This window comes from Paracoccus caeni, assembly GCF_016629665.1.
Classification (GTDB): Bacteria; Pseudomonadota; Alphaproteobacteria; order Rhodobacterales; family Rhodobacteraceae; genus Paracoccus; species Paracoccus caeni.
In genome coordinates this window covers 906,458-1,135,167 of sequence record NZ_JAEPRQ010000001.1, presented here as the reverse complement: position 1 = coordinate 1,135,167, position 228,710 = coordinate 906,458, and the positions used below count along the sequence as shown (strand labels likewise).

At 62.7% G+C, this 228,710-nt stretch carries 211 protein-coding genes and 3 tRNA genes (2 of these 214 running past the window's edge); 86 read left to right on the top strand and 128 right to left on the bottom strand.

All coding sequences use genetic code 11. From position 1 onward, the window contains the following. Together JJJ17_RS05405 and JJJ17_RS05400 are read right to left on the bottom strand one after the other, a co-directional pair. Nucleotides 1-634: the 5' portion of an MFS transporter gene (locus JJJ17_RS05405; RefSeq protein ID WP_200684315.1), read on the bottom strand. Its footprint begins 521 nt before the window's first position; only the first 634 of its 1,155 coding nucleotides appear in the window; its start codon is at nt 632-634; the stop codon falls past the left edge of the window. A gap of 7 nt (nt 635-641) precedes the next feature. After that, complete coding sequence (locus JJJ17_RS05400) at nt 642-1,643, bottom strand: 2-hydroxyacid dehydrogenase (protein WP_200684314.1); 1,002 nt, start codon at nt 1,641-1,643, stop codon at nt 642-644. Nucleotides 1,644-1,842: 199 nt separating this feature from the next. Here JJJ17_RS05400 and JJJ17_RS05395 point away from each other — a divergent pair, with 199 nt between their 5' ends. Further along, the gene (locus JJJ17_RS05395; protein ID WP_234463878.1) at nt 1,843-2,448 is read left to right on the top strand and encodes an SH3 domain-containing protein; all 606 of its coding nucleotides are present in this window, start codon (nt 1,843-1,845) and stop codon (nt 2,446-2,448) included. Between the two features lie 92 nt (nt 2,449-2,540). On the opposite strand, the gene JJJ17_RS05390 is transcribed toward JJJ17_RS05395, so the two are convergent. The 5 genes from JJJ17_RS05390 to infC form a co-directional block, all read right to left on the bottom strand. Next, nucleotides 2,541-2,843 carry a hypothetical protein gene (locus tag JJJ17_RS05390; RefSeq protein WP_200684313.1) on the bottom strand — a complete coding sequence of 101 codons (303 nt, stop codon included), beginning with the start codon at nt 2,841-2,843 and terminating at the stop codon, nt 2,541-2,543. A 108-nt stretch (nt 2,844-2,951) separates the two neighbouring features. Then, nucleotides 2,952-4,976, bottom strand: coding sequence for a M3 family metallopeptidase (locus JJJ17_RS05385; RefSeq protein WP_200684312.1), 2,025 nt, complete (start codon nt 4,974-4,976; stop codon nt 2,952-2,954). A gap of 28 nt (nt 4,977-5,004) precedes the next feature. Then, the gene (locus JJJ17_RS05380) at nt 5,005-6,057 is read right to left on the bottom strand and encodes a HesA/MoeB/ThiF family protein (RefSeq protein ID WP_200684310.1); all 1,053 of its coding nucleotides are present in this window, start codon (nt 6,055-6,057) and stop codon (nt 5,005-5,007) included. Continuing rightward, on the bottom strand, nt 6,057-6,527 hold the full coding sequence (gene dut, locus JJJ17_RS05375; RefSeq protein WP_200684308.1) for a dUTP diphosphatase: 471 nt from the start codon (nt 6,525-6,527) through the stop codon (nt 6,057-6,059). The genes JJJ17_RS05380 and dut overlap by 1 nt, the downstream gene beginning before the upstream one ends. A gap of 72 nt (nt 6,528-6,599) precedes the next feature. Beyond that, complete coding sequence (gene infC, locus JJJ17_RS05370; protein ID WP_200684828.1) at nt 6,600-7,139, bottom strand: translation initiation factor IF-3; 540 nt, start codon at nt 7,137-7,139, stop codon at nt 6,600-6,602. Between the two features lie 216 nt (nt 7,140-7,355). On the opposite strand from infC, the gene JJJ17_RS05365 reads away from it, so the two are divergent. The 6 genes from JJJ17_RS05365 to JJJ17_RS05340 all read left to right on the top strand — a co-directional run bounded on the left by JJJ17_RS05365 (nt 7,356) and on the right by JJJ17_RS05340 (nt 12,663). Next, nucleotides 7,356-8,045, top strand: coding sequence for a hypothetical protein (locus tag JJJ17_RS05365; RefSeq protein ID WP_200684306.1), 690 nt, complete (start codon nt 7,356-7,358; stop codon nt 8,043-8,045). Further along, nucleotides 8,042-8,908: a glycosyltransferase family 2 protein gene (locus tag JJJ17_RS05360; RefSeq protein WP_200684304.1), complete on the top strand. Its 867-nt coding sequence runs from the start codon at nt 8,042-8,044 to the stop codon at nt 8,906-8,908. The genes JJJ17_RS05365 and JJJ17_RS05360 overlap by 4 nt, the downstream gene beginning before the upstream one ends. Before the next feature lie 255 nt (nt 8,909-9,163). After that, nucleotides 9,164-9,673: a bifunctional 3-hydroxydecanoyl-ACP dehydratase/trans-2-decenoyl-ACP isomerase gene (gene fabA, locus JJJ17_RS05355; protein WP_200684302.1), complete on the top strand. Its 510-nt coding sequence runs from the start codon at nt 9,164-9,166 to the stop codon at nt 9,671-9,673. A 22-nt stretch (nt 9,674-9,695) separates the two neighbouring features. Beyond that, entirely contained in the window at nt 9,696-10,925 is a 1,230-nt protein-coding gene (gene fabB / locus JJJ17_RS05350) for a beta-ketoacyl-ACP synthase I (protein WP_200684300.1), read from the top strand. A 21-nt stretch (nt 10,926-10,946) separates the two neighbouring features. Beyond that, entirely contained in the window at nt 10,947-11,735 is a 789-nt protein-coding gene (locus JJJ17_RS05345; RefSeq protein ID WP_200684298.1) for an enoyl-ACP reductase FabI, read from the top strand. A 94-nt stretch (nt 11,736-11,829) separates the two neighbouring features. Beyond that, a complete protein-coding gene (locus JJJ17_RS05340; protein ID WP_200684296.1) occupies nt 11,830-12,663 on the top strand; it encodes an alpha/beta fold hydrolase in 834 nt (277 codons plus the stop codon). 3 nt (nt 12,664-12,666) lie between these two features. Here the strand turns inward: JJJ17_RS05340 and JJJ17_RS05335 are convergent, their stop codons facing one another. Both JJJ17_RS05335 and JJJ17_RS05330 read right to left on the bottom strand, forming a co-directional pair. Further along, on the bottom strand, nt 12,667-13,143 hold the full coding sequence (locus JJJ17_RS05335) for a dihydrofolate reductase (RefSeq protein ID WP_200684294.1): 477 nt from the start codon (nt 13,141-13,143) through the stop codon (nt 12,667-12,669). Nucleotides 13,144-13,147: 4 nt separating this feature from the next. Continuing rightward, a complete protein-coding gene (locus JJJ17_RS05330; RefSeq protein ID WP_200684292.1) occupies nt 13,148-13,963 on the bottom strand; it encodes a thymidylate synthase in 816 nt (271 codons plus the stop codon). A gap of 142 nt (nt 13,964-14,105) precedes the next feature. Here JJJ17_RS05330 and JJJ17_RS05325 point away from each other — a divergent pair, with 142 nt between their 5' ends. Next, on the top strand, nt 14,106-14,534 hold the full coding sequence (locus JJJ17_RS05325) for a VOC family protein (RefSeq protein WP_200684290.1): 429 nt from the start codon (nt 14,106-14,108) through the stop codon (nt 14,532-14,534). Nucleotides 14,535-14,570: 36 nt separating this feature from the next. Here the strand turns inward: JJJ17_RS05325 and JJJ17_RS05320 are convergent, their stop codons facing one another. The 3 genes from JJJ17_RS05320 to JJJ17_RS05310 form a co-directional block, all read right to left on the bottom strand. Continuing rightward, nucleotides 14,571-15,101, bottom strand: coding sequence for a MarR family winged helix-turn-helix transcriptional regulator (locus JJJ17_RS05320; RefSeq protein WP_234463877.1), 531 nt, complete (start codon nt 15,099-15,101; stop codon nt 14,571-14,573). A 126-nt stretch (nt 15,102-15,227) separates the two neighbouring features. After that, entirely contained in the window at nt 15,228-15,494 is a 267-nt protein-coding gene (locus JJJ17_RS05315; RefSeq protein ID WP_234463876.1) for a succinate dehydrogenase assembly factor 2, read from the bottom strand. A gap of 23 nt (nt 15,495-15,517) precedes the next feature. Next, nucleotides 15,518-15,868, bottom strand: a complete 351-nt coding sequence (locus JJJ17_RS05310; protein ID WP_200684286.1) for a helix-turn-helix domain-containing protein — start codon at nt 15,866-15,868, stop codon at nt 15,518-15,520. A gap of 72 nt (nt 15,869-15,940) precedes the next feature. On the opposite strand from JJJ17_RS05310, the gene JJJ17_RS05305 reads away from it, so the two are divergent. Both JJJ17_RS05305 and JJJ17_RS05300 read left to right on the top strand, forming a co-directional pair. Continuing rightward, nucleotides 15,941-17,143, top strand: a complete 1,203-nt coding sequence (locus tag JJJ17_RS05305) for a pyridoxal phosphate-dependent aminotransferase (protein ID WP_200684285.1) — start codon at nt 15,941-15,943, stop codon at nt 17,141-17,143. A 51-nt stretch (nt 17,144-17,194) separates the two neighbouring features. Beyond that, nucleotides 17,195-17,578, top strand: coding sequence for a baeRF12 domain-containing protein (locus JJJ17_RS05300; RefSeq protein ID WP_200684284.1), 384 nt, complete (start codon nt 17,195-17,197; stop codon nt 17,576-17,578). A gap of 94 nt (nt 17,579-17,672) precedes the next feature. Here the strand turns inward: JJJ17_RS05300 and JJJ17_RS05295 are convergent, their stop codons facing one another. The 4 genes from JJJ17_RS05295 to JJJ17_RS05280 all read right to left on the bottom strand — a co-directional run bounded on the left by JJJ17_RS05295 (nt 17,673) and on the right by JJJ17_RS05280 (nt 21,504). After that, nucleotides 17,673-19,838, bottom strand: coding sequence for a TonB-dependent siderophore receptor (locus JJJ17_RS05295; RefSeq protein WP_200684283.1), 2,166 nt, complete (start codon nt 19,836-19,838; stop codon nt 17,673-17,675). 131 nt (nt 19,839-19,969) lie between these two features. After that, a complete protein-coding gene (locus tag JJJ17_RS05290) occupies nt 19,970-20,749 on the bottom strand; it encodes a hypothetical protein (RefSeq protein ID WP_200684282.1) in 780 nt (259 codons plus the stop codon). A gap of 24 nt (nt 20,750-20,773) precedes the next feature. After that, on the bottom strand, nt 20,774-21,010 hold the full coding sequence (locus tag JJJ17_RS05285) for a ribbon-helix-helix domain-containing protein (RefSeq protein WP_200684281.1): 237 nt from the start codon (nt 21,008-21,010) through the stop codon (nt 20,774-20,776). Nucleotides 21,011-21,120: 110 nt separating this feature from the next. Then, nucleotides 21,121-21,504 carry a DUF2147 domain-containing protein gene (locus JJJ17_RS05280; protein ID WP_200684280.1) on the bottom strand — a complete coding sequence of 128 codons (384 nt, stop codon included), beginning with the start codon at nt 21,502-21,504 and terminating at the stop codon, nt 21,121-21,123. A gap of 141 nt (nt 21,505-21,645) precedes the next feature. Here JJJ17_RS05280 and hisA point away from each other — a divergent pair, with 141 nt between their 5' ends. The 3 genes from hisA to JJJ17_RS05265 are packed head-to-tail and all read left to right on the top strand — an operon-like array spanning nt 21,646 to nt 24,985. Continuing rightward, nucleotides 21,646-22,362 (top strand): 1-(5-phosphoribosyl)-5-[(5-phosphoribosylamino)methylideneamino]imidazole-4-carboxamide isomerase, encoded by a 717-nt coding sequence (gene hisA / locus JJJ17_RS05275; protein ID WP_200684279.1) that lies wholly within the window; start codon nt 21,646-21,648, stop codon nt 22,360-22,362. 57 nt (nt 22,363-22,419) lie between these two features. Then, nucleotides 22,420-24,006 (top strand): FAD/NAD(P)-binding protein, encoded by a 1,587-nt coding sequence (locus JJJ17_RS05270; protein WP_200684278.1) that lies wholly within the window; start codon nt 22,420-22,422, stop codon nt 24,004-24,006. A gap of 58 nt (nt 24,007-24,064) precedes the next feature. Beyond that, nucleotides 24,065-24,985 carry an alpha/beta hydrolase gene (locus JJJ17_RS05265; RefSeq protein WP_200684277.1) on the top strand — a complete coding sequence of 307 codons (921 nt, stop codon included), beginning with the start codon at nt 24,065-24,067 and terminating at the stop codon, nt 24,983-24,985. A 3-nt stretch (nt 24,986-24,988) separates the two neighbouring features. Here the strand turns inward: JJJ17_RS05265 and JJJ17_RS05260 are convergent, their stop codons facing one another. The 11 genes from JJJ17_RS05260 to gmk form a co-directional block, all read right to left on the bottom strand. Further along, entirely contained in the window at nt 24,989-26,596 is a 1,608-nt protein-coding gene (locus JJJ17_RS05260) for an acyl-CoA dehydrogenase family protein (RefSeq protein WP_200684276.1), read from the bottom strand. A 153-nt stretch (nt 26,597-26,749) separates the two neighbouring features. Continuing rightward, nucleotides 26,750-27,073 carry a 2Fe-2S iron-sulfur cluster-binding protein gene (locus tag JJJ17_RS05255; RefSeq protein WP_200684275.1) on the bottom strand — a complete coding sequence of 108 codons (324 nt, stop codon included), beginning with the start codon at nt 27,071-27,073 and terminating at the stop codon, nt 26,750-26,752. 102 nt (nt 27,074-27,175) lie between these two features. Continuing rightward, entirely contained in the window at nt 27,176-28,756 is a 1,581-nt protein-coding gene (locus JJJ17_RS05250) for a Do family serine endopeptidase (protein ID WP_200684274.1), read from the bottom strand. A 176-nt stretch (nt 28,757-28,932) separates the two neighbouring features. Further along, the gene (hflC, locus tag JJJ17_RS05245) at nt 28,933-30,192 is read right to left on the bottom strand and encodes a protease modulator HflC (protein WP_200684272.1); all 1,260 of its coding nucleotides are present in this window, start codon (nt 30,190-30,192) and stop codon (nt 28,933-28,935) included. Then, nucleotides 30,192-31,397: an FtsH protease activity modulator HflK gene (gene hflK / locus JJJ17_RS05240; protein WP_200684270.1), complete on the bottom strand. Its 1,206-nt coding sequence runs from the start codon at nt 31,395-31,397 to the stop codon at nt 30,192-30,194. Before hflK ends, hflC begins: the two co-directional genes overlap by 1 nt. A gap of 115 nt (nt 31,398-31,512) precedes the next feature. Further along, nucleotides 31,513-32,910, bottom strand: a complete 1,398-nt coding sequence (gene gorA, locus JJJ17_RS05235; RefSeq protein ID WP_200684268.1) for a glutathione-disulfide reductase — start codon at nt 32,908-32,910, stop codon at nt 31,513-31,515. Nucleotides 32,911-32,915: 5 nt separating this feature from the next. After that, nucleotides 32,916-33,671 carry a ribose-5-phosphate isomerase RpiA gene (rpiA, locus tag JJJ17_RS05230; RefSeq protein WP_200684266.1) on the bottom strand — a complete coding sequence of 252 codons (756 nt, stop codon included), beginning with the start codon at nt 33,669-33,671 and terminating at the stop codon, nt 32,916-32,918. Nucleotides 33,672-33,784: 113 nt separating this feature from the next. Further along, nucleotides 33,785-34,174, bottom strand: a complete 390-nt coding sequence (locus JJJ17_RS05225) for a hypothetical protein (protein WP_200684264.1) — start codon at nt 34,172-34,174, stop codon at nt 33,785-33,787. 159 nt (nt 34,175-34,333) lie between these two features. Beyond that, a complete protein-coding gene (locus tag JJJ17_RS05220) occupies nt 34,334-35,443 on the bottom strand; it encodes an ATP-binding protein (RefSeq protein WP_200684262.1) in 1,110 nt (369 codons plus the stop codon). 9 nt (nt 35,444-35,452) lie between these two features. Continuing rightward, nucleotides 35,453-35,974: a gamma carbonic anhydrase family protein gene (locus tag JJJ17_RS05215; RefSeq protein WP_200684260.1), complete on the bottom strand. Its 522-nt coding sequence runs from the start codon at nt 35,972-35,974 to the stop codon at nt 35,453-35,455. Further along, the gene (gene gmk, locus JJJ17_RS05210) at nt 35,971-36,600 is read right to left on the bottom strand and encodes a guanylate kinase (RefSeq protein ID WP_200684258.1); all 630 of its coding nucleotides are present in this window, start codon (nt 36,598-36,600) and stop codon (nt 35,971-35,973) included. Before gmk ends, JJJ17_RS05215 begins: the two co-directional genes overlap by 4 nt. Nucleotides 36,601-36,967: 367 nt before the next feature. On the opposite strand from gmk, the gene JJJ17_RS05205 reads away from it, so the two are divergent. Together JJJ17_RS05205 and JJJ17_RS05200 are read left to right on the top strand one after the other, a co-directional pair. Next, nucleotides 36,968-37,702, top strand: a complete 735-nt coding sequence (locus JJJ17_RS05205) for a PAS domain-containing protein (RefSeq protein WP_200684256.1) — start codon at nt 36,968-36,970, stop codon at nt 37,700-37,702. A gap of 218 nt (nt 37,703-37,920) precedes the next feature. Next, nucleotides 37,921-38,427: a hypothetical protein gene (locus JJJ17_RS05200; RefSeq protein WP_200684254.1), complete on the top strand. Its 507-nt coding sequence runs from the start codon at nt 37,921-37,923 to the stop codon at nt 38,425-38,427. Nucleotides 38,428-38,435: 8 nt separating this feature from the next. Here the strand turns inward: JJJ17_RS05200 and JJJ17_RS05195 are convergent, their stop codons facing one another. The 3 genes from JJJ17_RS05195 to JJJ17_RS05185 all read right to left on the bottom strand — a co-directional run bounded on the left by JJJ17_RS05195 (nt 38,436) and on the right by JJJ17_RS05185 (nt 41,021). After that, on the bottom strand, nt 38,436-39,422 hold the full coding sequence (locus JJJ17_RS05195; protein WP_200684252.1) for a GNAT family N-acetyltransferase: 987 nt from the start codon (nt 39,420-39,422) through the stop codon (nt 38,436-38,438). Then, the gene (rnd, locus tag JJJ17_RS05190; protein ID WP_234463875.1) at nt 39,422-40,603 is read right to left on the bottom strand and encodes a ribonuclease D; all 1,182 of its coding nucleotides are present in this window, start codon (nt 40,601-40,603) and stop codon (nt 39,422-39,424) included. Before rnd ends, JJJ17_RS05195 begins: the two co-directional genes overlap by 1 nt. 341 nt (nt 40,604-40,944) lie before the next feature. After that, nucleotides 40,945-41,021 (bottom strand) — tRNA-Pro (locus JJJ17_RS05185). 87 nt (nt 41,022-41,108) lie between these two features. Here JJJ17_RS05185 and JJJ17_RS05180 point away from each other — a divergent pair. The 4 genes from JJJ17_RS05180 (at nt 41,109) to JJJ17_RS05165 (ending at nt 43,914) form a co-directional block, all read left to right on the top strand. Further along, a complete protein-coding gene (locus JJJ17_RS05180; RefSeq protein ID WP_200684250.1) occupies nt 41,109-41,663 on the top strand; it encodes a sigma-70 family RNA polymerase sigma factor in 555 nt (184 codons plus the stop codon). After that, nucleotides 41,660-42,364: an anti-sigma factor gene (locus JJJ17_RS05175; protein ID WP_234463874.1), complete on the top strand. Its 705-nt coding sequence runs from the start codon at nt 41,660-41,662 to the stop codon at nt 42,362-42,364. The genes JJJ17_RS05180 and JJJ17_RS05175 overlap by 4 nt, the downstream gene beginning before the upstream one ends. 119 nt (nt 42,365-42,483) lie before the next feature. Further along, nucleotides 42,484-43,041 carry a fasciclin domain-containing protein gene (locus JJJ17_RS05170; RefSeq protein ID WP_200684248.1) on the top strand — a complete coding sequence of 186 codons (558 nt, stop codon included), beginning with the start codon at nt 42,484-42,486 and terminating at the stop codon, nt 43,039-43,041. Nucleotides 43,042-43,152: 111 nt separating this feature from the next. Beyond that, nucleotides 43,153-43,914 carry a DUF4394 domain-containing protein gene (locus JJJ17_RS05165; RefSeq protein ID WP_200684246.1) on the top strand — a complete coding sequence of 254 codons (762 nt, stop codon included), beginning with the start codon at nt 43,153-43,155 and terminating at the stop codon, nt 43,912-43,914. Between the two features lie 328 nt (nt 43,915-44,242). Here the strand turns inward: JJJ17_RS05165 and JJJ17_RS05160 are convergent. From JJJ17_RS05160 to phaC, 4 genes are all read right to left on the bottom strand, one after another. Beyond that, nucleotides 44,243-44,332: transfer RNA gene (locus JJJ17_RS05160), tRNA-Ser, on the bottom strand. Between the two features lie 38 nt (nt 44,333-44,370). After that, nucleotides 44,371-44,973, bottom strand: a complete 603-nt coding sequence (phaR, locus tag JJJ17_RS05155) for a polyhydroxyalkanoate synthesis repressor PhaR (RefSeq protein WP_200684244.1) — start codon at nt 44,971-44,973, stop codon at nt 44,371-44,373. Between the two features lie 173 nt (nt 44,974-45,146). Continuing rightward, complete coding sequence (locus JJJ17_RS05150; protein WP_200684242.1) at nt 45,147-45,602, bottom strand: Phasin; 456 nt, start codon at nt 45,600-45,602, stop codon at nt 45,147-45,149. A gap of 213 nt (nt 45,603-45,815) precedes the next feature. Next, nucleotides 45,816-47,492 (bottom strand): class I poly(R)-hydroxyalkanoic acid synthase, encoded by a 1,677-nt coding sequence (gene phaC / locus JJJ17_RS05145; RefSeq protein WP_234463873.1) that lies wholly within the window; start codon nt 47,490-47,492, stop codon nt 45,816-45,818. Here phaC and JJJ17_RS20315 point away from each other — a divergent pair. Beyond that, a complete protein-coding gene (locus JJJ17_RS20315) occupies nt 47,485-47,901 on the top strand; it encodes a hypothetical protein (protein ID WP_234463872.1) in 417 nt (138 codons plus the stop codon). The genes phaC and JJJ17_RS20315 overlap by 8 nt on opposite strands. 171 nt (nt 47,902-48,072) lie before the next feature. Then, entirely contained in the window at nt 48,073-49,425 is a 1,353-nt protein-coding gene (phaZ, locus tag JJJ17_RS05140; RefSeq protein WP_200684238.1) for a polyhydroxyalkanoate depolymerase, read from the top strand. Between the two features lie 21 nt (nt 49,426-49,446). Here phaZ and JJJ17_RS05135 read toward each other — a convergent pair whose 3' ends face one another. Then, nucleotides 49,447-50,406 (bottom strand): alpha/beta hydrolase, encoded by a 960-nt coding sequence (locus JJJ17_RS05135; protein ID WP_200684236.1) that lies wholly within the window; start codon nt 50,404-50,406, stop codon nt 49,447-49,449. Between the two features lie 27 nt (nt 50,407-50,433). After that, nucleotides 50,434-51,174, bottom strand: coding sequence for an alpha/beta fold hydrolase (locus JJJ17_RS05130; RefSeq protein WP_200684234.1), 741 nt, complete (start codon nt 51,172-51,174; stop codon nt 50,434-50,436). Nucleotides 51,175-51,319: 145 nt separating this feature from the next. Between JJJ17_RS05130 and thrS the strand changes: the two genes are divergently transcribed. From thrS to JJJ17_RS05090, 8 genes are all read left to right on the top strand, one after another. Then, nucleotides 51,320-53,266, top strand: coding sequence for a threonine--tRNA ligase (gene thrS / locus JJJ17_RS05125; protein ID WP_200684232.1), 1,947 nt, complete (start codon nt 51,320-51,322; stop codon nt 53,264-53,266). A 205-nt stretch (nt 53,267-53,471) separates the two neighbouring features. After that, entirely contained in the window at nt 53,472-53,678 is a 207-nt protein-coding gene (locus JJJ17_RS05120) for a cold-shock protein (RefSeq protein ID WP_200684230.1), read from the top strand. 121 nt (nt 53,679-53,799) lie between these two features. Then, entirely contained in the window at nt 53,800-55,269 is a 1,470-nt protein-coding gene (locus JJJ17_RS05115; RefSeq protein WP_200684229.1) for a class I adenylate-forming enzyme family protein, read from the top strand. Continuing rightward, nucleotides 55,266-55,892: a DsbA family oxidoreductase gene (locus tag JJJ17_RS05110; protein WP_200684228.1), complete on the top strand. Its 627-nt coding sequence runs from the start codon at nt 55,266-55,268 to the stop codon at nt 55,890-55,892. The genes JJJ17_RS05115 and JJJ17_RS05110 overlap by 4 nt, the downstream gene beginning before the upstream one ends. A 66-nt stretch (nt 55,893-55,958) precedes the next feature. Next, nucleotides 55,959-57,179, top strand: a complete 1,221-nt coding sequence (locus JJJ17_RS05105; protein ID WP_234463871.1) for an MFS transporter — start codon at nt 55,959-55,961, stop codon at nt 57,177-57,179. Between the two features lie 176 nt (nt 57,180-57,355). Continuing rightward, entirely contained in the window at nt 57,356-57,976 is a 621-nt protein-coding gene (gene rpsD, locus JJJ17_RS05100; protein WP_200684227.1) for a 30S ribosomal protein S4, read from the top strand. Between the two features lie 317 nt (nt 57,977-58,293). Next, entirely contained in the window at nt 58,294-59,388 is a 1,095-nt protein-coding gene (hisC, locus tag JJJ17_RS05095) for a histidinol-phosphate transaminase (RefSeq protein ID WP_200684226.1), read from the top strand. After that, nucleotides 59,385-60,317, top strand: coding sequence for a prephenate/arogenate dehydrogenase family protein (locus JJJ17_RS05090; protein ID WP_200684225.1), 933 nt, complete (start codon nt 59,385-59,387; stop codon nt 60,315-60,317). The genes hisC and JJJ17_RS05090 overlap by 4 nt, the downstream gene beginning before the upstream one ends. Before the next feature lie 200 nt (nt 60,318-60,517). Here JJJ17_RS05090 and JJJ17_RS05085 read toward each other — a convergent pair whose 3' ends face one another. Next, nucleotides 60,518-61,492, bottom strand: coding sequence for a DUF2125 domain-containing protein (locus JJJ17_RS05085; RefSeq protein WP_200684224.1), 975 nt, complete (start codon nt 61,490-61,492; stop codon nt 60,518-60,520). 87 nt (nt 61,493-61,579) lie between these two features. Between JJJ17_RS05085 and JJJ17_RS05080 the strand changes: the two genes are divergently transcribed. The 3 genes from JJJ17_RS05080 (at nt 61,580) to JJJ17_RS05070 (ending at nt 65,271) form a co-directional block, all read left to right on the top strand. Beyond that, the gene (locus tag JJJ17_RS05080) at nt 61,580-62,140 is read left to right on the top strand and encodes a gamma-glutamylcyclotransferase (protein WP_200684223.1); all 561 of its coding nucleotides are present in this window, start codon (nt 61,580-61,582) and stop codon (nt 62,138-62,140) included. Between the two features lie 77 nt (nt 62,141-62,217). Beyond that, the gene (locus JJJ17_RS05075; protein WP_200684221.1) at nt 62,218-63,588 is read left to right on the top strand and encodes a hypothetical protein; all 1,371 of its coding nucleotides are present in this window, start codon (nt 62,218-62,220) and stop codon (nt 63,586-63,588) included. A gap of 3 nt (nt 63,589-63,591) precedes the next feature. Beyond that, nucleotides 63,592-65,271 carry a peptidoglycan -binding protein gene (locus JJJ17_RS05070; RefSeq protein ID WP_200684219.1) on the top strand — a complete coding sequence of 560 codons (1,680 nt, stop codon included), beginning with the start codon at nt 63,592-63,594 and terminating at the stop codon, nt 65,269-65,271. 3 nt (nt 65,272-65,274) lie between these two features. Here JJJ17_RS05070 and JJJ17_RS05065 read toward each other — a convergent pair whose 3' ends face one another. Continuing rightward, nucleotides 65,275-66,279: a YihY/virulence factor BrkB family protein gene (locus JJJ17_RS05065; protein WP_200684217.1), complete on the bottom strand. Its 1,005-nt coding sequence runs from the start codon at nt 66,277-66,279 to the stop codon at nt 65,275-65,277. Nucleotides 66,280-66,304: 25 nt separating this feature from the next. After that, a complete protein-coding gene (locus tag JJJ17_RS05060) occupies nt 66,305-67,066 on the bottom strand; it encodes a hypothetical protein (RefSeq protein ID WP_200684215.1) in 762 nt (253 codons plus the stop codon). Nucleotides 67,067-67,223: 157 nt separating this feature from the next. Between JJJ17_RS05060 and purB the strand changes: the two genes are divergently transcribed. The 4 genes from purB to gap all read left to right on the top strand — a co-directional run bounded on the left by purB (nt 67,224) and on the right by gap (nt 71,065). Then, nucleotides 67,224-68,537 carry an adenylosuccinate lyase gene (gene purB, locus JJJ17_RS05055; protein ID WP_200684214.1) on the top strand — a complete coding sequence of 438 codons (1,314 nt, stop codon included), beginning with the start codon at nt 67,224-67,226 and terminating at the stop codon, nt 68,535-68,537. A 98-nt stretch (nt 68,538-68,635) separates the two neighbouring features. Further along, nucleotides 68,636-69,661 carry a FliG C-terminal domain-containing protein gene (locus tag JJJ17_RS05050; RefSeq protein WP_234463869.1) on the top strand — a complete coding sequence of 342 codons (1,026 nt, stop codon included), beginning with the start codon at nt 68,636-68,638 and terminating at the stop codon, nt 69,659-69,661. Between the two features lie 133 nt (nt 69,662-69,794). Then, nucleotides 69,795-69,938, top strand: a complete 144-nt coding sequence (locus JJJ17_RS05045) for a hypothetical protein (RefSeq protein ID WP_200684212.1) — start codon at nt 69,795-69,797, stop codon at nt 69,936-69,938. Between the two features lie 125 nt (nt 69,939-70,063). Further along, nucleotides 70,064-71,065, top strand: a complete 1,002-nt coding sequence (gene gap, locus JJJ17_RS05040) for a type I glyceraldehyde-3-phosphate dehydrogenase (protein ID WP_200684211.1) — start codon at nt 70,064-70,066, stop codon at nt 71,063-71,065. A gap of 94 nt (nt 71,066-71,159) precedes the next feature. On the opposite strand, the gene JJJ17_RS05035 is transcribed toward gap, so the two are convergent. After that, entirely contained in the window at nt 71,160-71,471 is a 312-nt protein-coding gene (locus JJJ17_RS05035; RefSeq protein ID WP_200684210.1) for an antibiotic ABC transporter, read from the bottom strand. Between the two features lie 157 nt (nt 71,472-71,628). Here JJJ17_RS05035 and pyrC point away from each other — a divergent pair, with 157 nt between their 5' ends. The 4 genes from pyrC to JJJ17_RS05015 all read left to right on the top strand — a co-directional run bounded on the left by pyrC (nt 71,629) and on the right by JJJ17_RS05015 (nt 75,292). Beyond that, on the top strand, nt 71,629-72,672 hold the full coding sequence (gene pyrC, locus JJJ17_RS05030; protein WP_200684209.1) for a dihydroorotase: 1,044 nt from the start codon (nt 71,629-71,631) through the stop codon (nt 72,670-72,672). Continuing rightward, nucleotides 72,669-73,340, top strand: a complete 672-nt coding sequence (locus JJJ17_RS05025) for an orotate phosphoribosyltransferase (protein ID WP_200684208.1) — start codon at nt 72,669-72,671, stop codon at nt 73,338-73,340. The genes pyrC and JJJ17_RS05025 overlap by 4 nt, the downstream gene beginning before the upstream one ends. Before the next feature lie 117 nt (nt 73,341-73,457). Then, nucleotides 73,458-74,945: a replicative DNA helicase gene (locus JJJ17_RS05020; RefSeq protein WP_200684206.1), complete on the top strand. Its 1,488-nt coding sequence runs from the start codon at nt 73,458-73,460 to the stop codon at nt 74,943-74,945. Further along, nucleotides 74,936-75,292, top strand: a complete 357-nt coding sequence (locus tag JJJ17_RS05015; protein WP_200684204.1) for a DMT family protein — start codon at nt 74,936-74,938, stop codon at nt 75,290-75,292. The genes JJJ17_RS05020 and JJJ17_RS05015 overlap by 10 nt, the downstream gene beginning before the upstream one ends. Before the next feature lie 8 nt (nt 75,293-75,300). Here the strand turns inward: JJJ17_RS05015 and JJJ17_RS05010 are convergent, their stop codons facing one another. Next, nucleotides 75,301-76,110, bottom strand: coding sequence for an acyltransferase family protein (locus JJJ17_RS05010; protein WP_200684203.1), 810 nt, complete (start codon nt 76,108-76,110; stop codon nt 75,301-75,303). A 300-nt stretch (nt 76,111-76,410) separates the two neighbouring features. Between JJJ17_RS05010 and JJJ17_RS05005 the strand changes: the two genes are divergently transcribed. The 4 genes from JJJ17_RS05005 (at nt 76,411) to JJJ17_RS04990 (ending at nt 80,682) form a co-directional block, all read left to right on the top strand. Next, nucleotides 76,411-77,808, top strand: a complete 1,398-nt coding sequence (locus JJJ17_RS05005; RefSeq protein ID WP_200684202.1) for a helix-turn-helix domain-containing protein — start codon at nt 76,411-76,413, stop codon at nt 77,806-77,808. A 178-nt stretch (nt 77,809-77,986) separates the two neighbouring features. Beyond that, the gene (locus tag JJJ17_RS05000) at nt 77,987-79,300 is read left to right on the top strand and encodes a M23 family metallopeptidase (protein WP_234463868.1); all 1,314 of its coding nucleotides are present in this window, start codon (nt 77,987-77,989) and stop codon (nt 79,298-79,300) included. Next, a complete protein-coding gene (locus tag JJJ17_RS04995) occupies nt 79,290-79,787 on the top strand; it encodes a bactofilin family protein (protein ID WP_200684201.1) in 498 nt (165 codons plus the stop codon). The genes JJJ17_RS05000 and JJJ17_RS04995 overlap by 11 nt, the downstream gene beginning before the upstream one ends. 172 nt (nt 79,788-79,959) lie before the next feature. Then, nucleotides 79,960-80,682, top strand: coding sequence for an SDR family oxidoreductase (locus JJJ17_RS04990; protein ID WP_200684200.1), 723 nt, complete (start codon nt 79,960-79,962; stop codon nt 80,680-80,682). Here the strand turns inward: JJJ17_RS04990 and coaD are convergent. From coaD to JJJ17_RS04975, 3 genes are all read right to left on the bottom strand, one after another. Next, entirely contained in the window at nt 80,679-81,170 is a 492-nt protein-coding gene (coaD, locus tag JJJ17_RS04985) for a pantetheine-phosphate adenylyltransferase (protein WP_200684199.1), read from the bottom strand. The two genes, JJJ17_RS04990 and coaD, sit on opposite strands and share 4 nt — an antisense overlap. An 86-nt stretch (nt 81,171-81,256) precedes the next feature. Then, a complete protein-coding gene (locus tag JJJ17_RS04980) occupies nt 81,257-81,718 on the bottom strand; it encodes a CBS domain-containing protein (protein WP_200684198.1) in 462 nt (153 codons plus the stop codon). Nucleotides 81,719-81,775: 57 nt separating this feature from the next. Then, on the bottom strand, nt 81,776-82,687 hold the full coding sequence (locus JJJ17_RS04975) for a LysR family transcriptional regulator (RefSeq protein ID WP_200684197.1): 912 nt from the start codon (nt 82,685-82,687) through the stop codon (nt 81,776-81,778). A gap of 102 nt (nt 82,688-82,789) precedes the next feature. Between JJJ17_RS04975 and JJJ17_RS04970 the strand changes: the two genes are divergently transcribed. Continuing rightward, complete coding sequence (locus JJJ17_RS04970; protein WP_200684195.1) at nt 82,790-84,289, top strand: CoA-acylating methylmalonate-semialdehyde dehydrogenase; 1,500 nt, start codon at nt 82,790-82,792, stop codon at nt 84,287-84,289. A gap of 62 nt (nt 84,290-84,351) precedes the next feature. Here JJJ17_RS04970 and JJJ17_RS04965 read toward each other — a convergent pair whose 3' ends face one another. Next, a complete protein-coding gene (locus tag JJJ17_RS04965) occupies nt 84,352-84,723 on the bottom strand; it encodes a PEP-CTERM sorting domain-containing protein (protein WP_200684193.1) in 372 nt (123 codons plus the stop codon). A gap of 601 nt (nt 84,724-85,324) precedes the next feature. Between JJJ17_RS04965 and JJJ17_RS04960 the strand changes: the two genes are divergently transcribed. From JJJ17_RS04960 to JJJ17_RS04935, 6 genes are all read left to right on the top strand, one after another. Further along, a complete protein-coding gene (locus JJJ17_RS04960; RefSeq protein WP_200684191.1) occupies nt 85,325-86,455 on the top strand; it encodes a carboxylate-amine ligase in 1,131 nt (376 codons plus the stop codon). Nucleotides 86,456-86,624: 169 nt separating this feature from the next. Beyond that, nucleotides 86,625-87,770, top strand: a complete 1,146-nt coding sequence (locus JJJ17_RS04955; protein ID WP_200684190.1) for an acyl-CoA dehydrogenase family protein — start codon at nt 86,625-86,627, stop codon at nt 87,768-87,770. Nucleotides 87,771-87,773: 3 nt separating this feature from the next. After that, on the top strand, nt 87,774-88,796 hold the full coding sequence (locus JJJ17_RS04950) for an enoyl-CoA hydratase/isomerase family protein (protein WP_200684189.1): 1,023 nt from the start codon (nt 87,774-87,776) through the stop codon (nt 88,794-88,796). Then, the gene (gene mmsB, locus JJJ17_RS04945) at nt 88,793-89,662 is read left to right on the top strand and encodes a 3-hydroxyisobutyrate dehydrogenase (protein ID WP_200684188.1); all 870 of its coding nucleotides are present in this window, start codon (nt 88,793-88,795) and stop codon (nt 89,660-89,662) included. The genes JJJ17_RS04950 and mmsB overlap by 4 nt, the downstream gene beginning before the upstream one ends. 97 nt (nt 89,663-89,759) lie before the next feature. Then, complete coding sequence (locus tag JJJ17_RS04940) at nt 89,760-90,095, top strand: hypothetical protein (protein WP_200684187.1); 336 nt, start codon at nt 89,760-89,762, stop codon at nt 90,093-90,095. Nucleotides 90,096-90,190: 95 nt separating this feature from the next. After that, nucleotides 90,191-90,505, top strand: coding sequence for a YlmC/YmxH family sporulation protein (locus JJJ17_RS04935; RefSeq protein WP_200684186.1), 315 nt, complete (start codon nt 90,191-90,193; stop codon nt 90,503-90,505). 15 nt (nt 90,506-90,520) lie between these two features. Here the strand turns inward: JJJ17_RS04935 and recN are convergent, their stop codons facing one another. The 7 genes from recN to JJJ17_RS04900 all read right to left on the bottom strand — a co-directional run bounded on the left by recN (nt 90,521) and on the right by JJJ17_RS04900 (nt 99,358). Then, a complete protein-coding gene (gene recN / locus JJJ17_RS04930; protein WP_200684185.1) occupies nt 90,521-92,167 on the bottom strand; it encodes a DNA repair protein RecN in 1,647 nt (548 codons plus the stop codon). 28 nt (nt 92,168-92,195) lie between these two features. Then, nucleotides 92,196-93,044 carry an outer membrane protein assembly factor BamD gene (locus JJJ17_RS04925; protein ID WP_267911088.1) on the bottom strand — a complete coding sequence of 283 codons (849 nt, stop codon included), beginning with the start codon at nt 93,042-93,044 and terminating at the stop codon, nt 92,196-92,198. 164 nt (nt 93,045-93,208) lie between these two features. Then, on the bottom strand, nt 93,209-94,138 hold the full coding sequence (lpxC, locus tag JJJ17_RS04920; RefSeq protein WP_200684184.1) for a UDP-3-O-acyl-N-acetylglucosamine deacetylase: 930 nt from the start codon (nt 94,136-94,138) through the stop codon (nt 93,209-93,211). A 228-nt stretch (nt 94,139-94,366) separates the two neighbouring features. Continuing rightward, nucleotides 94,367-95,962 (bottom strand): cell division protein FtsZ, encoded by a 1,596-nt coding sequence (gene ftsZ, locus JJJ17_RS04915; RefSeq protein WP_200684183.1) that lies wholly within the window; start codon nt 95,960-95,962, stop codon nt 94,367-94,369. A 222-nt stretch (nt 95,963-96,184) separates the two neighbouring features. Beyond that, nucleotides 96,185-97,519, bottom strand: a complete 1,335-nt coding sequence (gene ftsA / locus JJJ17_RS04910) for a cell division protein FtsA (protein ID WP_200684181.1) — start codon at nt 97,517-97,519, stop codon at nt 96,185-96,187. Between the two features lie 4 nt (nt 97,520-97,523). Next, nucleotides 97,524-98,480 carry a cell division protein FtsQ/DivIB gene (locus JJJ17_RS04905; protein ID WP_325168764.1) on the bottom strand — a complete coding sequence of 319 codons (957 nt, stop codon included), beginning with the start codon at nt 98,478-98,480 and terminating at the stop codon, nt 97,524-97,526. Beyond that, nucleotides 98,471-99,358: a D-alanine--D-alanine ligase gene (locus tag JJJ17_RS04900; protein ID WP_234463867.1), complete on the bottom strand. Its 888-nt coding sequence runs from the start codon at nt 99,356-99,358 to the stop codon at nt 98,471-98,473. Before JJJ17_RS04900 ends, JJJ17_RS04905 begins: the two co-directional genes overlap by 10 nt. 271 nt (nt 99,359-99,629) lie before the next feature. Between JJJ17_RS04900 and JJJ17_RS04895 the strand changes: the two genes are divergently transcribed. Beyond that, nucleotides 99,630-100,019 carry a hypothetical protein gene (locus JJJ17_RS04895; protein WP_200684177.1) on the top strand — a complete coding sequence of 130 codons (390 nt, stop codon included), beginning with the start codon at nt 99,630-99,632 and terminating at the stop codon, nt 100,017-100,019. A gap of 44 nt (nt 100,020-100,063) precedes the next feature. Here the strand turns inward: JJJ17_RS04895 and murB are convergent, their stop codons facing one another. From murB to JJJ17_RS04845, 10 genes are all read right to left on the bottom strand, one after another. Further along, complete coding sequence (gene murB, locus JJJ17_RS04890) at nt 100,064-101,005, bottom strand: UDP-N-acetylmuramate dehydrogenase (protein WP_200684176.1); 942 nt, start codon at nt 101,003-101,005, stop codon at nt 100,064-100,066. Between the two features lie 310 nt (nt 101,006-101,315). Next, nucleotides 101,316-102,494 (bottom strand): hypothetical protein, encoded by a 1,179-nt coding sequence (locus JJJ17_RS04885; RefSeq protein ID WP_200684175.1) that lies wholly within the window; start codon nt 102,492-102,494, stop codon nt 101,316-101,318. Between the two features lie 84 nt (nt 102,495-102,578). Next, nucleotides 102,579-102,965 (bottom strand): hypothetical protein, encoded by a 387-nt coding sequence (locus JJJ17_RS04880; protein WP_200684174.1) that lies wholly within the window; start codon nt 102,963-102,965, stop codon nt 102,579-102,581. A 105-nt stretch (nt 102,966-103,070) separates the two neighbouring features. Continuing rightward, entirely contained in the window at nt 103,071-103,337 is a 267-nt protein-coding gene (locus JJJ17_RS20525; RefSeq protein WP_200684173.1) for a DUF2484 family protein, read from the bottom strand. Then, nucleotides 103,334-104,761: a UDP-N-acetylmuramate--L-alanine ligase gene (gene murC / locus JJJ17_RS04870; RefSeq protein WP_200684172.1), complete on the bottom strand. Its 1,428-nt coding sequence runs from the start codon at nt 104,759-104,761 to the stop codon at nt 103,334-103,336. Before murC ends, JJJ17_RS20525 begins: the two co-directional genes overlap by 4 nt. Then, the gene (gene murG / locus JJJ17_RS04865; RefSeq protein WP_200684169.1) at nt 104,758-105,843 is read right to left on the bottom strand and encodes an undecaprenyldiphospho-muramoylpentapeptide beta-N-acetylglucosaminyltransferase; all 1,086 of its coding nucleotides are present in this window, start codon (nt 105,841-105,843) and stop codon (nt 104,758-104,760) included. Before murG ends, murC begins: the two co-directional genes overlap by 4 nt. Beyond that, entirely contained in the window at nt 105,843-107,006 is a 1,164-nt protein-coding gene (ftsW, locus tag JJJ17_RS04860; protein WP_200684167.1) for a putative lipid II flippase FtsW, read from the bottom strand. The genes murG and ftsW overlap by 1 nt, the downstream gene beginning before the upstream one ends. A 323-nt stretch (nt 107,007-107,329) precedes the next feature. Further along, nucleotides 107,330-108,187: an urea carboxylase-associated family protein gene (locus JJJ17_RS04855; protein WP_200684165.1), complete on the bottom strand. Its 858-nt coding sequence runs from the start codon at nt 108,185-108,187 to the stop codon at nt 107,330-107,332. A 256-nt stretch (nt 108,188-108,443) separates the two neighbouring features. Next, nucleotides 108,444-109,187 (bottom strand): cytochrome c biogenesis CcdA family protein, encoded by a 744-nt coding sequence (locus tag JJJ17_RS04850; protein ID WP_200684163.1) that lies wholly within the window; start codon nt 109,185-109,187, stop codon nt 108,444-108,446. Between the two features lie 122 nt (nt 109,188-109,309). After that, the gene (locus tag JJJ17_RS04845; RefSeq protein WP_200684161.1) at nt 109,310-111,952 is read right to left on the bottom strand and encodes an Rne/Rng family ribonuclease; all 2,643 of its coding nucleotides are present in this window, start codon (nt 111,950-111,952) and stop codon (nt 109,310-109,312) included. Between the two features lie 596 nt (nt 111,953-112,548). On the opposite strand from JJJ17_RS04845, the gene JJJ17_RS04840 reads away from it, so the two are divergent. After that, nucleotides 112,549-113,445 carry an alpha/beta fold hydrolase gene (locus tag JJJ17_RS04840; RefSeq protein WP_200684159.1) on the top strand — a complete coding sequence of 299 codons (897 nt, stop codon included), beginning with the start codon at nt 112,549-112,551 and terminating at the stop codon, nt 113,443-113,445. 133 nt (nt 113,446-113,578) lie between these two features. Here JJJ17_RS04840 and trpS read toward each other — a convergent pair whose 3' ends face one another. Then, entirely contained in the window at nt 113,579-114,613 is a 1,035-nt protein-coding gene (gene trpS, locus JJJ17_RS04835; protein WP_200684158.1) for a tryptophan--tRNA ligase, read from the bottom strand. A 75-nt stretch (nt 114,614-114,688) separates the two neighbouring features. On the opposite strand from trpS, the gene JJJ17_RS04830 reads away from it, so the two are divergent. Then, complete coding sequence (locus tag JJJ17_RS04830) at nt 114,689-115,390, top strand: rhomboid family intramembrane serine protease (protein ID WP_200684157.1); 702 nt, start codon at nt 114,689-114,691, stop codon at nt 115,388-115,390. A gap of 37 nt (nt 115,391-115,427) precedes the next feature. Here JJJ17_RS04830 and JJJ17_RS04825 read toward each other — a convergent pair whose 3' ends face one another. From JJJ17_RS04825 to JJJ17_RS04740, 18 genes are all read right to left on the bottom strand, one after another. Then, nucleotides 115,428-116,438: a LacI family DNA-binding transcriptional regulator gene (locus tag JJJ17_RS04825; RefSeq protein WP_200684156.1), complete on the bottom strand. Its 1,011-nt coding sequence runs from the start codon at nt 116,436-116,438 to the stop codon at nt 115,428-115,430. Next, nucleotides 116,439-117,608 carry a dihydrodipicolinate synthase family protein gene (locus JJJ17_RS04820; RefSeq protein ID WP_200684155.1) on the bottom strand — a complete coding sequence of 390 codons (1,170 nt, stop codon included), beginning with the start codon at nt 117,606-117,608 and terminating at the stop codon, nt 116,439-116,441. A gap of 31 nt (nt 117,609-117,639) precedes the next feature. Then, nucleotides 117,640-119,241 (bottom strand): GMC family oxidoreductase N-terminal domain-containing protein, encoded by a 1,602-nt coding sequence (locus JJJ17_RS04815; RefSeq protein ID WP_200684816.1) that lies wholly within the window; start codon nt 119,239-119,241, stop codon nt 117,640-117,642. A gap of 20 nt (nt 119,242-119,261) precedes the next feature. Next, nucleotides 119,262-120,026, bottom strand: coding sequence for a 3-ketoacyl-ACP reductase (locus JJJ17_RS04810; RefSeq protein ID WP_200684154.1), 765 nt, complete (start codon nt 120,024-120,026; stop codon nt 119,262-119,264). Next, nucleotides 120,023-121,498: a GMC oxidoreductase gene (locus JJJ17_RS04805; protein ID WP_200684153.1), complete on the bottom strand. Its 1,476-nt coding sequence runs from the start codon at nt 121,496-121,498 to the stop codon at nt 120,023-120,025. Before JJJ17_RS04805 ends, JJJ17_RS04810 begins: the two co-directional genes overlap by 4 nt. After that, on the bottom strand, nt 121,498-122,622 hold the full coding sequence (locus tag JJJ17_RS04800; protein ID WP_200684151.1) for an ABC transporter ATP-binding protein: 1,125 nt from the start codon (nt 122,620-122,622) through the stop codon (nt 121,498-121,500). Before JJJ17_RS04800 ends, JJJ17_RS04805 begins: the two co-directional genes overlap by 1 nt. Nucleotides 122,623-122,627: 5 nt before the next feature. Then, nucleotides 122,628-123,509, bottom strand: a complete 882-nt coding sequence (locus tag JJJ17_RS04795) for a carbohydrate ABC transporter permease (protein ID WP_200684150.1) — start codon at nt 123,507-123,509, stop codon at nt 122,628-122,630. Beyond that, nucleotides 123,509-124,372, bottom strand: coding sequence for a carbohydrate ABC transporter permease (locus JJJ17_RS04790; protein ID WP_234463866.1), 864 nt, complete (start codon nt 124,370-124,372; stop codon nt 123,509-123,511). The genes JJJ17_RS04795 and JJJ17_RS04790 overlap by 1 nt, the downstream gene beginning before the upstream one ends. 130 nt (nt 124,373-124,502) lie before the next feature. Next, a complete protein-coding gene (locus JJJ17_RS04785; protein WP_200684148.1) occupies nt 124,503-125,762 on the bottom strand; it encodes an ABC transporter substrate-binding protein in 1,260 nt (419 codons plus the stop codon). 183 nt (nt 125,763-125,945) lie between these two features. Beyond that, nucleotides 125,946-126,713 carry an enoyl-CoA hydratase/isomerase family protein gene (locus tag JJJ17_RS04780; protein ID WP_200684147.1) on the bottom strand — a complete coding sequence of 256 codons (768 nt, stop codon included), beginning with the start codon at nt 126,711-126,713 and terminating at the stop codon, nt 125,946-125,948. Next, on the bottom strand, nt 126,710-128,281 hold the full coding sequence (locus tag JJJ17_RS04775) for an acyl CoA:acetate/3-ketoacid CoA transferase (protein WP_200684146.1): 1,572 nt from the start codon (nt 128,279-128,281) through the stop codon (nt 126,710-126,712). Before JJJ17_RS04775 ends, JJJ17_RS04780 begins: the two co-directional genes overlap by 4 nt. Before the next feature lies 1 nt (nt 128,282). Continuing rightward, nucleotides 128,283-129,284, bottom strand: a complete 1,002-nt coding sequence (locus JJJ17_RS04770; RefSeq protein WP_200684145.1) for a Gfo/Idh/MocA family protein — start codon at nt 129,282-129,284, stop codon at nt 128,283-128,285. 96 nt (nt 129,285-129,380) lie between these two features. After that, nucleotides 129,381-130,580 carry an AGE family epimerase/isomerase gene (locus JJJ17_RS04765; RefSeq protein ID WP_200684144.1) on the bottom strand — a complete coding sequence of 400 codons (1,200 nt, stop codon included), beginning with the start codon at nt 130,578-130,580 and terminating at the stop codon, nt 129,381-129,383. Between the two features lie 106 nt (nt 130,581-130,686). Beyond that, complete coding sequence (locus JJJ17_RS04760; RefSeq protein WP_234463865.1) at nt 130,687-132,453, bottom strand: acetyl/propionyl/methylcrotonyl-CoA carboxylase subunit alpha; 1,767 nt, start codon at nt 132,451-132,453, stop codon at nt 130,687-130,689. Continuing rightward, entirely contained in the window at nt 132,450-134,021 is a 1,572-nt protein-coding gene (locus JJJ17_RS04755; RefSeq protein WP_200684143.1) for a 5-oxoprolinase subunit B/C family protein, read from the bottom strand. Before JJJ17_RS04755 ends, JJJ17_RS04760 begins: the two co-directional genes overlap by 4 nt. Before the next feature lie 2 nt (nt 134,022-134,023). Beyond that, a complete protein-coding gene (locus JJJ17_RS04750) occupies nt 134,024-134,809 on the bottom strand; it encodes a putative hydro-lyase (protein WP_200684141.1) in 786 nt (261 codons plus the stop codon). Beyond that, the gene (locus tag JJJ17_RS04745) at nt 134,809-135,579 is read right to left on the bottom strand and encodes a LamB/YcsF family protein (RefSeq protein WP_200684139.1); all 771 of its coding nucleotides are present in this window, start codon (nt 135,577-135,579) and stop codon (nt 134,809-134,811) included. Before JJJ17_RS04745 ends, JJJ17_RS04750 begins: the two co-directional genes overlap by 1 nt. A gap of 55 nt (nt 135,580-135,634) precedes the next feature. Then, nucleotides 135,635-136,873: an NRAMP family divalent metal transporter gene (locus JJJ17_RS04740; RefSeq protein ID WP_200684137.1), complete on the bottom strand. Its 1,239-nt coding sequence runs from the start codon at nt 136,871-136,873 to the stop codon at nt 135,635-135,637. 273 nt (nt 136,874-137,146) lie between these two features. Here JJJ17_RS04740 and JJJ17_RS04735 point away from each other — a divergent pair, with 273 nt between their 5' ends. After that, nucleotides 137,147-137,794: a GntR family transcriptional regulator gene (locus JJJ17_RS04735; protein ID WP_200684135.1), complete on the top strand. Its 648-nt coding sequence runs from the start codon at nt 137,147-137,149 to the stop codon at nt 137,792-137,794. A 175-nt stretch (nt 137,795-137,969) separates the two neighbouring features. On the opposite strand, the gene JJJ17_RS04730 is transcribed toward JJJ17_RS04735, so the two are convergent. After that, nucleotides 137,970-139,046 (bottom strand): hypothetical protein, encoded by a 1,077-nt coding sequence (locus tag JJJ17_RS04730; RefSeq protein ID WP_200684134.1) that lies wholly within the window; start codon nt 139,044-139,046, stop codon nt 137,970-137,972. Nucleotides 139,047-139,627: 581 nt separating this feature from the next. Here JJJ17_RS04730 and JJJ17_RS04725 point away from each other — a divergent pair. From JJJ17_RS04725 to JJJ17_RS20630, 7 genes are all read left to right on the top strand, one after another. After that, complete coding sequence (locus JJJ17_RS04725) at nt 139,628-140,944, top strand: ABC transporter substrate-binding protein (RefSeq protein WP_200684133.1); 1,317 nt, start codon at nt 139,628-139,630, stop codon at nt 140,942-140,944. 88 nt (nt 140,945-141,032) lie between these two features. Beyond that, the gene (locus tag JJJ17_RS04720) at nt 141,033-141,902 is read left to right on the top strand and encodes a carbohydrate ABC transporter permease (protein ID WP_200684132.1); all 870 of its coding nucleotides are present in this window, start codon (nt 141,033-141,035) and stop codon (nt 141,900-141,902) included. Nucleotides 141,903-141,912: 10 nt separating this feature from the next. Further along, nucleotides 141,913-142,737, top strand: coding sequence for a carbohydrate ABC transporter permease (locus JJJ17_RS04715; protein WP_200684131.1), 825 nt, complete (start codon nt 141,913-141,915; stop codon nt 142,735-142,737). A gap of 12 nt (nt 142,738-142,749) precedes the next feature. Further along, nucleotides 142,750-143,748, top strand: coding sequence for an ABC transporter ATP-binding protein (locus JJJ17_RS04710; protein ID WP_200684130.1), 999 nt, complete (start codon nt 142,750-142,752; stop codon nt 143,746-143,748). Nucleotides 143,749-143,812: 64 nt separating this feature from the next. Then, nucleotides 143,813-145,276 carry a mannitol dehydrogenase family protein gene (locus JJJ17_RS04705; protein ID WP_200684814.1) on the top strand — a complete coding sequence of 488 codons (1,464 nt, stop codon included), beginning with the start codon at nt 143,813-143,815 and terminating at the stop codon, nt 145,274-145,276. Continuing rightward, entirely contained in the window at nt 145,273-145,959 is a 687-nt protein-coding gene (locus JJJ17_RS04700) for an HAD family hydrolase (RefSeq protein WP_325168763.1), read from the top strand. The genes JJJ17_RS04705 and JJJ17_RS04700 overlap by 4 nt, the downstream gene beginning before the upstream one ends. Before the next feature lie 20 nt (nt 145,960-145,979). After that, nucleotides 145,980-147,422: an FGGY-family carbohydrate kinase gene (locus JJJ17_RS20630; protein ID WP_200684129.1), complete on the top strand. Its 1,443-nt coding sequence runs from the start codon at nt 145,980-145,982 to the stop codon at nt 147,420-147,422. A 75-nt stretch (nt 147,423-147,497) separates the two neighbouring features. Here JJJ17_RS20630 and JJJ17_RS04690 read toward each other — a convergent pair whose 3' ends face one another. Next, nucleotides 147,498-148,424, bottom strand: coding sequence for a class I fructose-bisphosphate aldolase (locus JJJ17_RS04690; protein ID WP_200684128.1), 927 nt, complete (start codon nt 148,422-148,424; stop codon nt 147,498-147,500). A gap of 223 nt (nt 148,425-148,647) precedes the next feature. Between JJJ17_RS04690 and JJJ17_RS04685 the strand changes: the two genes are divergently transcribed. Next, a complete protein-coding gene (locus JJJ17_RS04685) occupies nt 148,648-149,211 on the top strand; it encodes a hypothetical protein (protein WP_200684126.1) in 564 nt (187 codons plus the stop codon). Nucleotides 149,212-149,341: 130 nt separating this feature from the next. Here JJJ17_RS04685 and JJJ17_RS04680 read toward each other — a convergent pair whose 3' ends face one another. Continuing rightward, entirely contained in the window at nt 149,342-150,547 is a 1,206-nt protein-coding gene (locus JJJ17_RS04680; RefSeq protein WP_200684811.1) for a phosphoglycerate kinase, read from the bottom strand. A 391-nt stretch (nt 150,548-150,938) separates the two neighbouring features. Here JJJ17_RS04680 and JJJ17_RS04675 point away from each other — a divergent pair, with 391 nt between their 5' ends. The 7 genes from JJJ17_RS04675 (at nt 150,939) to glmM (ending at nt 158,827) form a co-directional block, all read left to right on the top strand. Further along, nucleotides 150,939-151,445: a peptidylprolyl isomerase gene (locus JJJ17_RS04675; RefSeq protein ID WP_200684124.1), complete on the top strand. Its 507-nt coding sequence runs from the start codon at nt 150,939-150,941 to the stop codon at nt 151,443-151,445. Further along, entirely contained in the window at nt 151,438-152,031 is a 594-nt protein-coding gene (locus JJJ17_RS04670) for a peptidylprolyl isomerase (RefSeq protein WP_200684122.1), read from the top strand. Before JJJ17_RS04675 ends, JJJ17_RS04670 begins: the two co-directional genes overlap by 8 nt. Nucleotides 152,032-152,141: 110 nt before the next feature. Further along, entirely contained in the window at nt 152,142-154,688 is a 2,547-nt protein-coding gene (locus tag JJJ17_RS04665; RefSeq protein ID WP_200684120.1) for a putative PEP-binding protein, read from the top strand. Between the two features lie 296 nt (nt 154,689-154,984). After that, nucleotides 154,985-155,656 carry a cell wall hydrolase gene (locus tag JJJ17_RS04660; RefSeq protein WP_200684118.1) on the top strand — a complete coding sequence of 224 codons (672 nt, stop codon included), beginning with the start codon at nt 154,985-154,987 and terminating at the stop codon, nt 155,654-155,656. A gap of 44 nt (nt 155,657-155,700) precedes the next feature. After that, nucleotides 155,701-156,495: a dihydroneopterin aldolase gene (locus JJJ17_RS04655; RefSeq protein WP_234463864.1), complete on the top strand. Its 795-nt coding sequence runs from the start codon at nt 155,701-155,703 to the stop codon at nt 156,493-156,495. Beyond that, a complete protein-coding gene (folP, locus tag JJJ17_RS04650) occupies nt 156,492-157,487 on the top strand; it encodes a dihydropteroate synthase (RefSeq protein WP_200684116.1) in 996 nt (331 codons plus the stop codon). Before JJJ17_RS04655 ends, folP begins: the two co-directional genes overlap by 4 nt. Then, on the top strand, nt 157,484-158,827 hold the full coding sequence (glmM, locus tag JJJ17_RS04645; RefSeq protein WP_200684115.1) for a phosphoglucosamine mutase: 1,344 nt from the start codon (nt 157,484-157,486) through the stop codon (nt 158,825-158,827). Before folP ends, glmM begins: the two co-directional genes overlap by 4 nt. A 67-nt stretch (nt 158,828-158,894) precedes the next feature. Here glmM and JJJ17_RS04640 read toward each other — a convergent pair whose 3' ends face one another. Together JJJ17_RS04640 and dksA are read right to left on the bottom strand one after the other, a co-directional pair. Next, a complete protein-coding gene (locus JJJ17_RS04640) occupies nt 158,895-160,013 on the bottom strand; it encodes an FAD-dependent oxidoreductase (protein WP_200684114.1) in 1,119 nt (372 codons plus the stop codon). Nucleotides 160,014-160,112: 99 nt separating this feature from the next. Continuing rightward, entirely contained in the window at nt 160,113-160,535 is a 423-nt protein-coding gene (gene dksA / locus JJJ17_RS04635) for an RNA polymerase-binding protein DksA (RefSeq protein ID WP_154763233.1), read from the bottom strand. A 172-nt stretch (nt 160,536-160,707) separates the two neighbouring features. Between dksA and JJJ17_RS04630 the strand changes: the two genes are divergently transcribed. The 3 genes from JJJ17_RS04630 to JJJ17_RS04620 all read left to right on the top strand — a co-directional run bounded on the left by JJJ17_RS04630 (nt 160,708) and on the right by JJJ17_RS04620 (nt 163,519). Further along, nucleotides 160,708-161,550: an AAA family ATPase gene (locus JJJ17_RS04630; protein WP_200684113.1), complete on the top strand. Its 843-nt coding sequence runs from the start codon at nt 160,708-160,710 to the stop codon at nt 161,548-161,550. Nucleotides 161,551-161,633: 83 nt separating this feature from the next. Beyond that, nucleotides 161,634-162,080 carry a GNAT family N-acetyltransferase gene (locus JJJ17_RS04625; RefSeq protein ID WP_200684112.1) on the top strand — a complete coding sequence of 149 codons (447 nt, stop codon included), beginning with the start codon at nt 161,634-161,636 and terminating at the stop codon, nt 162,078-162,080. A gap of 158 nt (nt 162,081-162,238) precedes the next feature. Next, nucleotides 162,239-163,519 carry an O-acetylhomoserine aminocarboxypropyltransferase/cysteine synthase family protein gene (locus JJJ17_RS04620; protein ID WP_200684111.1) on the top strand — a complete coding sequence of 427 codons (1,281 nt, stop codon included), beginning with the start codon at nt 162,239-162,241 and terminating at the stop codon, nt 163,517-163,519. A 63-nt stretch (nt 163,520-163,582) separates the two neighbouring features. On the opposite strand, the gene JJJ17_RS04615 is transcribed toward JJJ17_RS04620, so the two are convergent. Beyond that, on the bottom strand, nt 163,583-164,536 hold the full coding sequence (locus tag JJJ17_RS04615; RefSeq protein ID WP_200684110.1) for an SIMPL domain-containing protein: 954 nt from the start codon (nt 164,534-164,536) through the stop codon (nt 163,583-163,585). A gap of 213 nt (nt 164,537-164,749) precedes the next feature. On the opposite strand from JJJ17_RS04615, the gene JJJ17_RS04610 reads away from it, so the two are divergent. Continuing rightward, nucleotides 164,750-167,956, top strand: a complete 3,207-nt coding sequence (locus JJJ17_RS04610) for a hypothetical protein (RefSeq protein WP_200684109.1) — start codon at nt 164,750-164,752, stop codon at nt 167,954-167,956. 18 nt (nt 167,957-167,974) lie between these two features. Here JJJ17_RS04610 and der read toward each other — a convergent pair whose 3' ends face one another. The 22 genes from der to JJJ17_RS04500 form a co-directional block, all read right to left on the bottom strand. Next, nucleotides 167,975-169,459, bottom strand: coding sequence for a ribosome biogenesis GTPase Der (gene der / locus JJJ17_RS04605; RefSeq protein WP_200684108.1), 1,485 nt, complete (start codon nt 169,457-169,459; stop codon nt 167,975-167,977). Continuing rightward, the gene (locus tag JJJ17_RS04600) at nt 169,456-170,781 is read right to left on the bottom strand and encodes an outer membrane protein assembly factor BamB family protein (RefSeq protein ID WP_200684106.1); all 1,326 of its coding nucleotides are present in this window, start codon (nt 170,779-170,781) and stop codon (nt 169,456-169,458) included. Before JJJ17_RS04600 ends, der begins: the two co-directional genes overlap by 4 nt. Nucleotides 170,782-170,824: 43 nt before the next feature. Next, nucleotides 170,825-171,493, bottom strand: a complete 669-nt coding sequence (locus JJJ17_RS04595; protein WP_200684104.1) for a tetratricopeptide repeat protein — start codon at nt 171,491-171,493, stop codon at nt 170,825-170,827. 141 nt (nt 171,494-171,634) lie between these two features. Beyond that, nucleotides 171,635-172,234 (bottom strand): superoxide dismutase, encoded by a 600-nt coding sequence (locus tag JJJ17_RS04590; RefSeq protein WP_200684102.1) that lies wholly within the window; start codon nt 172,232-172,234, stop codon nt 171,635-171,637. A gap of 196 nt (nt 172,235-172,430) precedes the next feature. Beyond that, on the bottom strand, nt 172,431-172,949 hold the full coding sequence (locus JJJ17_RS04585) for a sarcosine oxidase subunit gamma (protein WP_200684100.1): 519 nt from the start codon (nt 172,947-172,949) through the stop codon (nt 172,431-172,433). Then, on the bottom strand, nt 172,942-175,872 hold the full coding sequence (locus JJJ17_RS04580) for a sarcosine oxidase subunit alpha family protein (protein WP_200684098.1): 2,931 nt from the start codon (nt 175,870-175,872) through the stop codon (nt 172,942-172,944). The genes JJJ17_RS04585 and JJJ17_RS04580 overlap by 8 nt, the downstream gene beginning before the upstream one ends. Further along, on the bottom strand, nt 175,869-176,204 hold the full coding sequence (locus JJJ17_RS04575) for a sarcosine oxidase subunit delta (protein ID WP_200684096.1): 336 nt from the start codon (nt 176,202-176,204) through the stop codon (nt 175,869-175,871). Before JJJ17_RS04575 ends, JJJ17_RS04580 begins: the two co-directional genes overlap by 4 nt. Before the next feature lie 442 nt (nt 176,205-176,646). Further along, entirely contained in the window at nt 176,647-176,889 is a 243-nt protein-coding gene (locus tag JJJ17_RS04570; protein WP_200684094.1) for a hypothetical protein, read from the bottom strand. A gap of 90 nt (nt 176,890-176,979) precedes the next feature. Next, nucleotides 176,980-178,242, bottom strand: coding sequence for a sarcosine oxidase subunit beta family protein (locus JJJ17_RS04565; protein ID WP_200684092.1), 1,263 nt, complete (start codon nt 178,240-178,242; stop codon nt 176,980-176,982). A gap of 182 nt (nt 178,243-178,424) precedes the next feature. Beyond that, complete coding sequence (locus JJJ17_RS04560) at nt 178,425-179,207, bottom strand: aminoglycoside adenylyltransferase family protein (protein ID WP_200684090.1); 783 nt, start codon at nt 179,205-179,207, stop codon at nt 178,425-178,427. 65 nt (nt 179,208-179,272) lie between these two features. Next, nucleotides 179,273-179,800, bottom strand: a complete 528-nt coding sequence (locus tag JJJ17_RS04555) for a glyoxalase superfamily protein (protein ID WP_325168762.1) — start codon at nt 179,798-179,800, stop codon at nt 179,273-179,275. Nucleotides 179,801-179,978: 178 nt separating this feature from the next. Next, nucleotides 179,979-181,790, bottom strand: a complete 1,812-nt coding sequence (gene ggt / locus JJJ17_RS04550; RefSeq protein WP_200684088.1) for a gamma-glutamyltransferase — start codon at nt 181,788-181,790, stop codon at nt 179,979-179,981. 71 nt (nt 181,791-181,861) lie between these two features. Next, entirely contained in the window at nt 181,862-182,401 is a 540-nt protein-coding gene (locus tag JJJ17_RS04545) for a DsbE family thiol:disulfide interchange protein (RefSeq protein WP_200684087.1), read from the bottom strand. 114 nt (nt 182,402-182,515) lie between these two features. Further along, nucleotides 182,516-182,665: a heme exporter protein CcmD gene (ccmD, locus tag JJJ17_RS04540; protein WP_200684086.1), complete on the bottom strand. Its 150-nt coding sequence runs from the start codon at nt 182,663-182,665 to the stop codon at nt 182,516-182,518. Further along, on the bottom strand, nt 182,662-183,387 hold the full coding sequence (gene ccmC / locus JJJ17_RS04535; protein WP_200684085.1) for a heme ABC transporter permease CcmC: 726 nt from the start codon (nt 183,385-183,387) through the stop codon (nt 182,662-182,664). Before ccmC ends, ccmD begins: the two co-directional genes overlap by 4 nt. 42 nt (nt 183,388-183,429) lie before the next feature. Further along, nucleotides 183,430-184,086 carry a heme exporter protein CcmB gene (gene ccmB / locus JJJ17_RS04530; RefSeq protein WP_200684084.1) on the bottom strand — a complete coding sequence of 219 codons (657 nt, stop codon included), beginning with the start codon at nt 184,084-184,086 and terminating at the stop codon, nt 183,430-183,432. A gap of 268 nt (nt 184,087-184,354) precedes the next feature. After that, nucleotides 184,355-184,981 (bottom strand): heme ABC exporter ATP-binding protein CcmA, encoded by a 627-nt coding sequence (gene ccmA, locus JJJ17_RS04525; protein ID WP_200684083.1) that lies wholly within the window; start codon nt 184,979-184,981, stop codon nt 184,355-184,357. After that, nucleotides 184,978-185,331, bottom strand: a complete 354-nt coding sequence (locus tag JJJ17_RS04520) for an Mth938-like domain-containing protein (protein WP_200684082.1) — start codon at nt 185,329-185,331, stop codon at nt 184,978-184,980. The genes ccmA and JJJ17_RS04520 overlap by 4 nt, the downstream gene beginning before the upstream one ends. Then, entirely contained in the window at nt 185,331-186,311 is a 981-nt protein-coding gene (secF, locus tag JJJ17_RS04515) for a protein translocase subunit SecF (RefSeq protein ID WP_200684080.1), read from the bottom strand. Before secF ends, JJJ17_RS04520 begins: the two co-directional genes overlap by 1 nt. 13 nt (nt 186,312-186,324) lie before the next feature. Then, entirely contained in the window at nt 186,325-187,989 is a 1,665-nt protein-coding gene (gene secD / locus JJJ17_RS04510; protein WP_200684078.1) for a protein translocase subunit SecD, read from the bottom strand. 43 nt (nt 187,990-188,032) lie between these two features. Continuing rightward, nucleotides 188,033-188,365 carry a preprotein translocase subunit YajC gene (gene yajC / locus JJJ17_RS04505; RefSeq protein ID WP_200684076.1) on the bottom strand — a complete coding sequence of 111 codons (333 nt, stop codon included), beginning with the start codon at nt 188,363-188,365 and terminating at the stop codon, nt 188,033-188,035. Between the two features lie 214 nt (nt 188,366-188,579). After that, on the bottom strand, nt 188,580-189,761 hold the full coding sequence (locus JJJ17_RS04500) for a M20 aminoacylase family protein (RefSeq protein WP_200684074.1): 1,182 nt from the start codon (nt 189,759-189,761) through the stop codon (nt 188,580-188,582). A 62-nt stretch (nt 189,762-189,823) separates the two neighbouring features. On the opposite strand from JJJ17_RS04500, the gene mazG reads away from it, so the two are divergent. Further along, entirely contained in the window at nt 189,824-190,648 is an 825-nt protein-coding gene (gene mazG, locus JJJ17_RS04495) for a nucleoside triphosphate pyrophosphohydrolase (RefSeq protein WP_200684072.1), read from the top strand. 71 nt (nt 190,649-190,719) lie between these two features. On the opposite strand, the gene JJJ17_RS04490 is transcribed toward mazG, so the two are convergent. The 4 genes from JJJ17_RS04490 to JJJ17_RS04475 all read right to left on the bottom strand — a co-directional run bounded on the left by JJJ17_RS04490 (nt 190,720) and on the right by JJJ17_RS04475 (nt 195,172). Next, nucleotides 190,720-191,334 carry a LysE family translocator gene (locus tag JJJ17_RS04490; protein ID WP_200684070.1) on the bottom strand — a complete coding sequence of 205 codons (615 nt, stop codon included), beginning with the start codon at nt 191,332-191,334 and terminating at the stop codon, nt 190,720-190,722. Between the two features lie 101 nt (nt 191,335-191,435). Continuing rightward, nucleotides 191,436-192,428 carry a tRNA dihydrouridine(20/20a) synthase DusA gene (dusA, locus tag JJJ17_RS04485; RefSeq protein WP_200684808.1) on the bottom strand — a complete coding sequence of 331 codons (993 nt, stop codon included), beginning with the start codon at nt 192,426-192,428 and terminating at the stop codon, nt 191,436-191,438. Between the two features lie 136 nt (nt 192,429-192,564). Continuing rightward, the gene (locus JJJ17_RS04480; RefSeq protein WP_200684068.1) at nt 192,565-194,160 is read right to left on the bottom strand and encodes a sel1 repeat family protein; all 1,596 of its coding nucleotides are present in this window, start codon (nt 194,158-194,160) and stop codon (nt 192,565-192,567) included. A gap of 112 nt (nt 194,161-194,272) precedes the next feature. Next, entirely contained in the window at nt 194,273-195,172 is a 900-nt protein-coding gene (locus JJJ17_RS04475; RefSeq protein ID WP_200684066.1) for a hypothetical protein, read from the bottom strand. Nucleotides 195,173-195,331: 159 nt separating this feature from the next. Between JJJ17_RS04475 and JJJ17_RS04470 the strand changes: the two genes are divergently transcribed. From JJJ17_RS04470 to opgC, 10 genes are all read left to right on the top strand, one after another. Next, nucleotides 195,332-195,407: transfer RNA gene (locus JJJ17_RS04470), tRNA-Thr, on the top strand. Nucleotides 195,408-195,776: 369 nt separating this feature from the next. Then, nucleotides 195,777-196,349, top strand: coding sequence for a hypothetical protein (locus JJJ17_RS04465; protein ID WP_200684063.1), 573 nt, complete (start codon nt 195,777-195,779; stop codon nt 196,347-196,349). A 346-nt stretch (nt 196,350-196,695) separates the two neighbouring features. Then, nucleotides 196,696-197,892, top strand: coding sequence for a 3-deoxy-D-manno-octulosonic acid transferase (locus JJJ17_RS04460; RefSeq protein WP_200684062.1), 1,197 nt, complete (start codon nt 196,696-196,698; stop codon nt 197,890-197,892). Nucleotides 197,893-197,927: 35 nt separating this feature from the next. After that, complete coding sequence (locus JJJ17_RS04455; protein WP_200684061.1) at nt 197,928-198,356, top strand: DUF1178 family protein; 429 nt, start codon at nt 197,928-197,930, stop codon at nt 198,354-198,356. Further along, complete coding sequence (locus JJJ17_RS04450; RefSeq protein WP_200684060.1) at nt 198,356-198,988, top strand: SDR family NAD(P)-dependent oxidoreductase; 633 nt, start codon at nt 198,356-198,358, stop codon at nt 198,986-198,988. Before JJJ17_RS04455 ends, JJJ17_RS04450 begins: the two co-directional genes overlap by 1 nt. A gap of 110 nt (nt 198,989-199,098) precedes the next feature. Further along, nucleotides 199,099-200,355: an aspartate kinase gene (locus tag JJJ17_RS04445; RefSeq protein WP_200684059.1), complete on the top strand. Its 1,257-nt coding sequence runs from the start codon at nt 199,099-199,101 to the stop codon at nt 200,353-200,355. 66 nt (nt 200,356-200,421) lie between these two features. Beyond that, nucleotides 200,422-202,674 (top strand): phosphoenolpyruvate--protein phosphotransferase, encoded by a 2,253-nt coding sequence (gene ptsP / locus JJJ17_RS04440; protein WP_200684058.1) that lies wholly within the window; start codon nt 200,422-200,424, stop codon nt 202,672-202,674. A 147-nt stretch (nt 202,675-202,821) separates the two neighbouring features. Beyond that, complete coding sequence (locus JJJ17_RS04435; RefSeq protein WP_200684057.1) at nt 202,822-204,402, top strand: glucan biosynthesis protein; 1,581 nt, start codon at nt 202,822-202,824, stop codon at nt 204,400-204,402. Continuing rightward, nucleotides 204,399-206,504, top strand: coding sequence for a glucans biosynthesis glucosyltransferase MdoH (gene mdoH, locus JJJ17_RS04430; protein WP_200684055.1), 2,106 nt, complete (start codon nt 204,399-204,401; stop codon nt 206,502-206,504). The genes JJJ17_RS04435 and mdoH overlap by 4 nt, the downstream gene beginning before the upstream one ends. Continuing rightward, entirely contained in the window at nt 206,501-207,652 is a 1,152-nt protein-coding gene (opgC, locus tag JJJ17_RS04425; protein ID WP_200684053.1) for an OpgC domain-containing protein, read from the top strand. The genes mdoH and opgC overlap by 4 nt, the downstream gene beginning before the upstream one ends. A gap of 7 nt (nt 207,653-207,659) precedes the next feature. On the opposite strand, the gene JJJ17_RS04420 is transcribed toward opgC, so the two are convergent. The 8 genes from JJJ17_RS04420 to JJJ17_RS04385 form a co-directional block, all read right to left on the bottom strand. Continuing rightward, nucleotides 207,660-208,256 carry a histidine phosphatase family protein gene (locus tag JJJ17_RS04420; RefSeq protein ID WP_200684051.1) on the bottom strand — a complete coding sequence of 199 codons (597 nt, stop codon included), beginning with the start codon at nt 208,254-208,256 and terminating at the stop codon, nt 207,660-207,662. A 103-nt stretch (nt 208,257-208,359) separates the two neighbouring features. After that, nucleotides 208,360-209,535, bottom strand: coding sequence for an elongation factor Tu (gene tuf, locus JJJ17_RS04415; protein WP_200683667.1), 1,176 nt, complete (start codon nt 209,533-209,535; stop codon nt 208,360-208,362). 79 nt (nt 209,536-209,614) lie between these two features. After that, complete coding sequence (gene fusA / locus JJJ17_RS04410) at nt 209,615-211,738, bottom strand: elongation factor G (protein ID WP_200684049.1); 2,124 nt, start codon at nt 211,736-211,738, stop codon at nt 209,615-209,617. Nucleotides 211,739-211,755: 17 nt separating this feature from the next. Next, entirely contained in the window at nt 211,756-212,226 is a 471-nt protein-coding gene (gene rpsG, locus JJJ17_RS04405) for a 30S ribosomal protein S7 (RefSeq protein WP_200684047.1), read from the bottom strand. A gap of 12 nt (nt 212,227-212,238) precedes the next feature. After that, nucleotides 212,239-212,610, bottom strand: coding sequence for a 30S ribosomal protein S12 (gene rpsL / locus JJJ17_RS04400; protein WP_022705687.1), 372 nt, complete (start codon nt 212,608-212,610; stop codon nt 212,239-212,241). Between the two features lie 531 nt (nt 212,611-213,141). Beyond that, nucleotides 213,142-213,957: a glycosyltransferase gene (locus JJJ17_RS04395; RefSeq protein WP_234463863.1), complete on the bottom strand. Its 816-nt coding sequence runs from the start codon at nt 213,955-213,957 to the stop codon at nt 213,142-213,144. Beyond that, complete coding sequence (locus tag JJJ17_RS04390) at nt 213,957-214,895, bottom strand: DMT family transporter (protein WP_200684045.1); 939 nt, start codon at nt 214,893-214,895, stop codon at nt 213,957-213,959. Before JJJ17_RS04390 ends, JJJ17_RS04395 begins: the two co-directional genes overlap by 1 nt. A 125-nt stretch (nt 214,896-215,020) precedes the next feature. Beyond that, entirely contained in the window at nt 215,021-216,220 is a 1,200-nt protein-coding gene (locus JJJ17_RS04385) for an aldose 1-epimerase family protein (protein WP_200684044.1), read from the bottom strand. A 337-nt stretch (nt 216,221-216,557) separates the two neighbouring features. Between JJJ17_RS04385 and JJJ17_RS04380 the strand changes: the two genes are divergently transcribed. Further along, complete coding sequence (locus JJJ17_RS04380) at nt 216,558-217,334, top strand: FkbM family methyltransferase (protein ID WP_200684043.1); 777 nt, start codon at nt 216,558-216,560, stop codon at nt 217,332-217,334. Nucleotides 217,335-217,437: 103 nt separating this feature from the next. On the opposite strand, the gene rpoC is transcribed toward JJJ17_RS04380, so the two are convergent. The 7 genes from rpoC to rplA form a co-directional block, all read right to left on the bottom strand. Continuing rightward, nucleotides 217,438-221,682 (bottom strand): DNA-directed RNA polymerase subunit beta', encoded by a 4,245-nt coding sequence (gene rpoC / locus JJJ17_RS04375; protein ID WP_200684042.1) that lies wholly within the window; start codon nt 221,680-221,682, stop codon nt 217,438-217,440. Between the two features lie 109 nt (nt 221,683-221,791). Further along, nucleotides 221,792-222,142, bottom strand: coding sequence for a hypothetical protein (locus tag JJJ17_RS04370; RefSeq protein WP_200684041.1), 351 nt, complete (start codon nt 222,140-222,142; stop codon nt 221,792-221,794). Then, complete coding sequence (rpoB, locus tag JJJ17_RS04365; protein ID WP_200684040.1) at nt 222,139-226,284, bottom strand: DNA-directed RNA polymerase subunit beta; 4,146 nt, start codon at nt 226,282-226,284, stop codon at nt 222,139-222,141. The genes JJJ17_RS04370 and rpoB overlap by 4 nt, the downstream gene beginning before the upstream one ends. Nucleotides 226,285-226,522: 238 nt before the next feature. Further along, nucleotides 226,523-226,897 carry a 50S ribosomal protein L7/L12 gene (gene rplL / locus JJJ17_RS04360; protein WP_200684039.1) on the bottom strand — a complete coding sequence of 125 codons (375 nt, stop codon included), beginning with the start codon at nt 226,895-226,897 and terminating at the stop codon, nt 226,523-226,525. Between the two features lie 64 nt (nt 226,898-226,961). Next, on the bottom strand, nt 226,962-227,477 hold the full coding sequence (rplJ, locus tag JJJ17_RS04355) for a 50S ribosomal protein L10 (protein ID WP_200684038.1): 516 nt from the start codon (nt 227,475-227,477) through the stop codon (nt 226,962-226,964). A 456-nt stretch (nt 227,478-227,933) separates the two neighbouring features. Beyond that, the gene (locus JJJ17_RS04350) at nt 227,934-228,422 is read right to left on the bottom strand and encodes a hypothetical protein (protein WP_200684037.1); all 489 of its coding nucleotides are present in this window, start codon (nt 228,420-228,422) and stop codon (nt 227,934-227,936) included. A 159-nt stretch (nt 228,423-228,581) separates the two neighbouring features. Further along, nucleotides 228,582-228,710 carry the final stretch of a 50S ribosomal protein L1 gene (rplA, locus tag JJJ17_RS04345; RefSeq protein ID WP_200684035.1) on the bottom strand. 570 nt of this gene lie beyond the right edge of the window, so the window shows 129 of its 699 coding nt (coding positions 571-699); its start codon lies beyond the right edge, outside the window — the gene reads right to left on this strand; its stop codon occupies nt 228,582-228,584.

Below are 228,710 nucleotides of genomic sequence, written 5' to 3'. Positions count from 1 at the left end.
ACAAGGCCACAAGGCCGATGACATAAGGCAAGGGCGACCGCGGCAGGCGCAACGGGACATGACCGCCCGCCCCCGCTTCCGGCGCGTCCTGCAGCAGCCTGTGCCACAGCAGCGCCAGCCCCGCAGCCACAACCGCCGTCACCGCCACCGCATGCCCGATTTCGCCCAGTTTGGCCAAGGCAACGCCGCCCAGACCGGCGCCCACCAGCCCGCCAAGGCTCCAGAACCCGTGGCACGAGGACATGATCGCGCGCTTCCAGCCCCGCTCGACCGACACGGCATTGGCGTTCATCGCCACATCCATCCCGCCCATGGACGCGCCGAACCACGCAATCGCCAGCCCGGCGATCCACGGGTTAGGTGCCAGCGAAATCAGAAGCAGCGCAGGCGTCAGCAGCACCGCGCCAAGCCGCACCGCGAAGACCGATCCACGCCGCGCCACCAGACCGCCGAAAACCGGCATCATCAGGACCGAGCCGATGCCAAGGCACAGCACCAGAAGCCCCATCACCGACTCGCTGATATTCAGCCGGTCCATGACCACGGGCACTTTCGGTGCCCAGCTTCCGACCATCAGGCCATTCAGGAAGAACATGCCGGAAACGGCAAGCCGCGCCTCAAGGAATTTCGACATGACCGTCCTAGAGCATTGAAGGAACGACCAGATCCGGCGGCCGGTGGCCATCGGCAAAGGTCTTGATATTGATGATGACTTTCTCACCCATCTCCATCCGGCCTTCGATCGTGGCGCTGCCCATATGCGGCAGCAGGACCACATTCGGCAGTTCGCGAAGGCGCGGATTGATTTCGTGCCCATGCTCGAACACGTCAAGCCCGGCACCGGCGATCTCGCCCGCGCGCAGCATCCGGGTCAGGGCGTTCTCATCGATCACCTCGCCGCGAGAGGTGTTCACGACAACCGCGCTTGGCTTCAGCAGCTTCAGCCGCCGCGCATTCAGCAGGTGGAAGGTCGAGGGCGTATGCGGTGCGTTGACGCTGATCACGTCCATCCGCGCCAACATCTGATCAAGGCTTTCCCAATAGGTCGCCTGCAGATCCTCTTCGATCTCGGGGCGCAGGCGGCGGCGGTTATGGTAGTGGACCTGCATGCCGAAAACATTGGCACGCCGCGCGACGGCCTGACCGATCCGGCCCATGCCCAGAATGCCCAGACGCCGCCCGCCGACGCGCCCGCCCAGATGCGAGGTCGGCGACCAGCCCTGCCAGCGCCCGGCCTGCATCTCGGCCAGACCTTCAGGAATGCGGCGGGTGACGGCAAGGATCAGGCCGATCGTCATGTCGGCGGTATCCTCGGTCGCGACGCCGGGCGTGTTCGACACCAGAATGCCGCGCTGCCGGGCCGACTGCACGTCAAGATGGTCCACGCCCGCGCCGAAATTCGCGATCAGTTTCAACCGCTCGCCCGCCTGCGCCAGCATGTTTGCATCGATCTGATCGGTCACCGTCGGCACCAGAACGTCGGTGTCCTGCATCATCCGCACCAGCTCTTCGCGGTTCAACCGACGCTCATCCTCGCGCAGCGTCACATCGAACAGCTCTTTCATGCGCGTTTCGACCGCCTCGGGTAATTGACGGGTGACCGAGACGCGCAATTTGTGGCGTGAAGGTTGCAGGCCGGACATGGTAACCTCACTTTCTCGAACTCGTGTCGGCGGCGCACTTCCAAAGCCGCACGGCTTTTGGCAAACTGCCCGCGTTGAGGGGCAGGCACAAGTCCCAAGGGATAGCAGGCAGGGCCGATTTTCAACGGTCCGTCCGCAATATCCCGATGACAGAGGCGAGGGGTGGCCGGCGACGGTCGGGAAGACAGGAACGGACTATATGAAGTCGTTTAAGTCAGGCGGGCATCTGCCCGCGGCGTTACTGGCATTCGGGCTGATGCTGGGCACGTCATTGACCGCATGGGCCGAGACGCCGCAGGTGCGTGTCGAACAACAACAGGTTCCGCAATCGGCGGATGCGCAGATCACCCGCGTTCAGGGCGAAGGACAGGCAGGCACCCGAGGGGCGGTGACCAATCTGCCGCTGCCGCGCTATGTCAGCCTGAAGGGCAGCGAGGGGAACGCCCGGCGCGGTCCCAGCCTGTCGCACCGGATCGACTGGGTTTTCCGCCATGCGGGAATGCCGCTGCGCGTGGTCGCCGAGTTTGGCCACTGGCGTCGGGTCGAGGACAAGGACGGTGCCGGGGGCTGGATTCACTACGCGCTTCTGTCGGGCGTCCGAACCGCGCTGATCACGCAGGACATGGCCGAATTGCGCAGCCGCCCGAACATGGATTCAGGCGTTGTCGCACGGGCCGAATCCGGCGCCATCGTGCGCCTTGGCGAATGCAATCTGGACTGGTGCCGCGTCTCGGGCGGCGGGCAGCGCGGTTGGGTTCCCAAGACCAGCATCTGGGGCGTGGACGCCACCGAGACCCGCGAATAGGCCCGATGCACACGAAAATCCGCGCCGTTTTGCATGGCGCGGTCATCGTGGGTTCGGATCATCGGTTTTTCGGGAAATAGGGGCTTGCCCGCTCAGGCGGGACAGCGGGAATAATCCAGCTTCGCATCATTCTCGATAATGCGCAGAACATTCGCCTGCGCTTCCATCCGAATATCGCGGTTGAAGCGCTGGCCTTCCCCCAGACACATCAGCGTGCCTTCGGACGCATTCGGCTGACCGCCCTTGCGGCCAAAGGTGCATTCCGATTCGTAAAAGCGGAACGTATCGCCCTGCACCCGCAGCCGGGTCATCGAGTTCTGATTGCCGCATTCGGCAGCATCCAGATTATAGACCCCGTCAACGACCGGCAGCGTCGAATCGCTTGGTCCTGCCATGCTGTCCTCGGCGGACTCGGGCACACAGGCGGCAATTGCCAATGTAGAAAGCACCATAAGCCGCCTTCTGATCTTCATATCTTCCGTCTCCCTGCAGAGAAGAGCCGGTCAGATCAGACCGCGCCCTCTCAGCAACGCATCGACCCCCGGCATGCGTTCCCTGAAGGCGATCCAAAGTTCGTCAGCAGGCGAAGATCCGCCTTTGGACAGGATCGTCTGCTCCAGCCGCCTTGCCGTTTCCGGGTCGAAGATGTCGCCGGTTTCTTCAAACGCCGCAAAAGCGTCGGCGTCCATCACTTCCGACCACATATAGCTGTAATAGCCGCTCGCATAGCCTTCGCCGCTGAAAACATGGGCAAAATGCGGCGTTGCATGGCGCATTGGAATCGCGGGCGGGGCGTTCAGGGCGTCCAGCACCGCGGCCTGTTTCGCCATTGCATCCGTCGCAGGCGCACCCCGATGGAAGGCCAGATCGACCAGCGCGCTTTCCAGATATTCGGTCGTTCCGAACCCCGCATCCGCCTTGCCCGCGGCCAGCAGACGGTCGCGCAGATCGGCAGGCAGCGGCTCTCCGGTTTCATAGTGCCGCGCATGGGCGTCCAGCACCTGCGGCTGTTCCAGCCAATGTTCGTAAAGCTGGCTGGGCAGTTCCACGAAATCCAGCGCCACCGATGTCCCCGAGATCGAGGGCCAGGTCACATCCGACAGGATATGATGCGTCGCATGGCCGAATTCGTGAAACAGCGTCCGCGCATCGTCCCATGACAGGAAGGCGGGCGCGCCCGGTTCCTCGGGCGGGGTGAAGTTGCAGACATTGACGACGATAGGCCGCTGCCCCTCGCCGATCTTGTGCTGGCCTTGCAGGGTGGAGCACCATGCGCCGGAACGTTTGGTCGGCCGCGCGAAATAATCTCCGACGAAGATCGCCATCAGCTTGCCGCCGCGCGTCACCCGCCACGCCCGAACATCCGGTGCCCACAAAGGCGCGGTGAACGGCTGGAACTCCAACCCGAACAGCCTGTGCGCCACGTCGAAAACCGCGCCCAGCATCGCGTCCAGCGTCAGGTAGGGTTTGACCACCGCCGCATCGAAATCATGTTCGCGCGCCCGCAGCTTTTCTGCGTAGAAGCGCCAATCCCACGGCTCGAGCGCGCCATTGACGCCATCGTCGCGCAGCATCGCGGTCAGCTTTTCCTGATCCTCGGCGGCGCGGCGGGTGGCGGGCTCCCAGACCTGCATCAGCAGATCCTCGACCCGTTCTGCCGTGCCCGCCATTTCCGGCTCCAGCCGGTAGGCGGCGTAATCGGGATAGCCCAGAAGCCTTGCCCGTTCATTCCGCAGCGCAAGGATTTCGGCGATCAGCGGCAGGTTGTCGGTCGCCTCTCCCCCCGCGCCCTGCCCCGAGCCGCGCGCGGTCCATGCCTTGAACGCCACCTCGCGCAGCGCCCGATCCTCGGAATATTCCAGAAACGGCACGATCAGCGACCGATTCAGCGTCACGATCTGCCCATCAAGCCCACGTTCCTTCGCCGCCGCCCGCATCGAGCGAACCAGCCAGTCGGGCAAGCCTGCCAGTCGGTCATCAGCGATGGGCAGGACATAATCCCGCTCATCCGTCAGCACGTTCTGCGAGAATTGCGTGGTCAGCACGGCGCGACGGGCGCTGATCTGGGCCATGCGGTCGCGCGCCTCGCCGGTCAGGCCAGCGCCTGCACGTTTCAGATTGCGAAGCGTCAGTTCGGTGATCCGGCGATCCTCAGGGGCAAGGCTGTCCGCCTGTTCCCATACAGCGGCGACACGCGCGTAAAGGCGCGGGTCCATGTTCACGCGGCTGCCGTAATCGGCCAACACGGGGGCGAATTTGCGCTGCAACTCTTGCCGGGCCGGGTTCGAGTCGACGCCAGAGAGGTTGTAGAAGATCGACAGCAGCCGGTTCAGACGATCCTCGACCGTTTCCAGCGCGGCGACGGTATTTTCGAAACTCGGGGCTTCGGGATTGGCGGCGATGGCCTCGATCGCGGCTTCGGCGGCGGCCAGTTCAGCCTCGAAATCAGGGGCGAAATCGGCATCATTGATCAGGTCGAAGCGGGGAAGGCCTTCCGGGCCGGTCCATTGCGTCAGTTCTGGGTTCATCGCGGCAATCCTTTCGGTTGCCGGAAACCTATGTGGCTTTCGGGGTAGCTTCCAGAGCCGATCCGCAAACCGGGCAATTCGCGCGTCGGGAAATTCCGATCATCCGGGTTTCGCCGTAAAGCCCGTCAAACAGCAGCAGCCGCCCGGCCAGCCCCTGCCCCGCGCCGGTCAGATGCTTGATCGCCTCAAGCGCCATCATGCTGCCGATGACGCCGGGAAGCGGACCAACGACACCCGCCTCGGCGCAGGCGGGGGCAAGGCCGGGGGCTGGCGGTTCGGGAAAGATGCAGGCCAGACAGGGCGCGCCACGGGCTGGATCGTAAAGCGTCACCTGCCCCTCCCACTGCGCGATGGACCCGGAGAGCAGCGGCACTTCGGCTTCGACGCAAAGCCGGTTCACCAGATCGCGGGTGGCGAAACTGTCGGTGCCGTCAAGGACCAGATCATGCCCAGCGATCAGCGGCAGATCGGTGTCGGTCAGCGCGCGGGTAACGGGCGTAATCTCAACGTGAGGGTTCAGGTCGGCCATGTTCGCGGCGGCAGCATCGGCCTTCATCTCACCACGCTGGCGGGTCTGGAAGATCACCTGCCGTTGGAGGTTCGAGACGCTGACCGTATCGCCATCGCTGACCGTGATCCGCCCCACACCCGCCGCCGCGAGATAAAGGCAGACCGGCGCGCCAAGCCCGCCAGCCCCAACGACCAGCACCTTCGCCTGCCGCAGCTTCATCTGCCCCGGCCCGCCGATTTCGCGCAGCACCAGATGGCGGGCGTAGCGGTCAAGCTCGGGATCGGTCAGGCCGGTATCGGCAGCTTGTTGAGGCGGTTCTTGCCCGGCAATCGCATTGCGGCGAAGCCAGCCAAGACCCACGCGATATGCAACGACCAGTACTGCCAACACCCCGCCGAACAGCCAGCCTCGTAGGGAACCACCAAACATCGCCCCCGCTTGCGGCGAGGTCAGATGCAGCAGAACGATGGCCAGCCAGATCAGCGCCAGCACCGCTGCGATCAACCGGCGCGGCAGGCCGAAAAACAGCCCCGCCGCCCCGACAACCAGCAGCAGCGCCAGACCGGACATCAGCCGCGTCCCGTGGACCCGAAACCGCCTGCGCCACGAGCGGTCTCGCTGACCTCGGTTACTTCCTCGAAGACGGCTTGCGGTGCGCGAGCGACGACCATCTGGGCGATACGCTCGCCATGCGTGACCAGAAAAGGCTCCTGCCCCAGATTGATCAGGATCACGCCCAGGGGGCCGCGATAATCGCAATCGATGGTGCCAGGACTGTTCGGCAGGCCGATACCATGCTTCAGTGCAAGGCCCGAACGGGGGCGGATCTGCACCTCCCAGCCTTCCGGGATCTCCAGCACCAGACCTGTCGGGATCAACGCCCGCTGACCGGGTTCCAGCGTCACACCGTCCCGCGAAGCTGCGGGGAAATTCGCGCGCAGATCGGCACCTGCCGCGCCCGGTGTTGCATAGGCGAGCAAGGGTTGGTCGTGATCGGATTCCGGCAGGCGCTTGATCCTGATACGTGGCGTGTCTTGCATATGTTCCCTCAAAGCAAAGGCCGCGCGGCTTATGCCAGCGCGGCCCGGTCGTCTCCGATGTCGCGAACCGCCTTAGCGGGGCGAGATCATCATCACCATCTGGCGGCCTTCCAGCTTGGGCATCGATTCAATCTTGCCCAATTCACCGATATCATCCCTGACCCGGTTCAGAAGTTCCAGCCCCAGATCCTGGTGGGCCATTTCGCGGCCACGGAAGCGCAAGGTCACCTTTACCTTGTCGCCGCCTTCCAGAAACTTCACCACGCTGCGCATCTTGACATCGTAGTCATGGGTATCGGTCCCCGGACGGAACTTGATCTCCTTGATCTCGATGATCTTTTGCTTCTTGCGCGCTTCGGCTTCACGTTTTTGCTGTTCGTATTTGAATTTGCCGAGGTCCATGACCTTGCAGACCGGAGGGGTCGCGTTCGGCGAAATCTCGACCAGATCCAGCCCGGCATCTACGGCCATCTGCAAACCCACGGAGGGCGGCACGACGCCGACATTCTCTCCATCAGGGCCGATCAGGCGGATTTCGGACACACGGATGCGTTCATTGACGCGGGGGCCGGTGTCACGGGTGGGCGGTGCGTTGTGCGGTCGACGGGCTATGGCGTTGCTCCTTTGATAGCCTTTTTGGAATAGACGGAAAATAAGCGCAGAAGCCGGGTAGTTCAACCGGATTTGAAGTCGAATCAGTCGCTCAATAAAGGTTAACGCGACAATCTGGCCACGTTCCGGACCATGTTCGGAACGTCGAACCGCTTTTCCGGGGCGCGCCCCTGTGCGATAGACGATGTGAACCGGTTTCTTGGAGAATTCGTCCCGATGCGCAAGCTGTTTTCCCTGCTCGTGATTCTTGCGGTTGCAATTGGCGGCTGGTGGTGGTGGCAGAATCAGCCCGCCACTGACGGCGCCGAGGCCCCTTCCACGCCCGAGACCGCCACTCCCGAGACTGCCGCGCCGGAAGCGCCCGCCGGGACTTCTGCCGAAGAACCTGCGGTGACCGAAGCCGATGATGATGCTGCGACGACCGAGGCCGCGGGCGCTGCGGCGGATGCCGCTGCCGACGCCGCTGCCATGGCCGCCGATGCTGCGGCAGAGGCGGTTCGCGCATCCGAAGTAGCCGGGGTCGAGGCCGCCGGGGTCGCCGCGACCGAGGCCGAGGCCGCAGCCGAAGCTGCGCTGGAAGCTGCAGACCGCGCCGCCGATGCCGCAGCCAATGCTGCGGGCGACATCGTCTCGGGCACGCAGGACGCCGCGGAAGAAGCCGCGACCGCAGCGCAGGATGCCGCCGCCGCCACGCAGGAAGCCGCAACCGCCGCCGCCACCGCCGGCCAGATCGAGGCGCTGCTGACGCCAGAAGGCTTCGATGCAGGCCGCGCGATCGAGTTGATCGACGCCTCGCAAATCCCTGAAACGCAAAAGGCCACGCTGCGCCGGTTGATCCAAAGTGCGGGCAACAATCCCGATCTGCTGCGCTCGGCACTGGATCAGGTCAAGGCCGTGATGCAGTGACCACGCCCTCGCTCAGGCATTTTCTGGACAAACGGCCCGAGGCGTTGTCGCGCGGGCCGTTAGCCCTGATCCTGATCGAGGATGCAAAGGCGATCGCCGAGACATTGGCGCATCACGCAGCACTTGGCTTTCGCCATATTCTTGCCCTCTCGCCCGAGCCGGTGCCGATCCCCGACGATCTTTCCCCCCTTGTCACCAACGTCATCTGGGACACGCGCCAGCCCGATGCCCATACCGGCGCGGTCAATGCGGTGATCGAGGCGGTGCCGCCCGGCACATGGCTATATTACTGCTACAATGCCGAGTTTCTGTTCTTCCCCTTCTCGGAAAGCCGCAGTATCGGCGAATTGCTGAGCTTCCATGTCGAGGAACGGCGGGCGGCGATGCTGACCTATGTTATCGACCTTTACGCCCCGGATCTGGCCGTCTACCCCGACGCGATCAGCCTTGATTCCGCGATGTTCGACAGCACCGGCTATTTCGCGCTAGGTCGTCCCGGCCCCGACGGCGTACATCTGGAGCGGCAGTTGAATTTCCACGGCGGATTACGCTGGCGGTTCGAGGAACATCTGCCCGCCGACCGCCGCCGCATCGACCGTATCGCGCTGTTCCGCAGCACCCAGAATTTGCGCATCACCCCCGATCACCGCTTCAATATCGAGGAATACAACACCTATTCCTGCCCCTGGCACCACAATCTGACGGCGGCAATCGCGTCTTTCCGGGTGGCGAAGGCGCTGGTGACCAATCCGGGATCGCGCGAGTCGATCCACAGTTTCGTCTGGCGCAATTCCCGACCCTTCGACTGGCGCGCCCAGCAATTGCTGGAACTGGGGCTGATGGAATCGGGGCAATGGTTCTGACGCGACCTTCTGTCACACCGATCCGGACGCCTGCCATAGTTGGATGAAATGCCTGCGTGGCGAAGCTTCAAAGGAATAAGCCGCTGAATACTGGCAGGCGACAGCAGGCTTCCCCATATGAGGCGCAGCGTTCCAGAAGAAAGCGGCCGCACTTGCACGGGCAAGGAACGGGATGCTAGACGAAACGTCAACTTGAACACTACGTTGTGATGAACCAGATCCGGCCCGCGAGCCGACACGAAAGGCAAGACCCGCATGGCGATGACGCAAACCAGCTTTGACCGCGAAGACCTTCTGGCCTGTGCGCGTGGAGAGCTGTTCGGCCCCGGCAATGCGCAATTGCCCGAACCGCCCATGCTGATGATGGATCGCATCACCGATATTTCCGAAGATCGTGGCGAACATGGCAAAGGTCATGTCGTCGCTGAATTCGATATCAACCCCGATCTGTGGTTCTTCCCCTGCCACTTCCCCGGCAACCCGATCATGCCCGGCTGCCTTGGCCTTGACGGGCTGTGGCAGTTGACCGGCTTCAATCTGGGCTGGCGCGGCTGGCAGGGTCGCGGCTATGCGCTTGGCGTGGGCGAGGTCAAGCTGACCGGGATGGTCCGTCCCGACCGCAAGATGCTGCGCTATCACGTCGATTTCACAAAGGCCGTGCAGACTCGTCGCCTGACCATGGGCGTGGCCGATGGCCGCGTCGAGGCGGATGGCGAAACCATCTACCTGGTCAAGGACATGAAAGTCGCCCTGTCGGCCAGCTAACCTCAATTATAAGGAGGCCCCCATGAGACGCGTCGTCATCACCGGGCTTGGTATCGTCTCGCCCATCGGCAACAATGCCGAAGAGGTTACCGACAGCCTGCGCGCCGGACGTTCCGGCATTGTCTTTGCCCCCGAATATGCCGAACACGGCTTCCGCAGCCAGATCCACGGCATGCCGCAGATCGTGCTTGAAGATCATATCGACAAGCGCAACCTGCGCTTCATGGGTCCGGGTGCGGCCTATAACTTCATCGCCATGGAACAGGCGATCAAGGATAGCGGGCTTGAGGAAAGCGATGTCTCGAACCCGCGCACCGGGCTGATCGTCGGATCGGGTGGACCGTCCACCTCGAACTTCTTCGACGCCCATCAGATCGTCATCGAAAAGGGTAGCCCCAAGCGGATGGGCCCGTTCATGGTGACGCGCTGCATGTCATCCACTAACTCGGCCTGTCTGGCGACGCCGTTCAAGATCAAGGGCGTCAACTATTCGATCACCTCGGCCTGTTCGACCAGCGCGCATTGCATCGGCAATGGCGTCGAGCAGATCCAGATGGGCAAACAGGATATCGTCTTTGCAGGTGGCGGCGAAGAACTGGACTGGACCCTGTCCTGTCTTTTCGACGCGATGGGCGCGATGTCGTCGAAATACAACGACACCCCCACAGCCGCGTCCCGCCCCTATGACGCCACCCGCGACGGCTTCGTCATCGCAGGCGGCGGTGGTGTGGTGGTTCTGGAAGAACTGTCGCACGCCCTTGCCCGCGGCGCGAAAATCTATGCCGAAGTCACCGGCTATGGCGCGACCTCGGACGGCTATGACATGGTTGCCCCGTCGGGCGAAGGCGGCGAACGGTCGATGCGTCTGGCGCTGGACACCCTGCCGGAAGGCCGCAAGGTCAGCTATGTGAACGCGCATGGCACCTCGACACCGGTGGGCGATGTGGGCGAGATCAAGGCGCTGCGCCGGGTCTTTGGCGAGGGGAATACCCCGCCCGTCAGCTCGACCAAGTCGCTGACCGGGCACAGTCTTGGCGCGACGGGCGTGCATGAGGCGATCTATTGTCTGCTCATGTTGCAAAATGACTTCATCACCGCATCGGCGAATGTCGGCACGCTGGACCCCGAGATCCAGCCGGGCGAGATTGCGACGACTCGCGTGGACAATGCCGGTCTGGATTCGGTCCTGTCGAACAGCTTCGGCTTCGGCGGCACCAATGCCACCCTGCTGATGTCGAAATATCGCGACTGACACAGACCCGAGGGGATGAATATGGGCGATCTTCTGAAAGGCAAGCGCGGCCTTGTGATGGGGGTCGCCAATGACCACTCCATCGCCTGGGGCATTGCCAAAGCCGCTGCGGCGCAAGGTGCCGAGCTTGCCTTTTCCTATCAGGGCGATGCGTTCGGCAAGCGGGTTCTGCCTTTGGCACAATCGCTTGGCTCGGATTTCCTGCTGGATGTGGACGTGACCGACGACGCCTCGCTGGATACGGCGTTCAGCGAGATCGGCTCGCGTTGGGGTAAGCTGGATTTCGTGATCCACGCCATCGCCTTTTCCAACAAGGACGAACTGACCGGCCGGTTCCTGAATACCAGCCGGGCGAACTTCAAGCACAGCCTTGAAATTTCGTGCTATTCGCTGATCGAGGTGGCACGCCGCGCCCATCCGCTGATGGCCGATGGCGGGTCGCTGATCACGCTGACCTATGGCGGCTCGAACCGGGTGACGCCCTTCTACAACGTCATGGGCGTGGCCAAGGCGGCGCTGGAATCCTCGGTCCGGTATCTGGCCAACGACCTTGGCCCGGACGGAATCCGGGTGAACGCGATCAGCCCCGGCCCGATGAAAACGCTGGCAGGCGCGGCCATCGGTGGTGCCCGCAAGACCTTCCGCCATACCGAGGCGAACGCGCCCCTGCGTGCCAATGCCACGCTGGACGCAATTGGCGGCACGGCGGTCTGGTTGCTGTCGGATTGGGGTGCCTGCACCACGGGTGAGGTGGTGCTAGTCGATGGCGGTTATCACGTTCTGGGCATGCCGCAGAGCGAGAACCTGTAAAGGCCGGGGGCTTCGCGCCCCGTCGCCGGCTGGTTCTCGAACCAGTGGCGCACCAACCGGCGACCCCCCGCGGAATATTTGAGGACCAATGCAGATGAGTGTCGGCTTCTTTCAGGCAAGTGACGGGGCGCGGATCGCATATACGGATCAGGGCAAGGGGTTGCCGGTTCTTTGTCTTGCCGGCCTGACGCGGAACATGGCGGATTTCGACTATGTCGCGCCTTATCTTGAGGGGGTTCGGCTGATCCGCATGGATTATCGCGGGCGCGGCCAATCGGCCTATACCGGGGCCGAGACCTATACCGTTCCGATCGAGGGGCGGGATGCGCTGGAACTGCTGGATCATCTGGAAGTGACGCGGGCGGCGGTGCTGGGCACCTCTCGCGGTGGGCTGATCGGGTTGCTTTTGGCGGCGGTGGCACATGATCGATTGCTGGGGCTATCTCTGAACGATGTCGGGCCGGTGATCGAACGCGCCGGGCTGGAGCGGATTTTCGACTATGTCGGGCGGAACCCCTCGGCCAAGACCTACGAGGCGCTGGCCGAACGGCTGCCTGCGGCGATGCCGGGCTTTGCCAATGTGCCCGATGGTCGCTGGCTGGCCGATGCGCAGAAACATTACGATCAGACCCCCGAAGGGCTGCGGATCAAGTATGATCCGGCTTTGCGAGAGGCGTTTCTGGCCGCGTTTCAGGGCGAAACGCCCGATCTGTGGCCGCTTTGGGCGGCGACTGCGGGTTTCCCGGTCGCGCTGATCCGCGGGGCCAATTCCGATCTGCTGTCGCGCGCGGTGGCGGATGAGATGAAGGCCCGTCGTCCCGATCTGATCTATGCTGAGGTACCAGACCGGGCGCATGTGCCGTGGCTGGATGAGCCGGAAAGCCTTGCCGCCATCAACGACTGGATCGCGGCGATCCGCGCCGCCTGAGCCTTAGCGACGGCGGATCAGTTCCCGAACCACGGCTTTCGGCTCGGACTCCAGCGCCTGCGCGGTGATTTCCTGCCAGTCATCTTCGGTGAAAGGCGGAAAATAGGCCTCTGCGCCGGGAACCTCGATATCAACCTCGGTCAGCAGAAGTCTGTCGGCGATGGGCAGCATCTCACGAAAAACCGCCTCGCCGCCGATACCGTAGATACGGAAATGCCCCTGCCCTTCGCAAAAGCGGATCGCAGAGGCGGTATCTGGAAAGACATGCTCGGCAATGTCGGATTGCCGCGACAGCACGCAATTCAGGCGGTTTTTCAGCGGGCGGACAGGCAGGCTGTCCCATGTCAGCCGCCCCATGATCAGCGCACCGCCGGTCGTCTCTCGCTGGAACATCTTCAGATCCTGCGGGATGTGCCACGGGATCTGGTTGTCCTTGCCGATGGCATTATCCCTTGCACGGGCGACGATCAGGGTCAGCATCGGGTCACACCGCCACCGGGGCTTTGATCGCCGGGGCCGGGTCGTAGCCTGCGAAGCGGAAATCCTCATACCGGAAATCGAAGATCGAGCCGACCTCTCGCGTCAGTTCCAGCTTCGGCAGCGGTTTCGGATCGCGTTCAAGCTGCGTTTTCACCTGATCCATGTGGTTCAGATAGATATGCGCGTCACCGATGGAATGAACGAAATCGCCCGCCTCATATCCCGTCACATGCGCCAGCATCGCCAGCAACAGCGCATAGGAGGCGATGTTGAACGGCACCCCAAGGAACATATCCGCCGAGCGCTGGTAAAGCTGCAAATGCATCTTTCGCCCGATAATGCGGACCTGCCACAGCGTATGGCAGGGCGGCAGCGCCATCTGGTCGATCTCGCCGGGGTTCCAGGCCGAGACGATCAGGCGGCGGCTGTCAGGGGTCTTGCGGATCGCCTCGACCAGCTTGGCGATCTGATCGACCTCGCCGATGATCGGGCCGCTTTCGCCTTCGCGGATCGCGGGGAAATGCCGCCATTGGTGGCCGTAAACCGGACCAAGATCGCCCTTCTCATCCGCCCATTCGTCCCAGATCGAGACGCCGTTTTCCTTGAGATAGGCGATGTTGGTGTCGCCCGACAGGAACCACAGCAGTTCATGAACGATCGAGCGCAGATGCAGTTTCTTCGTCGTAACCAGCGGAAAACCGTCTGACAGGGAATAGCGGCTTTGCAGCCCGAAATGCGAGATAGTGCCGGTGCCGGTGCGGTCGGTCGATTCGGTGCCTTCGCGCAGCACGGTCCTCAGCGCGTCCAGATATTGCTGCATCCCTGTCCCCTGTCGCCGCACCCGATGGAGTCCGGTTCTGCCATGAAAACGCCGCCGCTGTCGAGCGGTGAGGCCCGATTTGCCACGCCCCGCGCCACATGCCAATCTGACACCGACACCGGCAACACAGTAAGGAGCCCGCATGAAAATCCGCTATCTGCACACCATGGTCCGTGTGAAGGATCTGGAGAAGACGATGGAGTTCTTCAGCCTGCTGGGTCTTGTCGAAACCCGCCGCACCGAGAATGAAAAGGGCCGCTTCACGCTGGTCTTCATGGCGCCGCCCGATCAACCGGAATGTCCGGTCGAGCTGACCTATAACTGGGACGGTGATGAAGGCCTGCCCTCGGACAGTCGCCATTTCGGGCATTTGGCCTATCGGGTCGAGAATGTTTACGAGATCTGCCAGAAGCTGATGGATGCAGGCGTCACCATCAACCGCCCCCCGCGCGACGGTCACATGGCCTTCGTGCGCAGCCCCGACAATATCTCGATCGAGATCCTGCAAGAGGGCGACCATCTGCCGCCGCAGGAACCTTGGGCCAGCATGGAAAATACCGGCCACTGGTAACCTCACCGCCGCGTCGCCGAAAAGGCGGCGCGGTTGCTAATAAATGTAGCGGATTTGTTCGCCCCAGAAGCGTTCGATCCGGCGGCTTTGCAGGTTCACCTGATAAAGCGGCGGGTCTTCCAGAATGCCCGACATCGCCAGCCCCTCGGCATGGCGCAGGAACATGCGATGCACCAGTTCGCGCACCACAAGCCCGGTATCGGTCAACCGAACCCGGACCGAGCGACGGTCAAGATCGCTGCGTTCGTGATGGACATAGCCCATCGAGACCAGCTTCTTCAGATTGTAGCTGACATTCGAGCCCTGATACATGCCGCGAGATCGAAGCTCGCCCGCCGAAACCTCGGATTCGCCCAGATTATACAGGATCATCGCCTGAACCGGGGTCAGATCGTTGCGGTTCAGACGTTCGAATTCGTCCTTCACCAGATCCAGCATCAGCCGGTGCATCCGTTCCAGCAATTGCAGCGAATCCAGATAGGCGTCGGTCGTTTCAGAAAGATCCGGCACCAGCCGGGGATCGGCAAGCTGGTGGATGTCGCGCGATGCAGGTGAAAGCATGGCCATGGCATTCCTAATTCAGTTCGTCACCAAACCGTCATCGCGCAGAAACACGAATCTGAGGTTAATTTGACCGAACTTGCCACCGCTCAATGCTGAAAATTTTAGCGAGACCGGCCCCGCCTGACAGAATCAGCCTGCCGGGCGCAGCCGCGTCTGGGCGAAATCGGCGATAAGGTCCAGCATCGGCGCAAGCGCCGCCGGGCCGGTCTGGTCGCCGCGATTGATCCGGGCCGTCAGCCACAGATACAAATCCTGATCATTCTCGTCCAAAACCGCCTCGTAGCTGTCCAGATCGAACGTGCTCAGCCCGGCCAATGGACCATCGGCGAAATGGCCCAGGATCAGGTCCATCTCTTTCATGCCCCGCCGCCAGCTTCGAAGCTTCAGGCGACGCATCCGCGTCTCGTGGCTTTCCGCCGTCATTGATTCACTTGCCCTTCCAACCGCGTCAGCCGCTGCAAAGCCTCTTGCAGCAGGCGGCGAAGCTCTACAAGCTCCGTGGCAAGATCGTCGGCATCGGGCGTCACCAGACCGGCGCCCTCGCCCCGCTGCAGCCAGTCGGCGGAGACGCTCAGCAGGATCGCGATCCGGCCCAGACCCTCATCGCTTGGGGCGGCCTGATCGACCTCCCACCCCTCGATGGTGTCAACGCCAAGGCCCAGACGTTCGGCCATCTGTTCAACGGTATAACCCGCAGCTTCGCGCGCGGCCGTCAGGCGGTCGCCCAGCGTTGCCTCATCAGGTCCATACCCGTAGTAGTCTGACATCATTCGCCTCGCTTGTAGGTCTTTTCGGCGCAGCGTAAGTGATTGTGGCACGTATTACAAACCGACGAGGACGACATGGGTTTCCTGTCCGACCGATTGGCCCGCATCAAGCCATCGCCCACCATCGCCATGACGACCCGCGCGGCAGAGCTGCGCGCACAGGGTCAGGATATCATCGGCCTGTCGGCGGGTGAGCCGGATTTCGACACGCCGTCCACCATCCGCGACGCCGCCAAGGCCGCCATCGATGCAGGTCACACGCGCTATACCGCGGTTGACGGAACCCCCTCGCTGAAGCGAGCCATTTGCGAAAAGTTCAGCCGCGAGAATGGTTTGGACTATAAACCCTCCGAAATCAGCGTCGGCACCGGCGGCAAACAGATCCTGTTCAACGCGCTTCTCGCGACCCTGAACGAAGGCGATGAGGTGATCATCCCCGCACCCTACTGGGTCAGCTATCCCGATATGGTGATCCTTGCGGGCGGCACGCCGGTCATCGTCGAATGCGGCATCGAGGACGGGTTCCGGCTGACAGCCGAGGCGCTGGAGGCAGCGATCACCCCCCGGACCAAGTGGCTGATCCTCAATTCGCCGTCGAATCCCTCGGGTGCGGCCTATGATCATGATCAGATCAAGGCGCTGACCGATGTTTTGCTGCGCCACCCGCAGGTCTGGGTTCTGGCCGATGACATCTACGAGCATCTGGTCTTTGACGGTTTCGAATTCGCCACACCGGCGCAGGTAGAACCGAAGCTGAAGGATCGCGTCCTGACCATGAACGGGGTCAGCAAGGCCTATGCAATGACCGGCTGGCGCATCGGCTATGGCGCCGCGCCGGAAGCGCTGATCAAGGCGATGGCGATGCTGCAATCGCAATCGACCTCGAACCCCTCGTCCATCGGCCAATATGCGGCAGAGGCGGCGCTGAACGGGCCGCAGGATTATATTGCCGAAAGCCGCGCGGTGTTTCAGCGTCGGCGTGATCTGGTGGTCGCGGGGCTGAACGACTGTCCCGGCATCGATTGCCCGACCCCGCAGGGCGCGTTCTATGTCTATCCCTCGATCCGGGGGCTGATCGGCAAAACCTCTGCCGCGGGCACCGCCATCGCGGATGACGAGGCTTTCGCCAATGCGCTGCTGGAAGAGACCGGCGTGGCGGTTGTCTTTGGCGCGGCATTCGGCCTCAGCCCGCATTTCAGGATCAGCTATGCCACCAGCGATGCACAATTGACCGAGGCGGTCGCACGAATCCGCCGGTTCTGCGAAGGGTGCAACTGACCGCCTGCCGCCGCGTTGAGAGACGTGAGCAGCAACGAAGGAGGTCAAAGAATGCTATCCGAGAACGCGCTTGTCGTGGTTGCCGACGGGCAGTCAGCAGTCCTGTTCCGCAATATCGCCCGTCACGGGGTCGAACTGGGCGAGGCGGAGAAGCTGACACGCAAGGATCTTGATCAGGAACCGCCCGGTGCGGTGACCGACGAAGGTTCGGTCAACGAGGACGAAGACACTGCCTTTCCGGCGCAGCTTGCCGATCATCTGAACGCATTGGCGCTGAAGCAGAAATTCGAGGATCTGGCGATCATCGCCGATCCGGCGACCCTTGGCATCATGCGCAAGCGTTACCACAAGGAATTGCAGTATCGGCTGCGGAAGGAACTGGCGAAGAACCTGACCAACTCTGACGTGAAAGCGATCGAGGGCGCGCTGGCCTGAACGCCCGCTACGGGATCTGATCGGCGGGCAGAAAATCCGGCCCGCCGATCTTTTGCATTTTACGGCGACGTAACCACGCCTGACCTCTTTGCGCTCAGAACGTCGAGGTCACAGACAGGGTCGCATTGCGCGGATTGCCAAAGTCGATCTCGCCCCAGCTTCCCGAATAGTAATGCTTGTCGAACAGGTTGTTGACGTTCAGTTGCGCCGACCAGCGGTCATTGATGTCATAGCGCGCCATCACATCAACCACCGCGAAGGAACCCTGATGGGTGCGATAGGTCCCGGTGGAATTGGTCACGTCCTGATAGGTGTCGTTCTGCCAACGGAAACCACCGCCAACGGTCAGATCGCTTAGCGCGCCCTGCATCTTGTAGGTGCTGAACAGCTTGACCGTCTGCGTCGGCTCCCAGGGCTGGAAGGTATCGTCGTTCTGGTCGCGCAACTTCACTGTGGAGGCGCCGAAGAACAGGTTCCAGCCCGGCTGGATTTCCCCATTCACCTCGATCTCCACCCCGCGCGAGACGATTCCGTCCACGCCGATATAAGCAGGTTCCGGCGATCCGGGGATCGTGTGGCCGGCATCCTCAACGCCGAAATTGTCCTGATAGCTTTCAAACAACGCCAGCGATGCTGTCACCCGGCCATCCATCAACTCGCCCTTGGCACCGATCTCTTTGTTCCGGCCCAGAAGCGGGTCCAGATATTTGCCGTTGCGGTCGCGATAGTCCTGCGATTGGAAGACATCGGTATAGCTTGCATAGACCGACCATTCGTCGCTGAGGTCATAGACCAGCCCGGCGAAAGGCGTGACATGCTTGAATTTGCGATAGCCCTCGCCGTATTCGAAATACATGTTCCCGCTCCAATCGGTATAGCGGGCGCCCATCACCAGCTTCAGCCGGTCGGAAAGGTTGAACTGGCCCGATCCATAGGCCGAATAGGTGGTGCGGTTGACCTGCCAATCCTCGTCGGATTCGGCCCAGACCGGACGCGGATAGGTGCCGTCGAAATCAAGGAAATTGACCGGCGGTTTCGGTTCATCAATCGCTTCCGGCCAGTCGCGCTTCATCCAGTCGCGGTCGGCCTGCACGCCGAAATTCAGCGTATGACTGCGCCCGAACAACTCGACCGGGCCGGTCATCTTCACGTCCAGCGACAGCAGCTTGTTGCGGTCACTGCCCGCCCACGCCCCGCCGATCATGCCAAGCCCGGTAACCGGATCAAGCTCGCCCGAGTAATAGACCAGATCGGCATCATATTTCCGCCAGGTTGCACCCAGATTGGCGGTCGCCTTCCAGCCGTTGTCGAATTCATGCTCCAGCCGCGAGATCAGCGAGGTCTGTTGACTGGCCCAATAGGCCCATTCCGGCGCGTGCGAGAAGTTGCGGTCGAAATCCGTCGGCGTGCCGTCCGAGAAGATCAGCGGAATCCCGCCCCAGGTCGATCCGCGCGGATCGTGGTTGCGGTGTTCAAGGATGAAGCTCAGCCGTGTCGAAGACGTCAGATCGGCCTCGATCGTGCCATAATAGGTCTGCTTCTCGACGCTGTAGCGATCGACGAAGGACTCTTCGCTGGCCACATCCACGATCAGACGGCTGCGCACGCGCCCGTCGCCGCTTAACGGTTGCGACAGATCAAGCGTCCCGCCCAGCCGGTTCCAACTGCCATAGCGCAACTCGACCGTGCCGCCCGCCACATCGCTGCTGGCGCGCTTGCGGGTGATCGACACTGCCGCGCCCGGCTCGCCTGTCCCGGTCAAAAGGCCGGTCGCGCCGCGCAGCACCTCGATATGGTCGTAGGTCGCGGTCGAGGAATGCACCGACACGCCAGAGAACCAGCCCTGATAGGTCGGCACCTTCACCCCGTCGATGATATAGTTCCCGATCCAGAAGCCGCGCGCACTGATGCTGTCACGGTCGGTCTCGTAGCTCGAAGCATTGATGCCGGTCGTATAGGACAGCGCGTCCAGCGTCGAATTCAGCCCCTGATCAGTGATGCGCTGCTGACTGACGACGCTGACCGATTGCGGTGTCTCGCGAATGCTCAGCGGCAGGCCGGTCGCGGTTTCGGCGGCACCCGCGTCATAGCTGCCGGTCCCTTCGGTCAGGGTGTCGTCCACGACGCCAAGCGTGATCGTGTCAAGCAGGATAGGCTGTTCCGCCGTGCTGGTCTGTGCGGCGGCCGGTAAGACGAAACCCGTCGAAATCAGGGTCGAGGTCAGCAATCCGCGAAGGATGGAGAGAGGGGGCAAGGACATCGCAGCACAATCCGATGAAAGGGTTGTCGGCTGGCAAATGCTTGCTTTGGCGCGGCGATAACAAGAATGTCATCCATGCTCAAGACGACGTGAACGTCATGCGTCAGGTTCCGCCGGTAGGGCCGCAGACGCTATGGCCGCCTGACCACAGCCTCCGGGACGGCGATGGTTACGCCCCTGCAAACCGGACCGTTGAGGGTAATCATCCACCAACCCTCGACCGGCTGGTTGGGCTTGCCGATGGCCGGAAAGATGCCGCTGGACGGAAGCGGACAGGCGTCTTCAAGCCCTTCGGCATAGGCGCTCCAGCCGCCCTGGGGCATGAAGTCGATGGCCGATCCGGTCCCGCCTGCGGCAGCTATCTTGGCCTGTCCGTGCAGATAGGTCAGCACCGCCAGAAGCGCACAGGTCACGCAGAAGAGTGTCAGCAAACAGCGATTGGTCCGCCGCATCCGGTATTCCAGATCCTGAAAGGCGGCAAAGCCCACCACTTTCGTGCGCAAATCTTCCAGCCGCTTGATTTCGGCCAGATTGGGCGGCGACTGCTTTTCCTCGTCCTCCAGCATCTTCTCAAGCGCCGCCATATCGGCGACATCACCCGGCAGCAGTTCCTTCAGATGCGGCGCAAGGTCGGTTGCAATGCGGGTATCGGTCAGCTTTGAAACGCCGAAAGCAGATGAAAAAAGCAGCGCCTGAACCCGCCATAATCCAATCAGCACCGCGACCAGCGCCGCAATGCCCAGCAATGCACCAAGCAGCAGATAGCCGCCCGACAGATCGGGGATGACCGCGAAAGAGATACCGCCCGCAAGGATCGCGCCCAGTCCCGTCAGCGCGGCAACATACCATTTGACGGTCTCGCGCAGTTCCTTGCGCGAACCGGCATAGATATCAGGTGACGCATCGCCCATCCCGCTCACCGTCCCTGTCGAGGATTAATCCGCAAAGCCCTGTTTGGGCAGTTCCAGCGGGATGATGACCTGACCACCCGTGCCGCCTTTGGGCCCCTGCGGCGCGGATGCGGGCGGAACTTTCACCTCTGCGGCGCCGGTCTGCTGCGCCACCGCCCCCAACAGGGCATCCAGCGCGTCCGAGCGGTTCTGATAACCGCCCTGCTCGACCAGCCGGTCCAACGTCCGGTGAAGGGAATCGTTCTCGCCGTCCTTGCTCATGACCTATCTCCCTGATGACAAAGGGATGGTCTCATGAAGCTTTCAAAAATACAAACAATTCAGTTCAGATCAGGGAACGCCCGCAGCGCGGGCATTCCCGATGCGTTTCATTACTGGATTTTCGCCCAGGTCTGGCTTTTGCAGATCAGCCCGCCCGCGACACAGCCCGACAGGCTCATCCGGTCGCCCGCCACACTGGCCTTGCCGTTGTAAACCTTGTCATTCGCCGGACGCCACACCTGCCCGCGATATTCGCCACCGCCCTGAGGCGCCATGTCGATGACGATCTGACGACCGACATTCGGCGACTGGAATTCCGCACCATCCTTGAAGGTCCGGGTGATCGTGCCGCAGAAGGCACCGCCGCAGGGGGCGATATTGACATAGGCAAAGGCGCCCTCGTCCGGTTGCGTCTGCCAGATGCCCTCGATCGGGTCGGCGGTGGCCGCCGTGCCCGCAAGGGCGAATGCGGCGGCGATGATGAATTTGCGCATGAATGCTCCTCCTCAGGATACGCAGGGATGCTGCGCTGTCGCCGCCACTTCTGGCAAGCGTGACGTGAGGTCGAACCGGCCTTCCGTTCCGGCCCGGCCCGTGGCAAAGGGGGCGCGATCCCCTCGCTGAAAGGCCGCCAGATGATCCTCTACCCCGCCATCGACCTGAAAGACGGCAATTGCGTGCGCCTGTTGCGCGGCGAGATGGAGGCGGCGACGGTCTTCGGCACCGATCCGGCGGCGCAGGCGCGGGCGTTTCAGGATGCGGGCGCGGAATGGCTGCATCTGGTCGATCTGAACGGCGCATTTGCGGGCCATCCGGTCAATGCGGGCGCGGTCGAGGCGATCCTGTCGGCCATCACCGTCCCCGCCCAGCTTGGCGGCGGTATCCGCGACATGGCGACCATTGAAAGCTGGCTGTCGCGCGGGCTGTCGCGGGTCATCCTTGGCACCGTTGCCGTCGAAGACCCCGATCTGGTTCGTCAGGCTGCCCGCGCCTTCCCCGGCAAGGTCGCGGTCGGCATCGACGCCCGCGCCGGGCGTGTCGCCACGCGAGGCTGGGCGACCGAGACCGACGTGATGGCGACCGATCTTGCCCGCCAGTTCGAGGATGCGGGCGTCGCGGCCATCATCTACACCGATATTGACCGCGACGGCGCCATGCAGGGCCCGAACGTCGCCGCGACCGAGGCACTGGCCCGCGCCGTCTCGATCCCGGTCATCGCGTCGGGCGGGGTGTCGTCGATGGCGGACCTGAAGGCGCTGGATGCGACCGGGGTGATTGCCGGGGCGATCTCTGGCCGGGCGCTCTATGACGGGGCGATCGATCTGGCCGAGGCGCTGGCCGCGCTGAAATAGCCCCTGCAACCTGCCCGGCCCTGCCGCGTTGATCTGCGGATCGGAGCCGGGGGCAGCATGGACGACAACAGGATCAGCATTGCCGTGATCGGCGCAGGACCCCGCGCGCTTGGGGCGCTGGAGGCGCTGGCGCGGCGGCTGAAGCACTCGGATCACCCGGTCGGCATCGACATCTTCGACCCCGACAGCGATCCCGGCGCAGGCCCGAATTTCATGCCGGATGACAGTCCGCTGATGCTGCTGAACCTGCCTTTGCGCAATCTCGATCTGGGGCAAGCCTCCGCCTTTCCCGATCTCACCGACTGGCTGGCCCCGGCGCTTGCATCGCCCGAACGCTACCCGCCCCGCGCCGAGATCGGCAGCTATCTGGCGGCCCGGTTCAACGCCCTCGCAACCACTTCCCTGCATCTGCGCGTGATCCGAAACCGAGCGACCGCTTTGCATCGTGTCGGCAACCGTTGGCATATCGAGGCGGGCCGCATCCACGGCCCCTATGATGAAGTTCTGTTGACGCAGGGCCAGCCGGAAAGCCTGCCCGACGATCAGCTACGCGGCTGGCAGGATCATGCGGCAACATCCCCTGCCGAGCTGCTGAACGCCTATCCCGGCACGCGGCTGCTTGATGCAGCGCAGAACTGGGCCGGGCGGGTGGTGGCGATCCGTGGCCTTGGCCTCTCGACGCTGGATGTGATGCGCCTGATGACCATCGGTCTTGGCGGGCGGTTCAAGGATGGCCGCTATCACCCCTCAGGGCGCGAGCCGTCGCGGATCATCCCCTTCTCGCCCGATGGTCAACCGCCGATCCCGAAACCCGCCAATGCCGCGCTGGATGCACTATTCGAGCCGACCGAGGCCGAAACCGCCGCCTTCCGCGATGCCCTGCAAACGGCGATCCGCGGCGGGTCCGATGACGCCACAAACCGCCTTTGCGCGGCTTTCGTGACCCCCGCCACCCGTATCCTTCGCCAGACCGGCGGCGATGTGGATGCGCTTCACGACTGGCTGGAGACCGAGAAAACCGATCCCGGCACGCAGGACAGCCGCGACACCGCCAGCGCGCTTCGCTCCGGTCTGGCCGAGGCGAACGGCACAGCACCGCCCTCGCCCGGCTATGTCACCGGACAGTTGATGCGAAAATGGCAGAACGAGTTGCGGAAGGGTTTCAATCCCGCCCGGATCGCGCCCGAAACCGCGAAGGCGATCATCGGCTTCGATGAGGGGCTGAAGCGCTATTCCTACGGCCCGCCGGTCGAAAGCGCCGCCGAATTGCTGACCCTGATCGAGGCCGGGCTGGTTCAGCCCCGCATCGCCGGAGAGGATGACGTGACCACGACGCCCGACGGCTGGCAGCTTGACCGCGACGATCCCGACAGTGCGACCGGGATCATGGTCGATGCCGTCCTGCCCTCTCCCGATCTGGCGAAGGTCAGCGATCCGTTGCTGGCGGGACTGCTCAAAAAGGGGCATATCAAGCCCTTCGCCGATGGGCTGGGTGCAAGGACCGATGCCGATGGCCGGGTGGCGCCGGGCCTGTCGCTTCTGGGTCGCATGGCGATTGGCAGCGTCATTGCGGTCGATTCATTGCATGATTGCTTCGGTGCCACCGCCGACCGCTGGGCCAAGGCGGTTCTGGCCCGAACCTGACCACGCTTGCCCCACCATGCCGGGACGGCTACCACCGTCGCAACGTCCGAGGTGCCCCATGCCCTTCCTGCCCGACCGCCGCGCAGTTCTTGCCAGCCTTGGCCTGCTGGCCTCTGCCGGACGCGTCAGCAAGGCCACGGCGCAGCCCGCGCGCTCGGACGCCGATCGCCCCGCCGAGATCATCGACGATCCCCGCGTCAGCAGTTTCGAGATCGGCCCCGACGACGGCAATTGGCGGATTTTCATCGGCCTGCCCTCGGCCCCCGCGCCCGAGAACGGCTATTCGGCGCTGGTCGCGCTGGACGGCAATTCGCTGTTCCCTCGGCTCTGGCACCACCGTGAACGCGAGGCACCCGATGCGCCCGTCGTACTGGTCGGCATCGGCTATCCGATCAAATCCCGCATCCATATGGAGCGGCGGATGTTCGACCTGACCTCACCCGAGATGCAGCCGGTCGAGCCTGCGCATTTCACCGGGCGTGGTCCGGGCGATTACAGGACCGGCGGCCGCAGCGCCTATCTGCGCCAGATCGAAACCGCGATCCTGCCCGGCCTGCACCAGCGCGTGAAGATCGATCCCGGCAATATGACGCTGTTCGGTCATTCGCTTGGCGGTCTCTTCGCGCTGCACGTCCTTTTCGCGCGCCCGACGCTGTTTTCGCGCTACGTCGCCGCCGATCCCTCGATCTGGTGGAACGCGAACGAGGCGCTGCGCGAGGCCGAAGCCTTCGCGGGCGGCATCGCCGCTGCGGGCGGCAGGCTGGAGCCGGCGCGCGATCTGCTGATCTCGACCTCGGGCCGCCGATCCGATGGCGGCAGAGCGGCCCCGCGCACGGACACACCCCGTCTGATCGAGAACCTGTCACGGCTGGACGGGCTGAATGTCACCTACAGCCCGCATCCTGATGAAACCCATGGCTCGCTGGTCGAGCCTGCCGCACTGGAAGCGCTGAGGCTGCATCTGGGCCGGCCTCTCTGAGCTTCACCCCTCGAACGGAAAGCCCTGCGCCAGAACCGCGTCGGCCATGCCCTGCGGCATCGAGCCACTGATACGACCATGTTCGCCGCCAAGTCGGGTGCGCAGGAAAGCCCCGGCATTCGGGTCCCCCGCCTGCAACAAGGCCGCCGCCGTCAGAAGCAGCGCCGTCCGCTCGGCGAACCAGCGCGCCTCGGCCTCGGGGACGCCGTGCTTCCAGCGCGCGCGATGATCGCGAACCGCAGCGGCAAAACCCGGATCAAGACCTGCCGCCGCCTCGAACCGCGCCGACAGCACCTCGGATGCCAAAGGATCGCGGGCCAGCGTCCGCAGCACGTCAAGGCAGATCACATTGCCCGAGCCTTCCCAGATCCCGTTCAACGGCGCCTCTCGGTAAAGCATGGGCAGCGGCGTATCCTCGACATAGCCCATGCCGCCCAACACCTCCATCGCCTCGACCACGACCAGCGGGCACAGTTTGTTCGCGATGTATTTCGCCAAGGCAACGCCGATCCGCGCAAAGCTGCGGTCGTGATCGCTTTCGCCGTCGAAGGCCCGCGCCACCTCAAGCCCCAGCATCAGCGAGCCTTGCCAGTCCAGCGCCAGATCGGCCATCACCGCGCGCATCAGCGGCTGGTCGATCAACCGCTTCTGAAAGGCGCTGCGATGGGCGATCCAGTGATGCGCCTCGCGCAGCGCGGCACGCATCAAACCGGCGGGCGCGATGGCCGTGTCCAGCCGGGTGTGATGGACCATTTCGACAATGGTGCGGATGCCGTCACCCTCACCGCCCACCTGCCACGCGAAGGCGCGGTGATATTCGATCTCGGCCGAGCCGTTGCTGCGATTGCCAAGCTTATCCTTCAGCCGCTGGATCTGGATGCCGTTGCGACCATCCTCCAGCCACCACGGCACCAGAAAGCAGGTCAGCCCCTTGTCGGTCTGCGCCAGCGTCAGAAAACCGTCCGACATCGGGGCCGAGCAGAACCATTTATGCCCGGTCAGCCGCCAGCCCGCGCCATCGCGTTCTGCCCGTGTGGTATTGGCCCGCACATCCGAGCCGCCCTGCTTCTCGGTCATCGCCATGCCCAGCGTGACCCCCGCCTTCTCTGCCATCGGCAGCACGCGCGGATCATAGTCCCGCGACAGCGCCTTGCCGTGCCAGTCACCCGGCAGATCGGCCTGCGCCAGAACCGGCACCGCCGCGTTGGTCATGGTCAGCGGACAGCAATGGCCGGGCTCGACCTGCGAGGCCAGATAGACCATCGCGGCATGCGCCTGATGCCCGCCGGTGCCTTGCCACGCGATGGACTGATAACCCGCCGCCGTCGAAAGCTGCATGAAGCGGTGATAGGCGGGGTGGAAATGCAGCTCGTCCAGCCGCCGACCACCCCGGTCGAAAAGGCGTAGCTCGGGCGGGTATCGGTTGGCGTCACGCGCAGCCTCGGCCAATTCGGCGCGGCCAAGCGCGGCACCATATGTCGCGAGTTCATCGGTCTTGGAAATCGCCGCCCGCAGCACCGGGTCATCGCGCCAGAGATCGCGGTCGCCTGCCGGTTCGGGCTGGTTCAGAACCTCATGCGTGCCCAGTTCGCTCTGGCCGCCTTGTGTCATCCGGTCCCCTCCCGAGATCTGGACGGGGAAAGACTAGGCCGGATCGGTCGGGAAGAACACCGTCTTGCCCTGCCGTCTAGGATCACGCCCCGACCCGCAACCGGGCATCCGCAGGCAATGGCGGTCGCGGCTGGGCCGGTGGTCGGTCTGACGTCAGATCTGCCGTTCCGGCAATTGCACCACCAGCCCGTCCAGATCCTCGGTCACCTTGATCTGGCAGGTCAGACGCGAACGCTCCGGGTCCGGCTCATAGGCGAAGTCCAGCATATCTTCTTCCATCGGATCTTTGCCGGGCAGGCGGTCCACCCAATCCGGGGCGACATAGACATGGCAGGTCGAACAGGCGCAGGCACCGCCGCAATCGGCGTCGATACCGGGGATGCCATTGTCGCGCGCACCCTCCATCACCGTCATGCCGGGCTTGACGTCAACCTCGTGGCGGGTGCCGTTATGCTCGATATAGGTGATTTTCGCCATGGCTAGGTATCCTTTGCTGCGCCAAGCGAGATAGGCCATCCGGGGCGCAAAGAAAAGGGGCGGCCCGGAAGGCCGCCCCGTCGTCACTTGGCCCGGTGCGGATCAGGAATCCGCGACCGGAAGAGCCAGAAAGCGCGGCTCGCCCTCGCGACGGATCAGCACCAGCAGCGATTTGCGACCGGCCTCGCGCGCCTCGTCAATCCGCGCCTTCAGATCGTCGATCGAGGTGACAGGCTGCTGACCCGCCTCGGTGATGACATCACCGGGGGCCAGACCCTTCTCGGCGGCGTCGCTTTCAGGATTGACCTCCTGAACGACCAGCCCGGTCGTGCCGTTGGGCAGCCCCATATCCGAGGCCACCTCGGGCGTGATCTGCCCCAGCTTCATGCCCAGAAGTTCCTCGGCACTGGGCTGCGCCGGGCCCTCAGTGCCCTGCCCGCCATCGCCACCCTCGGCGGTTTCGCGGCGGCCCAAGGTCACCTCAAGCGTCTCGGGGCCTTCGGTGCGTTGCACGACGACCTCAACCGTTTCACCCTCGGGCGCTTCAGCCACGCGGCGCACAAGGCTGCGGGTATCCTTGACCTCGTTGCCGTCGAAGCTGGTGATCACATCGCCCGAGCGCATCCCGGCATCCTTGGCCGGACCATCGGGAACATCCGTGACCATCGCGCCGGAATTGGCGGCCAGACCAAGCGCTTCGGCCATATCCGGCGTCACGTCCTGAATCTTCACGCCCAGCCAGCCGCGACGAGTCTCGCCAAATTCCTGAAGCTGGTTCACGACCGAGGACACGACGTTCGACGCCATCGAGAAGCCGATCCCGATAGAGCCGCCATTCGGCGACAGGATCGCGGTGTTCACGCCGATCACCTCGCCGTTCAGATTGAACAGCGGACCGCCGGAATTGCCCCGGTTGATCGCGGCGTCGGTCTGCAGATAGTCGTCATAGGTGCCCGAAAGCTCGCGGTTGCGGGCCGAGACGATCCCCGACGAGGCCGAGAAGCCCTGCCCCAACGGGTTGCCAAGCGCCAGAACCCAATCGCCGACACGCGCATCGTCCGAATCGCCGAACTGCACGAAGGGCAACGGATCGTCGCTTTTCACCTTCAGCAGTGCCACATCGGTGTTCGGATCGGTGCCGATCACCTCTGCTGGCAGTTTGGTGCCCGAATAGAACTCGATCTCGATCTCGTCGGCGCCGTCGATGACGTGGTTATTCGTCACGATGAAGCCGTCAGCCGAAATCACGAAGCCCGAGCCAAGCGCGTTCGAGCGTTGCGGCATACCCGGCCCACCGAAACCGGGACCGCCCGGCCCCATATCCGGCATGCCGAAATCGCGGAAGAGATCCGAGAAGGGGCTGCCTTCGGGGAACATCGGCCCGCCTTCGCCGCGCGTCGGCTGCGAGACGACGGCGGTGGTGGTGATATTGACGACGGCGGGCGCGACCTGCTCGACCAGATTGGCGAAGCTGTCGGGCATGACCTGCCCCGGCGCTGCCGGTTCGGCAGACTGACCAAGCGGTTCGTTGTTGTTTGCGGCTTCTTGCGCACGCTGGCTCGCCTCGGGCGACACATCGTCCTGCTGAGCCTGCTGCGCCTCTTGCGCACCGGCGATACCCAGTCCCACCGTGACGGCCAAGGCCGAGGCGGTCAGGAGATACCGAGGAGAAAGCGTCTTCATGCTGGATGTCCTCATCTTTCGCATTCTGCACCGGGCCCGACGGAGTCCGGAGACGTGTAGATATGAAGGAGATTAAGCGTCGCGTTGCAAATAAACCACGCTCTCGGAAAGTGAACTGATCGTGACTTTTGTTGCAGAAAGGGCGGATGATTGCCATCCGCCCTTGTTTCTGCTGATCAATTCGCTGCCGGAGCCTCTTCCCCGGCAGGTGCCTCGGGTGCCTGTTCCTCGGGCGCTGGCTGCTCTTCCGGCTGCGGCGCGGGGGCAGTTTCGCCTTCGACCGCCCCAGCTTCAGGCGCTGCGGCATCGGGTGCGGCGCCATCTGTCTCGGTGGGCGGGACCACTTCGGACGGTTGCTGCGGCGGGGCGGCAAGGCTTTCCGGCACCGGCGTCAGGGTGACGCCCGCCGACTCGCCCAGACGGTTGCCTTCGCGGTCGGTCACTTCAGGCGTGACCAGATCCTCATCCGCCGGGACCGGATCGGTCGGCGCGATCGAAATCTCGCCCGCCGAATTGCCGGGCGGCACCGGGGTTGGCGACGGATTGGCGCGGCTTGCCCCGTCATCGGAAAGGTAGGTGAAGAACTCACCATCCGGTTGCAGCACCAGCGAGCTGTTATCGCCGCGCAGCGCGCGTTGATAAGAGGTCATCGAGCGGGTGAAGGCGAAGAATTCGGGATCGCGGCCAAAAGCATCGGCATAGATCGCGTTCCGGTTGGCATCGGCTTCACCGCGAACGATCTCGGCCCGCTTCTGCGCTTCCGAGGTCAGCTCGACCACGGTCCGGTCGGCGGCGGCGCGGACACGCTGCGCGGCCTCGCCACCACGTGCGATCTCGTCTGCGGCTTCCCGTTCGCGCTCAGCCCGCATCCTTGCATAGGTTGCGTTCAGGTTCTGCTCGGGCAGGTCGGTGCGGGTCAGACGAACGTCGATGATCTCGACGCCCAGCCCGGCAGAATTGCGCCGCGCCTCGTCCCTGATCTGGTTGGTCAGCGCAGTCCGGTCATCCGACAGCACAGCGGTCGAAGGCACGGTGCCCAGCGTGTCGCGGATGGCGTTCCGGACGATCGGCTCCAGCCGGGTCATGGCGTTCTGAATACCACCGGCCCCGACAGCCTGACGGAAGCCCACCACATCGGTGATCCGCCAGCGCGCGAAAGCGTCCACCACCAAACGGCGGTCGTCCAGCGGCGTCACCTCGAGCGGGGTCGTCGGCAGGCCAAGGATACGGGCATCGAATTTCTCGACATTGTCCACGAACGGCATCTTGAAGCCCAGGCCCGGTTCACCCTTCTCGGTCACGACGCGACCGAAGCGCAGCACCAGCGCCTTTTCACGCTCGTCCACGATGAACAGGGATGAACTGACCAGCACACCGGCGACGATCAGCACCGGGATCAGCAACATCGATAGTCTGGAAGTCCTGCGGGCGGCCATCAGTTGTTCCCTCCGGTCGAATTGGTATTCCCGCCAGAGCGGCGCAACTGATCAAGCGGCAGATAGGGCACGACGCCCGACCCCTGCCCTTCGCCCGAGGCGAGCCCGTCCCCGATGATGATCTTCTCGACGCCGCCCAGAACGCCCTCCATGGTTTCCAGATACATCCGGCGACGGGTCACTTCCGGCGCCTTCACATATTCCTCGTAGATCGAGTTGAAGCGCGCAGCCTCACCCTGTGCGGTGTTGATCACCTCGGCTCGGTAGCCCTCGGCTTGTTCCAGCGTCTGCGCCGCGTCACCGCGGGCCTGTGCCAGAACACGATTGGCATAGGCATCCGCTTCCTTCTCAAGCGTGTCGCGCTGCTGCTGTGCGGCCTGCACTTCGCGGAAAGCGTCGATCACCTCGCTGGGCGGGTCGGCACGGTCAAGGTTGACCCGGATGACGTTGATGCCGGACTGATAGGCGTCCAGCGTCCGTTGCACCGACTCCTGAAGATCGTTGCCGATTGCGCCACGATCACGGTTCAGGATCGGGGCAAGCTCGCTACGGGCGATAATGTCGCGCATCGAGGATTCCGCCACCGCCCGGATCGTGTCGGTGGGATCGGCAAGGTTGAACAGGTATTTCTGGGGATCGTTGATGTTCCAGACGACCTGATATTCCATTTCCACAATGTTCTGATCGCGGGTCAGCATGAGGCCGCTATCGGATGCCCCCGCCGCGCCGGTGCCGATTTCGGTCACGCGCTCGTTGGTGACAGGGATCACCTCGGCGGTCACGACCGGCCATGGCGCGAAGTTCAGACCCTCGGTGCCGACGGCGATGGCGCGACCGAACAGGAATTCAACACTCTGTTCGTTGGTCTGGACGCGGTAGAAGCTGGAGAATGTCCACAGACCAAGCGCGACGAGTCCGCCGATGACGAAATGGGTGCGGTTCAGGCTGAACCCGCCGCCAGCCGGACGGCGCGGACCGTTCTGGTTGCCGCCGCCTCCGCCACCGCCCATCAGGACGCGCAGGCGTTCCTGGCCTTTCTTCATCAGTTCTTCGATTTCGGGCATCTGCTGCCCGCCGGGTCCGGGCCGTTGCGGCCCTTTCGGTGGCTGCTCTTGTCCCCAGGGGCGGTTTCCGGGACGCTTGTCGCGATCCCCGTCATCTCCTCCGCCGTTACCGCCACCGCCCCAAGGGCCCTGATTTGCCATCCGTTCGACCTTCCTTTCGACTTGTAATCTTCTAGCTGAAACTGGGGCAGAGGCCGGGAAAGTCAACCCACCCACGGCCTTGTGTCCGCCCCCGCCCTGCGACAGGGTGCCGCGATCAGGCCATTTCCGACTGCTCTGCCGTTTCGGGCCGGTGCCGGCGCGCGGGCTGGCGCATCGTCACCAGCTCCTCAGCCGCTGTCGGGTGAACCGCCATGGTCGCATCGAAATCGGCCTTGGTCGCGCCCATGGTGATCGGGATCGCCGCCAACTGGATCATCTCGCCCGCATCGGGGCCGAAGATATGGCAGCCCAGCACCTTGTCCGTCTCGGGATCGACCAGCAGCTTCATCAGCGTGCGAGAGGACTGTCCCGGAAAGGCCGAGCGCATCGGCCGGAACAAGGCCGCATAGACATCAACCGGGCCGCGCTCCTTCGCCTCCTCCTCGGTCAGACCGACGCTGCCCAGTTCATGCGGGCGCATATAGACGGCGCTGGCGATAAGATCATGGTTCACCTTGCGCGGTTTGCCCCCGAAAACGGTATCGGCGAAGGAATGACCCTCGCGGATCGCGACCGGTGTCAGGTTCACCCGATCAGTCACATCGCCCACCGCAAAGATCGACGGAACCGAGGTCTGCGACCATTCGTCAACCTCGACCGCGCCATTTTCAGTAAGCCTGACCCCGGTATTCTCCAGCCCCAGACCGGCGGTATAGGGCTTGCGTCCGGTGGCGCAGAAAACCGCGTCGAAAACCTCGCTGCTGTCGTCGTCAAAGAACACCCGCACCCGGTCGCCGGTCTTCTCCATCCGCACCGGGTTCGCGCCCAGCCGCAGATCGACGCCAATCGCCTTCAACTGCTCGGACGCCATTTCGCGCGCCTGCCGGTCAAAGCCACGCAGCACCGCATCGCCGCGATAGACCTGTACGGTATCGGTCCCAAGACCGTTCAGGATCGTCGCGAATTCACAGGCGATAAAGCCGCCGCCAATGATCAGCGCCCGGCGCGGCAGTTCGTCCAGAAGGAACAGATCGTCCGAGATCAGCGCCAGTTCTTCCCCCGGAATGCCCGGCAGCGCCGGGCGTCCGCCCACGGCGATCAGAATATGCTTGGCGGTCTTCAGCGTGCCATCGGCCAGTTCGACCGTATGATGATCGGCCAGCTTCGCGCGCTGGTGAAAAATCTCGACCCCGGCCCGTTCAAGCCCGGTCGTATAAGCCGTCTCAAGCCGGGTCAGTTCAAACCCCAGCTTTTCGTGGAACATCTTCCAGTCGAAATGCCCCAGTTCCGCCTCGCACCAGCCATAGCCGCGCATCTCATCGGCCAGAAGCGGCGCGGTCGAGGCAAAGACCATCAGCTTCTTCGGCACGCAACCACGGATGACGCAGGTGCCGCCCATACGGCTTTCCTCGGCCAGACCGACGCGGGCGCCATATTCGCTGGCCGCAATCCGCGCCGCGCGCACCCCGCCCGAGCCGCCGCCGATGACGAAAAGATCAAAATCGAAAGTCACTTGCTTCAGTCTCCTTCACCGGCGAGCCGATCAGCATCGATATCGGCATCGCGGTCCAGTTCCACAACCGTCCCGTCAGCCTTGCCGATGATTGCCAGATCGCAGATGCCAAGGAACAGCCCATGTTCGACCACACCGGGAATGGCGGCCAGCGCGCGGGCCAGCGCATGGGCGTCTGGAATCACACCCAGATGCAGATCGAGGATCAGGTTCCCCTCATCCGTCACCCAGGGGTCGCTGCCCTTCAGGCGCTGAAGCACCTCTGTCTGGCCCAGATCAAGGGTGTCCAGCGCGCGCCGGATCAGCTTGCGGGTCGTCTCAAAACCGAAATGCAGCACCTCGACCGGCAGCGGGAAGGCACCCAACTGATCCACGACCTTGCCGGGATCGGCGATCACCACCATGCGGTCGCTGGCCATCGCCACCACCTTCTCACGCAGATGCGCGCCGCCGCCGCCCTTGATCAGATGCAGATCGGGATCAACCTCGTCGGCGCCGTCGATGGTCAGGTCCAGCCAGCCGATCTCGTCCAAGGTTTCAATCTTGATTCCAAGGCTTTCCGCCAGATCCGTCGTCGCCTTCGAGGTCGCCGCGCAACGCAGGTTCAGCCCTTCGGCCTTCACCCGCTCGGCCAGGACCTGCACCATGATCGCAGCGGTTGAGCCGGTGCCAAGACCCAGTTTCATCCCGTCCCGCACCAGCGCCACCGCCGCACGGGATGCCGCAACTTTCGCGGGATCGGATTGCGATAGATCAGGCATCGGGTGCTCCTCGGGTTTGGGGTCGCGAGGGTTATAGGGGATGGCGGCGGGAAGGGCGAGACGGAATGGGCGCTAAATGTCCGCTGGACAAGCCCTTGCATGCAGCCTTGAAATCAGCGGCGAAGCGTCTTCTGCAAGGCGACCGCCCCGGACAGGAAAATCGCCAGCGCCGCCCCGATACCGGCCACGGTCGGGTTCACATAGCCCGACATGAAGATCGCCAAGAACACCGCCAGCCAGAAATAGACCGTGACCGGCGCAAGCAGCCAGAAGCGCAGGCCGCGCCAGCATTCGGTGCCGAAACCAAAGATGAGTTGGAAGACGGCAATCCCTGCCAGCGGCGAGATCCATGACAACGCGACCGACGGCCCGACGGGCAGCATCGTGCCGGATGTCAGCGCCTTCCCGGCAAAAAATACCATGAAGACCGCGCCAATCGCGAAGCCCACGACAAAGGCCAGAAGATAGATAGAATAGACAAAGGCGGAGCAGGGCCGGGTCATGCCGCACCTTCCTGTGCGCAGTGCAAATGCCCGCCGCGCCGAAGCGCGCGCAAGCCGCCCAAAAGCCGCTCGCTTGAAAGTGCGGCCGGACAGACCGGCAGGACGAAAGCGCCTTTCATAAAGCTCATACGTCAAAATCCCTTGTTCAAATGCAGCAGACTATTCCCGCGCCGTTGTCTCGGGCAAGATCACCGTGAAAGTGCTGCCTTTGCCGCGCTGACTGTCGATCCGCAGCCGTCCGCGATGGCGGTTGATGATATGTTTGACGATTGCCAGTCCCAATCCGGTGCCGCCCTGCGCGCGCGAGCGGTGCGTATCGACGCGGTAGAACCGTTCGGTCAGCCGCGGCAGGTGCATGCCGTCGATACCCTCGCCCCGGTCCTGCACATCGACCGCCCATGCCGGGCCGCGCATCAGCGGCTCGTATTCCACGCGGCGCAGACGGATGCCCAGATAGCCGCCCGAGCCGCCATATTTGATCGCATTCTCAAAGAGGTTCTGGAACACCTGCACCAGTTGGTCGGCATCGCCCGGCACACGCAGGCTTTCCGACATGCCCTCGGCCTCGATCACCACACCCGCTGCTTCGGCCACCGGGGTCATGGTGGCGACCACCCCCCGCAAAAGCAGGGCCAGATCAAGGCTGGCGGTGGGGCGGCGGCGTTCTTCGGACTGAACCCGGCTGAGCGACAAAAGCTCGCTGACCAGACGGTTCATCCGGCCCGCCTCGCGCTCCATGATGTCAAGGAAACGGTCGCGGGCCTTTTCGTCGTGTCGGGCGGGGCCGCGCAAGGTCTCGATAAAGCCGATCATCGCGGTCAGCGGGGTCTTCAACTCGTGACTGACATTGGCGACGAAATCGCGGCGCATCTGTTCGGCTTCCTCGGCCACCGACTGATCCAGCACGGCAATGGTCGCGCCCTTGCCCATGGCGGCGGGCAACGGTGCCACGGTGATCGCCGCCGTCACGTCGCGGCCGTCGGCGGTAATGACGGCGCGGATCGTGGCGATGCCTTCGGGCGGCGTCGCCAGTTCGGGATCAGGCGCGGGCGCGGGATGGGCGGTCGGATACAACACCCAGTCCACCGCCTCAACCACGGCAGGATGGCGCAGGACGGTGACGAAGGGCCGGTCGAGCAGGTCCGGGCCGAACAATGCCTCGGCCGCCGGATTTGCGGCAATGGTGCGGGCGCGGCCATCGACGGCCAGCATCGGCACCGGCACCCCGTCCAGAAACCCCGCCACCCGGCGTTGCGCGTCCCGAGTCATTCTGTAACCTCAGTCCAGACGCCGCAGGCCCGCGCGGAAGCGGGCGGCATTGGCGCGGTAGATTTCAGCGGATTTCAGAAGTTTCAACCGCGCCGCTTCATCAAGCTCGCGCACCACCTTACCGGGGGCGCCCATGACCAGCGCACCGGGCGGGATCTCCTTGCCCTCGGGGATCAGCGCCCCTGCCCCGATCAGCGCCCCCGCGCCGATCTTCGCGCCGTTCAGGATCGTCGCGCCCATGCCGACCAAAGCGCCGTCACCGATGGTGCAACCATGCAAGATCGCGCTGTGGCCAATGGTGCAATTGGCACCGATCAGCAGCGGAAAGCCGAAATCCGTATGCAGCGCGCAGAGATCCTGCACATTGCTGCCACGACCGACGCGGATTTCTTCGTTATCGCCGCGCAGGACCGCGCCCCACCAGACCGAGGCCTGTTCCTCCAACACGACATTACCCATCACCTGTGCGTCGGGCGCGACCCATGCATCGGCCCCTATCTGCGGCGCGCGACCGTCGAGTTCCCAGATCATGCGTCATCCTCCATCAGCTTCTTCACGAAAGCCCCAAGGCCGGCCCGGCGGTCGCGACGCAGCCGTTCGGCGGTCAGGATCGCACGCAGATCGGCTTCGGTCCGGTCCAGATCATCATTGATCAAAACGTAATCATATTCCGCCCAATGGCTGATCTCGGCCCGGCTTTTCTGCATCCGGCCTGCGATCACCTCGTCGCTGTCCTGCCCGCGCGCGCGCAGGCGCCGCTCCAGCTCGGGCAAAGATGGCGGCAAAACGAAGATCGACACCACATGCCCGCCAAGCGCCGAGGCGCGGATTTGCTGGCCACCCTGCCAGTCAACGTCAAAGATCGTATCACGCCCCTCGCGCATGGCCTTTTCCACCGGCTCGCGCGGGCTTCCGTAAAGGTTTCCAAACACTTCGGCATGTTCCAGCATCTGATCGGCGCGGACCATATCGCGAAAGGCGTCAGGCGCGATGAAGTAGTAATGCTCGCCGTCCACCTCGCCGGGACGCGGGGGACGCGTGGTCGCCGAGACCGAGAACCGCAGGCTGTCGTCCCAATCCATCAGGCGCCGGGCCAGCGTGGATTTTCCCGCGCCAGAAGGCGAAGACAGGATGATCAGCAGGCCGGTATGATCCATCGGCGGGTCCCTTTTCTGCAAGTTCGCTGTGCAGGTTGCCCCGCAGGGCATGGACCAGCCACCGCCCACGGTCAAGCGGGAGCGAAAGTTCAGTTTTACAATCCCAAGTTGATGTGATCGACAGTGTTTCTGCTAATGATGAAAATTTCGATCACATTTCTTAACTAATCATTAGGAATCGACTCGGCAGATGGACCCAAAAGAGGCTAATCTGACTTTATGTTTGTCTAAGCGGCTCGATATGTCCGGGCTGTATGAGTGCTGGTTAGTCGAGGGATGATTTTTCGTGAGTGACAGACATGAAGACGAGCAAGGCGAAAATCGACCTGAAGATGTGCAAGATCGCGGCTCGGCGCAAATATTTCGCATGGCTGATTTCGATCCCGCAAGACCCACGCGAATTGTCGCTGAGATAAAGGCGTATTGGCAGGGATTGCGGCGTGGAAAAACAATTCCGTCGCGTGCTGATATCGACCCGAAAGGCATGCATCGCGTGCTTGATCACGCCTTCATTCTGGAACGGATGGCACCCGGTGCGGCGCGGTTTCGTCTTGCCGGTCGGCATCTGATCGATCTGATGGGGATGGAAGTGCGCGGGATGCCGCTTTGCGCGGTGATGAACCCCAGTTCGCGGGGGCGGCTTTCCGATGTGCTGGAAGCCGTTTTCAAGGCACCGCAACTTGCCGATCTGACCCTTCATGCCCGCGCCGAATATGGCCGCCCCGAGATCTCGGCCCGGCTTTTGCTGTTGCCACTTCGGTCCGATCTGGGCGATGTGACGCGGGCTCTTGGCTGTCTGGCATCCGAAGGGCGCGTTGGCTTTGCCCCGCGTCGCTTCGACCTCATCGGAGAAGAGATGCAGCCGGTCATCGAAGGCGGCCGCACGATCGAGCCGTCTCCCTCCTGCTACCGCCACCCTTCTGCGACCCTGACATCGCGCGTGCGCAAACAGGGCCCGCACGGGATGGATTCGATGAACCTGCGCCAAGCCCCGGTCCTTGATGCAGGCGGCCACGATCCGGTGACGCAACCGGAAGAGCGGCGGGCGCTATTTCGGATCGTTTCGACCAAGGACGACGCGCATAGTTGTTCGCAGGGCTAATTCGGCTCTGTTTCGCGGTAGTTTCGACGATGCGTTGTCAGCGCCGAAAAAAGCTTCATGTTTGAAATGTCAGCCGTGACTCGCGTTGGCGTACCGAATAAATTTTCATGACATGAATTATATTTATCCACATATTATTATCTTTAAATTAAATCACTCAGAGGAAATAATGGCATCCTTGCTGTCTGATTTCCATTGCTCACGGTGACATTTCGAAGATGAAAAAACATTACGTGAATTTGCTGGCTGTCTCTATTTGTGTAACGCTTCCTGGTGCAATGAAGGCTGATGAAAATCGGCTTCACGATGTCGCGGCAATCGAAAGCTGCCTTCTGGATCAGTCCGACAGAAATATTGCGCTGGCGCACTGCACGGGAACCATCGTGAAGACCTGTCGGGACGACCAAACGTCCTCAGCCACGGACATGGACTGCACCGATCGCGAGACCGAGGCATGGGTGGCGGTCTATGAGCAAAGCAGGGACAGCCTTCTGCGTTCCGCCCGACTTCAGCGGATCGACGGCGCGATGGACGCGCTTCACCAAAGCATCTCCGAGTTCGAGGCGAGCCTGTATCGATCCTGCCCGTTCGCGGTCGGTCAATGGCCGGCAGAGGCGCTTTTACGCAGATTGAGCAGCTTTGACTGTGTCAGGGACGCAGAGGCACAGCGCGCGGTAGAGTTCCATTTCTGGGACCGGGACATCCGCCATCTGTCGGGGCAATGACGCCCCGTTCAAACAGTGTCCGGCATCGCTGATCCTCGCCGATAGATCCCGCCGGGCATGGGCGCCGCCCGCCCCTTCGATGCAACCATCATCTCACGCTCCAGCACAAAACCGAAACGCTCCAACAGGTTGCGGGACGGAAGATTGTCCATGAAAGCCTCTGCCTGCAGTGTTTCGGGGGCGAAGCGGGCGTCGATTTCATTCAGGAAGGCGGGCAACATCTCGCGGCCTATCCCCTGCCCCAGCATGGCCGGATCGAGGAAATAGAAGATGCTTGGCGGATCGCCCGCGCTGATACCGATCGAGCCAATGACGCGGCCTTGGTGGCGAACCACCAGCCGGATCGGCGGGGTCAGCGCATCGGTGCGCAGGATCGCCTCGGCCTCGGACAGCGGCATACCGGGCCAGAAGCGCAGCAGCATCGAGGCAATCCTCGGCTCGGTCGCGATACGGTAGAGATCGCCAAGATCCTGCGGCTGGTAGGCATCGATCAGCAACCGCTCGGTCGTGATCCGAATGCCGTGATGTCGGGCAAAATCGTCGCGTGTCAGGGTCAGCGTGACCGAGCCGGAATCATCCTCTATCGGCGGTTGGTCAAAAACGAAGCCCAAAGCGTCAAGCAACCGGGCGGAACGGTGATTGTCGGCGCGGCGACGGGCGCTGATGGTCCTGCTGCCATCGCGGAACCGCCGTGACAGCGCCAGAACGGCGGCGCGGGTCCCGACGCCCTGCCGCTGAAATTCGGGCGCGATCCAGATGCCGAAACTGTCGCTGGCACGGACAGTGCCCGCGACACGATCATCGACCCTCACCACATGCTCACAAGGCCCGGCAGCGGCGACAAAGCGCAACGCATCTTCGCGATGATAGGGCTGCGGCACCGCATCAAGCCACGCGGAAACGTCAGGATCGTTCAGAACCGCAACGAAATCATCGGCATCCGCAGCCTTTGGCCGCGAAAGCCTGACCCGGTCCGCGCTGCGGGCGGCAGACATTACTGCGCCGGAACGACACGGACCGCGCCGCCCTCGGCCGAAAGCGCAATCTGACCCGACACAAGCCGCATCGCGTCATTGCCGAACACCTCTGCCCGCCAACCCTTAAGCGCAGGCAGATCACGCTCACCCGTCGCAATCGCGTCCAGTTCACTGGACGAAGCGATCAGGCGCGGCGCAACGCCGGTCGCATCGGCCTTGGCCTTCAGCAGAACCCGCAGCAGATCGGACAAGGCGGCATTACCGGGCCTGCCCGGCTCTTCGCGCTTGGGCTGCGGCAGATCGCGCGCGTCGAGCCCGGCTTTGACCGCAGTCAGAATGCCATTGGCGATATCGCCCCGCCGTGCGTCGCGCAACAGCAGCCGCGACCGGCCAAGGTCCGCCTCGGATGCAGGCTTGGTCGAGGCGATCTCGATCATCGCATCATCCTTGAACACCCGCGAACGCGGCACATCGCGTTCCTGCGCAAAGCTTTCGCGGAACTGTGCCAACTCTCGCAGGATCGCAAGGAAACGCGGCGAATTGGTGCGGGTGCGGACCTTCAACCAAGCCTCTTCAGGGCGGTTGGTATAGGTCTCGGGGTCTTTCAGAATCGCGACTTCCTCATCCAGCCAGCTTTCGCGACCGTTCTTCTTCAACTCGGCCGACAGAAATTCGTAGATGCTGCGCAGATGGGTCACATCGGCAAGCGCATAAGCCTTTTGCGCGTCCGAAAGCGGACGGTGTGACCAGTCGGTGAAGCGCGAAGACTTGTCGAGATTGGCGCGGGCTATCTTGCGAACCAGCGTCTCATATCCAACCTGCTCGCCAAACCCGCAGACCATGGCAGCGACCTGCGTGTCGAACAGCGGCACCGGAAACAGTTCGGCGTCGTGGAAGAAAATCTCCAGATCCTGACGCGCGGCATGGAACACCTTCACCGTGCCCTGATGCCGGAAGAGATCGTAGAGCGGTTCAAGCGACAGATCGGGGGACAGCGGATCAATCAGAACCGCGTCACCTCCGGTCAGCTTCTGTGTCGAGGCAGGCGGCAAGGCCAACTGGATCAGACAAAGCTTTGACCAATAGGTTCTTTCGCGCAGAAACTCGGTGTCGACGGTGACGTAGGGCTCGGCTTTGGCAGCTTCGCAGAACTTCGCAAGGTCTTCGGTTCGGGTAATCGTGATGATGTCGTCAGTCATAGGGCTCGCGTTCAGGCTCGGCGGTTCGTCCGCCAGAGCGACAGCCATAAGCCCGCCTTGGAGCATATGGAAGCGGCCTTATGCGTATCCGGTAAAATTTGCGCCAAATAATGCCGGTTGCGTGGGATTTCATGTCGCAAAGGACACCACCTGCGTGCCAGCCGGGCAACATGCAGGCGGGTTTCACGCTAAAATAGCGTAATCAGGGTCTTCTCCAGGGGCATGCTTGCGCCCTTGGCAACGCAGGAATCTCCGCGAGAATGTGAACTGACCTGTCAACCGCACGAACTCTTAGAAACCTGAAAGATATGCAATGCGCTGAAATTGAAGATTATTGATGATCGAGGCCATAAGGTTCGAACTCCCGTCCGACGGTATCCAAAACCGTCAGGCATCGCCTGCGAGCATCAACGCCTCGTCAGCGATACCCTCTGCCAATCGCGCAGTCACTTGCACGAGATTTCCCCGTAGCGCATGGTCGCAGCGCGGATAATCTGGAGTCGGGATGCCCCCTTTCAATGCCAGACACGAGATCTCGGAATTGATCCTTCGGGTGGCTCTTCGGGACAGGCGTGCCTTTGACAGCCTCTACACCGCCACCTCAGCGAAACTTTTTGGCTGCTGCCTTCGTGTGTTGAAGGACAGGTCCGAGGCTGAGGAAGTGGTGCAGGAGGTATTCGTCAAAATCTGGCTGAAAGCCGATAGGTTCGCAGTGACCGGGCAAAGCCCGATGTCCTGGCTGATCGCGATTGCCCGGCATCAGGCCATCGACCGGTTGCGCGCGCGGCGACTGCGCGTGTCCGGTCTTGAGGATGCCGCGCTGGAAGTTCGTGATCCCGCGCCGGGACCAGAGGCGCAGGCGGTCGCGTCAGCCGAACGACGGCAACTCGACGGTTGCCTTGGCGAACTTGAAGCGGGCCGGGCCGATGCGGTGCGCGCGGCTTATCTTGAGGGTCACAGCTATGCCGATCTGGCGGCTCGCCATGACGTGCCGCTGAATACGATGCGAACCTGGCTCAGGCGCAGCCTGATGCGGCTGAAGGAGTGTCTGCAAAGATGAGCGACACCGAACTGGATCATGATTTTCCCGAAGGCGGTGACGACATTCTTGCCGCCGAATTTGTGCTGGGCGCGCTGCCCACTGACCAGCAGGCCGTGCTTGCACACCGGGTCGAAACCGATACGGCCTTTGCCCAGCTTGTCGCAGAATGGGAAGAGCGACTGTCGCCCATGGCCGAAGGCTTTGTTCCGGCGGATCTGCCGCCCGCGGTCAAACGCGCGCTGGATCTGCGGATGTTCGGCGCGCCTGTGGCCGGGACGGGCCTTTGGTCCAGACTGGCGCTTTGGCGCGGGTTGGCGGTTGCGGCGACGGCGGCTTTCCTGCTGGCGGTGATGATGCCCATCCTGCAGCCTGCCCAGTCAACGGCCCATCTTGCCGCCTCGCTGACTGCCGAGGGCAGCAGCGTCACCTATCTGGTGCTTTACGATTCAGCCACCGGCAGCGTCAGTCTGGCCCATATGACCGGCGATCCGGTCGAGGGGCGCGACTTTCAGCTATGGGTCGCGCATGGATCGGAGGCTCCGGTGTCTCTGGGCGTGATCCCTGCCGGGGTTTCCACGCGGGTCGAGATTGCAGACCAGCTCCGCGCGCTGATGACCAATGCCGCGCATATGGCGATCAGTCTGGAACCGCCCGGCGGCTCGCCGACCGGGCAGCCGACCGGCCCGGTTCTGGCCGTGGGCGACCTGCTGGACATCTGATGGCAGAAAAATCGCAGCGTCCCGAGAAAAAATCTCCGGGCGCTGAAACTATCTGAAACCGATCTTCGTGTCTTCTTCCGTCCCCCGATCAACGGGCGACGTTTCCGGGAGGAAGTCAGATGAAGACCGTTATCAAAACCCTCATCGCGGGCTGTTTCGCATTGTCCACCGCTGGCATCGCACTGGCGCAGGACAATCCCATGGTCGGCGGCGCCGCCATGTTCACCGACAAGAACATCGTCGAGAACGCGATGAACTCTGCCGATCACACCACGCTGGTTGCGGCGGTGCAGGCGGCGGGTCTGGTGGAAACGCTGCAGGGCGAAGGCCCCTTTACCGTCTTTGCCCCCACCAATGCCGCGTTCGAGGCCCTGCCCGCAGGCACCGTCGAAACGCTGCTGAAACCCGAGAACAAGGAAATGCTGACCAAGGTGCTGACCTGCCACGTCGTCGGCGCCAATGCCATGGCAGCCGATGTTCAGAAGATGGTGGAGGATGACGGCGGCAAGCATGTGATCGAGACGCTTGGCGGCTGCATGATCACCGCCGAGGTCAAGGACGGCATGGTCACGCTGACCGACGAAACCGGCGGCGTTGCGACGGTGAATATCGCCGATGTCGTGCAATCGAACGGCGTCATTCACGTCATCGACAAGGTTCTGCTGCCGAAGGGCTGACCCCTCGGCAACGCCCGGCCCATACCACGCGCGGTCTCTCCCTCCCGCACGGGTATGGGCCTGTTCCCGCCGGGCACTCCGGCAAAACCCAACCAAAGAAGGAATGTTCTTATGACTGCGATCAAATCGGCTACCGCCGCCCTGCTCTTTTCCGCGATTGCCGCGCCTGCCATGGCGGCCACCGCTGTCGGCCTGTCGGGCGAGAATGAGTTGCACTGGCTGGATACCGAAACCTGGACCCGCACCGGCGGCGTCACCGTAACTGGTGTCGAGGGCCGCCTTCTCGGCATCGATGTGCGTCCCGCGGACGGCAAGCTCTATGGCGTCTTCAGCGATGGCACGCTTGCGACCATTGATCCGCAATCAGGTGCCGCAACCAAAGTCAGCACTTTGGCCACGACCCTTGCCGATGGCGTTTCGGCGACAGTAGATTTCAATCCGGCGGCTGACAAGCTGCGCGTCATGGGCAGCGATGGCACCAGCCTGCGGGTGACGGTCGAAACCGGCGAGGTGGTGACCGATGGCAGCCACGCCTATGAGGATGGGACTGCGCCGAACATCATCGCGGGCGCCTATACCAATTCCTATGCCGGAACCGAGGCGACCCAGCTCTTCAACATTGACGGCGCAGCCGGTTGGCTGGTGCTGCAAGATCCGCCGAACGACGGCAAGCTGAACCCGGTCGGTGAGATCGGCGTCAACCCGACCGAAGCCGGTTTCGACATCGCCTCCGACGGCGAGGGTGGCAATGCGGCTTGGCTGGTCGTCGAAGGCGGCTTCCACTCGGTCGATCTGGAAACCGGAGCAACTACCGAGGCTGGCCGCATCGACGGCGCAAATGTCCGCGACATCGCCATTCTGCCCGCGATGTGAATAGCAAGGGTTGATGGTCTGGCTAGCGTATCGGTCCGAGGTACGATCTGGATATTTGCGGGCCGTCGTCGATGCAGCAGATTTCATCGACAATGAGAAAGCGGGAAGGTTACGGCCCGAACTCGACAACATCGTCACGGGCTTGATCCATATCGCGGCATGACTGGCCGAAAAAATGGAAGAGTGCCTGAAATCTACGCCCCCGGCTTCGGTCGGGGGTCTTCTAAATTTCTGGTTTTTCCATTTCGGAGTGGGGAAAGTATCGGCGGAAGCGGTCAGTGAGCAGAATAAAAAATGACCGTAAAATCGGATACTCAATGTGAAAATCTGGCGGAGCGAGAGGGATTCGAACCCTCGAGACGGTTCCCCGCCTACACACTTTCCAGGCGTGCGCCTTCGACCACTCGGCCACCGCTCCGTGGCGCGGGTCTAGCCCGGCCCGGCGGCAGGCGCAAGTCAGAGCTTTGAGATCCGCTGTTGTAATTCAGCCAATTGACGACGGATTTCGGCCATGTCCTCGGTCTCGGCGGCATCATCCGCGCCTTCTGGCGACGCAGTGCCGCGACTGGCTTCCGGAGTGTCGCCTTCGACGTCGTCAGGCGTCGGGCCGGTATTCCCGGACCAGCCGCTCATCAGCGCCTTGATGAACATCTGTTGCTGGCGCTGCATCGCGTCGAAACCGGGGACATGCGACATCGGGTTTGGCAGCGTCGCCATGTTCTCGATGATCTTCGACTGGTTCTCGCGCAGCATCTCGAAACTTGCCGCCAGGAACTGCGGAACCACCGAACGCGCGTTGGTCGTGTAGCTGCGCACCAGATCGGTCAGCACGTCGATCGGCAGGACATTCTCACCCCTGCCCTCATGCTCGGCGATGATCTGCAGAAGGTACTGTCGCGTCAGGTCGTCGCCCGATTTGAGATCAACGATCTTCACCTCGCGCCCTTCGCGAATGAAGGAGGCAATATCCTCCAACGTCACGTAATCGCTGGTTTCTGTATTATAAAGCCGACGGCTGGCATAGCGCTTGACCAGCAGAGGCGTCGTCGCTGCGGTCATCCGCACCCCCAAACACTCTTCTGGAGGCATGATGATTGCTGCAGTCGCAAAACGCAAAGAAAATTTCGCGGCAGTGCAAAACAGCCGCCATGAACGAAGCCCAAAAAATCAATATCGCGCAAAGAAAAAGGGGCGTCGAAACGCCCCTTTTCCCAAGATCGGTGATCCGAAGATTACTTCGCGGTCGCAGCAGCGGTCGCTTTTTTCACGGCAGCTTGGGTGTCGCGGGTCGCTTTTTCAGCAGCTTTCTGAGCGTCGGTGGCAATGTCTTTGCCAGCGGTCAGAACCAGATCAACGGTGTCGGTCTGAACTTTTTTCGCAACTTCTGCGAACGACGACAGGTGCTCTGCAGCGGTTTCAGCCGAGGCCGAAGCGAAGTCGGTGACGGCTTTGGCGTAGTCCGAAGGCTCCTGACGCGAAGCGGTCAGTTCACCAAGACGCGCGATGGTGTCTTTGGTCCACTGTGCCGAAATCTCGGTAGAACGCTCAGCGGCGGACAGAGCAACGCGAGCCAGCTTTTCGTTCAGCAGAGCTTGCGATTTCAGCGCTTCCTGCACCGAGGAGGTGTCAACCGGGAAGTTCGCCAGCAGGTCGTTCAGGGTCTTTTGAAAGTCAGGGGTCTTGGCCATTTTCTATCTCACTCCGAAAAGGCGGCGGGCGTAAGTTGGGGGAGGAAGGAGTCTCGCCCGCCGCGTTGAGTTAATCATGATGGCAATATGCATGCTGCAGCGCGGCATTTCAAGTATTTTCCTGCTGCGATGCAGAAAAATTTGTCGATTTGGTCAATGTATGCAGGCGTTGCGGCGCAAACCGTTGCGCATTAACGACTTTCGCGCGCCCTGTCAGATGGCGCGTTCATGCACATAGCTGCCGGGCGCGGGCTCCAGTCCCGTTCCGGGATCGCGAGCGGCGATCATCTGCCCTGCGCGCGAGGCCAGCCATTCCCCCCAATGCGGCCACCAGCTTCCATCGCTGAAGCTCGACGATTCGCGCCATGATTGATAACCGTCGGCGAAACCCTTCCCGCCGATATAGTGGCCATATTTCTTCTTCGACGGCGGATTGACGATGCCGGCGATATGGCCCGACTCTGACAGGATGAAGGTCTTGTCGCGTGATCCCATCTGCGCGACGCCCCGCCAGCAATCCTTCCACGGCGCGATATGATCGCTTTCGCAGGCGACCGAGCAAAGCGGAATGGTCACGTCCGACAGGTGCAATTTGTGCCCCAGCAGCTCGAACCCCTCACCGGCGAAGGCATTCTGCTGACACAGGCCCTTGAGATATTGCAGCGCCATCTTGCCCGGCAGGTTGGTGCTGTCACCGTTCCAGAACAGCAGATCGAAGGCCGGAGGCGCCTCGCCCATCATATAGCTGCGGATGGCAGGGCCCCAGACCAGATCATTGGCGCGCAGGAAGCTCATCGTCCGCGACATCAGTTGCGCGCGCATCAGCCCGTGACGCTCGACCTCTTCGGCGATGCCGTTGACGAAATCATCCTGCAGGAAGCTGACGAACTCACCCTGATCCGAGAAATCAGTAAGCGTGGTGAAGAACGTCGCCGAGGCCACCTGATCCATCCCGCGCTGCTTCATCAGCGACAGCGTCAACGACAGGGTGGTGCCCGCGATGCAGTAACCTACCGCGTTCAGCTTTTTCTGCCCGGTCTGTTCCAGCACCTTCCCGATCACATCAAGATAGGATTTGACATATTCTTCCATGCCCACTTCGGCATAGCTTGAATCCGGGTTTTTCCAGCTTACCACGAAAACGCTGTGCCCCTGTTCCACCAGCCAGCGGATCAGGCTGTTCTGCGGCTTCAGGTCGAGGATGTAGAACTTGTTGATCCACGGCGGAAAGATCAGCAGCGGCAGGGCGTGGACCTTATCGGTGGCAGGCTTGTATTGCAGAAGCTCCAGCATCGGCGTCCGGTGAACCACCGCGCCTTCCGATGTGCCGATATTCTCGCCGACGGTGAAGGCGTCACGATCGGCCAGTGACACGACCATCTCGCCACCATTCATCTCGACATCGCGGACCAGGTTTTCCAGCCCTTTCACCAGACTTTCGCCCTCGGTCGCAACCGCGCGTTCCAGCGCGTCGGGATTGGTGGCAAGGAAATTCGTCGGCGACATCATGTCGATGACCTGCTTGGTCAGCCAGTCCACACGCCGCCGCGCCACCTCGTCCGACAGATCCAGATCGCCGACCGCGTCCTGAATCGCCTTCGCGTTGATCAGATATTGTTTGCGAACGAAGCTGAAATAGGGGTGGCTTTTCCATAGCGCGTTGCTGAAACGCTTGTCGGTCGCGCCCTCATCCGCCTCATTCTCGGGGACGACCAGACGGCCACGGGCCATGCCCATCTGCGCACCGGCATAGTTCTTCAGCGTCTCGCCCCAGAAATTCACCTGCTGCTCCAGAATGCGCGAGGGCTGTTCGGTCAGCGTCTTCATCCAGGCATTGGCGGTGTGAAGAAAAAACTCGGTCCCCGGACCCTCGACGCCCGGATTGGGCATCGACCGTTCCGACATCGCGGCGATCAGTCGGCTGCCCAATGCCTCGATCCGCTCGACATTCTCTGCCAGCTTCTGCGCGGCGGGTTTTGCTGCGCCTGCATTCAGCGAATCTTCTGCAACGCGATCAGGATTGGGTTTAATTCTCCCGGAAGTTGTTGATGCCGCGGCGTGCAGCGACTTTTCGCCTGTTTCTTTCGCACCTGCAGCATTTTTAGCCGGGGCGGTCGCGCGACGCGCGGGCTTTGGCTTTTCTGCGGCGGTCGTCGGTTTTTTCGTTGTGGAGGAAGCCTTTGGCTTTCGGGCAGAGGCAGTTACGACCTTTGTCGCACTACCCTTCGCAGCAGTTGTAGCCGACCCTTTCGGCGCAACTTTAGCCTGCTTTTCAAGTGTTTCTTTCGTGCCACCCTGAACAGTCGAAGCCGGGTCCGACTTGCGCGAACTTCTTGCCATGATGAAACTTCCCCCCTATTTACCGTCAAATGATACGCGCAGGCCGGGCGATGCGCAAATAGGGCTTTTAGCCCGTGCCGGGTCGATCAGCGCAGTATTTATGCCGCACCGCAGCAAAGGATGCATGCCGATGGCGAAACGTGGACTTACCGGCATCGTGTCCTACGATGCGATGGAAACGATCAGAAACACCAATGAGTGGATGGGTGCTACGGCACGGGCCATTGGTGCATATCCCGCTTTCGCCCTGAGCCTGAACCCTGCCTTCAAGCTGATGAGTGCTTGGGGCCGCGTCACCGAACGCAGCTTCGCCCGCATGGTGGCCAAGCCCGACTGGCAGATTCCCGCGATTTCTGGCGATGAAGGGCAGGACCACGTCATCTATGTCGAGCCGGTGCTGAAGCGCGCCTTTGGCGATCTGGTGCGCTTTCGCGTTGCCCGCCGTGATCCCTCGCCGCGCAAGGTGCTGCTGGTTGCGCCCATGTCCGGCCACTACGCCACGCTCCTTCGTTCGACTGTGGTCTCTCTATTGCCGGACTGCGACGTCTATGTGACCGACTGGCACAATGCGCGTGACATTCCGGTCAGCAAGGGCAAGTTCGATATCGAGGATTACACCTCCTATCTGGTCGAGTTCATCAAAGAGCTTGGCCCGGACACCAATGTCATCGCCATCTGCCAGCCCGCGCCGCTGGCGCTGGCCGCGACCGCCATTCTGGCCGAACAGGATCCCGCCGCGCAGCCGCGCACGCTGACCCTGATCGGCGGCCCGGTCGATCCCGATGCGGCGGCAACCGAAGTCACCGATTTCGGCAACCGCATGACCATGGGCGAGCTTGAACATCTGTTCATCCAGTCGGTCGGCTTCAAATATGCCGGTGCCGGGCGGATGGTCTATCCGGGTCTGGCGCAATTGACCTCGTTCATCGCGATGAATGCCGAAACCCACAGCAAGGCCTTTATCAATCAGGTCTTTGCCGAGGCGCGCGGCACCGCGTCCGAACATGACAAGCACAACAAGTTCTATGACGAATATCTGGCCGTCATGGACATGACTGCCGAATTCTACCTGTCCACGGTCGAGCGTATCTTCAAGAACCTCGAAATCGCGCAGAACCGCTTTACGGTGAACGGACAGCCGGTCGATCTGACCAAGATCAAGGACGTGGCGATCATGACGGTCGAGGGCGCGAATGACGACATCTCGGCCCCCGGCCAATGCGTCGCCGCGCTGGAGCTGTGCAGCGGCGTCCCGGCCGACAAGAAGATCCAGCACCTTGAACCCGGCGCGGGCCATTACGGCATCTTCGCGGGCAAGTCGTGGCGGCTGAACATCCGTCCGCTGGTTCTGGACTTCATCGACGCGAATATGGACCAGGCCCATCAGGGCTCTGCCAAGAAACGCCGTAACCGCCCTGCCCCGACCCCGGTTGCGTCCGTCACCAGCGAGCCGCCTGCCGAGAACGGCAAGATGGCCGTCTGAACCGGACAGAAAGGCGCTGCCCTATCGCAGCGCCTTCGCGATCCAGTCAGCGACGAACGGGGTCAGTTCCGCCGTCAGATCGGGGGCAAGCGCATTGCCTGCGATGACATGCGCGCCGGGATCGTCCCGCGGCCCCGGCTGAACCCGTTTCACCTCGACCTCTCCGCCCCAGCTTTCCGCCACCCGCTCTGTCGCGCGGTGATCCAGAACCGTGTCGCTGTCGGACCAGATGAACAGCGCCGGTATGCCCGCAGCATTGAAATCGCCCTTCCGCGCATGCCGCAGCAGGGCCGAAACCGGAAGCGCGGCAGAGACCGGATAACAGGCGGTCCAACCCGCCTCATGCGCAGGATTGCGGGTCTCGAAGCAGCGCTCCGGCTGCCCGGCCAGCCGTAGAACCGACCGCATGAGCGGCAGATCCAGCAGCCATGCCCACCGCGCGGAGATGCGGAAATTCGGCGCGATCAGCACAGCGGCGTCGAATTGCTGCGATAGTTCTGGATCGCGCGCCGCCTCGGCCACCAAGGTCGCGCCGGTGGACATGCCGATCACCGCCACCTTGCGCCCCAGCATCCGCCCGATCGCCAACGCTTGCGCAACGTCGCCCCACCAGTCCCGAACCCGCGCGGCATCCATCGCCGCCCCGTCCTCGCCATGCCCGGTCAGCCGGATCGCCACCACATTCGCCCCAAGCGTCCTCGCCACATCCTCGGGCAAGGGCCGCAATTCGGCAGGACTGGCCGAGAAGCCGTGGATATAGACCACCGCCAGATCGGTCCGCTCTCCCGCCTCGCTCGCCCAATGCAGATAGGACGCAACCTCGGGGCGGATACCCCGGTCACGCTCTGCCAGCCATGCGGCGGGATCAGGGATCGGCTGTATCTCGACAGGTGACAGATCGGCAGGCTCTCGCGGGCCAAAGGCCAGCAGCAGCGCAATTGCAGCGCCCGAGATGGCGGCGATCTTCAGCAATCCTGCCATGCGGCCCCCGAAGTGTGAACCCGGCCTTCAGCCCAGAACATCTTCCACCGACCGCACAATCAGGTCCAGACATTCCGGCGTCGAAAACCGATGATCGGCCCCCTTCACAAGGCTTAGCCGGATATCATCGCCCTTGGCATGATCCAGCAAATCCAGCGCCCATTGCATCGGCACATCCTCATCGGCTGTCCCCTGCAACAGCCTGACCGGAAAGGGCAGCGGCAGCGGCTGGTTCATCACCAACTGGTGGCGCCCATCCTCGATCAGGCGGCGGGTGATGATATAGGGCTGATCGTCATATTCGCTGGGCAGCTCGATCCGGCCCTGCTCCATCACCACCCGCCGCTGGTCCTCTGAAAACCCGGCCCAGTAGCCCTGTTCCGAGAAATCCGGCGCCGCCGCAATCGTGACCAGCCCCGCCACCCGCTGCGGCATCGCCCGCGCCAGCAAGAGCGCGATCCAGCCGCCCATCGACGACCCGACCAGAACCTGCGGCCCGTCCGTCTGCGCCTCGATCACCGCGCGCGCATCAGCGGCCCAATCGCCGATCGCGCCGTCCTCGAACAAACCGCTACTGTCTCCATGCCCGGAATAGTCGAAGCGCAGAAAGGACCGCCCTGCCTGCTTCGCCCAATCTTCCAGATACAGCGCCTTGGTCCCGGTCATGTCCGATTTGAACCCGCCCAGAAACACCACGCCCGGCCCTTTCCCCGGCGTGGCGTTATAGGCAAGGCGGCGACCATCGGCGGTGTCGAGATACTGGGTCATGCGAATTCCTTGGTAGCGTCATCAACACACCTGTCCTTACCGACAGGCCCACCCATCTTGACAGTTTTGGCGCCGGGGTCCAATGGAACCTCACATAACCCGCAGCCGGGCGTTCCGTGGGCGCCAAACCGACGAGGAGGACTCTATGTCCCAGATTTCCCTGACCTTCCCCGATGGCAATTCGCGCGATTACCCCGCAGGCATCACCGCCGCCGAGGTCGCCGAAAGCATCGCCCCCAGCCTTGCCAAGCGCGCCATCTCGGCCAATCTGGATGGCCAGCACATCGACCTTGCATGGCCGATCAATGCCAGCGGCGCGATCAGCATCAACACGATGAAGGACGACGCCCCGGCGCTGGAACTGATCCGCCACGACTTTGCCCATGTGATGGCACGTGCGGTGCAGGAATTGTGGCCAGATGTGAAAGTCACCATCGGCCCGATCCGCGATTACGGCTGGTTCTACGATTTCGACCGGGCCGAGCCCTTCACGCCCGAGGATCTGGGCGCGATCGAGGCAAAGATGAAGCAGATCATCGCCGCCCGCGATCCGGTCCGCACCGAGGTCTGGGACCGCGACCGCGCCATCGCCTATTACAAGGAACGCGGCGAGCCGTTCAAACTGGAGCTGATCGACCGCATCCCGGAAGGTCAGGACATCCGCATGTATTGGCACGGCGACTGGCAGGATCTGTGCCGTGGCCCGCATCTGCAAAACACCGGACAATTGCCCGCCGACGCCTTCCGGCTGACCCATGTGGCCGGAGCCTATTGGCTGGGCGACAATACCCGCCCGATGCTGCAACGCATCTATGGCGTCGCCTTCCGCAATCGCGACGATCTCAAGGCGCATCTCACCATGCTGGAAGAGGCCGCCAAGCGCGACCACCGCAAGCTGGGCCGTGAGATGGACCTGTTCCACATGCAGGAAGAAGCGCCCGGTCAGGTCTTCTGGCATCCGAATGGCTGGAACATCTACACCGCGCTGCAAGATTATATGCGCCGCCGCCAGCGCGCCGATGGCTATGTCGAGGTGAACACCCCGCAGGTGGTCAGCCGCAAGCTGTGGGAAGAATCCGGGCATTGGGAAAACTATCAGGAAAACATGTTCATCGTCGAAGTGGACGAGGATCACGCGCGTCAAAAGACCATCAACGCGCTGAAACCAATGAACTGCCCCTGCCACGTCCAGATCTTCAATCACGGTCTGAAAAGTTATCGCGACCTGCCCTTGCGCATGGCCGAATTCGGCTCGTGCAACCGCTATGAACCCTCGGGCGCGCTGCACGGCATCATGCGTGTGCGCGGCTTCACGCAGGACGACGCGCATATCTTCTGCACCGAAGATCAGATCGAGGCCGAAACGAAGAAATTCATCGAGTTTCTGGCGACGATCTATGCCGATTTCGGCTTCGACGGCTGGCGGATCAGGCTGTCCACCCGCCCCGAAAAGCGCATCGGAACCGAGGAAAGCTGGGACCATGCCGAGGAATCGCTGGGCAATGCCTGCCGCAAGGCCGGCTATGATTACGAGCTGTTCCCCGGCGAGGGCGCCTTCTACGGGCCAAAGCTGGAATTCGTGCTAACCGACGCCATCGGCCGCGACTGGCAATGCGGCACGTTGCAGGTGGACCCGAACCTGCCCGAGCGTCTGGACGCGGAATATGTCGGCCCGGATGGTGCGAAACACCGTCCGATCATGCTGCACCGCGCGGTTCTGGGCAGTTTCGAACGCTTCATCGGCATCTTGATCGAAAACAGCGCGGGCAAGCTGCCGTTCTGGCTGGCCCCGCGTCAGGTCGTGGTCGCCTCGATCGTCTCGGACGCCGATTCTTACGTGCAGGAAGTCGTCGCCGCCCTGCGCGCCGCAGGCATCCGGGCCGAGGCGGATACCCGCAATGAGAAGATCAATTACAAAGTTCGCGAACATTCGCTTACGAAAGTTCCCGCTATTCTTGCTATTGGGATGAAAGAGGTCGAAGATAGGACAGTGTCTCTAAGACGCCTGGATCAGCAGGGCAGTAAAATCATCCCGCTCGATGAAGCTGTGGAGTCGCTGAAGTCCGAGGCAACGCCGCCTGATTTGCGCTGAAAAGCGCCGATGCCGCAATGCAGTCACGCCCCCGCTTCGCGGTGGGCGCCTTTCCGCTTGCGTTTCAAATCGATTCGGTCATCCTCGCTTATGCGTGAGCATAAGACTTTCTACCGCCTCCCTTCATGGGCAGCCGGAATACCGAAAGCGGGCTGCACGGCCTGGCGCAATCCTGCGACGGGAGGACTTGAAGGAGAGAACGGTTATGGCGACCGGAACGGTTAAATGGTTCAACGCCACTAAAGGGTATGGCTTCATCGCGCCGGATGAAGGTGGCAAAGATGTTTTCGTCCACATCTCGGCTGTCGAACGCGCCGGGCTTACTGGGCTGAAAGACAATCAGAAAATCGAATATGAGCTGCAGGCGGGCCGTGACGGCCGCGCTTCGGCCAGCGATCTGAAATTGCTCTGATTCTAGACAAAACAATCGAAACGGCCCGCACCCTGCAGCGGGCCGTTTCCATTTTGCGCCCCCGCTTTCCCTGCCCGGCCCGGCCTTTTAGAAAGATGGGTCAGGGCGAGGGAGGCTGCCGATGAACCTGACCGAATATGTGCTGAAAGCGGGTCTTGGCCGCCCTGACAGGCTGGCCCTTGCCGTGGTTGGCCCCTCGCGCGCCGAGCGTTGGTCCTACGCCCGGCTGACCGCCGCCATCCGCGGCACCGCCACCGGCCTGCGCGAATCGGGCCTGAAGCCGGGCGACCGTCTGCTGATGCGGCTGGGCAATACGCCCGCCTTTCCGATTGCCTATCTGGGCGCGATTGCGGCAGGAATCGTCCCCGTTCCCACATCGGCCATGCTGACCACGCGCGAAATCACCAAGATCTCCGCCGAGATCACCCCCACCATGATCGTCGCGGCTGACGGCATCCCCCTGCCCGAAGGATCGTACCCGATCCTGTCCGAAACCGACCTGACCCGTTTCTACACGCTTCCCCCCGCCGATTATGTGCAGGGCGATCCCGACCGGCTGGCCTATATCATCTACACCTCGGGCTCGTCCGGTCATCCGCGTGCGGTGATGCATGCCCACCGCACTATCCTTGCCCGCAGGATGATGTTCGACGGCTGGTATGGGCTGCGCGACAGCGACCGGATGATGCATGCGGGGGCCTTCAACTGGACCTTCACGCTTGGCACCGGCCTGATGGACCCATGGACCATCGGCGCCACCGCCCTGATCCCGGTCGAAGGCACCGCGATCGAGCAACTTCCCCTGCTGGCCTCGCGTCACGGCGCCACGATGATCGCGGGCGCGCCGGGGATTTTCCGGCGGCTGTTGCGTGCCGACTGGGCGCCCATCGCCTCGCTTCGGCACGGGCTGGCAGCAGGCGAACGTCTGGACCCCGGCCTTCGTGCCGATTGGCAAATCCGCACCGGCACCGATCTGCACGAGGCGATGGGCGCGTCCGAAATCTCGACCTTCCTGTCGGGCAGTCCCGCCCGACCGGCCCCGCTTGGCACCGCAGGCTATCCCCAGCCGGGCCGCAGGATCGCCATTCTGGACGCGGAGGGAAACGCCTTGCCTGCGGATCATCCGGGCGCGCTTGCGGTCAGCCGCGACGACCCCGGACTGTTTCTGGGATATGCAGGCCAACCAACTGAAACCGAAGACCGTTTCATCGGAGACTGGTTTCTTACCGGCGATCAGGCGGTGGCCGCAGCGGATGGCGCAATCACCCTGCTTGGCCGCGCCGACGACATCATGAATGCGGGCGGTTTTCGCGTCTCGCCCGCCGAGGTCGAAGAGGCATTGTCCGCCTGTCCCGGCATCGGCGACATCGCCGTGACCGAGATCGCCATCGGCCCCTCGACCAGCATCATCGCCGCTTTCTGGACCGGCGACGCCCCGGTCGAGGCGCTTCGCCAACAGGCAGAACAGGGGCTTGCGCGCTACAAGCAACCGCGCGATTACTTCCACCTCGACGCCCTGCCACGCACAGCCACAGGCAAGATCAACCGCCGCGCGCTGCGCCAAGCCCATTCGAAGGAGGAGCCGTCATGATCCGATTGGATATCTTCGCGGACCCGGTCTGCCCGTGGTGCCTCATCGGCAAGACCGAACTGGACCGCGCCTTGGAAAGCCGCCCCGGCCATCCGTTCGACATCACCTGGCACCCGTTCCGCCTGAACCCGCAGATGCCGCGCGAGGGGATGGACCGCGCCGAATACCTGCGCATGAAACTGGGCGACCGTGCCGCCGAGGCCGAAGCCGCCGTCGCCGAACGTGCCGCCATGCTTGGGCTGCGACTGAACCCCGGCCCCCGCGAACCCGACACCACCGATGCCCATCGCCTGATGCATTGGGCCGGGCTGGAAGGCGCGCAAAGCCGTGTCATGTCGGGCCTTCTACGCGCGCATTGGCTGGAAGCCCGCGACATCGGCGATCCGACCGAACTGGGCCAGATCGCCGCCAATGCCGGGATGGATTCCGAGATGATCCAGAACCTGCTGAAAGGCGATGCCGACCGCGACGAGGTCAACCAGCGAGAGATGCACGCCCGCGAGCGTGGCATCAATTCCGTCCCGACCTTCATCGTCGCCGACCGCCATGCCGTCAGCGGCGCACAGCCCGCCGCGCTGTGGCAAAAGGTCATCGACGAACTGGTCGGCGAACAGCAGGGCTAAGCGCAACGGACTTGCACATCGTGCAAGTCTCGCCTATGCGCCTTCAGCTACAGAAAAGGTGCGCCCATGTCCGAGACTATTCAGGATCCCGGCATGCAGCAGCGGCGGCTGCCATTGCCCGAATTCGTCGCCATGCTGGCGTTTCTCTTTGCGACCATCGCCTTCTCGATTGACGCGATGCTGCCCGGCTTGCCGGAAATTGCCGCAGATCTGACGCCCCAGAACACCAATAACGCCCAGCTTGTCCTGACCGCTTTCGTCGCTGGTATGGGCCTTGGCACGCTGTTCGCCGGGCCGATTTCGGATGCCATCGGCCGCAAGCGCGCGATCACCCTTGGCTTCGTCATCTACGCGGTCGCGGCGCTTGCAGCCGTCTTTGCGCAGTCGCTGGAATTTCTTCTGCTGGCCCGCTTCGTGCAGGGCCTTGGCGCGGCGGGACCGCGTATCGTCGGGCTTGCACTGGTCCGCGATCTTTATTCCGGGCGCGAGATGGCGCGGATCACCAGCTTTGTGATGATGGTCTTTATCATCGTCCCGGCACTGGCCCCTGCCGCAGGTGCCGGGGTGATCTGGCTGTCCGGCTGGCACGGCATCTTCATCGCCTTCATCCTTTTCGCGCTGATCGGATCTGCCTGGCTGAACCTGCGTCAGGCCGAGACCCTGCCGCCCGCGCATCGCCGCCCCCTGCAGGCACGCATGCTGATCGCTTCGGCACGAGAGGTGCTGAACGACCGTCAGGTGATGTTCTGCACGCTGATCCTGACGCTGGGCTTCGGGCAGATGTTCGGTCTGCTTTCTTCCGCGCAGCAGTTGTTCGGAGAAACCTATGGCAAGGGCGACGCCTTCCCGGCATGGTTTGCGCTGATGGCGATCCTGTCGGGATCGGGCACGATCCTGAACGCAACCTTCGTCATCCGCTACGGCATGCGCCGGATCGCCAAATGGGCCTATATCATGCAGACCGTCGTGGCCGGGCTGATGCTGGTCCTGCTTCTGGGCAATCTGCTGCCGGAACCGCTGCGCTTCCCGGCCTTCTTCTTCTGGGCGGTCAGCCTGTTTTTCATGGCGGGCGTGACCTTTGGCAACCTGAACGCTCTGGCGCTGCAACGGATGGGCCATATCGCGGGCATGACCGCCTCGATCGTGTCGGCCGTCTCGACCATTGCCGCCGTGCTGATCGCCGCCCCGGTGGGGCTGCTCTATAACGGCACCGCGGTGCCGGTCGTCGCCGCCGCGCTGATCTGTTCGGGCCTTGCATGGTATCTGATGCGCTACCTTGACGACTGATCCGTAGGGTGCGTGCCCTGCACGCACCGAAACCCGCCCGAACCCGCTTGACTCTGCCCCTGCCCCGTCTATAAGCGCGCACTTCATTGGTGTTGGTGGACCCCGCAAGGGGAACCCTGTCGGGCTTTCGGGCCAAAGGACAACGCCCTTCGACAATATAAAGAAGGAGATCAGCCGTGACCAAACGCACGTCTGCCAAGTACAAACTCGACCGCCGCATGGGCGAAAACATCTGGGGCCGCGCCAAATCCCCGGTGAACCGCCGCGAATACGGCCCCGGCCAGCACGGTCAGCGCCGCAAGAACAAACTGTCGGACTTCGGCACCCAGCTTCGCGCCAAGCAGAAGCTGAAAGGCTATTACGGCGACCTGACCGAGAAACAGTTCCGCCGCATCTACGCCGAAGCCGAGCGTGTGAAGGGCGACACCGGCGAGAACCTGATCGGTCTCTTGGAGCGTCGTCTGGACGCCGTCGTCTATCGCGCCAAATTCGTGCCGACCATCTTCGCCGCCCGTCAGTTCGTGAACCACGGCCATGTCGAAGTGAACGGTCAGCGCGTCAACATCGCGTCCTACCGCGTCAAGGAAGGCGATGTCATCTCGATCCGCGAGCGTTCGCGCCAACTGGCCATCGTGCTGGAAGCCGTCGCCCTGACCGAGCGTGACGTGCCGGATTATCTGGACGTTGACACCAACAAACTGACCGCAACCTTCGTTCGCACTCCGACGCTGGGCGATGTGCCCTATGCCGTCATCATGGAACCGAACCTGGTGGTCGAATTCTACGCGAAGAACTGATCTTCGCCAGACCGCAGAAATTCAGGCCGCGCCCCTCGGGACGCGGCCTTTTTCATGCGCTGCGCCGCGCAACGTTCGCAAGCGGTGTACAGGCTGTGCACATCCTGTGCATGCCGGGTGGACGCATTGTGCAGCCAAATCCCCTGCATTTGCTGCCCAAAACAACATTGCCGTTTCTCCGTTGCCCAAATACCGATTGCAACGCCCGCAAGGTGTTGCGCGCCCGCCGCCCTGCCCCAGATCGCCTGACGCCCGGTTTTCCGCCCTTTCCAAGTCGCGGGCGGGCGAATAAACCGGCCCGGACAAAGGATTGGCGCATGACCCAGATCACACCGAAACCCGGCATCATGGATATCAAGCTGTACGTCAGCGGCGAAAGCAAGCTGGCCGGGCGCGACCAAGTGCTGAAACTGTCCTCGAACGAGAACCCCTCGGGCAGCAGCCCCGCCACCCGCGCGGCCTTTGCCGAAGCCGCCACCGATCTGCATCGCTACCCATCGACCGACCATGCCAGCCTGCGCCGCGCAATTGGCGAGGTTCACGGCCTTGACCCCGAACGGATCATCTGCGGCGTGGGCTCGGACGAGGTGCTGCAATTCGTCGTGCAGGCATTCGCCGGTGTCGGGGATGAGGTCATCACCACCGAGCATGGTTTTTCCATGTATCCGATCCTTGCCCGCATGTATGGCGCGACCCCGGTGACCGTGCCGGAACGTGAACGCCGCATTGATGTGGACGCGGTGCTTGCCGCGGTGACGCCGCGGACGAAGATCGTCTTCATCGCCAATCCCGGCAATCCGACCGGCACCATGCTGACCGCGGATGAGCTTGAAAAACTCGCCAGCGGCCTGCCCGGCCATGTCCTGCTGGTCCATGACGGCGCCTATACCGAATTCGCGGGGGATTTCGACGGCGGGGTGTCGCTGGTCGATCGCTTCCCGAATGTGGTGATGACCCGGACCTTCTCGAAAATCTACGGCCTTGGCGGGCTGCGGATCGGCTGGGGCTATGCGCAGCGGCCGCTGATCGAAGTGCTGACCCGCTTGCGCCAGCCGTTCAATCTGTCGAACGCCCAGCTTGCCGCCGCAGAAGCCGCCGTCCGCGATCAGGATTTCGTCGATATGTGCGCCGCGCTGAACGAACAGATGCGCGACTGGCTGCATCAGGTGCTGAACCAGATGGGCATCGGCTGCGATGTAAGCTACGCCAATTTCGTGCTGGCCCGCTTTGCCAACCCTGACGAGGCCGAGGCCGCCGATGCCGCCTTGCGCGACGCCGGCATTCTTGTCCGCCGCGTCGGCGGCTACGGCCTGCCCGCCGCCTTGCGCATCACCGTCGGCGATGAGGAAGGCACGTCCCGCGTGGTCGAGGCGTTGCGCCGCTTCATGACCAGCCGGAGGGCGGCTGAATGAGTGTGATCTATGACCGGGTGGCGCTGATCGGTCTGGGCCTGATTGCCGGATCGATGGCCCATGCCATGCGCGATGGCGGTCTGGCGCGCGAGATCGTAGGCTATGCCCGCAGCGCCGAAACCCGCGATATTGCGCGCGAAATCGGGCTTTGCGACGAAGTCTTCGACAGCGCCGCCGAGGCGGTGAAGGGTGCCGATCTGGTGGTGCTTGCGGTGCCGGTGGGCGCCATGGGCGATGTCGCAGCCGAGATTGCCCCGCATCTGAAGCCCGGCGCCACCGTCACCGATGTCGGCTCGGTCAAGCAATCGGTGATCGACGCCGTTGCCCCGCACCTGCCCGAGGGCGTTCATTTCATCCCCGGCCACCCGCTTGCCGGGACCGAGCATTCCGGGCCTCGGTCAGGCTTTGCGGGCCTGTTCCGCAATCGCTGGTGGCTGCTGACGCCGCTGCCGGACAGTGACGAAGCGGCGGTCCAGCGGCTGACCGGCCTGATCGTGGCGATTGGCGCGAAATCCGACCGGATGGATCCGGCCCATCACGATCTGGTCCTTGCGGTGACCAGCCACGCCCCGCACCTGATCGCCTATACGATGGTCGGTGTCGCCGACCATCTGCGCCGGGTGACGGACGAGGAAGTCATCCAGTATTCGGCGGCAGGCTTTCGCGATTTCACCCGGATCGCGGCCAGCGACCCGACCATGTGGCGCGACGTGTTCCTGCACAACAAGGAAGCGACCTTGGACATCCTTGGCCGCTTCACCGAGGAACTGTTCATGCTGCAACGCGCCATTCGTATGGGCGACGGTCAGCAATTGTTCGACTATTTCACCCGCACCCGCGCTATCCGCCGTGGCATCATCGAGGCCGGGCAAGACACCAACGCACCCGATTTCGGGCGCTCTGGCGAGACGAAAGCGGCAAAGGAATAAGCCAGAGAAGAGGGCGGTGCCCGACCGCGGGTGGGCACCTGCAACGGTCGTCATGCACAGTTTATCGTGCCACCCCGTCGTCCATCTCTGTTGTGCGCAGCCTCACCGAAGTGCCCGCCCGTCCGGGCGGTCGGGCACTGCCCGGCGTCGCCCAAGGGCGACTTGATTCCCGGGCGGCGCTTTGCCTGCAAGCACGCCTATTATGAGGCTGGATCGGCCAGTCTGAACGCTGGCCCCACCTCGATCGTGCCAAGGAACATACGACCATCGCGGAACTCGACGGGCAGGCGCAATTCGCCTTCTGCGGCGGCGGGGAAACCAGTATCCGCCCCGGACGCGAAATCCATATGCCCGATCCGGTTCAGCATCGTATTCGCCAACACCCTGATATTCTGGGACAATATCCCGGCATCAATCGCCGCATCGATCAGCGGCGCGGCATCGCGGCTGTAGATCGCCACCTGCCCCTCGGCCAGCCCCTCCGCATCCGCCGTCACCCGTCCGGCGATCCGACCCGCAAAACCTGCGCCTCCGATCTCCATCCCTTCGGTCGAGACGCCCAGCACCCGGGGCGGCACCGCCTGCGAGGCAGCGGCAGCGTCCAGTTTGCCGTCCAGCCAGACCTGCGCCTTGCCCTGCAACAGCGGCCCGGCATCGCCCGGCTGCGACACCGCAAGATCAAGGTCATAGGAGGACACCGCCTGCCCCGGCCCGTCACCGATATTCGCCAAACGCGCGCTGACATTGCCCTTGCCGGTCAAAGGCTGCCCGTCAAGCGACAGCGACCCCACATCCACCGCGGCAAAGCTGACCTCCCCGCCGAACGGCCATAGCCGCAGCGAAGCCCGGCCCTCGGTCGCGGCAAGATTGGTCGCCCCCATGCGGTCGCCGTAAGTCACCGTGTCCGGCAAGGTCGCGCGGATCGTCGTCGGCGTCAGCGGCGTTACCCAAAGGTCCAGCGCCGGCATGTCCAGAAAGCGCAGCCCGTCATCCCAGGCGATTCCCTCCAGATACAGCCCCAGCCTGTCCGTGCCCGGCTGCGCCTTGATCCCGGTCACGCTCAGTTCCGCGATCTCTGCGATCTGAACCCGCGCCTGCCTGACCAGAAGCGGCTCTGCCAGCAGCCAGCCGCCGACCAGCAGCACCGGGATCATCAACAATGCCCGTCTTTTCATCAGTCCTGTCGTCCTGCCTCGTCTCGGGGGCTTTTATCCTGCCCTTCGATTACCTAACTTCCGCGGAGGGAACAGGGTTCGAAGGAAATGCACAAGATCAGTTGGGTCTTCGGTTACGGATCCTTGATGTGGGATCCCGGCTTTCAGCCGGTCGAGACCGTCAAGGCGCATCTGACAGGCTATTCCCGCAGCTTCTGCCTGATCTCGACCCATTATCGCGGGACCGAGACGCAGCCCGGCCTTGTCCTTGGCCTTGATGAGGAACCCGCCGCCCGATGCAGCGGGCTGGCGATGCGTATCCATGAACCCGATCATGTCGAGGTCATGGCCTATCTGCATGCGCGCGAAATGGTGACCGAGGCGTATCGCGAAGAGGTCGTCACCCTGCATCTGGACGACGGGCGCGCGGTCGAGGCGCTGACCTATGTGATGCGGCGGGATCATGAACAATATGCCGGACATCTGGACGCGGCCGAGCAGGCCCGGATCATCGCCACGGCCGAAGGCGGGCGCGGGCCAAATGCGGAATACCTGTTCAACACCGCACGGCATCTGGCCGAAATCGGGTTGGCCGATGCCGGACTTGACCATTTATCGGACGAGGTTCGCCGCCTGATCGATGCAGGACGAAGATCGCAGGGCGACTGACGCCGGAAAACTTGGCAAGTGCCGAATCGCCGCCTATTCTCGCCGCTAACATCAGGCCGGAACAGGAAACGAACCCGTTGAGCGATCCAGACAGCACTCAGGGGCAGGAAGCCTCGACTTCCGGCAAGGCCAGCGGCTCCAGCCGCCGAATCACCGCCCGCCGCGACATTGCCGCAGCGGCGCTGCCCACGCAGCCGCATTTCTCGCAGCCGGTGCGTCAGATCGTCCTGATGCTGACGGTTCTGGCGCTGGTGATGGCCGGGGCATGGGTCGCCTATGGCCGCATCCTGCCGATCTTTCAGGCGAATCTGTGGCTGAACGGTGTGATCCTTGCCACCTTCGGGCTGGGCGTTCTGGCCTGCTTCTGGCAGGTCGGCCAGCTTATCCGCTCGGTCAGCTGGATCGAGCGTTTCGCCGCCCGGCGCCGCAATGCCGTCGAGAAGGGCATCGCAGCCCGCTCTCAGGTCCATGACGGCGATGCCGCGCCGCGTCTGCTGGCACCCTTGGCCGCGCTGCTTGGCGCGCGTGGGCCGGTTGGCGGAACGATCTCGACCGGCTCGGCCCGCTCAATCCTCGATTCCGTGGCCCAGCGGATCGACGAGCTTCGCGATATCACAAGATACCTCTCTAACCTGCTAATCTTCCTTGGCCTTCTTGGCACCTTCTACGGTCTCGCGATTACCATTCCGGCCATTGTCGAAACCATCCGCTCGCTGGCCCCGCAGGAAGGTGAGACCGGGATTCAGGTCTTCGAAAAGCTGATGAACGGGCTGGAAGGTCAGTTGGGCGGCATGGCTACGGCCTTCTCATCCTCGCTTCTGGGTCTTGCCGGGTCGCTGGTTCTGGGGCTTTTGGAACTGTTCGTGACACATGGCCAGAACCGCTTCTACCGCGAGTTGGAAGAGTGGATGTCGGGCTTTACCTCGATCAGCCTTGCGGATTCAGACGGCGACAGTCTGGACCACGCGGCCATCGCGGGCTTCATGGAGCAGATGGCCGCGCAGATGGTCCGCCTGCAGCAATACCATGCCGAACGCGATGCGGCGCGCGACGATGCCGCTTCGTTGGCAGACGAGCGGATCGTGATCATGGCCGAGGCTTTGGAGGCGCTGGTTCACCGGACCGAGGCAGAGCGCGAATCCGCATTGGCGCGGGTTGCGGCACTGAATTCGACGCTGAATCAGCTTGTTGAAGGACAGCGGCAGATGGTCGATCTGGCTCGTCAGCAGGACACCCGCCCCGTCGCCCCGCCCCCCGATCTGTCAGGGATCGAGGCTGCGCTGTCACGGATGGCCTCGGATCTTGGCGAGGGGCGGAACCAGATGGTAGCCGATCTGCGCACCGATCTGCTGGTTTTGACCCGCGCCGTCCGCGCCGCGCGCTTCAACGACCCGTTCCGTGACGATCTTCTGCCGGATTATCCGGTCCAGCCGCGCGGGAAAAGCTAGATCATGGCCCTGCACCGCGCCTCGGGCGGCAATCGCTTCGCGACGACGATTTGGCCCGGCTATGTCGATGCAATGACGACGTTGCTGATGGTTCTGCTGTTCGTGCTGACCATTTTCATGGTCGCGCAATCCGTTCTGCGAGAGCAGTTGGACACGCAGGGAACCACCATCGAGGGGCAGGAGCAACGGCTTTCGCAGCAGGATCTGCGGCTGCAATCGCTGGGCCAGCAGATCGATCAACTGGGCCGGGCGCTGACCGTCTCCGAAGGGCGCGAGGCGGCGTTGCAGACCGATCTTGCCGATCAGCAGGCCCGTACCGCCGATGCAGAGGCCGCAGCCCGTGAGCGTGCGGCACGGATCACCCAGCTTGCCAACCAGCTTGACACACGACAGGGCGAACTGACCGAGGCGCGGACCCGGCTGACCGATTTCGAGGCCGAGGTTGCGGCACTGATCGCCGCACGGGCCGCGAACGAGCAATTCGCCGCATCGCAACGTCTGGTCATGCAGACCGAGATCACGCAGCAGGAAAGCCGTGCCAGCGCTGCGGAACTGGCCGTTGCGGCGGCGCGGATCGAGATTGATGCGCAGGCGGAACAGGCCCGTCTTGCCGCTGCACGGCGCGAGGCTCTGGAAGCGCTGATCACCGATCTGCGCAACCGGAACGCGGGCAATCAGCTGCAGGCGACAGCCCTGCAAGCCGAATTGTCCGAGGCAGAGGCCGCGCGTCTGGCCGATGCCGAAGCCGCGAAGCTGCTGCGCGAACGGCTGGAAAGCGCAGATAGCGAATTGACCGCGATGACCCTGTCGCTTGAGGAAAGCCGCAAACGGGCCGAGGAAACGCTGACCCTGCTGGCCGCCGCCGAGGCCGCCCGCGATCAGGCGACAAGCTCGGCTGCGACGCAACTGACCGAGGCGCAGCGACAGGCGGCATTGCTGGCCACCGCGCAAGCGGCCTTGGCGGATCAGCAGAACCTGTCGGATGACGGCCAGCGGCGGGTTACCCTGTTGAATGAACAGGTCGCCTCGCTAACCGCGCAGCTTGGATCGTTGCAGGCGCTTCTGGATACGGCAGGGGATGATCAGCAGCAGGCCGAATTGCGGGTTGAGAATCTGGGGCAACAGTTGAACGCCGCACTTCTGCTTGCCGCCGAGGAAAAGGACCGGCGACTGGTGCTTGAGGAAGAGGCGCGCACCAAGGCCGAGGCAGAGGCCCGCGATCTGGCCCGCTACCGTTCGGAATTCTTCGGTCGTCTGTCCGAAATTCTGTCGGGCCGCGAAGGGGTTCAGGTGGTCGGCGACCGCTTCGTCTTCCAGTCCGAGGTTCTGTTCGCGCCGGGCGAGGCGACCTTGTCCGATGCAGGCCGTACGCAGGTCGCCAATGTGGCCGGGATGCTGTCCGAAATCTCGGATGAAATCCCGCCCGAGATCGACTGGATCATCCGTGTCGATGGTCATACCGACAGCACGGCGTTGTCGGGCACCGGGCGCTATCGCGACAACTGGGAACTCAGTCAGGCGCGGGCGCTGGCCGTGGTGCGCTATATGACCGACGATCTTGGCTTCCCGGCGAACCGTCTGGCCGCGACCGGCTTTTCCGATACCCGTCCCGTTGCGGAAGGCAACAGCCCCGAAGTGCTAGCGCTGAACCGCCGGATTGAGCTGAAACTGACCGAGCGCTAACGCTCAGGCCAGTTTCACCCGGTCCGGCAGTCCCTGTTTTCTGCGCAGATGGCGGTCTATCCCGGCATTGATCTCGGCCCCGGTCAACACGATCATCGCTGACAGCCACAGCCACATCATCAGTGCAATCACCGCGCCAAGCGAGCCGTAGGTCTTGTTGTAATTGGCAAAATTCGCCGCATACCAGCTAAAGAGGATCGAGGCCGCGACCAATGCGACAGCCGCGATCACTGCGCCGGGCGAGATCCAGCGCCAGCGGGATTCCGGCGCGGCTGGCCCCCATCGATAGATCGCCGCCAATCCGACGATCAGCACGAAGAACATGATCGGCCATCTGACAAAGCGCAGCAGGTTGCTGGTCGCATCCGGCAGCGGCAGCCACAGCAGAACCGCAGGCAGCACCGCGATCACCAGCAGCATCGCCATCACCATGATCAACCCGCCCAAGGTGAACATCATCGCCACCAGATTGAGCCGCAGAAAGCTTCGCGTCTCGGACTGATAAAAGGCGACGTTCAGCGCCGACAACAGCGCCTTCATCCCGCCATTCGCTGAATAGAACGCCATCAGCAGACCGGCGATCCCCGCCAGCGACAGCGCCGAGCCCGAGGAAGAGGTGATCGCCGTCAATTGATTGCCGATGATCGCCAGACCGTCGGGCGGCACGATATTTTCCAGCAATTGCACATGCTGCGCGATGGTGGCGGGGTCCGACACCAGCCCATAGATCGACACGAAAGCCGTCATCGCCGGAAACAGCGACAAGAGCGCAAAGAACGTGATCCCGCCTGCCACCGCCGTCACCCGATCCGAGCCGATCCGGCTGACGGTCTCCTTGCCGATCTCCAACAGATCGCGGCCACCCATATCCCGCATGCGCCCCGACGGCGCGCTCGCCTGCGGCTTGGCAGAGGTTTCGCCAAGTCCGAAACGGTCGCGCTCTGCATCATCAAGCTCGCCGGTCAGGCTGTTCCAGACCGATTTCGGCGGTGTTTCCTGCGTCGTCATCCTGTGCTGTGCCGGTCCGGTTCGGTCAAAGGCGGTGCGTGCGCTGCCGCTCTCGTTCCTGTTGGCGAAAGGAATCCTGATCCGCTTCCACCTCCTCAGCACGGGTATCGTCACGGGCGTGCCGCTGCGGCTCACCATTTCCCAGGATGTTGCGCAATTGATCCGCCGCAGCGGCAAATTCCGACACGATTCCAGTCGCCTGACCGGCAACGCTTCGGAACCCCGTGAAGGCGCTGAACAGCGCCTTGCCAAGCCCGTCCAGCCCCGAGGACAGATCATTCGCCGTATCGGTCATCTCACGCGCGACATTCCGGCGAGGTCTGTCCCGCTTCCGCGACGCCTCGGCCCGCAGCCGTGCCGCCTCGCGGCTGTCATGGCGCGACTGCGCCCTGACACGGCTGCGCATCGCCTCGCGCTCATCCTCGTCCAGTTCCGCAAAGCGCGGCGCCACGGACGCCCTGCGTGACCCGCGCGCATTATCCTGATCACCGCCGATCAGTCCCGCGATCTTGCGCGCGGCAAGCACCGCCCCCGCCGTCGCCCCCGCAACCCCAAGCGCCACACCGCCAAAGACCAGTATCTTGCTGGTCAGCGAAGGCGTCGGATAGGCCGAACGACCGTCCGGCGAGACCCGCCCCGACGGAATGACACGAGAGGAAACCCGATCATGATAGGGATAATCCGCCGCCTTACGATGCCCCTCTGGCACCGGGCGCGGACCAAAGCGGGTCTCGCTGGTGCGGTCGGCTTCGGTCATCTGCTGGATGTCTTCGTCATTGGCGGCCATCGGGCTGTCTCCGGATTGCGCGGGATGTTTGTCGCTTAACCCGCAGGCTGCACGGAATGTTCCCGCCGATCGGGACAATTGCCGCCCCGATTGCAACCGGAAACTTGCCCCGGCGGCAGCACGCGGTTATGTCGCCTGCAACCGAAAGGAGCCCGCCATGATCCCCCGCTATTCCCGCCCCGAGATGACCGCGATCTGGTCCCCGGAAACCAAGTTCCGCATCTGGTACGAGATCGAGGCTTATGCCTGCGACGCGCAGGCAGAGCTTGGCGTGATCCCCAAGTCCAATGCCGAGGCCGTCTGGCGCGCCAAGGACGTGGAATTCGACGTGGCCCGGATCGATGAGATCGAAGCCGTGACCAAGCATGACGTGATCGCCTTCCTCACCCATCTGGCCGAACATATCGGCGCGGATGAGGCGCGTTTCGTGCATCAGGGCATGACCTCGTCCGATGTGCTGGACACGACGCTGAACGTGCAGCTTGTGCGCGCCGCCGACATTCTGCTGGCCGATATGGACAAGCTGCTGGACGCGTTGAAGCGCCGCGCGATTGAGCACAAGGATACGGTCCGCATCGGCCGCAGCCACGGCATCCACGCCGAGCCGACGACGATGGGCCTGACCTTCGCCCGCTTCTACGCGGAGATGGCGCGCGGCAAGGCGCGCCTGCAGGCGGCCCGTGCTGAAATTGCAACCGGCGCGATTTCCGGCGCAGTCGGCACTTTCGCCAATATCGACCCCTATGTCGAAGAATATGTCTGCGAAAAGATGGGCTTGCGCCCCGAGCCGATCAGCACGCAGGTGATCCCGCGCGACCGTCACGCCATGTTCTTCGCCACGCTGGGCGTGATCGCCAGCAGCATCGAAAACGTCGCCATCGAGATCCGCCACATGCAGCGGACCGAGGTTCTGGAGGCGGAAGAGTTCTTCAGCCCCGGCCAGAAGGGCTCATCGGCGATGCCGCACAAGCGCAACCCGGTGCTGACCGAGAACCTGACAGGTCTGGCACGTCTGGTCCGCATGGCGGTTGTGCCCGCGATGGAAAACGTGGCGCTGTGGCATGAACGCGATATCAGCCATTCCTCGGTCGAGCGCGGGATTGCACCCGATGCCACCATCACGCTGGATTTCGCGCTGAACCGGCTGGCCGGTGTCGTCGAAAAGCTGGTGATCTATCCCGACAACATGCTGGCCAATATGAACAAGTTCAAAGGTCTGGTAATGTCGCAGCGGGTGCTGCTGGCGCTGACGCAGGCCGGTGTCTCGCGTGAGGACGCCTATCGGCTGGTTCAACGGAATGCGATGAAAGTCTGGGAGCAAGGCAAGGATTTCAAAGAGGAATTGCTCGCCGATGCAGAGGTGACAGCGGCGCTGTCCCCCGCCGAAATCGAGGAAAAATTCGATCTCGGCTACCACACCAAGCATGTCGATACGATTTTCCGCCGTGTATTTGAGTCAAATCCGCTGTAGTTTTCTCGTCCTTTCAGGGTTTCGCTAACTCATTCTTAGCGAAACCCTGCCAGATTTGCCGCAGATGAATCAGGCGGCCAATCGGGGGCGGGATGAACATGCAGGCGACACTTAGCCCGCGGCAGAAAGCGGCGGTCATCGTCCGGCTGTTGCTGGAGGATGAGGATGTCGCCGACCTGTCGCAACTGTCCATCGACGCCCAGACCCTTTTGGCCGAAGAAATGGCGGGTATGGCGGTGATCGACCGTCAGACCCGCGATGCGGTAATTTCTGAATTCTGCGATCATCTGGAAGCTGTCGGGGTGATCTTTCCCGGTGATCTTGACGGGACATTGACGATGCTTGACGGGCGGCTGTCCCATGACAGCGCCGACCGCTTGCGCAGGATCGCGGCGTTTTCCGGGCGCGGCGATCCGTGGGACCGGATCGCGATGCTGGCGGATGAAGCAATCGCGCACCTTGCGGAAAGCGAGGCGGTGGAAATTGTCGCGCTGATGCTGTCGAAACTGCCGGTCGAACGCGCGTCACGGATCTTCTCTGGCTTGCAGCGCGACCGGGCAAGGGCGGTGGCCCAAGCCATGCCGATGACCGCCGATGTCAGCCCACCTGCGCTGAACCGGATTGGCCTGATCCTGCTGCAAGCGGCCGAAGCCCGACCCAAACCCGCCCTGCCCTCGCCCGCAGCCGACCGGATGGGGGCGATTCTGAACTTCGCCACTGCGGATCTGCGCGATGATATGCTGGCGGTGCTGGACCAGCAGGATTCGGATTTCGCAGGTGGCGTGCGCAAGGCGATCTTCATCTTCGCCCAGATACCGCAACGCATTCAGGCGCGCGACATTTCCCGAATCATGCGCGAAATGGATCAGCAGGTGATCGTCCTCGCCTTGACCACATCGGCCCCCGAAGATGCCGCAGCGGTGGATTTCATTCTGTCCAACCTGCCGCAACGAATGGCCGATACGCTGCGGGACGAACGGGACGCACTTGAGAAACCAAAGGCGGAGGATATCGACGATGCCATGACACAGATCGTGGCGGAGATCCGGCGACTGGAAACGGCAGGCAGCCTGACCCTGATCCCGGCGTCAGAGGTCGGAGATGGACCTGAGGCAGCGCGGTAGCCGGTTGAAGATATCTAATGGAGAAGTGTGGGTTCATTGATTTTGCTTTGTATTCTTCGGTCGGGTCTTAGCGCTCCACTCCGCTCTTGCCCCCTCCGCTTCGCGGATCGATAAGAATGGCAGGAGCACGGGCATGACCAATTCCATCGCAATCACGCTATTCTTCCTGATCGTGGCGATTTTCGCCGTCGATCATTTCTGGCTGCATCAGGATCTGCCCCTGATCGTCGCCAAATCTTTCGACAGCTTCATCGAATATCTTAGCTTCTGGCGCTGATCTGACCGCACACCGCCTCACAGTCGCCCCAAATGTTAACGCAAACATTAACTGCAAGTGTGCATTTGCATCGCGGCGTTCCGCACGGTAGATGAGGCCAACGTCATTTGTCGGGAGAGATAGACATGGCAGTCAAAGTCGCCATCAACGGTTTCGGTCGCATCGGACGCAACGTGCTGCGTGCGATCATTGAATCCGGCCGCACCGATATCGAGGTCGTCGCCATCAACGATCTTGGTCCGGTCGAAACCAACGCCCATCTGATGCGCTATGACAGCGTCCATGGCCGCTTTCCCGGCACCGTCACGGTTGACGGCGATTCCATCGATGTGGGCCGTGGCCCGATCAAGGTCACCGCGATCCGCAACCCGGCAGAGCTGCCCTGGGGCGATATCGACGTGATCATGGAATGCACCGGCATCTTCACCTCGAAGGAAAAGGTGCAGCCGCATCTGTCCACCGGCGCCAAACGGGTGCTGATCTCTGCCCCCGGCGAGAATGCGGACAAAACCATCGTTTTCGGCGTGAACGACGACACGCTGACCGCCGACGATCTGGTGGTTTCCAACGCAAGCTGCACCACCAACTGCCTGTCGCCGGTCGCCAAGGTGCTGAACGACGCGATCGGCATCAGCCGTGGCTTCATGACCACCATCCACAGCTATACCGGCGATCAGCCGACGCTGGACACGATGCACAAGGATCTGTATCGCGCCCGCGCCGCCGCCCTGTCGATGATCCCGACCTCGACCGGCGCCGCCAAGGCCGTGGGTCTGGTCTTGCCGGAACTGAAAGGCAAGCTGGACGGCGTGTCGATCCGCGTGCCGACGCCGAACGTTTCGGTCGTCGATCTGGTTTTCGAAGCCAGCCGCGACACCACCGTTGAGGAAGTGAACAACGCGATCAAGGCAGCAGCCGATGGCCCGCTGAAGGGTATTCTGGGCTATACCGATCAGCCGCTGGTTTCGTCGGACTTCAACCACGATCCTCACAGCTCGATCTTCCATCTCGACCAGACCAAGGTGATGGAGAAGCGCATGGTCCGCATCCTGACCTGGTATGACAACGAATGGGGTTTCTCGAACCGCATGTCGGATACCGCCGTCGCGATGGGCAAGCTGATCTGATTGCAGCGACTGGAAATTGAAAAGGCGGCGGGTCGAAACCCGCCGCCTTTTTCATGACCGCCCGGCAGAGGCCAGACGGTTCAACACATGCTGTTTAGCGCTGATGGGTCAAGCGCCGGGAATTTGCTCGTGTGCGCTTGCCATAGGGACGAAGCGCCGCGGAAATCACCCGGTCGGGACTGGCCCCGCGTCCTGCGGCTTGCGCGAAGGCGAACAGTGATTCCGATGCAGCCGCCTGTTTTTCCCCGATCATTCTGAACGGCTCCCCTGGAGACTGTGCTACCACCCCCATCATGCCGGCCATACGTATGCCGATTACCATCTGCGACTCGATTGCTATTCGTGCAACTTGCGACCACAGGCGCAGCGGATTGGCAGGTGATGCCAAGAAAGTCATTGGGAACATGCGCAAAAATCTCCTTTCTGCGAGAAAGGGCTCGATCATACGAGTCTTGGTCACTCTGTGACGATGGGACGACGGGCGCAAGTCACACTTTAGGGCAACTGCGCAATGTCGCGTTCCCGGCTTGGCAAATCGGCAACGGTGAGTATAGAGGCAAGCCATGACCGACAGCATCATTCTTCGCCGCCCCGACGACTGGCACCTGCATCTGCGCGACGGCGCGATGTTGCAGGCCGTGGCGCAGCATTCGACCGGTTTCGGCCGCGCCATCATCATGCCCAATCTGGTGCCGCCCGTGGTGACGGGCGCCCAGGCCGCCGCCTATCGCGACCGTATCCTTGCCGCCCTGCCCGAGGGCGCGGCGCTGCAGCCACAGATGACGCTTTATCTGACCGACACGACCGATCCGGCAGATGTCGTCGCCGCCCATCGTGACGGCATCATCCGCGCGGTGAAGCTGTATCCGGCGGGCGCGACGACCAATTCGGCCAGCGGCGTGACCGATTTCGACCGCGTGCGCCCGGTGCTGGAGGCGATGGCCGAAGCTGGCATCCCGCTTTGCGTTCATGGTGAGGTCACTGATCCGGCTGTCGATATCTTCGACCGCGAGGCTGTCTTTATCGACCGCGTGCTGGACCCGGTTCGCCGCGCCACCCCCCGCCTGCGCGTGGTGATGGAACATATCACCACCTCAGACGGCGTTGCCTATGCACGCTCCGGCGGCGATGATCTGGGCGCGACGATCACCACGCACCATCTGGTCATCAACCGCAATGCGATCCTCGCCGGAGGCATTCGCCCGCATTATTACTGCCTACCGGTCGCGAAGCGTGAAAGTCATCGTCTTGCCCTGCGCGAGGCCGCGACCAGCGGCGAGGCGCGGTTCTTCCTTGGCACCGACAGCGCGCCGCACCCGGACAGCGCCAAGCTGCAACCCTGCGGTTGCGCTGGCTGCTTTACCGCGCCGAATACCATGTCGATCCTTGCGCAGGTATTCGAGGATGACAGCGCGCTGGACCGGCTCGAAGCCTTCACCAGCCTGAATGGCGCCGCCTTTTACGGCCTGCCGCCGAATGACGACCGCATTCGTCTGGTAAAGCGCGATACGCCCGCCGATTATCCCGCCTCGATCAATGTCGGCGACGAGGCTGTCACTGTTTTCGACGCGGGCTTCCCGCTTTTCTGGCATCTGGAGGACCAATGAGCCTGACCTTTCCTGCGCGCGAGGAAATCGCCCGCCTGTCCGCCCGGATGCTTCTGGAAATCAAGGCGGTGGATTTCAACGCCGAGGCGCCCTTCACCTATGCTTCGGGGCTGAAGGGGCCAACCTATGTCGATTGCCGCCGCATCATCAGCTTTCCGCGCGTGCGCCAGACACTGATGGATTTCATGGCGGCCACAGTCATGCGCGATGCCGGTTTCGAGGTGTTTGACAATGTCGCGGGCGGTGAGACAGCAGGTATCCCCTTTGGCGCCATGGTGGCCGAGCGGCTAGGCCTGCCGATGACCTATGTGCGCAAGAAACCAAAGGGTTACGGTCGCAACGCGCGGATCGAGGGCGTTATGACCGAGGGTCAACGGGTGCTGCTGGTCGAGGATCTGACCACCGATGGCGGCTCGAAGTTGAGCTTTGTCGATGCCATCCGCGAAACCGGCGCAAGCTGCGCGCATACCGCGGTGATCTTCTACTACGGCATCTTCCCGGAAACCACGCAGCGTCTTGCCGATCACGGCGTCACGCTGCACCACCTTTGCACCTGGTGGGACGTGCTGGCCGAGGCCCGAGCGCAGGAAGCCTTCGACGAACACACGCTGACGGAGGTGGAAACCTTCCTGACCAATCCGCGTGAATGGCAGGCGGCAAATAGCTGATCGAGGGTTATCCCCCGATTATCCACAGATTCACTCACGGCTTATCTGCGCGTCGGGATTTCCCGATTGCGCAGCTTCGGCTACAGTATCTCTAACAACAAAAACGGGCGGTGACAGATGAGCGGTTTGCGGGCGATCATTCCGGGTCAGGACAATGCAGAGGATGAGACCTCGGCGATCCCCTATTCGCTCGAAGCGGAACAGCAATTGCTGGGCGCTTTGCTGACCAACAATGACGTGTTCGACCGGGTCAGCCAGATCATCAAGCCCGAACATTTCTACCACCCGGTCCATGCCCGCATCTTCGAAATCTCCTCGGAACGGATTCGCAAGAACGCGCTGGCCAGTCCGGTCACCATCAAGGCTTTCCTTGAGAATGACGAGGGGCTGAAGGAACTGGGCGGTGCGCCCTATCTGGCGCGGCTGGCGGGGGCGGCGATTTCGGCCTATGCGGCGCGGGATTATGCGCAGATGATCCGCGAATTCGCGTTGCGGCGCGAATTGATGCAGCTTGGGCAGGACATCGCCGCCCGCGCCTCGACCGTCGAGGTTGGCGATGATGCCGAAGAACAGATCAAGGCGGCGGAACAGACGCTGTATAAGCTGGGCGAACAGGGCGTCGCCGAACGCGGGTTTCAATCGTTCCTGAAAGCGGTGACCGGGGCGGTGCAGGCGGCGAATGCGGCCTATCAGCGCGATGGAAAACTTTCGGGGATTTCCACGGGACTAATTGATCTTGATGGAAAAATGGGCGGATTGAACAATTCCGACCTGATCATTCTGGCCGGTCGCCCCTCGATGGGGAAAACCTCGCTGGCGACCAACATCGCCTTCAACATCGCCAAGGCACACAAGACCGGCGAAAAGCCCGACGGTACCATCGGCACAGTCGAAGGCGGGGTTGTTGGCTTTTTCAGCCTCGAAATGTCGGCCGAACAGCTTGCCGCACGGATCCTGTCGGAAGCGGCCGAGGTGCCCAGCGAACGCATCCGTAGCGGCAACATGGACGAGGGCGAATTCCGCCGCTTCGTCGAGGCGGCACATGCCTTGCAGAACTGCCCGCTTTATATCGACGACACCCCCGCTTTGCCGATCAACCAGCTCGCGGCGCGTGCGCGGAAGCTGAAGCGGACGCATGGGCTGGACGTGCTGATGGTGGACTATCTTCAGCTTCTGAAGGCCGCCAGCGCCAAGGACAGCCGGGTGAACGAGGTCAGTGAAATCACGCAGGGCCTCAAGGCCATCGCGAAAGAGCTGAACCTGCCAGTCATCGCCCTGTCGCAGTTGTCGCGTCAGGTGGAAAACCGCGAGGACAAGCGCCCGCAACTGTCCGACCTGCGCGAATCCGGCTCGATCGAGCAGGACGCCGACATCGTCATGTTCGTGTTCCGCGAGGAATATTACCGCGAGCGCGAGAAACCCTCGGATGCCGATCTGGATGCGATGGCGAAATGGCAGCAGATCATGGAGCAGGTGCATGGCAAGGCCGAGGTCATCCTTGGCAAGCAGCGCCACGGCCCGATCGGCACGGTCGAGCTGTCCTTTGAAGGTCAGTTCACCCGCTTCGGCAATCTGGCGAAGGACCGTCAATCGCAATGGGAATAAGCCTGCCGGTCCCGGTCGTCACAATCGGGCTTTTGATCGCCTCGAACATCTTCATGACGGTGGCGTGGTATGGGCATCTGAAGTTCAAGACCGCGCCGCTGGTGACGGTCATCTTTATCTCTTGGTTCATCGCCTTCTTCGAATATGTCATGCAGGTGCCGGCCAACCGTATCGGCTATGGCCATTTCAGCGCGGCGCAGTTGAAGACCATTCAGGAAGTCATCAGCCTGTCGGTTTTCGCCTTGTTTTCATGGATTTATCTAGGCGAGAAAGTCGGCTGGCAGCATGGGGTGGGCTTTGGCCTGATCTGCCTTGGGGCATGGTTCATCTTCCACGACTTCGGCTAGGCACGCGCCTATCCGCCATATAGCCGAATGATATTGCCACCGATCAGCCCGATGACGACCAGCGCATAGGCCGCAATCCCCAGTTTTATCCCAAGCTTACGGCCATACCATGCGTTGCGATCCCGCATGACCCATCTGTCGATCATCGCCCATGTCACGATGCCCGCGCCCAGCGAGATGACAAAGGCGATAGGGATCGAGACCACGGGGGGCATGGCTACCACGTTGTTGACGATCCCATTGACCAGAAACGCGCCCATCCAGTGATTGAGATAGAACGGATAGGACACCGCGCCGAAGAACATTCCGACCCGGTCGCGCGGCCCCGATATCGCAAGGCTTTGCACCAACAGCACCGCAAAGATCGCCCGCATCGGCGGCATCTCGTAATTCCACAGGATCACGAAGGCCAGCACGGTGAGCGCCCAGATCGCCAACCGGACTGCACTGCCCTCGTACCAGCCGGGAAAATCCCGCGCGAGCACGGCGGCCAGCACGCCAAGCGCGATCGCGAATGCGTAGGGAATCCAGGTCCGCGTGACGCGGTTGAAGAAGAATCGCGGCAATTCCCTGATCGAGGTTTGCAGCAGGATCCCTCCGATCAGCCAGCCTGACAGCGCCAGAAAGACAATCACCGACAAATGGCCGGTGATCGGCCCGATGGGCGGCATACCCTGATGACCAAGCGCCACGACAGACGCCAGCACGATCCGCAGCCAGTCAAACAGCGGAAAACTGTCCAGCTTCTGCGCCTCGGGATTCGCGCCTTCGCGAACGCCAAGCCGGGCATTCAGCGTCTGAGGGGAGGTCGTCGTCATCTGAAACACCGTGAACATCAACCGGATGCAGTTTGGATGGTGGCGTGAAACCGTCAAGAAAATTTAGTCTATCCTGTTGCAATACCGGCAGAAAACAATCCCAAGTTGACTAATGGGGATAGGAAAAACGCTTAAAATTAGAGAGACGCCACCGAAAGCAACCTGATCTTAACGGGTTATGCCGATCCTCAGGCCATGACCCAGATCGACACCACTTCCTGGCTTCTTCTCTGCTTCATCCTGCTTGCCTCGGCGCATTTGCAAACGCTACAAAATATTTTGCAAATACCGGAGAAATGGATGGCCACGCAAAAGATCTATGCTGGCGCGTCATTGCGTGAAACGCGCGGACGCAGCGGGCTGACGCAGCGCCAGTTCGCCGAAAGGCTGGGGGTATCGCTGCCCTATCTGTCGCAGATGGAGAATAACCACAGGCCGATTTCGGCCGGGGTGCTGCTGCGACTGGCGCAGGAATTTGGCATCGATCTGACGACGCTTTCGGCGGGTGACGCCGAACGGATGGTGATCGACATGCAGGAGGCACTGGCAGACCCGGTCTTCGACGCCACGCCACCGCTGGCCGATCTGCGGCTTGCGGCGTCGAATACGCCGGTTCTGGCACGGGCGTTTCTGGATCTCTACCGGGTGCATCGGCAAAGTCAGGAACGCCTTGCCGCGCTGGATGAGGCGATCGGTGTTACCGGGCAAAGCACGTTGACCACCCCCTGGGAAGAGGTGCGCGACTTCTTCCACTATTGCGACAACTATATCGATGCGGTTGATCGCGCGGCCGAACGGTTCGCCTGCCCCGAGGGTGTGCGGGCCGAGCCGTGGTCCGTCGCGATGGCAGCGCTTGCAGATCGCGGCATCACGGTCAGGCAGGTCGAGTTGCCGGTGAACGTGGTTTTCCAGCGCGCGGGCAAAGAGCTGTTGGTCAATTCCGCCGCCGAGCCTGCCACGCAGATCTTTCAGCTTCTGCATCTGGTCGCGCTGGAGCGTCAGTCCGATCTGCTGGACGCGACGCTGGATCTGGCCCGATTTCGCAGCCGCACCGCCCGCGACATCGCACGTATCGGGCTTGCCAACTATTTCGCCGGTGCGGCGCTGATGCCCTATCGCGCCTTCATAGCGGCGGCTGCGTCCGAACGACATGACCTTGAACGGCTCGCCCATCTTTTCGGAGCCTCGCTTGAACAGGTGGCGCATCGCCTTTCGACCCTGCAGCGCAGCGGTGCCAAGGGCGTGCCATTTTTCTTCGTGCGGGTGGATCAGGCGGGAACCATTACCAAACGGCATTCGGCAGCGCGGCTGCAATTCGCGCGCTTCGGAGGCGCCTGCCCGCTGTGGAACGTACATCAGGCGTTCGAGCAGCCGGGCCGGTTCTTGCGGCAACTGGCCGAGACGCCCGACGGGGTGCGGTATCTGCTGCTGTCGCGGGATGTTTCGAAACATGCAGGGGCGTTCAATGCTCCGGTCCGGCGCTTCGCGATCGGGTTGGGCTGCGAGGTCGGATATGCGGATCATCTGATCTATGCGGACGGTCTGGACCTCACCCGACCGACCGCCTATGAACCCATCGGAATTTCGTGCCGAATCTGTCCGCGCCCGACCTGCCATCAGCGTTCGGTGCCGCCCATCGACAGGCCGCTGCGCATTCCGGCGGATCGAAATGGGCCGCTTCCTTATGAAATAGCCTGAAGGAAGGCGGCGTTTCGGGGAATTTTCGGCGGATTATTGCCCGTCGGGCGGGCTTTCGCGCATCAATACAACTAACTGTAGCTACCTTGTTGCCAAGAAGGCACAGGTCTTGTTTATCCACTCAACAACGGAACAGATCGCCCCAACCGTACAGGGGACAGATACCGGGGGACACGCCTTGCCAAGACTCTTGAACCGCATCAATGCGTCGCTGGAACGCTACCTGCCCGAAAAGCACCTGTTCCTGCGTTCCGATGATGCCACGCGGTTCATCCGTCTTCGCCCGCTGACCCAGCTTGCCGGTCTTGGCGGGATCACGCTGGCTGTCGGCTGGACCTTCGTTGCCAGCTCGATCCTGGCCATCGACGCGATCAGTTCGGGCTCTCAGCGCGACCAGATGCTGCGGACCCAAGCCGCCTTTGAAGAGCGCCTGAACCAGCTTTCGCAGGAACGCGACACCCGCGCCGCCGAAGCGGTGGCAGCGCAGAACCGTTTCACCGTCGCGCTTGAGCAGGTCTCGCAGATGCAGTCGCAACTGCTGGCCTCGGAAGAAAGCCGCCGCGAGCTTGAGACCGGCCTGGGTGTCGTTCAGTCAACATTGCGCAACACCATTGTCGAGCGGAACGACGCACAACGGATCGCCTCGGACACCAGCGCGATGACCGGCACCGATGCGATGCACGGCCCCGAACGCGGGGAAGAGTTCACCGCTGCACTGGACATCCTGTCCGGAGAGCTGCGTCAGGCAGCAACCGAACGTGCCAGCGCCGTGCAGCAGGCGGAAGAAGCACAGAAGGCAGCCGCCGATCTGGCACAGGAGCGTGACCAGATCCTTGCCCGCAACGACGAAATCCTGACCCAGCTTGAGGACGCCGTGACCATCTCGGTGAAGCCGCTGGATGATGTTTTCCGCTCGGTCGGCATGAATCCTGAAGACGTGCTGGAGACCATTCGTGAAGGGTATTCGGGTCAAGGCGGCCCGTTGACCCCTTTATCCTACTCGACCCGCGGTGACGCGGCGCTGAGCCAGGGCGAGACGAAGGCGAACCAGATCATCGTCACGCTGGATCAGATGAACACCTACCGGATCGCGATGGAGAAACTGCCGCTGGCGATGCCGGTGAAATCCTCGTTCCGCTATACGTCGGGCTTTGGCCGTCGTTGGGGCCGCGCCCATGAGGGCATCGATATGGCAGCCCCGACCGGCACCCCGGTCTATGTCACCGGCGACGGCGTCGTGACCCATGCTGGCCGTCAGGGCGCCTATGGCAACCTCATCAAGATCCAGCACGAGCTTGGCACCGAAACGCGCTACGCCCACCTGTCTCGCATTCGCGTGACCGTGGGACAAAGGGTGTCGCAAGGCGATCTGATTGGTGATATGGGGAATACCGGACGCTCGACCGGGCCGCATCTTCACTATGAAGTGCGCATGAATGGCCGGGCCGTAGACCCGATGAGTTTCATCAAGGCAGCAGAGAATGTTTTCTAAGACCCGCGTGACTGAAAATCGCCCCCAACAAAACCCCGCTTCCGCTGGCGCAGAACCTGTCGCCGCTCCCGCAGCTCCTGAACCGCGCGCCAGCGAAACGCCTCCGGCGGCTCCGCGCGCCCGGACCGCGCCGTCGGTTCTTTCCTCGGACCTGACCGTCACGGGCAATATCCGCACCGAAGGCGATATCCAGATCGAGGGCAATGTCGAAGGCGACGTACGCGCCCATCAGCTTGTGGTCGGCGAAAGCGCCACCATCAAGGGTGAGATCGTCGGTGACGAGATCGTGGTGAACGGTCGCGTCGTCGGTCGCGTCCGCGGCATCAAAGTGCGCCTGTCGGCCACCGCCCGCGTCGAGGGTGACATCATTCACAAGACAATCGCCATCGAATCCGGCGCCCATTTCGAGGGCTCGGTTCAGCGTCAGGACGACCCGATTGCCAATGGCGGCGGCACCAAGAAACTGGCCCCGCCGAGCGCAGAATAATCCCGCGCTGATGATCTTTTGAACGGCCCGCTTCATCGCGGGCCGTTTTCGTTTGTGCTGCCGCAAGGCCGGCGCTGAACGAGGTTTCGTTACATGGGCTGCCCCGCTATCCTGCCCCGCGACAGATCACCTGCGGTGGCGGGTATCGAGAGATTTCAGCGGGATACAGAGCATGGCCGATCAGAAAAGCATCCTCGTCACCGGCGCAGGCAGCGGTATTGGCCGCGCCACAGCCAGACGTTTTATCGCGGCGGGTTGGCGGGTCGGCCTGATCGGCCGCGGCGAGGACGCACTGCGCGAGACGGCGGCGCAAAGCGAAGCCCTGATCCTGCCATGCGATGTAACTGATGCAGCGGCAGTCGATGCGGCCTTCGCGACGGCTTTCGCCACTTGGGGTCGGCTTGACGCGCTGTTCAACAATGCGGGTCGCGGTGCGCCGCCGACAATGCCGGATGAATTATCCCCTGCTCTGTTCGCCGAGGTGATCGCGGTCAATGTGACCGGCATGTTTCATTGCGCCAGCGCGGCCTTTCGCGCCATGCGCCATCAGTCTCCGCAAGGCGGGCGGATCATCAACAATGGCTCGATTGCGGCCTATTCCCCGCGCGAGGGCTCGATCGCTTACACGACGTCGAAACACGCCGTCACCGGGTTAACGCGTAGCCTGTCGCTGGACGGCCGCGCCTTCAACATCGCCTGCGGTCAGATCGATATCGGCAATGCTGCGACCGAGTTGCTGACGCAGGTCAGCAGCGCCTCAGGAAACCCCGAGCCGCTGATGGATGTCTCGGTCGTGGCGGATGCGGTTCTGCACATGGCAAGCATGCCGGACGGGGCGAACACACAGTTCATGACCGTCATGGCCACGAACATGCCCTTCATCGGGCGTGGTTAACGAAACTTCGAAACCAGCGAGTCGCGCACCGAGGGCGTCACGAACTTCGAGACATCGCCGCCCAGCCGCGCAATTTCCTTGACCAGTTTCGAGGCAATCGCCTGACGCCGGGCATCGGCCATCAGGAACACCGTTTCGACAGTCGAATCCAGCGCCCGGTTCATACCGACCATCTGAAATTCATACTCGAAATCCGCCACTGCGCGCAGACCGCGAACGATCACGGTCGCGCCCACATCGCGGGCGCAATCGATCAGCAGGTTCTCGAACGGATGAACGATGATCTCGCCCGGGCGATTGGCCACGATTGCATCGCATTCAGACTTTACCATCGCGACCCGCTCTTCCAGATCGAAAAGCGGCGACTTGTCGCGATTGATCGCAACACCGATCACCAGACGATCAACCAACGCCAAGGCGCGCTGGATGATATCGACGTGGCCCAGAGTGATCGGATCGAAGGTGCCGGGATACAGACCGATGCGCATGGCTACATGTCCCTCAACATGGCTTTCCCGCAGGAAAATCCGATTTCGCACGGGATTGCAAGGCCGTGGCCCAAAATGCCTGTGGCCTAGCTGCCCATAATCATGCCGGTCAGGGCTTCCTTCTCGGCCGCCAGTTCCTTCAACCGACCGCTGACCGCATCGCCGATCGAGATGACGCCCAGCATCCGGCCATCGCCATCAACCACCGGCATGTGACGAAAGCGGCCTTGGGTCATCCGGTCCAGAACCACCAGCGCATCTTCGCCCGCCGTGCAGGTCTGCACCGCCTTGGTCATGATCGAGTTGATCGGCGAGGACAGGATATCCGGCCCGTTCGCGCCAAGCTGGCGCACGATGTCGCGTTCGGACAGGATCCCTTCCGGTGTCGCGCCATCGGTCGAGACAACCACCGCGCCGATACGGCGTTCAGAAAGCAGGCGCACCGCTTCGGCCAAGGTCGCGTCGGGGGCGATGGTGATGATCGAGCCTGACTCGATCCCGTCTTTCCCGGAAATGGTCTTCATCGACAGCAACTGGTTGACCAGCATCGAACGCCCTCCTTCGCGAGTTGTTGATTTCATTATCTTGCCGCGAATCCCGTTGCGTCAAGCCAGTCTATGGGGTGCAGCCGAAACTTCCGCCTGAAGGCGTGACACTTCGGCCCTCACCGCCTGTGCCACAAGCTCGGCCAGAAGCGTCAGCCGCCGTGAGGCCCGGTCATCGGCATGCCGGATCAGCCAGAAGCTGCGTTTCAGCGAAATCTTGTCCTCCAGCACCCGACGCACGCCGGGTGCGAAGGGAATGGCGAAGTCGTGCACGATGCCCAAGCCCGCCCCCGCCCGGATCGCCTGCATCTGCACCGACACCGAATTCGAGGTGATCGCAGCCGTCTGCGTCCCGGTTTCCGACAGATAATCCAGTTCGCGATCAAAAATCATGTCGGGGATATAACCGATCAGCCCGTGCCCCTTCAGATCGGCAATGTCGCGGATCGGCGGATGACGGTCCAGATAATCCTGATGCGCTGCAAGATGCAGCCGGTAATCGGTCAGCCGTTGCGCCACCAGCCGCCCGGTATCGGGGGCCGAGACGGCAACGGCCATATCGGCCTCGCGCTTGGTCAGGTTCACCACGCGCGGCAGAGCGAGGATCTGCACCTCCAGTCCCGGATGGGCCGCACAGAGATCGCGGGCGATCTGCGGCAGCAGGTAATTCGCACAGCCATCCGGCGCACCGATGCGCAATTGTCCGGTCAGACCAGCCTCGCTTCGTGTGGCCTCGCTTGCGGCGGCGGCGGCCTGCTCGGTGGCTTCGGCGGGGGCAATCAACCGCTCGCCCTCGGCCGTCAGCGCATAGCCTTGCGGCGTTTTTGCAAAGAGAACCGCGCCGATGGCCTGTTCAAGCCGCGCGATCCTTCGCCCGATGGTCGAGGCGTCCATGGCCAGCCTTCGCCCAGCCCCCGACAGGCTTTCCGCCCGCGCCACAGCCAGAAAAATGCGAAGATCGTCCCAATCCATCCGCCCTGCCCTTTGCGAAAATGCAAAACTTCTTTGTCATCTTGCCTCTTTGATCGGCATTTCCGCAAGGCTACAGTGCCGATAGCACGCAAGGAGGATATGATGCGCGAGATTCACCACTGGATCGATGGCAAGGAAGTCAAAGGCACGTCGGGCCGCTTCTCTGATGTCTTCAATCCCGCGACCGGCGAAGTTCAGGCGAAACTGTCGCTGGCCACCAAGGCCGAGCTTGACGCCGCCGTGGACAGCGCCGCCAAGGCGCAGATCAAATGGGGCGCCACCAACCCGCAGCGCCGCGCGCGGGTGATGATGGAATTCGTGCGGTTGATCAACCGCGACATGGACAAGATGGCCGAGGTTCTGTCCTCGGAACATGGCAAGACCTTCCCCGATGCCAAGGGCGACATTCAGCGCGGTCTGGAAGTGATCGAGTTCTGTATCGGTGCGCCGCATCTTTTGAAAGGTGAGTTCACCGACAGCGCCGGTCCGGGCATCGACATGTATTCGATGCGTCAGCCGCTGGGCGTCGTGGCGGGGATCACCCCGTTCAACTTCCCGGCGATGATCCCGCTGTGGAAGATGGGTCCGGCACTGGCCGCAGGCAATGCGATGATCCTGAAACCGTCCGAGCGTGACCCCTCGGTCCCGCTGATGCTGGCGCAACTGCTGCAAGAGGCTGGTTTGCCCGATGGCGTGCTGCAGGTCGTCAATGGCGACAAGGACAGCGTCGATGCCATTCTGGACAACCCGGTCATTCAGGCGGTGGGCTTTGTCGGCTCGACCCCGATCGCGCAATATATCTATGAGCGCGCGGCAGCGACCGGCAAGCGGGCACAATGCTTTGGCGGTGCCAAGAACCACATGATCATCATGCCCGATGCCGATCTGGATCAGGCGGCGGATGCGCTGGTCGGGGCCGGTTACGGTGCGGCGGGCGAACGCTGCATGGCGATCTCGGTCGCGGTGCCGGTGGGCGACAAGACCGCCGATGCGCTGATCGAAAAGCTGGTGCCGCGGATCGAGAAGCTGAAGGTCGGCCCTTATACCGCAGGCAATGACGTGGATTACGGTCCGGTCGTCACCGCTGCTGCGAAAGAAAACATCCTGCGTCTAGTTCAGTCGGGGATCGATCAGGGTGCGGAACTGGTCCTGGACGGTCGCGATTTCAGCCTGCAGGGATACGAGGACGGCTTCTTCGTCGGCCCGCATCTGTTCGACCGGGTGACCCCGGATATGGACATCTACAAGAAAGAGATTTTCGGCCCGGTCCTGTCCACCGTCCGCGCCGGTTCTTATGAAGAGGCGATCGGGCTGGCGATGAGCCATGAATATGGCAACGGCACCGCGATCTATACCCGCGACGGCGACACCGCCCGTGATTTCGCCAGTCGGATCAATATCGGCATGGTCGGCGTCAACGTTCCGATCCCGGTTCCGCTGGCCTATCACACCTTCGGCGGCTGGAAGAAATCCGGCTTCGGCGACCTGAACCAGCACGGCCCGGATGCTTTCCGTTTCTATACGCGGACCAAGACGGTCACCGCGCGCTGGCCCTCGGGGATCAAGGAAGGCGGAGAATTCAACTTCAAGGCCATGGATTGATCCGATCAGACGAAAGAAGGCGGGAAATATCCCGCCTTCTTTTCTTGCTCATGTAAATGCGATCAGGCCCGTTGCCGCCGACGTAAAGCGGCAAAACCGCCAAGCCCTGCCAGCAGCAGGATTCCGGCGCCCGGCACAGGCATGACCGCAAGCTCGATATTGTCAAACCGCAGGTTGCCCTTGCCATGTCCGGTTCCAGCTTGACCCAAAGTGATATCGACAATCTTCAGGAAACTGACGTCCTTGAAGATGGCGTAGCTCGTCAGATCAAGCGTGTAGCCTTTGCCCTGTTCGATCAGAACCTGATCAATGAAGGCGCCGACCGAGAAGGTCGCCTCGCCCCGATCCGTAACCAGCGTCAACGGCGCTGCGGGATTGACGATGTTGAACCACAGGTTCTTCACGTCGAACACACCGCCATTCACACGGGTCATCGTCGAGTCGCGGAAAGCATTTTCGGCCCCACACGGCTTCGTCGGATTATTGGCGCAAGCGCCCCTGACAATCCGCAGTTTGTCGAAAACAAAACCGTCCTCGACATAGTTGGTATGAGTGCCCAGAGATGCATTTTCGAAATCAATCGTCGCCGCACCGGCACAACTTGCTGCGATGGCAATTGCCGAAGCGCATGCCAAAGTTCTTATACAGGTCACGTAAACCCCCGACCATTTAACAAACTAAATAAATCGTTAACAGCAGTCGGAGATTTCGGAACTTGGCGATTTAGACAGTCTCACAACCGGAATATATCACGGCCTGCATCGAATTTACCGGCAGTTGAGCGCAATTCGGGTGTGCCCCACGAAGATTCAATCAAACTCGCACAAGCTGCGGTTTTGTCATGATATTATTATCGACATCTGAAAGTTGCATGCGCAGGCATGAAATAGCCAAAAAAGAATTGTCACGAAAACGTGACAGTAAAATTACTCTTTCCCGCGCGTTTCAGCCATTCGGAGCAAGTTTTTCGTCAGCTTCTGACGCTCTAAATCCTACGGGCTCCGATGACAACTCCGTTCAACCAGGAGGGCTGGCATGCGCGATGAACCCGAACTGACCCTTGGGATCGAAGAGGAATATCTGCTGGTCGATCCCGACAGCGGTGATCTGGTCCACGCGCCCGACGGTTTCATGGAGGAATGCCAGCGCCGACTGGGCAACAGTTTCAGCCCCGAATTTCTGCGCTGTCAGGTCGAGATCGGCACCCCTGTCGCTGCCAATATTGTCGACGCCCGGCAGATGCTGACGGATCTGCGCGGCAATGTGGCCGAGGTGGCGACCCTCTATGACCTCGCCCCGATCTCTGCCTCGTGCCATCCTTTCGCGGATTGGCGCGAACAGGTGCATACCGACAAAGACCGCTACAACCAGCTTTCCCGCGATATGGGCGGTGTCGCGCGGCGGATGCTGATCAGCGGAATGCATGTCCATGTCGGCGTCGCCAACAAGGCGCTGCGGATCGACCTGATGAACCAGTTCAGCTATTTCCTGCCCTGGTTGCTGGCGCTGTCGGCGTCCAGCCCGTTCTGGCAGGGGGATGATACCGGGCTTGCCTCTTACCGGACCACGGTGTTCGGCGATATGCCCCGCACCGGCCTGCCGCCGCAAATGGGTGGATGGGGCGAATTCGAACGCTCGGTCGAGGCGCTGACCCGGCTGGAGATTATCGAGGATAGCAGCAAGATTTGGTGGGACATGCGGCCCTCGTCGAAATTCCCGACGCTGGAAACGCGGATCTGCGATGCCTGCCCACGGCTGGATGATACGATCACGCTGGCGGCGCTGATCCAGACGACCACGCGGATGCTGTGGCGGTTGTCGCTGAAAAATGCGCGCTGGCGGCACTACGACAATTTCCTGCTGGGCGAGAACCGCTGGCGGGCTGTGCGTTACGGCACCACCAAGGGCCAGATCGACTTCGGGGCCGAGGAGATCATCCCCTTCCCCGATCTGGCCGAGACATGGCTGGAGCTGATCGCCGAAGATGCCGACGCGCTGGACTGCCAGCCCGCAGTGGCGCGGCTGCGCGAGATGGTGCAGGCCGGCACCGCAGCCGAGGCACAGCGCAAGGTGCTGGCAGGCGCGATGGCTGCGGGGGCGTCACACGATCAGGCGCTGAGGGCCGTGGTGGCGCATCTGGTAACGGAGTTCCGCCGTGATCTGTGACGTCGTGATCTGTGACGGGGCGAAAATGGACACCCGTCCTTTGCACTCGCCCGCAGCCGAAGGGGTGGCGGATGCGGCCAATGTCGCACCGCCCCGGCTCTTGCAACATACCCGCAAAACTTTGCACCTTAGACCCGCGTGGTCGCGATTATCAGGGGAGGGATAGCGCATGGATTTCGCACTCAGCGAAGAACAGCAGGCAATTTTCGACATGGCTTACGATTTCGGTCAAAGCCGTATCGCACCGTTCGCCCGAACCTGGGAAGCCGACGGATCGATCCCGAAAGAGCTGTGGTCCGAAATCGCGCAGCTTGGTTTTGGCGGGCTGTATGTGGCCGAGGAATATGGCGGCTCTGGCCTGTCGCGGCTGGATGCCACGCTGGTTTTCGAGGCACTGGCCATGGCCTGTCCCTCGGTCGGGTCGTTCCTGTCGATCCACAATATGTGCGGCGGCATGATCGACAAATTCGGCAGCGACGAGATCAAGGCCCGCTTCCTGCCCGATCTTTGCAGCATGGAAAAGGTCTTCAGCTATTGCCTGACCGAACCCGGCTCTGGCTCGGACGCGGCGGCCTTGCGGACGCGCGCGCAGCGCGGCGATGATGGCTGGACGCTTAACGGGACCAAGGCCTTCATTTCGGGCGGCAGCTATTCGGATGCCTATATCGTCATGGTCCGCACCGGCGAGGATGGGCCAAAAGGCATCAGCACCATCATCGTCGAGGATCGCACGCCGGGTCTCAGCTTTGGCGGGCTTGAGGACAAGATGGGTTGGCGTGCTCAGCCCACCAGTCAGGTGCAGTTCGATGATTGCGTGATCCCCGCAGACAACCTGCTGGGACAGGAAGGGCGTGGCTTCAGCTATGCCATGGCCGGGCTGGATGGCGGTCGGTTGAACATCTCTGCCGGCGCGCTTGGCGGGGCGCAGGCGGCGCTGAATGCGACGCTGGCCTATATGGGCGAGCGCAAGGCCTTCGGCAAATCCATTGATCAGTTTCAGGCGCTGCAATTCCGGCTGGCCGAGATGGAAACTGCGCTGCAATCGGCGCGGATTTTCCTGCGGCAGGCGGCGTGGAAGCTGGATACAGGCGCGCCCGATGCCACGAAATTCTGCGCCATGGCCAAGCTCTATGTGACCGACCGCGCTTTTGAGGTCGCCAATCAATGCCTGCAACTGCATGGCGGTTATGGCTATCTGGCCGATTACGGGATCGAAAAGATCGTCCGCGATCTGCGGGTTCATCAGATTCTGGAAGGCACCAATGAAATCATGCGGCTGATCGTTGGCCGCGCGCTTCTGGCCGAACGGGGGTAAGCCATGGACGATCCGAACGCACCCGAATTACTGATCCGCAAGACCGGCCGCGCAGGCCGCATCACCTTCAACCGCCCTCAGGCACTGAACGCGCTGAGCCATCAGATGGCTCTGGATCTGCACGCGGCGCTGGACGAATGGCGGCATGACCCTGATGTCGCGCTGGTCATCATCGACGCCAAGGGCGACCGCGCCTTCTGTGCGGGCGGCGATATTGCCGCCGTCTATCGCGGGGGGCTGGCGGGCGATCATCAGATCGGACGGGACTTTTTCCGTGACGAATATCTGATGAACGCGGCGATTGCCGATTATCCGAAGCCGGTCGTGGCCTTCATGCAGGGCTTTGTCATGGGCGGCGGTGTGGGCGTCGGCGGCCATGCCTCGCACCGGATCGTTGGTGACAGTTCGCAGATCGCCATGCCGGAATCGGGGATCGGTCTCATCCCGGATGTCGGCGGGACATGGCTTCTGTCCCGCGCGCCGGGGCGGATTGGAGAATATCTGACGCTGACCGGTGGACGGATGGGCGCGGGCGATGCGCTACATGCGGGTTTCGCCGATTTCTATCTACCCGAGGCCGAATGGCCCGCGCTGATCGCGAAGCTGGAAGAAACCGGCGAGACTGCCTCGATCAAGGGCGCGAAACGCCCGGACTCGGAACTGGCCGACCGCGATCTATCCGCCTTCGGGGGGAAGAATCTGGACGAGATCGTCAAGACGCTCGAACAGGCCGGTGAAGAGGACATGCTGAAACCGATCCGCCGCAACTCTCCGCTGTCGATGGCGGCGGGGCTGGTGATGGTCCGCGCCGCGCGGGGCGATCAGCGCATTCAGGACGCGCTCAGCCGCGAATATCGCTTCACCTGGCGCGCCACCGAACTGGGCGATTTCATCGAGGGCGTGCGCGCCCAGATCATCGACAAGGATCGCAATCCCGCATGGCGCGCGGATGCATCGCCCAAGCATGTGAACAGGATGTTGGCCCCCTTGGGTGATCAGGAACTGAACTGGGAGGACGCGAAATGAAAATCGGATTCATCGGTCTGGGGAATATGGGCGGGCCGATGGCCGCCAATCTGGCCAAGGCCGGGCATGAGGTAGCAGGTTTCGACATGGCCGCCCCGATGCCCGAGGGCGTGACCAAGGCCGCCAGCAGCGCAGAGGCCGCGACGGGCGCGGATGTGGTCATCACCATGCTGCCGAATGGCCGTATCCTGCGCTCGGTCGCTGCCGAGGCGATCCCGGCGATGCAACCCGGCGCGGTGCTCTGCGATTGTTCGACCGTCGATGTGGACAGCGCCCGCGAGGTGGCGCGGCTGGCCCATGAGGCCGGGCTTGGCGCGCTGGACGCGCCCGTATCCGGCGGGATCGGCGGGGCGCAGGCGGGCACGCTGACCTTCATGGTCGGCGGCGGTGAGGACGAATTCACCAAGGTCCAGCCGCTCTTTGACATCATGGGGCAGAAGACGGTCTATTGCGGAGCCTCGGGCGCGGGACAATCGGCCAAGATCTGCAACAACATGATCCTTGGCGTCACCATGATCGCCACCTGCGAGGCCTTTGCGCTGGCGGACAAGCTTGGGCTGGACCGGCAGAAGATGTTCGACGTGGTGTCCACCTCGTCGGGCTATAGCTGGAGCATGAATGCCTATTGCCCGGCCCCCGGCATCGGCCCGAAATCGCCTGCGGACAATGATTACAAACCCGGTTTCGCGTCTGAATTGATGCTGAAAGACCTGACACTGTCGCAATCGGCGGCGCAATCGGCGGGCGCGGACACGCCGATGGGTGCGCTTGCCCGCGAGCTTTATCGCGTCTTTGTCGAGGAAGAAGGCGGTCAGGGGCGCGACTTTTCGGCAATGTTGCCACGGTTCACCGAAAAAAATCGCTGAAAGGGCGTTTTTTGGGGGAACCAAACCGTCAGTGACGGAACCGGAGCCGTTCTGGATGGTTCCGGTCCCATAGGCAGATCTACTGACGACCGAGAATATGAGACACGTTGTCACAATTGCAGCCGTCGCCGCTTTGGCAGGCGTCACGGCGCTGGCCCACAACCTGTTCGGCAGCGGACAGAGGGATGGGCCGGTGGCGGCATCGCCTGCCGCCATCGAGGCAGGCATCACCCCCACAATTGTCGGCTTCAGCGCCGGCGATGTGCCGCCGCGCGATTCCATTCACCTGATCGATCGACCCGGCAAATATGGCCTTGGGCCAGAGCTTCCGGGCAGCCACTATGCCATCGTCTCGAACACGCTGGTCCGGGTGGATGCTTCGTCCTTCAAAATCCTCTCGGTTTTGCGCAGTCACGCCGAAGTTCTGGACTGATCCTTCCGGCAGAACCTTGCCCGTCCCCGCAAGCTACGGAACCGATGCCGCAGGAAGGCGGTTCATTCCTCAAGTCAGTCAAGGAAGTTACTGTGATGAAGGCTCACAAGCCGGTTGCGCTGGCCGCAATCCTGGGCGTGATGATCGTTTCCGGCCTCGCCACCGCCCAGTCACCCGAAGACACGGAAATGGCCGTTCTGGAACAGCCCGGCTCGGCTGAGGCGGGTGAGGTCGCGGTGGGCGATGTCGTCTCGCTTGAGCAGGCGGTGATTGTCGAGCAGCCCGAGGATTACGGGCTTGCACTGGCCCCCGAAGGTGATCGCTATGCGATCATCAACGATATGCTGGTGCGTATCGATCCCGAGAACGGCAAGATTTTGTCGATCCTGCGGCCTGTTGAGGGCCAGTGATAGGGGGCCTGATCCCTACCCCTCCAGCAACGACCGTGCCGCCGCAACCGCCGCGTCGGTGATCCGGTCACCCGACAGCATTCGCGCGATCTCATCCACCCTTTGCGGATGATCCAGCGCCGACACGCCCGAGGTGGTCATGCCGTCGGCCACCGTTTTCGCCACCCGGAAATGGCTGTTTCCAAGCGCCGCGACCTGCGGAGAGTGGGTCACCACCAACACCTGCGCCGTATCCGCCAGAACCTTCAGCCGTCGTCCCACGGCATCCGCCGTCGCGCCGCCAACCCCGCGGTCAATCTCATCAAAGATCAGCACCAGCGCATCATTGCCCCGCGCCAGCGATACCTTGAGCGCCAGCAGAAACCGCGAAAGCTCACCGCCCGAGGCGATCTTGTCCAAAGGACCGGCAGGCGCGCCGGGATTGGTGGCGACGGTAAAGGCCACTGCGTCCTGCCCGTCCGGTCCCGGTTCGGCGGCAGAGACGATGGTCTCAAACACCGCGCGTTCCATCTTCAGGGGTGCAAGCTCGGCCGATACGGCCTTGTCCAACTGCCCCGCCGCCGTCTTCCGCGACTTGGACAGCAGCGCCGCCGCATCCTCGTAACGGCGCGCGGCCTCATCAGCGCGTTGGCGCAGATCGGCGATCATGCTTTCACCGGCATCGATCCGACCTAGCCTCTGGCGCAGCTCATCCGCCAGACCGGCCAGATCGTCGGCCAGAACGTCATGCTTCCGGGCCAAAGCGCGCAGGGCGAAAAGCCGCTCTTCGGCGGCTTCCAGCGCGGCGGGATCGAATTGCATCTCGCGCAGCGCATCCTCGACCCCGCGATGCGCCTCGCCCAGTTCGATCAGCGCGCGCGACAAGGCCGAGATCGGCTCGTCCAGACGCCCCTCGGCCCGGTCGGCGGCACCCTCAAGCCAGCGGTTCGCGTCCAGCATCGCGCCCTCGGCCCCCTCACCGCCCAGCATCTGCAAGGCGCGGGCGACATCGCCGCGAATACGTTCTGCCGCCTGCATCGCGCGGCGGCGTGTGTCGAGTTCGGCCTCCTCCCCCGCAACGGGGGCGAGATCGTCCAATTCCTTCACCGCATGACGCAGGAAATCCTCTTCGCTGCGGGCGGCGGCCAGACGCGCCTCGGCCTCATCCAGATCGCGCAAGGCGGCGCGACGTTCGGCCCAGGCACGCCGGGCGGGTTCCAGATCCAGCCCGGCAAAAGCATCCAGCAACAGCCGGTGGCCGCGAGGGTTCAAAAGCCCGCGATCATCATGCTGACCGTGCAGTTCGACCAGCGCCTCGGACAATTGCCGCAGCACCTCGCCCGAGACACGACGGTCGTTCACATAGCCAGTCTTGCGCCCGTCGCCGCCATTCACACGGCGCAGGATCAGTTCGCCTTCGTCGATCTCGATCCCGGCATCCGACAGAACCGAATGGGCCGGATGATCCTCGGGCAGATCGAACACCGCCGTCACCTCGCCCTGCGCCGCACCTTGGCGAACCAGATCGGCCCGCCCGCGCCAGCCCAGAACGAAGCCCAGACAATCCAGCAGAATCGACTTGCCCGCCCCGGTCTCGCCAGTCAGCACGTTGAGACCCGGCCCGAACGAAAGTTCGAGCCGGTCAATCAACAGCATATTGCGAATATCAAGCGATCGCAGCATCTTGCGCCCCCTCAGGCGGCGCTTGGCATCACAGCCAGCGGCCCTGAATCATCTGGCGATAGACATTGGTCAGCCAGCTATCGCCACTTGCTTCCGGCGAAAGTCCGCGACCGCGAAGCTGGCGATAGGCGTCATCGTAGAAGGGCGAGGACTGGAAGTTGTGGCCCAGAATCGCACCCGCCGTCTGCGCCTCGTCATTCAGGCCAAGCGCCAGATAGGCCTCGACCAGACGTAACAAAGCCTCGGGCGTTTGGGTGGTCGTCTGGAATTCCTCGACCACGACGCGGAAGCGGTTGATCGAGGCGGCGTAATGGCCGCGCTTCAGGTAATAGCGACCGATCTCCATTTCCTTGGCGGCAAGGTGATCGAAGGCCAGATCGAATTTCAGAATGGCGCTGCGGGCATATTCGCTGTCGGGATATTCCTCGATCACCGTGCGAAGCGAGCTGAGCGCCTGGAAGGTCAGACCCTGATCGCGGCCAACCTCATCAATCTGGTCATAATAGGAAAGAGCCAGCAAATACTGGGCATAAGCCGCATCTTCATCGCCCGGATAGGTGTCGATGAACCGCTGCGCCGCGCCCCGCGCCTCTTCATAGTTCTTGGCCCGGTGGTTGGAATAGGCCTGCATGATCAGCGCGCGCTTGGCCCATTCGGAATAGGGGTAAAGCCGCTCGACCTCGCTGAAATAGAAAACTGCGTCTTCCGGCTTGCGGCTGTTTTCCAGCTCATACTCGCCACGCTTATAGATCTGCTCGGCGGTAAAGCGATCCAGATTCCGCCGCTCGGCATCCGATGAGGAACCAGAGCATCCGGCCAGCGTCATACCCGCTACGACCGCAGCCATCATGGTTGCCGATATTTTCGAGCGCGCCATATTCACCCTGCCCTACGATTCTTCTGAGCGGCCACCCGTTTCTGGCGCGGCTGCCGGCATCTCCTAGCACAGAACATCAGGGGGCGCAAAATGGCAATCCATTGAATTTCGCCATTGAAATACTATGGGACGCAGCGGCGAAAATCGGCTGCGGCCGCGCAAGGTTACGCGACCGCCCAATCATTCTGCTCTACGATGTAATTGGCCACACCGGCACCCGGCAGACGATCTTCCAGCGCGGGCGAACAGGTTTCCCATTCCCACGCCGTCGGGTCCGCAAACAAGGCCCGCAGCAGACGGTTCGTCATTGCATGCCCGGCGCGGTGGCCGGTATAGCGGGCCAGAAGCGGCGCACCGGCAAGGCCAAGATCGCCCATTGCGTCCAGCATCTTGTGGCGCACAGCTTCATCCCGGTGGCGCAGACCACCCGGCGACAGAACCTTCGCGCCATCAACGACGACCGCGTTCAGATAGGTGCCGCCAAGGGCCAGACCATTGCGGCGCATTGCCTCGACATCCGACTGCCGGCAGAAGGTGCGGCTGTCGGCCAGTTCGCGCAGGAAAGCGCCATTGGCCATGTCCAGCCGCTTTTCCTGATGACCGATGGCGGCATCAACGAAGTCGATGTCGAAATCGATCTGCAGGTGATCGGCCGGTTCCAGACGGGCAAAAGCCTCACCCTCGCGCACCTCGACCGGGCGCAGCACGCGGATCGCGCGCAGCGGCGCATCCAGCACCTCGATCCCCGCGCGCAGGATGCCATCGGCAAAGGGTGCCGAGGAACCGTCGAGAATCGGCACTTCCGGGCCATCGACGGTCACCAGCGCATTGTGAATGCCGGTGCCGACCAAAGCGGCCATGACATGCTCGACCGTGGACAGGGTGGTGCCCTTGCCGTCATCCATCAGCGTGCACAGCTTCGACGGGGTGACGTGATCCCACAGCGCCGGGATATCCACGGCGGGTTGCAGGTCGGTGCGGCGAAAGACAATGCCGTGGCCTGCAGGCGCGGGATGGATTTCCAGCCGGACAGGGGCGCCGCTATGCAGCCCCATGCCCGAGAATTTCACCATTTTTTTCAGCGTCGCCTGCATTTTCTGCCTGCCTTCAAATCCGTTAGCCGGAATCGATTGTTCCGACATCATTCCAGCTAGGACCGCTGACGGGCACGTTCAACTAACGAATTGTGACGGGGTGAAACATTCGCGGGCCGGTTATCGCCGACAATGCGAGGATGGCAAACAAGCCGCTGAAACAAAAAGAAAAAGAGCCGCCCGAGGCGGCCCTTTCCCTGCTCGATCGTATCGTTTTCGTGAACGCTATCAGTTCGCCTGACGACGCAGGAATGCCGGGATTTCGACATTGTCCTGAGCGCTGTCCGGGCTGGCCAGATCGTCAAAATCGGCTTCCTGCTGACGGGCACGAACCGCCACACGCTCATTCACGCGCTCGGAAATCGACGAGGCGGCGGGCTTTTGCGGGGCGGGTTGATCGCCGTGACCTGCCATCCGCTCCAGCATGCGGCCAAGACCGGCCATGCGGCTTTGGTTGCGCGGCGCTTCGGGTTCGGGGGCGCGTTGCTGCGCCTGCTGACGCTCACCGTGATGCTCGACCGCGCGGCGCAGACGCTCCATTACTTCCGGGCCGGGTTGACCACGGCCACCTGCTGCCGGGCGCGGCGCGACGAAGTCGTTGCTGTCATCCTCGATGCGGACGGCGGCGGCGCGGGTCGGCTGCTCTTTCGGCTGATAGGCCGGGGGCGGCACGTCATGTTCGACGCGGGCGGCAGGCTGCTGCTCGTGACGGATCTCGGCGGCGGGGGCCGGATTGCGGCGCGGCGGAACCGGCAGATCATCCTCGACCGCGACATCTTCCTTGCGGGTGACGGGCGGGTTCTGGGTCAGCGGTTCGGCCATGCTGCGGCGCGGGGCCGGAATATCGGCCACGGCAGCGCTGGCATCGATGCCGGTCGCGACCACGGACACGCGGATCGAGCCGTCCATATCCGGGTCAAGGGTCGAGCCGACGATGATATTCGCATCGCTGTCCACCTTGTCGCGGATCACGTTTGCGGCCTCGTCCAGCTCGAACAGGGTCATGTCGTAGCCGCCGGTGATGTTGATCAGCACGCCACGGGCGCCGTTGAGGCTGATTTCGTCCAAGAGCGGGTTGGCAATCGCACGCTCGGCGGCTTCCTGCGCCCGGTTCTCGCCCGAGGCTTCGCCGGTGCCCATCATCGCCTTGCCCATCTCGTCCATCACCGCGCGCACGTCGGCAAAGTCGAGGTTGATCAGGCCCGGACGGACCATCAGGTCGGTCACGCCCTTGACGCCCTGATACAGCACGTCATCGGCCATGGCGAAGGCTTCGGTAAAGGTGGTCTTTTCGTTCGCCAGCCGGAACAGGTTCTGGTTGGGGATGATGATCAGCGTATCGACGACCTTCTGAAGGGCTTCGACGCCCTCTTCGGCCTGACGCATCCGCTTGCTGCCCTCGAACTGGAACGGCTTGGTCACGACGCCGACGGTCAGGATGCCCATCTCACGCGCGGCCTGCGCGATGATCGGCGCGGCGCCGGTGCCGGTGCCGCCGCCCATCCCGGCGGTGATGAAGCACATATGCGCGCCCATCAGGTGATCGACGATATCCTCGATGGTCTCTTCAGCGGCCTTCGCCCCGATCGAGGGCTTTGCGCCAGCGCCCAGACCCTCGGTCACTTTCGGACCCATCTGAACGCGGCTGGTCGCCCGCGACCCTGCCAGCGCCTGCGCGTCGGTGTTCGCCACCACGAACTCGACCCCGTCAAGCTGCTTCTCGATCATGTTGTTGACCGCGTTTCCGCCAGCGCCGCCCACACCAAACACGGTGATCCGCGGCTTCAGCTCGTCTTCGTCGTTCATCATCAGATTGAGGTTCATGGGTTCCGCCTGTTTATTCACTGTTTTGTCGGGCCATATGCGCCTGCCCGAATCCCCGCATGTAGATAATCCTACCGGTTGAGGCAGGTCTCGTCATCCGAAAAAGCGGCTGAAACCACAAAATATGGCGGTCAGCAGCCTATTGCTTGGCGGTATCTTGCCATCAACGCAGAATGTGGTGAGGCGCGGCCCGCCCACACACATTCCAGAGCGTTGAATGCCTTACCAGTTATTCCTGAACCAGCGATAAGCCCTCCGAAGGCTGCGGGTCGGATAGCGGTCGGCGGGGATTTCGAAATCCCACCATTCGTCCTGCGGATGCGCCGCGAACAACGCCAGACCGACCGCGCTGGAGAAGCTGGGATCGGTCAATTGGTGCGCCAGCCCATCGATGCGCAGCGGACGCCCGCAGCGGATGTTGGGGCCAAGGATACGCGCGGCCAGCCCGTCCAGACCGGGGATCTGGCTGCCGCCGCCGGTCAGCACGATCTGCTGGCTGGGAAGCGAGTCAAATCCAGCCGCATCAAGGACTTCGCGGACACCTTCCAGAATCTCCTCGACCCTCGGGCGCATCACGCCGATGACATCGCCACGGCTGACGGCACGACGGTCGGATTCCCAATCGCCGGTATCTCCGCCCACCTCGATCATGTCGCGATCATCGCGTCCGGTGGCCTCGACACCGCCATTCAGGGTCTTCAGACGCTCGGCCACAGGCAAGGACACCCGCAAGCCTTGGGCAATATCCTGCGTGATCAGGTTGCCGCCAATTCGAACATTATCCGAGAAGATCATGTGTTTGCGGATAAAAACTGATACGCCGGTTCCGCCGCCACCAAAATCGATGCAGGCCCCGCCCAATTCCTGCTCATCCTCGACCATCGAGGCACGGGCCGAGGCATAGGAAGCCGAGGCAATCCCCGCCAGTTCCAGATCACAACGGCGGATGCACTGGATCAGGTTACCGATGGCGTCGCCATCGACGGTCAGCACATGCATGTCGCAGGCCAGCTTGTTGCCGACATGATCGCGCGGATCGGCAAGCCCGCTGCGGTTATCCACGGCGAAGTTCACCGGCTGAGCATGCAGCACTTCGCGCCCGCGCCCGAAATCCGGCGCATCGCAGGCGGCCAGAACCGAGGCGATATCGTATTCATGGACCTTGCCCGCCGCCAAGGAAATCTCACCCGCCAAACCGTAAGAGGCCGGACGCCCGCCAGACAGGCAGGCAATCACATGATCCACCCGCACGCCCGCCACTTTCTGCGCGGCGGTGACCACGGTGCGGATCGCCCGTTCGGTTTCGGCCATGGTCTCGATCTCGCCCCGGCGCACGCCGCGCGACCGGGTCGAGGCCGCGCCGATCACCCGGAAATTCGCCTGCCCTGCCATCGGCCCGACACCGTCGGTTTCGCGGAACGTGCCGGTGCCGTCAAAGCGCAGCACCAGACAGGCGATCTTCGAGGTGCCGATATCAAGGATGCCGATCACACCGCGTTGCAGGGCTGCGCGGCGAATATTGCGCATGGCGCGCTGCGTTTCGTAAAGCTCTGGCATCGGCTCAGCCCCCCTTGTTTTCGTCTGTGATGATCCGCCCGTCAGGCCCCAGAAGAGGCTGCTTGCGGGCTTCTCGGATGGTGTTTCTGGCATCGATGCCCAGGCGCAGAACCGGCTTTGACGGATTGCGCAAATCGACCACGCTCAGATCGCGGCCCAGCATATCCTGCGCCCGGTCCAGCGCGACGGCGGCTTCCAGCGCGATCTGCGCACCGTCCGCAGGCAGCATGATCCGCTGACCGTGATCCAGCACCAGATCCCAACGCCGTTCACCCCGGCGCACCAATCCACGCACACGCGGCAGGATCGGCCCGGCGGCATCGAACAGCGCCAGAGCTTCGTCCACCTTCAGATCGGCGCCTTCTCCGGTGATCAGCGGCAGATCGCTGCGCACATCGCGCGACGTGACGCTGGCCACCCGGTGCCCGGTCGCGTCCAGCATTTCGATCCCGCGCGCATTGCGCCACAGAACCGCAGGCTGACGCTCTTTCACCACCGCGGACAGAATGCCGCCGGGCTTGATCCGCAGATCGATCGATTCAATCGCGTCAAGCTGCATCACCTGAAGCCGCAAAGCCGCCAGATCGATTTCGAAGCTCGATGCAGGCAGATCGACCGGCAGCATCGACCGCAGCGCCTTGTCCACGACGGGCGAGGCACCCTCGACCGTCATCATCTGGACCTGAAACTCCTTGCGGCTTTGCACCTTTTGCAGAATGGCCGTCAGATCCTCGTTCAGCGACGCGCGCCGGTCATCATCGGACAGCCACAGGCCAGCGATCATCGCGATCAGAAAGGCCGGAAGCCCGATCCGAACCACCCGGCGATAAAGCGGCTTCAGCCACATCCGCTCCAGCCGGTATTGCAGCCGCGAGGGCGCCGGATCGCGCTTCACCCGCGGCGCCTGCTGGGGCTGCGGTTGCGGCTGACGGCTCGGACGGTGATCGGTGATCAGCGGCACAGCGCATCCTCCACCATCCAGCGCATCAGCGCGGGGAAATCGATGCCCACCTTCGCCGCCTGTTCGGGCGCAAGCGAAGTGGGGGTCATACCGGGTTGCGTGTTCACCTCCAGCAGGAACAGCCCGGCAAGACCGCGCGTCTCGTCCCACCGGAAATCGGTGCGCGAAAGCCCCTTGCAGCCAAGCGCCTGATGGGCCCTGACGGCATAGTCGAGGCAGGCCTCGGTGATCTCTGCCGGAATATTGGCGGGAATTTCGTGGCGCGAACCGCCGGGCTTGTACTTGGCATCGTAATCATACCAGCCGTCGGTGATGATCTCGGTCACCCCAAGCGCCCGGTCGCCCAAGACCGCCACCGTCATCTCGCGCCCCGGCGCATAGGTTTCGACCATGACCCGCGCGGGCATCGCATCCGACAATTGCGGCGGCTGATTGGCGCCGTCATGGATCAGATAGACGCCGACCGAAGAGCCCTCGTCATTCGGCTTCACCACATAGGGCGGCTGCATCACATGGCGGCTGCGCACCTCATCGGCATCGGCGATCAGGCTTTCCAGCACCGGCAACCCCGCCTCGCGCAGCGCCAGTTTCGAGCGGGTCTTGTCCATCGCCAAGGCCGAGGCCAACACACCCGAATGGGTATAGGGCAGGTCCATCCATTCAAGGATGCCCTGCACGCAGCCATCCTCGCCAAAGCGGCCATGAAGGGCGTTGAAGACGACATCGGGGGCAAGTTTGCTCAGTTCCGCAACGACATCGCCGCCGCGATCCTTGCCGAGGATCACCTCGGTCACGTCATAACCCGCCACCCGCAGTGCAGCCGCGCATTCGCGACCGGAAGACAGGGACACCTCGCGCTCGGCCGAGGGGCCACCCATCAGGACTGCAACGGTGTGGGCTGTCCTGCTCGACCTGCCCGCCACTTTTCGCCTCTTCTTCCCGGTTGTTCCGGGTTTTCGTAGCCATGTCAGTCTTTTAGACGACCGTTCATGCCTGCTGTTCGTTCTGTATAACCCACATTAGCCGACAAGCCCGAATCACAAAAGAGCAATTATCGTCGTTCAGCGGAATATTTCCGCGACTCCAATCGCTTGCGACGTTCTTGGCGGCAACGCATATTCCGCGCGGAAACACCATTGGATTTCAAAGATGAACATGATTCCCGGCAAGAAAATGATGCGCCTTTTGGGCCTGACCATGACCGCAGCGCTGCTTGCTGCCTGTTCGAGCGGCAATAGCGTCCATTTCAGCGACAGCAACAAAGTGACGGTCGGCGATTACAACGTGAAATGGGCCGATGCATCGGCATTCGGCAAGCGCGATGACGGACTGACGCCGATCATGTTCATCATCACGCCGACGGTCACCGGCAGCGACCGCTCGGCATCGCTTGCCGAGCGTCAGAGACTGGCGCAAGCGGCGCTTGAGACAAGCTCGCGTTGCGAATGGGCACGGTTCGATCCGGCGGTGAACGCGCAATATACCTCGATGGCGGGTGGCGCAGATTTCACCCTCTACGCCTTGGCACGCTGCCGGTAAGCCAAGGGGTAAAGCAGGGTGGCGCGGAAACGGTTCCGCGCCATTCAGCCCTCGTTCGGATCATCCCCCGGATCACCGACCCGGATGACTTCCCATTGCAACTCATGGCCGCTGTCTTCCAGCACGCGGCGGCGGACCAGCTCGCCCAGGGCTTCCAGTTCCGCAGCCGTCGCCCCGCCGGTGTTCAGCAGGAAATTCGGATGCTTTTCAGACATTTGCGCCCCACCCCAGCTATGCCCACGCAGACCGGCACGGTCGATCAGCGACCATGCTTTCAGGTCATGCGTATCGTCCTCGCGTCCCGTCGAGCTGAAGCCTGCGGGGTTGCGGAAGGTTGAGCCGGCGCTGCGTTCCTTGGTGGGTTGGGTTTCGTCGCGCTTGGTCAGTTGGGCGGCCATTTTCGCGTGCAGCGCATCGGGGTCGCCGGGCGTGGCGCGGAAGGTGGCCTCGGTGAGGATGCAGCCTTCGGGCAGGTCCGAATGGCGGTAGGCGAAGTTCAGGTCGGCGGGTGTCAGCGTGATCCGGGTGCCGTCGCGGGTGATGGCTCGGGCCTCGATCAAATGGTCGGCAGTATAGCTGCCATAGCAGCCCGCGTTCATGCGAATGGCGCCGCCGATGCTGCCCGGAATGGTGCGCAGGAAAGTCAGATCAAGCCCCGCATCCGCCGCGCGCCGCGCGACATGGGCATCCAGTGCCGCAGCCCCTGCTGTGACATTTTCTCCTGCGGTTTCAATGCCATTGAAGCCACGGCCCAAGCGAATGACGACGCCGCGGATACCGCCGTCGCGGACAATCAGGTTCGAGCCGACGCCAATCGGAAAGACTGGCACGGCGGGGTCCAACGCGGCAAGGAAGGACGCGAGATCATCGTCATCGGCGGGCTGGAAAAGCCAGTCGGCGGGGCCGCCGACGCGCAGCCATGTCAGGGAATCGAGCGGGCGGTTCGGGGTCAGCGTGCCGCGAACGGGGGGCAAATCGAAGGTCATCCGTTCTGGTAGCCAGCCGCGGCAGAGGCGTCAATATCGGCGCAACGGGGGTGATGACATGTTGCGTAGCTCCGGCAAGGATCGGCCAGCAAATGCTGGGTTTTCGGCTGCACAGCGCGTCCACCGGGCATGCACAGGATGTACACAGGGCGTACACAGCTTGCGAACGGTGGGTTAAGGGGTTGTTAAGCCTTCATCGGTGTTCGAAAGCGGAGGCCGGTGCCCGACCGCGGGTGGGTACTGCGACAGATGCTCCTGCGCACTTTAAGGCGCCGCGCCCGCCGTACGTCTTTGTGGCGTGGGCGGGCGCTCATAACACCCTAGCCAGTTGCTTCAGTGCCTCAACAAGTTCCATGAATGCTGACTGGTTCACGACAAAATACGCAACACCTGCACGTACCATCCATTTCCCGGCAGAGCTTCCGATCTCTTTCGCTGTAGCCTTCAGAACCTCATCGCCAAGAGTGGCGCAATATGCCGCTATTGCTGTCACGGTCGTTGCGACGCTTTGCGCAATGTGACGAAGGAGCGATCGAGAAGGTTTGGATTTCTGCAGCGCTTGTTCCGCCTCGTCCAGAACGTCGACCAATCTGTCGATTTCGTGGACGGGCTCATTCACAAGTTCCGGCGGATTATTGTGCCCTCGATAAGCGAGCGGGATCGCCTCAGTATCCGACGCTTGCAGTTGCGCCTTCAGATCACGGACCTGAGCCAGGAGCCTGTGGCGTTCAAGCGTGTTTCTGATTTCTCGATCCAGTCTATTACCGCCCTCGTTCCACAGATCGTCGGGGATCAGCGCGATGTCACGTAGCAATGCCCAGTCCTGTGGACGGCCATCAAGCGCGGCCTGATACCAATCGCGCCAGAAATCGCCTGCCGGGGTGCTTCGTAGTACGGGAATACTGGCCTGCCACTGCTCTGCTAGGGGACTGACATCTGCCCAGAGCGGCACAGTATTCACGTCCCTGCCGACGACGAAGGCGTGAACATCCATTGCTATAGAATTCCAGTAACCCTGAGCGGACACATTGCGGCGGGCTAAGGTGGCGAGAGCGTTGTTGATAACAAGCAAAGCGCCGTCGACGAGGTATCCCGTAAGGTGAATGTCCGCAGCGCGGATAGCATGGGCGGCGCCGACAGCGGTGTTGATGGATATGTAGGCGCGATAGGCGAGGCCTCTTTCGGTACTGAAGCCGACACCCTCTGCGGCGGACTCGACATTATGCGCCGAGCGAACGGCAAGCTCGGTAGCCTCTCTGATCTCCGGGGTAGGATACGCTTTCGCAACGCCGAGGATCAGATTCAAACGCAGGATCGGGGTCGCGGTCACATGGCGTTCTTGCGCCCAAGGTCCAGACATCGCTGCGATGCTTAGCGGCATTAGGCGGAGTGCGGCCCGATGGACGATCTCAAACGCATCGCCTTGCGGCCGTGTCCGCAGCCATGCTTCAAGGCTGTCTCTGTCGTTAATCCGGGGCAGATCGCTCATGCGAGGAAAATCACCTCTTGGCAGGCGTTCGGCAAGCTTTTTTAATGGTTTAGCGCGCGTTTCGCGGTGCTGTCATGCGCCCGCTTACTCAATCGCGCTGAGGATCAGCCCGGCCAGCGACAGAAGCACGTAGATGGCAATGTCCCATGGTCGCGAGGGTGGGCTGTAGATCGTCACCATCTGCTTTGCCACGCCGCGTTGAAACTGCTGGTAAAGCCAGCGGAGGATAACGCCTGTGCCAATCGCGCCCGCGCAAAGTCCAAGAAGCATGGCGAAAAGTGCGCCGATGAGGCCCGCCAGATAGTGACCGGATTTGCCCATCGAAATCGCGTAGCAGCCGAATGCCGAGCCCGCCAAGGTGCCGAAACCGATTGCCAGCGGCAGCCATGTTCGGGACGAGACGCGGATGATGCCGATGGCCATTGCGCCAAGCGCCAAGGCGATCGGGACGGCGTAAAGCAGAAGCTCCATGGTGCGACCTCAAACAGGCATACTGAAAATGATACAGAAAATCGGAAGAAACACAAAAATCGACGCCAAGGGTTTATCCGTAGGACCATCGCCACGCGGCGTCGCTTACGGCATTTCCCCCTGTGCCGGAGGGGTCGGGCGGCGGGCCGTGCCGCTGGGCAGGGTCACAAGCAGGATCAGCCCGACCGCGAAAGCGCCGATGCCCATGATCGGGCCCCAGTAAAGCGTCAGCCAGCCCAGGATGGGCACGCCCACCACCACCATCGCGCGCAGTGCGTGGCGGCGATATTCGGCGCGCAGCATCGGGATAATCCAGACCAGCAGCAGCCACAGGGCTGGCAGCGCAAGGGAAAGAAGTTCGGCCCGGCTCACGCAGCCGCGCCTTGAAGTCGCGCGGGCAGCGCATTGGCCCAGGTCGAGATCGTGCCCGCGCCAAGGCAAACCACCATATCGCCCGGACGGGCCTGTTCGCGGACCAGCCGCTCAAGATCGTCCTCGCTGATGATGGCGCGGGCATGGCGGTGGCCGTGGGCGATCAGCCCGGCGACCAGATCGTCGCGAGAGGCGCCAGGGATCGGGTCTTCGCCTGCCGAATAGACCTCGGCGATGGCGACGACATCGGCTTCGTTGAAGCAGGTGCAGAAATCCTCGAACAGGTTCGACAGGCGCGAATAGCGGTGCGGCTGATGCACGGCGATGACGCGGCCCTGCGTGGATTGCCGGGCGGCTTTCAGCACCGCCGCGATCTCGACCGGGTGGTGGCCGTAATCGTCGATGATGGTGACGCCGTTCACTTCACCCACCTTGGTAAAGCGGCGGCCGACACCGCCGAATTTCGCAAGCGCCTCGCGGATTTCGGATTTCTTCATGCCAAGGTGACGGGCCACGGCCACGGCGGCCAAGGCGTTCGAGACGTTGTGATCGCCGGGCATCGGCAGGGTGCAGCCCTCGATCATCTCGATATCGCCGGTCTCGGTCGGGCCTTCGCCTTGCAGCGCGATGTCGAAATGGGCGATGCCGTTCTGATAATGCAGGTTCATCGCCCGCACATCGGCCTGCGCGTTGAAGCCGAAGGTGACCACGCGGCGGTCGGTCAGTTTCCCGACCAGCGCCTGCACTTCGGGGTGGTCGGTGCAGCAGACGGCAAGGCCGTAGAAGGGAATGCCGGATGCGAAATTCAGAAAGCCCTGACGCAGCGCATCGAAGCTGCCCCAATGCTCCATATGCTCGGGGTCGATATTGGTGATGATGGCGATGTCGGCAGGCAGGCGATTGAAGCTACCGTCGCTTTCATCGGCCTCGACCACCATCCACTCGCCCGCCCCGGCCCGCGCGTTCGAGCCATAGGCGTGGATCACCCCGCCATTGATCACCGTCGGATCGATGCCGCCAGCGTCCAGCAGAGTCGCGACCATGGTGGTGGTGGTGGTCTTGCCGTGAGTTCCGGCAATGGCGATGTTGGATTTCATCCGCATCAGTTCAGCCAGCATCTCGGCCCGGCGGACGACGGGAAGGCCACGGCGGCGGGCCTCTTCCAGTTCGGGATTGCCCTTCTTGATCGCGGTCGAGATGACGATCACCGCCGCCTCTCCGATATTCTCGGCGGTCTGGCCTTCAAAGACGCGGGCGCCAAGGGTTTCCAGCCGGTCGGTGATCTTCGAGCGTTTCAGATCGCTGCCCTGCACCTGATAGCCAAGGGTCAGCAGTACCTCGGCGATGCCCGACATGCCGATACCGCCGATGCCCACAAAATGAATCGGACCCAGTTCGCCGGGCAGTTTGGTGGCCGCGTTCATGGCATCATCTCCGTGACGATTTCATAGAGCCGCCGCGCCGCATCCGGGCGTCCAAGCGACAAGGCCGCGCGGGCCATATCGCTGGCACGGGCGGGGTCGGTAAGAATTGCGCGGATGTCGCGCGTCAGGCTTTCCGCGTCAAGGACGGATTCCGGGTGGACAAGGGCCGCGCCCGCCTCGGCCAGCGCCTGAGCATTGGCGGTCTGGTGATCGCCGGTGGCGATGGCCAGCGGGATCAGGATTGACGGGCGCCCGACCACGGTGATGTCGGCAAGCGAGGATGCGCCCGACCGGCTGATGACCAGTTGCGCCTGTGCCAGCCGTTCCGGCACATCGGTAAAGAAGGGCTGCACCTCGGCCCGGACACCTGCATCCGAATAGGCGCGACTGACGCGGTCGGCATCCTCGGCGCGGGCCTGATGGCTGATATACAGGCGCTGACGCAGATCGTCAGGCAAGGCTGCCACGGCTTGCGGGACCAGATCCGACAGGACGCGCGCCCCCTGCGAGCCGCCGATGACCAGCAGGTGCAGATCGCCCTGCCCCGGCGCGGTATAGGGTGCGGCGGCGAAATCCAGCACGGTGCCGCGGACCGGATTGCCGGTATGGACGCCCTCGACCCCCTCAGGGAGTTCGGTTGGCCATGTGCCGCAGGCCACCCGATCAACGCGGCGCGCGAAGAGACCGTTCACGCGGCCCATCACGCCATTTTGTTCGTGGATCATGCGCGGCAGGCCAAGGGTCAGCGCCGCCGACAGCGCCGGAATGGTTGGATAGCCGCCAAAGCCGATCACCACACTGGGCCGGTCACGGCGAAATTCGGATCGGGCTGACAGCACGCCCGCGGCGATTTTGAACGGCGCGGCCAGCTTGCCCAGCACACCGCCGCGCGACGTGGTCGCGGATTGGACCACGCTGCGCTGGACCTCTTGCGGGAAATTCCCAGCATAGCGGGCTCCGCGTTCATCGGTGGACAGCTTGACGCGCCATCCTTCGGACAGCAGCAGTTCCGCCAAAGCCTGTGCCGGAAACATATGGCCGCCGGTCCCCCCGGCGGCGATCAAAGCAAGCGGAGCCGCCATCAGCCTCTCCGCCGCAGGATCTCGGCCAGTTCGCCCTGCGGGCGCGAGCGGGTCAGGGCCAGCAGCATACCAAGCGCAATGCCCGAAGCGATGACCGACGAGCCGCCATAGCTGACAAAGGGCAGCGTCATCCCCTTTGCGGGCAGCAGCCGCACGGCCACACCCATATTGATCAGCGCCTGCACACCGAAGGCGCAGGCAAGGCCGGTCCCGGCGATGCGGGCGAAGGGATCACGTTCGCGCAACATGCGAAACAGCGAGCGGATCACGATGGTGCAGTAAAGCGCGATGATGGCGAGGACCAAGATGGTGCCGTATTCCTCGGCCGCGACGGCGATGATGAAGTCGGTATGGGCATCCGGCAGCGACCATTTGACCGAGCCTTCACCGACGCCGACGCCAAAGAAGCCGCCGTCCTGAATGGCCTTGGTGGCATAGCCGATCTGGGTGCGCGGATCGATCTCGGGCGAGAGAAAGCCGTTGATGCGGCGGGCAAAGTGTTCCGATGCACCATAGGCGAAAGCCCCCCCCATCACCGCCATACCGGCCACGCAGAGCAGCAGGAACATCGGCGCTCCGGCGACGAAATACATCACCAGCCATGAGAACAGGACCAGCGAGGCTTGGCCGAAATCGGGTTGCAGCGCCAGAAGGACCACGATGATCAGCGCCACGCCGAAGGAATAGGTCTTGCCGGGAGGGCCGCCCACCTCTTGCGAGGAGGCCATGAACCACGCGCAGATGGCGACGAAGCCGGGTTTCAGAAATTCCGAGGGCTGGATCGAGACGAAGCCAAGGCTTAGCCAGCGCGTTGCCCCCTTGCCGAAATCGGTGCCGATGATCGGCAGCGCCGCGATCAGCAGGAACGAGGCCAGAAAGCCCAAAACCCCGATCCGCCTGATCTGTCGCGGCGACATCATCGAGATCACCAGCATCACGACCAGCGCGACACCGCCGAACATCGCCTGTCGCTCGACATAGTAAAAGCGTGGAAGGTTGTTCTTTTCTGCCAGCGGAACCGAGGCCGCCAATCCCAGCAACAGACCTATGGCAAACAGGCCCAGCACGCATGCAAGGGACCATTTGTCCAATGTCCGCCACCAGCGGGGAAGAATCGGATCACCCGCCCTTACGGGCGTGGCGCCAAAGACCATCTCGGTCATGGGAATACCGCCGTCACTGCCTCTGCCTTGTCCGGTTTCTCCGGATCTAAGGGGCAGCATAGCGCGAAAAATCCTGTCGCGCCACAGTCGATTGCACCGGCCCTTCCGGCCAGCAAAAGCGGGGATTTTCGATAGCCCGGACAGCAAAAGACCCCCGTGGGAGGGTCCGGGGGTCATACTGGTCACGCTACGCACGATTTCAAAAACTGGCGAAACAATCTTCAGCTTTTGCCATCGGTTGCGGGAAATCTATGTTCCCTGAGATCGGTTTCCATAGGTAAGGATACCTATTGTCTGAGGGCGCGTCTGACAGGTGGGACAGGTTATCGCGATATGCCATGGCTACGGTCGTAGCCGTTGGGCAAAGGTGCCCGCCATCCCTGGGGCGGCGACAGCGGGCGGTAAACCTGCACCAGCAGCGGATAACAGGCGGCGGCGTCCGAGGAATGTTCGGCGCTGCAATCGCCTCCGGGACAGGCGGACAGGGCACCCAAAAGGTCGATCTCGGCGAAAAATTCCAGATGATCGCCGGGCCGAACCGGGCTGGCCTTCATCAGATATTGGCCGGTCTGGCGCGAAAACCCGGTGCACATGAACACGTTCAGCACGTCATGGACCAGCGCCTCGGCCCGATCCTGCGGCAGATTGCGGGCATCCGACAGCGCGCGTGTCAGGTTCGAATGGCAGCAATGATGATATTGGCCGCCCTTTGACAGCAGATTATGCGTGTAGGGATCGCAGCGGGTGCCGATCACATCATGGACGCCGCAGCCATATTGGTCGAAGCCATACCAATCCAGCGTGTCATTGGTGATCGTGGCCAGCGGGCGCATGGTCGGGAAGGATGACCACAGCCGCGCGCCGGTTGTCAGGTGGGTGCCGTGAAGGGCGCGGGTTTTGCCGGAATAGAAGCGCTCGGTCAGGTCAGCGGACCAGAGGTTGAGGTCGCCGACCTGTGGGCCTTCAGTGCTGATGATGCGGAAGAAATGACCGGCGGGAATATCAAAGCAACGCGCCTCGCGCGGCGGGACGATGGTTTCCGAGATCATCTGCCAGCCGTCGCGGGCGGCGCGATAGGCCGCAAGATCGACAGGCGGCAGGCTTTCGGTCGGGTAGCAGGTCACGGGGGCGATGGCACGGCGGGCATCGGCATCGGCGGGTGGGGTGTGATCGCGGGTCATGGCGGCTCCTTCGCCGTGCATGGTGCCGGAAATAAGCTGAGGTGCAAGGGTGTGGGCCGGTCAGAGCGGAGGGCAGTGCCGGTCCGTCGGTTGGGCACTACAACAGGTGTTCTTCACACTTTATGGTGCCAGCCCGTCCTCCCTCCCTGTTGTGCGAAACATCACCGAAGTGCCCGCCCGGTGGGACGGACGGGCACTGCCCGGCGGTGCCTTCGGCACCTTGTTCCGGGCGGGGACTCTTCATTCGACGGAAGGCTCAGCCCAAGAGTGCCAATCCGGGGAAAGTCTCCAGAAGCCAGAAGCTGAATTCGGTGAACGCGCCGGTGATCAGCATCACCCCGACCACGATCAGCAGCACACCCATGACCCGCTCGATGGTTTTCAGCCAGGGCTTGATCCGGTTCATGACGGCAATCGCGCGATTGATGAAAATCGCGGCCAGCAGGAACGGGATGCCAAGGCCAAGCGCATAAACGGCAAGCAGCGCGGTGCCGCGGGACATTTCGCCGCCCGTCGCGGCCAGCGACAGGATCATGCCAAGCTGCGGGCCGATGCAGGGGGTCCAGCCGAAGGCGAAGGCGAGGCCTAGCACATAGGCACCGAACGCGCCGCCATCCTGCTTGCCCGCCTCGATCCGGGCTTCCTGATCAAGGATCGGGATGCGGATGATGTGCAGGAAATGCAGGCCCATTACGATCACCATCACCCCGGCAGCCTGTGCCAGAAGATGCTGATATTGCAGGAATGCGCGCCCGAAGGCCGAGGCCGCGAAGCCCATGACCAGAAAGACCGTCGAAAGGCCCAGGACAAAGAAACAGGCGGGAAGGACCGCGCTGCGCTCTCTCGTTTTCAGGCCATTGACGCCAACGCCGGTCATATAGGCCAGATAGGGCGGCACGATGGGCAGAACGCAGGGCGACAGGAATGACAGCACACCGGCCAGCAACGCCACGAAAGCGGCGGGCAGAAAGGCGGCGGTGGCAAGTTCGATTCCCAACATGGCGGGCACTTTAGCGAAGGATCGCGCGGGCGACAGGGGCCAGTTTGTCACGCCTTCGTGGGCGGCTAACGAAAAAGGCGCGCGACAGATGCCGCGCGCCTTTCAAAATCAGTTCGTAAAGATCAGCGACCCGCCGACCACCAGCCGCGCCGTTTAGGGCGATCCGGGTCGGCTGCGGCCTGCGGAGCGGCCTCGGCGAGTGCCGGTTCAGGGGCCGCTTCGGGTGCAGCCTGCTCTTCGGCTTCGGGCGCAACCGGCTCTGCGGGGGGCTCGGCCACGGGCTCTGCCGCAGCTTCTTCCGCTGCAGGCTCGGCTTCCTCAACCACGACTTCGGCGACCACGTGATCGGCGGCGTGATGGACCAAGGGTGTCTCGATCACGGCGGCGACCGGGGCGGCGACGGCCTGTTCTTCGGGTTTCGCAGCCTCAGCCTTCGCGGCTTCGGGGCGCAGGTTCACGCCCGGAAGTTCGTCGGCCCGGCTTTGATCGACGTGATCGCGCAGGTCCACGACTTCGGGCAGGCCGGCCTTGCCGGCTTGCTCATCCTCGCCCCCACGCTTGCGACCGCGAGAGCGCGAGCGCGACCGACGGCGGCCACCCTCGGCAGGTTCTTCCGCGGCTTCGACTGCCGGGGCTTCCTCGGCAGCTTCGGCGGTGCCGGTCTCTTCGGCGACCTCAGCGTCATCGCCCTCGGCTTCTGCCGCGACGGCATCGCCTTCGGCGTCATCCCCACGCTCGCCATTCTTCCGGCGACGACGACGGCGACGGCGGCGCGAACGGCCCCCCTCGTCTTCCTCGTCATCAGCGCCACGAGGCCCGTTTGCAGCAGCGGCTTCCTGCTGCGGCTCTTCGGTCACTTCCTCGGCATCCTCGATGATGTCGAGATCGTCCTCTTCATCATCGATCTGCGCCATCAGATCGGCATCGACACCCAGAACCGGGGACGAAACTTCGGGGACGTTGCGGGTCGCGGTCTTGAACTTCTCAATCGCATAATCGGGCGAGATCAGCGTCGGATCAGCTTCAAGCCTGACCGACATGCCGTAACGCGCCTCGATCCCTGCGACATGTTCGCGCTTGGCGTTGATCAGGAAGTTGATCACCGCAACCGGCGCCTTGACCAGAACCTCGCGAGAGCGTTTGCGAGTGCCCTCTTCCTCGATGGCGCGCAGGATGGTCAGCGCAAGGCTGTCATCGCTGCGGATCAGGCCGGTGCCGTGGCAATGCGCGCAAGGCTGCGTGGTCGATTCCAGCATGCCGGGGCGCAGACGCTGACGGCTCATCTCCATCAGGCCAAAGCCCGAGATGCGGCCGACCTGAATCCGCGCACGATCCGATTTCAGCTTGTCTTTCAACCGCTTCTCGACGGCGGCGTTATTGCGACGCTCTTCCATGTCGATGAAGTCGATGACGATCAGACCGGCAAGGTCGCGCAGGCGCAACTGACGCGCCACCTCGTCCGAGGCCTCAAGGTTGGTCTTGAGCGCGGTTTCCTCGATCGAGCCTTCCTTGGTGGCCCGGCCCGAGTTCACGTCGATGGCGACCAGCGCCTCGGTCACGCCGATGACGATATAGCCGCCGGATTTCAGCTGCACGACCGGGTTGAACATCCCCGAGAGATAGCTTTCCACCTGATAACGGGCGAAAAGCGGCATCTGGTCGGCATAGTTGCGGACATTCTTGGCGTGGGACGGCATGATCATCTTCATGAAGTCCTTGGCCACGCGGTAGCCGCGATCACCCTCGACGATCACCTCGTCGATATCCTTGCCGTAAAGGTCGCGGATCGAGCGCTTGATCAGATCGCCCTCTTCATAGATCGCCGCAGGAGCGACAGATTTGAAGGTCAGGTCGCGGATCTGTTCCCAGAGGCGCAGCAGATATTCATAGTCACGGCGGATCTCGGTCCGGGTGCGCTGGCTGCCGGCGGTGCGGATGATCAGGCCCGCGCCCTTTGGCACGTCCAGCTCTCCGGCGATGTCCTTCAGCTTCTTGCGGTCGGCGACATTGGTGATCTTGCGGCTGATGCCGCCGCCACGCGCGGTGTTGGGCATCAGGACGCAATAACGACCGGGCAGCGACAGATAGGTGGTCAGCGCAGCACCCTTGTTGCCGCGTTCTTCCTTGACCACCTGGACCAGCATGATCTGCCGGACCTTGATCACTTCCTGAATCTTGTAGCGGCGCGGGCGCGGCTTTTTGTGGCTGCGGGTTTCCTCGGCCACGTCCTCTTCGGCGATCGACTCGATATCCTCGTCCTTGTCCGAGGCGTCGAGGGTCGCATCATCGCTATCGCCATGATCATCGGCATCATGCGCATGGGCGTGAGATTCGTCGGCGGCTGCGTCCTCATCCACAGCGACCGGAGCGGCGTCTTCGGCCAGAACCTCGTCACCCGTCTCGGCGCGTTCTGCCTGCGGACGCGGCTTGCGGCGGCGACTGCTGCGGGCGGCCTCTTCGGCCTCCTGCGCCTCGGCATAGGCGCGTTCCTCGGCGATCAGCGCTTCGCGGTCTGCGGCGGGGATCTGGTAATAATCCGGGTGAATCTCGGCGAAAGCCAGAAAGCCGTGGCGGTTCCCGCCGTAATCGACGAATGCCGCCTGCAACGAGGGTTCAACCCGCGTTACCTTGGCCAGATAGATGTTTCCCGAAATCTGTCGCTTGTTTATGGTCTCGAAATCAAATTCTTCGACCTTGGTTCCGTCGGCCACAACCACCCGAGTTTCCTCGGCATGGGTGGCGTCGATCAGCATTTTTTTTGCCATTGTTATGTCTTTCACGCAAACGAATGCCGGGAGGGGCCGCTAGCCCCCACAAGCATTGATTGCGGTTTGTTGATGAGGACGCGGACCGCGCGGCGGACACGGCTTCACGGCGGACAAGGCGTGATGCCCGTCCCTCCCGATCCTGTCCGTTCCCTACACGCGTCATCGCGTCGGTTCCTTCATGAGGTCCGACGGCCAATGCCGGTCGAACCGTTGTCTGTCATCGTCCGGTCACGTTTGAACGCGCGCCTCGGACGGGCTTTCCCGCGTGGCACTTGCCGTCCGTGTTTTTCAGGAACAGAAATACCGCGCTGCGAAACTGTCGGCCTCATACAACCCCTGATTGTGGTGCATGACGCATAATCGCAACATAGAGGTTCCTTCGGGGCAATTTCAATGCCCAAAACATCACCATGTGATATTGGCGAATTCCAGCTTGTCACCTGATTGGCAAGATGATTGCGCCTAAGCCTGCGCCGGGCGGCATGCGCGGCTGATGCGGCGGCGCAACGTCACACCGCCTTAACGCTTCCTTCACGGTGCTGTCGCAGCCTCGGCCTATCCCGCAACCATCGGGACAGATGCGGAGGCAAGCCATGCCCGTCATCAGGATCAACGCCCCTGAGCGACCCCCGGCAGAGCTGCTGCGGCTGGCGCAGGCCTTGCCGCCGAACGCGCCGATCGTGGTGATGATCCACGGATACCGCTATTCGCCCGCCACTCCTTCGCACGATCCGCACCGCCATATCCTGTCGCTTGACCCCGAACCGGCGCTGCGGCGGTCCTTGTCATGGCCGCGCGCGCTTGGCTTTGGCAGCGGCCATGCCGATGAGGGGCTGGCGCTGGCCTTCGGCTGGGAGGCGCGGGGACGGCTGGCCGATGCCTATGCGCGGGCGGGCGCGGCCGGGGGCGATCTGGCGGCGCTGATTTCCGAGGTGGCGGGTGCGGCGGGGCGGCCGGTCGCGGTGATCGGGCATTCGCTGGGCGCGCGGGTGGCGCTTCAGGCGCTGCACCACGCCGATCCGGGCAGCATCGGCCGGGCGATCCTGCTGGCCGGAGCCGAGTTTCGCGACAGTGCCGCCGATGCCATCGCCAGCGAGGCAGGCAACCGCGCCGAGATCCTCAACATCACCTCGCGTGAGAACGACATCTTCGATTTCGGGATCGAGCTGTGGCTGGGACGGGGTCGGCGGCGGGTGCTTGGCTTTGGTCTCGACCAGCCCGCACGGAACTGGATCGACCTGCAAATCGACTGCAAAGACAGCCTCAAGGCTTTGGAACTGCTTGGCTTTCCGGTCGAGTGGGCTCCGCTGCGGTTGTCGCATTGGACACCCTATCTGCGGCAAGGGTTGTTCGATTTCTACCGCACCGCTTTGCGCCACCCGTGGGCGCTGCCCTTCCCGATGCTGAAAGCGCGCCTGCCCGGCGCGACCGAACCGCGCTGGTCACGCTTGCTGGCCAGACCGGCGAATGTGCGGGGGATGCGGGTATAGGGGCCTGTGAGCCTACGTTGCCGGGCGAATGCAAATTGCAAGACAGTTGCTGCGCCCTCTCCAAGAGACGCAAAAGGCGCGGTTTCCTTTCACCGGAAACCGCGCCTTTCTGTGTTCTCCGGAGAAGCCGCCCTTAGCTCCGCGAGCGCAGCAGACCCATGATATCCTTGGTTTTCGCAAGGATCGGCGCGGCGATTTCGTCGGCCTGATCCGCGCCACGTCCAAGGATTCTGTCGATCTCGGCAGGGTCGGCCAGATAGTCGGTCATCCGCCGGGTGATCGGCTCCAGCGCGGCGACGGCGACTTCGGCAAGTGCGGGCTTGAAGGAACCAAAGCCCTGCCCCTCGAACCGGGAAAGAACCTGATCGGGCGTCTCGTCCGACAAAGCGGCATAGATATTGACCAGATTGCGCGCCTCGGGCCGGTCTTTCAGGCCAGCCATGGTGCCGGGCAGCGGATCAGCATCGGTGCGCGCCTTGCGGATTTTCTGCGAGATGGCGTCCGCATCGTCGGTCAGATTGATCCGGCTGGCATCCGAAGGGTCCGATTTCGACATCTTCTTCGACCCGTCGCGCAGCGACATGACCCGCGTTGCCACACCCTCGATCAGTGGTTCGGTGATCGGGAAATGCTCGACGCCGTAATCATGGTTGAACTTTGCCGCAATGTCGCGGGTCAGCTCAAGATGCTGCTTCTGATCCTCGCCCACCGGCACGGCGGTCGCCTGATAGGCCAGAATGTCCGCCGCCATCAGCGCCGGATAGGCCAGCAGACCAAGGCTGGCATTTTCGCTGTTCTTGCCCGCCTTGTCCTTGAACTGGGTCATCCGATACATCCAGCCGACGCGGGCAACGGTGTTGAACAGCCATGCAAGCTCGGCATGGGCGCTGACCTGGCTTTGGTTGAAGAGCACCGATTTCGCCGGATCGACGCCCGCCGCCATGAAGGCCGCTGCCGCCTCGCGGGTGCGTGTTGCCAGAACGGCAGGGTCTTGCCAGACGGTGATCGCGTGCAGATCGACGATGCAATAGATCGTCTCGGCCTCTGTGTCCTGAAATGTGGCAAAGCGCTTCAGAGCGCCAAGGTAATTCCCGAGCGTCAGCCCCCCGGACGGCTGGATGCCCGAGAGAATGCGCGGGGTAAAGCGCGTGTTTGTCGTCTCGCTCATGTCTGGCCTGCTTGGATTTTCTCTGGCGGTGGCTTAGCTGTTGGCTGCCGCGACCGCAACAGTGAAGGACATCCGATGCGCCATAGCGTGAATTCGTCACCGATCAATCCGCTGCCCCTGCCGGTCTGGTTGCTGGCCCTGCCGGTCATTGCCAGCGAACTGGTGTTCCTGCTGGGCAAAACGGGGATGATCGGCGGCTCCGAGGGCGTCGGGTTGCGGCTGACGGCATTGCAGGCGACTTGGTTCACGCCGGAGATCATCCAGCATATCTGGCTTCGTGGCACCGTAGCATGGGACCAGCTTTACCGGCTGGTGAGCTTCAGCTTCATCCAAAGCTCTCTGACGCACGCGCTGTTCGTGGTGGTCTTTACGCTGGCCCTTGGCAACATGGTCGCGCGCGAGTTCCGGCCTTGGGCGGTTGTGGCGCTTTACCTTGGCTCGGCGATTGGCGGGGCGTTGATCTATACGCTGGCGGTCAGCCTGTTGCCGATCCGGCCCGGCCCGATCATCGGCGGCTATCCTGCGGTTTACGGGCTGGTCGGCGCGTTCACCTTTCTGCTGTGGACCCGGCTTGCCGCCGTTCACGAAAACCGCTTTCGCGCCTTCACGCTGATCGGGTTGCTGCTGGTGTTCCAGCTTGTCTTCGGGCTGGTCTATGGCGGCATGGGCTATGGCTGGATCGCCGAGATCGCGGGCTTTTTCGCAGGCTTCGGGCTGAGTTTTCTGCTGATCGATGGCGGCTTCGCCCGCGCGCTGCAGCATATCCGCGACAGATGATCCGCCCAAGGCCGTCGCGGATCACCTGATCGGGCGGCTAGGTCTTGCCGGTGCTGGAGGCGCGGACGATCAGCCGCACCGGCTCGCGCCGTTCCGCAACCGGCTTCTGGTGGCGGATCAGCCAGTCGAGCAGGGTAGTGGCCGTCTCTTTCCCAAAGGTCGCGATGTCGCAACTGACCGAGGACAAGGCGGGCCAGACCTGCGCGCTTTCCTCGATATCGTCGAAGCCGACAAGGCGAAAACCGGCCCCGACGGTGCGGCCAAGCCGCCCGAAACTTGCCATCATGCCCAGCGAGACCAGATCGTTGAAACAGATCGCAGCATCGACATCGGGATGGTCGCGCAGCAGTTCCTCGGCCAGCGCGGCGCCATTCGCCCGCGTCGGACGCCCGTAAAGCACCAGCGGTTTGGCTCCAATCCGCGTCATCTCGTGCCGGTAACCCGAGATGCGTTCCTCGGTGATCGGCCGCCCTTCCGTGCCGCCGATGAATGCGATCCGGCGCGCGCCCTCGGCGATCAGATGCCGCGTCGCCTGCACGCCGCCATCGAAATAGTCGAACGAGGCGAAGGGAAACTGATCCAGCCGGTCATCGACCTTGCGCAGCACCTGTAGCGTGGGCAATCCCGCCCGGCTGATCTGATCGAAGCTGGCCGCGACATCGCCATAGGTCGGCGAGATGACCAGCGCCGAGACACCATGTTCGATCATCGAGCGGACCAGACGGCTTTGCAGTTCGGGATCCTCGTCCGAATTGGCCATGACCGTGGCATAGCCGCTGGAGGACAGCGCCATTTGCAGGGTCGTGGCAAATTCGGTGAAGAACGGGTTCCTCAGATCGTTGATGACCATGCCGATCAGCCCGACCGAGGCAGACCGCAACTGCGCGGCGGCGCGGTTATAGACATATCCGACATCGGACATCGATTGCCGGACCAGCCGGGCGGTCTCTCCCTTCACCAGCGGGCTGCCCTGCAGCACCAGCGAAACGGTGGATTTCGAAACGCCGGCATGGCTGGCGACATCGAGAATGGTAGGTCTTCGGTTCATTCAACTCTCTACGATACCGTGCAGCGCCAGAAGCTGGCGCATGCGATGGGCTGCAAGATCGGGTTGGGTCAGCAATCCGGCCTGATCGGCCAGACGAAATACCTGCGCGTAATGCAGGATACCGCGCGAGGACTGAAACCCGGCAGGCATGATGAAATGCGTCTGCATGCCGTTCAGCCAGGCAAGGAAGGCGATCCCGGCCTTGTAGAACTGCGTCGGCGCACGGAAAATCTCGCGCGACAGCGGCACGGTGGGCGCCAGAAGCCGGTGATATTCGGTACGGTCGCCCTTGGCCAAAGCCTCAAGCGCCTGTGACGCTGCCGGGGCGATGGCGGCGAAGATGCCCAGAAGCGCGTGGGAATGGTGGCGTCCGTCACCCTCAATCAGCGCGGCATAGTTGAAATCGTCGCCGGTATAGAGCCTGACACCTTCCGGCAGCCGCGCCCGGAACGCCTCTTCATGGGCCTGATCCAGAAGCGAAATCTTGATGCCATCGACCTTGGCCTGATGCGCCTCGATCAGCGCCAGAACCGTATCCGAGGCCGCCGCCACGTCCCGGCTGCCCCAATAACCCGCAAGCGCCGGATCGAACATATCGCCCAGCCAGTGCAGGATCACCGGCGCCTGCGCCTGATCCAGAAGGCGGCCATAGACCTGCAAATAGGTATCCGGCCCCGCATCGATGGCGGGCAGCGCGCGGGTGGCCATCAGGATCACCTGCCCACCTGCCGCCTCGATCGCCTCCATCTGCGTCTCATAGGCGGCAATGACCGCACCCGGATCGCGAAGCTGGTCCAGCGTCTGGTGATCGGTCCCCGCGCCGCAGGCCACCCGTGGCCGCAGCGGATGCGCCTTCGCCTCGACCATGCAGCGCTGGATCAGCTCCTTCGCGGTCAGCCAGTCCACGCCCATGCCGCGCTGCGCCGTGTCCATCGCCTCGGCAAGACCAAGTCCCTGATCCCACAGCCCGCGCCGAACGGCCATCGTCGTGTCCCAATCGACCGCCGGTCGCCCCAGCCACGGCGTATCGTCGCGCAAGGGGTCGCTGACCACATGCGCCGCCGCAAAGGCGGTGCGGGTGAACGCGGTGCCGGGCGCTCGGGGCGACAGCGGCACCCCGGTCAGGCGATAGGGCGCAAGCGTGCCATCGGCATTGGGCAGGATCAGCATCCTGTTGACCTCCTCTGTTCCGGGCGGTGCGTCACGACGCCAGCCCGTTTGCGGCCTTGATCATGTCGGCCGCCTTTTCCGCGATCATGATCGTCGGCGCATTGGTGTTCGATGAATTCAGCCGCGGCATGATCGAGGCATCCGCGACCCTCAGCCCCGCAATCCCCCGAAACCGAAGCTGCGGATCAAGGACCGAGGCATCGTCGCCCCCCATCCGGCAGGTGCCTGCGGGATGATGGTCGGTCTTGGCGTTGCGGCAGGCATAGGCGAAATAATCCGCCTCGGTCTGCACATCCGGTCCCGGCAGCACCTCGCGTTTCAGCATCGGCTTCAGCGCGTTCCCGGCCATGATCTCTTGCGCCAGCTTCAGCCCCCGGATGGACATCTCACGGTCATGCGGATCGGCCCAGTAGTTCGGATCGATCAACGGCGGCGCCAGCGGATCGGCCGAGGCCAGCCGCACCGTCCCCCGCGACCGGGGCCGCAGATAGGCCGAATTCAGCGTGACCCCGCCATCCGGCATCGCAGCCACCCCCGCCTCGATCCCCGAACCAAGGCCAAGGTGGAATTGTATATCCGGGCGGTCGGCGGCAGGATCGGCATACCAGAAGCCGCCGGTCTCAAAGAGGCTGGACGCCACCGGGCCGCCGCGCGTCAAGAGATAGCGCAGGCCCGCCACCGCAGACCATAGCGGGCGGGCATAGCGGTCATAGGTATAGGGGCCGCTGCATTCAGCAATGACGAAGAGGTCAAGGTGATCCTGAAGGTTGGCGCCCACCTCTGGCTGGTCGAGAACCACCGGGATGCCCAGCGAATGCAGATGGTCCGCAGGCCCGATCCCCGACAGCATCAGCAGCCGTGGCGAGCCAATTGCGCCGGATGACAGGATCACCTCGGCCCGCGCATGAAGCCGCTCGACCTCGTTGCCCATGGCAAGTTCGACACCGATGGCCCGACCGTTTTCGACCAACAGCCGCAGCACCTGCTGACCCGAGCGGATGGTCAGGTTGGGACGCCGTCGGGCGGGGTCCAGAAATGCAACCGATGTCGAAGATCGCCGCGCATGTCTTTGGGTAAGCTGATAAAAGCCGACGCCCTCCTGCGCCGCCCCGTTCATGTCCGGGTTGAAAGGAATACCCAGCTCAGCCGCCGCGCGGAAATAGGCGTCACAGATCGGCAGCGGCGCGCGCGGTTTCGACACGCCCAGCGGCCCACCTTGCGCGTGGAAATGGTCGTCGAAGCTGTCATTATCCTCGGACTTGCGGAAATAGGGCAGGATGTCGTCATAGCTCCACCCGTCGCAGCCCATCTGACGCCATTCGTCGTAATCGGCGGGATTGCCGCGCGTGTAGATTTGCGCGTTGATGGATGAGCCCCCGCCCAGCACCCGCGCCTGCGTATAGCGGATCACCATATCGTTCATGTGCCGCTGTGGCACGGTCTGCCAGCCCCAGGCACCGATGCCCTTGGTCATCTTCGCAAAGCCCGCGGGCATGGCATAGAACGGATGGCGCGGACGCCCGCCCGCCTCCAGCAACAGGACACGGGCCGAGGGGTCTTCGCTCAGCCGGTTGGCCAGCACGCATCCGGCGCTGCCGCCGCCGACGATGATGAAGTCGAAATCCTTGCCGATATCGCGCCCCCTTTTCGTCCCTAAAGCCGTGGGATGGACAGTCCGCCATCCGCCGGAATGACCGCGCCATTGGCGAAATCCAGAAGCCCCAATGCCAGTGGCACCACGATCCGGCCCAGATCGGCGGGCTTTCCCCAACGACCGGCAGGCACCAGCCCATCGCCGATCATGCGGTCGTATTTCTCGGCCACCTTTTCGGTCATGCCGCTGCGGATGATGCCGGGGCGCAGATCAAAAACCCCGATCCCGTCGCCTGCCAGCCGCGCCGCGAAAAGCTGCGCCATCATCGCCGCCCCGGCCTTCGACATGCAGTATTCGCCCCGCTCGGTCGAAACCATGCTGGCCGAGATCGAGGTCACGAAGATCAGCGACCGATAGGCCTCGCCCGGATCGGCGATCATCCGGCGCGCGACCTCTTGCGCAAGAAAGAAGGTGCCGCGCAGGTTGACCGACATGGTCCAGTCGAAATTCTCGGGCAGCATGTCCAGCAGATCGCCACGCACCCGCGCAGGCACCCCGGCATTCGAGATCAGGCAGTCGATCCCGCCATGCGCCGCGACGATCCGGTCCAGCAGGCCGGGGATCGCGGCGGTATCGGCAATGTCGTGCCGGAAATAGCTGGCCCGGTCGCCAAGCCGGTGCAGCGCGGCGCGTGCAGGTGGCGCGTCGGGGGGCAGATCAGAGACCAGAACGACGCGGAAACCTGCACGAGACAGGGCTTCGGCGATGCCAAGGCCGATGCCTTGCTGGCCTCCGGTGATCAGGGCAAGGGGACCAGTGGTCATGCTGCGGTCTCGGTCTCTAGGATGTGGTGGCCGCTGCGCAAGGCAAGGGCGGCGATGGTCAAGGCGGGATTGACCGCGGCCGAGGTCGGCAGGACGCTGGCATCGGTGATGAACAGGTTCGGATGGTCATGGCTGCGCCCGAATGTATCGACCACGCTGGTCGCCGGATCGCGCCCCATCCGCGCCGTGCCGCATTGATGCGAGGGTGTGCGGCGGTCGAAGGCCTTTGCCAGAACGATCGGAAAGCCCGCACGGCGCAATTCGCGCCGAAGTCTGGCGACCAGCGCCTGATGCGCCTCCCAGTTCGAGCGTTTCCAGTCCAGCACGATCTGATCGCCGCTTAACGTCACCCGACTGTCGGGTGAGGGCAGATCCTCGGACATGGCGTAAAGGTCGATGGCATTGCGGGCGATCAGCCGGGCCAGCGGCATCGGCAAATTGCCCCCCGCCGCCAGAATGGGGGCAGAGATTCTGCCCAGCAGTTGCACATTGCCCAAGGGCGTGCCGTCCGGCCCGCCGGTCAGGTAGAAATCGTTCAATTGCAGCGTCTTTTGATAGATCGAGCCATTCACCCGCCACGGGCTGATCGCCAGCACCGCTGAGGAATTGTGGTTCATAAAGTTGCGCCCGACCTGATCCGAGCTGTTGGCAAGCCCCGACCGCAGCAGCAGCGCCGCGCTGTTGACCGCACCCGCCGCCAGGATCACCACAGGCGCGGTCAGCCGCTGCGGACCTTCAGCACCATCGACCAGAACCGCGGCGATACGGCCATCCGGCCCGGCCTCAAGCCCGCGCACGAATGTTCCCGTCCTCAGGGTCACGTTCGGATGGCGCAGGGCGTCGGCCAATGCCCCGGTCTCGGCATCCAGCTTGCCGCCGGACGCGTTCGGAAAGGCGTCCCACGGCGTCGCCGCGCGTTTCAGCCACAGATCCAGATCGACGGCCAGCGGCAGGCTGCTGGGGTTCAGCCCGATCCGCCGCAGCCGCGACCGCAGGTCGGCAATGGGTGGCTCGTCGGGCACCGGGGGGTGTGGATAGGGGCTGGAATGTGCGGGCTCGGTCGGGTCATCGCCCAAAGCGCCGCGCACCTGATAAAGCTGCTCTACCCGGCCATACCAGGGTTCCAGATCCTCGTAGGCGATTGGCCAGCCGGGTGTTGTGCCGCCCAGATGGCGCAAGGGGCGAAAATCCTCGGCCCGGTAGCGCAGCATGACCGCGCCGTAGAATTTGGAATTACCGCCGACATAGTAATAATTGCCGGGATTGAAGGCGCTGCCCGATCCGTCCAACCATGTCTCTTTCGGGCGATAATGCCCATCGCGGAAGATCGCCACAGGATCGCGGGCATGGGCGGTATCAGGCAGATGCCCGCCCCGTTCAAGGATCAGAATCCGCCGCCCCGATGGTGCCAGCGCAGCGGCAGCCGAGGCGCCGCCGATGCCGGAGCCGATGATGACGATATCTGCGTCCATTAGTGTCGTCCTGCGATGCGGTCCTCTGTCTTCGGGTCGAAGATCACCGCCTTGTCCATATTCACTGTGAAATCAAACGGCTGGCCGGGATGCACATCGGCATCCGCCCGCATCCGGGCCACGCAGTCCTTGCCGCCCAGCACCGTGGTTACGAAGGTATCCGACCCCGCCGGTTCGGTCACCGTCACCTGATTGCGGATCACTTGCAGGTTTCGGGCATTGCGGTCGGCGCCATCGGCGTCGGTCAGCGCCTCGGGGCGGATGCCAAGGATCACCTGCGCGTCCAGATAGTTGCGGATGGTCTGATCGTTCTGCGACAGGCGCAGCAGCAGCGGCTGACCGTCAAAGCCGGTGATCCGCGCCGCGATCTGATCGCCATCGGCCACCAGAACCGCCGGGATCAGGTTCATCGACGGGCTGCCCATGAAGCTGGCCACGAACAGGTTCGCAGGCGTGTCGTAGATCTCCTTCGGCGTGCCAAGCTGCTGTATATAGCCCTTGTTCATCACCGCGATCCGGGTGGACAGGGTCATCGCCTCGATCTGGTCATGGGTCACATAGACGATGGTGCGTTTCAGCCGCTGATGCAGCTTCTTGATCTCGGTCCGCATGTCCACGCGCAGTTTCGCGTCAAGGTTCGACAAGGGTTCGTCGAACAGGAACACGTCGGGATCGCGGACCAGCGCCCGGCCCATCGCCACCCGCTGACGCTGCCCGCCCGAAAGCTGCCCCGGCTTGCGGTCCAGCAGATGATCGATCTGCAAGAGCTTCGCCACATCGGCCAGTTTCGCCTGACGCTCGGGCTTGGGCGTGCCGTGCATTTCAAGGCCGAAGGTGATGTTCTGACCGACGGTCATGTTCGGGTAAAGCGCGTAGCTTTGAAACACCATGGCGATGTTGCGTTTCGAGGGGTGAACGTCATTGATCACCCGGTCCTTGATCGAAATCGTGCCTTTGGTGACGCTTTCCAGCCCGGCGATCATATTCAGAAGCGTGGATTTGCCGCAGCCCGACGGGCCGACCAGCACCAGAAACTCGCCCTCTTCGACCGAGATGTCCACCTGATGCAGCACCTCGACCGCGCCATAGGCTTTGACGGCATTGTTGATATCAAGAAAGCCCATGAGCACTACCCTTTGACAGAGCCCGCCATCAGACCGCGCACGAAATAGCGGCCCGCGACGATATAGACGAGAAGCGTTGGAAGCGCGGCAAGGATCGCGCCTGCGAAGTGGACGTTGTATTCCTTAACCCCGGTCGAGGATTGCACGAGATTGTTCAGCGCCACCGTGATCGGCATGGCGTTCAGCCCGGCAAAGGATGCCCCGAACAGGAAGTCGTTCCAGATATTGGTGAATTGCCAGATGATGCAGACGACCGCGATCGGCCCGGATACCGGCAGCATGATCCGCCAGAAGATGCGGAAAAAGCCCGCGCCGTCCATCATCGCCGCCCTGACCAGCTCGGTCGGGAAGGCGGCATAGTAGTTGCGGAAATAGAGCGTCGAAAAGCCGACGCCATAGACGACATGGACAAGGATCAGCCCGGTGGTGCTGCCCGACAGGCCAAGTTCGCCCAGCACCCGCGCCATCGGGATCAGCACGATCTGGAACGGGATGAAGCAGGAAAACAGCATCAGCCCGAACAGGATCTTATGGCCCGGAAAGGTCCATTTGGTCAGGATATAGCCGTTCAGCGCCCCCAGCATGGTCGAGATCGCAACCGCGGGCACCACCATCAGGATCGAGTTGATGAAATAGGGCTTCAGCCCCGTCGCCTCGACCCCGATCTGGGCGGTGGACCATGCCGACAGCCAGGGCTGAATGGTCCAGTCCTGCGGCAGCGCCATCATATTGCCGCCGGTGATCTCGCCCAGCGGTTTCAGGCTGTTGATCACCATCACGAAGAACGGCAGCAGATAGAACAGCGCGAAGAAGATCAGAAAGACATAGATGAAGGTTCGGGTGATGCGGCCGGTTCTGACCGCGCTGTCCTGCGTGGCGACCGACATCAGTTCTTCTCCTTCAATTCGGCGTAGATGTAAGGCACCATGATCGCCGCGATCCCCATCAGCATGATCACCGCCGACGACGCGCCGACCGCCATCTGGTTTCGGGTGAAGGTATAGGAATACATGAAGGTCGCGGGTAATTCGGTCGCCCTGCCCGGCCCGCCGCCCGTCAATGCGATCACAAGGTCATAAGACTTGATCGCCAGATGGGCGAGGATCACGAAGGCCGACAGAAATGCCGGGCGCAACAGCGGGATGACGATGCGGCGATAAAGGTTCCAGTTCGAGGCACCGTCAATCTGCGCCGCCTTCAGGATTTCGTTGTCGATGCCTCGCAGGCCCGCCAGAAACATCGCCATCACGAAGCCAGAGCTTTGCCAGACCGCCGCCAGAACCAGCGTGTAAATGGCGTAGTCGCGGTTCTTGATCCAGTCAAAGCGGAACGTCTCCCACCCCCACAGATGCATGGTGTGTTCAATGCCGATGCCGGGGTCCAGCAGCCATTTCCATGCCGTCCCGGTGACGATGAAGGACAAAGCCATCGGGTAAAGATAGATCGGGCGCAACATCCCCTCGCCCCGGATCTTCTGGTCAAGGAAGATCGCCAGCGACAGACCGATGGCGATGCAGATGGTGACGTAAAGGCTGGCGAAGATCGCAAGGTTGATCAGCGCCGTGGTCCATGCAGAGAGGCCGAACAGGCGCCGGTAATTGTCGAAACCGACCCAGTCATAGCTGGGCAGCATCTTGCTGCCGGTGAAGGACAGATAGATGGTGAAGATGATGAAGCCATAGACGAAAAGCAGCGTCATCGCGACCGACGGTGACAGCACCAGCTTTGGCAGCCAGTCCTGCAGTCGCATACGCCAATCTCTTTCTGTCCGGGTTTGCCCGACAGCCATTAACCCCTCCGTCAATCTGGTTCGATCCCGGCTCCCCCCGGGAAACCGGCACCGGGACGCGCCCGGAGCCGGTCGTTTCGGTCAGTCAGACTTACTGCGCAGCCTCGACCGCGTTCACCAGTTCCTCGGCGGCGGTGGCGCTGTCATATTCGCCGTTGAAATGCGCGGTGATGACATCATACATTGCGTTTTTCACCGCAGCCGGGTTGGCATGGCCGTGGCCCATCGAACCCAGCAGAGTGCCAGCTTCTGCCGCTTCGGCCAGTTGCTGCATGCCCAGCTTGCCGCAATCGTCCAGCTCATCCCCCGACACATCGGTCCGCGCGGGAACCGAGCCCTTCACCTTGTTGAAGGCGATCTGGAATTCGGGCGATTCAATGGCGCTGGCCATGGTCTTCTGCGCGGCCTGCTTGCCCTCGTCGGTCTGGGCGAACATCACGAACTGGTCGGCGTTGAAAGTCACATTGCCCTCGGTCCCCGGCACGCGGAAGCACAGGAAGTCCTGACCCGGCACCTTGCCTGCGTTCAGGAATTCACCCTTGGCCCAGTCGCCCATGATCTGGAAGGCGGCTTCGTTGTTGATGACCATCGCCGAGGCAAGGTTCCAGTCCCGGCCCGAGAAGTTGTCATCCACGAACCCGCGCAGTTGCGCCATCTTGTCGAAGACCTGAACCATCTCTTCGCCGCCAAGCGCTTCCGGGTCCAGATCGATCATCGATTTCTGATAGAACTCGGCCCCGCCTGTCGCCAGAACGGCGCTGTCGAAGATCGTCGCTTCCTGCCAAGGCTGACCGCCATGGGCCAGCGCGACCTTGCCCGAATCCTGCACCTTCTGAAGCGCGGCGATGAATTCGTCCCATGTGCCCGGCTGTTCGATGCCAAGCTCGTCCAGAACCGACTTGTTCGCCCAGACCCAGTTGGTCGAGTGGACGTTCACCGGCGCGGCGATCCACTTGCCGTCGGGTTTCGAGAAGCGCTGAAGCGCCTCGGGGATGACCTCATCCCAGTTCTCGGCCTCGGCGACCTCGTTCAGGTCGGCCAGCACTTCGCCCTGCTCGGCCCAGTCGAGAATATCGAAGCCCAGCATCTGCACGGCGGTCGGCGCATCGCCAGCGGTCACGCGAGCACGAAGCGCGGTCATCGCAGCCTCACCGCCGCCACCGGCCACCGGCATGTCGCGCCAGGTGATTCCCTGAGCTTGCAGGTTTTCCTTCAGCACGTTCAGCGCGCTGGCCTCGCCGCCGGCGGTCCACCAATGCAGGACCTCCACCTCCTGCGCATTGGCGGTTGCCGCCGTCAAAACCAGTGCCGCAACCGCGACACTCGCCTTCATCTCTTTATAGACACGCATATGGTCCTCCCTTATTTTTGCGTGCTGTCCGGGCATCTTCTTGCGTCGCCCGGCATCCTCTCCCCCCGCTGAAAGCGCGGTCGGACGTTTGTTAACCTTTCCTAATCCGTGGGCTTTCGGCAACCTCGATTTCGGGTCGGGTGACCGCGATCAATCCGGCTGTCGCCACCTTGCCCGCCATTGTTATCGTCCGTCGAACTTTGGTTTGCGTTTCTGGGTGAAAGAGGCAACGCCCTCGGCCCGGTCAGCGCTGGCGGCGATCATGCCGCTGCCAAGTGCTTCGATCATTGCGGCAGCATCCTCATTGACCGCAGCGTTGATCATATACTTGGCGATTTCCGTGGCACGGGGCGATGTTTCCTTCAATTTGTCCGCGATTCCGTTAGCGGAACCATCAGCATCATCCGCGACTTCCGCGACAAAACCAAACGAAAATGCGCGCGCCGCATCGATCCTTCTGCCGAAGAGCGCCATTTCCCTAAGGGCAGGTTCGGGCAAAAGTCGCGACAATCGTTGCGTCCCGGACCAGCCCGGAACAATGCCGATATGGGTCTCGGGCAAGGCAATCGTCGCCTGCGGCGCGATCACCCGGATATCGCAGGCCGCTGCCAACTCCAGCCCGCCGCCAAAGGCATGCGCCTGCAAAACCGCGATGGTCGGTTTCGACAGCCGCGCCAGCCGGTCAAAGACGCGATGCCCGGTCCTGACCCAGATCCGCGCGAATTCATCCGGGGCATAGCCGGACCATGCGGCGATATCGGCGCCCGCGCAAAAGGCACGATCCCCGACCGAGGTCAGCTTGACCGCAACGATCCGGGGATCGGCATCGATCACCTCAAGATGCCGGGCCAGATCGTCCAGCATCGACGGGGTGAAGGCATTCAGCTTGGCCGGGTTGTCCAGTTGCAGGGTGGCGATGCCGTCCGCCTGGCTTAGGTGAACCGCGCTCATAGCGGCAGATCCAGCGGGTGTTTCGCCAGCAACGCGCGAGAGGTCCACGCCGCATTCTCCGCAACGCTCACCCGCCCCTCGGACGCCGCGACGACATCCCGTTGCGCGTCGATCCCCGGCATGATCTCGACCGCGACCAGCCCGTCAGCGGTCAGCCGCATCACGCAGCGTTCGGTCACATACAGCACCTCCTGCCCCGTCTCGATAGCCCGGCGCCCCGAGAAGGTGACGTGCTCGACCTCTTGCACCATCTTGGCGAACTTGCCCGGCGTGGTGACGCGAAGGCCGTCTTCGGACAGGTCAAGCTGCGCACCCGCCTCGAAAAAGCCGGAAAAGACCAGCTTGCGGGCATTCGCGGTAATATCGACAAAACCGCCGCAACCCGCGGTCAGATAAGGCTTCTTGCCAAGCTTCGAGACATTCACGTTCCCCGCGACATCGACTTCGAGGAAGGACAGGAACGACAGATCGAAGCCGCCGCCCTGAAAATAGCTGAACTGGTTCGGCGAAGGGACGAACGCATCCGCATTCGAAGCGCAACCGAAGGCAAAGCCGGTCAGGGGCATGCCGCCAACTGCCCCCTGCTCGATAGCCCATGTGACCGCGCGGGGATGGCCCGCCTCCAGCAGAATGCGCGGCACCATGGCCGAGATGCCAAAGCCCAGATTGGCGGTCTGCCCCCGCCGCAACTCCATCGCGGCGCGACGGGCGATGATCTTCTCGACCCCGTATTCGGCAGGGGCGAAACTGTCCCACGGCCGCATCACCTCGCCGCTGATGGCGGGGTCATAATCGGTTTCGGTGGTCTGCTTCTGATCGGGGGCGATGACGATCAGATCGACCAGATGCCCCGGCACATGCACATCATGCGGCCGGAGCGAGCCCGCCGCCGTCACCCGTTTCACCTGCGCGATGACCAGCCCGCGATGGTTGCGGGTGGCAATGGCCTGATCCAGCCCTCCCAGATAGGCGCCCTCATGTTCATAGGTCAGATTGCCATGTTCATCGGCGGTGGTCGCCCGGATGATCGCCACCTGCGGCACGATATTGGGGAAGTGCAGCCAGGTCTGGCCGCCAAATTCCTGCCGGAACACGATCGGCTCGGCGGCGGCGCGGTCGTTCATGGCGCAGCCCTGCCGGATCGGATCGACGAAGGTATCCAGACCAACCTGCGTCAGCACACCGGGACGGCGCGCCGCCACGTCGCGGGTCATGTCGAACATGATCCCCGAGGGCACGTTATAGGCGGCGATGCGGTTCTCGACCACCATCCGCCAGATCTCGGGCATCGGCAGAGAGGACGGCCCCGACGGATAGGAGCCCGCAATCACCCGTGCCAGCAGACCGTCCTGCGCCAGATGCTCGATCCCCTTGACGCCATACATGTCGCCCGCCGCAATCGGATGCAGCATGGTCAGATCGCGCGGATGCCCCTCGCCCGCGAAACGCTGGCCCAAAGCCTGCAACACCGCATCGGGACAGCCAAGGGCCGAGGACGAGGACACCGTGACCACCGCCCCATCGGCAATGCGGGCCACGGCATCGGCGGCAGAGACGATCTTCGACATCTCAGATCCCCCCGTAATCCACAGCGACGCGCCGCCCGGTTTGGGCTGCCTCGGCCACCGCATTGGCGACCGCGAGCGAGCAGATGCCGTCAACGCCGTCAGCGGCAGGTGCCCCCCTGCCCGCGACCGCGTCGCGGAACAGGCCGACGCCCCGGATATAAAGATTATGGTCGGGGAAGCTGATCGCTTCGCTTCCGGCATCGGTGCGCAGCTCGATATCGCCCACCGGGCGCTGTGTCATCACGCCCTTTGCAAAGATCGCGCCTTCGGTTCCGTGGATCTCGATCCCGGTGCCCGACAGCCTGTGGGTGAAACTTTCATGCGCAAAGACCTGCACGCCCGAAGGCATCGACCAGACCGACATCACATTATCCTCGACCCCCTTGCCCAGTCCGGTCTCGGCGGTCATGGCGACCACCTCTGCCGGGTTTTCGTCAAGGTGAAAGCGCACGGTGTCGGCGTCATGGACGACGATATCGGCAATCACGCCGCCGCCCGCCGCCGGATTGTCGATCCGCCATCCCTGAAGATGCGGCGGCAGAAAGACCGCGTGGAACACCCGCAGGCTTTGCACCCGACCAATCCGCCCCGCACGGATCAGATCGCGGATCGCCAGATGACTGCCTGCGTTGCGCAGATGGTGGTTGGTGGCAAAGACCAACCCCGCCTCTTTCGCGGCCCGCACCATGGTCACCGCGTCGGCCACATTCATTGCCAGCGGCTTTTCACACAGCACATGCTTGCCCGCCGCGATGGCCGCCATGGCCTGCGGGAAATGCTTTTCGTTGGTGGTCGAGATATAGACCGCATCGACCGCAGGATCGGCCAGCATCTCATCCAGATCGGTATGCGCCGCAGCAATGCCGTTCTTGTCGGCAAAGGCGCGCGCCCGGTCAGCATCGCCGCTTAGCACCGATACGACCTCATCGCCCTCAAAGCTGCGAAACGCCCCGATCATATGCGCCGATGCAATATTGCTGGCCCCGATCAATCCCCAACGCATAAGCGTTCTCCCCTCGATTTGTATCGTTCCAAATATCTTTTAGATCGTTCCATTTCGACGAGTCAAACATTTTCATCGCCGAAATCGTCGTTGCGGTTACCCCCGCACCTTCTCCAAAGCGCGGGTCAGGCCGGATATTTCCGGCACCAGCGGGAACAGCACCGCTTGAATCGAGTGATAGATGTCGGGCTTGCCCGAGAATTGGACACCGTCGCGATGCTGATCGGGATACCAGCCGCCACGATCCTCATCGACGAAATGGGCGCAGGCGCTGTCCCAATAGCCTTTGTAATCACCCGCCAAATCCTCGCCGGTCTTGATCAGCACGGCGGCGGTGCCGATTGCTTCGGTCACCGGCCACCAGTAGCGGTTGTCGCGCAGCACCCGCCCCTGCTGATCGACGGTATAGACGACGCTGCCCCCGTCATCGGGCTTCCAGCCATCGGCCCGCGCCTGATGATAAAGGCTTTTCGCCCAATCCAGCAGATCGCCGTCCCGGCGACCGTCCAGATCCCATGCCTGCACCGCCAGCCGCGCCCATTCGAAAGCGTGGCCCGGCGTCGTGCCTGCGGGGCGGAACATCGGATTGCCCTCGTAATCGGGGTCGGGCTGCCAGTTCAGGTCGAAATGCTCGGGCAGCCGCCAGCCATTCGCGGCACCCATTTCACCCACGAAAAAGCGGATCAGGCCAAGAGCGCGGTCCAGAAACAGCCGCTCACCCGTCGCCTCGAAGGCGGCAAGAAACGCCTCGGTGCTGTGCATATTGGCGTTCATGCCGCGATAGTCGGAAATCTCGGACCAGTCGCGGGCATATTCCTCGCGCATGCGCCCGGTCGGGGCGTCCCAATAGCGGCGGTCAATCACCTCGGTGATATCGTCAAGCAACCGGTCGGCATCGGGGTGGCCCAGCACCTTCGCGCCCGCCGCCGCCAGCAAAACGAAAGCATGGCCATAGGCCAGCTTGCTGCCATCCGCGACCTGACCATCAGCACCGAAGGACCAAACATAGCCGCCATGTTCCGCGTCACGGTGACGGTTCCACAATGCGTCCAGCCCGTGATCGATCATCACCGTATCGCCGACCAGCCCGGCCGCATGTCCAAGCGCGAAGGAATGGACCATCCGGCCTGTGGCGTGAAGTTCATGCACCTGATCGGGCAGCGGTCGGCCATCGTCGTCAAGATAGTCGAAGCCGCCATCGGGGTTCAAAGAGCCGCGATAGAATGCGAATTGCTGACCGGCATCCTCGATCAGCCAGTCACGATGTTCTTTGGTTCCCCACTGCCGCGACAGCATAGCACCCCCCTATTTAGCGCTAACGCCGCCGCATAAGGGACGCCAATTCAGCGCGGGTCAATACCGAATATCCGATCCATAGCCTGACTTTCGGGCAGAGATCCATTCACTCGATACGGCCCAGCACGGCGCCGAAGGGCAATGTGGCACCCGCATCAACCTCGCGTTTCAGCCGGCCTGCCCGATGCGCCTCGACCCGGGTTTCCATCTTCATCGCCTCCATGACGGCCACGACATCGCCCGGCTGCACCTCGGCCCCGTCCTCGACCTGCCAGACGGTCAGCGTGCCCGGAACCGGAGCGGTGATCGCGGTCTCATCCACCGCTTCCGTCTGGCTATCAGCAGCTCCGGCTTGGGGCGCGGCGGCCAGCATATTCGCGGGCAAACCAAGCTGATGCCGCTTGCCGTCGATCTCGATGGCGACGCGCAAAAGGTTCGGCGCAGAAGCAGGCGTGACGCGATCATGTGGGGCGACTGCCTCGGCCAGACGGTCGGCGAAGTCGGTTTCGATCCAGCGGGTATGGACGCGGAAATCGCCGTCATCGGCACGGAAATCGGCCTCGGCCAGAACCGCGCGGTCAAAGGGCAGCACAGTCGCCACGCCTTCGATGCGGAACTCTGCCAAGGCGCGGGCGGCGCGTTGCAAAGCCTCGGCCCGTGTCGCGCCGGTCACGATCAGCTTCGCCATCATCGAATCGAAACTGCCAGAGACGTTCGAGCCTGCAACCACACCGCTATCCAGCCGCACCCCCGGCCCGGACGGTGCATCGAAGACGTTGATCGGTCCCGGCGTCGGCAGAAAGCCCCGCGCGGGGTCTTCGGCATTGATGCGGAACTCGATCGAATGGCCGCGCGGTTCGGGCACGTTTTCATCGGCCAGCTTCGCACCGCGCGCTACGCGGATCATGCCGCGCACCAGATCGATGCCGGTGGTTTCCTCGGTCACCGGATGCTCGACCTGAAGGCGGGTATTGACCTCAAGGAACGAGATCGTCCCGTTCGCCGACAGCAGATATTCAACCGTCCCCGCGCCGCTGTAACCGGCATGGGCGCAAATCTCGCGGGCCGAATCGTGGATGCGGGCGCGTTGATCGTCGGTCAGGAAGGGCGCGGGCGCCTCTTCCACCAGCTTCTGGTTACGGCGTTGCAGCGAACAATCGCGGGTGCCGATGACCTTTACGTTGCCATGTTTGTCGGCCAGCACCTGCGCCTCGACATGGCGCGGACGGTCCAGAAACTGCTCGATAAAGCATTCGCCGCGACCGAAGGCGGTCAGCGCCTCACGGGTGGCGGAATCGAACAGCTCTTCAACCTCTTCCAGCCGCCACGCCACCTTCATGCCGCGTCCGCCGCCGCCAAAGGCCGCCTTGATCGCGATGGGCAACCCGTGCTCTTTCGCGAAGGCCAAAGCCTCGTCGCCATTGGCGACCGGGCCGGGCGTGCCCGCGACCAGCGGCGCACCGACAGCCTCGGCGATACGGCGGGCTTCGATCTTGTCGCCAAGCGCCTCGATCACCTTGGGATCGGGACCGATCCAGATCAGACCGGCCTGTTGCACAGCCGCGGCGAAATCGGCGCGTTCCGACAGAAAGCCATAGCCGGGATGGACCGCATCCGCGCCAGCCTTTTTGGCAATGGCGATGATCTTGTCGGCGTTCAGATAGGTGTCGGCGGGCTTTTCGCCGTCCAGCGCATAGGCGTGGTCGGCCATTGCCACGAAGGGGGCATCGCGGTCGCTGTCGGCATAGATGGCGATGCTTTCGATCCCCTCGTCGCGACAGGCGCGGATCACCCGGACGGCGATCTCGCCGCGATTGGCGATCAGCAGGCGGTTCAGCGGTTGCAGGTCGGGGCCTTGGGCGAACAGGGTCATGGCTGGGCCTCACTGGGGTCGATGGGGGCAAAATCTTGGTCGGCGGTGAAACGGATACGCGCGCCGGGCGGGATCTGACCGGCAAGGTCCAGCGCCTTCGGCATCAGCGTCGCGATGACCGGATAGCCGCCGGTCAGCGGATGGTCGGCCAGAAACAGCACCGGCTGACCGGAATGGGGGAGCTGGATCGCGCCGGTCTCGGTCCCTTCCGAGGGTAGCTCATTGGCATCCTCGCGCGTCATCGGCTGCGCGCCTTCAAGGCGGATGCCGACACGAGAGGATTGCGGCGTCACCAGCCATTCCTGCGTCAGGAAATGGCGGATCATCGCGGGCGTGAACCAGTCGGCCCGGGGGCCAAGCGTTACCGGCAGTTCAATCACCTCGCCCGCCTGTGGCAGATCGGCCTGATCTTCGGGCATCGCGGCGGCGAATGTTTTGCCATCCGCCTGCCCAAGCACCGCCCCTTCCTTCAACGCATCCGGCCCGACAAAGGCCAGCGTGTCGGTCGAGGCAGAGCCAAGCACCGGCGCCACGTCATAGCCGCCCCGCAGCGCTAGATAGCTGCGCATTCCCCGCGATGGCGGATGGATCAGCAATTCGTCGCCTTTATCCAGCGCAAAGGCGCCTTGCGGGACCGGCAGCTTGGCGCCGCCCGCGATGATCTCGGCCCGGTCGGCGGCCCCGGTCAGGGCCAGGGTCACGCTGCGATCCGCGCGCAGGCGAACCGGCCCAAGGGTCAGTTCCAGCGCCGGGGCATCGGCGGGATTGCCAACCTGCCGGTTCGCAAGGTGCAGTGCGCCCATGTCCAGCGCGCCCGAGGCCGAAACCCCCTGCCCGCCCTGACCGGGTCGCCCCTCATCCTGAAACACCACCGGGAAGGCGGTCGAGAGGATCGTCAGTGCCGCAGTTTTCGGCGGCTCGGTGATCGCAGCAGAGGGGTGAACCTCGGCCGCCCCCTCGACAAAGCGCGCCCGCACGCCGGGGCGCAGCAGCGCGGGCGGATCGCGGGACAAATCCCACATCGGCACCTTGGTCGTGCCGATCAATTGCCAGCCCCCCGGCGTATCCTGCGGATAGATGCCACAGAACCGCGCCGCCAAGGCGACCGAGCCTGCCGGAATCCGGGTCCGGGGCGCGGGTCTGCGCGGCATATCAAAGCGCGGATCATCGCAGGTCATGTAGGCAAAGCCGGGCGCGAAGCCGCAGAAGGCCACCTGCCAAGTCGTTTCCTGATGCGCGGCGATAACCTCGGCCACCGACAGGCCCATGAAGCCCGCGACATCCTGCAAATCCTCGCCATCATAGGTGACGGGGATCTCGACCGTCTCAATCGGGCCTTCCTCGCGCTCGGTGCCGGGTGCGGGTTTTCTGGCAAGGATCGCCCCGGCCAGCGCAGCATCGGCGGCAAAGCCCGGCGCGGTCCGCACCATCAGCGTGCGGGCGGCGGGGATGATTTCGGCGACGCCCTCGATCGGATCGGCCAGAAGCGCGTCGAACAGAGCCAGCGTTTCGTTCAGATCGGCAAGCTCGACCAACAGGGTCCGTGGACCAACGGGAAGAAATCGCATCGTCACACCTGCCACTCGCTGTCGGGAACGTCGGTGATGAACATATGACCCGGCGCGTGGGTGATCGCAAATGGCGGCTTCGACGCCATCACCGCTGCCTGAGGGGTCACGCCGCAGGCCCAGAAGACCGGCACCTCACCATCGCGGACCTGGACCGGATCGCCGAAATCGGGTTTCGAGAGATCCGCGATGCCCAAGCCCTCGGGCGCACCGATATGGACGGGCGCGCCATGAACCGCAGGAAACCGGCCCGAGATCATCGCCGCCTCGGCCACGCGCGCCGCAGGGATCGGGCGCATCGAGACGACCATCTGTCCATGCAGCCGCCCGGCCTCGCGGCAGGGGCGGTCGGTCAGATACATCGGGACATTGCTGCCCTGCGCGATATGGCGCATCTCGATCCCGGCCTGTTGCAGCGGGGTTTCAAAGGTGAACGAGCAGCCAATCAGGAACGTCACCAGATCGGCATGTTCGGCCCAAACCTCGGTCGCGTCCGGCAATTCATCGGCCAGCACACCATCGCGCCAGACGCGGTAAAGCGGCAGGTCTTTGCGCAGATCGGCCTCGGGGGCCAGCGTGGTCCGGTGGCTGCCGGGATCAGTCACATCCAGAACCGGGCAGGGTTTCGGGTTCCGCTGACCAAACAGCAGAAAGTCCCATGCCCAGTCCTTCGGCAGCGAGATCATATTGACCTGCGTAAAGCCCGGCGCCAGTCCGGCGGTCGGCGCGATCATTCCTGCGCGGCAATCAAGCCGGGCCTTGCGGGCGGTATCCGGATCGGGACGCATCACGCCACCCCCGCGAATGGCGCGATCAGGACGCCCGCCGTCACCAGTTCCTCACGGATACGCCGGGCCATGGCAATGGCACCGTCGCTGTCGCCATGCACGCAGATGCTGTCCGCCTGAAGCGTCAGGGTCGATCCGTCGATGGCTTCCAGCACCCCCTCGCGCGCCAGCCGCACCATGCGGGCGGCGACCAGTTCCGGGTCGTGCAGAACCGCCCCCTTCTCGCGGCGCGAGACAAGCTGGCCGTCGGGCGTATAGGCGCGGTCGCCAAAAGCCTCGGCCACGACGCGCAGACCGGCCTCACGGGCGCGGGTCAGCACCGGCGTTCCGGCAAGTCCCATCAGGACCAGCGAGGGATCGATCTCGCGGATCGCCGCGATCACGGCATCGGCCTGCCGGGCATCATTGGCGATGGTGTTATAAAGCGCGCCATGCGGTTTGACATAGGTTACGCGCGTGCCGGCCGCTTTGGCGATGCCCTGCAATGCGCCGATCTGGTAGATCACATCTGCCGTCAGTTCCGCCGAGGTCACGTCCATCGGACGGCGGCCAAAGCCAACGCGGTCGGGATAGGACACATGCGCACCCACGGCCACGCCCCGTGCAGCAGCCTGATCCACGGTTGCGCGGATGGTCAGCGGATCGCCCGCATGAAACCCGCAGGCGACGTTGGCCGAGCTGACGATCTCCAGCATCGCGGCATCGTCGCCCATTTTCCAGGCGCCATAGCCCTCGCCCAGATCGCTGTTCAAATCGATGGTAGCGGTCATCTTGGTTCCTCCTCGCTGGATCGCGGCGACCGCAAAGGGCCGCCGCGATTATGGCTTACATGGACAGGAAGGCGAAGATCGGCCCGATGGAGCTGAAGCCCATATACCAGGTCAGCAGGCAGACCAGCGCACCAAGATAGAGCAGCGGGCGGTTGTAATGATGCCCGCCCATCAAGTCGGACCGCGCGAAGCCGACATAGGTGAAGATGGTCAGACCGATCGGCAGGATCAGCCCGTTGAAACCGCCCACAAACACCAGAAGCGCGGCAGGCGTGGTGCCGATCATCAGATAGATCGCCAGCGAGACCGAGATGAAAGCGACGGTGCAATAATTGCGGCCCTTCTCATCCATGTCGCGGAAAACGGTGAGGAAGCTGACCGACGTATAGGCCGCCCCGATGACCGAGGTGATCGCCGCCGCCCAGAAGATCAGCCCGAACAGCCGCATCCCGAAACCGCCAAGCGCCGCCGCAAAGGCCTGCCCGGCGGGGTTCGCCGCCTGCCCCGACAGATCCAGCGTCACGCCCGAGGCTACGACGCCAAGGATCGCCAGAAACAGCACGAAGCGCATGACGCCGGTGACCGCAATCCCGGTCAGCGAGGCGCGCGAGACGGCGGCAAGATTATGCGGCCCTGCCAGACCCTTATCCAGCATCCGGTGCGCGCCCGCATAGGTGATGTAACCGCCGACCGTGCCGCCGACGATGGTGGTGATGGTGGCGAAATCGATCACATCGGGGAAGACCGTCTGGCGCAGCGCCTCGCCCACCGGCGGGTTCGAGATCACCGCGACGGCCAGCGTCATCCCGATCATCATCAGCCCCAGAATGATCATCAGCCGGTCAAGCAGCATCCCGGCCCGCTTGGCCAGAAACACCCCGATCGCCAGAAAGGCCGAGATCGCGCCGCCAATCTTCGGGTCCAGCCCGAACATCGCGTTCATACCAAGCCCGGCCCCGGCGATGTTGCCCATGTTAAAGGCAAGCCCGCCGATCACCACCAGCACCGTCAGCAGATAGCCCGATCCCGGGATCGCCGCATTCGCCGTGTCCGAGGCGCGCTTGCCGGTCAGCGCCGTGATCCGCCAGATGTTCAACTGCACCACGAAGTCGATGACAATCGAGGCCAGGATCGCAAAGGCAAAGGCCGCGCCAAGCTGGGCGGTGAAGGTCGCAGTCTGGGTGATGAAGCCCGGCCCGATGGCCGATGTCGCCATCAGGAAGATCGCCGCCATGAAGCCGCCACGCATGGTGGCAGAGGCGGCCGAGGGACTGGTCGGTGCTGGTTCGCTCATCGTCTAGGTTCCCGTTGGAGTGGTGATTTTTATTCGTTGCCGCTGAAACTGTGAGGTCAGAGGGGCGATCCGTCAACAATTATGTGACACTTTATACTAAATTGTTGAACAATAAGACCAAGACAATCCCTTGACTTGCCCGTTTCGCAATCACAACCTGTGCAAATTCGTCCTCTCGACTGGTTCCATGGCCCGATTTTCCGGGTAAAACCGCGAATCAGGGCATTTGTGGCTTTTGCCGGTCCTGACCGCGTGAATGATGACAGGTGCCGAATGACCGAACTGCCGCCCAGCCTTGCCGAAGAAACCGCGGCCCGCATCCGCGAAGAGATCGCGCATGGCAGACTGACGGCGGGACAGAAACTGTCCGAGGCGAAGCTGTCGGCGGAACTGGGCATCTCGCGGAACACGCTGCGCGAGGCGTTCCGGCTGATGACCCGCGACGGCATTCTGGAACACGAACCCAATCGCGGCATGTATGTGGCGACGCCCTCGATGGCCTCGACGCTGGACATCTTCCGCGTCCGCCGCCTGATCGAGATTCCGGCTTTGGCACAGGCATGGCCCCGCCATCAGGCGGTTGCCCGGATGCGCGAGGCGGTGGAACGGGCCGAGGCGTTGCGCGCAAAGGACGACTGGCGCGGCGTCGGCAGCGCCAATATGGATTTCCACATGGGCATCGTGGCGCTGACCGACAGCCCCCGCCTGATCTCGTTCTTCGCGCGGATCGTGGTGGAGTTGCGACTGGCCTTCGGCCTTCTCGACAGCCCCGAGATGCTACACCGCCCCTATATCGAACGGAACCGCCAGATCCTTACGACGCTGGAAGCGGGCAATCCCGAGGAAGCCTCGCAGATATTGGCCGAATATCTGGACCAGTCAGAGCGCGCGGTGATGGCGGCGTTTGCAAGGTTAGGGTGAGGGTCGCCGCATGACGCGGTAGAGCGGCATGGAGATGCCGCCCGCGAGGAGATGTTAGATCTGCGGGACGAAACGGTCGTCCGCTTCTCTCGCGTGGACTTCTTTCGGTTTCGCAGCACTATTGAGTTGAAAAACGAGCGATGGGCATTCGCTATGAAAGGCGCAGATGTCCGCTTCAATCCGCGTTCTCCTCGTCGAAGACGTTTATGTCGAACTGAGATAGAAGCCAGCCGAACGGAAAGCCTTGATCAACGCCGCATTCGGAACACTCTATCCGTTCGGCAATAAAGAAACGTGGCGCGTCCGTCTTTAATAGCCGCATACGTTTCTCACATAAGCCGCATTTAAGAAGCTCACCAAAAGCGGAACGTACGAACCGGGTAATAGGTGCGCTGCCAGAGGCAAACAGAGCCTCGAATGTTCCCAGCGAAGTGAAGAGCAGCCAATTGCGATGGTGGCGGCTGATCTCAGTCATGCGACCGTAAAGATTGATCTGCATGAGAGCGAGAAACTGCAGCACCATTGCGATCTGCTGATAGGTTTCTCCCGAATACACATCGTCGTCTGACGGATTCTTGAAAATGAAATTTATGTTGTAGTTCTCTGTTCGAATTTGGCTGTTTTCCGTGATGAGATGGGTCGCCTTATCAAAGAGTCCCGCGAGCCCGAGCGCGTTCTTCCGGTCAAAGACTGTGTCGTACACCGTATCGGCTTGAACAATGCACGGCCCTTTGCACGCCACCGAGATCGCATCTTTGAGGAGTTGTCTCGTCCGCTGCTCGTCCAGCTCTCTTCGGTTGAGCAGGTTTGCAGCATCACTCTTGAGCTTCGCAAACAGGGCAGTTTCGTCGACGCAAATCTGTGCGGCGATCAGCAGGCTTTCCTTGAAAGGTTTGCGGAGCAGTGAAAAGGCAACAGCGAATTTGCGCTTCTCCAACGCCCGAAGGGCTTCGTAGACGAAATGTAGCAAGTCGGCGTAGAGCGCGATCGCCATATGATTCACGACGATCCGTCGCTCGATCTCGCCCCGTCCTGAGGCCGCAAGGAAATCGAGTACATGCGGGCTATTATCCAGCCTTTCCTGATCGCCCTCAGCAAGATCAATTTTGACGTCGCCGGCACGTGTACTCTCCATCTGCACCAGTAGTCCAACCATGAGATCGTGCAGATGAAAACAGAACTCATGCCGCGCATGGTAGCGCCTTGGCATATGAACCAGCCGGTCTCGTGGAATGATCCCAATCGACTTCATTCAATTCTCCTGTTAAACAAAACCGCCACATTCCGTTATGTAGAATTATCTGCAAAGAATCTCCTTGCAAGGTACGGCGAAGGTCCGGATTCACTACGATCCAGAGAACCGTCCGTCTTCTGGCGTGGCGCTTGCGGTGCACAACAGTCGTGCGGTCTGCAAACGACGTATTCTATAGTTTGGTCCGACGACCGGCCCGGACCGCCTGCTCTGCTGAACATGCAAACAACGCCCGCGGTTCAAAAGACCACATTGAGCCCTTCGCGCTGAGAGAGTCGCGTGAATGTAGCGCCTCGCGATCAACAGCCCAGCCCAGCCACCAGCCTGCATATCCCACCGCATCGCCACGACCTTTCTGCTCGATTCGCCCGACTCCGATCCACCTCAGGCGACACGCCCGCACCATTCCAATTTGCTCGTTTTGAGCGAAATTCAGCCCATCCCCTTGCCGCTGAGCAATTTTTTCATGCCCCGAACAAAGTTTCAGGCCACGCTCCACGAGACCTTGACATTCACGCGACCAATATGTGAGCATTTGCCCACCAGTTTGGCATTTACTTATCCTAGGGGAGGATAGCCTGATGAGCATGATGTGGCGCTCTTTGATGGGGGCCTGTGCAGCGACTGCGCTGGTGTTCCCGGCAGTGGCCGAGACCATCACCATCGCGACCGTGAACAACGGCGACATGATCCGCATGCAGAAGATGACGAAGTCCTTCACCGATGCGAATCCCGACATCCAGTTGGAATGGGTGACGCTGGAGGAAAATATCCTGCGCGAGCGTGTGACCACCGACATCGCCACCAGCGGCGGTCAGTATGACGTGCTGACCATCGGCACCTACGAGGTTCCGATCTGGGCCGCACAGGACTGGCTGGTCGCGCTTGACGATCTGGGCGACGATTACGATGTGGACGATCTGCTGCCGCCGGTCCGCGCGGCGCTTTCGGTCGAAGACACGCTTTATGCGGTGCCCTTCTATGCTGAATCGGCGATGGTCATGTATCGCACCGATCTGGCCGAAGCCGCTGGCGTGACCATTTCGGAAAACCCGACCTGGACCGAGATCAAGGCCGCCGCCGAAGCGATGACCGACAAGGGCAGCGAAACCTATGGTATCTGCCTGCGTGGCAAGCCGGGTTGGGGCGAGAACATGGCCTTCCTGACCGCCATGTCCAACAGCTATGGCGCACGCTGGTTCGATCCCGAATGGAACCCGCAATTCGACAGCGCCGAATGGAACGAGACGCTGACCGACTATCTGGACCTGATGACCAATTACGGTCCGCCGGGCGCGTCCTCGAACGGCTTCAACGAAAACCTGTCGCTGTTCCAGCAGGGCAAATGCGGTATCTGGATCGACGCCACCGTCGCAGCCAGCTTCGTGACCGATCCGGCCAACTCGACCGTGGCTGACAAGGTCGGCTTCGCCAAGTTCCCGAACAAGGACGGCGTTGACAACCACGGCAACTGGCTGTGGGCATGGAGCCTTGCGATCCCGTCCTCGTCCAACTCGCCCGACGCGGCGAAGAAGTTCGTCGCATGGGCGACCAGCAAAGCCTATACCGAAGAAGTCGCAGCCGCCGAAGGCTGGCGCGCGGCACCTCCGGGCACGCGGACCTCGCTGTATGAGAACGCGGAATATCAGGCCGAAGCACCCTTCGCTGCCATGACCCTGACCGCGATCGAGGCTGCCAATACGCAGAAATCCTCGGTTCAGGACATCCCCTATACGGGTGGCCAGTTCGTCGCGATCCCTGAATTCCAGGGCATCGGCACGGCAGTCGGTCAGCAGTTCTCGGCAGCTCTGGCGGGCCAGATGTCGGCAACCGATGCGCTGGCAGCAGCGCAAGCCAACACCACACGCGAGATGACCCGCGCCGGTTACATCAAGTAAGTGGTCGCGCCGCCCGACCTCCCTCGGGCGGCGCAAATTTTTCGGGGCAAGGCTGCGATCCGCGCCATGCCGGAGGAGGGAACCAGCGATGGCGACACGTCAGACACAAAGCCTCGCCAGGCTCATGCGCGCACCTGCGATCATCTTGCTGTTGATCTGGATGCTCGTTCCGCTTGGGATGACGCTTTACTATTCGTTTTTGAATTACAACCTGCTCAGCCCCGGCACGACAAGCTGGGCCGGCTGGTTCAATTACCAGTATTTCTACACTGACCCCGCCTTCTTCCAGTCGATCTGGAACACGCTGGTTCTGGTCCTTGGCGTGCTGCTGATCACCGTCTGCGGCGGCATCGCCATCGCCCTGCTGATCGACAAGCCGATCTTCGGTCAGGGCATCGTCCGCATTCTGGTGATCTCGCCCTTTTTCGTCATGCCGCCGGTGGCCGCGCTGATCTGGAAGAACATGATCATGCATCCCAGCTACGGGGTCTTTGCCGATATCGCGAAATTCTTCGGCGCGACGCCGGTGGACTGGTTCGCCCAATATCCGCTGCTGTCGATCATCCTGATCGTCGCCTGGCAATGGCTGCCCTTCGCCACGCTGATCCTGCTGACCGCGCTGCAATCGCTTGACGGCGAGCAGGTCGAGGCGGCCGAGATGGACGGCGCCAGCGCCTTTGCCCGTTTCACCCACCTGACCCTGCCGCATATGTCGCGGGCGATCACTGTGGTGATCCTGATCCAGACGATCTTCCTGCTGGGCGTCTATGCCGAGATCCTTGTGACCACCAATGGTGGCCCCGGCTATGCCTCGACCAACCTGACCTATCTGATCTACCGCGCCGCACGTCTGAACTTTGACATCGGCGGAGCAGCGGCAGGCGGGATCATCGCGGTCATTCTGGCAAATATCGTCGCCATCTTCCTGATGCGCGCCGTCGGCAAGAACCTGGATTGAGGAACGCACCATGGCACGCGCAGTATCCCGCAATACCAAGATCGGCTACACGATCGCCGCATGGTTCGTCGCCCTGCTGATCTTCTTTCCGATCCTCTACACGATCATCACCAGCCTGAAGACCGAACAAGAGGCGATCTCGGGCTTCAACCTGATCCCATCCTTCACGCTGCAAAGCTACGAGGACGTGCAGTCCCAATACAACTATATCCGCCCGTTCATGAACTCGGTCATCATCGCCGTCGGCTCGACCATCCTTGCGCTGATCGTGGCGATCCCGGCGGCCTGGGCGATGGCCTTTTCGCCGACCAAACGGACCAAGGACATCCTGATGTGGATGCTGTCCACCAAGATGATGCCTGCGGTCGCGGTGCTGGTGCCGATCTACCTGATCTTCCTGCGCACCGGGCTGATGGACACGCGGATCGGCCTGACGGTCATGCTGATGCTGATCAACCTGCCGATCGTGGTCTGGATGCTCTACACCTATTTCCGCGAAATTCCGGGCGAGATCCTTGAAGCCGCGCGGATGGACGGCGCCACGCTTGGGCAAGAGATCGTTTACGTCCTGACGCCGATGGCGGTGCCGGGCATCGCCTCGACCCTGCTTTTGAACATCATCCTGGCGTGGAACGAAAGCTTCTGGACCATCCAGTTGACGACCACGAATGCGGCGCCGCTTTCGGCCTTCATCGCCTCGTTCTCCAGCCCGCAGGGCCTGTTCTGGGCAAAACTTTCGGCAGCATCGGTGATGGCCATCGCCCCGATCCTGATCATGGGCTGGTTCAGCCAGAAACAACTCGTACGCGGCCTGACCTTCGGCGCGGTGAAATAAGGGGTAGGAGCAATGGGAAGCATTACGCTCAAATCGGTCCGCAAGGCCTTTGGCGAGGTCGAGGTCATTCCCGGCGTCGATCTGGAAATCAACGAGGGCGAGTTCGTCGTCTTCGTCGGCCCCTCGGGCTGCGGGAAATCGACGCTGCTGCGGCTGATCGCCGGGCTGGAAGATGTGACCGACGGCCAGATCATGATCGACGGCAAGAACGTCACCGACGCTTCGCCCGCCAAACGCGGGCTGGCAATGGTGTTTCAGTCCTATGCGCTTTACCCGCATATGTCGGTGCGCAAGAACATCGCCTTCCCGCTGAAGATGGCGAAGATGCCCGAGGCAGAGCGTGAAAAGCGTGTCCAGCACGCGGCAGGCATCCTGAACCTCACCGATTATCTGGATCGCCGTCCGGGCCAGCTTTCGGGCGGTCAGCGCCAGCGGGTCGCCATCGGCCGCGCCATCGTGCGCGAACCGTCCGCGTTCCTCTTTGATGAGCCGCTGTCGAACCTTGATGCGGCGCTGCGGGTGAACATGCGGGTCGAGATTTCCGAGCTTCACAAGAAGCTGGCGACGACGATGATCTATGTGACGCACGATCAGGTCGAGGCGATGACCATGGCCGACAAGATCGTGGTGCTGCGCGCAGGCCGGATCGAACAGGTGGGCAGCCCGCTGGAACTTTATCGCAGCCCGGCGAACCGCTTTGTCGGCGGCTTCATCGGTAGCCCGAACATGAACTTCATCGAGGGCGAAGTGGCCGCGAAGATGGGTGCCCATGCCATCGGCGTGCGTCCCGAACATTTCCATATGTCCACCAGCGACGGGTTGCTTGGCGGAACGGTGGGCGTGGCCGAGCATCTTGGCTCGGACACGTTCCTCCACATCGATCTGGACAACGGGCCGCATATCATCGCGCGGGCCGAAGGCGAGTTTCCGGTGCATCACGGCGACCGCGTTTATCTGACCCCGCAAGAGGGCCGTGTTTACCGCTTCGACCAAAATGGTCTGGCTATCTGAGACAGGACGAATGGGATTTCAGGGACAATCGGGCGCCTCTGCGCCTCTGACGGGAGTGCCGCTGATGGACGCTTTGTCGAATGACAGCCTTGCACAGGTGACGCAGCCGGTGCCGGGCTATGACCGGGCGGCGATCAGCGCAGGTATCCTGCATTTCGGCGTCGGCAACTTCTTCCGCGCTCATCAGGCGGCCTATCTGGACCAGTTGATGAACAAGGGTCTTGCGCATGATTTCGGCATCGTCGGTGCCGGGGTCATGCCGGGCGATGTCCGCATGCGCGACACGCTGGCCGCGCAGGATTATCTTTACACGCTGGTCGAGCAATCGGCAGGCGCGTCCGAGGCTCGCGTCCTTGGCCCGATCATCGACTTCATCGCGCCGGGCGATGTGGCCCGCCTGATCGGCACCATGACCGACCCCGCCATCCGCATCGTCGCGCTGACGATCACCGAGGGCGGGTATTTCATCGACGCGACCACCGGGCATTTCAACCCGGCCCATCCGGCAATCGCCGCCGATGCCGCGAATCCGGATGATCCCGGCACCGTCTTCGGCCTGATCGTCGCGGGCCTGAAGGCCCGTCGCATCGCCGGTCATGCCCCCTTCACCATCATGTGCTGCGACAACATTCCCCATAACGGCAAGGTCACCCGCGAAGCGGTGGTGGAAACCGCCCGGCTCAGCGATCCGGTCCTTGCCGACTGGATCGGCGCGAATGTCGCCTTCCCGAACGCGATGGTGGACCGCATCACCCCGGCCACCTCGGACCGCGAACGGGCAATGGTGCGCGACGATTTCGGCATTCCCGACAATGCTCCGGTCTTCTGCGAGGACTTCACCCAATGGGTGCTTGAGGACAATTTCCCCGCAGGCCGTCCGCCGCTTGAAGAAGCGGGCGTCGAATTTGTCGAGGACGTGACCCCGTGGGAGCTGATGAAAATCCGCATCCTGAACGGCGGCCATGCGGTCATCGCCTATCCTGCCGGGCTGATGGACATCCATTTCGTCCACGAAGCGATGGAAAACCCGCTGGTCCGCGACTTTCTGGAAAAGGTCGAACGGGATGAGATCATCCCCGCAGTCCCCCCGGTCCCCGGCACCGATCTTGACGCCTATTTCGCCAAGGTTGCCGAACGCTGCGCCAATCCGAAGATCGGCGACACCGTGCGGCGGCTGTGCCTTGACGGCTCGAACCGGCAGCCGAAATTCATCATTCCGACGATTGCCGACCGGCTGGAACAGGGTCTGTCGATCACCGGGCTGGCGCTGGAATCGGCGCTCTGGTGCCGCTACTGCGCCGGGGTGACGGATTCCGGTCAGGTGATCGAGGCGAACGATCCTAACTGGGACAGGCTCACCGAAACCGCGCAGAGGGCGAAAAATAACCCCTCGGCATGGTTGGAAATGTCGGATATCTACGGCGGAACGGGGCAGAACCCGGTCTTTGCCGCAGCATTCGCCGACTGGCTGAACCGCCTGTGGAGCAACGGGACCGAGGCGACGCTGAAAACATATCTCGGGCAGTGAAAGGCTTTGGCGTGAAGCGTGGGCGCATAGGTGCGGTGATTTTCGATTGCGACGGAGTCCTTGTGGATTCCGAACCGCTGGCGGCGAAGGAATGGGCTTCGGTCCTTGGCGCGATGGGCCTGCCCATCGATATCGACAGGATTTACCGCGAATTTCTGGGCCGCTCGACGGTGACCATGATCAACGCGGCACAGCGCGACTATGATGTCGATCTGCGCCCTGCCCTGCCCGATTTCTCCGTTCGGCTGGAAAATGCGTTTCGCGATTCGCTGACGCCGATCCCCGGCATTGCCGAGGTGCTGGCCGAATTGCGGGTGCCGCATGCGGTCGCCTCGTCCAGCGCCTTTGAGCGGATTCAGCTTTCGCTGGAACTGACGGGCCTTCGCCGGTTCTTCGGCGATCACGTCTATTCCTCGACCATGGTCAAGAACGGCAAACCCGCCCCGGACCTGTTCCTCTTCGCCGCCGACAAACTGGGCGTCGCCCCCGCCGATTGCGTGGTGATCGAGGACAGCCCGGCAGGTGTCACGGCGGCGCAGGCCGCAGGTATGCGGGTGATCGGCTTTCTGGGCGGCAGCCATGCCGAACGCGCGCGGCTGGCCGAGCGGCTGGCGGTGCTGGAACCGGATGCGGTGATTGAACATGCCTCCGATTTACCCAATACTCTGGCTCGGATGAGCTAGGGCCAGAGCCGGGGGAAATAGTGCTTTTTGCCGCCGTTGATGTCGGCTCGGCCCGTGTACGTGCCGGATTGTTTGCCAGTGACGGAACATTGCTGGCCCGTGCAAGCCGTGGCTTTTCGCTGATCGCCGGTCCCTCTGGGCAGGCCACACATGATTTCGCCGAAATCTGGCAAGGCGTCGCGGATTCGCTGGCCGAGGCGCGCCGGATGGCCGGTGCCGCCCCCTCACAGATCAGTTCGCTGGCCTTTGACGCCACCTGCTCGCTGGTGGTGGATGCCCCCGGCTTCTCGCCCGACGTGATCGCCTGGCACGACCACCGCGCCCATGCCGAGGCGGCGGAACTCAGCCAGATCGCTCATGAGGTGGTCACCCGCGCGGGCGGTTCGGTCTCGCCCGAGATGCAGACCCCGAAACTGATGTGGCTGGTCCGCCATCACCCCGAGATCTGGGTCAATCTGCGCAGCGTCCGCGACCTTTGCGACCACCTTGCATGGCGCGCGACGGGGATCGAGGCTCGCTCGCTCTGCGCGGTGGCCGCCAAATGGGCCTATCTGCCGGATCGTGGCGGCTGGCAGGACGATCTGCTTATCCAGACCGGCATCCAGAACTTCCCCCGCGACGGCCAGATCCTGCCGCCCGGCAGCCGTATCGGCCCGCTGTCGGAACGCGGCGCGGCCGAGCTTGGCCTTGACCGCGAAACGCTGGTCGCCGCCGGTCTGATCGACGCTTTCGCGGGCGCGCTTGGCGCGGCACCGGGCATGCCCACGCTGATCGCGGGAACCTCGAACTGCGTCATGGCCCGGAACATCTCCCCCGGTCGCGGCATCTGGGGGCCCTATCCCGGCGCGATCATGCCGGGCGAGCAGGTCTCGGAAGCCGGTCAATCCGCGACCGGCGCCCTACTGGAAACCATCCGCCAGCTTTACCCCGAGCCGCAGACCCATGACGCAATTCTCGCACGGATCGGCACCGCCCCCGATCACGACGAAAAGCTGCACTTGCTGCCCGATTTCAAGGGCAGCCGCACCCCCTTCGCCGACCCGCTGATCCGGGGCGTCGCCCATGGTCTGTCGCTGGATCGCAATCCCCGTTCGCTCGACCGGCTTTACTGGCGGGCGGCGGTCGGGATCGCGCTTGGCACCCGGCAGGTGATCCGGCATATGGGCCTTGCCCCGGAACGGCTGGCGATGGCGGGCGGTCAGGCCCGCTCTGCCCTGATGCGCCAGACCTATGCCGACACGACCGGCGCCGAGATCCACTGGCAGTCCGAGGATGCGGTGCTTCGCGGCTCGGCCATCGCCGCCGCTGCCCCGCTGATCGGGGGTATTCAGGCCGCCCGCGCGGCCTTTGCCCGCCCTTTGACCGTGACCACCCCGAACCCGGCCCAAAGCGCCCGGCGCGAACGTGACTGGCACATCTTCCTGCGCATGCAACAGCATCGCGAAGAAATCGCCCGGATGTAACGCTTCGCTGTCCGCGACCCGAAAAGCAAAAGGGGCGCCCGAAGCGCCCCTCTTTTCTTCCTGCAAAGGCCCCGATCAGGCGCCTTTGTAGATATCCACCAGCTTCTGCAGCATCTCCAGCGCATCTGCACGCGACCGCTGGAAGCTGTTCCGCCCGATGATCGAGCCATTGCCGCCGCCGTCACGGATCGCGCGGGCATCGTCGAAGACCGCATCCGCACCCTTGGCCGCACCGCCCGAGAACACAACGATCCGGCGACCGTTGAAGCTGGCCTGCATGCAATGCTCGACCCGCTTCGCCTGCGTCGCGATCTCGATCTTCTTGTCCTCATAGACCTTCTTCGCCTCACCCAGCATCAGATGGTCGGTGGACAGCTTGATCTTGATGATATGGGCACCGATCAGCGCCGCGATCTGGGCCGCATAGGCCGCCACATCGATGGCGGTCTCGCCGTCCTTGGTGATCGCCTCGCCGCGCGGATAGGACCAGATGACAGTGGCCACACCCTTGGCGGCGGCCTCTTTGCGCATCTCGACGATCTCTTCGAACATATCCAAAGCCATGTCCGAGCCCGGATAGATGGTAAAGCCGATGGCCGCACAGCCCAGACGCAGCGCATCATCGACCGAAGCGGTGACCGCCTGATTCTTGCCCGCCGTGTCCGACATCAGGCTGTTGGCGCTGTTCACCTTGAGGATGGTCGGGATTTGCCCGGCAAAGGTATCCGCCCCGGCCTCGATCATGCCCAGCGGCGCCGCATAGGCGTTCAGACCGGCATCGATGGCAAGCTGATAATGGTAATGCGGATCATAGGCGGCAGGATTGGCGGCAAAGGACCGCGCCGGGCCATGCTCGAAACCCTGATCGACCGGCAGGATGATCATCTTGCCGGTGCCGGCCAGCTTGCCGGTCATCAGCATCCGCGCCAGTTGCGCCTTCACGCCCGGCGTCTCGCCTTCGTAATTGGCCAGGATCTTCCGAACCGTATCGGTCATCTGCATGGATCGCTCTCCTTTGATGGTTGGCGGCTCATTATCATGGCCCGCGACAGAGGCAACGCTGGTGACGCTAACACCCTTCAACATCCGCGAAAACGCGAGAATCAGCCCATTCGCTGTTTGTCACAAAAGATGAATAAAACCTTAATTACAAAAGATTGGCGCGGAATGCGGAGCATATGCATAGAGGAATGCAGAACAAGTCAAACTTGTCGGAGGTCGTATTGTGATAAGTTCTGCCATTTCCCCGCAGCATCTGGTCCTTCTGGGCGGATCGACGAAACACGCATTCGTCGATTTCGGCGCGGACCAGCGAAGCATTTTCCAGCGCCCGATCACCGCGCTTGGTGAAACCCCGCAAACCGCCCCGCTGCCGCCGGTGACAGAGGCTGCCCCGGTCGAGGCGTCAACGCCCTATAAGGCGTGGCTTGGCGCAACCAGCGCCTATGGCGATGCCGCCAGCAGCCACATCGCCAGCGCGGAAAGCATCGCCCCTGCGGAAAGCGATGCTCCAGCGGAACCGGCCACCCCCGCGCCCGATATCGCCGCGCCACCCGCCGCCCCTGATGAGGCACCGCAGGCATCCGCCCCGCCACCGCCGGAACCTGCCGCGCCCACACCTGCTCCGACACCTGTCACAACCGCTGAACCGGCCCCTGTCCCGGCCGAGGCACAACCCACACCGCAACCCGCTGCATCACAGCAACCTGCCCCCACCCCGCCACCTGCGACGAACGGCGGCGTGGTGACGACCTTGGTGAAAACGGTCGGCGGACTCTTTGGGAGATGATCTTGCCTCAGGCCCGGTCTCGGACGGCCCGGCATTGAAGCAAAGGACCGGCGCCCATCTGCGCCAATAAAAAGGGGCGGCCCGCGCCGCCCCTTTCTCTGTTCCTCAATCTTGCTTCAGCGCCCTTGCTTCAGCGCCGGGCCTTCGCCTCCAGCGCCGCCACGCCCGGCAGTTCCTTGCCTTCCATCCATTCAAGGAAAGCCCCGCCTGCCGTCGAGATGAATGTGAAATCATCCGCCACGCCCGCCTTGTTCAGCGCCGCGACCGTATCGCCGCCCCCCGCGACCGAGATCAGATTGCCTTCGCGCGTCAGCCGCGCCGCGTCCTGCGCCGCCGCATTGGTCGCACGGTCGAAGGGCGCGATCTCGAACGCGCCCAGCGGGCCGTTCCAGATCAGCGTCTTGCAGATCTCCATCGCCTCGCGGATCGCCGTCACCGTCTCCGGCCCCGCATCAAGGATCATCGCATCCGCCGGGCATTGATCGACCGGCAGCGTCTCATTCTCGGCCCCGGCCTTGAATTCGCGCGCGACGACGATGTCCTTGGGCAGCAGGATCACACAATTCGTCTGCGCGGCCTTGTCCAGAATGGCGCGGGCGGTTTCAGCCATGTCACGCTCGGCCAGTGATTTGCCGACCTCGACGCCCTGCGCCACAAGGAAGGTGTTCGCCATGCCGCCGCCGATCACCAGATGATCGACCTTCTCGACCAGATTGGTCAGCAGTTCCAGCTTGGTCGAGACCTTCGCCCCACCCACGACCGCCATCACCGGCCGCTGCGGCGATCCAAGCGCGGCGTCCAGCGCCTTCAACTCGGCCTCCATCAGCCGCCCTGCCCCTGCGGGCAAAAGCTGCGCCAGACCCTCGGTCGAGGCATGGGCACGATGCGCCGCCGAGAAAGCGTCGTTGATATAGGCCCCGCCAAGCGCCGCGATGGATGCCGCGAAGGTCGGATCGTTCTGTTCTTCGCCCTCGTGGAAGCGGGTATTTTCCAACAGCGCGACATCACCCGGCTGCAAAGCCGCTACGACGCGCTTGGCCGGACCGCCGATCGTATCCTCGGCAAAGGCCACCGGCTGACCCAGCGCCGCCTCGAGCGCGGGCAGGATTTGCTGCAGGCTCATGCTGTCCACGCGTTTGCCCTTGGGCCGGTCGAAATGCGCCAGCAGAACCGGAATGCCGCCCTTGGCCTGAATGTCCTTCACCGTCGGCACGATCTTGTCGATCCGGGTGGTGTCGGTCACTCGCCCCGCTTCGACCGGAACGTTCAGATCGACGCGGGTCAGAACCACCTTCCCGTCAAGATCCATGTCATCAATGGTGTTGAACTTTGCCATATCACTCATGCCCCTCGGCTTTAACGCGTTGAGGGCTTGTCCCGCATGGGCGGCCCGGCGTCAACAGTGACAAAACCGTGAGGGCCAACCGAAGCCCATTTCGCCCGAAATCGCCCCGCGCAACACCCACCGTTCGCAAGCTGTGTACAGCCTGTGCACATTCAGTGCTTGCCCGGTGCACGCCCCGTGCAGCAAAAAACCCAGCATTTGCTGGTCCGGCGCTTCTTGCCGCTTCTTCGTTGCGAAAATACCCGTTGCAACGCCCGCCCCCCGTTGCGCCGCCGATCACCCGAAGCTGAGCGGATGGTGATCGGCGGCTCACCGCCTTGCGCGTTGCACTGATCCCTGCAAGGGCCTAAGTCGGAAGGCGAACGTGGCAAAGGAGGGCCGGATGGCCGACATCAAAGACCCCGAAAACACCATCATCATCGAGCTAAAGGATGGTCCCGTCGTCATCGAGCTGCTGACAGATGTGGCCCCGAAACATGCCGAGCGCATGAAGGAACTGGCCCGCGCCGGAGCCTATGACAACGTGGCCTTCCACCGGGTGATCGACGGCTTCATGGCCCAGACCGGCGATGTCGCCAATGCCAATATGGAAAAGGGCTGGAATGCCGGTCGCGCCGGCACCGGCGGCTCGGACCTGCCGGATCTTCCGGCCGAGTTTTCCAAACTGCCGCATGACCGCGGCACGCTTGGCGCTGCACGGTCGCAGAACCCGAACAGCGCGAACAGCCAATTCTTCATCAATTTCAAAGACAACCACTTCCTCAACGGTCAATACACCGTCTATGGCCGGGTGATCGAGGGGATGGAGCATGTGGACAAGATCGTCCGGGGCGAGCCGCCTTCAAGCCCCGACCGCATGATCTCGGTCAAGGTGGCCGCCGATGCATAAGGCGCTTCTGATCCCGGCTTTCCTGCTGACCGCCACCGCCGCCGTCGCGCAGGACGCCCCCGCCCATGCCGACGGCCCCGGCCCGAACATGGTGATCGAGGTTGCCGCCGCAGATGGCAGCTCCAAAGGTACGATCACGCTGGATCTGCTTGAGGACAAGGCCCCGAACCATGTCGCGCGTCTGGTCGAACTGGCGAAAGCCGGTGCCTATGACGGCGTCGTCTTTCACCGCGTGATCGACGGCTTCATGGCCCAGACCGGCGATGTCGAGCATGGCAAACAGGACGGCGATACCTCTCGCGCCGGGATGGGCGGATCGGATCTACCTGATCTTGATGCCGAATTCGGCGATGTCAGCTTCGATGCAGGCACCGTCGGCATGGCCCGCGCGCAAGACCCGAACAGCGCCAACAGCCAGTTCTTCATCGACTTGGCCCCGGCCCCGTTCCTTGACGGTCAATACACCGTCGTCGGGCAACTGGTCGAAGGGTGGGACGTGCTGAGCGCGATCAAAAAGGGCGATGCTGCCGCCAATGGCTCGGTCGAAGAGCCCGACTACATGCTGAAAGTCACCATCGTCGAGTGATCCAGCCGCAGGTTTGCGCCCGAAAAGCGTCAAATCACTGATAAAGGGGGCGGGAACGCCCCCTTTTCGCACTTGCAGCATCGATGTGGCAGCGCCTATCTTGCCGCAACATGGAAAAGCGCGACCTGCCAGATCTGACCGAAATCACAGCCGATGCCGCGGTTGATCGGGCCCGGCACGGCTGGCGCGCGAAATGTCTGCAGCGTCTTGTGCGGATCGACCTTCCCGTTCCCCGCAGCTTCGCCATTCCCGCCGCCACTGTCAGCTCTATCGCAGCCGGGCATCGCCTGCCGGTCGATCAGTTGCACGGGGTCTTCGTCGAAGGCAACGGGCTGGTCAGCGTGCGCCCCTCGGCGGTGAAACCGGATTGGGGCGGGCCGCGCACGGTTCTGAACGTGGGCATCAACGATCAGGTTCATGCGCAACTGGCCAAGCGGATCGGTCAGGACAATGCCGACGCGATCTATCTGAATTTCGTTCAAAGCTATGCCACCAACATCGCCCGCCTCGACCCCGAGATGTTCAGCCAGGACGGGCCGGATGCCCTTGCCGAGGCCCTGAAGCTTTATCAGGACGAGATGGAAGCGCCGTTCCCGCAGGACCCGGTGATTCAGTTGGCCGAGGTTCTGCGCTCGATGGCGCGGGCATGGGACGGCCCGACGGCGCGGCTTCTGCGGCAGGCCAAGGGCGCGCCCGCCGATGCGCCTCTGGGGCTGGTGGTGCAGGATATGGCGCCTGCGCTTGGGCCCGGTCTTTGCGGCTCGGGCACGATCCAATTCATCGACTCGGTCACCGGCACGCCGCGCGTCACCGGCCGTTTTCGTGGCCAGCATCATGGCGGCGCAATCGGCGCGGGCGCACAAACCCTGTATCTGAACCGGGATGAGCGCGGTCCCTCGCTTGAGGAAGCCTCGCCCGAGCTTTTCGGCGATCTGCTGCGCTTCGGCATCGCCGCGCGCGAGCGTCTGCGCGAGGAAATGCAGATCGAGTTCGTGATCACCGATGGCAGGATCTCGATCATCGATGCAACGCGGGTGCAGCGCAGTTCGCGCGCCAGTGTGCGGGTGGCGGTGGCGCTGGCCCGGGAAGGCATCATCTCGACCGCCGAGGCGATCATGCGGGTCGAACCGCGCGCCCTGACTGATCTTCTGCACCATCAGGTCGATCCCCGCGCCCCGCGCGAGGTTCTGGCCCGTGGCATCAATGCCAGCCCCGGCGCTGCGACCGGGCGGATCGTGTTCTCGGCTTCTGCGGCGCAGGCAGCGGCGGCGCGGGACGAAGCCTGCGTGCTTGTCCGCCGCGAAACCGTGCCCGAGGATATCCGTGGCATGCATGCCTCGGTCGCCGTGCTGACCGAACGCGGCGGCACCACCAGCCATGCCGCCGTGATCGCGCGCGGCATGGGCAAGCCCTGCATCGTCGGCGCCAGCGGCATCAGCATCGACAGCCGCGCCCGGACCATTCGGGCGGGTGGTCGCGTACTGAACGAGGGTGACGAGATCACCATCGACGGCACCTCGGGCGAGGTTCTGGCGGGCAGCGCAGCCTTGCTTGGCCCGGCGCTGGACGACAGTTTCAACCAGCTTCTCGACTGGGCCGACGCGGAAAGCGATATGGTGGTGCGCGCCAATGCCGACACCGCCGAGGATGCGCGGATGGCGCTGAACTTCAAGGCGCAGGGCATCGGGCTGTGCCGGACCGAGCATATGTTCTTCGACGGCGAGCGTCTGCCAGCCATGCGCGAGATGATCTTCGCCGATACGCCGGAAGACCGCCGCCTTGCATTGGAGCGGATCTTGCCGATGCAACGGCAGGATTTCGGCGAGCTGTTCGAGATCATGGCAGGCTTGCCAGTGACGATCCGGCTGTTCGACCCGCCCTTGCACGAATTTCTGCCGCATGACCGCGAAGGTCTGCACGAATTGGCGCAGTCGCTGGACCTGCCGCTGTCGGACGTGACCCGCCGCGTCGATGCTTTGTCCGAGTTCAACCCGATGTTGGGCATGCGCGGCGTCCGTCTGGGCATTACCGTGCCGGAAATCTACGACATGCAGGCGCGGGCGATCTTCGAGGCGACCATCGATTCCAGTCGCAGCGGCGATCCTGTGGTGCCCGAAATCATGATCCCGCTGGTCTCGGCCATGCGCGAGGTCGAGCTGGTGCAGAACCGGATCGACGCCGTTGCCGCCGCCGTCAGAAACGACCGCCGGGTCGATTTCACCTATCGGCTGGGCGTCATGGTCGAAACCCCGCGCGCGGCCCTGCGTGCTGGCGACATCGCCGCGCATTGCACCTTCCTGTCCTTCGGCACGAACGACCTGACCCAGATGACCTACGGCCTGTCCCGCGACGATGCGGGCCGGTTCATGGGCACCTATGTCGGGCAAGGCGTCTATGCCGAAGATCCGTTCCATATTCTTGACGAAGACGGTGTGGGCGAACTGCTTCTGACCGGGGTGCAGCGTGCGCGCAGCCAGAACCGCAAGATCACCATCTCGGTCTGCGGCGAACATGGCGGCAATCCCGAATCAATCGCCTTCTGCCACGCGGCGGGCATGAATTACGTATCCTGTTCGCCCTTCCGGGTTCCGGTCGCCCGCCTTGCCGCCGCACAGGCGACATTGCGGGCCAAATTGCGCGCGCCGACCGACCTGTGAACCGCTGAACGATTCGACGCGATTCGCAGAATTTTTCTACTCCAAGTTGTTCAAATTACGTCCGAAACGGACCAAATTTGGCGCAATTTTACCGAAACTTGCCAGTTCACCATGAAGGCGTCGGCAGTTTGTCGCCTGAATTAGCCGATTCCGAGGGCGAACGGGGCCTCACGCGGCTGTGTCATGGTCCGGACTGTGTCGAAAACACTAATCATCCTGCTTGACACCTGCGCAAGGCGAACGCTGCCCGCGCGCCATTTACGACCTGTCAACCAGACACGGTTATAGGATTGGACATGAAAACGCTGTTCAAGCGGCTGGTTCCGGTTTGCCTTGTTGCAACCGCCGCTATCACGATCAACACGACGGGGGCCGTTGCCGGTGGCAATGGTTCGCTGTTTTCGTCGGATGTCGGTGCCCTTTCGGGCCTGCAAACGCCGCTTGCAACCGCTCGCTCGCAGCCGCTTCTATACACGGATGTCGAACCTGTGAAGGTGGAAAATCCGGCTGCGCAAGAAAATCATGACGAGGCGGAAGTGGCCGAACTTTTTCAGGCCTACGCCCAGGGTCGGTTCACCGAACAGGACCTGAATTGCCTTGCAGAAGCGGTCTATCACGAAGCACGCGGCGAAAGCCGTCAGGGTCAGGCCGCCGTCGCCGAAGTGATCCTGAATCGGGTGGAAAGCCGGTCTTTCCCCTCGACCGTCTGTGGCGTGATCAACCAGCCGGCACAGTTCAGCTATACGATCGGTGGTCGCAAGCCGATCAACAACAAGGCCGCCTATCTGCGCGCCCGCGACGTGGCCAAGGCCGCACTGTCCGGTGCGCCGCGCGTCCTGACCGATGGTGCGACCTATTTCCATACGCCCTCGGTGCGTCCCGACTGGTCCAGCCGGTTCACCCGCACGGTGCAGATCGGGCAGCATATTTTCTATCGTCGCGGCGGCCAGCGCGTCGCCTCTAACTGACCGGGGTCGCAGACAGGCTTGCCTGCCGCCCGGATTTGCGGTGAATGGCGTCTATGACACAGCCTGACCGTATCCATCTGAAGGACTATATCCTCGCCACCGAAATCGGGGCGTTTCAGTCCGAACGCGGCCGCGATCAGCGCCTTCGCTTCAATCTTACCGTCGATTTGCGCGATCCCGTCAGCGGGGTCGATGATCACGTCGACCGCATCCTGTCCTATGACGTGCTGACCGAGGCGATCGCGACCGCATTGGCCGATCAACGTTACAATCTGGTCGAGACCTTGGCGGAAAAGATCGCCGCCGAAGTGCTGGCCCATCCCCGCGCCGCGCGGATCGAGGTGACGGTCGAAAAGCTCGACCGTGGCCCCGGCGCGCTTGGCGTCACCATCAGCCGCGATGCCGGTCGCGTCGATGTCGAACAGGACGTGCTGCCGGTCCGGCTGATTCTTGGCAATCCCGGTGCCGCGCCGGATGCGGCGGCGGTCATCCTGCCCCACGCCCCCGGCCTGCCTTTGCCCGATGCCGCTTTGCGCCGGGTGGTCCTGCTGGCGCTAGATCAGGCGGCGTGGACGCTCTCTGCCGCGCTTGGCCTCGAAGTCGCCGAGACCCGGACCGAGCTTGATGCCGCAATCCGTGCGGGCCAGCCCGTCGTCTGGGCACCGACGCGCCTTGCCTCGGACGCGCCGGAAGCCGGGCAGACGCCGGAAGCGCTGGCATTCTGGCTGGCGCGGCGGCTGAAGGCGACCGGGCTGGATATTGTTCTACCTGCAGACGCGACCCTGCCCGTCACTCCCGAAGATCTGACACTGCCGATCGGCAGGATCACCCCGGCATGAGCCCGAACCGGCTTTATTACCGCCCGATCCCCGATCAGGGGCCCGCGCCGCGCTATCGGTTGGTCGGCGGCTGGGCCGGGTTTTCGCAGTTCGAGGTTTTGCAGCGTGGTCACGCCCCCCGGCTAAGCGACAGCGCCCCGGATGAGGTCATCGCCGCACTGACCGCGCCCCGGCCCGCGATTGCTGGCCTGGCGATGGATCGCCCGCAGATCATGGGCATCGTCAACGCCACGCCCGACAGCTTCTCTGACGGCGGCGCCTATGATCCGGTGGCGCAGGCCGAGCGGTTGTTGACCGAGGGCGCGGATATTCTGGATATCGGCGGCGAATCCACGCGTCCGGGGGCAGAGGAAGTTGCGGTCGGTGACGAGATCGCCCGTATCCTGCCCACGATCCGGCAGATGGCCGGGCGGGTTCCGGTCTCGGCAGATACCCGGAAATCCGCCGTTGCGCGTGCGGCTCTGGAGGCGGGGGCGACCCTGATCAACGACGTATCCGGCTTTGATTTCGATCCGGGGCTGGCGGCGCTGGTGGCAGAGGCGAAGGTGCCGGTCTGTCTGATGCATGCGCAGGGCCTGCCCGCGCATATGCAGGACGATCCGCGCTATGATGACGTGCTGCTGGACGTCTATGACGCGCTGGAACAGCGGATTTTGCGCGCCGAGAATGCCGGGATCGCAAGACAGCAAATCGTGATCGATCCGGGTATCGGATTTGGCAAGAACACCGTTCATAATCTTGCGTTATTGCGGCGGATTTCGCTGTATCATGGACTCGGCTGCGTCATCCTGCTGGGCGTCTCGCGCAAGCGGTTTATCGGCGAGATCGGGCAGGCCGCAGATGCGGCGGCGCGGTTGCCCGGAACGCTTGCAGTGACGCTTGCCGCGCTGGATCAGGGGGTGCAGATCCACCGCGTTCATGACGTGGCAGAGATAAGACAGGGGCTGCGGTTGTGGCAGGCTCTTAACAAGGACGAAACGGGGCAAAGATGAGCAGAGGTCTTTTCGGCACTGACGGCGTACGCGGGCGTGCCAATACCCATCCGATGACGGCCGAAATGGCGCTGCGTCTGGGCGCGGCGGCGGGCCGGTATTTCCGGCGCGACGGGCATAACGTGCATCGGGTGGTGATCGGCAAAGATACGCGGCTGTCGGGCTATATGCTGGAAAACGCGCTGACCGCCGGGCTGACCTCGACCGGCATGAACGTGCTGCTGCTGGGCCCGGTGCCGACGCCTGCCGTGGGTTTCCTGACCCGCTCGATGCGGGCCGATCTGGGCATCATGATCTCGGCCAGCCACAACCCAGCCGAGGATAACGGTATCAAATTCTTCGGCCCCGACGGCTTCAAGCTGTCCGATGAGGCCGAGGCAGAGATCGAGGCGATTGTCGCGGGCGAGATCGAGCCCTCGCAACCGCAGAATATCGGTCGGGCGAAGCGGATCGATGACGGTCGCGGGCGTTATGTCGAATATGCCAAGACCACCTTCCCGTCTGGGCGTCGGCTGGACGGGCTGAAGGTCGTGGTCGATTGCGCGAATGGGGCGGCCTACAAGGCTGCGCCCGAGGTGCTGTGGGAACTGGGCGCGGATGTGATCCCATTGGGCGTGAAGCCTGACGGGTACAACATCAATGCCGGTGTCGGCTCGACCCACCCCGAGGCTTGCGCGGCGGCGGTTCTGGAACATGGCGCGCATCTTGGGATTTCGCTGGATGGCGATGCCGACCGGGTGATCATCATCGACGAAAAGGGCCGGATCGCCGATGGCGATCAGATCATGGCGCTGATGGCGGCGCGATGGGCGGAACAGGGCCGGTTGCAGGGTGATGCGCTGGTGGCGACGGTGATGTCGAATCTGGGCCTTGAGCACTATCTGGAACGTCGCGGTTTGCGACTGGAACGGACCCGCGTCGGCGACCGCTATGTGGTCGAGCGGATGCGCGAGGGCGGCTTCAATCTGGGCGGCGAACAGTCGGGCCATATCGTGATGACCGATTACGCGACGACCGGCGACGGGCTGATCGCGGCGATGCAATTCCTTGCCGCGCTGGCCGAATCCGGCGACAGCGCCAGCGTGCTTGCGGCGCAATTCGATCCGGTGCCGCAGCTTCTGAAGAATGTGCGCTATGCCGCCGGGGCCGATCCGCTGTCGGCGGACGAGGTGCGCCGCGTCATCGCCGAGGCCGAGGCGAAGCTGGCCGGGACCGGCCGGGTGCTGATCCGCAAATCGGGGACCGAGCCGTTGATCCGCGTGATGGCGGAAGCAGAAAACGAACATCTGCTGCGCGAAGTGGTGGATGGGATCGTCGCGGCGGTCGAGAAGGCTGCCTGATCCCGCAGGCGGGGGGCCAGCCCCCCGCGCCCCCCCCCCGGGATATTTTCGGACCAACGCAGGCCAGTCAGCGGATTTCTGTTGCCGGATCGTAGTCATAGATCCAGTCAAAGCGGGACAGGACGCGGCGTGGCACAATGCGGCCTGCGAGGCGCAGGGCGGTATGGGCGGCAAGGCGTTTTGCGCCGGTCAGATGATAATTGCGCGCATTGGCATTTGCCGCCGCGACGATCTGCGTGACCCTTGGTTTGCGCAGCGCCTCGAACCGGGCAAGCGCGGCGGGTTGATCCGCGTCAGTCAGGCATGCGGCAAGAAGCCATGCGTCTTCGATGGCCATGCATGCCCCTTGGGCCATGAATGGCAGGGTGGAATGCGCGGCATCGCCGATCAGGACATGGGTGCCGTCCTGCCAGATACGCGCGACCTCGTGCCGGAAGAGCCCCCAGATATGCGTCTGCTGCACGCGGGCCAGCCAGTCCGGCACCGGGCCGCCGAACGCCGCGAAAGCGTGGCGCAGGTTTTCGGGGTCATCCCGATGCGACCAGCCTTCATCCTGCCAGTCGCGCCGCTCTTGCACGGCGACCAGATTGCGCAGGCCCGAGGCGAGAGGATAGCTGACCAGATGCCGACCGGGGCCCATGAAGACCTGTGCTTCGGGGGCATCGCTGGCATCATCGGCAATCACCGCGCGCCATGCCGTCTGGCCGGTGAAGAACGGCACTTCACGTCCGTTGAGGTGCTGCCGGGTGCGACTGTGCAGACCATCGGCACCGATGATCAGCGGCGCGTCCGGTAAGGCCTCGACGGGCTGGTCAAGCTGGATCTCCACCCCTGCATCGCGAGCCGCCGCCGCCAGAATCTCGATCAGCCGGGCGCGGTGGATCAGGCGGTAGCGCGCATCGGGGCGGTGACGCTGCATGTCCAGCCGCAGGACGGTCGCGCCCGAGGCATCGCGCAGATGCACCGCGCGACTGGGCAATGAGACCGCGTCCAGTGCTGCCGCCAGACCAAGGGCATCCAGCACCCGCACCGCATTCGGGGAAAGCTGCAATCCGGCGCCGATCTCGGACAGTTCGGGCGCGCGTTCCAGCACGCGGGTCCGGATGCCGCGCCGGGCCAGTGCAAGCGCCGTCGTCAATCCGGCGATGCCCGCGCCAATGATCACAGCCTGATATTCTTGCTGCATGCCCCTGCCCTGCCTTCAGGAATCGATACGCCGCCGACCAGTTGGATCGACGGCGCATCCTGTGGTCCGGTGCCGGTCCGCAAAGACCGGGCCGATTCCTTAGTCGTCGCGATGGACCCGCTCGCGCCGCTCATGACGCTCCTGCGCTTCGAGCGTCATCGTCGCGATCGGGCGCGCGTCCAACCGTTTCAGGCTGATCGGCTCGCCCGTCATTTCGCAGTAACCGTATTCGCCAGTTTCGATCCGGCGCAGTGCTGCGTCGATCTTGCTGACCAGCTTGCGCTGACGGTCACGGGTGCGCAGTTCCAGCGCGCGGTCGGTTTCTTCACTGGCGCGGTCGGCCAGATCGGGAACGCTGCGTGCGCTGTCCTGAAGTCCTTCCAACGTCTCGGCGGACTGTTCTAGCAGTTCCTGCTTCCACGCTTCCAATTTTCTGCGAAAATATTCGAGCTGCCGATCATTCATGAACGGTTCATCTTCGGCGGGACGGTAATCCTGTGGCAAGAATGTCTGGGCTTTCATGCGTCTCTCCGGGGGCGACGGCGGGTGTGCTTAACCATCACCTTGCGCGCCCCCTTAAAGTATGGCGTCTTGCTTGTCACTAGCGGAAAGCTCGGTATTTGTTCGCAGGAATGCGTTGCCTCTCGTCTGACGGTATCGTGACGCAAGAATTTCCCGCATAAGGAGAAATCACATGCAATTCACAGGCACCGACAGCTATGTCGCCCCGCCCGAGCTTGCCATTGCGGTCAATGCCGCCGTCACGCTTGAGCGGCCGTTGCTGGTCAAGGGCGAGCCGGGGACGGGCAAGACCGAGCTGGCCCGGCAGGTAGCGGCAAGCCTTGGGCTGCCGATACTGGAATGGCATGTGAAATCAACCACCAAGGCGCAGCAGGGTCTTTATGAATATGACGCCGTCAGCAGGCTGCGGGACAGCCAGTTGGGCGATCAGCGGGTGCATGATGTCGCGAACTACATCCGCAAGGGGAAGCTATGGCAGGCCTTCACCGCGCCGGGCAAGGTGGTGGTGCTGATTGACGAGATCGACAAGGCCGATATCGAGTTTCCGAACGATCTGCTTCAAGAACTGGATAGGATGGAGTTTCACGTTTACGAGACCGGCGAGACCATCCGCGCCCGGCACCGACCGGTGGTCATCATCACCTCGAACAACGAAAAAGAGCTGCCGGATGCGTTTCTGCGGCGGTGTTTCTTTCATTATATCCGCTTTCCGGATGCCGAAACGCTGAAGCGGATCGTCGAGGTTCATTACCCCGGCCTGAAGCCCGCTTTGCTGGAAGAGGCCCTGTCGCAGTTCTTCGATATCCGCGAAGCGCCGGGGCTGAAGAAGAAGCCCTCGACCAGTGAGTTGCTTGACTGGCTGAAGCTGATCCTTGCCGAGGACATCTCGCCCGCGGACCTGAAGCGGTCTCCGTCCGAGATTTTGCCGCGGCTGCATGGCGCGCTGCTGAAGAACGAACAGGACGTGGCGTTGTTCGAAAAACTGGCCTTCATGGCGAAGCGTCAGGGGCGTTGAAATCGGGGCTTGGGGCGCTGCCCCGTCGCGCGGGCGCGACTCCCCGGGATATTTATCGACCAATGCAAAGCTGAGGTAACGGGATGGTTGAGGTTCGGGCGGTGCGCACAGAGGACAAAGCCGGGTGGCAGCGGCTTTATGAGGGTTATCACCTTTTCTACGAGCGGCCCGACCTGCCGCAAGCCTTCTTCGATCAGGCATTCGAGCGGTTGATTGATCGCAAGCCGGGTGATTTTCACGGGCTGGTGGCAGAGGCCGACGGGCAATTGCTGGGGCTGACGCATTACGTCTTTCATCCGCATATGTGGCGGCCCGAGGGCGTCTGCTATCTGCAGGATCTGTTCACCTCGGACGAGGCGCGCGGGCGCGGTGTCGGACGCGCGCTGATCGAGGCCGTCTATGCCGCCGCCGATGCCGAAGGCGCGCCAAGCGTCTATTGGCTGACGCAGGAATTCAACTATGCGGGCCGGATGCTGTATGACCGGGTCGGCACACGGACCCCATTCATCCGCTATAACCGGCCCGCATAGAATCGAGAGAATCCCGGCAAGCGCCTGTGAAGAGAAGATTTTGCTTGCGCGTGATCCTGTTTCGATGGGCCGTTTCTGTCCGACCGTGGGAATTTGACGTTGCGGTATGTCATCCGACGCTCCTAATCTTCGCGCGAACGAGGAGAAGGATATCCGAGATGACCCAAGGCTTTGATACCACCGCCATTCATGCGGGCAGCGATGCCGATCCTGCGACCGGCGCGCGGCAGGTGCCGATCTATCAGACCACCGCCTATGCCTTCCGCGATGCCGATCACGCCGCCAAATTGTTCAACCTGCAAGAGGTCGGCTATATCTATTCGCGCCTGACCAACCCGACGGTCGCGGCGCTGCAAACCAAGGTTGCGGCGCTGGAAGGTGGCGCGGGTGCGGTCTGCTGCTCGTCCGGGCATGCGGCGCAGATCATGGCGCTGTTTCCGCTGATGGGTCCGGGAAAGAATATCGTCGCCTCGACAAGGCTTTATGGCGGAACCGTCACCCAGTTTGGGCAGACGATCAAGCGCTTCGGCTGGTCGGCAAAATTCGTCGATCTGGACGATCCCGAGGCGGTGAAGGCCGCGATCGATGATGACACGCGGGCGATCTTTGCGGAATCGATCAGCAATCCGGGCGGCTATGTGACCGACATCCCTGCCATTGCCGCCATCGCCGATGCGGCTGGAATACCGCTGATCATCGATAACACACTGGCGACGCCCTATCTTTGCCGCCCCATCGAACAGGGTGCGACGCTGGTTGTCCACAGCCTGACCAAATACATGACCGGCAACGGCACGGTGACCGGCGGGGTGGTGGTCGATAGCGGCAAATTCGACTGGTCGGCCAATGACAAATTCCCCAGCCTGTCGCAGCCCGAGCCTGCTTATCACGGGCTGACCTTCCACGAGACATTCGGCCCGGCGGCCTTTACCTTCCATTCGATTGCCGTCGGACTTCGCGATCTGGGCATGACCATGAACCCGCAGGGCGCCCATTACACGCTGATGGGGATCGAGACCCTTGGCCTGCGCATGCCCCGCCATGTCGAAAACGCGCAGAAGGTCGCCGAATGGCTGGAGAACGATCCGCGTGTGACCAGCGTGACCTATGCCGGGTTGGCCTCGTCACCCTGGAACGCGACGGCGAAGCGGCTTTATCCGAAGGGTGCCGGGGCGCTGTTCACCTTTTCCGTCAAGGGCGGGTATGAGGCTGCGGTGAAGCTGGTCGATGCATTGGACCTGTTCAGCCATGTCGCCAATCTGGGTGATGCCCGGTCACTGGTGATCCATTCGGCCTCGACCACGCACCGGCAGTTGACCGAGGAACAGCAACGCGCCGCAGGTGCCGCGCCCGAGGTCGTTCGACTGTCAATCGGGATCGAAGATGTGGGCGACCTGATCGCCGATCTGGATCAGGCACTGGCAAAAGCTACCGCCTGACCCGCGAATAGAGGAAAGGGGCCGAACGGCCCCTTTCTTTTTTCTGTCAATAGCCTGAAGTGATCAGTTCGAGCTTTCTCCATCCGTCGCCGGTGCCACACCATCCGGATTTTCGCCCAGCGGCACCACGGCCTCGCCCGGCGCGGGTGCGCCCTGATCGATTCCTTCGGGCGGAGGCAGATCACCCGCAGGCGGCTGCGCATCAGGCCCGCCATGGGGTTTGCCATGACCGCGCATCGGCACGCAGGCTCCGTCACCGACCATGGCGAATTCCATTTCGACCTGCGCCGTCATCGACAGCTCTCCAGCGGCGATCGGAACCCCGCCCGCATCGGCAGCCGCCTGCGCGCGCATCATCATCGGCTGCGGTCCTTCGGGGCTGGGCGTGTCGCGCAGCAGAAGGATCGGCCCAAGCGACAGACCCGCCGCCTCGGCCAGCACTTCTGCCTTGTGGCGCGCATCCTCGACTGCGGCGCGGCGGGCATCGTCCTCGGCGTCCGAGCCATCTTCGCGCATGAAGTTGATCCCGTTGATCTCATTCGCGCCGGCACCGACGATGGCGTCCAGAACCTCGCCCAGCTTCTCAACCTCGCGGACGCGGATCGAAACCATGTTGCTGGCCTGATAGCCGGTGACGGTCGGCGCGCGACCATCGCCATAATCCATCACCGGGCTGAGGTTCAGACCTGAGGTCTGGATGTCCTTGTCCTCGATCCCGGCATTGCCAAGCGCCTCGATCACCGCGCTTTGACGGGTCGAGTTCTGGCTCATCGCCTCGGCCGCGCCTTCGGCCTGTGTGGTCACGCCAAGTTGAATGCTGGCCATGTCGGGCGCGATCCGCGCCTCGCCCTCGCCGGTAACGGTCAGGCTGGTCATGCCGCCGCGCCCCGCCATGGGATGACAGCTCTTGCCGCCATCAGCTCCGGGGGCCGCAAATGCGGGCATAGCTGCGCCAATCGCCAGCGCAGTCGATATGGTCAGCGCGCTGCGGCCGATCATCCGGGAAAGGTTTGTCATTGGTCTGTCCTCGTCGTGCAGGAATCCTTGAAGTTGCAGTTAACGCAAAATCACACCGTTTCGTTCACACGTTTTGTTCACAGATACGCCATATCTGCGCGGGATTTACTTTTCACACACTATAATTTGCGGTAAATCTGGTGCAAACCAACCAAATCGCGACCCGAGGCTGACAATGGGATACGCGATAGCATCGAGCAGTGAACAGGTCATATGAACAAACACGCCGCGCCGCCCGAATTCGCCATGAGCTTCACTCACGAAGCCGTGTTGCTTGAACAACGCGAGGGTCGCGACTGGCGCCCGCTGGGCCGCGCCTTCTTTGCGGGTCGCGAACTGGCGGCCAAGCTGCATGCGTTGCGCGATGAAGCGGGCGGAACCGAGGGCACCCCGGACACCGTGCTGGTGATCCCGGACGATCAGATCCTTTATACCCGGCTGACGGTGCCGGTCGGTTCGGATACCGCCACGGTCATTTCCCGCGCGCTGGAGGGGATGACGCCCTATGCGGCAAGCGATCTGGCGTTTGACTGGTGCCCTTCGGACAATGGCGACATCGAGTCGCTGCGGATCGCCGCAGTCGCCCGACGCACGCTGGAAGAGGCCGAAGAATTTGCCCGCGCTCAGGGGTTCCAGCCTTCCGGTTTCAGCGCCCGTCCCGGCGATGACCGCTTCCTTGGCGATCCCGATTTCGGTCCCAGCCGTCTGGCCGAGGATCAGTCGAACCGTTCGCCCTTCAGCGAACCCGATCTGAGCCAGGCCCGCATCACCGATCCGGTAATCGCGGATATCGACGTGCCTGCCCCGGTCGCTGCAACCGAGACGGCCCCCGAAGAACCCGCGCAGGAAATCGTTCCGGTTGAGGAACTGGTCAGCGAAATCGTCCCCGATGAAGCCGCACCGGAGCCGGTTGAGGTTGTCGCTGCTGTTGCCGAAGTGGCGCAAGTAGAGGATCAGCCCGCCGGGCCGGTCATCTCGCGCATTACCCCGCACCATGTCGAGGTCGCGCCGGTCCAGCCCGAAGCTGCCGCAACGATGGTCATCGCCGCCGAGGTGGTCGAGGAAGCCGTGACGGAACCGCAGCAGGCAGAGGCGGTGACTGCCGACGAGATTACCGAAGCCGAGGCAAAAGCCGCTCAGGCTGCCGAAGCTGCCCGATTGGGCGGCGTCATCCGGCACGGTCAGGGCAAGGCGCCCGCCGTGAAGAACCTTTCGCCCCGCGCGCAGGCCGTTCATGCCCGCGCAACCGAGGCGCGGACGAAACGCGCAGCCGAAGCCGCGCCGGAAGAAATTGCGGCGGCATCGCTTGCGTCCCGCATCGGCAGCTACCGGCCCGGTCGGCTGATGACGATGATCGGCGGGCTGGCGATTGCCGTTCTGCTGGTGCTGACCTTCTTCGGCGGCGGCAGCAACGATCCGCAAGTAGCCTCGACCGAGACGCCCCCCGCAACCGCCCCGGTCGAAGAGGTCGCGCCCGTCACCGCCGAGCCCGAAGTCGCCGCAGCAGAGCCTGCACCCGCGACGACCGCGCCCGAAGAAAACCCGGTCACCGCAACCGCGTTGCCCGATGAAACCGTGCCGAACGCAGCACCCGCCGAGACCGGATCGCTGGCCGAGGCCCCCGTGGAAGCGCCGGTCGAAGCCGCGACCGCCGCCGCCACGCAGACGGGCATCACGCCGGTCGCCCCGCGCCCGCGCCCGCAGCAACAAGAGCAGCAGGCAGCAGCGGCAGAACCCACCACCGCTGTCCCGGTCCCCGCGCCTAGCCCAAGCCCGGTTGGCAATGACACGCTCAGCCGCGCGCTGACCGAAGCGTTGGCCACCCGCGATGCACAGCGTGCCGAAGCACAGGCTCGGGCCGCCGCCGAAGCCGCCGCCGCGAATACCGTCAGCGCCGCGACTATGGCGGGCGATCTGGCGACCGCGCCGACCGCTACCCAACCCCAAACGGCAGCCGCGTCGGCGCCGCGCAGCACCGGCACTGCGCAGACCAGCCCGGCCCAGCAACCGCGCCCGACGCAAGCGGCCCCGACCGCGCAGCAGCCGCGACTGGCAAGCTCGGCCCGCCCCCGCGCCGCACCGACGCGCACGCAGGCCCCGGCGCGCAGCGATGCGCAGCCCGTCGTGCCCGCCAATCCGCAGCCCTATGCGCAACGGACCGAGCCGCAACAGCCGCGCGTCTCGGGCAACCGCCCGCAAACCCGCCCGGCAGGTCTGTCCCGCGCCGCGGCTCCGGCAGTGACGCCAGCCGCCGCCGCACCGACGCCAGCGCCTGCCGCAGCGCCTGCGGCCACCTCGCCCGGAACACCATCGGCAAGGCCGCCATCGCGGCCCGACCGGCAGACCTTTCTTGAGGAAGGCAGCCGGTTAGAACCGGAAGAGCCAACCAGATTAACCGCTGATGAGCGGTTATTCCTCGAAAATCTTTTGCGCGATCTGCGCACAGCACAGGCCGGAAATTCCGGCCTTTCTGCCGCCGAAAGGGGCGCTGTCATCCGCCTTGCCGACGCCCGTCCGCAGCGCCGCCCGGTTGCGGTGAATTCGGTTTCCGAAAATGCGGTCCGTGACGCCGTCGCCTCGGCCATGACCGAAAGCGAACGTCCCGCCACCCGCGCTCAGGCGGAACCCGCCGCCCCTGCCGCTGCGCCCTCGGGCACCGCCCGGCTGGCCCAATCCGCGCGCCCCTCGGCCCGTCCCGGCACCCGTCAGGTCAGCGCGGCGGGCAATGCCAGCCTCTCGCGTGACGCGGTCGAGAACGCAATCGCCTCGGCAGTGGCCAGCTCACCCGCGCAGCCCGGAGCCGTGGCGCTGACCTCGCTGACATCTTCCGCCATTCCGCCGCGCCGCGCCGCCGGGCTTGCCACCAATACGCTTGCTCTTGCCGCAACCTCGGCCCCCACGCCGACGGCGCTGCCGCAGGACGAAGCCGCCGCAATCGCCGAACAACGCCGCGCGGATGACGAGTTGCAGCGTCAGGCCGAAGAGCGTGCCCGCCAGCGCGCCAGCGCCGATGCCGCGGCCGAAGCGCAGGCCCGCGCACAGGCCGAAGCCCGCGCCCGCGCCCAGGCCGAGGCCGAGGCCCGCGCCGCCGCGCAACAGCGTCAGACCTACACCCCACCGGAAGCCGAGAACGAGCCCGACGTCGCCGCAGCCGACATCCCCGACGGTCGCACGCCGACCACGGCAGGCAACGCCGCGACGGTTAAAGGTGGCATTCAGATCAACCGCACCCAGATCATCGGCACGATCGGTGCCGGTCGCGCCAGCCGTGCGCTGGTTCGCCTGTCGAATGGACGTGTGCTGACGCTGAGGATCGGCGACAAGATCAATGGCGGCACGATTTCCGAGATCGGCGACAGCCGGATCACCTATGTTCGCGGCGGTCAGTCGCAGCAATTGTCGGTATTGGGCGGGCGTTGACGCCCGCCGCCTAAACCCTCAGCTACCTTTCGGCTTCTGACGGTTCTTGTGCTTCGACAGCGCGCCCGATTGGTTGATCTTGTTCGCCTTGCTCTTATAGGGGTTGTCCCCCCCCTGATCGCGGAAGAACAGACGGATCGGCGTGCCGGGCATGTCGAAATCCTGCCGCAGGCCGTTGACCAGATAGCGCTGATAGCTATCAGGCAGCTTGTCGGTATGGGTCGCCTTGACGATAAACGCCGGTGGCCGGGTCTTCACCTGAGTCATATAGCGCAGCCGGATCCGGCGACCGCCCGGAGCGGGGGGCGGGTGGCTTTCGGTCATCGCCTCCAGCCAGCGGTTCAGGCGCGCGGTCGAGACGCGGCGGTTCCAGACCTCATGCGCCTTCATCACCGCCGCATGCAGCCGGTCCAGACCCTTGCCGGTGCGGGCCGAACAGGTGATCAGCGGCGCGCCCTTCAACTGCGGCAAAAGACGCTCGAACGCCTCGCGCAGTTCTTTCAGCTTCTCGGGCTTGTCGTCTTCCAGATCCCATTTATTGGCGGCGACGACGACGGCACGGCCTTCGGTCTCGGCGAAATCGGCGATGCGCAGATCCTGCTGCTCGAACGGGATCGCCACGTCCAGAAGCACCACCACCACTTCGGCAAAGCGGACGGCGCGCAGGCCATCGGCGACCGACAGCTTCTCGACCTTGTCGGTGACCTTGGCGCGTTTGCGCATGCCCGCCGTGTCGAAAATCCGCATGGGCGTGCCCATGAATTCGGTGCTGACGCTGATTGAATCGCGGGTGATCCCGGCTTCCGGACCGGTCAGCAGGCGGTCTTCGCCAATGATCTTGTTGATCAGCGTCGATTTGCCCGCATTCGGGCGACCGATCACCGCAAGTTGCAACGGACGCGCGGCAGAGGGACGCCATTCCTCGGCACCCTGCCCCGATTCGGCGTCTTCCTCGCTGATATCCACATCGGTTTCGGCGGCGATGGGCGCGGGGCGTTCAGCCTCGACCTCATCGGCCAAGGGCATCAGCACCCGGTAAAGATCGTCCATCCCCTCGCCATGTTCGGCAGAGATGCGCAGCGGCTCGCCAAGGCCAAGGCCATAAGCCTCGATCGCGCCGGATTCGCCAGCCCGACCCTCGGCCTTGTTGGCGGCGACGATGACGTGCTTGGCACGCTTGCGTAGGATGTCGGCGAAATATTCGTCGGCAGCGGTCACGCCAACGCGGGCATCGATGACGAACAGGCAGATATCGGCCTCGTCCACGGCGCGTTCGGTCAGGCGGCGCATGCGGCCTTGCAGGCTGTCATCCTCGGCGATTTCCAGACCGGCGCTGTCGATCACCACGAAGCGCAGATCGCCCAGACGGCCCGCGCCTTCGCGCAGGTCGCGGGTGACGCCGGGCTGGTCATCGACCAACGCCAGTTTCTTGCCGACCAGCCGGTTGAACAGGGTCGATTTGCCGACATTGGGTCGGCCCACAATGGCGAGGGTAAAGCTCATCGGAAGGCGTGCAACTGGCCGCTGCGCGAGACGACATAAAGCGTCTGACCGGCAACGGCGGGGGCAGCGGCAGCGCCGCCGGGGATTTGCGCCTGACCGACAAGCTGACCCGACGCGGGGTCAAAGACCCGCAGCACGCCATCCGACGAGGCGACGAACAGGCGGCCACCGGCCAGAACCGGGCCGAAGCTTGCATAGATGCTGTCCTGACGGCGGACCTTTGCATCGGTGTAATAGGGCAGCGCGACCCGCCAGATGACACCGCCGGTTGCGGCGTCCAGACGGATCAGCTCTGCCTGATCATTGACCGCGAAGACCGAGCCACCGGCAACGACCGTCGGGCTGTTCGCCCCGTCGCGCGAGGACCAGCGCTCGATCCCCGATTCAAGCTCGACTGCGTTGATCCGGCCGGAAGAGGTGCCGCCATAGACCAGCCCGCCCGAGATGACCGGATCGCCGGTGACATCACGGATCACGGTATAGGCGCGGCCCGGACGGGTGCCCGCGATCTGCGCGGTCCAGTTGGTCATTCCGTCAGATGTGTTTGCGGCCAGAAGCTCGCCCGAAGAGAAGGCAAAGACGACGGTATTCCCCTGAACCGCAGGAACCGAGACCCCCATCACCCCGGCAGGCGACGGATTGCCCGAGGTCTGCCACATCACCTTGCCGTCCGAGGCGCGAACCGCCCAGCCGATATTGTTGCGCGCGGTCACATAGACGACGCCGTTCTGCACCGCAGGCGCACCGCTGATCGGCGCCGCTACCCGCTGCCGCCACAGGATCCCGCCCGAGCGTGCATCCAGCGCGACAAGCTCGCCAAAGCCGGTGGTGACATAGACGCGACCGCCCTCATAAGCCAGACCGCCGCCCGAGGCGCTGTCGGTCCGCTCCAGCGGCGGGGTCACGTCCGAGGCCCATGCGGTGCCGCCATTCGGCGAGGTTGCGGTGACGCGCGCGCGGCTGTCCATGGTAAAGATCAGGCCGCCGCCGACCACGGGATCGGCGCTAATGCGGTGGCGCTTGCCATTGCCCTGCCCGATATTGGCGGTCCAGATCCGGTTGGTGCCAGCGCCAAGTGCGACATGGCCCGGCTGATGCGCGGCATTGCCTGCCCGATGCGTCCATTCGGCATTGGCCTGTGGCGCAGCCAGAGACAAGGCGGTCGAACTGACGCCTGCGGGGCCTTCGACGGCTGGTCCGTCGGGTGAGGTCACCGCCAGCGGATCAAGCCGTTCTCCGGGCAGAATGACTTCCCGATCGCCACAGGCTGCCAGCGCCAGCGCGGTCGAAACTACCATGGTCAGTCGCAGCGTGACGGTCATGCTTGCCGCTCTCCCTCGTCTTGTTATCGAAGCGCCCGGCAACTTAGCCTGCGGGAACGCTTTCGGTCATTTCAGGCTCGGCGCCCAGGGCGATCATCATCTCGGACAGGCGGCGACGCAAGGCTTCGCTGACGCCATCCTTTTGCTGGATCTGCCGGATCAGCATGATTGCGTCATCCTTGCGGCCCGCCTCGATCAGGGCGATGGATTTCTGCTCCAGCGCCAGCAGTTCAAAGGGTGCCCCGGCGCGCGACAGGTTCGACAGGATGCGGTCGCGTTCCGAGGCGTCCATCGCCGCGCCCTGCAGCATCACCAGCTTCAGTTGCGCCAGTTCGCGCAGCAGCGGATCGGCGGCGGCATCGGATGCCGCGCCCTGCAACGCCTCGACCGCGGCAGCGGTATCGCCCTTCTCGGCCCAATCGGACGCGGCCAGCATCGCTCCCAGAATGCGGCGGTTCTGCACGCCGTTCGGATCGACCTCGGTGATCGCGGCGGGATTGCCGGTCGCCTCGGCGGCAAGGACCGCATCGCCCCAGGCCCGCGAATCCGCCTGAGCCCTGATCTGACTGTATTCGCGCCAGCTTACGCCCGCGACGATGACCACGATCGCGGCGATCGCAACCCATCCCCACCGGCGAAACAGGCGATAAAGACGCTCGCGCCGCAGGTCGTCAAAGACCTCGTCGATGAAGTTGTCGTTCTGATTGGCCATCGGCGCCTTCCGCAGAGATTACTTGGCCTCGGTTCATATACCGGACAGGGTGGATTTGCCAATGCCGCGCAATTCCTGCGCGGCACATGAAAAAACCCGCCGCGTCGATACGCGGCGGGTCTTGATCGTTGCCAGGCGGGCTTAGAGCCGCGAGGCGACGTTTTCCCAGTTCACCAGATTGTTCAGGAAGTTTTCCAGATATTTCGGGCGGGCATTGCGGAAGTCGATGTAATAGCTGTGCTCCCACACATCGACACCCAACAGCGCGGTCTGGCCGAAGCAGAGCGGGTTGACCCCGTTCTCGGTCTTGGTCACTTCCAGCGAGCCATCGGCGTTTTTCACCAGCCACGCCCAGCCCGAGCCGAACTGACCGACACCGGCTTCCGAGAATTTCTTCTTGAAGTCGTCAACCGAGCCCAGCGATTCCGTGATCGCCTTTTCCAGCTCGCCCGGGATCGCGCCCGATTTCGGGGCCATCATTTCCCAGAACTGGCTGTGGTTCCAGTGCTGGCTGGCATTGTTGAAGATGCCGTTCTGTGCAACCGCGCCCTTTTGGTAGGTGCCCTTGACGATATCCTCCAGCGACTTGCCTTCCCACTCGGTGCCGGCGACCAGCTCGTTCAGCTTGTCGACATAGGCCTTGTGGTGCTTGTCGTGGTGGTATTCCAGCGTTTCCTTGGACATGCCACCTTCTGCCAGCGCATCATGGGCGTAGGGAAGATCGGGAAGCGTGAAAGCCATTGTCCTGTCCTTTCTGAAGGGGGGTCAGATGATCTCGGGGCGCACAGTCCCGCATTCATCGGGACAACGCAAGGGGGCCAAAGGCAGTTCCGGCGGATCGCCTGTGACGCAAAGGAAAAGGGGGCTTACCGCCCCCTCTTGGCCCCTGGCCAATTCACCCCCGTGGATATTTTGGGGACCAATGCAGAGGCTGGTTTTAGCGTGCAGCCAATGTGGTTCCGGCCAGCGCCGCGTTGTTCAGCACCGTCGCCAAATAGTCCCCGGTCGAGCGGAAGCCGATGACGCGGTAGCCGCCATCGATGCGCCAGATCGCCGCAGCCGTCTGCGCGGCACGGGTCCGGCGCAGGCCATCGGCGGGAAGGGCCGCGAAATCGACCGGAGCCAGCTTCGCCAATGCGTCGGCGGCATGCGCGCCTACCAGGTCGAAAACGGCGCGGGCATCCGAGACATCGGCGATCAGGGCATGTTCGCCCGTCAGCGCCTGATTCAGCGCTTGCTGCGCCTCGGCCAGTTCAGCGCCGGGCAGGATCAGCAGCAATTCGTCGGGCGACATCCAGCCAAGGCTGCGGCTGCCATCCGTGGTGATGCTGGTCGCCGCAGGCAGCGCAAGGCCGGTTGCTTCGGCGATGGCGTCTCCGGCGCGGGCAAGATCGGCGCGCAGCGCGATCATGCCCAGCCCCTCGACGCGGGTAATGGTGGCGAGTGCGTCAGCCATTCAGGCGGCTCCCTTCCTTGTCGTAGAATACCGGGTCGGTAATGCGCGCCTTCAGCACTTCCCCCGAAGGCATCGGGAATTCCAGCTCCTGACCCATGCGGTCGGGGCCGTGGCGGACCAGCGCCATCGCAATCGGACGGTCCAGCGTCGGCGAGTAATAGCTGGACGTGACCCGCCCTTGGGTCTTCTTCTGGCCGTTGGCATTGGTGCCCTGATCGATTGCCAGCGCGCCATCGGGGATCACCCGACCGTCAAGGCTTTCGAGGCCGACCAGTTGCCAGCGCGACTTGTCGGTCATGTGGCTGCGCGACTGTGCCCGCTTGCCCAGATAGTCGGCCTTCTTCTTCGAGATCGCCCAGCCCAGCCCCAAATCCTGCGGGATGATGGTGCCGTCGGTTTCATCCCCGATCATGATATAGCCCTTTTCGGCGCGCATGACGTGCATGGCCTCGGTGCCGTAAGGGGTAATGCCGAATTCGCGCCCGGCCTCGTGCAGCTTTTCCCAGATCTCGAGACCGCGATTGGCGGGCACCGCGATCTCGTAGCTGAGTTCGCCCGAGAAGCTGATGCGGAAGATGCGGGCGGTGACGCCTGCGATCGTGCCTTCGGCCCATGCCATGAACGGCAAAGCCTCTTGCGACAGGTCGATATCGGTGCCGATCTTCTGGATCAGGTCGCGCGCTTTCGGGCCGGCAACGGCGATCTGGGCATATTGTTCGGTCAGGTTGGCGGTATAGACCTTCCAGTCCCACCATTCGCATTGCAGCCAGTCTTCCATATGGCCGTGGATACGCTCTGCCCCGCCGGTGGTGGTGTGGCACAGCCAGCTATCCTCGGTCAGGCGCACGACGACGCCGTCATCCATCAAGAAGCCGTTCTCGCTGCACATCAGGCCATAGCGGCATTTCCCGACCGGCAGTGACGACATGACGTTGGTGTAGAGCATGTCGAGGAACTTGCCCGCATCCGGCCCCTTCACCACGATCTTGCCAAGGGTCGAGGCATCCAGCGTCCCGACACCGCGCCTGACCGCAAGGATTTCGCGGTTGACGGCGGCATGGCGATCCTCGCCCGCCTGCGGATAGCAATAGGCGCGGCGCCAGTGGCCGACCGGCTCCCACGAGACGCCGTTCTTTTCGTGCCAGGTATGCATCGGCGTCTTGCGCAGCGGCTGGAAGGCATCGCCACGCGCATCGGCGGCGATGGTGGCAAGGGTCAGCGGCGTGTAGGGCGGGCGGAAGGTGGTGGTGCCCGTCGCCGGGATCGGCTGGTTCAGCGATTTCGACAGGATTGCCAGACCGTTGATATTGCTAACCTTACCCTGATCGGTCGCCATGCCCAGCGTGGTGTAACGCTTGGTATGTTCGACGCTGGCATAGCCTTCGCGGGCGGCCAGTTCGACATCGCTGACCTTCACATCGTTCTGATAATCCAGCCACATTTTCGAGCGCTGCTTGTAGCTGGCGTTCTGCGGCATGACCCAGACCGGCATAGTCGGCTGTTCGCGGCTTTCCAGATCACCCGCCGCGCGCAGATCGCCATTGGCGGCGCCGACTGCGGTGACGTTGCCCTGCCCGTCCGCGCCCAAAGGCGGGCGTTCCGGGTTCGGGCGGAACATCGCCTCGGCCTCGTCCCAGTTCAGTTTGCCGCCACAATGGCTCCACAGATGGACCACAGGCGACCAGCCACCGGACATGGCGACCACATCGCAATCCAGCGTCTCGGTCACATGCGGATCGCCCGCCTGTTTGCACAAAGCGACGCCATCGACATTGCGGCCACCCTTGACCTTATAGATCGCGCTGCCGGTCTTGACCGGGATATTCAGCGCACGCACGGCCTGCGGCAATTCGCCATCGGCAGTCGGGCGGGCATCGACGACCGCCACGACCTCAAGCCCCGCCTTTTGCGCGATCAGCGCTGTGCGGTAGGCGTCGTCATTATTGGTCACGACCACGATGCGCTTGCCCGGCGCGACACCGTAATTGACGATGAAGTCGCGCACGGCAGAGGCCAGCATCACCCCCGGCACATCATTGCAGGCGAAGGACAGCGGGCGCTCCAAAGCGCCGGTCGCGGTGATCACATGGCCCGCCCGGATGCGCCACAGGCGCTGACGCGGGATGCCCTGATTGGGATCGTGATCGGCCAGCGCTTCGCGGGCGATCAGGTAGCCGTGGTCATAGAGCCCCGTCGCCATGGTGTTGCGGCGAAGGGTGACGTTCTTGCGGCTGCGCAGATCGGTCAGCAAAGCCTCGACAACGGCCTCGCCGCCGTCGTGATCGACCGGTGTGCGGCCACCCCAGACGGGGTTTTGTTCCAGCACGATGACTTGCTTGCCATCGGCTGCGGCATCGCGTGCGGCCTCAAGCCCGGCGACACCGCCGCCCACCACCACCAGATCGGCGAAGGCATAAGCCTGCTCGTAGCGATCGGGATCGGCATCGGTCGGCGCTTTGCCAAGGCCCGCGCTGCGGCGGATGATCGGCTCGAAAACGTGTTTCCAGAACGGGCGCGGATGGATGAAGGTCTTGTAGTAAAAGCCCGCCGGAAGCATCGGCGACAGCCAGTTGTTGATCGCGCCGATATCGGCATCCAGCGACGGCCAGCAGTTCTGGCTGCGCAGAACCATGCCCGGCAGAAGCGAGGTCGTGGTGGCGCGCTGGTTCGGCTCGAACCGGCCGCCTTGGCCAAGACCGAACAGCGCGTTCGGTTCTTCCGCCCCGCTGGCCACGGCACCGCGCGGGCGGTGATATTTGAACGAACGGCCCATCATCGCCTGACCATTGGCCAGAAGCGCCGATGCCAGCGTGTCGCCCTGCAACCCGCGCAGATGGCGTCCGTCAAAGCGGAACGGAACCTGAAAGGCGCGGTCAATCAGTCGGCCACCCTGGGCCAGGCGGAAAGGTGCGGTGCGGCTCATTCTGCGGCGCTCCAGTCGGGTTTCCAGTCAGGACGGGATTTCTGGATCTCGGCCACGATCTCGTCGGTCGGGTAAGGGGTCTGCGCCTTGTAGGTGCCAAAGACCTGCAACGTGTTGGTGTCACGCGCGGCAAGGAACCACTTGCCGCAGCCATAGGCATGCCGCCAGCGTTCGAAATGAACGCCTTTCGGGTTCTTTCGGGCGAACAGATAGCCCTCGAATTGCTGGTCGTCGCCCTCCGGGCCGACCCGTTTCAGATGCGCCTCGCCCCCGGGGGCAAGCTCGGTTTCCTCGGCTTTGACGCCGCAATAGGGACAGGTCAGGATCAGCATCGAGACGTCTTTCGGGCAAGGGTGGATCGGAAAACAGGCGATTGCGGCGCGGCGGGGGCGCTTCGTCGGCTGTCGCCATCTGCCGGGGATGCGCCCGCAATCGGGGCATCCCCCCGCACCGGATGTCTGAGGAGGGGGGAGAAGACATCAGGCGCGGAGAGATCAGAAGGAAAATCACAGATGCGCGCGCGCAGGAAATCGCGATCCTCGCGCCAGCGCGCCAGACGCGACGGGGCACTGAGCCGCAGACCGTCTGTCGGCACTGCCACGGTGGCAGTCCGGTGCTGTTGGGAACGAAGGGGCCGCGGATCACCCAACATGGCGCGATCCTTCGGCAAAGGGCGCGCGGCGGGCAAATGCCACCGCAGCGCTGTCATTTCGGGTCAGGACAGACGCTGTTGCCTGCGCCTGTCCTGCCGCTGCGCCATAGGGCGCTGCAAGATCAGTTGGCCGGTGCCGGTTCCGCAGGTGCGGCTGCCGGATCGGCAGGCTCGACATCGACGGCACCATCGACCGGGTCAGCCGGTGCGGGTGCAGGCTCGGTCGTGGTTTCGCCCGGAGGCGTTGTGGTTGCATCGGTTGCAGGGTCATCTCCACCAGACATGAAGAAGAACAGCAGGGCGACGACGACGACGACGGCACCGATGATGATGTAAAGGCGATTGCTATTGGCAGGCTCGGCCATGATTGTCCCTTTCGGTTCAAGGTTCCGTGCCCACCCAATGTTTCCGGCCGCCCGAGGGTTCCGAAACTTTTGCGGATCATTGCGTCCATCTTAGTGCGCCACGCCAGCGGCCACGGATTCGTCGATGAAGCGCCCCTCGCGGAAACGGTTCAGCCCGAATTCGGCGGCCAGCGGTCCCGGCGTGCCCTTGGCGATCAGTTCAGCCATTGCCCAGCCAGAGCCGGGGATGGCCTTGAACCCGCCCGTGCCCCAGCCACAGTTGACGAAAATGCCGCCGACCGGCGTGGTGGACAGGATGGGAGAGCGGTCACCGGTCATGTCCACGATCCCGCCCCATTGCCGCAGCATCTTCAGCCGCGAGATCATCGGGAAGGTTTCGACCAGTGCACGCACCGTTTCCTCGACATGGTGCCAGGAACCGCGCTGCGTGAAGTTGTTGAAGCCGTCGGTGCCGCCACCAATGACCATTTCGCCCTTGTCGGATTGCGACAGGTAGCCGTGGACGGTGTTGGCCATGACCACCACATCCATACAGGGCTTGATCGGCTCGCTGACCAGCGCCTGCAGCGCGATGCTTTCGATCGGCAGGCGGAAGCCCGCCATATCGGCAAGCTGGCTGGAATGACCGGCGACGACCAGCGCCACTTTCTCGCAGCCGATCCGACCTTTCGAGGTGTTGACGGCACGGACCTGCCCGCCCTCGGTCTCGATCCCCTGCACTTCGCAGTTCTGGATGATGTGCATGCCCATGTCGGAACAGGCACGGGCATAGCCCCAGGCCACGGCGTCATGCCGCGCGGTGCCGCCGCGTTCCTGATAGAGCCCGCCCAGAACCGGATAGCGCGGACCGTCCAGATTGATGATCGGGACCAGTTCCTTGACGCGCTTGGGTTCAATCCATTCGGTCTTCACGCCTTGCAGGTTGTTGGCATAGGCGGTGCGCTTGTAGCCGCGGATTTCGTGTTCGGTCTGCGCCAGCATGATCAGGCCGCGCGGGCTGAACATGACGTTGTAATTCAGATCCTGCGACAGGGTTTCATATAGCTGCAACGCCTTGTTGTAGATCGCCGCCGAAGGGTCTTGCAGGTAGTTCGAGCGGATGATGGTCGTATTCCGACCTGTGTTGCCGCCACCCAGCCAGCCCTTTTCGATCACCGCGACATCGGTGATGCCGAAATTCTTACCGAGGTAATAGGCGGTCGCCAGACCATGCCCGCCCGCACCGACGATCACGACCTTATAGCGGTCCTTCGGCGTAGGATTGGCCCAGGCGCGCTGCCAGTTCTGATGCTGGCGAAATGCTTCGCGGGCGATGGCAAAGACCGAATAACGGCCGGAGCGCGGTGACGACATGGATGGACCCCCAGGCAAAACTCGCGCTCAACATGCCGGGACAAGGCCGATGTCTCAATGCGCCTTGCGGCAAATCAAATCAAATTGCGACATGTCGCCGGTCAGGCTGTCGAATCTGCCGGGTGAGACGGCACCGAACGCTCTGCCGCCGCGATAAGGATTGTCGCGAATGTCTTGTCGGGTCAGTCTTCCGTCAGCGCGGTGACCTTCCGGGCCAGCAGTCCCGCCAATTGCTGCGGCGACCCGTTGTGATCGTCACGCGAGGCCAGCGACTCGCCAAGATAGCCGCGTCTTGCCCGGTCCAATGTCCGCGCATCCCCGGCATCCAGCCGAGGCATCGCCCAATCGGCAGCAGCATCCTTCGACACGAATGCCCCGGTATCTGCCGTGTGCCACATCCTTGCCAGCGTCAGCAGGACGTTCCGCTCATCACCTTCCAGCCCGTTGAGCAACGCGGGAACAAGATCGCGCATCGCACGCCGAATGTGGTTCACAGGTATCCGGGGCAGAAGCGTTTCCGCATTCAGCCCGACCAGCGCCCGCGCTTCGCGCCGCGCCTGCGCCAGCAGCAGCGTATGTTCAGGATCATCCGCAGGCATCGGGATCGCACCGGCCAGAAACTCATCCCGCAGCCATTCGCCATAGACGAAATCGGCCCGCGTCGGGAAAGCCGGCGGTGACAGATCGGATCGTGTGAAGACCATCACCTCAAGGCATCGCGGACCATCTGGCATGGCAGGATAGGTCGCGGACAGGCGCAACAGCGCGGCCAGAAGCTCGGCGCGCTGTTGCTGTTTCAGGGTGCTTTCCGTCACGACCAAAAGATCGATATCGCTATGAGGCCGAAGCCCGCCCGACACCGCAGAACCATGCAGATAGACCGCCTGCACAGAATCACCCAGAATCGCGCCGAGTTCGGTCAGCGCTTGCCCTATCTGGTCGCTCTGCGGTTGTGTCATCTGCATGGCGTTTTGTCTCCGTTCAGGGAAAGGTCCCCCTCGTCCGGTCGGCTTCAGGCAAAAAGCGACACCTAGTCGCTTGCCTCACAAAACCGGACCCGGTTGCCAAAGGGATCGCTGACCTGCATCTCTTCCCCCCACGGCGCCTTTTCCAGCCCCGGTCGGTTATAGGTGTAGCGCTTGCCCAAAAGCTCGGCGTGATAATCCCTGATCCCGGTCATCCAGACAAACACGGTTGAGCCGGGACTGGCATCGCCGTGATGTTCCGACAGGTGCAGCTTCAGCCCTGCCCGCTCGACTTCGAGATACAGCGGCAGATCAGGGGCGAAGCGATGCTCGAACTGGACCTCGAAGCCCAGAAAGTCGCAATAGAATTCCCGCGCCTTCTTTTCGTCAAAACTGCGCAGGACCGGAATGCCGCGCAGAAAGGCGATCCCCTCGCCCGCAGGCATCTTTGCGGCAGCGGTGTTCCAGTCGGCATGCCCAAGCTGCGCGGCAACCGCTTCCAGCGCCGCGGAATGGGTCATTTCAACACCGCGCGCGGCCATCGCGGTGCGCAGGCGCTTGGCCATTTGCTTGGCCTCAATGATCGTGGTCACGTCTTTCTCTCCTCAGCCAGCGATCTATGAACGGTGCCCGCGTTTCCGGTTCCTCGCCGGGTGGAAAGAGAAATCGACGATCCTCAGGTGCTTTCACCATCCCCAGACGGGGGCGGGCGGCAGGCAGCACATGCCTGCCGCAAGGAATGTGCGGCGCGGCGCATTCTGTCAAGCTGGCTCAGCCCCCAAGCGCGATCCCCTCGCGACGCGGATCGGCCCCGCCTTCCAGCCCGTCCGGCGTGATCGCGATGCCCTGCAGGCCCGAGTTCAGATCGGTCTCTTCCACCTCGAAGCCCATATCGGACAGCGCCTGCGACATGCCCGTCGCGCTGGTCCCGACCTCGACATCCAGCGGGCCAAAGCGGTTCACGATATTGGGCAGCGCCACCGCCTGCTGCACATCCAGCCCCCAATCGAGATAGCCGATGATCGCCTTGGCGACATAGCCGATGATCCGGCTGCCCCCCGGTGAGCCGATGACCAAGACCGGCTTGTCATCCTTCAACACGATACTGGGCGCCATAGACGACCGGGGCCGCTTGCCCGGCGCAATGGCATTGGCAATCGGATAACCATCGGCGTCATGCGTCTCGAACGAAAAGTCGGTCAGTTCGTTGTTCAACAGGAAGCCATGCGCCATCACGCGCGAGCCAAAGCCGTTCTCGATCGTGGTGGTCATCGACAGCGCATTGCCATCGGCATCAACGATCGAGATATGCGTGGTGGACGGCAGCTCTAGCGCCGAATCCTGCCCCCACAGCATCGCATGCGACCAGCCGGGCGAACCGGCGCTGACCTCGGGCAGGCTGTCATCCCCGGCCAGCAGCTTGCCGCGTTCCTCAAGATATGCGGGATCGATCAGCCCCTCGGTCGGCATCGGCACGAAGTCGTCATCGGCCATGTAACGCCCGCGGTCGGCAAAGGCCAAGCGCGAGGCATCCGCGATCATCCGCCAGCTTTCCGGGCTTTCCGCGCCCAGCGAGGCAAGGTCATACTGCCCCAGCATCCCCAGAATCTGCCCGACCGTCAGCCCGCCAGATGAGGGGGGCCCCATGCCGCACACATCATGTTCGCGGTATTCGACACAGACGGCGGGACGCTCGACCACCTTGTAAGCGGCCAGATCGTCCATCGAGAGATGGCCCGGATTACCCTCGGCCCCGCGCACAGCGGCAACGATCCCCTCGGCAATCTCGCCGGTATAGAAGCCCTGGGCACCCTCGGTCGCAAGCGTGCGCAGCGTATGGGCATAGCCCGGATTTTGCAGCGAGGCGCCTGCCGTCACCGCATTGCCGCCGGGGAAGAAATAATCCGTGGTGGCGGGATACCGGGCCAGCGCATCCCCCTCGCCCGCGACCAGTTCGGCAAGCCGGGGCGAGACGGTGAAGCCATCCTCGGCCAGCCGGATACCGTCATCGAAAAGTCGCGACCAGTTCAGCTTGCCCCATTTGCGATGCGCAGTTTCAAGCAGCGCGGGCGTGCCCGGCGTGCCAACCGACAGCCCGCCAACCACGGCATCCATGAATTCCAGCGGCTCACCCTGATCGTTCAGGAACATTGCCGGGCGGGCCAGCATGGGGGCGGTTTCGCGGGCATCAAGCGTGGTCAGTTCGCCGCTTTCAGCGTCATACCAGACCAGAAACGCCCCGCCGCCAAGGCCCGAGCTTTGCGGCTCGACCAGACCAAGCACGACCTGCACCGCGACCATGGCATCGGCGGCGCTGCCCCCGGCCTCCAGCACCTTGGCCCCGGCCTCGACCGCCAGCGGATGCGCCGCTGCAACCATCCAGTTCGGCGCGCTGACCGGCTGACCATCGATCTTGGCCTGCATCGCCTGTTTCGCGGCATCGCTAAGATCGCCAAAGGCATTGACGCTGGCAGCCTCGGTCGCGGCCTCGGGATCGACGGCATCGGTCGCCTGTTGTGCAGTGGCGGGACCAAAACAGACGCCGCCCATCAGCAGCGCCAAGACAAGACTTTTGCGTGTCATCGGACCTTCCCCCATTCCCTGTTGAACGGGTCCAGTCTGGATCGCGCAACCGTGAGGTGCAACCGCGTTAACTATTGCTCGGCGGAAAGCGCCTTTTCCAGTTCGGGCAGGAAGCGGTCGGTGTAATCCGCGCGGATCAGCGGACCGGCGAAGCGATAGAGCACGCGGCCCTCGCCATCGATGATGAAGGTTTCGGGCGGGGCAGTGACGCCCCAGTCAATCGCCGCACGTCCGCGCGGATCGGTGGCGATGGCCGCGAAGGGATCGCCGTCCTCATTCAGGAAAGCCAGCGCATTCGCTTCGGGGTCTCGCAGATCGATGCCATAGACCGGCAGACGTTCGGACAGTTCGCTCAGCGTCGGATGCTCTGCCCGGCAGGGCGGGCACCAGCTTGCCCAGAAATTCACCAGCTTGACCCCCGGCTGCCGCAACATTTCATCCGTCAGTTGCGGCTTGCCGGGCAGCGTCGTCTGAGGCACGGCAGGTGCGTCGCGACCGACGAAGGTCGAAGGGATACCATTGGGATCGTTGTGGTCCAAGCGCCAAAGGAACAGGGCGGCAAGACCTGCGAATATCAGCGGGGGAAGGGCGACGAGGGGGGAAACTTTCATGCGGATATTCCGGGCGAAGCAGAAGCATAGGGCAGTGCCCGACCTTCGGACTGGCACTGCCCGGCGGTGCCTGAAGGCAGCTTGTTCCGGGCGGGGGCTCCAACTTTGGCAGCGCTACGCATCCTTGCGCCCCTCTTGCTTCTCAAGCGCGCGGCGGGCGCGAGTGTTGGCGGCGATGCTGTGCCAGACCAGCCCGACCAGCAGCAGAACCGAGATGCCATAGGCGGCCAGCACCGTCCCCGCATATTTGCCCAGATCGATCATGCGCGCATCTCCCTTGCCTGCAAGGCGGCCAGACGGCGGCGGCGGATTTCGGTCCGCGTGCGGATCAGGACCAGAGCCACGAACAACAGCAAAAATCCCAGCATCGACAGGTAAAGCGGATAGCGATAGATCGCGCTCATCCTCTCGCCCGACTGCACCGACAGGCTTGCACCCTGATGCAGCCCCTGATTCCAGAACAGCACCGCATAGCGGCTGAGCAGTGCAAAAACCGAGCCGACAAGGCACAGAACGCCGGTCAGATCGGCGGCGCTGTCCACGTCCTCGACCGATGCCCACAGCGCGATATAGCCCAGATAGAACAGCAGCAGGATCAGAAACGAGGTCAGCCTCGGGTCCCATTCCCACCACGTTCCCCACATCGGCTGCCCCCAGATCGCCCCGGTCGCCAGCGCGATCAGCGTCATCACTGCGCCGATGGGCGCTGCGGCCTTGGCGGCCAAGGCGCTGACATGGTGGCGGCGGATCAGCCAGATCAGCGAGGCGACCAGCATCATCACCCAGATATTGATCGCCATCATCGCGGCGGGAACGTGCAGGAAGACGATTTTCACCGTCGAGCCCTGCCGGAAATCGTCAGGGGTCAGAAAGCCCCAGACCACACCGCCGACCGTGCAAACCACGGCGCCCGCCACCGCAAAGGGCAGGATCGCGCCAGAGGTGCGCATGAATTTGACGGGGTTGGCGTATTCCCAGATCGACATTTCTGTTCCCTAGCCTTCGCTTGGTTCCGGCTCAAGCCTCGTTCACCTGAGATTGACCCTCAGCGCGGCGGCTGCGGCGAATGGTATCAATGCAACCACGCCAGCCGTAATGCCCGCAAGAAAGACCAATGGCGTAGTTGGATCACCGCTTGCGACGGCGCGGCGGATCAGTTCGGTGCCGAAAATGAGCGTGGGGATATAAAGCGGCAAGACCAGCAGCGACAGCAGCAGACCGCCCCGGCGAAGCCCCACGGTAATTGCAGCACCGAATGCGCCCAGCATGGACAGTGCCGGCGTCCCAATGAGAAGCGAGATAACCAGCCACGGCATCGCCTCTGCGGGCAGGTGCAGCAGCAACCCGAAAAGAGGCGCGGCGGCGATCAGCGGCAGGCCAGTGGTGATCCAATGCGCCAGCGCCTTAATCGCGACGGTTCCCTCCAGCGGCAACGGTGCGGTGGCAAGCAGGTCGAGGCTGCCATCCTCATGATCCAGCGCGAAGATGCGGTCGAGAGAGAGAAGGCAGGCCAAAAGGGCACCAAGCCACAGGATGCCTGGTGCAATCGGGCGCAGGGCTGAGGTGTCGGCTCCGACGCCAAAGGGGACCAGCGTGCAGAGGATGAGAAAGAAGGCGACGCCAAGGCCAAAGCCACCGCCCGCGCGGGTGGCAAGGCGCAGGTCGCGGGTCAGCAGGGCGAGCATGATGACACTCGCGGCTGAAGGAAGCGACTTCGCCCGGAATCAAGGTGCCGAAGGTACCGCCGGGCAGTGCACAGCCGCCCCCCGGCTGGGCACTTCGGTGAGATCGCGCTCCACAGAGATGTTCGACGGGATTGCACCATAAAGCGCGAAGAACGACTGCTGCCGGTGCCCAACCGCGGCTGTGTGCTGCCCTCTGCAATGATCGGCGACCGCCGTAGGGTGCGTGCTCGCACGCACCATGCCCGACCGATGCCCCGCGCTGCGCCCGTCATCCGAACGCCTCGTTGAATCCGGCAGGCTTTTCCGCCCTGCCCGGCCTCGCGCGATAGGGCGTCAGGTCCAGTTCACGTGCCCCCTCAAGCCCCAGATCGATATGCGTCGCCATCAGCGCGGCCCCTCCCCCGGCCAGATGCCCACGCAAGACCGCACCGAATCGCGCCACCGAGGCGGCGTCCAGCGACACCGTCGGCTCATCCAGCACCCAGAGGGGTCGGCCCGTCACCAGCAGCCGCGCCAGACCAGTCCGCCGTTTCTGCCCGGCCGACAAAGACGCCGCCGGACGATCCGCCAAAGCCTCAAGATCCATCGCCGCCAGCGCCGCGCCGACCTCGCCGCCAAAGATTTGCGCCCAAAAGCGCAGGTTCTCGGCCACGGTCAAAGCGCCTTTCAACCCGTCGGCATGGGCGGCATAGGCCACGGCATCCTCGGCCATCTCGATCAGCCCGGCGGTCGCGGGCTGCAACCCGGCGATCGTCCGCAGCAAGGTGGTCTTGCCGACACCGTTCGGGCCGCGCAGGATCAGCGCTTCGCCCGCATTCAAGGTAAAGGAAACACCCTCGACCGCCCGCAGACCCCCGCGCGACACGGCAAGGTCATGGACGGCAAGCAGGCTCACAGCGGCAGAAGCGCGCAGGCGACGCGACGCCCTTCGGACAGGGTAACGTTATAGATCCGCGCAGCAGTGGGCGATGCCATCACCTCGACCATGACCCCCACCTGACGCAGCGCGGCAACCAGATCGGCGGGAGCGTGGGCGATTTCAGCGCCCATGCCCAGAAACAGCACGTCCACCTGCCCCTGCAAGTCCAGCAACGGCTGATGATCGGCAAGGCCGCCCCATTCGGCGACACCGCCCGATTGCACAACAACCGGGCCGTGGATCGCCTTGCCCCCGACACGAAAGAAGCCCGGCCCGTAGCCATCGACGGGCAAAGCGCCCTCGAAATCGGTCGGGCGCATCGCCATCAGGGCGCCTCGGCACCCGAGAAGGGCGAAGCGGTGTCCTTCGGATCCTTCTTCGTCCAGTCGCGCTTCACGCCCAGCCACAGAACGATGTTCTTGGCGACATAGATCGTGGAATAGCAGCCGACGACCACGCCCCACAGCATCGCGATGACAAATTCCCGGACCACATCGCCGCCAAAGATCAGCATCGCAGTCAACGCGATCCCGGTGGTCACGGCGGTCATAACGGTCCGCGAAAGCGTCTCGTTACAGGTCAGGTTCATGATGTCGATCAGCGGCATCTTTTTGTATTTGATCAGGTTCTCGCGACAGCGGTCGAACACGACGACCGTATCGTTGACCGAAAAGCCCAGCGTCGTCAGCAGCGCCGCAATGGTCGTCAGGTCGAACCGCATCTGGAACAGCGCGAAAAGACCCACCGTCAGCAACACGTCATGGATCAGCGCGACCACCGCCCCGATGGCGAACTGCCATTCGAAGCGCAGCCAGATATAGGCCATGATACCCAGCGTCGCAGCCGCAACAGCGTAGAACGCCGTCATCACCAGCTCGGACGACACTTTCGGACCGACCGACTCGACCGAAGCGAAGCGGATCTCGGGATCGACCTGTTTCAGCGCAGCCTCGATCTGGTTCAACTGTTCGGGCGTGACCGAGCCGGTCTCGTCGCTGGTGCCGATCCGAATCATCGCGACATGGCGATCTGCGCCGAAACTGGGGTCGAAAACCTCGGTGATCGAGGCATCGCCATAGTTCAGTGTCGTCAGCGCCTCACGGTAATCCGAGACTTCGAACGCGGTCGGGCTTTCGGTGCGGATCGAGGTGCCACCCTTGAAGTCGATACCGAAGTTCAACCCCATGATCAGCACCAGCAGCACCGAGGCGACCATGGCCGCAGCGGACAGACCGAAGGTCAGCCATTGCCAACGGAAGAAGTTGAAATGGGTGACGTCGGGGACGAGTTTCAGACGAAATGCCATAGGTCTTGTCCCCTTACAGGATCAGTTCTTTGGGTTTGCGCAGCTCGATCCACCAGACGATCATCAGACGCGTCAGGAAGATCGCGGTGAAGACCGAGGTGACCAGACCGATGGTCAGCGTGACGGCGAAGCCCTTGACCGGGCCGGAGCCGAGGAAGAACATCACCGCAGCCGCGATGAACGAGGTGACGTTGGCGTCGATGATCGCGCTCATCGCTTCGTTGAAGCCGTCGCTGATCGCGCGCACCACCTTTTTGCCTCGTCGCAATTCCTCGCGGATGCGTTCGTAGATGATGACGTTGGCATCCACCGCGGTCCCGACCGTCAGCACGATCCCGGCGATGCCGGGCATGGTCAGTGTCGCCCCCATCATGCCCATGAAGGACAGGATCAGGATGACGTTGATGATGACCGAAATCGAGGCGAACACCCCGAACAGGCCGTAGCTTGCCACCATATAGGCCACGACCGCAGCGGTCGCGATGATGGTCGAAAGGCTGCCCGCGTCGATGCTGTCCTGCCCCAGTTCCGGGCCGATCGTCCGTTCCTCAAGGAAGTTCAGCTCTGCCGGAAGCGCGCCTGCGCGTAGCTGCACGGCCAGACGGTTTGCTTGTGCATATTCCATCTTACCGGAAATCTGACCCGAACCGCCGGTGATCGCCTGTCGGATCGTCGGCGCGGAAACCACCTCGTTATCCAGAACAATGGCAAAGGGTTGGCCGACATTGGCAGAGGTGTACTCACCAAATTTGCGCGCACCTGAAGGGTTGAAGCGGAAATCCACGGCTGGCAGGCCGTTCTGATCGGTCGCGGGCATAGCATCGGTCAGTTCTTCGCCGGAAACGACGGGATTGGATTCGACGATATAGTAAAGGCCGGGTTCATCCTGCGAAGGCAGAATTTCCTGCCCGACGCTGACCGCCTGATCGGGATCGCGCGTCGGCCCGACAACCGAGTTGAAGCTCAGTTTCGCGGTGGTCCCGATCAGACCCTTCAGCTCCTCTGCCGAGCCGATACCCGGCACCTGGATCAGAATTCGGTCCTGACCTTCCTGCATGATAGTCGGTTCGCGCGTGCCAACCTCATCGACGCGGCGGCGGATGATCTCCAGCGCCTGCAGAACGGTGCGCTGATCGGTCGCGGTCTTTTCGGCATCGGAAAGCTGAACGGTGATCTGATTGCCATCTGCCTGGATCGCAAGGCTTTGCTGCCCCGCGCCGGTCAGGGACGTCACCGGGTTGGAATAGCCGCGCACGATCTCGACCGCCTGGGGAATCGCCCCGGCATTCTCGATCTCAAGCTTCAGGATGCCTTCAGGCGCGGGCAAACGGCGCACGGCGCCGATCGTTTCGCGCTGATCCGACATCGCCCGGCGGATTTCCGGCCAAAGCGAATCCATCCGCGCCTTGTAAACCTGCTCGACCTGAACTTCGCCAAGAAGATGGGCACCACCACGCAGATCCAGCCCCAGATTGACAAGCCTGTTGGGCAGCCAGTTTGGCCATCCATCACGCGCCGCGATCAGTTCGGGCGTCTCTACCCCGGTCTGTTCGATGGTCTTTACCGCATCGTTGTGCTGCTCGACCCGCTCGTAAAAAAGATTGGGCGCAGCCATGGCCAGACCCAGCAGGGTCAACCCGACGATCAGGATGCGCTTCCACCTGTCAATCTGAAGCATATTGGCCTACGCCCTTTATATTATTTGGTCTTTTCGCGTCGGCTTAGCTGTTGGCGGCAACCGGATCGGTCTTCGACAGCACTTGCGAAACGCTGCCACGGGTCAGCCGGACTTTCACGCCCGTCGCGATCTCGACCTCAAGCTCATCGTCGCGGACCGAGGCGACCTTGCCGATGATCCCGCCCTGCGTGACGATCTGATCGCCCTTCTTCAGCGTGGCGACCATTTCGCGGTGCTGCTTCATGCGTTTCTGCTGGGGACGGATCATCAGGAAATACATGATCGCGAAGATCAGGACCAGCGGAATGAACTGGGCGAAAGCGGCGGCACCACCGGATGCACCAGCGGCCTGAGCGTAGGCGGGGGTTGCGAACATGCAAGTTCCTTTCGGCTGTCGGACCGAACCGGCCCCGTGTGAATTGGCGCGCAACCTAGCTTCGGCGAGTGTGCTTGGCAAGAAAGGGCCGACCGCTGCGGGCCATTCGCCGTAAACAGGATCGTGAGCAGGTGCGGCCCATCCGGTCGGCAGGCGTCACCGCCGCTGCCCGAATGGTGCATTCGCGGGGCGGAAAGTCTGCCCGAGGCCGCGTTCAGCGCGCGGCTTTCTCCATCGCAACGGGCTGCGCCCGCTCGACCAGACGGGCGAAGAAGCTGGCACCGATAGGTGCGATCTCATCATTGAAATCATAGGTCGGATTGTGAACGCCCGGCCCTTCGCCCTGCCCCAGAAACAGATAGCAGCCGGGGCGTTCGTTCAGCATATAGCTGAAATCCTCGGCCCCCATTTCGCGACCCGCACCGTCCGAGGCGCGTTCCGCGCCAACGATCTCGCGCGCGACCTCGACCGCAAAACGGGTCTGGTCGGGATCGTTCACGGTCGCGGGATAGCCTTCCTGATAGTCCAGCGTCGCCGAAACCTCATAGGCCATGCCCTCGCCATCACAGATCTGCATCAGCCTGCGCCGAACCAGATCACGCACATGTGGCGCAAAGGTCCGCACGGTGCCGCAGATATAAGCGGTGTCGGGAACGATATTGTCGGCGCTGCCGGTGTGAATCTGCGTGACCGACATTGCCAGATCGTCCAGCGCATAGTGATTGCGGCTGGAAATCGTCTGGATCGCCCCCACAATCGACACCGCCGCGACAATCGGATCAGCGGTCAGATGTGGCATCGCGCCGTGCCCGCCGCGGCCTTTCACATGAATTTCGAACGTATCGACCGCGGCCATGATCGGGCCGGGCGTGGTTTGGAACGTGCCCAGCGGCTGACCGGGGCTGTTATGCATCGCAAAAACCCGGCTGATGTCGAAACGCTGCATGATGCCGTCCTGCACCATCAGATCGCCGCCGCCGCCCGCTTCCTCGGCTGGCTGGAAGATCAGCGCCACCCGGCCCGCGAAATTTCGCGTCTCGGCCAGATACTTGGCCGCGCCAAGCAGCATCGTCGTATGACCGTCATGACCGCAGGCATGCATCCGCCCCGCAATCTTCGAGGCATATGGCAGGCCGGTCGTCTCCTCCATCGGCAGCGCGTCCATATCGGCCCGAAGCCCGATGGTCGGGCCCGGTCCGCGCCCTTGGATCACCGCCACGATTCCGCTTTGGGCGATCCCCTCATGGATCTCCTCGACGCCGAATTCACGCAACTGCCCGGCCACGAAAGCCGCCGTCTGCTGGCATTCAAAGCCAAGCTCGGGATTTTCGTGCAGATGCCGACGCCATGCGATCATGTCTTCGGCAAAATCGGCGATGCGGTTCAGGACGGGCATGTGGACTCGGCTTTCCGGCTGTGGCACTCGAACCATCTGGACCGGGTTTGGGATGATTTGCAATGACTGCGACCGAACAAGACAGCCGCGATGCGGGCGCCGAGATCCTTCGCCTGATCGATATCATGGCGCAATTGCGCGATCCGAAAACGGGTTGCCCCTGGGATATCGAACAGGATTTCGCGACCATTGCCCCCTATACAATAGAAGAGGCCCATGAGGTCGCCGATGCGATCGAACGCAAGGCATGGGGCGAACTTCCGGGCGAACTGGGCGATCTGCTTCTTCAGGTCGTGTTCCATGCCCAGATGGCCGACGAAGCGGGAATGTTCGATTTCGCCGATTGCGCCGCCGCGATCTCGGACAAGCTGATCTTTCGTCATCCGCATGTCTTTGGCGATGAAAGCCGCGACAAATCCGCCGAGCAGCAGGTCAAGGATTGGGAAGCGATCAAGGCGGTCGAGCGCGCGGGCAAGGCCGAACGCGGGACGCTGGACGGGGTCGCAATGGGCCTGCCCGCCCTGACCCGCGCGATAAAGCTGCAAAACCGCGCTGCACGGGTCGGCTTCGACTGGCCGAACGCGACCGAGGTGCTGGGCAAGATCGCCGAGGAAACCGCCGAACTGGTCGAGGCGCGCGACAGCCTTGGTCCCGAGGCGATGGAAGAGGAATTTGGCGATCTTCTTTTCGTCATGGCCAATCTTGCGCGGCACCTGAATATCGACCCCGAGCTTGCCCTGCGTCGTGCGAATGCCAAATTCACCCGCCGGTTCGAGGCGATTGAGACAGCACTCGCCGCCGTCGGTCGCCGACCGGAAGACAGCGATCTGGCCGAGATGGACCAGCTTTGGGACCAAGCCAAGGCGGCGGAAAAAGCAGTCGGCTGAAAGCCTGAGTGTTGGTCGCCAGCCGTTAGATCGGGTTGCGCTGTCTTCGCGCGCATGCACGCAGCATTGTCCTATCGAGTGACCGCCATCAACGCGCTGCCGCCCAACAGGCAGCCGCCGCCCGCATATCCCATGTTTCGCCTTGCCCTGACAGAGCGCAGCCTGTCCGCGATATGCAACGCAAGAAGCGCGTAGGCCACCAGAACCAGCGCGACCACCAGTGTCGAACTGCCCATGAGGATCAGAAACTGTCGCGCTTGAGGGGCGGAAGGGTCAATGAACTGTGCCAGAAACGCCATGTAGAACATGATTGCTTTAGGGTTCAGAACACCCGTCAGGAACCCGGCACCAAAACTGCGGCGCGCCGAGACCGAGGCGGCCACCGCCGTCTCTGACAAGCTGCGCGCCGCCCGGATCTGGCTGATCCCAAGCCAAGCCAGATAGACGACGCCGATCCACTTGATCGCCAGAAATGCGCTTCCCGAAGCCGCCAAAATCAGGCCCAGCCCCAGATAAGACGCGGTCATCACCACCACGCCTCCTGCCAGATCACCAAGGATGCAGACCATCGCAGCGCCGCGCCCGCGCGACAGCGATTGCCCGATCACCATCATGACGCTTGGTCCCGGTATGATCGAGATGACCAGATAGGCCATCACATATGCGATCCAGTTCTCGAACGGCATCCCGGTTCACCCCCGCGCCCTTCCCGTCTGGATACAAGACCTATCCCAACAATCGGTTAAGATACACGCCGATATAGCTAAAATCGAACCTATCGGCGCCTTCAGGCGGCCAGACGCTGAACCTGTTCCAACGCCGCGTCATAAACCTCGATCCCGCCTTTGGATGCTCCCTCAGACAGCACCCTTTTCCACCCCCTCGCACCGGGTTGGCCATGAAACAGGCCAAGCGTGTGCCGGGTGAACTGATGCAGCCGCCCGCCGCCCGCCAGATGCGCCACGATCAGCGGACGCATTGCCAGCGCAGCTTCGGCAGGCTCATCGAAAGGCGGCGTCTCGCCCCATAGCTGATCCGCAGAGCCCAGAATGTCCCACGGTTGGTGATAGGCCGCACGCCCGACCATCACGCCGTCCATGACCTGAAGATGCTGACGGACCTGATCCATGTCGGCAATGCCGCCATTGATCGACAGATGCATGTCGGGGAAAGCCGCCTTCATGCTGTGAACAAGCGGATAGTCCAGCGGAGGAATGTCGCGATTCTCACGCGGGCTAAGGCCCTGCAGCCAAGCCTTGCGCGCGTGAATGCTGATCCGGCGGATACCTGCACCCTGCATCGCGCTGATGAACTGTGGAAGAGTTTCAATAGGTTCCTGATCGTCCACACCGATCCGGCATTTGACAGTGACCTCGACCGGGCTGACCGCCATCATCGCTGAGACACAGTCAGCAACCAGCGCCGGATCCTTCATCAGGACGGCGCCGAAACATCCCGACTGCACCCGATCACTTGGGCAACCGACATTCAGATTGATCTCGTCATAACCCCAATCCGCCGCAATCCGCGTCGCCTCGCGCAACTCGGCAGGATCGGAGCCGCCAAGTTGCAGCGCCAAGGGATGCTCGGCCGCATCATAGTCCAGCAACCGCGACCGATCGCCATGAATGATCGCGGGCGCGGTGACCATCTCGGTATAAAGCAGCGCCCGCCGCGACAGCAGGCGGTGAAACACGCGGCAGTTGCGGTCGGTCCAGTCCATCATCGGCGCGCAGCTTAGCAGGGCTGCGCGCTGGATATTCCGACTGTGATCCGTCACCTGATACAGCGCCACTCTGCCCGTTCCTGCGTTGAAAGCCCGCAAAAAATCGGGCCGGGCAAAACTAATGCCCCAAAGCGCGCGATTCAAGACAGCGCCCGCGCCGATCCGACGACCGGCACGAGCGCCGCCGAAGTCAGTTCCCAGTCAGCTTTGCGGCAAGCTGTCGACTGCTCCAGTCGTTCAGTGCAGCAGACGCCGCCTCATTCCGGGCCGAAACCCAGGCAGCCTCCCCGCCCAGCCGCGCGTCAATCCGCTCCATCAGCGAGCGCGACGGACTGTCGCCCGTTGCCGCCGCAAGCGATGCCAAACGCCACGCCAGCGCATAGCTGCGCGGCACCGAAGTGCCCTTGTCATACGCCATCGCCGCTTCGCGCAACGCGACGACCGAGGCAAAACTATCCTCCTCAATTTCCGAATCTGCCGGGGTCTGAGCGTCAAGAAGATCGGCAACCGACAAACGCGCCTCGGCCCGGTCAAGCGCTGCAACTGCGCCCTCTGCTCCGGTCGCCGCTGCCTTCAGCGCAAAGCCATAGGCGGCGGCAGGGTCGTCATCGGCATGAAGATCCGCAAGGATCAATGCGACCGCGCCGTCATCCTCATGCGGCGTCAAAAGCTGCAAGGCGCGTTCGGTATTCTGCGGGACGCCGTTGCCTGTCGCGAAGGCCAGACCAAGCGCCCGCGCATCACTATCATCGGAGGGATCGGCGATCAGCGCCACGGGCGGCGTCGGCGCGGCATTGGTGAAGGCTGGCTTCAGGGCCGCTGCCGCATCCTCGGGCGTGGTCCAGTCTGTCGTGGCGAAGGCCAAAGGTTCTGCCGGACGAAGCTCTGCCGTCACGGTGCCGGGCGCTGCGATAAACGCCTGAAGGCTATCCACAAACCCCTGTTGCACCTCGTTCAACGCAGTGCCGGGCGGGGCTGTCACCAGCGATGCCATCCCCTCGGGCGTGGCGTATTCGGGCGGCAGTATGACGTTCATCCGCTGATAGAGTCCCAAGTCGGTGACGCTCAGATGCGCAGATCGCAAGGTGCCGCGTAGGCCAGTCGTCGGTTCCGAGGGGCTGGCCTGTTCAGGCATGGCACCCGGATCAGCCCAGGGATCGCCATAGGGGTCGTAACTGTTGCCACCCGACATCATCATCCGCACCAGTTCGGGCGAATACATTGCGATATAGTCGAAATCGGCCGAGCCTTCGATGCGGGCCATGCCAGGGCTATGCGCCTCGATATCGATGGTCGCGGCCCCCGAGCCGGCGGACTGGCGGATATCCATCGTCAGAGTCGCGATCGGGATCGCATCGCTGCCGGTGAACACGCCGATCATCGCAGCATTCGGCCCGAAGCAATTGTTCTGGATCAGCAAATCGCTGATATCCAACCGCGACTGCATCTCTTCGGAAGGCAGCAGCGACAGGCCAGACACCTGCAATTTACCAAGCGAAATCTTACACTCGGAATACTCTCCGACACCAGCAATCTTCAGATCGCGTAACACGATCTCGCCTCGGGCACTGTTCGATTCGAGGGAAGCGTAACGAACATCCGCCACCATCCGCCCGTATGAGACAACGCTGCGCAACACCCCCGCAACGATGCTGGTCAGTGACCAGGGGCTTTCCGACGCGGTTGTCTGGGCGACGGCTGCAGGAGCCAGCGGAAGCGTCAGGGCGACGCCAAGGGTGGTGGTCAAGGCCGTGGCGCGCGCGATGCGCGTAAAAGGTCTGGGCATAATAGTCTCCGGGCAGAGGTCGGTCAAAATCATCGGTGAGAAGCGGAGACGAGTGTAGGGCCGCGGCTGACGAATACCAGCCCGGTTGTCACCATTCGCAAATCAAATCAGGTCAGTGAACCGCAGCGGGTTGAGCCAGTGGTAAGATAAATTCCACGCCCGGCAGCACTGCAATCTCTGCCACATCGGCGCGATAGTTGGCAGTCATCTGATCGATCAATTCCTGCGTCCAGCCGGGCAGATCGATTTCCTGATCAAGCGCATTCGGAGCGGCATGACCCGCCAGCATCTCAGCCGAAATTTCGCGTCGTTGCGCGATGGTGATCTGGTCGCGAGCCGCCATTTCCTGCTTCAAACGCGACTTACCCTCATCCGTCAGCAACTCTCGCAGATAGCTGAGCCCGTCGTTGATCGGGGCGTCCGACGGAAGCCCGGAAATTGTGCGCACGATCTCTGGCCAGATCATAGGTGCGTCTTCGTGACACCAGACCACCACGCGCCGCCCCTGCACCGCTGCGACCAGCCGCTGAATCGCCTCACGCCAGCGCAGATCCAGCGGATGACGCCCCTGCATCAGCACCGGCAGGCCACCGCCGGAGAAGATTTTTAGAACGTCGGGGATCAGGGTCGCAGGGTTGCGGATCGCCAGAAACAGCTCTGTCCGGCTGTCAGGGAAAAGATTGGCAATGGCTGATGCCCGGGTGCCGATTTGCGTGTAGAGCCCTGCATGGCTGACCGCCCGGCCCGGAGCGCCCATGAACCGCTGCGAAGAAAAGATGACCCGCTCAGGCGACTCGGTTTGCAGGACCGCGTCGTGCATGATCTGAACCATCTCGGGTGTCGCCCGCCCGCCCTTCAGCGACATCAGCGCCTCTTCGAACAAACCGCGATGCCGGTTCGGCGTCACCACTTCGGTCTTGTACCGCATCAGCGTTTCGCGGTTGTTGAGCAGGGTTTTCAGCAACCTGTCATCATCCGTCGCATGTACGCCAAGGTGAAAAACTGTCTGCATCTGGCGCGCCTTGTTCATGATCCGAGCGGTCTGGTCCCGGTTGTGGAGATTAGCCGCCATCCTCTGACAGTAAAACCGCTTACGGCGCATTTTAATGATCCAAACGCCACCTGTGCTGGCTTGCGTCACGACCGGGCGGCGTGATAGACCACGCCCGCTGCCCTCATAGCTCAGCTGGTAGAGCATCTGATTTGTAATCAGGGGGTCGGGAGTTCGAGTCTCTCTGGGGGCACCATTTTTTCGCTTTTTGGCAGGTACTTACCCTGACTATCGCTGTTGTGCCGTTCCTTTACGGTCCAATGACGCGCTGACTTCGCTGCGAAGGCAGGAAGCACCAAACCAGCCCTCGAAACGCAGGCTCAAGAGCCGCGCCGGAAGCATTCTGCGGAATTTGTCCCTATCCCGCGCAATATTTCGAATTCGCTCTGTCCAAAGGGTAAGCCTCATCCGAAATCTTGCCGCTTGACTGAAATCATAAGCGGGTGGACGCTTAAATAAAGCGAAGACGGGAAACCCTAGGCGATCGTATAATTTTCCCGTCGCCTCATACTCTGAAAAACCAAAGTGCCGGACGTGTTTTCTTATTTCACCGTGGAGATTGGTAATGAAATTCGACACTTCCACTCAAAAATCGATCAACGAACTTATCGCCGAATTTCGAAAGGAGAATACCGGCGCCCCAGATGAAGCGATAACCGATTCGGACGCTGCCGTCAGGTATATCGCGGCTCATGCGAGCGCCGGTCAGTCGGTGGCCTGGATTGAAAGGTTTCTGGCGGCACAGGGGGGCTCAACCACCCGCTTCAGAAAAGGCAGTCTGGTGCTATTGCTCGCCGGTCTGCTATTCGCTTCGGTGATCATGTATGGAATATTCGCCGAGGTAGGCTTTCTGGATACGCTTAAAAATGATAGCACCGCGAGAGGTCTGATAACCTTTCTATTCTCGTTAACGACCATATCCCTGATCCTTATTGCCGGAATTGCGACGTTCTGGGTGAACCTTGATGAAATAGAGATCCGTACGACAGCCGCGAAGGATATGATCGCGATATTGATCGGGATCATGGGAACAATCATCGGGTTTTATTTCGGAAGCAGCACAATTGAGCCAACCCCTGATACAGGCTCTCCGCCCGCTGTGACGGCTCCGCCGGTCGATGCCGAAGATGGTCAATAAAAGCCCGTCCTTCGGCTGCACCAGTATCGACCACTGAAGGAAAAACCTTGTCGGGTCGCTTACGCCAACGCTGCGCCGAAACACGACGTTGGCGAAACGCTTCTAAAAGACACCTACCACATACAACACTATGATTACGACCACGGGCACCCCCAGCCACCATGCAACAAGGCCTTTCATCGCTCGATCTCCTTCGCTGTTTCTGCGTGTAATTATACAAGGCCAACGTGGCTGTTGCGGCGCGGTTCCCTTTCTCAAATAGCGCCGATCAACATGCGCCGCTTCTATCCGGCGCGTGGATCGGTATAGCTTGGCCTCTCAGGATAGGGCGGCAGAAGGGCGGCAGATGATCCACGACGCGATGGCCCGACTGGTCGAGGCCGTGCTGAAAACCCGCGCGAAATGGGGCGGCAAGGCGTTGCTGCGCGAACGGCTTGGCCTTGGGGCGCAGCCGCTACCTGCCGATATCTGGGTCCATGGTGCCTCGGTCGGTGAACTGAAATCGGCGCGGCGGGTCATTGAGGCGCTTGCCGAAGATTGCAGCCTTCTGATCACCTCTAATACCGAAACCGCCCGCGACATGGTTGCCGGATGGGGACTGAACGCCCGTATCGCGCCGCTGGATTTGCCGAAGGCGCTTGAGGGGTTCCTTGATGCGGTGCAGCCGCGTTTGCAGGTGACGGTCGAGGGTGAATATTGGCCTCTCAGATCGCGGGAACTGGCGCGGCGCGCGATTCCACAAGCGATGATCGGGGCGCGGATGTCGCGGAAATCGGCGGCGAACTGGGCCAGATTGCCCCGTATCATCCGACCAATGTTGCAGCGCATCGCGGCGCTTTCGGCACAGGATTCGGCCAGCGAGAAACGTCTGCTTTCCCTTGGCCTGCCGCCATCGGCAGCGCTTCCCCGGCTGGATCTGAAGCTGCTCGGGCCATCCGAGATCACGCCGCCACCCGACGGTCCGGCGCGCGATGTGACCGTGCTGGCCGCTTCGACCCATGAGGGCGAAGAGGCTACCATTCTGGACACTTTCCTTGCCGCGCAAGCGACCTATCCCCTGATGCGGCTGATCCTTGCGATCCGTCACCCGGACCGGGGGGACGAGGTGGCGGCGATCATCGCAAAACGGGGTGTTCCGGTGCTGCGCCGTTCGCGCGGCGACGATCTGACGGGGCCCATTCTGCTGGCGGATACCTTGGGCGAGATGGATCGCTGGTATGCCGAGGCCGGTATCTGCATTGTCGGCGGTTCGCTTACCGATCGCGGCGGCCATACGCCGTGGGAGCCCGCCGCCTATCGCTGCGCGCTGCTGCACGGTCCGCATGTCAGCACTTATACCGACAGCTATGCCGCCCTGATCGATGCGGGCGCGGCACGGCAGATCGATGCCGATACGCTGGCGGGCACGCTTTCGGAACTGGTCGGCGCCCCGCAGATCGCGCGCGACATGGGCAAGGCGGCGCGGCAGGTGCTGGACAGCCGGGCGGGCGATCCGGCGGCTTTGGTCGCGCAGTTACGTGGACTTGCGCGTGGAAATGCCTGATACGATATAAAGATCATGGAACAGAAGGTAACCGCATGATCCGCTACGATTTGCGCTGCAAGAAAGGCCATGATTTCGACGGCTGGTTCCGGTCGTCGGACGCGTTCGACACGATGCTGTCGGCGGGTCAGGTCACTTGCGCGCTTTGTGGTTCACCCGATGTGCAGAAAACCCTGATGGCGCCCTCGGTGCCTGCCAAATCTCGCTCCAAGGATGACAAGCACGCCTTGTCCACGCCGCAGAATGCCGCCGAAGCCGCGCTGGAGCAGTTACGCCAGCAGGTCGAGGCAAATTCGGACTATGTCGGGATGAAGTTCGTCGATGAGGCCCGCGCCATGCATGAAGGCCGCAGTCCCTCGCGCGCCATCCACGGCGAGGCACGCCCGGACGAGGCACGCAAGCTGATCGAGGAAGGCGTTCCCGTCGCCCCCCTGCCCTTCATCCCGCGCCAGAAGGCGAATTAATGAATGTCCTGATTACCGGAACGTCGCGCGGCATCGGGGCCGCATTGGCCGACGCCTATCGTGCAGGCGGTGCCCATGTCCTTGCAGCCGCCAGACATCCAACAGGCGATCAGGTCGCGTTTGACGTTCAGTCCGAGGCTGATTTCGAGGCGCTGGCGAAGCGGCTGTCTGGCATGTCTCTGGACCTCTTGGTTTGCAATGCCGGAATCTACAACGACAAGAGCTTGTCCATCGACGCGCTTGAGCCGCAGATCTGGGCCGAGGCTTTCGCGGTGAATGTGACCGGCGCGTTCCTGACCGTGCGCGCCTGCCTTCCGGCGCTGCGGCGCGGGGCCGGGAAAATCGCGCTGATCAGTTCGGCAATGGGGTCGGATGCTCGCGCGCCGGGCGGCTCTTATGTCTATCGGGCCAGCAAGGCGGCGCTGCTCAATCTTGGTCGAAATCTGGCGACGGACCTTGATCTTCCGGTCGGCATCTACCACCCCGGATGGGTTCAGACACAGATGGGCGGCGCGGGAGCCCAGATCACCGTGGCGCAATCGGTCGAAGGGCTGCTGAACCGCTTCGAGGCGCTGGATGCCGCAAGCAGCGGGCAGTTCCTGAACTATGACGGAACGCCAATTCCGTTCTGACCACCCGCTATTAGCTGCCCATAGGTAAATCTGCGCATCGCCTCTTGCGGTTTCGCCAGCCCACCCATAAAAGCCGCGCCGATGAACAACGCTCTGGCTGGAGGCCCACGATGCCGCTTCTGGTGATGAAATTCGGTGGGACTTCGGTTGCCGATCTGGACCGCATCCGCAACGCTGCACAAAAGGTGCAGCGCGAGGTGGATCGCGGTTACGACGTCATTGTCATTGTCAGCGCCATGTCGGGCAAGACCAATGAGTTGGTCGGCTGGGTCGAGCAGACCTCGCCCCTGTTCGATGCGCGCGAATATGATGCCGTCGTCAGTTCCGGCGAGAATGTCACTGCCGGTCTTATGGCCCTGACCCTGCAGGAAATGGGTGTGCCCGCGCGAAGCTGGCAGGGCTGGCAGGTGCCGATCAACACGACCGCAGCCCATTCCTCGGCGCGTTTCGTGGACATTCCGCGCGCCAATCTGGACCAGAAATTCGCCGAGGGTTTCAAGGTCGCCGTGGTCGCGGGCTTTCAGGGCATCGCCCCCGATCACCGGATCACGACGCTGGGCCGTGGCGGCTCGGACACCACCGCCGTCGCCTTCGCCGCCGCCTTCGAGGCAGAGCGTTGCGATATCTATACCGATGTCGATGGCATCTACACGACCGATCCCCGCATCGCCTCGAAAGCGCGCAAGCTGCAAAAGATCGCGTTCGAGGAAATGCTGGAACTGGCCAGTCTGGGGGCGAAGGTCTTGCAGACGCGCTCGGTCGAACTGGCAATGCGCTACAAGGTCCGCCTGCGCGTGCTATCCTCGTTCGAGGATACGGATGAAACCTCCGGCACGCTGGTCTGCGATGAGGATGAAATCATGGAATCGAAAGTCGTCAACGGCGTCGCCTATTCCCGCGACGAGGCCAAGATCACGCTGGTGACGGTCGAGGACCGCCCCGGCATTTCCGCCGCAATCTTCGCGCCTCTGGCCGATGCGGGTGTGAATGTGGACATGATCGTCCAGAACATCTCGGAAAAAGATTACGACGATCACCCCGGTTCGGTGACCGACATGACCTTCTCGGTCCCGATCAATCAGGTCGAGCGGGCGAAGAAAGCCATGGAAGAGGCGCGCGCCGCAGGCTCGATCGCCTATGACGAACTGGTCGTCGATACCGAGGTCGCCAAAGTCAGCGTCGTCGGCATCGGCATGCGCAGCCATACCGGCGTTGCGGCGATGATGTTCAAGGCGCTGGCTGATGAAAACATCAACATCAAGGTGATCGCGACCAGCGAAATCAAGATTTCGGTGCTGATCGACCGGAAGTATATGGAACTGGCCGTGCAGGCGCTGCATGATGCCTTTGGCCTCGAAACGGCCTGACAGCACAGCCCCTAGCGGCGCAAGGCCCAAGCGGCCATCGCGAAAAATCGGAGGCGGACTTACGCGATGCAAGACCGCAAAGACAGCGACTCACGCAAGCTGCTGAAGCGGCTGAAAGATATTCTGGCCGCCGCTGGCGGCGGTCAGGACCGGCTGGACCAGATCACCCATAACATCGCCGATTCGATGGGCACGCAGGTCTGTTCGATCTACCTGTTCCGCGATCCCGAAACGCTGGAACTCAGCGCGACCGAAGGTCTGCGCGCCGCCGCCGTTCACCAGACCCGTCTGCGTCTGGGCGAAGGTCTGGTCGGTCGCGTCGCCAAAACCGGGCGCTACATCAACACCGCCAACGCCCCCGCAGAACCCGGCTTCCGCTTCATGCCGGAAACCGGCGAAGAGGTCTTCCCCGCCTTCCTTGGCGTGCCGATCCAGCGCGTCGGCGAAAAGCTGGGCGTGCTGGTGGTGCAGTCCCGCGACTCGCGCGAGTTCAGCGAGGACGAGCTTTACGGGCTGGAAGTCGTCGCCATGGTGCTGGCCGAAATGACCGAGCTTGGCGCATTTCAGGGCAGCCAAAGCGACAGCCTGCCGCTGGCCCACCGTTTCCCGCTGATGATCCGGGGCGCAACCGCGCAGGAAGGCGCGGCCGAGGGGCAGGTATGGCTGCACGAGGCCCGCGTGGTCATCGCGAACCCTGTCGGCGACGATCCCGACCGCGAATTGCAGCGCCTTCACGAGGGGATCGAGCGGCTGCGCAGCACCGTCGATTCCATGGTCTCTGCCGCCGATGCCGTTGGCGATGGCGAGCATATGGCGGTTCTGGAAACCTACCGGATGTTCGCCCATTCGCGCAGTTGGCTGAAGCGGATGGAAGAGGATATCCAGCTTGGCCTTTCCGCAGAAGCGGCGGTCGAAAAGGAACAATCGGCGGCGCGGGCGCGGCTGGAAATGGCAGCCGATCCCTATCTGCGCGACCGGCTGCACGATCTTGACGATCTCTCGAACCGGCTTCTTCGGATCCTGACCGGACAGGGCACCGATACCGGGGCCGAGATGCCGGCCAATCCGATCCTTGTCGCGCGGAATATCGGCCCTGCCGAATTGCTGGAATATGGCCGCAAGCTGAAGGGCGTGGTGCTTGAGGAAGGCTCGGTCGGCAGTCACGCGGCGATTGTGGCCCGGGCTTTGGCGATCCCGCTGGTCATCCACGCCAATCGCATCACCACCGAGGCGCTGAACGGCGACGCGATCCTTGTCGATGGCGATCAGGGCATCGTCCATCTGCGCCCCGAGGAATCCGTCGCCATCGCTTTCCGCGACAAGATCGCCATGCAGGCCGAGGCGCAGAACCGCTATGCCAGCCTTCGCACCCTGCCCGCGACCGGCCTTTGCGGCACCAGCATTCATTTGTATATGAATGCCGGTCTGATGGCCGATCTGCCTTCGCTGGAAGGTTCCGGTGCGGAAGGCGTCGGCCTGTTCCGGACCGAGTTGCAGTTCCTGATCCGCAACCATGTCCCCCGCCGGGCCGAATTGGCGGCGCTTTATGCGCGCGTCATGGACAATGCCAAGGGCAAGCCGGTGATGTTCCGCACGCTGGACATCGGCTCGGACAAGGTGCTGCCCTATATGAAGCCGCAGGACGAGCCGAACCCGGCGATGGGCTGGCGGGCGATCCGCGTGGGTCTGGACAAGCGCGGCGTGCTGCGGATGCAGGTGCAGGCGCTGATCCGCGCCTCGGTCGGGCGCCCCCTGCATGTGATGTTCCCGTTCATTGCCGACATCACCGAATATGAGGAGGCCTATCGCATCCTGATGCAGGAATTGTCGCGCGAACAACGGCTGGGCCATGATATGCCAAGCGACATCCGCGTGGGCGCGATGCTGGAAACCCCGGCGTTGGCCTTTGCACCGAAGAAATTCTTCGAGATGTGCGATTTCGTCTCGATCGGCGGTAATGACCTGAAACAGTTCTTCTTCGCCGCCGACCGCGAGAATGAACGGGTGCGCCGTCGCTATGACACGCTCAGCGCCTCTTTCCTGCTGATGCTGCGCCAGATTGTTGACCGTTGCGCCGACGCGCATGTGCCGCTGTCCTTCTGCGGCGAAGATGCGGGCCGACCGATTGAAGCGCTGACTCTTGCCGCTTTGGGCATTCACCGCTTGTCGATGCGGCCTGCCTCGATCGGTCCGGTCAAGCATTTGATTCGGCAAGTTTCCTTGCAGGATCTACAGTCGGTGATCTATGAGGCCTTGGATGCCGGTATGCCCAATCTGAGGCGTCCGGTGACGGAATGGCTGGCACGGAACCAGCGATAAGGCCACGAACAGGCAAGATTCGGCCAAAGTTTGACGTAACGCATGACGAAACCAAACAATTGCGGCGTGCGTCTTGACCCTGTGCGCCTTGCTGACACATAGCGGGCCACCTATGATGAAACGGTTTTAGGGCTAGCAACAGCTGATATGAAGCGTCGTCAATTCCTCAACGCTGCCACCGCAATCGCTGCGGGTGGCGCATTCACCGCTACTCAGGTGCAAGCCCAGTCCGAGGACCAGGCCGATTCCGAGTCCGCGAATAGTCAGCCCGACGACGCGCCCGAACCGGCACCGACCGTCTTCGGCTTCGAAGAGGTCGCGGCCCTTGCCGCCGAACGCTCGACCCGCGTTTACACGCAGCCGGTGGCCGAGCAGGTCGGCAGCTTCTCTGATCTCAGCTATGACCGCTATCGCGGCATCCGCTTCAAGCGCGACGCCAACCCGCTGGGCGACAGCAGCAAGTTCGCCATGGATTTGCTGCCGCCGGGCGCGATCTTCTATGAGCCGGTCAAGATCAATCTTGTCCGCGACGGCATTCCGCAAGAGCTGAAATTCGATCCGAACCTGCTGGAGTTCGACCAGTCGCAATTCCCCGATGGGGTAGATCTGGAAACCGTGGGCGATATGGGCTGGTCCGGCTTCCGGCTGCGAACCGTGCTGAACCGCCCCGGCGTCATGGACGAATTTCTGGTCTTTCAGGGCGCGACCTATTTCCGCGCCGTCGCGCGTGGCACGCTTTACGGCCTTTCGGCGCGCGGCATGGCGATCAAGACCGGTAGCCCGGACGGCGAGGAGTTCCCGCTTTTCACCGATTTCTGGATTCACCAGCCCTCGGAAACCTCGGAATGGGTGCGTATCCACGCCATTCTGGACAGCAAATCGACAACTGCCGCCTTCCAGTTCGACGTCAATCCGGGCGCCGTCACGATGATCCGCGTCCGCACCGCCATCTTCCCGCGCGTCGATCTGCAAAATACCGGCATCGCGCCGCTGACCTCGATGTTCTGGTTCAACCCGGCCAGCCGTCGGCAGGTGGACGACTATCGCCCCGCCGTCCATGACAGCGACGGGTTGCAGATGCATACCGGCGGCGATCTGGCGCTGTGGCGGACACTGGGCGCATCGAAGAACCTGCAAATCTCGTCCTTCGTGGACAAGAACCCGATCGGGTTCGGTCTGGTGCAACGCCACCGCGAATTCATCGACTATCAGGATGCCGAGGCTCGCTATCACTTACGCCCCTCGGCGTGGATTCAGCCGGAAGGCGATTGGGGCGAAGGCGAGGTTCGTCTGATCGAGATCCCGGTCGAGAATGAATTCAACGACAACATCGTCAGCTACTGGCTGCCGAAAGAGCCGCTGGCGCGCGGCACCCGTCACGAATTCCGCTATCGGCTCAGTTTCCTGACCCTGCCGCCGAATGACCTGCCCTTAGCCAAGGTTCGCGACGTGCGGTCAGGCCGGACCGTCAATGTCGAGACGACGCGGACCTTTATCGTCGATTTTGACCGGGCGCTGTTCACCGGCGATCTGCCACAGTCGAAGGTGACAACCTCGTCTGGCAATATCGTCCATGCCTATCTGAAACCGCTGCCGGAACAGGATGTGCTGCGCCTTGGTTTCGAGTTCGAGCCGGGAGATGCGACGATGGCCGATCTTCAGGCCGTTCTGACCAACAGCGAAGGCGTGCCGCTGAGCGAAACCTGGCTGGCGCGCTGGACCGCATGACCGTGCCCCTGCAACAGGACCACGCCGAAGCCCCCGCGATAGAGGCGCCGACGCCACCGGAAGCGCCGCTTGAAATGCTGCCGCAGGATTTCGGGAAACGCCCTGTAATGCATGCGCGCCTGCCCCGGAACGGCATCCGCGTCTGGCTGGCCCGGCTGATCGCCTTTGGCGGTGCCGCGGCAATCGCCGGGATCGGCTTGCAACAGATGCTGCTGACCTTTGGCGAGACACCGACGCCGATGCAGTGGGCGTTGCTGGCGCTGTTCGTGCCGACCTTTGGCTGGGTGGGCTTTTCGTTCTGTTCGGTCCTTGCGGGACTGTTCGCACCAAATCTGACCACGCCCGATGGTCCGAATGATGCCCGCATCGTGGTGATCATGCCGGTCTATCACGAAGATCCGACGGAAAGCATCGGCCTGCTATCCGCCTTGGCGCAGGATATCGGCCGCGCCGGAATCGCCGACCGGACCGAATTTTTCGTCCTCTCTGACAGCCGCGACCCAGCCATGGCGGTCAATGAGACATTGGCGGTTGCAGCGGCGAGAGAGACCTCTCCGGTGCCGATCTGGTATCGCAGGCGTGTCACCAACGAGGACCGCAAATCCGGCAATGTGGCCGAATTCGTGCGTCGTTGGGGTGGCCGCTATGACCAGATGGTGGTGCTGGATGCAGACAGCGTGATCACCGCCGAGACGGTGAAGGCGATGTCGGCGCGGATGAACGGCGATCCTGACATGGGCCTGATCCAGACCATGCCGATCCTGATCGGCGGCGAGACGATCTTCGCCCGCCTGACCCAGTTTGCAGGCCGCGTCTATGGCCCGATGATTGCCCGCGCGGTGTCGGCATGGTCGGGCAATACCGGCAATTACTGGGGCCACAATGCGATGATCCGCATGCAGGCTTTCGCCGAATCCTGCGGCCTGCCCCGCCTGCCCGGCAAGCCTCCGTTTGGCGGCACCATCCTCAGCCACGATTTCGTCGAGGCCGCCGCCATGTGCCGCGCCGGATGGAAGGTGCGGCTGGATCACGATCTGCGCGGCAGCTACGAAGGCAGCCCGCCGACGCTTCTGGACATGGCCGCCCGCGAACGCCGCTGGGCGCAGGGCAATCTGCAGCATTCCCGCCTGATGGGGATGCGCGGCCTGCGCGGCATCAGCCTTGCGCATTTCATCATCGGCATTCTTGGCTTTCTGATGAGCCCGATCTGGCTGGCGCTGCTGCTGGTGGGTCTGGTCCTGTCGGCCACGGTGCTGCTGTCCACGCCCGAATATTTCCCGAACGCCTATCAGCTTTTCCCCGACTGGCCGGTCTTTGACGCCCGCCGCATGCTGTGGCTGTTCGTTGCCGCGATGAGCCTGCTGCTGATCCCGAAACTGATCGCCACCTTCCGCGCATGGATGCGCCCGCTGGCGCGCAATTCGGGCGGCCCGGTTCGCATCTTCGCCAGCGCCATGTTCGAAAACCTGCTTTCGGCGCTGATCGCCCCGGTGCAGATGCTGATCCAGACCCGGCAGATTTACGAAATCCTCAGCGGCCATGACAGCGGCTGGCAGGCACAGGTGCGCGCCGGCTCTATGCCCGACTGGTCTGTGGTGATCCGCCGCCACTGGATCCACGTCCTGCTGGGCATCGGCACGCTGATCGTGCTGGCCCGCTTTTCGCCCGGTCAGTTGATCTGGCTGTCACCGATCCTCGCCGGGCTGATCCTGTCGCCCTTCACCTCTCGGCTGTCGGCCAGCCCGGTCTTTGGCCGCTGGGCGCGGATGCGCGGCCTGCTGGTCACACCCGAGGAACGCGATCCTCCTGCGCTCCTCAGCGCCGCCAATGCCGCCGGACGCGCCCTGCCCCGGCCACTGGCCGGTGCGCAGGCGATCCTGCAACTTGGCCGCAATCCCGACCTTCTGGCCCGGCATCTGCGGATGCTTCCCGACCGCACCGATTTGCCGGTCGGTCAGCGCCTTCCGCAGATCACCGCCGATGCCAAGATCGCCAATGCCTCCACTCAGTCAGAAGCCTTGTCCTTTTTGAACCGGGAAGAAACTGACGCGTTGGTGTCCAACCCTGCCTTGCTGCAGAAGTGGAGCGCCCTACCCGCATGAAGCGATTGATTGCCCTCGATATGCTGCGCGGCTACGCGTTGGTCTGCATCATGGTGGACCATATGCCATTGTCCCCGCTGCGGAATTTCACGCTGGCCAATTTCTCGGTCTTCGATGCTGCGGAATTGTTCGTGCTGCTTTCGGGCTTTCTTGTCGGCATGGTCTGGTTGAGCGTCGAGAAGAAACAGGGCCGCGTCGCCGCGCAAAAACGCTTTGCCTGGCGCGCGTTCGAGGTCTGGCGCGCGCTGATCATCGGCGGCTTCGCCATGGCGCTTTTGTCGGCCTGGCTGCGCTATATCGGGTTGGAGCATACCGCCGTCTGGTTCCAATACGCCATCTGGGTGCTTGAAAACCCGTTCGGCTATCTCGGCACGCTGGCGACGATGTGGCTGCAACCGAACCTGCTGGATGTGCTGGCGCTTTACGTGATCCTGATCGCCTCGGCGCCGCTGCTGGTGCCGGTTCTGCAACGCTGGCCGTTCGCATTCGCGGCCGGTTCGCTTGTGCTGTGGTGGTTCGCGATCGATCTGAACGTGCAGGTTCCGAACCACCGGGCCAGCGGCGGTCTGCTGTTCAACCCGTTCGGCTGGCAGTTGCTGTTCTATTCCGGCGTCGCGATGGGCCTGTTCCGGCACCGCTTCATGCCGGTGCTGCTCAGTTATCGCCGCATCGTCACCATCGTCGCTGCGGGCTTTTTCCTGTTCGGCTGCTCGATCCTGATCGCCCTGCAATTCGGCGAGGATGCGCTGCCGGTGCGCAATGCGCTGAAGGTGATCTATGGCGGCTCCATCGACAAATGGAACATGGATTTCACCCGCTATCTGGCGATCATGGGCGCGACCTGGCTGGTCGCCGTCCCCTTCGCCAGCGTGATGGAGAAGATCGCCGCAACGCGCGGCGGCGTCGCCCTGCAAGAGATTGGCAAGGGCGGGCTTTGGTCCTTCATAATGTGCGTGTTGTTGTCGGTGGTGGGCGATGCTTTCCAGATGAACCCCGGCGATCAGCCGCTATGGCGTTTGCTGACCGTCGATGCCTGGGCCATTCTGACGCTGTGGTGGCTGTCGGTCATCTGGCTGGCCTACGGCGCGCCGTGGAAGAAGGCCCGGCAGGATCGCAAGGCCGCAGCCGGGATGCCGCAAAAGCCTTGACCTGAGGTTATCCGGCGGGATCGGGCGGCGGCGCAGATTTCAGCGGATCAACCCGCCATGTCTCGTGCTGCCCCGACCTGACGATATGGACCGCCCCCTGCTCCAATGGCAATTCGCCGATCTGTGCGACCGACCGGCCCATCGCGACAAGACGCATCATTCTGAGCGTGATCCCATGGGTGACGATCACCGCTGGTCCCTGTAATTCGTCCAGAAATGACCTGACCCGCGCCTCAAGCCCGGCGAAATGTTCGCCATTCGGCGCGCGGTCATACCAGGCCCAGTGATCCCCGGCGAAGGTTTCGGGATGGCGGGTCCGCAGATCGTCGAAACGATGGCCCGAGAAGTCGCCGACATCGATCTCGACCAGTCGCGGATCGGTGCGGTAATCGCTGCCCGCAAAAACCAGATCAGCGGTCGCCATCGCGCGCCCCTGCGGGCTGGCCCAACGCTGCCCTTCGACCGGCGCGACAAGCGGGGCAAGCGCAGCGGCCTGTGTCTTGCCAAGTTCGGTCAGCGCGGAATCGAGCCGCCCCTGCATTCGCTGCTCTGCATTCCAGAGGGTCTGTCCATGTCGCATCAGGTAGAGGTCGGGATAGGTCATCGGCAAGTGCTCATCCATCGGATCGAATCGAAAAAGGCCGCCCCGATGGAGCGGCCTTTTCTGGTTGATAGCAAGGTGCGTGCCAAGCACGCACCCTACGGGATCACTTGATGATCTTCGACACCACGCCGGCGCCGACGGTGCGGCCGCCTTCGCGGATTGCGAAGCGCAGTTTCTCTTCCATCGCGATCGGAGCGATCAGTTCGACTTCGAACTTCAGGTTGTCGCCCGGCATCACCATTTCAGTGCCTTCCGGCAGCTTCACGGTCCCGGTCACGTCCGTCGTGCGGAAGTAGAACTGCGGACGGTAGTTCGCGAAGAACGGCGTGTGACGGCCACCTTCCTCTTTGGTGAGGATATAGGCTTCTGCTTCGAACTGGGTGTGCGGCGTCACCGATTTCGGCTTGGCCAGAACCTGACCACGCTCGACGCCGTCACGGTCGATGCCGCGCAGCAGAACGCCGACGTTGTCGCCAGCCTCTCCGCGGTCCAGCAACTTGCGGAACATTTCCACGCCGGTGCAGGTGGTTTTCTTGGTGTCGCGGATGCCCACGATCTCCAGTTCGTCACCCACGTTGACGGCGCCACGCTCGATCCGGCCGGTCACAACCGTGCCGCGGCCCGAGATCGAGAACACGTCTTCGATCGGCAGCAGGAACGGCTGGTCCACGGCGCGCTCGGGCGTCGGGATGTATTCGTCGACAGCAGCGATCAGCGCGCGGATCGAATCCTCGCCGATGGCGGCATCGCGGCCTTCCAGAGCAGCCAGAGCCGAGCCTTTGATGATCGGAATGTCATCGCCCGGATAGTCGTAGGACGACAGCAGCTCGCGCACTTCCATCTCGACCAGTTCCAGCAGCTCTTCGTCATCCACCTGATCGACCTTGTTCAGGTAAACGACCATGAAGGGAATGCCGACCTGACGGCCCAGCAGAATGTGCTCGCGCGTTTGCGGCATCGGGCCGTCGGCAGCGTTCACCACCAGAATGGCGCCGTCCATCTGTGCCGCGCCGGTGATCATGTTCTTCACATAGTCAGCGTGGCCGGGGCAGTCGACGTGAGCGTAGTGACGCGCATCCGACTCGTATTCCACATGCGCGGTCGAGATGGTGATGCCGCGGGCTTTCTCTTCCGGCGCGCCGTCGATCTGGTCATATGCCTTGAATTCACCAAAGTATTTGGTGATCGCCGCCGTCAGCGTCGTCTTGCCGTGGTCAACGTGACCAATCGTCCCGATGTTGACGTGCGGTTTCGTCCGTTCAAATTTTGCCTTTGCCATTGCAAAGCTCCTTTCAATGACGGTGCGTGCGAAGCACACACCCTACGGGGTTGGTAGGGTGCGCCGAAGCGCACCGCCGTTATGCGTATTTCTTCTGGATCTCGTCCGAGATGTTCTGCGGCACGGCCTCGTAATGGTCGAACTGCATCGTGAACACTGCGCGGCCCGAAGACATCGAGCGCAGATTGTTGATGTAGCCGAACATATTGGCCAGCGGCACGAAGGCGTCGATGACATTCGCGTTGCCGCGGCTGTCCTGCCCACGAACCATGCCACGACGGCTGGTCAGATCGCCGATGATCGAGCCGGTATATTCTTCCGGCGTCACAACTTCGACCTTCATGATCGGTTCCAGCAGTTTCGCACCGGCCTTGCGCAGACCTTCACGCATCCCTGCACGAGCAGCGATTTCGAAGGCCAGCACCGACGAGTCGACGTCGTGGAACGCACCGTCGATCAGCGCGACCTTGAAGTCGATGACCGGGAAGCCTGCCAGCGGACCGGAATCCATGACCGACTTGATGCCCTTCTCGACGCCCGGAATGTATTCCTTCGGAACCGCACCACCGACGATTTTCGATTCGAACGAGTAACCCTCGCCCGGCTCGGTCGGCGTGATGACCAGCTTCACACGCGCGAACTGACCGGTACCACCGGACTGTTTCTTGTGCGTGTAGTCGATTTCAGCCTGCTGCGAGATGGTCTCGCGGTAAGCCACCTGCGGCGCACCGATATTCGCCTCGACCTTGAACTCGCGCTTCATGCGATCGACGAGAATGTCGAGGTGAAGCTCGCCCATGCCCTTCATGATCGTCTGGCCCGACTCGATGTCGGTTTCGACGCGGAAGGACGGGTCTTCGGCAGACAGGCGCTGAAGGGCGAGGCCCATCTTTTCCTGATCGGCTTTCGACTTCGGCTCGACGGCGATTTCGATCACAGGCTCGGGGAAGGTCATGGTTTCCAGAACCACCGGCTTGGCCGGATCACAGAGCGTGTCGCCCGTGGTGGTGTCTTTCAGACCTGCCAGCGCGATGATGTCGCCGGCAAATGCTTCCTCGATTTCCTCGCGGTTGATGGCATGCATGACCATCATCCGGCCAACGCGCTCGCGCTTGCCTTTGGTCGAGTTCAGCATTTGATCGCCTTTCTTCAGCGCGCCCGAATAGATGCGCGTGAAGGTCAGCGAACCAACGAAGGGGTCGTTCATGATCTTGAACGCCAGACCCGAGAAGGGCTGATCGTCCGAGGCCGAACGCTCGATGTTGCGGGTCTCGGTCTCGTCGCCCGGTGCGAAGCCCAGATAGGCAGGCACGTCGGTCGGCGCAGGCAGGAAGTCCACAACGGCGTTCAGCAGCGGCTGCACACCTTTGTTCTTGAACGCAGAACCAGCCATCATCGGGAAGAACGAAAGCGACAGCGTTCCCTTACGAATCAGAGCCCGCAAGGTCGCCTCGTCGGGCTCATTGCCCTCCAGATAGGCTTCCATGGCAGCGTCATCCATGTCGACGGCTAGTTCGATCATGTTGGCGCGCCATTCGACTGCCAGATCCTGAAGTTCTTCGCGGATCGGTTGACGAACCCAGCTGGCGCCGAGGTCTTCACCCTTCCAGACCCACTCTTCCATCTTGATCAGATCGATGATGCCTTCCAGCTTGTCCTCGGCGCCGATCGGCAGAGCGATCGGGCACGGGGTGCCGCCGGTGCGGTCTTTGACCATGCGCACGCAGTTGAAATAATCCGCGCCGATCTTGTCCATCTTGTTGACGAACACGATCCGCGGAACCTTGTAGCGGTCAGCCTGACGCCACACGGTTTCGGTCTGCGGCTCGACGCCAGCGTTACCATCCAAGAGACAGATCGCGCCATCAAGAACAGCCAGCGAACGCTCAACCTCAATAGTGAAGTCAACGTGGCCCGGCGTGTCGATGATGTTGAAGCGGTTGCGCTGTGCCTGATCCTCGGTGAATTCCGTATCTTCGTGGCGCTGCCAGAAGGTCGTCGTTGCCGCCGAGGTGATGGTGATGCCGCGCTCGGCTTCCTGCTCCATCCAGTCCATCGTTGAGGCGCCGTCATGCGTCTCACCGATTTTGTGGTTCTTGCCGGTATAGAACAGGATGCGTTCGGTCATCGTGGTCTTGCCCGCATCGATGTGGGCCATGATCCCGAAGTTCCGGTACCGCGTTAGCGGATATTCGCGTGCCATAAAGGGCCTTCCTTCCGTTACCAGCGGTAATGGCTGAACGCTTTGTTCGCGTCGGCCATCTTGTGAGTGTCTTCGCGCTTTTTGACGGCAGTACCGCGGCCATTGACGGCATCGGCCAGCTCGCCTGCAAGGCGTTCTTCCATGGTATTTTCGTTACGGTTTTTCGCCGCGGTGATCAGCCAGCGGATTGCCAGCGCTTCGCGACGGGTCGGGCGAACCTCGACCGGGACCTGATAGGTAGCACCACCAACGCGACGCGAACGAACCTCGACCGAGGGTTTCACGTTGTCGAGGGCTTCGTGGAAGACTTCGATCGGTTCGCGCTTCAGACGGGTCTGGACGCGGTCCAGAGCGCTGTAAACGATGCGCTCGGCGGTAGATTTCTTACCGTCAACCATCAGGTTGTTCATGAATTTGGTCAGCACGCGATCGCCAAATTTGGCGTCGGGCAGGACTTCGCGCTTCTCAGCAGCGTGACGACGTGACATGGAAGCCTCTCCTTATTTCGGACGCTTGGCGCCGTATTTCGAACGACGCTGACGACGATCTTTGACGCCCTGGGTATCCAGCACACCGCGCAGGATGTGGTAACGGACACCCGGAAGGTCTTTTACACGACCGCCACGGATCAGCACGACGCTGTGTTCCTGCAGGTTGTGCTTTTCGCCCGGAATGTAGGAGATGACCTCGAAGCCATTCGTCAGGCGCACCTTGGCGACCTTACGCATAGCGGAGTTCGGTTTCTTCGGCGTCGTGGTGTAGACGCGCGTGCAGACGCCGCGTTTTTGCGGGCATCCTTGAAGGTGCTGCGACTTCGAGCGCTGCACTTTGGGCTGCCGCGGCTTGCGGATCAGCTGTTGAATCGTCGGCATTCGGTTCCCCGTCTTGCTTTCGTCAATACTCGCAACCATCGGTTGCACTGCTTCTCGACGGCATTCCGTGCGAATCACGAAATGCCAAACCCGCCCGGCCCCGGTTTTCCAGGGTTGGACGGGATAATTCCAGAGGATCGGGGCGTTAGAAGGCCCGGATCGTGACCAACAAAGGTTCTGGTCCCCGATACGGTTTCCCGGCGGGTGCGCGGGATATATGGGGAATCATGGGTGCTGTCAACAGAACCACCCGGCCATGCCGAGGGTGCCGGACGCGCCCATATGGCGTGCCGTCCCGATCCATCTAGGCGCTGGTCCGGGCTTTTCCAAGAGGCGTGGCGAGGGGTTGCGGGTGTTGCATCCGGTATTTTTGCAACGAAGAAGCGGCCATGTGGTTTCAGGCAGCAAATGCTGGGGATTTGGCTGCACAAGGCGTCCACCGCGCATGCACAGGTTGTGCACAGGGCGTACACAGCTTGCGAACGGTGGGTGTTGCGTAGGGCATCATTTACCGCGCCGTGATGACCGAGTTCAGCTAAGTCCCGTCAGCGACTTTTCCAGCGCGGCGCGCTTCAGGCCGAAGCGCTGTTTCAGAAGGCGGTCGGTGCCGCCTTCCTCGATCTCCCATGGCAGGCCGGGGCCGATATCGCCGGAATCGCTGTCGGCATGGATCGAGCGCAGGAACATTACCGGCCGGGTGATCGAGACGACCGGCATCCATTGCGGCAGCTTGCTGTGGTCATAGGTCAGCGCCGTCTCGGCCATGTCCGGCGCGAGGAAGATGGTCAGTGCCACGCCCATATTGTGACAGATACGCGGCGTCAGGGTGAGCCCCCCTGCCCCGGCTTTCAGGATAAGCCCCCGGGAATGATCCAGCGCCAGACGCTGTTCCACCTTCCACAGCCCCTTGACCCGGTTGAAGTCCTTGCGGGCCGAGGCGATGTAATCGACCGCCACCGCGTCATCATCGTCATGGCGGAAATGGCCGATCACCTCGGCCTCGGGATCGATATGGGGGGCAATCGCCGCGCGGCAGGCTGGCAGGTGGTGCTGCATTGGCCGCACCAGCTCCAGCCGCAGTTGCGGGATCTGTTCGGTCAATTCGCGCAGCCGCGACAGGTAAGGTTCGGGCAGGTCGGGGCCGGTCATGATGACCAGCGTGAAATCGGGATCGGTCTGACGGGCCCATGCGGGCAGCGCCACCTCGGTGAACCACAGCCAGCGGCGGGCCAGACGCAGAGGGTCGTAGAGATAAGCGCGACGGGCCTCGATGCTGTCATGGTCGGTCTGAAACCCGCGCAGCCCCAGATAGGAGAAGCGGCACAGTCCCAGCATCTGAACCTTCATCAGCGTCTCCACCCCAACTGCGCCTCGCGCAGGATCGTATAAAGACCCGCGCCGACAACCAAGGCCGCGCCAAGCCATGTCCAGATATCAGGCCATTCGCCAAAGACGATCAAGCCCGCAATGATCGCCACCAGGAGCGAGGTATAGCGGAACGGCGCGACATAGGAAATCTCGCCCACGCGCATGGCGCTGACCGCCGACATATAGCCGACCGCAAGAAACGCACCGGCCAGCAGCAGAAGCAGCAGATGTTGCAGATCGGGGGTGATCCAGCCCTCGATCAGTGTGCCGCCAAGGCCCATGGCGACAACGGCAGCGGCGGCATAGAAAGAGATCGTCGTCGAGGCGACGTTGCGGCTGAATTTTCGGGTGGAGAGATCCCGCAGGGCCACCATCAGCATCGAGGCCAGCGCGACCACCGCCCAGACATCGAAATCCGCGCCGCCCGGTCGCAGGATGATCATCACGCCCAGAAAGCCCACGATACAGGCGCTGATCCGGCGCCAGCCCAATTGCTCGCCAAAGACCAGCGCGCCCGCGACCATCACGACCAGCGGCAGCGACTGCATCACCGCCGACAGATCGCCGATTGCCATATGCAGCAGCGCGTTGAGGAACAGCACGGTCGAGGCGACCTCTCCGATCAGCCGCAGCACCATCGGCCAGCGGTCGCCCGGCCCAAGCCGCATCGACAGGCCACCATCGCGGTATGCCAGCACGAACAGCAGCGCCATCACCACCAGCCCGCGCAGGAAGATCGCCTGATACAGCGGCATGTCCTGCGTGACGAACTTCATCACCGTGTCGTTGCAGGTAAAGCTGATCATCGACAGCGTCATCAGCGCTGCACCGCGCAGGTTTTCACCCGGCTGCGGACCCTCGGGGCGGATCGAGGCAGGGCGCACGCGCCGGATGGGAGAGATGATGGGCGTGCGCATGCTTGGGGACCGCTACTTGCAGATTATGCAAGCGTTAGGAAATGCCGAAGATTTGGGCAAGTCCCAAGATTGTCCTGACACATCTTCGCCATGATGTGCCGGACGATCCCGGCGGTACGGGCGGGTTACGGAACCAGAGGCGTGTTGCTGATCCGGGGCTCCGCGATCTGCAGCGCCTCGATCTCTGCCTGCGCCTTTGCCACCTCGGCGGCGCTGGTCAGCAGGTCCACCTGCAGCGTCGATCTTGCGCTTGCATGGGATTGCAGAACCGGAACGCGCCCCCCTGCCCGCTCGACGCTGCGGTTATAGGGATAGCCGGTGCCGGGTTCGAGGCCGGTGACATAACCAGTGCCTTCCGGCCCCTCGTTCTTCCAGAGGCTGAAATAGGGCGAGCCTGCCAGATCGAAGCTCATCCGCGCGGCTTTGGTGCCGTCGGGCGATTTCAGCATGACCTGACTGATGCCATCCGCATCGGCGAAAAGCTCGGCCAGATAGACCTGTTCAGTATAATCGGCATCGCCGGGACCGGCAAAATCGCTCCACCCCGCCATGCCCTCGACAGCGCGGGCATTTCGGGGGGCCATCGTCCGGACCGGCGCAATGAACTTTGCGCCCTTGCCCAGCAACGGCGCGCCGAAATTCGTGTGGTAAAGATTGCCGTATTCCTGCGGGATGCCCTTCAGATTGGTGATCTGATCCTCGAAGCGGATCGAGGCAGAGCCGACCGGGGTCGAAATCTCGCTGGTGAGGCGCAGGGCCGGGCCGAACATCTGGGTCTCGTTGACGATGCCTTTTACCACAATGGTCGGCTCTGGCAGAGCGCGGAAGCTGACCTCGACCAAACTGGCCGGGGTGTTGTCGATATTGCCGTGCAGCGTCAGCGGCGTGCCGTTGTCATTGCCCGGCGCGCCGAAAAAGCCGATCCCGGCGCGGGTCATCCAGCCGCCGAAGCCGTTCAGCCAGCCCAACCCGCCGCGATCATTCAGGTCGATATAGCGAGGATGCGCGATCTCTTGCACCGGCGAATCCCAGCCAAGGCGGATGTCGTCGCTATGGGCGTCCCAGACGTGGAAGCCTCGGGTCGGCACGACGCGGAAACGCATCCTGCCGTTATCGACCTCAAGCACCTGCACGCCTTCCTGACGACCGCCATGCAGCGTCTTCAGGGACACCGACCATTTGATCCTGCTTGCGGGGTCCCAGTCGTCCGAACTGATCCGCCATTCGCCAAGATTGCGGTTCTGACCGACATCGATCAGCAGCTCGCTGGTCTCGGCAAGGGCAGTCGGAGGCGCTGTCACAGCGGTGACGAGGGTTCCTGTCATCTCGCGCAACTCAGGTCCGCTTGCTTTCATCTTTACGTTTACTCCTGGAAACTCATCCGCGCGGCGTTTCCCACCTGCCACCTGGACGAGATCGATCCATCATTCGTCTGCATGATTTCGCTATCAAAGCGCCACGCTACACGGTTGAAAAGTCCATGCAACGAGAATTTTTAGCGCTATCAGGTGGCATCGTTTGCAACAATGCCTCTTCGGACCGAAACCCGACATAGGCGAAAACATGTGGGGTCGGGAAACTGGCTATTGGTGGATGGGTTGGGGTGTGGATAGACTTCCCCTCATATTTCAACTGACGGGCGATTTGCCCCGGGAGGACGTGATGAGTTTGCAGCCCACGCCAAAGGCGGAGTCTTCTGCGGCACAGGATGAGGCGCAAGACGGTGCAAGCGGGCAGAAGGAATCGCAGGCCGGGGCAGAGCCGAAAGGGCCGCCGAACAAGAAGCGCCGGAAATTTGCAATCACCCATTGGGGGCAAAGCGCCGAGGACGCGGTGCTGCGCCGGTTTGTCGGCGCCAAGAAAGACGGCTTTTACGTCGATGTCGGCGCGCATCACCCGATCCGCATTTCCAACACCTATCTGTTTCACAAACTTGGCTGGCATGGCGTGAATATCGACGCCAACAAGGACACGATTGATCTGTTCAACAAATTCCGTCCGAATGACAGGAATATCCACGCGCTTGTCGGCGAGCGGACCGAGCAGCCGCTGACCTTCACCATCTTCAAAGGTGAAACGCGCAGCACCGCGCATGAAGAAAAGACCCAACGGCTTGAGAAGAAGTTCGAGGTGCTGTCGAAGCAGGAAATGTCGCCGGTTCCGCTGCGCGAGATACTGGACGCGAATGTGCCACCGGGTCAGCATATCGACATCATGAACGTCGATATCGAAGGCTTCGACATTCAGGCATTGCAGACGAATGACTGGTCGAAATACCGGCCGGACTATATCTGCGTCGAGGATTTCAATTTCAAGAATGGCCGGACAAGCGACACCCGCGAGTTCATGACCAGCATTGGATATATCTGCGTGTCACATTGCTATGACACGTCGATCTATCACACGAACCCCTCTACCGAAGCGAAGGTACAGCCCTGACCGCGCGGCAGGACAGGTGCGCCCCGGCGATCTGACGATACCAATCAGCCAACGAAAAAGGCCCGGCGCAATGCCGGGCCTTTCTCAATTCATTGCGGAAAGATCACGAGTCGCTGTTCTCGGGAAGATCGGCGACCATGTTCTCGACCACGTCCTCGGCGACTTCCTCGATGACCGGGGCGGCCAGCGCAGCGGCGGTTTCCGCCTCGGCGCGACGTGCCTCTATCACTTCGTTGTCGCGTTCGGTCGCGATGCGGCGGACGCGGGCGGTGGCACCACCCGTCCCTGCCGGGATCAGACGGCCGACGATGACGTTCTCTTTCAGCCCGACCAGCTTGTCGCGCTTGCCCTGAACGGCAGCCTCGGTCAGCACGCGGGTCGTTTCCTGGAACGAGGCGGCCGAGATGAAGCTGCGGGTTTGCAGCGACGCCTTGGTGATGCCCAGAAGAACCGGCTCGCCCACGGCCGGACGGCCGCCGCGTGCTTCGATCTTGGCATTCTCTTCCTCGAACTCGTCACGCTCGACATGCTCGCCCTTCAGAAGCGTCGTTTCGCCGCTGTCGATGATCTCGATCTTCTGCAGCATCTGGCGAACGATCACCTCGATGTGCTTGTCGTTGATCTTCACACCTTGCAGACGATAGACGTCCTGAACCTCGTCGATGAGGTAGTCGGCCAGAGCCTCGATCCCCATGATCCGCAGGATGTCATGCGGCGCCGGGTTGCCGTCCATGATGTAGTCACCCTTCTGCACGAAGTCGCCTTCCTGCACCGGGATGTGCTTGCCTTTCGGCACCATGTATTCGACGGGCTCGTGACCCTCTTCCGACGGCTCGATCGCGATGCGACGCTTGTTCTTGTAGTCCTTGCCGAAGCGCACGTAACCATCGATTTCGGCGATGATCGCGTGATCTTTCGGACGACGGGCTTCGAACAGTTCCGCCACGCGCGGCAGACCCCCGGTGATGTCCTTGGTGCGAGCGCCTTCGCGCGGGATACGCGCAACGACATCGCCCGGACGGATCTCCTGGCCATCCTCGATCGACAGAATTGCATCCACCGACATCGGATAGCTGACCGGATTACCCTGCTCGTTGCGGACCGGCTCGCCGTTCTCATCCATGATGATGATCTCGGGCTTCAGTTCGTTGCCTTTCGGCGCCGAGCGCCAATCGGTCACGATCTTCTGCGTCATGCCGGTTGCATCGTCGGTCTCGTCCCGGACCGAAAGGCCGGTGATCAGATCGACGAACCGCGCCGCACCGCCCTTTTCGGCGATGATCGGCAGGGTATAGGGGTCCCATTCGTAAAGTTTGGCACCGCGGATCACCCGCTCGCCTTCCTTCACGAACAGCTTCGAGCCGTAGAACAGCTTGTGGTTCGCACGCTCCTGCCCCTGATCATCGACGATGATCAGCTGCATGTTGCGGGCCATCACCACCTGCTCGCCATTGGCGTTCGTCAGCACGCTTTCGTTGCGGAACTGAACCGTGCCTTCATGCGACGCGGCCTGGAACGACTGCTGACCACCCTGAGCGATACCGCCGATGTGGAAGGTCCGCATCGTCAGCTGCGTGCCGGGCTCACCGATGGACTGCGCGGCGATGATGCCGACAGCTTCACCGATATTGACCAGCGTGCCGCGTGCAAGGTCGCGACCATAGCAGAGCGCACAGATGCCGTCCTCGGACTCACAGGTCAGAGCCGAGCGGATGCGGACCGACTGCACGCCCGCCGACTCGATGGCGTCGGCCTTGCGTTCGTCGATCAGCTCGCCGGTGCGGACGATGATTTCGTCCTCACCCGGAACCAGCACGTCTTCGGCAGCGGTGCGGCCCAGAACACGCTCGGACAGCGGGCTGATGACTTCACCGTCATTGACCGCCGCAGTCGCGGTGATCGCACGATCAGTGCCGCAATCATGCTCGCGGATGATGCAGTCCTGTGCCACGTCCACCAGACGACGGGTCAGGTAACCCGAGTTCGCTGTCTTCAACGCGGTATCCGACAGACCCTTCCGGGCGCCGTGGGTCGAGTTGAAGTATTCAAGAACGGTCAGACCTTCCTTGAAGTTCGAGATGATCGGCGTCTCGATGATCTCGCCGTTCGGCTTGGCCATCAGGCCGCGCATCCCGCCCAGCTGCTTCATCTGGTTGGTCGAACCACGCGCCCCGGAATGGGCCATCATATAGACCGAGTTCGGTTCCATTTCGGCCCCGTTCTCGTCCTTCCGGGTGGCAGCGATAGTGGACATCATGGCGTCGGTGACGCGGTCGTTACATTTCGACCAGGCATCGACCACCTTGTTGTACTTTTCGCCCTGCGTGATCAGGCCGTCCAGATATTGCTGTTCGAACTCTTTGACCTGATCCTGAACTTCCTCAACGATCGTCCACTTGTTGTCGGGAACGACCATGTCGTCCTTGCCGAAGCTGATGCCGGCACGGAACGCCTCGCGGAAGCCCAGACCCATGATCTGGTCACAGAAGATCACCGATTCCTTCTGACCGCAGTAGCGGTAAACGGTATCGATGACGTGCTGCACGTCTTTCTTGCGCAGCAGGCGGTTGACCAGCTCGAACGGCGCTTTCGCGTTCATCGGCAGCAGGCTGCCCAGACGCAGACGACCCGGCGTGGTCTCGAAGCGCTTGATGACTTCGTTGCCGTTGTCGTCGATCTGCTTGACCCGTGCGGTGATCTTGGCGTGCAGATGCACCTCGCCTGCGGCAAGGGCATGCTCGACCTCATCGACGGTGGCGAAGGCCATGCCCTCACCTTTCATGCCGTCGCGTTGCATCGAGACATAGTAGAGGCCAAGGATCATGTCCTGCGACGGAACGATGATCGGCGCACCGTTGGCGGGCGACAACACGTTGTTCGTCGACATCATCAGCACGCGCGCTTCCAACTGCGCTTCCAGCGACAGCGGAACGTGGACAGCCATCTGGTCGCCGTCGAAGTCGGCGTTGAAGGCCGAACAGACCAGCGGGTGAAGCTGGATCGCCTTGCCTTCGATCAGGATCGGCTCGAACGCCTGAATGCCCAGACGGTGCAGCGTGGGCGCGCGGTTCAAGAGAACCGGATGCTCACGGATGACCTCGTCCAGAATATCCCAGACCTCGGGACGCTCTTTCTCGACCAGCTTCTTCGCCTGCTTGACGGTCGAGGACAGCCCCTTCGCCTCAAGCCGCGAATAGATGAACGGCTTGAACAGCTCCAACGCCATCTTCTTCGGCAGGCCGCATTGATGCAGCTTCAGTTCCGGGCCGGTCACGATGACCGAACGACCCGAAAAGTCCACGCGCTTGCCCAGAAGGTTCTGACGGAAGCGGCCCTGTTTGCCCTTCAGCATATCGGACAGCGACTTCAGCGGGCGACGGTTGTTGCCGGTGATGACGCGGCCACGACGGCCGTTGTCGAACAGCGCATCGACCGATTCCTGCAACATCCGCTTTTCGTTGCGGACGATGATATCGGGCGCGCGAAGCTCGATCAGGCGCTTCAGACGGTTGTTCCGGTTGATGACGCGGCGATACAGATCGTTCAGATCCGAGGTCGCGAAACGGCCGCCATCCAGCGGAACCAGCGGACGCAGTTCCGGCGGAATGACCGGAATCACGGTCAGCACCATCCATTCGGGACGGTTGCCCGATTCAAGGAAGCTCTCGACGATCTTCAGCCGCTTGATGATCTTCTTCGGCTTCAGTTCGCCCGTCGCCTCTTTCAGATCTTCGCGAAGCTGATCGGCGGTTGCCGACAGATCGATATTGGCCAGCATGGACCGGATCGCTTCCGCGCCGATATCGGCCTGGAATGCGTCGGCGCCATAATTGTCCTGCGCGTCAAGGAATTCCTCTTCGCTCAGCAACTGGCCATAGGTCAGGTCGGTCAGACCCGGCTCGATCACGACGTAGTTTTCGAAATAGAGGATCCGCTCCAGATCGCGCAGCGTCATGTCCAGCATCAGGCCGATGCGCGACGGCAGCGACTTCAGGAACCAGATATGCGCAACCGGGGCGGCCAGTTCGATATGGCCCATCCGTTCACGGCGAACCTTTTGCAGCGTGACTTCAACACCGCATTTCTCGCAGACGAGGCCGCGATATTTCATCCGCTTGTATTTGCCGCACAGACATTCGTAGTCCTTGATCGGACCAAAGATGCGCGCGCAGAACAGACCGTCACGTTCCGGTTTGAACGTGCGGTAGTTGATGGTTTCAGGCTTCTTCACCTCGCCGAACGACCAGGCCAGAATTTCTTCGGGCGAGGCCAGCGAGATCTTGATTTCGTCGAACTGCCGCGGCGGAGCCAGCGGGTTCAGGGGATTGGTGGCGAGTTCCTGGTTCATACTTCCTATCCTTGTCAGATATGGGCGCCGGCATAGCCGGCATCCAGGAGTTCAGGTTCATTAAGCGCGGCGCTGGACGCAGCGATGAGAAAAGACCGGCGACGGACCATTACTGCACCCTCTTTGACGAGGGGCCGCACTGGAAGAAATGCGTCGCATTCGCACGCCCTTCGCCATCCGGACCGAGCAGCCGTTGTGCTTGCGCAGTGACCTTGCCGAAACGGATCAGCGGACGGTCTTCCTTGGCGCAAAGTTGCTCGGCCCGCTCTTGGCAAATCGGCTCGGTCCGCTCGAAGATCGATGCACCGCCGATTCCCGGCTTTCGCGGCTGGCATTCCATCACCCCGATCGGTGCGGCATCCCGAGGCCTCTGCTCCAGCTCGCTCCAGTCAGGGACACTGGAGCAGCTGGCAACAAAAAGCACCGTGGTCGTTCCCGCTATAGCGGAAAATGCCCTCACTCTTCTTCCTCCGCATCCAACAGCTCCATGTTGAGGCCCAAACCGCGGACCTCTTTCACCAGCACGTTGAACGACTCAGGGACGCCAGCCTCGAAATTGTCCTCGCCCTTGACGATGGACTCGTAGACCTTGGTCCGTCCGGCAACGTCGTCCGATTTGACGGTCAGCATCTCTTGCAGGGTATAGGCGGCGCCATAGGCTTCCAGAGCCCAGACCTCCATCTCCCCAAGACGCTGGCCACCGAACTGCGCCTTACCGCCCAGCGGCTGCTGGGTCACAAGGCTGTACGGGCCGGTCGAACGGGCGTGCATCTTGTCGTCGACAAGGTGGTGCAGCTTCAGGACATACTTCATCCCGACGGTGACCTTGCGGGCGAATTGCTCGCCCGTGCGGCCATCGAAGACCACCGACTGACCCGACGTGTCGAACCCTGCACGGGTCAGCGCGTCGTTGACATCGGCTTCCTTGGCACCGTCGAAGACCGGCGTGGCGATCGGCACACCGGCGCGCACGGTATCCGCGTGCTCGACCAGCGTTGCATCATCCATACCCTCGAAGGTCTCGGCATACATGTCGTCGCCATAGCCGATCTTCATCGCCTCGCGCACCGGTGTCATGTCGCCATTGCGGCGATAATCTTCCAGTGCCTCGTCGATCTTGATGCCAAGACCGCGCGATGCCCAACCCATGTGGGTTTCAAGGATCTGACCGACGTTCATCCGCGACGGCACGCCCAGCGGGTTCAGCACCAGGTCAACCGGGGTACCATCCGCAAGGAACGGCATGTCCTCGATTGGGACAACCTTCGACACCACACCCTTGTTGCCGTGACGACCGGCCATCTTGTCCCCGGCCTGAAGCTTGCGCTTCACAGCCACGAACACCTTGACCATCTTCATCACGCCCGGCGGCAGGTCGTCGCCCTGACGGACTTTTTCGACCTTGTCGTCAAAGCGGTTGTCCAGCGCCTTTTTCTGGGCGTCGTATTGCTGGTTCAGCGCCTCGACTTCCTTGGCGGTGTCCTCTTCGCTGACGGCAAGCTGCCACCACTGACCACGGCTCAGCGTGCCCAGCAGATCCTCGGTGATGTCCGAGGACGGCTTGATGCCTTTCGGACCCTTCACGGCAACCTTGCCAAGGATCAGCGACTTCAGACGCGCATAGATGTTGCGGTCAAGGATCGCCAATTCGTCGTCCCGGTCACGGGCCAGACGCTCGACTTCCTCACGCTCGATCTGCAGCGCACGTTCGTCCTTGTCGACGCCGTGGCGGTTGAAGACGCGAACCTCAACGATGGTCCCGTAGGCACCCGGCGGCAGACGCAGCGAGGTATCGCGCACGTCGGACGCCTTTTCCCCGAAGATGGCGCGCAGAAGTTTTTCTTCCGGCGTCATCGGGCTTTCGCCCTTCGGAGTGATCTTGCCCACCAGAATATCGCCCGGCCCAACCTCGGCGCCGATATAGACGATGCCAGCCTCATCAAGGTTGCGCAGCGCCTCTTCACCGACGTTCGGGATGTCGCGAGTGATCTCTTCCGGCCCCAGCTTCGTGTCGCGGGCCGCCACTTCGTATTCGTCGATATGGATCGAGGTGAACACGTCGTCGCGGTGAATCCGCTCGGAAATCAGGATCGAGTCCTCGTAGTTGTAGCCGTTCCACGGCATGAACGCGACGACCACGTTCCGGCCGATGGCCAGTTCGCCCTGATCGGTCGAGGGACCGTCAGCGATGACCTGAGCCTTGGCGACCTTTTCACCGACCTTGACCAACGGACGTTGGTTGATGGTCGAGGATTGGTTCGAACGCTTGAACTTGCGCAGACGATAGATGTCGACGCCAGCATCGCCCGCACCCAGATCTTCGGTCGCACGAACAACGATCCGCTGTGCGTCAACCTGATCGATGATCCCGCCACGACGCGCGGTGATTGCCGCACCCGAGTCACGCGCAACCACGGCTTCCATGCCGGTGCCCACAAACGGAGCCTCGGCCCGCAGCAGCGGCACGGCCTGACGTTGCATGTTCGAGCCCATCAAGGCGCGGTTGGCGTCGTCGTTTTCAAGGAACGGAATCAGCGCGGCAGCGACCGACACCAACTGTTTCGGCGACACGTCGATCAGATCGACGGCATCGACCGGGTTCAGCATGAAGTCGCCCGATTGACGGGTCGAGATCAGCTCATCCACGAAGTTGCCATCGGCATCCAGCGTCGCGTTGGCCTGCGCCACGGTGTGACGCATTTCCTCGGTCGCGGACATATAGACCACGTCATCGGTGACCTTACCTTCCACAACCTTGCGGTAGGGGGTCTCGATAAAGCCGTATTTGTTGACGCGGGCAAAGGTCGCAAGGCTGTTGATCAGACCGATGTTCTGACCTTCCGGCGTCTCAATCGGGCACATCCGGCCATAATGGGTCGGGTGAACGTCGCGAACCTCGAAGCCTGCACGCTCGCGCGTCAGACCGCCCGGCCCAAGGGCCGACAGACGACGCTTGTGCGTCACTTCCGACAGCGGGTTAGTCTGGTCCATGAACTGCGACAGCTGCGACGAGCCGAAGAATTCGCGGACAGCCGCAGCCGCCGGTTTCGCGTTGATCAGATCCTGCGGCATGACGGTGTCGATCTCGACGCCCGACATCCGCTCGCGGATCGCTCGCTCCATACGCAACAGGCCGACGCGATACTGGTTTTCCATCAGCTCGCCGACCGAACGGACACGACGGTTGCCGAGGTGATCGATATCGTCGATCTCGCCCTTGCCGTCGCGCAGTTCCACCAGACCGCGAACACAGGCCACGATGTCTTCGTGACGCAGCGTACGCTGCGTGTCCGGCGCATCCAGATCCAGACGCATGTTCATCTTGACCCGGCCAACGGCGGACAGATCATAACGCTCGCTGTCAAAGAACAGGCTGTTGAACAGGGTCGAGGCAGCCTCGACTGTGGGCGGCTCGCCCGGACGCATGACGCGATAGATATCCATCAGCGCGCCTTCGCGGCCCATGTTCTTGTCGGCAGCCATGGTGTTGCGGATGTAGGGACCGACATTGACGTGGTCGATATCCAGAACCGGAACATCGGTGATGCCATTGTCCAGCAGAACCTTGAGCAGGCCACCGTTCAATTCGCCATCACGGTCATATTCTGCGGTGATTTCGTCACCGGCTTCGGCATAGATGAAGCCGGTCTCGTCATTGACCAGATCCTTGGCGACGAAACGGCCGATGATCCGCTCGAACGGGACCAGCAGGTTCACGTCTTCGCCCGATTCAACGAATTTCTTCACCAGACGCGGGGTGACCTTCTCGCCAGCCTTGGTGATGATCTCGCCGGTATCGGCATTGACCAGATCATAGGCCGGACGGGTGCCGCGCACGCGTTCCGGGAAGAAGCGCGTGACCCAGCCTTGCTCGCGCCCCGATTTGCGCAGGCTGTAATCCACGGTGTCGTAGAAGGCGTCCATGATCGCTTCCTGATCCATGCCAAGCGCATAGAGCAGGGTCGTCACCGGCAGTTTCCGGCGGCGGTCGATCCGCGCGAATACCAGATCCTTGGCGTCGAATTCAAAGTCCAGCCACGAGCCGCGATAGGGAATGATGCGGCAGGCGAACAGCAGTTTGCCCGAGGAATGAGTCTTGCCGCGGTCGTGGTCAAAGAACACGCCGGGCGAACGGTGCATCTGGGACACGACGACGCGTTCGGTCCCGTTCACGATGAACGTCCCGTTCTGCGTCATCAGGGGCATATCGCCCATGAACACGTCCTGTTCCTTGATGTCCTTGACCGATTTCGCGCCGGTATTTTCGTCAACATCGAACACGATCAGACGCAGCGTCACCTTCAGCGGTGCGGCGTAGGTCATGTCGCGCTGCTGGCATTCGTCGACATCGTATTTCGGCTTTTCCAGCTCGTATTTCACGAATTCCAGGGTTGCGGTTTCGTTGAAATCCTTGATCGGGAAAACCGACTGGAAAACGCCCTGAATCCCGTCGCCGTCATTGTGTCCGATGCCTTCACCGGAGTTCAAGAACAGGTCGTAAGAGGATTTCTGAACCTCGATGAGGTTCGGCATTTCCAGAACTTCACGGATGTTGCCATAGTAGCGCCGGATACGCTTCTGGCCGACATAAGCTTGCGCCATGGGGTCTCGTCACCTTTCGTCTTCGCGCGCATTCCGGGTCGGGGCCCCCGGATTGCGCCTACGAATGTAGGGGTGAGGTTCCATTCGTGTCGTGCGTCCCACCGCACAACTCCCGAACCTCGAACATGCCCTGAGGGAAGGTCTGACGCTGCGAAAGCCGCAAACCGTCCTTCAAGACAGGTTCGGCAGGGACCGGAAAAACCGGACCCTGCCCTTATTCAACCAGCCAAAAGGCCGATTACTTCAGTTCGACTTTCGCGCCAGCTGCTTCCAGCTTCGCTTTCAGGTCGTCTGCTTCGGCTTTCGAAACGCCTTCTTTGACCTTGCCGCCAGCTTCGACCAGGTCTTTGGCTTCTTTCAGGCCCAGACCGGTGATGCCGCGAACTTCTTTGATCACGTTGATCTTGTTCGCGCCGGCGTCGGTCAGAACGACGTCGAATTCGGTTTTTTCTTCAGCGGCTTCAGCGCCACCAGCAGCCGGACCGGCAACCATGACAGCACCACCAGCGGCGGGCTCGATGCCGTATTCGTCTTTCAGGATGGTTTTCAGTTCCTGGGCTTCCAGCAGGGTCAGGCCCACGATTTCTTCGGCGAGTTTTTTCAGATCAGCCATTTTTCCGTTCTCTCAGTTAATGTTCCAACGTCGGGTTTCAAGTCCTCGACGGGAAAAGGTTGCGTCACGCAGCCTCACGCTCTTCCAGAGTCGTGAGGATGCCCGCGATGTTCGAAGCAGGTGCGCCAATCGCACCGGCGATGTTGCTGGCAGGCGCGCCGATGGCGGACACGATCTGAGCGATAAGCTCTTCACGCGACGGCATCGAGGCGACGGCTTTCACACCGGCCGGATCAAGGGCCGAGTCACCCATTGCACCGCCCAGGATCACGAATTTCTCGTTGTCCTTGGCGTATTTGTCGGCGATCCGCGCTGCAGCGGTCGGATCTTCCGAATAGGTGATTACGGTCATGCCCGTCAGATAGTCGGCGATGCTTGCGCAGGCCTTACCTTCAAGGGCGATCTTGGCGAGCTTGTTCTTGGCAACGCGAACCGAACCACCGGCTTCGCGCATGCGCGAGCGGAGGTCCTGCATATGTGCAACCGTCATCCCTTCGTAGTGGGCAACCACCACGACGCCAGAGCTTTCAAAGATCTGGCCGAGTTCCTCGACCACCTGTTCTTTTTGTGCTCTATCCACGGTTTCACTCCAAGTTGGGGGTTTCCCCCCGGCTCTCACTTTGTCCCGGGCACGACTGTGACCGGGGCGAGTCCGCTAAGGGACAAGATCGCCCGAAAGTCTTGACCTTCGGAAAAATGCTTGTTCCCATCTCAGGCAGGAAATTAAGCTGGCTTAAGGGCCGGCACCCACCGTCTCGGACGAATCGATACACGCGCAGATTGCTACCTGCGCGCGGATCAAGGGGCTTAATTAGACAGATTCCGCGCGAATGTGAAGTCGAATCTCCGCGATTGCGCGCTTGTCGATGCAGATTTCGCTTGGCACCAGCAATTATTGGGAAAACCGCGGCACAGGGCGTCCACCGCGCATGCACAGGATGTGCACAGCGCGTACACCGACAACGCGCGCTGGCCGTTGCCGGGGCAAGGATTGCGCTTGGCCGTGGCAATCATGCAACCCCGGCCGCGCCCCGCCCTATTTCCGGTCGGACAGCATCTGCAGGCCAAAGATCGTCACGTCGCCCATCCGCCCCATCTGCGGGTTCAACTGAACCAGCGCCTGCGTTTTCGGATAAAGCGCAAGACCCGGAGCGGTCTGATCGATGCCCGGCAGGGACGCCGCCACAGCGGCCTTGATCCCGGCCTCGCCATCCGTCGAATTGGCCACGAACGAGCAGGTCCGCCCCATACCCGGCCCCTCAATGATTTTGATCGAGACCGACTGATCCGGCAGATACCATGTCCCGGTGCTATATTGCTGAAAGCCGTTCTGCTGAAGCGCGGCAGGCGCATTCTCGAAATTCGGAAGCGTGCCGCCGCAGATCGCGTCGAAATATTTCATCGCATCGCTGGCGCGCAATGCCGCCAATTGCTGCGCGCCCGAGGCGATCGGGATCAGCGTCACCACCACCGCCATCAGCATCGCGCCAAGACGGGGCATCAGGCCCAAGCCAGTCTGCATCATGATAGAATCAGCCCTCAAAGAATACTGAGGCTGACGCTATGACCGGCCCAGGTTTCCCGCCACTGGATTCTTCTTCGCCCCCGCCGCGCCCGCGCGACGACCGGCAAAAGAAAAAGGCGGACCTTTCGGCCCGCCCCTTCAAAATCATCTGATCTGCGATCAGTTGGCGGTCGCCGAAACGACATCAACCGAAACGCCCGGCCCCATCGTCGAGCTGATCGAGACTTTCTTCAGATAAGTCCCTTTCGCGCCCGAGGGCTTGGCTTTGCTGACCGCGTCCACGAAGGC

Coding starts and splice junctions, on each gene's coding strand:
- JJJ17_RS05400 (WP_200684314.1), bottom strand. CDS start 1,643: ATGTCCGGCCTGCAACCTTCACGCCACAAATTGCGCGTCTCGGTCACC.
- JJJ17_RS05395 (WP_234463878.1), top strand. CDS start 1,843: ATGAAGTCGTTTAAGTCAGGCGGGCATCTGCCCGCGGCGTTACTGGCA.
- JJJ17_RS05390 (WP_200684313.1), bottom strand. CDS start 2,843: ATGGCAGGACCAAGCGATTCGACGCTGCCGGTCGTTGACGGGGTCTAT.
- JJJ17_RS05385 (WP_200684312.1), bottom strand. CDS start 4,976: ATGAACCCAGAACTGACGCAATGGACCGGCCCGGAAGGCCTTCCCCGC.
- JJJ17_RS05380 (WP_200684310.1), bottom strand. CDS start 6,057: ATGTCCGGTCTGGCGCTGCTGCTGGTTGTCGGGGCGGCGGGGCTGTTT.
- dut (WP_200684308.1), bottom strand. CDS start 6,527: ATGCAAGACACGCCACGTATCAGGATCAAGCGCCTGCCGGAATCCGAT.
- JJJ17_RS05365 (WP_200684306.1), top strand. CDS start 7,356: ATGCGCAAGCTGTTTTCCCTGCTCGTGATTCTTGCGGTTGCAATTGGC.
- fabA (WP_200684302.1), top strand. CDS start 9,164: ATGGCGATGACGCAAACCAGCTTTGACCGCGAAGACCTTCTGGCCTGT.
- fabB (WP_200684300.1), top strand. CDS start 9,696: ATGAGACGCGTCGTCATCACCGGGCTTGGTATCGTCTCGCCCATCGGC.
- JJJ17_RS05345 (WP_200684298.1), top strand. CDS start 10,947: ATGGGCGATCTTCTGAAAGGCAAGCGCGGCCTTGTGATGGGGGTCGCC.
- JJJ17_RS05340 (WP_200684296.1), top strand. CDS start 11,830: ATGAGTGTCGGCTTCTTTCAGGCAAGTGACGGGGCGCGGATCGCATAT.
- JJJ17_RS05335 (WP_200684294.1), bottom strand. CDS start 13,143: ATGCTGACCCTGATCGTCGCCCGTGCAAGGGATAATGCCATCGGCAAG.
- JJJ17_RS05330 (WP_200684292.1), bottom strand. CDS start 13,963: ATGCAGCAATATCTGGACGCGCTGAGGACCGTGCTGCGCGAAGGCACC.
- JJJ17_RS05325 (WP_200684290.1), top strand. CDS start 14,106: ATGAAAATCCGCTATCTGCACACCATGGTCCGTGTGAAGGATCTGGAG.
- JJJ17_RS05320 (WP_234463877.1), bottom strand. CDS start 15,101: ATGGCCATGCTTTCACCTGCATCGCGCGACATCCACCAGCTTGCCGAT.
- JJJ17_RS05315 (WP_234463876.1), bottom strand. CDS start 15,494: ATGCGTCGCCTGAAGCTTCGAAGCTGGCGGCGGGGCATGAAAGAGATG.
- JJJ17_RS05310 (WP_200684286.1), bottom strand. CDS start 15,868: ATGATGTCAGACTACTACGGGTATGGACCTGATGAGGCAACGCTGGGC.
- JJJ17_RS05305 (WP_200684285.1), top strand. CDS start 15,941: ATGGGTTTCCTGTCCGACCGATTGGCCCGCATCAAGCCATCGCCCACC.
- JJJ17_RS05300 (WP_200684284.1), top strand. CDS start 17,195: ATGCTATCCGAGAACGCGCTTGTCGTGGTTGCCGACGGGCAGTCAGCA.
- JJJ17_RS05295 (WP_200684283.1), bottom strand. CDS start 19,838: ATGTCCTTGCCCCCTCTCTCCATCCTTCGCGGATTGCTGACCTCGACC.
- JJJ17_RS05290 (WP_200684282.1), bottom strand. CDS start 20,749: ATGGGCGATGCGTCACCTGATATCTATGCCGGTTCGCGCAAGGAACTG.
- JJJ17_RS05285 (WP_200684281.1), bottom strand. CDS start 21,010: ATGAGCAAGGACGGCGAGAACGATTCCCTTCACCGGACGTTGGACCGG.
- JJJ17_RS05280 (WP_200684280.1), bottom strand. CDS start 21,504: ATGCGCAAATTCATCATCGCCGCCGCATTCGCCCTTGCGGGCACGGCG.
- hisA (WP_200684279.1), top strand. CDS start 21,646: ATGATCCTCTACCCCGCCATCGACCTGAAAGACGGCAATTGCGTGCGC.
- JJJ17_RS05270 (WP_200684278.1), top strand. CDS start 22,420: ATGGACGACAACAGGATCAGCATTGCCGTGATCGGCGCAGGACCCCGC.
- JJJ17_RS05265 (WP_200684277.1), top strand. CDS start 24,065: ATGCCCTTCCTGCCCGACCGCCGCGCAGTTCTTGCCAGCCTTGGCCTG.
- JJJ17_RS05260 (WP_200684276.1), bottom strand. CDS start 26,596: ATGACACAAGGCGGCCAGAGCGAACTGGGCACGCATGAGGTTCTGAAC.
- JJJ17_RS05255 (WP_200684275.1), bottom strand. CDS start 27,073: ATGGCGAAAATCACCTATATCGAGCATAACGGCACCCGCCACGAGGTT.
- JJJ17_RS05250 (WP_200684274.1), bottom strand. CDS start 28,756: ATGAAGACGCTTTCTCCTCGGTATCTCCTGACCGCCTCGGCCTTGGCC.
- hflC (WP_200684272.1), bottom strand. CDS start 30,192: ATGGCCGCCCGCAGGACTTCCAGACTATCGATGTTGCTGATCCCGGTG.
- hflK (WP_200684270.1), bottom strand. CDS start 31,397: ATGGCAAATCAGGGCCCTTGGGGCGGTGGCGGTAACGGCGGAGGAGAT.
- rpiA (WP_200684266.1), bottom strand. CDS start 33,671: ATGCCTGATCTATCGCAATCCGATCCCGCGAAAGTTGCGGCATCCCGT.
- JJJ17_RS05225 (WP_200684264.1), bottom strand. CDS start 34,174: ATGACCCGGCCCTGCTCCGCCTTTGTCTATTCTATCTATCTTCTGGCC.
- JJJ17_RS05220 (WP_200684262.1), bottom strand. CDS start 35,443: ATGACTCGGGACGCGCAACGCCGGGTGGCGGGGTTTCTGGACGGGGTG.
- JJJ17_RS05215 (WP_200684260.1), bottom strand. CDS start 35,974: ATGATCTGGGAACTCGACGGTCGCGCGCCGCAGATAGGGGCCGATGCA.
- gmk (WP_200684258.1), bottom strand. CDS start 36,600: ATGGATCATACCGGCCTGCTGATCATCCTGTCTTCGCCTTCTGGCGCG.
- JJJ17_RS05205 (WP_200684256.1), top strand. CDS start 36,968: ATGGCTGATTTCGATCCCGCAAGACCCACGCGAATTGTCGCTGAGATA.
- JJJ17_RS05200 (WP_200684254.1), top strand. CDS start 37,921: ATGAAAAAACATTACGTGAATTTGCTGGCTGTCTCTATTTGTGTAACG.
- JJJ17_RS05195 (WP_200684252.1), bottom strand. CDS start 39,422: ATGTCTGCCGCCCGCAGCGCGGACCGGGTCAGGCTTTCGCGGCCAAAG.
- rnd (WP_234463875.1), bottom strand. CDS start 40,603: ATGACTGACGACATCATCACGATTACCCGAACCGAAGACCTTGCGAAG.
- JJJ17_RS05180 (WP_200684250.1), top strand. CDS start 41,109: ATGCCCCCTTTCAATGCCAGACACGAGATCTCGGAATTGATCCTTCGG.
- JJJ17_RS05175 (WP_234463874.1), top strand. CDS start 41,660: ATGAGCGACACCGAACTGGATCATGATTTTCCCGAAGGCGGTGACGAC.
- JJJ17_RS05170 (WP_200684248.1), top strand. CDS start 42,484: ATGAAGACCGTTATCAAAACCCTCATCGCGGGCTGTTTCGCATTGTCC.
- JJJ17_RS05165 (WP_200684246.1), top strand. CDS start 43,153: ATGACTGCGATCAAATCGGCTACCGCCGCCCTGCTCTTTTCCGCGATT.
- phaR (WP_200684244.1), bottom strand. CDS start 44,973: ATGACCGCAGCGACGACGCCTCTGCTGGTCAAGCGCTATGCCAGCCGT.
- JJJ17_RS05150 (WP_200684242.1), bottom strand. CDS start 45,602: ATGGCCAAGACCCCTGACTTTCAAAAGACCCTGAACGACCTGCTGGCG.
- phaC (WP_234463873.1), bottom strand. CDS start 47,492: ATGCCCAATCCGGGCGTCGAGGGTCCGGGGACCGAGTTTTTTCTTCAC.
- phaZ (WP_200684238.1), top strand. CDS start 48,073: ATGGCGAAACGTGGACTTACCGGCATCGTGTCCTACGATGCGATGGAA.
- JJJ17_RS05135 (WP_200684236.1), bottom strand. CDS start 50,406: ATGGCAGGATTGCTGAAGATCGCCGCCATCTCGGGCGCTGCAATTGCG.
- JJJ17_RS05130 (WP_200684234.1), bottom strand. CDS start 51,174: ATGACCCAGTATCTCGACACCGCCGATGGTCGCCGCCTTGCCTATAAC.
- thrS (WP_200684232.1), top strand. CDS start 51,320: ATGTCCCAGATTTCCCTGACCTTCCCCGATGGCAATTCGCGCGATTAC.
- JJJ17_RS05120 (WP_200684230.1), top strand. CDS start 53,472: ATGGCGACCGGAACGGTTAAATGGTTCAACGCCACTAAAGGGTATGGC.
- JJJ17_RS05115 (WP_200684229.1), top strand. CDS start 53,800: ATGAACCTGACCGAATATGTGCTGAAAGCGGGTCTTGGCCGCCCTGAC.
- JJJ17_RS05110 (WP_200684228.1), top strand. CDS start 55,266: ATGATCCGATTGGATATCTTCGCGGACCCGGTCTGCCCGTGGTGCCTC.
- JJJ17_RS05105 (WP_234463871.1), top strand. CDS start 55,959: ATGTCCGAGACTATTCAGGATCCCGGCATGCAGCAGCGGCGGCTGCCA.
- hisC (WP_200684226.1), top strand. CDS start 58,294: ATGACCCAGATCACACCGAAACCCGGCATCATGGATATCAAGCTGTAC.
- JJJ17_RS05090 (WP_200684225.1), top strand. CDS start 59,385: ATGAGTGTGATCTATGACCGGGTGGCGCTGATCGGTCTGGGCCTGATT.
- JJJ17_RS05085 (WP_200684224.1), bottom strand. CDS start 61,492: ATGAAAAGACGGGCATTGTTGATGATCCCGGTGCTGCTGGTCGGCGGC.
- JJJ17_RS05080 (WP_200684223.1), top strand. CDS start 61,580: ATGCACAAGATCAGTTGGGTCTTCGGTTACGGATCCTTGATGTGGGAT.
- JJJ17_RS05070 (WP_200684219.1), top strand. CDS start 63,592: ATGGCCCTGCACCGCGCCTCGGGCGGCAATCGCTTCGCGACGACGATT.
- JJJ17_RS05065 (WP_200684217.1), bottom strand. CDS start 66,279: ATGACGACGCAGGAAACACCGCCGAAATCGGTCTGGAACAGCCTGACC.
- JJJ17_RS05060 (WP_200684215.1), bottom strand. CDS start 67,066: ATGGCCGCCAATGACGAAGACATCCAGCAGATGACCGAAGCCGACCGC.
- purB (WP_200684214.1), top strand. CDS start 67,224: ATGATCCCCCGCTATTCCCGCCCCGAGATGACCGCGATCTGGTCCCCG.
- JJJ17_RS05050 (WP_234463869.1), top strand. CDS start 68,636: ATGCAGGCGACACTTAGCCCGCGGCAGAAAGCGGCGGTCATCGTCCGG.
- JJJ17_RS05045 (WP_200684212.1), top strand. CDS start 69,795: ATGACCAATTCCATCGCAATCACGCTATTCTTCCTGATCGTGGCGATT.
- gap (WP_200684211.1), top strand. CDS start 70,064: ATGGCAGTCAAAGTCGCCATCAACGGTTTCGGTCGCATCGGACGCAAC.
- JJJ17_RS05035 (WP_200684210.1), bottom strand. CDS start 71,471: ATGTTCCCAATGACTTTCTTGGCATCACCTGCCAATCCGCTGCGCCTG.
- pyrC (WP_200684209.1), top strand. CDS start 71,629: ATGACCGACAGCATCATTCTTCGCCGCCCCGACGACTGGCACCTGCAT.
- JJJ17_RS05025 (WP_200684208.1), top strand. CDS start 72,669: ATGAGCCTGACCTTTCCTGCGCGCGAGGAAATCGCCCGCCTGTCCGCC.
- JJJ17_RS05020 (WP_200684206.1), top strand. CDS start 73,458: ATGAGCGGTTTGCGGGCGATCATTCCGGGTCAGGACAATGCAGAGGAT.
- JJJ17_RS05015 (WP_200684204.1), top strand. CDS start 74,936: ATGGGAATAAGCCTGCCGGTCCCGGTCGTCACAATCGGGCTTTTGATC.
- JJJ17_RS05010 (WP_200684203.1), bottom strand. CDS start 76,110: ATGACGACGACCTCCCCTCAGACGCTGAATGCCCGGCTTGGCGTTCGC.
- JJJ17_RS05005 (WP_200684202.1), top strand. CDS start 76,411: ATGGCCACGCAAAAGATCTATGCTGGCGCGTCATTGCGTGAAACGCGC.
- JJJ17_RS04995 (WP_200684201.1), top strand. CDS start 79,290: ATGTTTTCTAAGACCCGCGTGACTGAAAATCGCCCCCAACAAAACCCC.
- JJJ17_RS04990 (WP_200684200.1), top strand. CDS start 79,960: ATGGCCGATCAGAAAAGCATCCTCGTCACCGGCGCAGGCAGCGGTATT.
- coaD (WP_200684199.1), bottom strand. CDS start 81,170: ATGCGCATCGGTCTGTATCCCGGCACCTTCGATCCGATCACTCTGGGC.
- JJJ17_RS04980 (WP_200684198.1), bottom strand. CDS start 81,718: ATGCTGGTCAACCAGTTGCTGTCGATGAAGACCATTTCCGGGAAAGAC.
- JJJ17_RS04975 (WP_200684197.1), bottom strand. CDS start 82,687: ATGGATTGGGACGATCTTCGCATTTTTCTGGCTGTGGCGCGGGCGGAA.
- JJJ17_RS04970 (WP_200684195.1), top strand. CDS start 82,790: ATGCGCGAGATTCACCACTGGATCGATGGCAAGGAAGTCAAAGGCACG.
- JJJ17_RS04965 (WP_200684193.1), bottom strand. CDS start 84,723: ATGACCCGTGTGAATGGCGGTGTGTTCGACGTGAAGAACCTGTGGTTC.
- JJJ17_RS04960 (WP_200684191.1), top strand. CDS start 85,325: ATGCGCGATGAACCCGAACTGACCCTTGGGATCGAAGAGGAATATCTG.
- JJJ17_RS04955 (WP_200684190.1), top strand. CDS start 86,625: ATGGATTTCGCACTCAGCGAAGAACAGCAGGCAATTTTCGACATGGCT.
- JJJ17_RS04950 (WP_200684189.1), top strand. CDS start 87,774: ATGGACGATCCGAACGCACCCGAATTACTGATCCGCAAGACCGGCCGC.
- mmsB (WP_200684188.1), top strand. CDS start 88,793: ATGAAAATCGGATTCATCGGTCTGGGGAATATGGGCGGGCCGATGGCC.
- JJJ17_RS04940 (WP_200684187.1), top strand. CDS start 89,760: ATGAGACACGTTGTCACAATTGCAGCCGTCGCCGCTTTGGCAGGCGTC.
- JJJ17_RS04935 (WP_200684186.1), top strand. CDS start 90,191: ATGAAGGCTCACAAGCCGGTTGCGCTGGCCGCAATCCTGGGCGTGATG.
- recN (WP_200684185.1), bottom strand. CDS start 92,167: ATGCTGCGATCGCTTGATATTCGCAATATGCTGTTGATTGACCGGCTC.
- JJJ17_RS04925 (WP_267911088.1), bottom strand. CDS start 93,044: ATGGCGCGCTCGAAAATATCGGCAACCATGATGGCTGCGGTCGTAGCG.
- lpxC (WP_200684184.1), bottom strand. CDS start 94,138: ATGCAGGCGACGCTGAAAAAAATGGTGAAATTCTCGGGCATGGGGCTG.
- ftsZ (WP_200684183.1), bottom strand. CDS start 95,962: ATGAACCTCAATCTGATGATGAACGACGAAGACGAGCTGAAGCCGCGG.
- ftsA (WP_200684181.1), bottom strand. CDS start 97,519: ATGCCAGAGCTTTACGAAACGCAGCGCGCCATGCGCAATATTCGCCGC.
- JJJ17_RS04900 (WP_234463867.1), bottom strand. CDS start 99,358: ATGGGTGGCCCCTCGGCCGAGCGCGAGGTGTCCCTGTCTTCCGGTCGC.
- JJJ17_RS04895 (WP_200684177.1), top strand. CDS start 99,630: ATGAACATGATTCCCGGCAAGAAAATGATGCGCCTTTTGGGCCTGACC.
- murB (WP_200684176.1), bottom strand. CDS start 101,005: ATGACCTTCGATTTGCCCCCCGTTCGCGGCACGCTGACCCCGAACCGC.
- JJJ17_RS04885 (WP_200684175.1), bottom strand. CDS start 102,494: ATGAGCGATCTGCCCCGGATTAACGACAGAGACAGCCTTGAAGCATGG.
- JJJ17_RS04880 (WP_200684174.1), bottom strand. CDS start 102,965: ATGGAGCTTCTGCTTTACGCCGTCCCGATCGCCTTGGCGCTTGGCGCA.
- murC (WP_200684172.1), bottom strand. CDS start 104,761: ATGAACGCGGCCACCAAACTGCCCGGCGAACTGGGTCCGATTCATTTT.
- murG (WP_200684169.1), bottom strand. CDS start 105,843: ATGGCGGCTCCGCTTGCTTTGATCGCCGCCGGGGGGACCGGCGGCCAT.
- ftsW (WP_200684167.1), bottom strand. CDS start 107,006: ATGACCGAGATGGTCTTTGGCGCCACGCCCGTAAGGGCGGGTGATCCG.
- JJJ17_RS04855 (WP_200684165.1), bottom strand. CDS start 108,187: ATGACCCGCGATCACACCCCACCCGCCGATGCCGATGCCCGCCGTGCC.
- JJJ17_RS04850 (WP_200684163.1), bottom strand. CDS start 109,187: ATGTTGGGAATCGAACTTGCCACCGCCGCCTTTCTGCCCGCCGCTTTC.
- JJJ17_RS04845 (WP_200684161.1), bottom strand. CDS start 111,952: ATGGCAAAAAAAATGCTGATCGACGCCACCCATGCCGAGGAAACTCGG.
- JJJ17_RS04840 (WP_200684159.1), top strand. CDS start 112,549: ATGCCCGTCATCAGGATCAACGCCCCTGAGCGACCCCCGGCAGAGCTG.
- trpS (WP_200684158.1), bottom strand. CDS start 114,613: ATGAGCGAGACGACAAACACGCGCTTTACCCCGCGCATTCTCTCGGGC.
- JJJ17_RS04830 (WP_200684157.1), top strand. CDS start 114,689: ATGCGCCATAGCGTGAATTCGTCACCGATCAATCCGCTGCCCCTGCCG.
- JJJ17_RS04825 (WP_200684156.1), bottom strand. CDS start 116,438: ATGAACCGAAGACCTACCATTCTCGATGTCGCCAGCCATGCCGGCGTT.
- JJJ17_RS04820 (WP_200684155.1), bottom strand. CDS start 117,608: ATGCTGATCCTGCCCAATGCCGATGGCACGCTTGCGCCCTATCGCCTG.
- JJJ17_RS04810 (WP_200684154.1), bottom strand. CDS start 120,026: ATGACCACTGGTCCCCTTGCCCTGATCACCGGAGGCCAGCAAGGCATC.
- JJJ17_RS04805 (WP_200684153.1), bottom strand. CDS start 121,498: ATGGACGCAGATATCGTCATCATCGGCTCCGGCATCGGCGGCGCCTCG.
- JJJ17_RS04800 (WP_200684151.1), bottom strand. CDS start 122,622: ATGGGCTTTCTTGATATCAACAATGCCGTCAAAGCCTATGGCGCGGTC.
- JJJ17_RS04795 (WP_200684150.1), bottom strand. CDS start 123,509: ATGTCGGTCGCCACGCAGGACAGCGCGGTCAGAACCGGCCGCATCACC.
- JJJ17_RS04790 (WP_234463866.1), bottom strand. CDS start 124,372: ATGCGACTGCAGGACTGGCTGCCAAAGCTGGTGCTGTCACCGTCGGTC.
- JJJ17_RS04785 (WP_200684148.1), bottom strand. CDS start 125,762: ATGCGTGTCTATAAAGAGATGAAGGCGAGTGTCGCGGTTGCGGCACTG.
- JJJ17_RS04780 (WP_200684147.1), bottom strand. CDS start 126,713: ATGAGCGCGGTTCACCTAAGCCAGGCGGACGGCATCGCCACCCTGCAA.
- JJJ17_RS04775 (WP_200684146.1), bottom strand. CDS start 128,281: ATGTCGAAGATCGTCTCTGCCGCCGATGCCGTGGCCCGCATTGCCGAT.
- JJJ17_RS04770 (WP_200684145.1), bottom strand. CDS start 129,284: ATGCGTTGGGGATTGATCGGGGCCAGCAATATTGCATCGGCGCATATG.
- JJJ17_RS04765 (WP_200684144.1), bottom strand. CDS start 130,580: ATGCTGTCGCGGCAGTGGGGAACCAAAGAACATCGTGACTGGCTGATC.
- JJJ17_RS04760 (WP_234463865.1), bottom strand. CDS start 132,453: ATGACCCTGTTCGCCCAAGGCCCCGACCTGCAACCGCTGAACCGCCTG.
- JJJ17_RS04755 (WP_200684143.1), bottom strand. CDS start 134,021: ATGCGATTTCTTCCCGTTGGTCCACGGACCCTGTTGGTCGAGCTTGCC.
- JJJ17_RS04750 (WP_200684141.1), bottom strand. CDS start 134,809: ATGCGTCCCGATCCGGATACCGCCCGCAAGGCCCGGCTTGATTGCCGC.
- JJJ17_RS04745 (WP_200684139.1), bottom strand. CDS start 135,579: ATGACCGCTACCATCGATTTGAACAGCGATCTGGGCGAGGGCTATGGC.
- JJJ17_RS04740 (WP_200684137.1), bottom strand. CDS start 136,873: ATGAGCGAACCAGCACCGACCAGTCCCTCGGCCGCCTCTGCCACCATG.
- JJJ17_RS04735 (WP_200684135.1), top strand. CDS start 137,147: ATGACCGAACTGCCGCCCAGCCTTGCCGAAGAAACCGCGGCCCGCATC.
- JJJ17_RS04730 (WP_200684134.1), bottom strand. CDS start 139,046: ATGAAGTCGATTGGGATCATTCCACGAGACCGGCTGGTTCATATGCCA.
- JJJ17_RS04725 (WP_200684133.1), top strand. CDS start 139,628: ATGAGCATGATGTGGCGCTCTTTGATGGGGGCCTGTGCAGCGACTGCG.
- JJJ17_RS04720 (WP_200684132.1), top strand. CDS start 141,033: ATGGCGACACGTCAGACACAAAGCCTCGCCAGGCTCATGCGCGCACCT.
- JJJ17_RS04715 (WP_200684131.1), top strand. CDS start 141,913: ATGGCACGCGCAGTATCCCGCAATACCAAGATCGGCTACACGATCGCC.
- JJJ17_RS04710 (WP_200684130.1), top strand. CDS start 142,750: ATGGGAAGCATTACGCTCAAATCGGTCCGCAAGGCCTTTGGCGAGGTC.
- JJJ17_RS04705 (WP_200684814.1), top strand. CDS start 143,813: ATGGACGCTTTGTCGAATGACAGCCTTGCACAGGTGACGCAGCCGGTG.
- JJJ17_RS04690 (WP_200684128.1), bottom strand. CDS start 148,424: ATGCAGATGACCGATACGGTTCGGAAGATCCTGGCCAATTACGAAGGC.
- JJJ17_RS04680 (WP_200684811.1), bottom strand. CDS start 150,547: ATGGCAAAGTTCAACACCATTGATGACATGGATCTTGACGGGAAGGTG.
- JJJ17_RS04675 (WP_200684124.1), top strand. CDS start 150,939: ATGGCCGACATCAAAGACCCCGAAAACACCATCATCATCGAGCTAAAG.
- JJJ17_RS04670 (WP_200684122.1), top strand. CDS start 151,438: ATGCATAAGGCGCTTCTGATCCCGGCTTTCCTGCTGACCGCCACCGCC.
- JJJ17_RS04665 (WP_200684120.1), top strand. CDS start 152,142: ATGGAAAAGCGCGACCTGCCAGATCTGACCGAAATCACAGCCGATGCC.
- JJJ17_RS04660 (WP_200684118.1), top strand. CDS start 154,985: ATGAAAACGCTGTTCAAGCGGCTGGTTCCGGTTTGCCTTGTTGCAACC.
- JJJ17_RS04655 (WP_234463864.1), top strand. CDS start 155,701: ATGGCGTCTATGACACAGCCTGACCGTATCCATCTGAAGGACTATATC.
- folP (WP_200684116.1), top strand. CDS start 156,492: ATGAGCCCGAACCGGCTTTATTACCGCCCGATCCCCGATCAGGGGCCC.
- glmM (WP_200684115.1), top strand. CDS start 157,484: ATGAGCAGAGGTCTTTTCGGCACTGACGGCGTACGCGGGCGTGCCAAT.
- JJJ17_RS04640 (WP_200684114.1), bottom strand. CDS start 160,013: ATGCAGCAAGAATATCAGGCTGTGATCATTGGCGCGGGCATCGCCGGA.
- dksA (WP_154763233.1), bottom strand. CDS start 160,535: ATGAAAGCCCAGACATTCTTGCCACAGGATTACCGTCCCGCCGAAGAT.
- JJJ17_RS04630 (WP_200684113.1), top strand. CDS start 160,708: ATGCAATTCACAGGCACCGACAGCTATGTCGCCCCGCCCGAGCTTGCC.
- JJJ17_RS04625 (WP_200684112.1), top strand. CDS start 161,634: ATGGTTGAGGTTCGGGCGGTGCGCACAGAGGACAAAGCCGGGTGGCAG.
- JJJ17_RS04620 (WP_200684111.1), top strand. CDS start 162,239: ATGACCCAAGGCTTTGATACCACCGCCATTCATGCGGGCAGCGATGCC.
- JJJ17_RS04615 (WP_200684110.1), bottom strand. CDS start 164,536: ATGACAAACCTTTCCCGGATGATCGGCCGCAGCGCGCTGACCATATCG.
- JJJ17_RS04610 (WP_200684109.1), top strand. CDS start 164,750: ATGAACAAACACGCCGCGCCGCCCGAATTCGCCATGAGCTTCACTCAC.
- der (WP_200684108.1), bottom strand. CDS start 169,459: ATGAGCTTTACCCTCGCCATTGTGGGCCGACCCAATGTCGGCAAATCG.
- JJJ17_RS04600 (WP_200684106.1), bottom strand. CDS start 170,781: ATGACCGTCACGCTGCGACTGACCATGGTAGTTTCGACCGCGCTGGCG.
- JJJ17_RS04595 (WP_200684104.1), bottom strand. CDS start 171,493: ATGGCCAATCAGAACGACAACTTCATCGACGAGGTCTTTGACGACCTG.
- JJJ17_RS04590 (WP_200684102.1), bottom strand. CDS start 172,234: ATGGCTTTCACGCTTCCCGATCTTCCCTACGCCCATGATGCGCTGGCA.
- JJJ17_RS04585 (WP_200684100.1), bottom strand. CDS start 172,949: ATGGCTGACGCACTCGCCACCATTACCCGCGTCGAGGGGCTGGGCATG.
- JJJ17_RS04580 (WP_200684098.1), bottom strand. CDS start 175,872: ATGAGCCGCACCGCACCTTTCCGCCTGGCCCAGGGTGGCCGACTGATT.
- JJJ17_RS04575 (WP_200684096.1), bottom strand. CDS start 176,204: ATGCTGATCCTGACCTGTCCCTATTGCGGCGTCAAAGCCGAGGAAACC.
- JJJ17_RS04570 (WP_200684094.1), bottom strand. CDS start 176,889: ATGGCCGAGCCTGCCAATAGCAATCGCCTTTACATCATCATCGGTGCC.
- JJJ17_RS04565 (WP_200684092.1), bottom strand. CDS start 178,242: ATGTCGTCACCGCGCTCCGGCCGTTATTCGGTCTTTGCCATCGCCCGC.
- JJJ17_RS04560 (WP_200684090.1), bottom strand. CDS start 179,207: ATGCAGATGACACAACCGCAGAGCGACCAGATAGGGCAAGCGCTGACC.
- ggt (WP_200684088.1), bottom strand. CDS start 181,790: ATGACACGCAAAAGTCTTGTCTTGGCGCTGCTGATGGGCGGCGTCTGT.
- JJJ17_RS04545 (WP_200684087.1), bottom strand. CDS start 182,401: ATGAAAGTTTCCCCCCTCGTCGCCCTTCCCCCGCTGATATTCGCAGGT.
- ccmD (WP_200684086.1), bottom strand. CDS start 182,665: ATGATCGATCTGGGCAAATATGCGGGGACGGTGCTGGCCGCCTATGGC.
- ccmC (WP_200684085.1), bottom strand. CDS start 183,387: ATGTCGATCTGGGAATACGCCAACCCCGTCAAATTCATGCGCACCTCT.
- ccmB (WP_200684084.1), bottom strand. CDS start 184,086: ATGCTCGCCCTGCTGACCCGCGACCTGCGCCTTGCCACCCGCGCGGGC.
- JJJ17_RS04520 (WP_200684082.1), bottom strand. CDS start 185,331: ATGGCGATGCGCCCGACCGATTTCGAGGGCGCTTTGCCCGTCGATGGC.
- secF (WP_200684080.1), bottom strand. CDS start 186,311: ATGGCATTTCGTCTGAAACTCGTCCCCGACGTCACCCATTTCAACTTC.
- secD (WP_200684078.1), bottom strand. CDS start 187,989: ATGCTTCAGATTGACAGGTGGAAGCGCATCCTGATCGTCGGGTTGACC.
- yajC (WP_200684076.1), bottom strand. CDS start 188,365: ATGTTCGCAACCCCCGCCTACGCTCAGGCCGCTGGTGCATCCGGTGGT.
- JJJ17_RS04500 (WP_200684074.1), bottom strand. CDS start 189,761: ATGCCCGTCCTGAACCGCATCGCCGATTTTGCCGAAGACATGATCGCA.
- mazG (WP_200684072.1), top strand. CDS start 189,824: ATGACTGCGACCGAACAAGACAGCCGCGATGCGGGCGCCGAGATCCTT.
- JJJ17_RS04490 (WP_200684070.1), bottom strand. CDS start 191,334: ATGCCGTTCGAGAACTGGATCGCATATGTGATGGCCTATCTGGTCATC.
- JJJ17_RS04480 (WP_200684068.1), bottom strand. CDS start 194,160: ATGCCCAGACCTTTTACGCGCATCGCGCGCGCCACGGCCTTGACCACC.
- JJJ17_RS04475 (WP_200684066.1), bottom strand. CDS start 195,172: ATGCAGACAGTTTTTCACCTTGGCGTACATGCGACGGATGATGACAGG.
- JJJ17_RS04465 (WP_200684063.1), top strand. CDS start 195,777: ATGAAATTCGACACTTCCACTCAAAAATCGATCAACGAACTTATCGCC.
- JJJ17_RS04460 (WP_200684062.1), top strand. CDS start 196,696: ATGATCCACGACGCGATGGCCCGACTGGTCGAGGCCGTGCTGAAAACC.
- JJJ17_RS04455 (WP_200684061.1), top strand. CDS start 197,928: ATGATCCGCTACGATTTGCGCTGCAAGAAAGGCCATGATTTCGACGGC.
- JJJ17_RS04450 (WP_200684060.1), top strand. CDS start 198,356: ATGAATGTCCTGATTACCGGAACGTCGCGCGGCATCGGGGCCGCATTG.
- JJJ17_RS04445 (WP_200684059.1), top strand. CDS start 199,099: ATGCCGCTTCTGGTGATGAAATTCGGTGGGACTTCGGTTGCCGATCTG.
- ptsP (WP_200684058.1), top strand. CDS start 200,422: ATGCAAGACCGCAAAGACAGCGACTCACGCAAGCTGCTGAAGCGGCTG.
- JJJ17_RS04435 (WP_200684057.1), top strand. CDS start 202,822: ATGAAGCGTCGTCAATTCCTCAACGCTGCCACCGCAATCGCTGCGGGT.
- mdoH (WP_200684055.1), top strand. CDS start 204,399: ATGACCGTGCCCCTGCAACAGGACCACGCCGAAGCCCCCGCGATAGAG.
- opgC (WP_200684053.1), top strand. CDS start 206,501: ATGAAGCGATTGATTGCCCTCGATATGCTGCGCGGCTACGCGTTGGTC.
- JJJ17_RS04420 (WP_200684051.1), bottom strand. CDS start 208,256: ATGACCTATCCCGACCTCTACCTGATGCGACATGGACAGACCCTCTGG.
- tuf (WP_200683667.1), bottom strand. CDS start 209,535: ATGGCAAAGGCAAAATTTGAACGGACGAAACCGCACGTCAACATCGGG.
- fusA (WP_200684049.1), bottom strand. CDS start 211,738: ATGGCACGCGAATATCCGCTAACGCGGTACCGGAACTTCGGGATCATG.
- rpsG (WP_200684047.1), bottom strand. CDS start 212,226: ATGTCACGTCGTCACGCTGCTGAGAAGCGCGAAGTCCTGCCCGACGCC.
- rpsL (WP_022705687.1), bottom strand. CDS start 212,610: ATGCCGACGATTCAACAGCTGATCCGCAAGCCGCGGCAGCCCAAAGTG.
- JJJ17_RS04395 (WP_234463863.1), bottom strand. CDS start 213,957: ATGAAGGTTCAGATGCTGGGACTGTGCCGCTTCTCCTATCTGGGGCTG.
- JJJ17_RS04390 (WP_200684045.1), bottom strand. CDS start 214,895: ATGCGCACGCCCATCATCTCTCCCATCCGGCGCGTGCGCCCTGCCTCG.
- JJJ17_RS04385 (WP_200684044.1), bottom strand. CDS start 216,220: ATGACAGGAACCCTCGTCACCGCTGTGACAGCGCCTCCGACTGCCCTT.
- JJJ17_RS04380 (WP_200684043.1), top strand. CDS start 216,558: ATGAGTTTGCAGCCCACGCCAAAGGCGGAGTCTTCTGCGGCACAGGAT.
- rpoC (WP_200684042.1), bottom strand. CDS start 221,682: ATGAACCAGGAACTCGCCACCAATCCCCTGAACCCGCTGGCTCCGCCG.
- rpoB (WP_200684040.1), bottom strand. CDS start 226,284: ATGGCGCAAGCTTATGTCGGCCAGAAGCGTATCCGGCGCTACTATGGC.
- rplL (WP_200684039.1), bottom strand. CDS start 226,897: ATGGCTGATCTGAAAAAACTCGCCGAAGAAATCGTGGGCCTGACCCTG.
- JJJ17_RS04350 (WP_200684037.1), bottom strand. CDS start 228,422: ATGATGCAGACTGGCTTGGGCCTGATGCCCCGTCTTGGCGCGATGCTG.